The organism is Halorubrum orientale (genome assembly GCF_059623105.1).
In genome coordinates this window covers 168,305-390,354 of sequence record NZ_JBSPSR010000003.1, presented here as the reverse complement: position 1 = coordinate 390,354, position 222,050 = coordinate 168,305, and the positions used below count along the sequence as shown (strand labels likewise).

The window sequence follows — 222,050 nt, the reverse complement described above, 5'->3', positions numbered from 1 at the left end:
ATGACGCGGATCGTCTCCTCGTCGAGGCCACGCTCGCTTCTAAATGCGGAGTTCTCCTCTTTTTTGAACTCGAAGCGTGCCTCGGTGTCTGTCTCTTTCAGGTGATCTTGTGAACTCATCGAAATGACGTTGGGTCACGACGAAAATAAATGTGGGGTTCAGAAACCATTGCTCGTAACGTCGAATGGTTTCGTCAGCGGGGACCGCTACGTTCTTTCGGGTGGCGATCACACAGTCGGTATGGATCCGGTGCTTCAGTTTGCTACGCTCCGGTCGACGCTCTACTACGGTGTCATCTACGCGATCGTCTTGGTGGTCGCCGTGTGGATCTACCGTGATGCGAAGGCGCGCGGCAGCAACCGGGCGGTTGTGTGGTTCCTTGCCACGCTTTTGTTCACCATCCTCCCCGTTCTCGCGTACCTCTACCTCCACCGTGACGCCGGCCCCGCGTCGCGCCGCTAATTCTCGGTACTGAGAGCCGGAGCCGAACGGCTAAGTTGATCTCTCGTCGCACTCAGATCCATGCTCGTGATGCTCGCGGACGCACTCCGGCTCCTCGTCGTCCCCGTCTTCTGTTGGGCGGCGGTGCGGGACGTCCGAACGCGACGGCTCCCTAACCGGCTGTGGCCGCCGCTGTACGCACTTGGCGCGTTGACACTCGCCCTCACAGTAGTCGGTCGATGGCCGCTCGCAGGAGGAGACTGGCTCTTCGCTTTGCGGGTTGCGGTGAGTCTGCTCGTGGTCGCACCACTCGGCTACGGACTGTGGGCACTTGCCGGCTTCGGCGGGGCCGACGCGAAAGCCGTCATTGCGCTCGCGCTCGTGTTTCCGACATTCCCGGCGTACACGGTCGCCGGCGAGACGCTCCCGCTCGTCGCGACTCCCGCTGGGGTCTTCTCGCTCACGGTGCTCACAAATGCGCTGCTTGTAGGACTCGCGTACCCGCTGTGGCTCGCTGTCACGAACCTCGCGGACGGTGAGTGGTCTCGGTGGCTGTTCTTCACGCGCTGTGTTCAGACTGACTCGCTTACCACCCGACACGGACGGTTGTTCGAGTCGTCTGCGGGGCGCACTCGGAGCGGGCTCGACCTCGATGCCCTCCGGATGTACCTCCGGTGGCGCGGGACCACGCTTGAAGTGGTTCGGGCGGAACCGACGGCGGTCCGTGACCCTGGCCGCATCGGGCCGACATTCGATCCAACTGACGGCCGTGTCGGCTGTTCGATGCGTCCACGCCTCGACGCGTCGATCGATACGATACCCGCCGACGGGGATGTGTGCTCGCGCGCGAGTGTCGATGCCGGCGGTGACGCCTACATTGACTCGGATAAATCAAACAGAGCTATGCGTGAACACGAAAATTACGACGACAGCGACCACGACGACCCATGGGGTGCCGAACGATTTCTTGCGGCAATCGACCACGACGCGTATGGCACCGACCCCCGGACGCTCCGGGCGGGCCTGGCGCTCGTAGCCGAGCAGGACACCGTTCGGGTGTCGCCAGGGCTCCCGTTTCTCGTGCCGTTGACTGTCGGGCTCCTCCTCGCGGTGAGCTACGGGGACGTCCTGTTTGCGTTGCTTGCCGTCTTCGGGGTCGCCTGAAATCAGCTAAGCCGGTCGGACCGGTCGGTCAGGCCTCGACAGCTCTGTCAGCGACCGTCACGATCTGTGTCCCGACGGGCCGCTTGACTAGGTCACCGGTGTCGCGGCCGAAAAGCTTCCCGACCCCACGCTGGGCGGCGACGTCGACGAGCCGCTGGTCGATCGTGCCGTCGAGGACGACCGCCACCGGCGGCTCGTCCGCGCCCGCAACCGCATCGAACGCATCCGTGGCCTCAACCTCAGTGCGGACGCCGAGGTCGCCGTCGAGGAGCCGAGCACGGCCACTGTCGCCGTCAACGACCTCTTGTACGTGTTCTTCGAACGACCGAGGCGTCTGGTCGACAGGTGGCTCCGTTTCATCGAGCTCGGTTTCCATGTCGGCATCAGTAGATTCGCCGTTATCGGTGCGGTTCTCGTCGACGTCGACGTCGGCCTCGGCGTGCGTGTCGGCTCTGTTGTCTGCACTGTGGCCCTCGTCGTCACCGGAGATGCCACCACTATCGTCTACATTCGGTGACCCGTCGCTCGGGTCATCGCTCAGGTCATCGGTGTCGACGTCGACAATCGTGTGCTCCTCGGTGTCGTCCATCATCGAACTGGTGTCACTGGGTGTATCATCCAGTGTCGGGCTCGCGGGCGACATCGTCCCCTGTCCGGCGGCATCGCGCAGGTTGGGCTCGTCTGCCAGCGTCTCGTAGGGGACCTTACCGCGGAGCGCATCGAACACCGCTGCGCGATCGAGATCTTCGACGGACTCCCCGGGTGGGGCGAATGCGACGTACTCAATCTCTCCGACCTGTGCCAGCTCGCGCAGGATGAGCTCGCCGCCGCGGTCGCCGTCGAGGAACGCGGTCACCGTGCGCGAGGTGGTGAGTTCGGCGACCGCGTCGGGCACGTTCGTTCCCTCGACGGCGACCGCGTTCTTAATTCCACACTCGAGCAGGGTGGAGACGTCTGCGCGCCCCTCGACGATGATCACCGCATCGGAGTCCCCGACGCGAGGCCCGGCCGGAAGCCCCTCGTAGTCGACGATGCCTGCGACGCGGGCGGCCTCTCTGACCTCCTCTAAGACATCGTCGCTGCCGAGACTGGTCTCTTCGAAGCCGCTTGCGACGAGCTCTTTGGCGCGTTCGACGACCTCCCGGCGCTTTGCGGCGCGCACGTCTTCGATGCTCGTCACCTCGACGGCCGCTCCACACGGCCCGATGCGGTCGATGGTCTCGAGGGAGGCGGCTAAGATCGCTGTCTCGACTTTATCGAGACTCGAGGCGACGGTCACCTCGCCGAACGACTGTCCGTTTTCAGACCGTATCGAGACGTCGATTCGTCCAACCTTCGAAGACTCCTGGAGGTCGCGTAAGTCGAGCTCGTCACCGAGCAACCCCTCGGTCTGTCCGAACACGGCACCGACGACGTCGCTTCGCTCAACGACCCCATCGGTCGCGATGGTGGCGCGGATTAGGTACTTTGCTGTGTCATTCATGGATGGTGAGTGTGATGTGAACGGACGGCGACGAACCGTCCGCAACGGTATACGAACGTTGTGAAAAAGTACCTGTCGCCACGGCTTCGGTTGTGGACGACGAATTCGCCGCAAGGCGTGCGGCTATACGGTTCGGGCCGGAGGTGTGTCCCAATGTCGAGTACATGGACTGTGTTGCTCCCGCCGACCATCGACCCCGTCGGTCCCGAGTCGCTTGCGGATATCGCCACGTGTACGAGCCGAGCGACCTACGCGGACGAAGACGCACTCATAGCTGATATCGACCGCTACGATGCGATCATCACTCGAACCCAACCGGTCACCGAGCGGCTGCTCGCGGCCGCAGACCGCCTCCAGATTGTCGCTAAACACGGCACCGGCGTCGACAACGTCGATCTTGCGGCCGCGAGCGAACACGGTGTCGTCGTGGCGAACACGCCGGGTGAGAACGCCAGTTCGGTCGCCGAACACGCAGTGGCGCTGCTGTTGGCGGCCAAGCGAAACGTTGTCGATGCCGATCACGCGACGCAAACCGGCGAGTGGCAGCGGGCCGACTTCCGCGGACACGACCTGCGCGGGCGAACCCTCGGGCTGTTCGGCGCCGGCAACGCGGGCACACGGGTAGCCACCCTGCTGGCTGGCTTCGACGTAACCTGTGTCGCGTACGACCCGTACGCTGACCCTGACTCCCTCCCCGAGACCGTCTCGCTCGTCGACGACGAGACGGCGCTCTTCGAACGCGCGGACGACGTGAGCGTCCACGCCCCGCTCACGCCGGAGACGCGCCACGCGATCGGTGCGGAGGCACTCGATGCCCTCCCGGAGGACGGGGTCGTCGTCAACACCGCACGCGGGGGGATCGTCGACGAGGCCGCGCTCGTGGCCGCACTCGAGGCGGGCGAACTTGGCGGCGCGGGCGTCGACGTCTACGAGACGGAGCCGCCGACACCAGACGACCCACTCCTTTCGTGTCCTGGCGTCGTCCGGACCCAACACAACGCCGGAACGTCCGCAGAGGCGCTCGCGAACATGAGTCGGGCGGCGGCGACGCTCGTTCGAACGGCTTACCAGGGCGAAGTTCCCGAGACAGCGCTCAACCCCGGCGCGTGGTCGACCTTATCGTGAAACGAACATCGTGTACGGTGAATGTGGTATCTGTGGATAAATTATTTATCCGTCGTCTCTGTCATAGCTGATATGACCGCAGGACCGCCGATCGATGCGATCCACTTCGACAACGCGCCGTCGGTCGGAGACGTGCCCGGCCCGAAGAGCCGTGAGCTCCTCGAGACGCAGCGAGCGATAGACAGCAGTGCAGTGGCGTATCCCGAAGACATTCCGGTCGCGTTCGAGGCCGGGAAGGGAGCGACGATCCGCGACGCCGACGGCAACACGTACATCGACATGTTCGCCGGCATCGGCGTGTTGAACGTCGGCCACTCGAACCCGTACGTGATGGAGGCCGTTCGCGACCAGAGCGAGAAGCTCGTCCACACGGTCGACTTCCCGACGGAGGCGCGGCTCGGGCTCATCGAGAAGCTCGACGAGATCGCCCCACCCGGGCTCCGCGGGGAGAACCGCGTCGTCTTTGGCGGCCCGACCGGCAGCGACGCGGTCGAGGCGGCGATCAAGCTCGCGAAGTACAACACCGGCGGCGACGGGTTGCTCGCGTTTCGGGGGAGCTACCACGGCGCGACCTCGGGAGCGATGGCGCTCACCGCGAACAAGGGCTTCAAAGACGACTACACGCCACTCATCCCAGACGTCGTCCACGCGAAGTACCCCTCGCCGTTCATCGACCGCGCGGAGTCCGGCGACGCGACGTCGGTCTGCCCGCGTCCCGCAAGTGAATGCTGCCGGTCGACGTCGTGTGCGCGTGCACTCAAGGAAGTCGAAGAGATAATCGAGGACCCGTACGGCGGACTCGCGAATCCAGCTGGGATCTTCGTCGAGCCGATCCAGGGCGAGGGCGGGGTTATCGTCCCTCCGGAGGGCTTTCTTCGCGGGCTCCGCGAGATCGCGACTGCAAACGACATCCCGCTCATGTTCGACGAGATCCAGAGCGGACTCGGCCGCTCAGGCCAGTGGTGGGCGAGCGAGTGGGCCGGCGTCACCCCCGACATCATGACCACGGCAAAGGCGCTCGGCGGCGTCGGCTTCCCGCTGTCGGCGACGATCTACCACGAGGACCTCGATACGTGGGATTCGGGCGGACACGCGGGCACGTATCGCGGACACGTCGTCGCGATGCGCGCCGGAACGCGCGCCATCGAGTACATCCAGGAGCACGACCTCCTCGCGCACGCGCGCGACCTCGGCGAGCACATCCGTGATCGTCTCCAGACGGCCGGTGCAGACACCGACCGACTCGGCGAGGTTCGTGGCCGCGGTCTCTTCATCGGTGCCGAGTTCGTCGACGCCGACGGTGCTCCAGACGGCGAGGCGGTGGAGGCGATCCAACAGTACTGTTTCGAACACGGCGTCCTCGTTTGGACCGCCGGACGCCACGGCAACGTGCTCCGGCTGTTGCCACCGCTCGTGTTGACCCGCGAGCTGGCCGACACCGCACTCGACGTCGTGGTCGACGCTATCGAACACGTCACCGCCGAGGCGGCGGCAACACGGTGAATTAATTACTCGGATGGCGTACCGTTCGGCGACAGATGGCACACGACGTGCGAAACCGTCTCTCTGCGCTCAGGCGAGCCTTCCACAGACGTCCCGAACCCGGCTGGTGTGAGTTTCAGACGACCGCTCGGATCGTCGAGGAGCTACGTCGAATCGGCGTCGACGACGTCGCTATCGGCTCCGAGGCGCTGTCGGAGCCGGACCGCATGGCGCTGCCGACCGCCGAGACGCTGCGCGCGTGGCGCGACCGGGCGGCCGACGCCGGTGTCAACTCGGCCCTCCTTGAGCGACTCGACGACGGGCACACTGGCGTCGTAGCGACCGTCGAGATGGGACCGGGGCCGATGGTCGGCGTCCGTGTCGACATGGACGGCGTCTCGATGACGGAGTCGACGGCCGCCGGCCACCGCCCGGCAGACGAGGGGTTTCGGTCGGAACACGACGGATACATGCACGCGTGTGGTCACGACGCACACGTCACCATCGCACTCGGAGTGCTCGAGGCGGTCGCTGCGAGCGACTTCGAGGGGTCGTTTCGCGTCTTCTTCCAGCCTGCAGAGGAGGTCGCAGGGGGCGGCAAGCCGATGGCCGAGTCGGGGCTCGTCGACGACCTCGACTACCTGTTCGCGTTCCACCTCGGGTTGGGACACCCCACCGGTGCCGTCGTCGCGAACGCCACCCGACCGCTCGCGATGGCACACATCAACGCCACCTTCGAGGGGGCGAGCGCACACGCGGGGAAAAACCCAAGCGGAGGAACCAACGCGATGCAGGCGATGACGACGGCGGTGCAGAACGCCTACGGAATCCCCCGACACGCAGACGGGTTGACCCGGATCAACTTCGGTCGGGTCGAGGGAGGAAGCGCAAGTAACGTGATCGCAGAAGAAGTGCTCCTCGACGGTGAGGTTCGCGGTGAGACCACCGCACTCATGGAGTATATGCGCACCGAACTGGAGCGTGAACTCTACGCAGCCGCCGAACTCCACCAGTGTGACGTGGTGATACATCGCACCAGCGAGTCGATCCGCGTCGATGGGGACCCGACGCTCGCCGGGACGGTCGGTGACGTCGCCCGCGAACTCCCGTCGGTACGAACCGTCACGGAGACGGCCCCGCTCGGGGCGAGTGAGGACGCGACGTTCCTGATGCAGCGCGTTCACGAACGGGGCGGTCGGGCGGTGTACCTCCTCGTTGGGACGGACCACCCAACGGCACACCATACGCCGACGTTCGACGTCGACGAGCGGTCGCTTGATATCGGCGTCGAGCTGCTTACCACCTGCGTCACCGCGGTCGCCGAGGACCGACCATGACGTCTGCGCCGTGACTCAGGTGTGGCCCGTCGCCTCCGCTCCGGACGTACCCGAATCCCCCCCCCAAATCGCCCCAAATCACCCCGAGACGCTCCCCGACCGGGTTTCAATCGACGACCTGACCACAAAGGTTAATCCACTCACCCACGGCATTTCACCTATGTCACAGGACGAGCTGCCCGGGTCGCTGGAGCTGGCGGCCGACGCCGACCGTCCGCGTGGAATCTTGACGCCCTCGGACCGCGACTTTCTGCTCGGTCGGAAGACCGACTACACCGAGCACTCGCGAAAACAGAAGCGAAACCGGATTCGTCGGCGCGTCCGCAACGCTATCCTCGATTTTAGCATCCTATACGAGTGTCTCGAAGACCGCGACCGGAAGACCGTCTTCGACCCGGACGACGCGGACCGCGAGTCGTACACCCGCGGGATCACCGACATGCTCGGCTTCTTACACCTCGGGACCATGGGCTACCACACGCCATTCAAGGACATGCTCTCAGAGGGGGTCGCGAAGTCTGAACAACGGCTCGCCGGGTCGGACTACCGGATGGTCACCGTCGAGTTCAACGTCGAACCCGTCGGCCAGATCGACGTCGACGAGGTGATCGAGAAGATCGAAGCCGACGAGTTCGAACGCATCACCGACGAGGAGCTTCGCGCGTTCGTCCGGCTGCTCTCGATGTCCGAGGAGTTCTCTCCTGGAGCGGTTCGTGAGAGCCTCAACTCGCGGGTCGACGAGCTCGCGAGCGCGCTCGAAGACGGCGACGGACCAGACGAGCAGACGCTCCGGACGCTGACGAAGTGACGCCTCGTGGACGGCTTACGCGCGTGTGTCCGCGAGGGCGTCGACGAGCGTTACCACGTTCTCGACGGCCGCCTCAACCAGCGCTTGTCCGTTCGCTTCGGTCGCCGCGGTCGGGTCCCCGAGGCTCCCGGTATGCGTCAACGCGTCCATCCGCCCCGGTGAGAGCGCCCAGCCGACCCGGTTGTCGCCGTACGCGTCGTAGTCGGTGAGCGGCACGGAGTCGCCGGGTGGGTCAACTGCTTCTGCGGCCTCCAGATCGACGAGGTCGGGAGCGATAGCGAGCATCAGGCTTGTCTCGAACTCCGCGGCGTGAAACGACACCTCGCTCGTTCGTGTCGCGGTCGCGACATCTTCGAACACGGACACGAGCGGCACGTGGAACGCGCGGAGACCGTGATCCGTCGTGAGTTCGCGCACGACGACCTCGAGTTCTGGGTCCTGTACCAGGTAGTGGCCGTTGACGAGCAGGACGTTCTCGACACCCCACTCGCCCGCCGAGACGCAGATATCACGGACGTACCGCTGGAACGTCTCGCTCTCGACAGTGAACGTTCCCGGCTTGAATGTGTGGTGTGGGCTCACTCCATACCAGATCGGCGGAGCGAGTAGACAGCCTGTCGCGGCAGCGACCCGCTCACAGATTGCCTCCGGCATGAATACGTCGACGCCGAGCGGCATGTGCGTGCCGTGCTGTTCGGTGCTCCCGACTGGGAGCAACAGTGTACGCGTCGTCTCGATCGCCGCCTCAACCTCCTCCCAGGTCATCTCCGCGAGTCGATACACGTCGTGGGTAGCGTCGGTCACACGTGCTCGAACGACGGCGGCCCGGTTAATCCCCCGGCGACTGGTCACATGAACTCGCTGATTCCAAACAGGTACTCAACAACTCCGATCACTGTCAGGATACCAGCCATCAGCAGCGTCGCGATAGCCGCCAGCGTCGCCGGAGCCGTGTTGTAGAACAGACTAAACAGGATGAGCGGCATCGTCGTGAGCTCTGACCCGGAGAGAAAAAGTGAGACAATGTACTGATTGAACGAGAGGATGAACGCAAAGACGAACCCGCTCACCAGCCCCGGCTGGATGAGCGGGAGCGTAACGCGTACGTACGACTCGATCTCGGTCGCACCGAGGTTCTGGGCGGCCTCCTCGAGTGAGTGGTCGTAGTTCTGGAGGCTCGCACCGATTGTTCGGATCGGGTACGGCAGCGTGAACATCACGTGCCCGAGAAGCAGGGTGAAAAAGCCGAGCTGTACGGTCACCCCGAGGGCGTCGCCGAGCCGGTTGAGGAAGAGCAGAAGTGAGAGGCCGACGACGATCCACGGGTAGATGAGCGGCGAGATGAGCACCGTCTCCAGCGTGGTCTGGTATTTGAACTCGTAGCGGACGATGGCGAAGGCGGCCAGTGCGCCAAGCACGGTCGAGACGATCCCAGTCGCAACCGCGAGCTCGACGCTCACGAACAGCGCCTCGCGGACGCCGAGGAAGCCGAGCTGTTCGGGCAGCGCCGCGTAGTGCTGGAGAGTGAACCCCTCCGGTGGCCACGTCGCGTACGCTGATTGCTGGAACGAGATCACGACGACGATCGCGAGCGGCGCGAGCAGGAAGGCGATGGTGCCGTATACGAGCGCCTGGTAGCCGACGGAACCGGCCCTCGCGAGCAGCCAGTCCAGCCACCGGTTCGGGTCAGAGGCGGTCGCCACGATCAGGCACCCCCCACACCGTCGAGCCGGCTGAGGACGCGCTGGTAGCCGACGATGACGACGAGCGCCACCGCAACCAGGATCATCGACAGCGCGCTCGCGAACGGCCAATTACTGGTACTCGTGAACGTTTCTGTGATCACGACCGGGATGACCCGGACGCCACCACCCAAGAGCGCGGGGGTGACGTACGACGCCAGCGAGACGACGAAGGTGATCAACACCCCGGCGCTTATACCTGGGAGCGCGAGCGGCACCAGCACGCGGGTGAAGGTAGTCGCGCGGTTCGCCCCGAGGTTCCGCGCCGCTTCCTCTAACTCGTGTGGGATCGTGTGTAACACGTTGATGATCGGAAACACCATGAACGGCAACATGACGTGAGCGAGTCCGATGACGATCCCCACCTCATTGAACAGCAGCTTCGGCGTGTTCTCCGCCGAGACGATCCCGAGTGTGACCAGCGTCGAGTTGATCACCCCGCTGCCGTTTAAGAGGATGAACCAGCCGAACGACCGGACGACGAGGTCTATTGTCAGTGGCGCGAGCGTCGCGATCACAATGAGCTTCCCCACCAAGCCGCCTTTTCGGACGGCAGCGTACGCCAGTGGGAAGCCGAGTACGAAATCGATCGCCGTCACGGCCGCAGCGATCCACAGCGTCCGGAACAACGTCTCTTGATACAGCGGTGTGGTGAACGCTCTGAGGTAGTGTGCAAGCGTCACTCCGACGCCGACCGTCCCGCTGTCGTACGGGTTGAGGCTGTAGCTCACGAGGATCGCCGTTGGAAACACCATCACGACGGCGACGAACGCGAGCGTCGGCGCGAGGAGTCCGTACTTCCCGAGCCGCGTCTCTCGGTAGGCTCGAACGAGCGCCGAGAGGCGACCGTTCACACGCTCGAGTTTCGTAGTGAACCGGCGTTGACTCATCGAATCACCCACTCGCGAGCCGCGTGTCTTGAACGCTCCAGGCGAGTGTCACCTCGTCTCCGACGTCGTGGATCGACGACGCGTGTCGGTTCGACTCGTCGACGACGACTTGTCTCCCGTCGACGTCGACGAAGTATCGCACCTTTGAGCCGAGGAAGAGGCGACGGTCGACGCGTCCGGGGAGTGTGTTTTGTGTCGTCGTGGTTGTCGTGGGGTCGTGAGCGGTCAGCTTCTCGGGCCGGACGAACACCCGGCCACTGCCGTCTGCAGGTGCGGTGCCAGAGTTAACCTCCAAGTCGCCGTTCGTTGTCTCCAAGAGCACGCGCCCGTCGGCGCTCTCACGGAGGTCACCTTCAAGGAAGTTGGTGTCGCCGATGAAGTCGGCGACGAACTCCGTGGCAGGCTCCTCGTACACCTCCATCGGTGAGGCGATCTGTTCGATCTGGCCCTCGTTCATCACGGCGATTCGGTCGGCGATGGTGAGCGCTTCCTCTTGATTGTGTGTCACGTAGAGCGTGGTGATGCCGAGGTCGTCTTGGATCTCGGTAAGCTCTACTTCGAGCTGGTCGCGGAGCCGCTTGTCGAGCGCGCCCAGTGGTTCGTCCATCAACAATACCTCCGGCTCGATCGCGATGGCTCGGGCGGTCGCGACACGCTGTTGTTGGCCCCCAGAGAGCGTCTTTGGGTCACGGTCGGCGAATCCGGCGAGGTCGACGAGCGCGAGTACCTCCTCGATACGCTTCTGGGCCTCGGCGGCCGGGACGCCCTGGCGTTCGAGTCCGAATGCGACGTTTTCGCCGACGGTCATGTGCGGGAACAGCGCGTAGTCTTGAAACACCATCCCGGTGTCGCGTTTGTGTGTCGGGACGCGGGTTACGTCATCGCCGGCCAGTGATATCGTCCCGTTCGTCGGGGTCTCGAACCCGGCGAGCATCCTGAGCGTCGTGGTCTTCCCGGACCCCGATGGACCTAACAGGGCGAGGAGCTCGCCGTCTTCGACCTCGAAGGATATCCCGTCGACTGCAGTGACATCCCCGAACGTCTTCGTTACGTCTTCGTACTGGATGGCAACTCCGGTGCCGGCTGCGCGTTGCATTGACATGTGAGAAGGGTCGGCGTTATTGGAACAGCGAGTTGTACCGCTCAGACCAGCTGTCGCGGTTCTCCCAGACGTACTGGAAGTCGGGGAAGGTGAGCTGGTCGAACTCGTCGGCGGTAGTCGCACCGAACTCGAGCGCCGTGTCGTCGACCGCCGCGTTCTGGTTCGTCACTCCGCACCCCATCTCTGCGGAGGCCGTCTCCTGGAACGTCGGTGAGAGACACTCGTTCGCGTAGACGAGTGCGGCCTCCATGTTGTTCGCGTTCTGCGTCACGGCTACCGACTCGGCGAAAGCGATGCCAGTCGGATCGAGCCGGAAGAGCGAGTTGATCGGCTGATCGTTCTCGAACATGTCGAACACCATGTAGTCCCAGAACAAATTCAGCGTGTCGACGTTGCCGCTGGCGAGCTGTTGTTTCGCGGAGGCAACGCCGCCGTACTCGGAGCTGACGTTCGGTGCGAAGTTCTCCTCAAGCCACTCGAATCCGGCGTCTACGTCCAGCCGAGAGTCGAACGACTCGCCGGTGGCGATGGCCGACGCCATCAACAGAAGGTAGGGTCCGGCGGACCACGAGAACGGTACCACAGCGGTTGAGTCCGCATTTTTCATCAGCTCTGCGTGTGACGTCGGCGCCGAGTCCCACGCGTTCGAGTTGATCACCGGCAGTACCTCGCCGACTTCCCACGAGGCGGCAACACCGTCGTAGTGAACGAACTTGTCGTAGATGTTCTCGACTTCTGGGACGAGGTCGGTGTGGTCGGTGAGTGGCTCAAGCCATCCCTCACGGGAAGCCCGCTCGATCCCGATGACGTCCGGCACGATGACGTCCGGTGGGTTCTCCGGATTCGCCTCGATCTGTGTCAGCTGCTCGGTCGTGACCGCGGTCGTCGTGTTAATCGTGAGGTTGTACTTGTCTTCGACTCGGGGGATGAGGTGTTGCTTGTGGATGGTGTCGATCGCCCCGACGTTCAGCATCACGTTGAGCTCGGCCCCACCGAAGTCCATGGCGCCGTCGCCGCTCTCGCTCTCCTCGCCGCCGTCGCCTCCTCCCGACTCCCCGCCGCTCGACCCGCCCTCGGTCGTGTCGCCACCGCCGGTGAGACAGCCCGAGAGCCCGGCGAGTCCGACGACACTAGTGCCGCCCGCTTTGAGAAACGTCCGACGATCGCTCGCATCCGATCCGGAGTCTGTGTCTGTCATCGTCTCGCACATACGTACCGAGAGGTGGTATAAAAATCTTGGTGACTCTAGACACAACTTATGTGTATCAAAATCCGACTACACACAATAAATGTGTAATTTAGCCACTTCAACAGGTCTCTCGTGTGCCGTCGGCCGGGCAGTGACAGCCGAGGCTCACCGCGCCGCGTCGGCTGCCTTTCGAGCGCCGATGAACTGGGTGACGACAGCCGCACCAACGGCGGTGGTCGCACCCGTCGAGTCGAGCGGTGGGGCTACCTCCATGAGGTCTGCGCCACGGACGAGCTCGTGGCGGCCCAACTGATACACCAGCTCGAGAAGCTGCCACGGGAGGAGCCCACCGGGGCTCGGTGCACACGTTCCGGGTGCCGACCCAGCATCGAGGACGTCGATATCGAACGAGACGAAGACGGCCTCCGTACCGTCGGTAGCTGCCTCGATCGCGCGGGACGCGGCCTCGTCGACGCCCGACTTGTGTACCTCCCTGGCCGTCACCACAGTGGCACCGATGTCGTGTACCCAGTCGAGGTAGTACTTGGCATTGTGCCACCCAGAAAGGCCCAGTTCGACGAAGTTCTTGCCCGCGAGCTGGTCTGCGTCATCCTCGAGGAGCCGGCGGAACGGCGTCCCAGCAGAGCGCTCTCCGCCGTGTGAGTGTCGCACGTCGTGGTGGGCGTCGACGTTGATCACCCCAACTGGGCCGTCGACCGCATTCATCATTGCCTTGGCGGTCGGGTACGTCAGCGAGTGGTCACCACCGATACTGAACGGAACCACCCCGGAGTCAGTCACCGCTGTGAGCACACGCTCGACTCGGTCGTGGGTTGCCTCGAGGTCCGTCTGAAGGGCGTCGACGTCACCATAGTCGACGACGTCAATACCCTCGCTGATGTCGACATCGAGTTCGGGGTTGTAACAGGTACCATGGGTCAACTGATCGCGAACCCCCTCGGGACCGGCGCGGGAGCCACGCGGCCCGGCGACACAACCGGCATCGAACGGGATGCCGACGATACCGACATCTGCGTTCTCGACGTCTCTGGCGTCCTCGACGAGCTCACCTACGTTGGTGTCGTACTCGTCGTCGACGGCGACACGATACCCGGCGTACGGCGATACGAGGTCTCTGACCTCCGCGGGGACGACCCCCAGTCGTTGTGCCATCATGTATCGTGGTGGGAGCCACCGGCATAGATATTCCGGCACGCAGACAGGTGGAGAACGCGGGGGTCAAAAGGGCGCTCGGGTCGTCTGCGGCGGTCCGAATCGGCGACCGCGCGCGCCGCGTCACGCAGTATGGGGTCGAACGATTCGGTCACCGGGACTGCGGCCGAGCGCGGACAGACCACAGATGGTATATTCCCCGGCGGAGTAGGAACGCCGAGATGACACGGGTGAGCGTCGTCGGCTGTGGCAACATGGGCGGCGCGTTTGTGAAGGGCCTCGGACAGCGCGACGAGTACGACGTAACGGCGATCGACCCCGACGAGACGGCACGCGAGTCGGTCGCAGACAGCGCATCGCGGACGACAGCGGACCCTGCAGCTGCTGTCGACCCGATAGTGGTCCTGGCGGTCAAACCAGACCTCGTCGATCCGGTACTCGGTGGGCTCGACCTGACGACGGACCAGACGCTCGTCACCCTCGCAGCGGGAGTGTCGCGGTCGTTCGTGTCGGCGCGGACCGACGCGACAGTCGTTCGCGTAATGCCGAACCTCGCGGCCGAGTTCGGCGAGATGGCTGCCGCCGCGACACACGAGGGACTCACCGACGAGGTCCGGGCTCTGCTTGAGGCGGTGGGCACCGTTGCTGAGGTCGACGAGTCGCTTATGGACATTGCCACGGCGGTCAATGGAAGCGGACCGGCGTTCGTCTTCTACCTGATCGACGCGGTGAAGACGGCCGGAGTCGAGGGGGGTCTCAAGCCAAAACAGGCGGAACGGCTCGCAGCACAGACCTTCCGTGGTGCCGCAGCGACCGTTCTCCGCGACGACCGGACAGTCGACGAGCTGGTCGACGCGGTCTGTTCGCCGAACGGGACGACCATCGAGGGGATGGAGGTGCTCTGGGAGAGCGACGCGGACCGTGCTGTCGCAGACGCCGTCGGCGCCGCAAAGCGGCGGTCACAGGAGATCGCGGAGGCGTTCGAGGAATGAGCGACGCGGGCTCGGTCGACCCGGTCGACCCGGTCGACGCGACGATCGTCGAGCGCGCCCGTGAACGGGCCGCGGACGCAGACCGGGTGCTCGTGAAGACGGGGACGAACTCGCTGACTGACGACGCGTCGCAGCTCGACCGCGTCAAGCTCGATGCAATCGTTGCCGACGTGATGGCGCTCCGCGAGCGTGGCAAATCCGTCGTGCTCGTTTCGTCGGGCGCAGTTGGTGCCGGCATGGGGTTGGTTGGCCGCGACGCCGACACGCTCGAACGGAGCCAGGCGCTCTCGACAGTCGGCCAGAGCCACCTGATGCGCCACTACACCCAGAGCTTCGACCGCTTCGACCAGACGGTGGCACAGATCCTGGTGACCCGGACAGACTTTCACACCCCGGAGCGGTTCGACAATCTCCGGACGACAGTCGAGACCCTCCTCGAGTGGGACGTCGTCCCGATCGTCAACGAAAACGACGCCGTTGCGACCGACGAGCTGCAGATCGGCGACAACGACATGATATCGGCGGCGATCGCGACCGGCATCGACATCGACCTCCTCGTGACGCTCACCGACGTGAGCGGTGTATACACAGGGAATCCTAAACACGATCCCGACGCGAGACGCATCGAGGCGGTCGACGAAAACTACGACGCCGTCAGCCGGATCGTCGACGAGACGGGAGCCGTCGAGTTTGGCGGCATCGACACGAAAGTGGAGGCAGCCCACGACGCCAGCGAGCACGGAGTACCAGCGATAATCGCCGGCTCTGCGGATCAAGACGTCCTCGAACGCATCGCGGAGGGAGCGTCCGTCGGGACGATATTCGTTCCGCGAGACCCCCCGGAGCGCGGCGACGTATCGACGCGAGACGACCCCATCGAGCTCGTTGGCGAACCGGGCCGGCGCGTTCGATATCGAGGTGACGACAGCGATGAGTGATACGCCCACGACGACGACCGACGAACAGATCGCCGCGGCGCGAGACGCCGCGCTGCGGCTCGCGAACACGGACGAGACGACGCGCGACGAGGCGCTCGCGGCGATGGCAAACGCCCTTCGCGAGCACACAGACGACATTCTCGCGGCCAACGAGACGGACGTCGAGCGCGCCGAGGCGCTCTTCGAGCAGGGGGAGTATTCGGCGGCGCTCGTCGACAGATTGCGGCTCGACGCAGCGAAAGTAGACGACATCGCGGCGATGGTGGAGTCGGTGGCCGCACTCGAGGACCCGCTCGGTCGGACAGTCGTCGCCCGCGAGCTCGACGACGGGCTCGAGCTCTACGAGGTGACCGTGCCGATCGGGGTCGTCGCTGCAGTGTTCGAGTCGCGGCCCGACGCGCTCGTCCAGATTGCGGCGCTTGCGCTCAAGTCGGGGAACGCTGTCATCCTCAAAGGCGGCAGCGAGGCGAGCGAATCGAACCGTGCGCTGTACGAGCGACTGCGCGAGGCTGCCGCGGCCGTGGGCATTCCAGAGGGGTGGATCCAGCTGATCGAAGCGCACGAGGACGTTGACCGAGTGCTTGAGCGCGACGACGCCGTGGACCTCGTGATGCCCCGGGGGTCCTCCGAGTTCGTCTCGTACATTCAAGACGCCACGGGAATACCGGTGTTAGGACACACTGAGGGCGTCTGTCACGTCTACGTCGACGCCGACGCCGACCTTGCGATGGCCGCTGACGTCGCCTACGACGCCAAGGTGCAGTACCCTGCCGTGTGTAACGCGGTGGAAACGCTACTCGTCAACGACGCCGTCGCTGCCGACCTCCTGCCGGGACTCGTCGATCGGTACGAGACGGCCGGAGTCACGGTTCGCGGCGATGACCGAACACGCGCGGTCGTCGACGTTGATCCAGCGACCGAAGCGGACTGGGACACCGAGTATGGCGATCTCGAACTCTCGATCCGCGTCGTCGACGACGTGTACGAGGCGATAGCACACGTCAACCGCCACGGCTCGAAACACACTGAGTCGATACTCACCGAGGACACCGAGACCGCCGAGACGTTCATGACCGGCGTCGACGCCGCCAGCGTGTTCCACAACGCGTCAACGCGATTTGCGGACGGACACCGGTATGGGCTCGGCGCTGAGGTGGGCATCTCGACGGGGAAGATACACGCCCGTGGTCCTGTCGGGCTCGAAGGACTCACGACGACGAAATACTACCTCGAAGGTGACGGTCACCGTGTCGCGACGTACAGCGGCGAGGACGCGGACTCGTACACCCACCGCGAGCTGTCGACGACGTGGACGCCCGGCCGCCGGTCGTCTGAGTGAGGCGTCACCGACGCCTCACGTCGTACCCCTCGATCGGGAGCAGATCACACGTCTAGCCGGCGATATCCCCAGCGCGCGTCGAATCATGAGGGGTGAGACCGTCGATTCGGCGTCGATTGGCGATCACACTAGCCGACTCCGAGAGGTACTTTTAATTGATTGTGTATACGATTACTGTGTATGGATCGGGATACTGCCGTGCCGGACACCGCCGGGTTGCCGGGCCCGAACGCTACGAAGTGGGTCGAGCGTTACCGCGACCATGCCGCCCCGAGCGAGTACTCACACGACTTCGTCTGGGACGTGACCGCGGAGGCACACGGGCCGTTCGTCACCGACGTCGACGGCAACGTGCTCATGGACTTTACCTGTCACATTGGAGCCGCACCGCTCGGCTACAACAACGAGAAGGTCCTCGACCGACTCGCTGCGTTCGACCTCGTCGAGCCGATGAAGATCGCCGGCCAGGACCTCTACTTCGGGTCTGGCCCCGACCCCGACACCGCCCCGTTTCCGGGGTCAGCACAGCTCATGGACCGCCTCACCGACGTCTCCGAGTCGTTCGGGCTCGATACCGTGTTTCTCTCGAACTCCGGGGCAGAGGCTATCGAAAACGCGGTGAAGATTGCTCACGACGCGAATCCAGCGGCGACACGCGGCTACACCTTTGGTGGCAGTTTTCACGGTCGTACCCTCGGGACGCTCTCGCTCACGAAATCGAAGTCGGTGTACACCCGTCACTACCCCGAGGTCGCCGGCATCGAGACGGTGCCGTTCTGTGCCGACCGTGGCTGTACGCCCGGGACGTGTGACTGCGGCTTTTTCACCGGTGGGGGGTCACAACTCCGAAGCGCGCTCGCCCCTGAGGGTGGCCACGTTGACCCCGCAGAGGTGGCTTTCGTCGTGTTAGAACCGATCCAGGGAGTCGGCGGGTATCGATTCCCGAGTGAGCCGTTCATGGCCGAAGTCGGGGCGGTCACCGCCGAGTACGACATTCCGCTGATCGTCGACGAAGTCCAGTCGGGTGTCGGGCGCACGGGCCGATTCTGGGCGGCCGAACACTACGACATCGAACCTGACGTGATCTGTGCGGCGAAGGCGCTTCGTGTCGGTGCCACCGTCGGCCGCTCGTCGCTCTTCCCCGATGAGAAGAACCGACTGGGTTCGACGTTCGGTGGCGGTGACCTTCTCGCGTCGATGATGGGTACGTTCACAATCGAAGCGATCCGCGACCACGACCTCCTCGCGAACGCGACCGAACGCGGCCGCCAGGCCAGAGAACTTCTCGGAGACGGGGCCCCAGACCACGTCGTCGACGTCCGCGGGAAGGGACTGATGCTGGCGGTGGAGTTCGACACGCCCGAGCGACGCGACGCCGTCGTCGAAGCGGCGCTCTCACGCGGTCTCCTCACACTCGGCTGTGGCAAGAAGACGATTCGGCTGCTGCCGCCGCTCGATTCGACCCCGCGCGAGATCGACCTCGGCATCGGCATCTTCGAGGAGGCGATCGCCGCCGCTGCTCCGGCGGCGACGGCGACGTAAGATCGTACCGTTCAGCGGTCGCCAAAGTCGAGAACGGCCTCGCTGAGAACGTCAGCACCAATCAGGAGGCTTCGTTCGTCGACGTCGAACGTCGACGTGTGGTGTGCTCCGGGGTGGTCAGTCCCCACGATGAGATACGTCGCGAGCCCGCCGTCGGCCTGTGCACGCTCCATCAGGAACGTCGCGTCCTCGCTTGCGCCGAAATCTGCAGTGTCGAGCACTGTCTCGACCTCTTCAATGGCGGTGGCAACCTCAGCGACGTGTCCGGCCAACGCCGGGTCACTGTCCGCTCGTGGCGACTCGCTGACGACGTCGAACCCGAGCGTACAGCCGTGTGATTCCGCCGCACCACGGAAAGCCCGCTCCAGGCGAGACTTGGCGTACTCTTTTAGCTCGGTGGTCTCGCCGCGCACCTCGGCTTCGACGTGGGCATGGTCCGCGATCACGTTGCTGGCGCTGCCGGCCTCGGCATACCCGACGTTCACGCGAGTCATCCCGTCGCCGTGACGCGGAATCCCGTACGCGTTCGAGATGGCGGTGCCGAGCGCCTGCATAGCGTTATCACCTTCTTCCGGAGCCTTACCGGCATGAGCCGAGGTCCCGTCAAACGTCGCCTCGACGTGTGCCATCGCGAGCGGCCGCTCAATTCCGGCGACGACCGTGCCGGTCGGGTGGTCAAGGCCAACGTGCGCGGTAAAGAGGGCGTCGAGGTCCGCGGCGAACCGGCTCTCGGCCATCGGGTATCCGCCGCCGCTCAGCTCTTCTGCGGGCTGGAAAAAGACCACGAACCGCCCCGCGAAGTCGCTCGCAGCGACCGCCTCAAGGACGGCGATTCCCCAGGTCATGTGGACGTCGTGACCGCAGGCGTGCATCACGCCGTCCACTTCCGAGCGGAACCCGGCTTCGGCCGGGTGGTGGTCGTCGTCAGTTGCCTCCGGTATAAAGAGACCGTCGATATCCACTCGAAGCCCGATCGATGGACTTGTGCCGCGGTCGAGCACGGCGACACACCCGGTGACGCCGCCATGGGTGCGTTCGAGGACGTCGGCGCGCACGCCGCGCTCCCGTGCTCGGTCGACCCACGGCTCGATGGTCTCAGAGTTGGGAACGGCCATACGGTCGGCCGGATCGTACGCCTCTCGTCCGACCGCCAGCTCGTCGACCCCAATCGCCTCGATCTCCTCGACAAGTCTGCCCGTCGTCTCGAACTCGCGCCACCCCGGCTCTGGATACCTGTGAAGCTCCCGCCGGAGGTCACTGAGCCGTGCGTCGGTCGAACGCGTCGAGTCAGTTCGTGTCATACGACCTCGTGGCACGCGATGTGACTTAAGAGTACACGATGATCGTGTACAAAGACTACAAAAGTGGTAAGTAACCTTCCGGCCAATCGACGGCCATCACCGCCGCGCGGCGGCGAACTCACAATGAGCCAGACGCCAGATATCGTCGTTCTCCGTGAGGGGACCGAGGGACTATCGATGGAATCGTACGCGGAGACGCTTCGAGCGCGGCTCCCGGACCACACGGTTACACTCGCGCGAACGCCAGCTGACGAGCGCGCACTCGTCCCTAGCGCTCGGGCGGTCACCGGGATCACCGTCGACGAGGCGATGCTCGCCGACGCGGACCGACTCGATCTGTTCGCGTGTACCTTTGCAGGGACCGACCACGTCCCCGTCAACGCGCTCACCGACCGTGGCGTCGCCGTCACCAACGCCGGCGGGATCCACGCGCCGGGAATCGCAGAACAGACGATCGCCAACATGTTGATCTTCGCCCGTCGACTGCACGAGGGATGGCGGCGCAAGCGACACGCAGAGTGGCGCCACTTCCAGTCGTTTGAGTTCGCCGGCAGCACGGTTACCGTGGTCGGCCTCGGGTCGATCGGGACCCACGTCGTCGACCGCCTGGCAGGGTTCGACGTCGAGACGATTGGTGTTCGGTACACGCCCTCGAAGGGAGGGCCAACCGACGAGGTGATCGGGTTCGAGCCGGACGCGATCCACGACGCGTTCGCACAGAGCGACTACGTCGTCCTCGCCTGTCCACTCACGGAAGCGACGCGTGAGCTGATCGGGCCCGCCGAGCTCGCGACGCTCCCGCCTCACGCCGTCGTCATCAATGCGGCTCGTGGCGGTATCGTCGACACGGACGCACTGGTGTCCGCGCTCCGAACGAGCGGTATCCGCGGTGCGGCACTCGACGTCACCGAGCCCGAGCCGCTGCCCGGCGACCACCCGCTGTGGGACCTCGAAAACTGTCTGATAACGCCACACACCGGAGGCCACACGCCGCGCCACTGGGAACGGCTCGCTGACATCGTCGCCGAGAATCTTGAGGCGCTCGACGCCGGCGCGACGCCGTCTGACCTGCAGAATCTGGTCGCAGCACCGGCCGACGACAACTGACCCCCCGTCGCTCACACGGTGAACAGTCGGCGCGGGAACTCCGCCAGCGTCTCCGCGCCGGTCTTGGTGACTCGGAACGTCTCGCTGAGTTCGACGCCGAAGGCATCCTCCCACAGCCCCGGTATCACGTGGAAGGTCATCCCCTCCTTGAGGACGGTCCCGTCGCCGGGGCGGAGACTCGCGGTGTGTTCGCCCCAGTCCGGTGGGTAACCGAGCCCCATCGAGTACCCAATTCGATCTGCTTTTTCGACGCCGTACCGGGCAATTGTTTCCCGCCAGGCGGTCTCGACCTGCTCGCAGGTGACACCCGGCTCGACGGCGTCAAGGGCGGCTTCCATCCCTTCGACGACGATTTCAGCCGTCTCTTTGATCGCCTCCGGTGGATCGCCGACGAAGGCGGTCCGCGCAAGCGGGGCATGATACCGGTGTCGGCAGCCGGAGAGTTCGATCAACACCGGGTCACCGGACTCGAACTCGCGGTCGCTCCAGGTGAGATGTGGCGTTCCTGTGTGGTCACCGGCGGGCATCAGTGGGACGATGGCGGGATAGTCTCCCCCGTACTCGTCTGTGCCGCGGATCAGCCGGTCGTATATTGCAGCCGCAGCCTCGTACTCGGGGACGCCGGCTTCGATGGCGTCGATCCCCGCCAGCATGGCACCCTCCGAGATTCGGGCGGCCTCTTTCATATAGGCTATCTCTCGGTCTGACTTCTCGATGCGCAGCCAGTTAACGAGGAGATCCGCGTCGACGAGTGTTGCCTCGGGAAGCTGTGATTGGAGCCGCTCGTACGCCCGTGCAGTGAAGTATGCAGCGTCCATTTCGACGCCAATTTGACCGTTTTCGACGTCGAGGTCGTCGAGTACGCTCACGATAACGTCCATCGGGTGGCGGTCGTGCGGCGAGTGGACGTGGTCGTCGCTATAGGCGCGGATGTTGGGCTCGGCAAGCCACGTCGTCGCTCGGGCCCCGTTTGCGTCCATGTCGCGGCCGACCCAGACGGGCTCGTCGTGTTCACGGGTGAGGACGACGGCCTGGTGGACGTAGAATGACCAGCCGTCGTACCCGGTTAGGTAGTTCATGTTCGCCGGGTCGGACACGACGATCGCATCGAGGTCGCGCGCTTCGAGTCGGGCTCGCGTCCGCTTGATCCGCCGTTCGTACTCCGATCGCGGGAAGACGTTTCCTGGCATATGATGACACCTACCGAGAAGCTCTCGTCCACCGGGGTAAATATTTCGTGTACTTGTACCACAGAAACCGTGTACGACAGACCAGCACCTGCCCCTCCGACCGGTGGACGGTTCTCACCGCCCTGCCCTGGTCGAAACACAAAAGCCCGCGTACTCCCCACATATCACATGAACGAGCCCGGCACCGAAGGTGTGCTGTTGGACCAAGAGACGCTCCACGCGCGGCTCGACGACGCCCCCGGCTGGCTACAGGACCACTACCGGACGTTCCGTGAGTCGATGCTCAACGAGCGAGACGGGTCGCCGTTTCCGTGTTACTTCGGCATCGAAGTCGAACGTGAGGGCGACCTCCTGTACGCGGCGTGTGAGTCGACGACCGACCCCGCAGCGTTACTCCGATTCCGCGACACGCTCGCGGAGTACCTCGACACCTACCAAAACCACGCCGACCGGGCGCCGCTCGCGGTCTTTTTTGCCCCGTTCGACGACGACGCCACCGAGGCGGACTACCACGAGCGGCTCTGGCACGTGCTCGAGTTTCTCCATGTCCACGACCCGGAGCCGTGGCCCGAAGACATCCCGACGGACCCAGACGACCCTCGGTGGGAGTTCTGTTTCGCCGGCGAGCCGATGTTTCCGACCTCCCGAGCGCCGTTTTACGACGAGCGGCTGAGCCGGTACTCGCCAATCGGCCTCGAAATAACGTTCCAGCCGCGGGCCGTCTTCGAGGGGATTACGGCGGACACCGAGGCCGGCCAGCGCGCCCGCGACGCCATTCAGTCCCGCATGGAAGCGTACGACGGGGTGTGTCCGCACGCGGACCTCGGTGACTGGGGGGTCGAGAGCGACCGCGAGTGGACGCAGTACCTCTTCCGCGAGGACGAGACCCAGAGTCCGAGCGAGTGTCCCCTGGATCCGACGCGAGCGCACCCGAAGGCACCCGAGCCGCTGCTTGAGCCGGGTGCCTGGCGCCACCTCGCCGACAACGCACCCGGTCCCCGTGAGGCTCCGGACGTGGCCCCCGGCGTGAGCGATGACTGAGGACGCGGTTCTCGTGCTCGTCGACTTTCAGATCGGCTTCGACGCCCCTGGGTGGGGCACACGGAACAACCCGGACGCCGAAGCAACTGCTGCGGACCTGCTCTCGCGTTGGCGCGCCGCCGACAGGCCAGTCGCGCACGTTCGACACGCGTCGACCGAGCCCGACTCGCCGCTCCGTCCCGACGCGCCGGGATTCGCCTGGAAGCCCGAGACGGCACCCGCCGACGGCGAGGCGACGTTCGAGAAGTCGGTGAACGGCGCGTTCGTCGGCACCGACTTCGACGCGTGGCTCCGCGAGAAGGGATACGAGGCGCTCGTCGTCTGTGGGCTCACAACGGACCACTGCGTCTCGACGACGGTTCGCATGGCGGAAAATCGAGGCTACAACGTGCGCGTCGTCGCCGACGCGACTGCGACGCACGACCGAGCGACGCCCGACGGAGAGCGAATCGACGCTGAGACGTCACATCAGGTTGCGCTTGCACACCTGCGTGGGGAGTTTGCGACGGTCGTCGACGCAGCCGACCTTGCGTGATGCTACGGCCGGTATGTCCCAGACCCGCACGCTTTTGCACCCGGCTCTCGAACTGTGTATATGGATCGCGGACGCAGGAAGCCAGACTGGCTGAAGTCTCGTCCGCCCTCGGGCAGTCAGTTCACGGAGATCAAAGAAACGCTCCGAGACCGAAACCTCCACACCGTCTGTGAGGAGGCCAACTGCCCGAACATGGGCGAGTGCTGGTCCGGTGGGAAAAACGGACCAGGGACGGCTACGTTCATGCTCATGGGCGACCGCTGCTCGCGGGGATGTAACTTCTGTGACGTCGCGACCGGCGGAATGGAGTCGCTCGACCCAGACGAGCCGGCGAACGTCGCCGATGCAGTCGCCGAGATCGGGCTCGATTACGTCGTGTTGACGTCTGTCGACCGCGACGACCTCGCCGACGGCGGTTCCGCACACTTCGCAGAGACGATTCGTGCGATCAAACGGCGTGACCCCGACATCCTCGTCGAGACGCTTATCCCCGACTTCCAAGGCGACCCAGATGCGGTCGACCGCATCGTCGAGGCAGGCCCGGACGTGATCGCCCACAACGTCGAGACGGTGGAGCGCCTCCAGTGGCCGGTTCGCGATCGACGTGCCACCTACGAACAGTCGCTGTCGGTGCTCGACCGAATCGACCGCACGGCCGACGTGTACACGAAGACGAGCCTCATGCTCGGCGTCGGCGAGTACGCCCACGAGGTGTACCGAACCCTCGGGGACCTCCGTGAGGTGGGTGTCGACGTCGTCACGTTCGGCCAGTACCTCCAGCCGTCTCGATCACACCTCGACGTCTTCGAGTACGTTCACCCGGACGTCTTCGAGACGTGGCGTGAGGTGGCCGAAGCCGAGTTCGACTTCCTCTACTGTGCGTCGGGCCCGATGGTTCGATCGTCGTACCGTGCCGGTGAGCTGTTCGTCGATGCTGTGCTCCGCGAAGGGCGGTCGCCGGCGGAGGCGAGACAGCAGGCGCGAGCTGCCGGCGGCGACTGATCCGGTCATTCGGTCGGACCAATCGCGGGCTGGTTCCTCGTGCGCTGTGCTGACGTCAGTACCCCTGTGCAGTGCCGTCCTTTCGTGGCTCGGTCGCCGCCGACAACACGCCATCGCGGTTGCGTGCGATCTGTGCGCCGCCGAACATCACCGGTGAGAGCGTCTTCACGTCGTGGCCCTTCCGTACCAGCTTTGCGGCGACGTCGTCGTCGAAGTGCGCCTCCAGTGCCAGCTCACCGCTCTCGCGGTATCGCCATCGCGGCTCGTCGAGCGCGCGCTGGAGTGGCATCTCGTAGTCGACGAGGTTCGCGATTACCTGTACGTGTCCTTGCGGCTGCATGTATCCGCCCATCACACCGAAGGCCGCCCAGTCGTCGGGCCCGAACTGAACAACCCCTGGGATGAGCGTGTGGAACGGCCGCTTGCCGGGTTCGAGACTGTTCGGATGCTCGGGGTCCAACGAGAACGACGACCCACGGTTCTGCAGCGCGATGCCGGTCTCTCCAGCGACGAGCCCGGAGCCGAAGCCGGCGAATCGCGAGTTGATGTACGAAACCACGTTCCCGGCCTCGTCGGCGACGGTGAGAAGCACCGTGTCCGCGTCCTCGGCGTTCGCGTTCGGGACGCCGAAGCTCACGTCGTGGTTCGCGGTCTCCCCGACGGTCGCCGCCCGACGCGTGGCCCACGCCGCCGACGCAAGCGGCGGATGGTCCTCGTACTCGGGGTCGGTGATGTACCGGTGGCCGTCGTGAAACGCCAGCTTCAGCGCCTCCGAAAAGTAGTGAACTCGCTCGGCCGTGCCGTAGTCGTACTCGCCTGCGCCGAGTTCGCCCGCGATGTTGAGCGCCTCCAGCGCGACGAGCCCCTGGTTGTTCGGCGGGAGTTCGTACACCGTCGCGCCGTTGTACGTCGTCGAAATGGGGTCCGGCCACTCGACCTCGAAGTCGGCGAGATCCTCGACGGTCAAGAAGCCGCCGTGCGACTGGACCTCCGCGGCGATCGCCGCCCCAATTTCGCCCTCGTAGACGACGTCTGCGCCCTCCTCGGCTATCCGCTGCATCGACCGGCCGAGCTTCGGAAGGGTCACTTCCTGGCCGACCGACGGTGATTCCCCACCGAAGAGGAACGCATCGCGAGCGTTCGGGTCAGTGAACAAATCTTCAGCACTTTCCCAGTAGGAGGCGATCACTTCTGAAACAGGATAGCCGTCGATCGCGTACCGGATCGCGGGGTCGAGCGCGTCGGCGAGAGAGAGGCGGCCAAGCTCCGCTATCGTCGCCTCCCAGCCGCGAGCCGTGCCAGGCACCGTCACCGCGTGGGGGCCATAAAACGGCATCTCTGCTTCTGCAGCACCGTCGACCGCGTAGCCGCGGTCCTCGGGGTAGTACGCCGACGTGTCATCGGTCTCCGAGAGGGCCGTGCGGACGTTCTCGATCGTCGCGTCAGCCGGCGCGCCACCGCAGGCGCGCATCGCCCCGACGTCGCCGTCGGCGGTGCGGTACAACGCGAACACGTCGCCGCCGAGCCCGGTCGAGGTCGGCTCGACGACGTTGAGTGCCGCGGCGGTCGCAACCGCCGCGTCGAAGGCGTTCCCGCCGTCACGCAGGATACGGATTCCGGCCTCGGTGGCCAGCGGCTGACTCGTCGCGACGACGCCACGCTGCCCGTAAACGGTCGATCGACGCGAGGTGAATCGGTCGAGGTCTGGGTCCATGTCACCATCCACGGCAGACCCCAATATATACCCACCAGTACCCGGCGATCGCTTTGGGTGTGGGTTGCCGTTATCCTCGATAAAAAGACACATTTCTGTCGTCACGCAGTCATAGACATGACTGGATTCGAGCTGAGATCCGATGGCACTTGCACGACCAGCAACCAAGTGGACAGGTGAATTCGACCCGACAGAGCTGACCGTCACGTGGAACGACGGCGCATTGAATGTCGTCGGCGAGCACGCCGACGAGACGTGTGGCGTGCGTCGAACCTATCACCGGCGCTTCCGGTTCCCAAGGGCGGTTGCCGACGAGAACATCCACGCCGAGTACCAGAACGCTATCCTCACCGTTACGCACCCGGTCGCACCTGAGGAACCGACAACTGGGGCCGAGATCAGGATCAACCACTGACCGTCGACCGGGCGTGGTTCCGTTTCCGTCCTAGACTCCGGTTTTTTATTGTTGCATCAAACAACGAAATAGACACATCTAAGCGACGGGCGATTCGACGATAACATAGTGTCTCGGTACCGCAGTGCCCTTCTCTTTCTTATTCTCGCCGGTCTCTGGGGTGGATCGTTCGTCGCCATCGAAGTCGGCCTTTCGTACTATCCGCCGCTTTTGTACGCAGCCTACCGGTTTGACGTCGCCGCCGTCGTCTTATTGACGTACGTCTGGCTCACTGACTCGAGTCCACTCCCGCGGACACGCGGTGACCTCGCGGCGATCGGACTTGGCGGCGGACTCAACGTCGCCGCCAACAACTCGCTGTTGTTCACCGGCCAGCAATACACCACGAGCGGGGTCGCTTCGATCACCTACAGCCTCGTCCCCATCGTCACAGCCGCGGCCGCCGCGGTCTGGCTCGGTGAGTCCGGTCTCGACGCGCGCGGGGCGATCGGAGTCGTGCTCGCGTTCGTCGGGGTCGGCCTCGTGGCCCGGCCGAGTCCAAGTACGCTTACCAGCGGGGTGACGCTCGGCGTCGGGCTCATCTTCCTCGGCGTGCTCGCCGTCTCGGTCAGCAGCGTCGGCCTCCGCATCGTAGAGACCCGACTCTCGAGTGTCACGCTTACCGGCTGGTCGATGTTGTTCGGCGGCATGGTCATCCACACGGCAAGCGCCAGCGTCGGCGAGACCCAACAGCTCCCATCGATGGCGCCGATGGCACTCCTCGCGCTCGGCTTCCTCGGCGTGCTCTCGTCTGCTGTGGCCTACAGTATCTACTTCACCCTGCTCGATCAGCTCGGCCCCTTCGAGATCAACCTCGTGTCGTACGTCGTGCCGGTCGTCGCCACGGTCGCCGGCGTCGTCCTCCTCGCGGAGACGGTGACGGCGCTCACCATCGTCGGCTTCGTCGTGATCCTCGCCGGATTCGGGCTGTTGAAGCGGCGGGCGATCGCAGACGAGCTCCCGGGGATCGTCGCGCTGGTCGCCGATCGTCGATGAGCCGCGTTCACTGCGTCGGTGTGCTGTGGACTCGGCCGTCTGTCACTCCTCGAGCGCCGCGATATCTCTAAGCACATCTGCCGCGTGGTCTGCGGGCGAGACACCCTCGTAGGTGAGCACGACCGTCCCCGTCGAGTCAAGCACGTACGTGTTCCGAAACACCCCTTCTACGACGCGGCCGAACAGCTGTTTCTCGCCGTAGGCGTCGTAGGCGGCCGCAACCTCCCCGTCCGGATCGGAGAGGAGCTGAAAGGGGAGGTCGTGTGCCGACGCGAACGCGTCGAGATCGGTGATCGGATCGTCGCTGATACCGACCACGTCGACGTCGGCCTCGCGGAACCGCTCCCACTCGTCGCGAAAGCCACACGCTTCGGCCGTGCATCCCGGCGTGTCGGCTCTCGGATAAAAGTAGACGACCACGTGTGTCGCATCGAGGTCCGAGAGCGAGACACGCACTCCCTCGTGGTTCACAAGGCTGAACGGCGGGGCGCTGTCGCCGGGATCGAGCATGGATGAAATTCCGTCGGCGGTCACATAGCGTCCGCGGTCTCGGTCCATCCGCGCAGTCCCGCAACCTCTTTGCGGGCGCTCACCGAACCACGCGGTATGACTCACGGACCCCTCGACGACGACGCGATCGAGAGCTATCGAACGGCCGGCGCGGTGTTGGCGGAGGCGGTGACCGAGGCGCGGTCGATGGTGGAACCGGGCCGGAGACAGCTTGCGGTCGCAGAGTGGGTCGAAGACTTCGTCCGGGAGAGCGACGCGGGACTGGCATTTCCGGTCAATCTCAGCGTCGACGCCGAGGCCTCACACGCCACGCCCGCCCGCGATGATGAGACCGAGTTCGGCCAAGAGATGGTGTGTCTCGACGTCGGCGTCCACGTCGACGGATATATCGCCGATGCGGCAGTTACTGTTGACCACACTGATACTCCAGAGCTCGTTGAGGCGGCCGAAATGGCACTTGAGGCCGCGGTCGACGAGGCAGGACCCGGTGTCGAGGTCGGCGTCGTTGGCCAGGCGATAGAGGATGTGATCCGTGGCTACGGCTACACGCCCGTGCTCAATCTCTCTGGACACGGCGTCGAGCGCTACGATGCACATACCGGGCCAACCGTGCCAAATCGCGGTGTCGACCGTTCCGTCGAGTTGGAGCCCGGCCAGACAGTTGCCATCGAGCCGTTCGCGACTGACGGCCGCGGAAAGGTTGGAGAGGGGACCGACGAGGAAATATACGAGCTTGAGCGATCCCGAAGCGTCCGCGACCGTCGCGCCCGAGAGACGCTCGAGGCGATCGAAGCGTTCGACGGGCTTCCGTTCGCCGCGCGGTGGCTCGAAGGCGACCGGGTGAACATGTCGCTTCGCCGGCTCAAACAGGCAAACGCGATCAAAGGCTATCCCGTGCTCAAGGAGGCGGACGACGCCCTCGTGAGCCAGGCCGAGCACACGCTGTTGATCACCGACGACGGTGTCGAGGTGACGACAGCCGGGATCCACAGCTTCGACTAGACGAGACCGACCGTCCCGCCCGCGAGCGGCTTGCTACCGACACTCGATACGATCCGCGTCGACTACGGCTCCCCGTGTTCCTCGTACGGCTGCACGACGACAAACCCGTCTGTACCGTCGAAGCGCATTTGGAACCGCTCGCCGGACTCCTGGCCGACCATGTCTGAGAGGCTTCGGTTCACCTTGACGTTCGGTGTCGTTCGGCTCCAGGCGACGGTCGCGCTCGGGTCGGTGGTGACCGGGGGTTCGAACACCACCGGGCTCCCGTGGGTCGTGATGGCGACGGCGCCCGGTCCCTCGAGATACACGTTGGTGAAGCCGCCCGCAAAGGACCCGGCCAGGCTGTCTATCGTGCTGATGTCGTAGTCGACGCTCGATTCGAACGCGAGGACGTCCTCGCCGTTCACCGTGATCGAGTCACGGGCTCCGAGTGTGATCACCTGCACCTTCTTGCCGTCGTCTGCGAGATAGACGTTGCCGGTCCCCTCGACGGTCATCACTGGTGTCCCTTCCCCGGTCGCCGCCTCCTTGAGGAACCCCGTGATGCCGCCGGATGCGCTTGCGCGGCCGGTGAACGAGAGGTCGCCGTCGTACGCGACCATCGATCCGGCTTTGGCAGAGACCGACCCGTCGACGGATACGTCGAGCGTGTACTCGTTTTCGAGTTCGAACGGCTGTTCGGACGTCGTCGGTGCGTGTTGTGTGGTGAACTCGTCGATGTCCATGGATACCGAGCCGGGTGCCCCGACTCCTGACGAAGTTCCGCCGCTTCACATATGAAGTGTTGGGAGAAAGCAAGCGCGATGCCGTCGTCTCTCCCACGGCGGTTCGCTCCCGTCAGGCACTGCTCAGAGCTCGGCGACGATATCGTCGAGACTTGAGGCGTCGACGGTCGGCTTGACGTCGAGGTCGCGCTCTGCGTTGTGCGACCGTCGCAGCAGTGCCGTCTCGAAGCCGGCCCGCTGTCCGGCGATGACGTCGGTGTCGCTGTCGCCGACGAACAATGGGTTCGAGCAGCCGAGCCGTCCCGCAGCGGCCTCGAGGTACGTCGGTGCCGGCTTCTTGTCGTCGAGGCTCGCGAGCGTCGGCGGCCGGGCGTGTACCGTCTCGAAGAGATGGTTGAGTCCGTGTGCGCCGAGGACGTGCTCGACGATCCGCTGTTGATTGTTACTCACCACGCCGAGGGGAACTGACACCGACTCCAGACACGCCACATCGTCGTACGGCACCTTCTCGCCCGTCTCCACGGCCGACGTGAGCGCGGCCTCAATTCGATCCTCACGTGCACGCCACAATCGCTCTGCGTCGAGGGCGTGTCGCCCGGCGACCGATCGGAGGTCTGTCGGGGAGACCCGTATCGTTATCGTGTCGACGTCGGCAGCAGCGGGACGATCCACGCCGACGTCGGCAAACGCCTCGCGAGCGGCGCTCCGCAGTGTCGATCGTGAACACAGCGTCACGATGACGCCGTCGTGATCCAAGAGGAGACCGTCGTAGCGTCGATCACTCATCGGGCAGCCATACGCCAGTGTGATAGATGAACAACCCGGTTTTGCCGCTCGAAAACGCCACACAAGGTCGAAACTGACCGATCGAGACGCGATTGTGGTGCCGATAGCGTGCTGAGTAGTGGGCGCCCAGTTACGAGTGGTCTCTGCGAGGAGGGAGGCATGTCGGACCACGATCGAGCTCGGGCGTCGACCCGAGCACTTGACCCTGACGCGTTCGTCGAGGAGGTCCGCCTCGGTGAGCGACTCGACCTTTCGATACGTCGTTGAGAGGGGGAACTCACATGCCTCGGCGATCTCACGCGTCGAGAGGATCGTATCGCTCGTCGCATCGAGGATCGCCCGACACCGCTGGTCGGTGAGTATCTCGAGGAGATGCTGTACCTCCTCGCTGTCGCAAACGCGTTCAACCCTCGGTCGGTCATCGGTGGTGCCTGACGGTGACGCGGTGAGCGGTGGCCGGCTCATGTCCTGAACCGCCTACGGGATTCCTGAATAGTATGTACAGCCTTCTGGGCATCTGTTCGGTCTACGGCCGTGCACATCGTCGGGCACTGAGAATTCTGGCGACGCTGAAGTGTGTCCCGAATGAATGGTGGCGTATGAGCGAATCAGGCCAGCAGTCCGTGACGTTCGACGCACACACCGAACTCGAAGCCGGCACGCGGGTCCGCGTCGAGACGCGCGACTTCGCGTACGTGATCGACGAGCCGGAGTCACTTGGTGGGACGAACGAGGGTCCGAACCCGGTTGAGTACCTCCTCGGCGCGCTCGGCGGGTGCCTCAGTATTGTCGGCCACGCGGTCGCCGCAGAGATGGACCTTGACATCGGGTCGCTTGCCGTAGACGTCGAAGGTGAACTGGACCCAGCACGGTTTCAGGGCGCAGACGTCGACTCACGCGCGGGGTACCAGCAGATCACCGCGTCGATTCAGGCCGAGGTAACCGACGCGGCAGGCGACCCCGTCGACGACGAGACCGAACGCGAGTGGCTCGAGCGAACCGAGGACCGGTGTCCGGTAAGCGACAATCTCGCCGCTGAAACCCCTGTCGACCTCTCCCTCGAATAGATCCACAAACGTGCATACCTGTGGGTGAACCAGTGGGTCGGTATGCCACGAACACGAGGGTTTTTTATCGTCGCCACACACACTGTAAGCCATGCACTCCGGTGGAGACCTCGCCGGCGACGAACCGCGTGAGAAGTGTGGTATCGTCGGTGTCTCTCTCGCTGACCGTTCGGCGGCGCGACCATTGTACTACGCGCTGTATGCCCTCCAACACCGCGGACAGGAATCGGCGGGGATCGTCACCCACGACGGGTTTCAACAACACACACATGTCGAACGCGGACTCGTCGGCGACGCGTTCGACCCTGGTGATCTTGAGTCGCTGGCCGGTTCAACAGGTATCGGTCACGTCCGGTATCCCACCGCCGGGAGCTTAGACAAGAGCTGTGCACAGCCGTTTTCGGTCTCGTTTAAATCCGGCTCGCTGGGGTTGTCACACAACGGCAACCTCGTGAACGCCGACGAGGTCCGCGAGGAGCTTGCGGCCGCGGGCCACGCGTTTACTTCTGACGGCGATACTGAGGTGATCGCTCACGATCTCGCACGAAACCTCCTCGAAGAAGACCTCGTTCGTGCGGTCAAACACACGATGAAACGTATCCACGGCTCGTACTCGCTCGCCATCTCACACGACGACACCGTCTTTGGCGTGCGCGACCCACTCGGCAACCGCCCCCTCTGTCTCGGCAAACTTGAGGACGGCTACGTCCTCGCCAGTGAATCCGCCGCCATCGACACTCTCGACGGTGAGCTGGTTCGCGACGTCAAGCCAGGCGAACTCGTCGTCTTGGAGCCGGACGGCTCCGACTACGACACGTACCAACTCATCGAAGCCGAGTCGACCGCGCACTGCTTTTTCGAGCACGTCTACTTCGCCCGACCCGACTCCGTCATCGACGGGTCGCTCGTCTATGAGGTTCGCCGCGAGCTGGGCCGAAAGCTCTGGGAGGAGTCCGGCGTCGAATCCGACGTGGTGATGCCCGTGCCTGACTCCGGTCGGGCGTTCGCCTCCGGGTACGCCGACGCGGCCGCCGAGACGGACGCCGATGGTGCGCCCCGCCCGGAAGGAGAGGGAGGCATCGAGTTCGCAGAGGGGCTGATGAAGAACCGCTACGTCGGCCGGACGTTCATCATGCCGACCCAAGACGAGCGCGAGCGCGCCGTCAGACTGAAGCTCAACCCAATTCGCTCGACGGTTGAGGGCAAGTCGGTCACGATCATCGACGACTCCATCGTCCGTGGCACCACCTCGACGCAGCTCGTCGACCTGGTTAGAGAGGCCGGTGCCGAGGAGGTACACCTTCGGATCGGTGCGCCACCGATCGTTGCGCCGTGTTACTTCGGAATCGACATGGCGACCCGCGAGGAGCTCATCGCCGCGGATCAGTCTCCGGCGGCGATCCGCGACGCCGTCGGTGCCGACTCGCTCGCGTACCTCTCTATCGACGCGGTCGCCGCGGCGCTCGACGCCTCGCGTGCAAACCTCTGCCTGGGCTGTGTGACGGGTGCGTATCCGTTCGACGTCGATGGCGAAGAGACCGATCGACCGGTTGAGGCACCACCCGCCGACGCCCCCGCAGCAGACGACTGATCGCGGGCAACGGTGTCATCGAGACGGCACGAGATATCGGGTGGTTGAAGACGCCGACCAACCGATGCCTACGCATGCACTCGAATTCCGACGCGCCGCCGACCGCCAGTCCGTCACTCGGTCGCCGCCGATTTCTCCGCGTGGGGAGCGTTGGCGCTGCCGCCACAGCGGGCCTCACCGCGGGCTCGGCCTCGGTGAGCGCCCAGTACGGCGACTGGCTGGCTGACGTCCCGAACTACGACGGCACACACGACTACCGCGGCCGCGACGAGGTCACTGTCGCGGTCGGGGCAGGCGAGAACGGACTGGTGTTTGGACCGGCAGCGATCCTGGTTGACCCGGGGACGACCGTGGTGTGGGAGTGGACCGGTGCCGGCGGCGCGCACAACGTGGTCGCCGACGACGGGACCTTCGACAGCGGTGAGACCGTCGGCGAGGCCGGCCACACCTTCGAGTACACCTTCGCTGACGCTACCGCCGGTGACGCCTTCGCGTATCTCTGTACGCCGCATCAGGCCGTCGGGATGAAAGGCGTCGTCGCGATCGGCGAGGTGGACGACCAGCTCGTGATGCCGGGCGACGGGACGAGCAGTGACGAGATGAGCAACAACGAAACCGCGGAGAACGAGACGGCGGAGTCGACTGACGGCCAGCGCGGAGACGGACTCACGACCGGCGATATCCTCGCGCTCGCGCTCAGCTTGGGTGTCGCTGGCGCACTCCTCGTGCCGTTGTTTTATGCCGCACACACACGCGCTGAGCACCAGTAGTCGTCGACTCGTGCCCTCACTGTCGACGTCTGCACCCCACTCTATCGACGAACCGTTTTATCCCTGCGTACTGTCACGACGTGTATGGTCACCGACGGCGACTTTGGCGAGCGACTTGAGACACAGACCGACGCGTACCTCGAGCGGATACACGACTGTGTCCGCCTCCTTCCGGTCGCACTCGAGGCGTACACGACGACCGACGACCCTGCCGAGACGGCCGCAGAGATCGGCACTATCGAGAGCGAATGCGACAAGCGTGTTCGCGAGCTGACCAGTGTGATCACCAACGCCGGCCCCGACGATATTGGACTGCTCAACACCAGAATCACGTTCAACGAGTCGGCACTCATCGACCTGTACAAGACGCTCGACGTGGTCGCGAACCACACCGAACGCATCGTCCAAGAAGTCGTAATGATGCGCCCGCCGGCCGATGTCGAACCGTTCGCCGACATGCGCGAGATGGCTGACCTGATAGTTGAGATGACGGCGGCACTGGAGTCGGTCGTCGGCGACTTCGTCCGTGGGCTCACCCAAAGCGACGTCACCCACACGCTCGTCGACGACATCGAGACGATCCGGGAACTCGAGAGCGCCTGTGACGAGCTTCGAAACGACGCCATCGCGACCGCCTTCGCCGACGAGTCGATCGACACGCCGCTCGTCTACCGGGAGCTCGCGATCTTACTCGACGAGCTCGCGAACACGATCGAAGACCTCACCGACCGGATGATCGTCATCGCGAGCACGGAGCCGGGGATCGTCACCGAAGCCGACCCAGACGCGGCCGAGTGAGCCGAACGGCGACGACGGCTCCCCCTCCCAGCTCACCGTTGGGCCCACTCGAGCATCCGCGCGTAGAAGGGGTCACTCGCTAGTGCGTCGGTGTCACAGACGAGGGTGAGCTGGCGTTTCGCCCGCGTGAGCGCCACGTTCACTCGGCGGTGGTCCTCGAATATCGGCCCGTCGAGAGAACCTGTGGCAACGAACGAGACGACGATCACCTCCTTTGCAGAGCCCTGAAATCGGTCGACAGTGTCGACTGTCACGTCTGTGTGTCCGCCAATCTCGGCGACCTGTGCGCGGAACGGAGCGATCACACCGATGTCTTCGGGGTCGACGCCGGCGGCCCTGTAGGCGTCGACGATCTCGGCTACCCGGCGCGCCTCGGTGACGTTTCGGTTGCCATCCTGTGTCCCGCCGGGGTCAACGACCGCGACCCCACCGTCAAGCCCCGTGGGAAGCGCGTCGAGGTCGGCGAGGTCCTCGAGGCTCCGTCGTGCCACCGCAGGCATCGCCGGTCTGAGCGCCCCGTCGTAGAACGCGGCCGACGAGAACGCCTGGATGCGCTGGCTCATGCGATACTGCTGGTCGAGCAGCACGCTCGCGTCTGGATACGCCTCGATGAGGCGCTCGAACAAGGACCGTTCGAGGTCGTTCTCGGCGCGAACGACGGGCGGGAGCTGCTGGTGGTCGCCGACGAGCACGAACCGGTCCGCCAGTGCGATCGCCGCGTGCGTGCTCGGCTCGGTTAGCTGTGAGGCCTCGTCGACAAGCGCCACGTCAAACGAACACTCGCGGAGGACCCGTGACCCACACGCCGCCGTCGTCGCCGCGACCACCGGCGCCGATCGCAACTCGGCCGCTTTGGCGTCCGGATCGCCACGTTCGACGAGACGGAGGTCGTGCATATCGTGACGAACGCCGCTCTCCGAGCCGATCCGACACACGTCGTCGAACCCTTGGTCGCGAAGCGCTTCGATTGCGTTGTCGACGGCCCGGTTGGTGAAGGCGGCGAGCAGGACGCGGTTGCCGCTCTCGACGAGGGCTCGGATCGTCTGGGCGATCGTGTACGTCTTGCCCGTCCCAGGCGGGCCGTGGATCAGCGCACAGTCCTCGGCATCGACCGCGAGCGCGACGGCCGCGTCCTGGGCCGCGTTGTTGTCGATGTATGCCGGTCGATCCTCACCCGCCGAGCGGTCACGAAAGGACGGCTCGTGCCGGCCGAATACCACGTCTTTACGCCGTTCATCGCCTTTCAACACCGCATCATGGAGGGCGGTGAGCATCCGGTCGACAGAAATCTCGGAGGGATAGACGTCGAGCCGACGGAGCTCGACGGGCTCGTCCGTCTCGACGACGACCGTGTCCTCGAGGGTGGTGATTCGACAGAGCTCGGCATGCCCCTCGACCGGGGTTCCGTCGCTGGCGAGCGCCACGTCGCCCTCGCGCAGCTTCGAGACCGCGTCGTCGGGTACTCGCGCGCGGAGTTCGAACCGGTTGTCGTCGACCTGCGTCTGGGCGATCGGTTCGAGGTCGATCAGGGCGCGGTCGTCTGCTGCGCGCTCGCCGGGCGACTGTTCCCACAGCTTGCGGTACTCCGCGTGGGTCTGCCGGCGTTCTTCTTCGATCGCGACGTAGAATCGGTCGAAGTACGCCCGCTCGTCCTCGGGGACCGGAGTCCCGACCTGGCCGGCTTTCGACTCTTGGTCGAGGCGGCCGGAGACGACCATACAGGTGTCCTGTTCGAAACAGTACGAACACGTCGCGTCGGCCTCGTGGCCGGTCGGCACCGTTGGCCGAGCCGCCGAGTCGTGGAGCGCCCGCCACTCCATCGCCGCCAGCGCGTTGCGCTCACGGACGACGAACCGGAGCAGGCCGGTGCCCACAGTGAACTCCTTCGCCGGCGAGAGGTCGCCTGACGCGTCCGAGCGGTTGAGAGCGGTGTTTTTCGTGTACAGCAACGTCGCGAGGTCTTGGTCGACACCTCGCTCTTCAAGCATGAGTGCGTAGCAGGCAGCTTGGATCTTGTCTTGAAACCGCGGCTCACGGTTGGTGTTCTTACCGGTCTTCAACTCCACGGGGCTTCCACGCCGGAGGGCGTCTGCTCGGCCCTTCAGGCCGAACGTCGGCGAGAGAAGCGTGAACTCGGACCGCCAGGAGTCGTCGTCGCCGAGCGTCCCCTGTGCGAGCCAGCCCTCGATCGCCGCCGCGTTGCGCCGCACCTCGTCCTCGACGGTCACACGGTCGTACCCGAGGAGCCCCAACTCCAGCCCAGCCTCCTCGACGCGGTCTGCCACCGCTGTCTCGAGGTCGACGCCACGAAGCAGGTCGCCGAACACCTCGTGGACGATCGTCCCCTTGACCACCGGATAGTTGAGCGGGATGCCCGAGAGCTTGTTGAGGTAGTACAGCCGGGGACACTGCACCCACGACCGGATACCGGTGACGTCGACGAGGAAGTCGGGCTCTACGACGACCCACGAATCGCTGGACGTCGCGTATCCTGTCTCGCCTCGGTAGTCGTTCTCGACCGCCTCGGTGACGAGCAGCGACATCCCGGGCTCTGCGTGCTCGGCCGTCTCCGCCCAGTCGCCCCAGAGCGTGACGGTGACAGGGCTCCGCTCGCCGCGGTCCGGCCTGACGTCGATCTCACACAGCGTGCGCTCACCCGACGACGTCGACACCGTTCGCGGCTCCGCGACCGACACGATGGGCCCCCGAATCTTCACGCGCATCCGTCGTCGTCGTCGCAAAAAAACGCTGTCGGTGCACGAGGTCCTCGGTCGTCGCCGGTCGTTGCGGTCTCTCCGACCGATACGCTCATACGGCCGCTCGCCCGTACTGTCATCTATGCGCGTACGCGATTGGCAGGACATTCTCGCGGACGTCGCGAGCGACTCAACCGACCCGGACAGCTGGCGTGCCGTCGCCGGATCCCGGCGCTCGGGACTCGGCGAAGACCTCTACTTCGGCCACCCGACCGTCGGGGTATATCATCTACAGACGTACGCTAAGAACCCGCGTGATCTCCGTGGCGTCGGAACGCGCGTGGCCCGCCGGGTCGACGACGACCTCGACCCGCTGTTGCCTACCCAGGACGCCGAGGGACGGTTTGCCGTCCGGCGCCCTCCAGCCGACGAAGACGAGGCGACGTCGATGGCGACCCGGCTCGAAGAGACGCTTCGCGTCCACGCGGAGGCGCCGACGGACCCCGAGCACCTCTTCGAAGATGTGATGGAAGCGGTCGACGCGCCGGCATTCGGACCGATGGACTACGCGTTCGATGGACGCCCCGACGAGCTCGACGAGCTCAACGACACGTTCGAAGAGGCCGAAGCGCTGCTCTCGGCCGAGCTCGACGAGCTCATCGAGGCCGACGACGTCGACCGCGGGTTTCAGTGATCGGTGCCGTCGTCGTACGGCCGACTGAGCGGCTCACTGCAGATCGTGTCCGCCGACCGAGTCAATCAGATCGTCGAACGCACCGCCGGCGAGTCCCGGTCCGTCCGGAACAGACACCCGTCCCGCCTCGACTGGGCACGGATCCGTCGCGAGGTCCTCCTCGAGTAAGCCGGCCGTCGCGAGCCCGCACGCCGACACGTCCGGTATCGCGGCGGCGACGTGCACGGCTGCGGTCCGGGCGACCACGGCGTCGATCGTCGTCGTGACCACGGGCTCGACGCCGGCGGCCCGGGCCCGCACGGCGGCCTCGACGGTTCGGTCTGGTCCGCCGAGCGCCATGGGTTTGAGGACGACCACGTCGACCGCGTCGGCGGCGAGCACCGCGTCGACACCGTACTCAATGAGTGACTCGTCTACGGCGATCGGCACGATACTCGCCCGGGCGAGGCGTGCCGTCGACGCCAATGCGGCCGCTGGAAGCGGCTGCTCGACGTACGCGAGGTCCATCGGTTCGAGCCGGTCGAGCGCCTGGCGAGCGGTCTCGAAATCCCAGGCACCGTTCGCGTCCGCACGTACCTCGACGGCCGGGCCGACCGCATCTCGGACCGCTCGAAGTCGCCGCACGTCCGCATCGACCGACCGGGCGCCGATCTTCACCTTGAGACAGGTGGTTCCTCCATCGACAGCCTGTAACGCGGCGGTCGCGGTCTCGGTGGGGTTCCCGTCACCGATCGTCGCGTTCACCGGCACCGATTGCGCGGGCGACGAGAGCCCGGCGTCGGTGGCGAGGTGTGCGGCGAGCGGGTGCCCGTCTACGCGTGCATTTGCGTCCGCGAGCGCGAGCGAGGCACCGTGGCGGGCGGCCGGTATCGCTGTCGGGTCGGGCGCGTCGAGCGTGGCTCGGGCAGCGTCGCCGGATGCGAGCGCAGACGCACACGCCGCGGGCGACTCCGTCCAGCCGGGCAGCGGCGTGGCTTCACCGATTCCCCGCGTTTGCACGTCGTCTCCCAGTGCGGGTCCGACGGCGACGAGGTGGCCGCGGCGCTCGCGTATCGCTCCTCGAGCCGTTCTGAGTGGCCGCGAAAGCGGGACCGCAAACTGACGCGTCTGCATCAGATGCCGAGCCCGACTGCGAACGTAACGGCGTACGCCGCGAGCAGTTTTCCGGTCGACTCGAGTGCGGGGTTGAGCGCCTCACCGGCCGTCTCCGTTAGCACAGTTCTGGCGACGCCGACGGCGAGCGGCAGCGTCGCGAGCGGGAGGAGGACCGCGAGGCCGTGCCCGGTGGCGACGAACCAGCACGGAACGGCGTACGCGAGTCCGAGAAGTCCGGCGTACTGCGCCCGCGCGAAGCCGTATCCGAATCGAACCGCGAGCGTTCGTTTGCCCGTCTTGGCGTCCTCCTCGCGGTCACGGACGTTGTTGACGACGAGGATGTTCGTCGACAGCGCGGCGACGGGGAGACTCGCGATGAACGCTGTGAGCGTGAGTGTTCCAGGGGGCGGCGCGAGCGGGAGCAGCCCGCCAGTGAGGGTTGCGGCCTGCACGTAGTAGGTCCCAGTGACCGCGATCACACCGAAGAACACGAAGACGAAGACGTCGCCGAGCCCGTGATATCCGAGCGGGTAGGGGCCGCCAGTGTAGGCAATCCCGGCTGCGACCGACGCGAGCCCGATCACGAGAATCGGGACGCCGCCGACGGCGACGAGGAAGGTTCCAACGACGATGGCGGCCGCAAACGTCAGCCACATGGCGCGTTTGACTTCGCCCGGGTCGATGAGGCCGCTGGCGACGACGCGGGTAAAGCCCTCGCGGTCGTCGGTGTCGGCGCCCTGGATCGCGTCGTAGTAGTCGTTCGCGAAGTTGGTCCCGATCTGGATGAGCGCCGCGCCGATGAGCGCGGCGAGCGCCGGCAGCGGGGCGAACACGCCCGCGTCGAGTGCGAGGCCGACACCAACGATCACCGGTGCAGCCGCCGCCGGCAGCGTCTGTGGCCGCGCGGCGATCACCCACGCCCGACGGCGCGACACCTGGGTAGCCATTACGATTCATTGGGGCGTCACCGTACTTAAGATTCGGATCGGTCGACGCCACAGTCGCCCCAGCCGGGAGGCCATCACCGGCTACTCGGTACGGACGGACACCTCCGGCGATCCGGGCCGGGGTACACAGCCCTAATTGCCTGGCACACGCGTCGCGGGTATGGCACGCGTTCCGTACGCTGACCCCGAAGACGTTCCGGACGAGCACGAGCCGCTGTTGTCCTCTGAGCTTCAGGGTAAACCGCTCAACGTGTACCGTGCGCTCGGAAACAACCCGCCCGTGCTCGCGGGGATGCGGGCATTCTTACGCGCGCTCTGGCGAGACAGCGGTCTCTCCGAGCGCGAGCGCGAACTCGTCATCCTCACGACCGCGGCGGCGATCGAGAGTCGCTACGAGTGGCACCAACACGTAACGATCGCGCGCGACGTCGGCGTCGACGACGCGGTCATCGCTGCCATCGGTGACGGCCCACTCTCTGCACTTGATGCCGCCGACCGGACACTCGTCGAGTACGTTCGCGCGGTCGTGACCGAACGGGTCGATGCGGTCACGCACGCCGCGGCGGCAGATCATTACGACCCCGACGTGCTCGTCGGTATTGCTGCGACTGCTCAGGGATACGTTGCACTCGGTGGACTCATTCGTGCATTCGACCTCGAGTTAGAACCCGACGAGTCGCTCCACGGGTGGGACCCTCGGTGAGACGAGGCGATGAGCGTCGACCGACAGATACGACTCTGTTCGGCTCGACAGAAGAGTATGACCGACGCGACGGAGACGACGACTGAGATGAGCGTCGAAGCCGATGGGATTTCTGCCCGCTACGAGGAGGCGAACGGCGAGCGGCTCCTGACGTTCTCCGCAGACGGACACACCGCGACAGTGGCACAGAACCAGGATGGATACGCGATGTTGAAGGTCCGAACGGGCCCCGATGGCGACGAGCTGGAGCGGTACTACGGATTCGACATGGCACTCGACCACGCCGCAGAGCGGCTCGCCGTCGGCGTCCGCGACCTACCCGTGCCAGAGGCGGCCACAGACATGGGAATGTGACGTCTCGGTCACACGACGAACCGCCAGCCGGGTTCGTCCAGAAACGCTTAAGTAGGTGTCAATATTCCATGAAACTGATGGTAGACATCACGGAGGCTTCGTCGGACACCCCGGCGGATCGAGTTCTTCCAGGGCACGATAGCTTCTAACACCGAGATCGGTCCTGTACGGATCTTCGATACGACGTTACGAGACGGCGAACAGTCACCACGAACGTCGTTCAGCTACGACGAGAAACGCGAGATAGCGGCGACGCTGGACGATATGGGCACCCACGTCATCGAGGCTGGGTTCCCGGTGAACTCCGACGCGGAGTTCGAAGCCGTGAGCGACATCGCGGCGGCGACAGATACGACGGTCTGCGGGTTGGCCCGGGTCGTCGACGGCGACATTGAGGCGGCGATCGACGCCGGCGTCGAGATGATCCACGTGTTCGTCTCGACGAGCGACGTCCAACTCGAGGACTCGATGCACGCCACCCGCCGGGAGGCGAAGGCACGCGCGGTCGACGCCGTCGGACAGGTGAAATCCGCGGGCGTCGAGTGTATGTTCTCGCCGATGGATGCGACCCGAACGGACCCGGCGTATCTCACCGAGATCGTCGAGGCCGTCAGCGAGGCCGGTACCGACTGGATCAACATCCCAGACACCTGCGGCGTCGCGATGCCGACCAGCTTCGGGCAGACGGTCGCAGCCGTCGTGGAGGCGACCGACGCTCGCGTCGACGTCCACACTCACGACGACTTCGGCATGGCCGCAGCGAACGCAGTCACCGGGTTCGAGAACGGCGCCGCCCAAGCACAGGTATCGGTCAACGGGATCGGTGAGCGCGCCGGTAACGCCGCCTACGAGGAGGTCGTCATGGCCGTCGAGTCGGTGTACGGCGTCGACACCGGCATCGACACGACCCAGATAACGAAACTGGCCCGGATCGTTGAGGACGCCTCAGACATTCCGGTCCCGGCAAACAAACCCGTCACCGGGCGCAACGCGTTTGCCCACGAGTCGGGCATCCACGCGGCGGGCGTCATCGAGAACGCCGACACGTTCGAGACAGGCGTGATGACTCCGGAGATGGTGGGCGCCGAGCGCGAGTTCGTGCTGGGCAAACACACGGGCACCCACAGCGTGCGCAAGCACCTGGTGGAGGCCGGCTTCGACCCGACGGACAGCGAGGTCCGGTCGATTACGAAGCGGGTCAAAGAGTACGGCTCCGGCAAGCGACAGGTGACGGCCGGCGACGTTGAGCGGTTCGCCCGAGAGACGGGTGTCGAACGCGAGGAGGAGGTTCGGGTCTGATGGTCGCGCAGCCGGCACGCGCGCCCGGCGAGCGGCAGTCGACCCCAGTACCCAGCGAACGGTGTGCACGATTCGGTCGTCCGTTGTCTCGCGGTGAGGGATTGTCGGTGTTACCGGGGTCCCAGCCGACGAAGCGTCACATCGACACCGCGCTCCGACACAGATATATAGGCGGCGTGTGTGAGTTGCGATCGAATGCGACGCTCGTGGCGACACTCCGAGACGCCCTCTCAGACGGGAGCCGTCGCTGTACGTATTGTAGGGGTTTGAGCCCCTACAGCACCCCTTTCTCCCCGAGACATCGAACCGTCGGACGACGTCCCTGCGCGCTCCGACCGCGCAACCGTTCGTTCGAACCGATCGACGCTCGACCGCAGACACCACCAACACACCACACACGATGAGCGACTCAGCAGCACACCCACGAAACGAAGATGCGGACGCCGACGCGGCGGCCGATACGGACGGACCGGACCCGACAGACGGCGCAGAACCGTCTGTCGAGGAGATGCCACCGACGGGCGACCCGATAGAGACGGTGACGACCGGCGCGGAGTCGGTCGTCGCCGCCCTCGAGTCGGCGGGCGCCGAGACGGCGTTCGGCGTGCAAGGAGGGGCGATCATGCCCGTTTACGACGCGCTATATAACTCGTCCATCCGGCACGTTATGATGGCCCACGAACAGGGCGCCGCACACGCCGCGAACGCGTACGGCGTGGTCGCCGGCGAGCCCGGGCTCTGTCTGGCGACCTCGGGTCCGGGAGCGACGAACCTCGTCACTGGCATCGCCGACGCCGACATGGACTCCGACGCGATGCTGGCGTTGACCGGCCAGGTGCCAACGGATTTCGTCGGCAACGACGCGTTTCAGGAAACCGACACCGTCGGCGTCACCCGCCCCGTCACGAAACACAACTACTTCGCGAGCGACGCCGACTCGGTCGGTGACGTCGTCGGTGAGGCGTTCGCGCTCTCGTCGGTCGGCCGACCTGGCCCGACGCTCGTCGACCTCCCGAAAGACGTCACACTCGACGAGACGGACGAGGAACCGGGCGACGCCGAGGCGCCTGCCGGGACGGACCCCGACCCGAGCGCGCGAGCCGACGCCGTCGAAGCCGCCGCACGTGCGATCGAGTCGGCAGATAAGCCGGTCTGCCTGTTCGGCGGCGGCGTGATCAAAGGCGAAGCGAGCGAAGCAGCGCGCGAGTTCGCGCGCACGTACGAAATCCCAGTCGTGACGACAATGCCGGGTATCGGGTCGTTCCCCGAAGACGACGAGCTCTGTCTGTCGTGGGCCGGGATGCACGGTACGGGATACGCCAACATGGCGATAACCCACACCGACTGTCTCGTCGCGGTGGGCACCCGCTTCGACGACCGGCTGACCGGTGGCGTCGATACGTTCGCGCCGGAAGCCGAGGTCGTCCACGTTGATATCGACCCAGCGGAGATATCGAAGAACGTGTACGCCGATTACCCGCTTGTTGGGGACGCGGCGACCGTGCTCGAGCAGCTCGGTGCGGCGATCGACACCACCCCAGACGCCGACGACTGGCGCGAGCAGTGTCAGAAGTGGAAAGAAACGTACCCGATGACGTACGCAGCGCCCGAAGACGAGCCGCTCAAGCCGCAGTTCGTTGTCGAGGCGTTCGACGAGGCGACTGATGACGACACGATCGTCACGACGGGCGTCGGCCAACACCAGATGTGGGCCTCGCAGTTCTGGACGTATACGGAGCCGCGAACGTGGGTCTCCTCACACGGGCTCGGAACGATGGGCTACGGGCTTCCAGCAGCAATCGGTGCGCGGATGGCCGCCGATGCGATGGACGAACCCGACCGTGATGTGATCTGCTTCGACGGCGACGGCTCGCTGTTGATGACGATGCAAGAAATTTCGGTCGCAGTGCGCGAGAACCTGAATATCACCGTCGCGGTGCTGAACAACGAGTACATCGGGATGGTTCGACAGTGGCAGGACGCGTTCTTCGAGGGCCGGCACATGGCGTCGGAGTACAACTGGATGCCTGAGTTCGACAAACTCGCTGAGGCGTTCGGCGCGCTCGGGATCCGGGTCGACGGCTACGACGAGGTTGCGCCGGCGGTCGAGGAGGCTCTCGCGTACGATGGCCCGGCTGTGATCGACTTCCATGTCGACCCCGAAGAAAACGTGTTGCCGATGGTGCCAAGCGGTGGCGCGAACGGACAGTTTGCCCTCTCGGAGGACCAGCTATGAGCGGCGAGGGAATGACTGGTCCGGGCCCAGACGAGCGGCCGCACCCCGAGGGTCGACGGAACCTCGAAGGCCACCGTATCGACCCGGTCGTTGAGGCGGAACACGACGTGCGACGCGCGGTCATCTCGGCGCTGGTCGAAGACGAGCCCGGCGTGCTCGCGCGTGTCTCGGGACTCGTCTCACGGCGACAGTTCAACATCGAGAGCCTGACCGTGGGGCCGACGACCGTCGACGGCCACTCGCGGATCACGATGGTCGTCGAAGAGACCGACCCCGGTATCGACCAGATCGAAAAACAAATGGCAAAACTCAAACCCGTCATCTCGGTGGGAGAGGTGTCCGGCGACGCGGTCACCTCGGAGCTGGTCTTACTCAAGGTCACTGGAGACGAGCCTGACAAAGTCCACGCGGTCGCCGAGATGTACGACGGACAGACGCTCGATGCCGGTCCAGAGACGATCACCGTTCAGCTGACCGGTGATGAGTCGAAGATAGACGACGCGATCGACGCGTTCGGCCAGTTCGGGATCGTCGAGATCGCCCGGACCGGTCAGACGGCACTCGCCCGGGGGAACATCCCCACGGCACCCGGAGAAAAGCCCGCCACGGCCGGCGAACCGACGACCCCAACCACCAAGTAATCATGACAGCAGACGACTCACAACCGTTCGATTCGACAGTATACTACGACGCAGACGCCGACCCCGAGGCGCTCGCCGGGAAGACCGTGGCCGTTCTCGGCTACGGCTCGCAGGGACACGCACATGCACAGAACCTCGCCGACAGCGGGATCGACGTCATCGTCGGGCTCCGCGAAGACAGTTCCTCGCGCGAGGCCGCCGAGAGCGACGGACTCCGGGTGGAGACGCCAGCCGACGCCGTCGCAGACGCCGACATCGTGAGTGTACTGGTCCCGGACACCGTCCAGCCGGATGTCTACGAGAACGCGATCGAGCCGAACCTCGAGGCGGGCGACACGCTCCAGTTTGCTCACGGATTCAACATCCACTACAACCAGATCCAGCCGCCCGAAGACGTTGACGTGACGATGGTTGCGCCGAAGTCACCGGGGCACCTCGTCCGACGGAACTACGAGAACGACGAGGGGACGCCGGGACTCCTCGCTGTGTACCAGGACGCGACCGGCGACGCCCGCACAGAGGGGCTCGCGTACGCGGCCGCGATCGGCTGTACCCGCGCCGGCGTGGTTGAGACGTCATTCCGCGAGGAGACAGAGACAGACCTCTTCGGCGAACAGGCGGTCCTGTGCGGTGGCGTCACCGCACTCGTCAAACAAGGCTACGAGACGCTCGTCGACGCCGGCTACTCTCCAGAGATGGCGTACTTCGAGTGTCTCAACGAACTCAAACTCATCGTCGACCTGATGTACGAGGATGGGCTCGGCGGCATGTGGGATTCGGTCTCTGATACCGCCGAGTACGGCGGGCTCACCCAAGGCGACGTCGTCGTCGATGAGCACGCCCGCGAGAACATGGAACAGGTCCTCGAGAAGGTCCAGAACGGGGAGTTCGCTCGCGAGTGGATCGCAGAGAATCAGGCGGGTCGGCCGTCGTACACCCAGCTACGGACTGCAGAAAAGAACCACGAGATCGAGGCCGTCGGCGAGGAGTTGCGCGGGCTCTTCTCGTGGCAGGAGTCGGACGAAAGCGAAGAGGAGCCGACCGAGGTGAAGGCGTGATGACTGACAAACCGACGAACGCCGTACGCAACGCGGGGGGGAACCGATGAGCGAGGGAACGCTGTACGACACGGTGTGGGAGAACCACAAGGTGACGGAGCTGCCGAACGGCCAGGATCAGCTGTTCATCGGCCTCCACCTCGTCCACGAGGTGACGAGCCCGCAGGCGTTCGGGATGCTTCGCGAGCGCGACCTTGACGTGGCGTACCCGGATCAGACGTTCGCGACTACCGATCACATCGCCCCGACGGAAGCCGAAAAGCGCGAGCGGCCGTTAGTCGACGACCAAGCAGAGAAGATGCTCTCGGCACTCGAGTCGAACACCGACGAAAACGGGATTACGTTCTTCGACTTCGAGTCGGGCAAGCAGGGGATCACCCACGTAGTCGCACCCGAACTGGGACTCTCACAGCCTGGTATGACCGTCGCGTGTGGTGACAGCCACACCGCGACACACGGCGCGTTCGGCTCGATCGGCGTCGGGATCGGCACGAGCCAGATCCGCGACGTCCTCGCGACGGGGTGTATCGCCGCGGACAAACAACGGGTTCGACGGATCGAGATCGAAGGCGAACTCGGTGAGGGCGTCTACGCCAAAGACATCATCTTGAAAGTGATCCAAGACCTTGGCGTCGACGGCGGGGTCGGCCACGTCTACGAGTACGGCGGCCCGGCTATCGAGGCGCTCGACATGGAGGGTCGACTTGCGGTGTGTAACATGTCGATCGAGGGGGGGGCCCGCGCGGGCTACATCAACCCGGACGAGACGACCTTCGAGTATCTTGAGGGGCGCGAGTACGTTCCGGATGGAGAAGCGTTCGAGGAGCTGAAAGCCTACTGGGAGTCGATCGCCTCCGACGACGACGCCGAGTACGACGACGTCGTCACCGTCGACGCAGGTGGCATCGACCCGCTCGTGACGTGGGGGATCAACCCCGGCCAGGTCATCGAGATATCGGATCCGGTGCCGGAGCCGTCGTCGTTCGAGGCGCGGACCGACCGCGAGGCTGCGGCGTCGGCGCTCGAACACATGGAGATCGAACCCGGCCAGTCGATGCTCGGCTACGAGGTCGACGTGGCGTTCCTCGGCACGTGTACGAACGGTCGGGTCTCGGACTTCGAGGAGGCGGCTGCGGTGCTCGAAGGGCACACGGTCGACGATGGCGTGCGGGCGCTCGCGGTCCCCGGCTCCGAGACGGTCCGAAAAGAGTGTGAGGCGCGCGGGATAGACGAGACGTTCATCAACGCTGGCTTCCAGTGGCGGCGCGCCGGATGTTCGATGTGTCTCGCGATGAACGACGACATGCTCGAGGGCGACGAGGTGTGTGCGTCATCGTCGAACCGGAACTTCGTCGGCCGGCAGGGTTCAAAAGAAGGACGGACTGTCCTGATGAGTCCCGCAATGGTTGCGGCCGCGGCCGTCGAGGGTGCAGTCACGGATTCCCGCGAGTACCTCGGAGACGGACCAACCGGTGGCGCGGGCGGCGTCGAGGAGGTGGCAGACTGATGAGCGACGACCAGCACATCACTGCGGTCTCTGGCACCGGCGTTCCGATCCCCGGCGACGACGTCGACACCGACCAGATCCTCCCCGCGAAGTTCATGAAAGAGGTCACCTTCGACAACATGGCCGACTACCTCTTTTATGACGCGCGACGGGACGCCGACGGCGAGTACAACGACCACCCGCTCAATCGGTTCGAGGGCGCGTCGATCGCCGTCGTGAACTCGAACTTCGGCTGTGGCTCCTCGCGTGAACACGCCCCACAGGCGATGATGCGCTGGGGCGTCGACGGGGTCGTCGGCGAGTCGTACGCGGAGATCTTCCGCGACAACTGCAAGTCGCTCGGCATTCCAGCGGTGACCGCAGACCACGAGACGGTGACCGACCTACAGGAGTGGATCGAAGCGAACCCCGACGGCGAGATCGACATCGACGTCGAGGCGGCGACGGTGACGTACGGCGACACCACGATCGACGTCGACATCGACGGATCGATGCAGGAGGCACTCGTGGACGGCATCTGGGACACGACCGCACTCATGTACTCGAACCGCAGTAAGGTCGACGAGACGGTCGCCGACCTTCCGTACGTCGAGAGCGACGACTGAGCCGGTCTCGACATCGACATCCTCTTTTCGGCGTCGGGTGGAGTCATCGCATGAGCGACCGAATCGCGGTCATCGAAGGCGACGGCATCGGCCAGGAAGTGATTCCCGCGGCTATCGAGGTGTTACGCGCACTCGACCGGGAGTTCACGTTCGTCTCGGCTGCAGCAGGCGACGCCGTGCGAGAGGAAACCGGCCGGGCGCTGCCGACGAAAACGTACGATCTGGCCGCCGAGGCGGACGCAACGCTGTTCGGTGCCGCCGGCGAGACGGCTGCAGACGTCATCTTGCCGCTTCGGGACGCCGTCGACTCGTTCGTGAACGTCCGCCCAGCGCGGGCGTACCCCGGCGTGGACGCCCTTCGCCCCGAGACGGACGTGGTGTTCTTACGCGAGAACACCGAGGGCGTGTACGCCGGTCACGAGGATCGGCTCAGTGAGGATTTGTCGACGCTGACGCGGGTCGTCACGTCGTCGGCGTCGCGTGAACTCGCTGAGTATGCCTGCGAGTTCGTCGCGGACGGACGCGGCCCGGCGGGACATGAGGCCTTCACCGTCGTGCACAAGGCGAACGTGATGCGAGAGACCGACGGTCGATTCCGCGAGACCGCCCTCGAGGTTGCCGATGCACACGGCGTCGACGCCGACGAAGAGCTGATGGACGCGTTTGCGACGAAGCTACCACTTGACCCGACACAGTACGGCGTTATCGTCTGTCCGAACCTCGCTGGTGACGTGCTCTCTGATCTCGCTGCGGGGTTGGTCGGGGGCCTCGGGCTGTTACCATCGGCGAATGTGGGCCACGACAACGCGTTGTTCGAGCCGGTCCACGGGACAGCACCGGACATCGCCGGCGAGGGTGTCGCGAATCCGACCGCCGCGATACTCTCGGCGGCGATGCTTCTCGAGTATCTCGGCTATAGTACCGACGGACAGCGGGTGCGGGCTGCGGTTGAGTCGGTCCTCGCAGACGGCCCACGGACCGGCGACCTTGGCGGTGACGCGACGACCGAGGCCGTAACGACGGCGATCATCGAGGAACTCTGAGGCCCCGGCAAACCACAAGAGGTGAAACCCTGCGGCGCGTTCCGTGATGTATGAGCAACTACGCAGTCGCGATGGAAGCCGCCTGGTTGGTCCGTGACGTCGAAGAGACCGACGACGCCATCGGCGTCGCGGTCAGTGAGGCCGGAAAGCGACTCAACGAGACGGACAAGCAGTACGTCGAGGTCGAACCCGGCGTCACTGGCTGTCCGGCCTGTGGGGAGCCGTTCGACGCGGCTTTCCTCGCAGCGAATACGGCGCTGGTCGGGCTCCTCCTCGAGATCGACGTGTTCAACGCCGACAGCGAAGAACACGCAGAGCGGATCGCAAAGAGCGAGGTCGGTGGTGCACTGCGGGACGTCCCGCTCGAGGTCATCGACGTGGTCGAGACCGAAGCAGACGACGAAGACGACGGCCAGTAGGCTGTATCGTCGGTCGACGCTGCCTGTGAGCCGGCAGTCGACGTGGTCGCGTGTGGTGGCGAAAGCTTTTCGAATAACTATTGGTAATTAGACCCATGCAACTTCCCACGCCACAGGACCTCAGAGAACGACGGACGTCGCTTGAGCTTACCCAGAGTGAGCTCGCCGACTCCGCCGGTGTCTCCCAGCCACTCATCGCACGGATCGAAGGCGGCGACGTCGACCCACGGCTCTCGACGCTCCGCCGGATCGTGAACGCCCTCCAAGAGGCAGAGGGTGAGGTGGTTCGTGCCGCCGATCTGATGAACGAGACCGTGATCAGCGTCGCCCCCGACGACGCCGTACGCGATGCGGTCGACCTGATGGAGCGTGAGGCGTACTCACAGCTGCCGGTGTTACAAAACGGCGTCCCCGTCGGCTCGATCAGTCAAGGCGACGTCGTTCACGCGGGCGAGAAGGTCGGGACCCACCCGGTGAGTGAGGTGATGAGCGAGTCGTTCCCGACGGTCGGTGCCGGCGCAACGGTAGACGAGGTGCGGAACCTGCTTGACCACTACACGGCTGTGATGGTGACCGACGGCGGCGAGACGGTTGGGATTATCACCGAAGCGGATATCGCCGCGTACCTCTCCTAGCGGGTGTCGCGTACGCGACGGTCACCGCCAGCGTCACTCGTCGCGATTGTCCGAGATGTGCTCCCAGATCTCCGTGCAGCCGGCGCCGTCGGGGAGGTCGCCGAGGTGTCCCGTGTCGTCTTCTTCGTCGCCCGCTTCTGGCTCCGTCTCTGTTGGTTCTGTCTCTGTTCGCTCGTCTGTCATCGGCTCTCTGTAAACCCGTCGAACAACTCGGGTGCAACGTCGGCTGAGGTGTGTTCGTACGGTACGTCGGGCGACTCTGATCGGAGCGTCGTGCTCTCGCGCGCTGATTCTGTCATCGATGACTGTATCGTAGGGGTATCAATAAGCGGACCTACCGCAGTAAATCGAACCACTACTCACCAGTAGCGGCCAGTATCGCAGCCATCTGTGTCGCGGTACGCGGGTGCGTATCGGCTCGCAGTCTCGTGGTTTTCGCACACAATCTGCGTCATCGACGTCGACGGGGCTTGCACACACCGGCAGTCACTGCCGTGTGGCGGACGAACGCGAGGTGTGACCACTCGATTGCGCGTGCTCGACGACGGGGCGTGGATCTCTATCGACGACAGCCGCGAAGTGCGCGTCAGTGAACTGTGGCGGCTCAACGCGCCGGATTTCTGTCAGTGTGCGCTTGCGGATCTGGTCGTCGAGAACTTCCAGTCGGTCGGCGTCGACGGCTCGAATGTGGAGGCGCGGGTCCACGGTCAGTGTATCGCGTGCGGGGGCGAAGGAGTCACCGGCTGGATTCCCGTCGGGCGGGTACACGGGGGTGAGTTCACCGAACTCGCCCGCGCTGCAGTTCGGTCCGCTCGGGGTGATTCGTCGCGGCAACACGTGCCGGATCGCTGAAGCAGCGGGGAAGGTTGACTCTACGCGGCCGCCTATGTGGATACCGGGAGTACCGGAAGTCGATGCCAACGGATGTCGAAAACTGGAAATCGGAGGCGTACGGGCGCGAGGTCCGCGACCACCTGTTCGAATTCGCGGAAGCGGGGTTCGACTCGATCCCGGACGACGAGCGGGACGCGTGGTTCGAGCGCTTCAAATGGTGGGGGCTGTACCACCAGCGGAACGGACAGGAGGGATATTTCATGTTACGGATCGGCACCCCGAACGGCGTCCTTGAACCGGGCCAGCTTCGCGTCGTCGGGGAGATCGCTGACGAGTACGCTCGTGGACCGGGGGCGAACCCGATCTTCGGCGAGTCGTACGCCGACTTCACCACCCGGCAGTCGATCCAACTCCACTGGATCGAACTGTCTGACGTGCCGGCAGTCTTCGAGAAACTCGAAGCAAACGGCCTCTCGACCCAGCAAGCTTGCGGGGACTCCTGGCGGAATATCGTCGGGAATCCGGTCGCCGGCAAAGACGCAGAGGAGGTGATCGACGCCTGGCCCGTAATCCGCGAGCTCAACGAGACGTTCAAGGGGAACGACGACCACGCAAACCTCCCGCGAAAGTGGAAGGTCTCCGTGACTGGCTCCGCCGACGGCTCCGGACAGGGCGACATCAACGACCTCGCCTTTGAGCCCGCGTACAAAGCAGTCGGCGGGGACGGAGAGGGCGAAACGACCGAGGATGCCGTCGGCTTCAACGTCCGCGTCGGCGGCGGGCTCGCGCGCAACGAGCCGCGGCTCGCCCGCGACATCGACGTCTGGGTGCCCCCGGAGCGCGTCCCCGACGTGGCCGGGGGGCTCTCCGCGCTGTTCCGCGACCACGGCGACCGCGAGGACCGGTACAACGCCCGCGTGAAGTTCCTCGTCGACGAGTGGGGCGCAGCGGAGGTCCGCGAGACGCTTCAGGAGGAGTACGTCGACTTCGAGCTTCAGACGGCCGGGCGCGACGTCCGCGAGGAGTACACCTACAATACGGGCGCGGGCGAGCGCAACGATCTGATCGGCGTCCACGACCAGCGCGACGGGCGGAACTTCGTCGGGCTGAACGTGCTCGTCGGGCGGATGGGCGCGGCCGACGTGCTCGAGCTAGCCGACCTCGCCGAGACGTACGGCTCCGGCGAGGTCCGGCTCTCGCAGCGCCAGAACGTCATCGTCACCGACGTGCCGGACGACGCGCTCGACGAGCTCCTCGACGAGCCCCTCTTAGAGCATTACTCGCCTTTCCCCTCGCCGTTCATGCGCGGCTCCGTCGCGTGTACCGGTACCGAATTCTGCTCGCTGTCGATAGTCGAGACGAAGAACCGGCAGGTCCGGTTCGCGCGCTGGCTCAAGGGGAACGTCGACCTTCCCGACGACGTCGAGGAGTTCCACATCCACCTCTCCGGGTGTACGGCCTCGTGCGCGCAGCCGCAGATCGCCGACGTGAGCCTGCGCGGGATGAAGACCCGCAAGGACGGCGACCCGGTCGAGGCGCTCGACGTGGGGCTCGGCGGCGGGCTCGGCGAAGACCCCCAGTTCGCCCGGTGGGTCACCCAGCGGGTCCCCGTCGACGAGGTGCCCGGCGCGATCGCGAACCTGATCGACAGCTTCGCGGCCGAGCGCGACGCGGGCGAGTCGTTCCGCGCCTTTGTCGCCCGCCACGACGACGACGACCTCGACGCCCTCGTAGAGCCCGAAGAGACCGACTACGAGGACCCGATGATGCACAACACGAAACGCACGTGGTACCCGTACGCCGAGAACGACGCGATGGAGGACGCGCCGGCGACGCCGGCAGACGACTGACGATGCGGGGTCTGAGCCGAGGGACGCGATGAGTAACCGACTGCTCCGCGTGAACGCCTACACGACCCTCGATCTCGTCGACGGCCGGGTCCGCGCCCACGAGTTCGAGGCCGACGCGCCGGGCGTCGTGAACGTCACCGCGCCACGCGAGGCGCCCGAACAGGTGACACTCCAGGTCGAACTCGACGACACGTCGGTCGACGACCTCCCCGCCCACGCCGACGAGATCGACCTGTCGCCCGCGCAGGCCCGGACGCTCGCCGAGGCGCTGGAGTCGACGGCGGACCGCGTCGAAGCCGCGCGAAACGGCGACGACTCTTTATAAATGAACGGTGCGGTGGCGCGTGCCGACGAGCGGCCATCGGCCGCGAGTCGCCCGCGTGAGGGAGTCGGCCGGCCGGAGCGAAGCGGAGGGCGGCCGACGAGGCTGGGGAGGCGTGAGGTGCCGTGCGGTTGCTGGCGGGTGGGATTCAAAGGGGCAGCCGCGAGGACGCCGCAGGCGACGTAAGCACCGCAGCGACGGAGCGAACGGAGTGAGCGACGAGTGAGGAGCGCAGCGAGCGTTCGGCGTCCTCGCGGCTGGGGCTTTGGGGGTGTTCACCGTCGATCCGTCAGCAGCCACTTATAATCGAGCGGCTGGGGCTTTGGGGGTGTTCACCGTCGATTCCGCATCGATGAGTTATAAATGAGCGAAGGCTTTGGAAGTACTCGCCGTCGAGCCGAAGCTACGTATTTATAAGCGATCGAGAGCGCTATCGACGGTGACCAGTTATAACTCCATTCCGCGAATCGCGACGCTCCCCTCGTCGTCGCTCTCCTCAACCCGCCCGATCACGCGCCCGTCTGTCTCCGCAGCCAGCGACCCAGCTACATTCGGATCGAGGGCCGCGACGAACCCGGTTCCGGTGTTGAACGTCCGGTGCATCTCCTCGTCGGAGACGCTCCCTACGCGCTGGACGAACTCGAAGATCGGCTGTGCGTCGAATGGGTCTTCCACGACGTATCGGTGAGTGCCCAGCCGCGTCAGGTTCGTCCATCCCCCACCAGTGATGTGTGCCGCGGCGCGGACATCGTGTGCGCGCATCGGGTTGAGCAGGTCGGTGTAGATCCGCGTCGGCTCTAAGAGTGCCTCACCGACCGTCTCGTACCCCTCGAACGGACACGGGTCGGTGTACGCGTGCTCGCGCGTCACGGCCTCACGCGCGAGCGTGAGCCCGTTCGAGTGGATCCCCGACGACTCCCACCCGACCAGCGCGTCGCCCGGCTGCGCCGCGCCGTCGAAGACGGCGTCTTTCGCGGCGAGCCCCGCGCAGGTCCCCGCCAGATCGAGCCCGTTGATTACCTCCGGCATCACCGCGGTCTCGCCGCCGACGAGTTCCATGTCGGCGAGCTCGGCGCCGCGCGAAAGCCCCTCGCCGACCTGCTCGGCGAACGTCTCGTCTGGTTCGTCGACAGCGAGATAGTCGACGAACGCGACGGGTCGAATCCCGGCGGCGACGAGGTCGTTGACGTTCATCGCGACGCAGTCGATCCCGACCGTCGAGTAGTCTTCGAGCGCATCCGCGACGAGAAGCTTCGTACCGACCCCGTCGGTCGCCAACGCGAGATACCGGTCGCCGATGTCAAGGAGGCCCGCGTAGTCGCCCGCGCTCTCGCCGACGGCGCCGATAAGCGCCGCGGTCGCCGCCTCGCTCGCGTCGATATCGACGCCTGCGTCCGCGTAGGTGAGTTCTTCTGCGTCCTCTTCGGTCATACGCCTGTCGTGACCCGGCGGAGCAAAAGGACACCGTTTGGCCGAGCGGGGGTATCGGCCGCTGGTACTCAGAACGGTCCACTGAATCCGAGTCCGAAGACGAAGACCAAGAGCCCGGTCAACAGTGCCGCGGGGACGAACGTCACCACCCACACGAGACGCCGCCACCGGTAGACGGTCCGACCGTCGAGCGGCCCGTACGGGATCAGGTTGAACGCGGCGAGGAAGACGTTTATCGCCACCCCGCGCTCGCCGACGAGCGTGACGATCTCGTTGCCGAGTACACCACCAACGAAGAACACCGGAACGAACACGGCGAGCAGAGCCGTGTTGACCGCCGGGCCAGCAAGTGCGATCCGGGCCTGCTCGCCGGGTGTCACCCGCCCGCGATGGTACACCGCACCTGGTGCCGCAAAGATGAATCCAAGGAGTGCGCTCATCACCGCGAGAAACAACATCCCGCGGTCGGCGCGGAACTCGGCGACCTGGTCGTAGCGCACCGCGACAGCCTTGTGTGCCACCTCGTGAAACAGAAATCCACTCCCTGCGGTCACCAAACTGACCACGAGTGGGAGGACCACGCCGGCGGCGACGATCCGATCGATACCGGCCGCACCACCGACGAAAAAGATCGCGAACGCGACGCCGAGCGCGACCCAGGCGACGAGGAGGTCACGAATTTCCGTGCCGCTAAAATAGAGGTTGCCGATCTGTCGGCCTCGCATGATAGCCGACACAGTTATCCCAAGAGCCCCTGCAACAGCTCGACGCTGTTTCGTGCTCCATCGACCATGAGTCGCGTCACCTCGTCGACGCTCCCGACTTCGGCGCCGAACATCGCCGGCAGCACGTAGACGGCAAACAGGAGGCTCGCAACGATGCTGCCGACGTTCGTCATCGCGACGACCACGATGAGCCGGAACAACGGGACATCGAGCATGCGCGAGATGAGCTCACCAGGCGACTGTGATTCGTCCGAAAGCAGGCCGTTGAGCCGCTCGATGTCGGCGACGTTCACGGTAAGGTGTCGCAGTTCCACGTATCCCGTGAACCACCCTGGTGCGAGAAGCGGATTGATCGACGTCATCCAGGCGACGGCGCCGCCGACGCCCGCAGACGACCATCGCGCACCAGCGGCCTTCGCGAAGCCGAACGCGAAGACACCGTTGATCAGGAACCACGCACCGAACAACCGGAGCAGGAACCCGTTTCGAACGCCGGCCATCGCGAGTAGGACGAAAAACCCGACGAACGCCACGGTGATCCCGTATCCAACGACGCGCTTCCAAGGAACCCCTCGTGACCCTGCGGTTCCCACGAGCGACGACTCGGGCGGAAGGGCCTCTGGCGTCTCGAGGTACCGTTCGATGCCTGCTCGGTGGCCCGCGCCGACGACCGCGACGACGTCGTTGCCGGCGTCTCTGAGCGCGACGAGTCGACGGGCGATAAACGCGTCGCGTTCGTCGATGAGCGCTTCGGCGCCGCCGGGTGAGAACCGACGGAACTCGTCTATCATCATCGTCACCACGTCGGTGTCGGTGAGCGTATCAAGATCGAGTTCTTCGATACCGTCCGCCGGGCCTGCAGACGGCTGGTCCAGCCGACCGAACGCACCGAGGACGGCGACGGCGGCGAGGCCGATCGAGAGCCCAGCGGTGAGGCCGATGCCGAGGCTGCCGACCGCACGGACCGTGAGATCGCCAACGGTCGCCGCGACGGCTCCGTCGGCGACACCACTGAGTGCGACGAAGAGGCCCGTGAGTGGCCCGAGCGCCGCGGCGGCGTAGAGCCGTCCATCCGGCGATAATGCGGCTTTCCCGACCTGGTCGACGAGTACGCCCGTGAGGATCGCCGCGGCCACGCCAGCGGTCACGCTCGTCAACATCCCGGTCGTGATACCGATCGAGCCGCCGAAGAGTCCGATAAGCGGTCCAGCGACGAGCCCGATGAGCACCCCGGCGGTTATCCCGACGACACGGGGGTCTGTCGCCCCGAATGCGAGCCCACCCACCATTCGAAGCTTCTCCATGACCGTCATCCGAGCCCAGAAGCGCTGGATCGTGGTCTGAATGTTGCGGTCAACTAATGCGATGTCGATCCCGAGTCCCTCGGCGGTCTCGACGGCAGCGTTCATGTCTGCTCCGGGCTCGATGTCGAACCGGTCTCCGAGTTGTGTCTGGACGTACGAGAGGATCCAGTAGGCGAGAAACTGGAAGACGGTGTTTCCACGCAAGAGGTCGCCGGCGTCGAGGTTGTCGGGGGTCTCGCCGTTGAGCCGCCGGTAGCGTCCCTCGTCAAGCTCGACGGCGACGACGTCGGGACGCTCTCGTTCGATCGTCGCTTCGACCTCCTCGGCGGAGCGCGACGAGACGTGGGCAGTTCCGACGACCGTCACCGAGCCGTCGGCCGACTCGTCGGCGGCGGTCGCTGCGGGGGTGGTATCGACACCGGTCGCCCCGCCTGGCGTCTCTGTCATCACACAGATGTACTTCGTCACCGCGTTTCAACTTTGTCGTCGCCGTGTGCGATACGTGGGGCCCACGGACGACCGGCTGTCACCGTGAGCGGGACACGGGCTCGGGGACAGCTATTCAAGCTGTCCTCGCGAATTACCGGTATGGATCACGAAGCCGAGGTCGTCGGAGTCGGGGCGGGCTCCGCGCCCGGCGGTGACGTCCCGACGGTCGTCCTCAGCGTCCGAGAGGAGTATCTTCCAATCTTCGTCAGCGGCGACCAGGCTCGGTCGATCGCGACGGTTCTCGAGGACGAGCCGTTCGATCGCCCCCTGACGCACGACCTGCTCGTCGACGTCCTCACCGAGTTCGGCGGCGCGATAGACCAGGTTCGGATCGACGACCTCGCCGACGGCACGTTCTACGCGAAAGTCGACGTCGAGCGGTACGACGCCGGCGAGCCGGAACGATACGTCTTCGACGCGCGCCCGTCCGACGCCATCGCGCTCGCCGTCCGGGTCGAGTGTCCGGTGGTGGTCGCCGGCGACGTGGTCGACGAGGCCGGACAGCCGCCCGAGTCGATCCAATTTGATGATGGAACCCGAGGTGGACCCTGACCTGTCGACCCCATCGCGACCGAGCGGCCGAGAGCCACGCGTTCAAGTGGGGCTCGAACGGACCGACCGTATGGACGAGACGACCACGTCTGCAGGACCCGCGACATCGAGTGACACCGAACGGCTCGCCGTCTCCCACACGGAGATGACGGAACTCCTCTTACCGGACGACACGAACTCTCTCGGGCGGGCGCTCGGCGGGACGGTGCTCCACTGGATGGACGTCTGTGGGGCCATCGCAGCCATGCGATTCGCCGGACAGCAGGTGGTGACGGCCTCCATGGAGCACGTCGACTTCATCGCGCCGATTGAGGTCGGCGAGGTAGCCACGATCGAGGGGTTCGTGTTCGACACCGGTCGGACGAGCCTCGACGTCACCGTCGAGGTACAGGCGGCCGACCCGCGAACCGGGGAGCACCGCCAGACGACGAGTTCGTACCTGACGTTCGTCGCGCTCGACGACGACGGACGGCCGACACCGGTGCCGTCGCTCGTGTGTCCCAGTGACGAAGAGGCGGCGCGACGTGATCGCGCACTCGACGCACGGCTCGAACAGCTCGAGCAGGTGTGTGCGCGACACGGACTGTGACGGCACGAGACGCGACCGGTCGCGCTATCGTCCGTCCGTCGAGGCGTCGACCGTCGCCGCCTCAGCGTCGTATGCGCGCCTGGCGCGCTCTCGGAGCGACTCGATTGGTTCGGGACCGGCTAGGTGGCTCCCACAGCCACAGTCGGAGGCGCCGAATCCGTCGACCGGTCCCGCTGGGAGTCGGTCGGCCACCGCACATTCGACGTCGGCCCTAGGAGCGTAGTAGACGCGGTCTATCGTCGCCGGTGTGTCACCGAGAAGTGAGTCGATGTGCCAGTGACGGACGTCGTGGTCGTTGCGGGCCGTCCGGCGGTGGCGTGTGACCCGCGCGAACCCGCCCGGTCCGAGGGCGCTCCCGGTGTAGGCGTACGCGCCTGCCGACAGGCGATGCGTGCCGAGCGCACCGACGGTCACCGTCGTCGTCGCGGGAAGGTCGATGAGGAGCGTGTAGGTGCCACCGGCGTCGCGCTGTCGGGCCGACGTCGTCGACACGGGTTCGTCGCGCACGAATCACACAGTCGGCACGGGGGCATCGCTGGCAGCAGCGCGGAGCTCGTCAATCAAGTCTCCCGCCCGCGGATCGAGCGGATAGGTGTCGTGGACGTCTGCGGGGTCACGCCCACGCCCGGAGAGCGTCCCGACGACGTCGGCAATTCGGTCGTAGTTGTCACGGACGAGTCCGCCGACGATACCTGGGGTGCCAGCTCGCGTCGCGAGTTCTTCGGCCGCTGATCGACCGGCGTACACGCGTCGCTCGCGAGGATCGACGAGCACCATCGCGAACGGTCGGTCACCGAACTGCGCCTCGAGGAACGGTCCCACCGGCTCGGCCTCCCACGGGACCGCCTCGACGCCCTCTAACCGTTGGAGCGCGACCGCAGCGATCGAACAGTACGGACAGTCGCCGTCGAAGATCAACACCGGCGCGTCCGTCGTCTCACTCATATTGTATGCTACGCCCTGGACCGTCTTAAGCCGTCGGCTGGGGACGTTGCGCCGTCAGTGTGAGTGACCGAGAACGTCCTCGAGTGACTGACCGAAGCGCTCCTCGAAGAGATCGGCGGCCGTCTCACTCATCTCTGCGATGTCGGCTGGAACCTCACCTTCGCTGTGGTGAGCAATGACGTGCGCTTGTTGTGCCATCGCTTGGACGATGACGTCGCTGACGACCCGGGTCGACGGCTCGCCCTGCTCGCTGAGCACGTCGACGAGGCCTGCTGGTAGGTCGAACGACTCTTCAGTGCCGTCCGGCGCGGTGACGGTGTAGGTCTCTGTGTCTCCCATACCCGACCGTCGAGACCACGACATAAGGCTCTGTGGGAACCGCGACGACCGGCGGTGAGGTGTGACCGTCGCGTGTGGGCCCGAAACGGGTGATGGACCTCACCCGTGCGTCGAGATCGCCCGGATCGACGACCCGGCGAGCGCGATGGCCCCGAGATAGATGCTGATCGCGACCACGACGATCGAGCCACCCGTCGGCAGGCCGAGTCGAATCGCCAGCGCGAAGCCGCCGAGCACCGACAGCTGGCCAATGAGCACGGAGAGACGCGTCGCCTCGCGGAAGCTTCGGGCTACCTGTGAGGCGGCCGCGACGGGGACGACGAGCATCGCCGCGACGAGGATGACACCGAGCACCTGCATCGCGCCAACAACGACAACAGCAGTCAATACGACCAACAGCGCGTTGTAGCCGGTGACGTTGAGCTGGGCGACCCGAGCGGCCTGCTCGTCGAAGGTGATGAACAGCAGCGGCTTGTACGTGAGCAGAATCGCGGCGACGACGACGATCGAGAGCACCCCCATGAGGCGTGCGCCCTCGACGGTGACGACCGCGAGGTTCCCGAAGAGGTACCCTTCGACGTTGATCCCGGTCAACCCTCTACCGTAGCTGATGATCAGCGTCCCCACGGCGAAACTCCCGCTCAACATGATCGCAATGGGGACATCACCGTACGCGTCGGTGTGCTCCGTGAGCCACTGCACACCGAGTGCGCCGGCGATAGCGACCACCAACGCGACGAGCAAAAGCGACCCACTCCAGCCAGTCGTCGATGTCAACAATAGCCCCACCGCGACGCCCGCAAAGGCGGTGTGTGCGAGTGTTTCACCGATGAGGGCCATCTCCCGGTGAACTAAGAAGATGCCGACAAGTGGGGCCACGACGCCAACGAGCACCCCCGTCGACAGCGACTGCCACATGAAGGGGTGCCGAAACACGTTGGTTCCGAGTGCTGCGTCCGCGCCGCGTCCAGCCGCGCGAAATCCGGCGTAGAGTTCTCTCGCGACAGGCAGATCTTGGGCCCAGTACAGGACGAGAAATCCTAGCATCCCGGCGGCGAGCAGTGCCGTCACTCCGATACCGGCGACTTGGACGGCTCGGCGACGATCGGCGGGTTCGGCGGACGTGACGGACCTCATCAGTGGTGGTGGTGGACGACCTGGCCGGTCGTGCCGTACGCCTCGGCGAGCGCGTCGCTCTCGACGAACGACGCCGTGTCGCCGTGGTGGTACAGCTCGGTGTTGATACAGGCGACGCGGCTCGCGCGGTCGGTGACGACACCGATGTCGTGTTCGATGAGGACGATCGTGATGCCATCGTCGTTGAGGCCGTCGAGCAGTGCGTAAAACGCATCTCGTGACTCAGCGTCAACTCCGACCGTCGGTTCGTCGAGTGCCAACAGGTCCGCGTCGCTCGCCAGCGCGCGAGCGATGTACGCGCGCTGTTTCTGTCCGCCCGAGAGCTCGGAGAGCATTCGCCCGGCGAGATCGGCAATACCGACCGTCTTGAGCGCGTCGTCGACGGCGTCGCGATCAGCGTCTGTGAGTCGGCCGCGGCCAACGTGGGCGTACCGCCCCATGGTGACGCACTCGCGGACGGTGACGGGCATCGTCCCGCCCTGACTTGTCGCCTTCTGTGAGACGTAGCCGATCCGCCCGCCGTCGTCGAACGCGTCGACCGGCTCACCGAAGAGTTCGACTGTTCCCTCGTCGGGCGTCAACAGCCCGAGCATGAGGTGTAAAAGCGTCGTCTTACCGGAGCCGTTCGGGCCGACGAGACCTAAGAAATCGCCGGCCTCAACGGTCAGTGAGACGTCTCTCACGGCGGCTGTGTCGCCGTACGCGAACGTGACGTCGCTGATCTCGACCACTGGTGGCACGGTGTTCGTGTGTGATCTTGCGTCCGAACGTTTAGCTCTTTTACTCCGCGGGCGCGGCTCGGCGCGGCTCACTGTGCGCCGAACGCCTGCTCGAACGCTGGGACGTTGATCTCGGTCATCTGCTCAAGATATCCGTAGCCCGCGTCGTTCCACTCGGCTATCGTGCCGCCAGCCGGTGACACGGCCATCGTCTGGGTCGCGTCGCTGTTCTCGACGATCGTCTCGGCGAGCCGTGGGGACTCGAAGCGGTCGTAGAGGATCGTGTCGATGCCCTCGTTGTCGACTAGCGCGATCGTATCGGCGATTTGAGTGCCGCTGGGTTCGTTCTGTGGTGAGACGCCGACGGGCGAGTGGAGACGGAAGTCGTAGCGCGCCTCAAGGTACTGAAACGAGTTGTGCCCGGCGAGCACCGCGACGTCTTGCGTCGCATTCGTCGCTATCTGCTCGAACGCCTCGTGAACCGAATCGATTGAGTCGATGTATGCGGCGGCGTTGTCGGTGTATGCCTCCGCATTGTCTGGGTCAGCAGCGCCGAGTCCGTCGGCGATTGTGTCGACCATGTCGCCCGCGAGGACAGGGTCGACCCACGCGTGGGGGTCGTACTGTGCGGTGCCGCCGTGGTCGTGTTCGTCCTCGGCGTGGTCGTCCTCTTCTGCGTGGTCGTGTTCGTCCTCCTCACTGTGATCGTCCACTTCGGCGCTATCGTGCTCGCCTTCGGCTCCGTGGTCGTGGTCCCACGCCAAGAGGTCGTCTTCGACACCAGCGAGCGCGTCGACGACCGCGACCTCGTCATAGTCGGCTTCGAGTGTCGACGCCACGTCTTGGGCCCACGCGAACTCCGGACTGTCGAGGTACACAAAGGCGTCGGTGGCGGCGACGTCGGCGATCAGGTCACCGTCCGGCTCCCATCCGTGACCGAGCTGTCCGACGTCAACGGGGTCGGTGAACGCGACGCGGTCGCCAGCGACCTGGTTCGCCCAGTCGTGCAGGGTGAAGAAGGCGGCGTAGCCCGCTTCAAACCCACCGTCTGTGGCCCTTCCACTACTGGTTGCGTCTCCCGTGCAGCCGGCCATCGAGGCCGCCGTGCCCGCTGTGACGAGTGCCGTTCCACGCTTCAACACCGCACGTCGTGAGTGTGCCATACACCACCCTACGTCCGATTAATACATAAGTCCTATTATTTCATAACTTGGTCTTAACAACTTATTCCGGCTCACGAGACGAGTCACTCGGTGAGGTCGACCACGGTTGCGTCGGCGAGGTCGACGAGGCGGTCTGGGGCGATCGAGAACAACGCGCTCGGGGTTCCGGCCGCGCCGTACACTTGATCGAACGCACAGAGCGATGGGTCCATCACCGTCGGAATTGGCGTGTCGTGACAGATCGGGGGGACGCCGCCGATGCTCCAGCCGACGACCGACCGGATTCGGTCCGGTGACCCCATCGCCGCCGTGGCGACGCCGAAGTGGTCGGCGACCGCGTCAAGGTCGAGACGGTTCGCTCCGCTCGTGATCGCGGCGACGAGGTCGTCCTCGGCAGACACGTCGCTGGCGGTTGCAGCTTCGGTCGGTGTGCCGTCGGCACCGAGCGAGACGACGATCGTCGAGGCGATCGCACCGGGTTCACACCCGACTGCCTCGGCCGCGGCCGCGGCGGTCTCCGTGCCCGCGTCGAACTCACGTACCTCCACGGTGACGTCGTATCGGCTGTGCGCCCGATCGACGAACTCGGCTGCGCGGTCGTGCATGGCTCATCACTTGGTGCAGGCACAATCAACCTCCCGGCACGATCTCGACCGGGAGGCGGCACCCACGTTCTCACGGGAGCGGGGTGCCCCGGTGCCCCCCCGTCGGCTGCTCACCGCGTCCGAAGCTCGTCTTTGTCCTTTAGTACGCGGGCGTCACCCTCACCCGAGGTCACCTCGTTGACGAGTTCATACAGGTCGTTCTGGAGCCCCGCAGGGAAGGTGAGCACGCCGACCCATGAGCCGTCGTTTTGCCACTCCTCTCGTTCGAGGTCCCCAAATTCCCGGACCTGTGCTTGTCCCGATCCGGCGTACTCGGCCGGAAGCTGCACGGCCATCGTTACTTCCTCGAACCGGATCGGAATTACGGGGCGCAGGGCCTCCAGCGCCTCGTCGATCTGGCTCTCGACTGGCTCCATCGGGTCGACCTGGAACCCGGCCTCCTCGAGCGCGCGCTCGATTCGCTCGGGCGGGTGCGGTGAGTCGTCCATCTGCGGGTTCACCGCATTGCGGGTAATCGTGGTCACCAACCCTCGGTGTTTTCGCTCCAGCATCTCCTCGCGCTGCTCGGCAGTGATCTGTATCTCCCCCTCGCGAACGACCTCCGGGATGATCGCGAGTGGGTCAGTCGTCTCGAACACGGTTTCGAGTGCCGACTCTGCGGGTCGATCGCCGCGCGAGGCGTTCTCGAAGACGTCTTCGGCGGCGATGACGTCCTCGAGGTCCCCCTCGAACTCCCCTCGCTTCATCGCCAAGGCGGCATCTGGGTCGACGAGCACCTCGAACCGCTCGCCGTGGGATTCGAGCCGTGCGGTCACCGCTTCGTCGAGTGATATCATACCGATACGTACCGCCCCCGTGATAAAAAGCCTCCCGCGCGGCGCGTCTCCTGCCACTGACTTGGATCCACCCCCTGACTTACCACCACACAGCAGCTACCCGTCCGCTACGGGTGTGTCGCCTCCCGCTCGTCGCGCTGCCACTGGGCTCGACAGGCGTCTCCACAGAAGTGGATGTGTTCGATCTGTCCGTCCGCTACCCGTGTGACGACGCGTCTGCCGGCGCCGAAGGCGGGCTCCTCACACCACGCACACCGGGGTGCCTCCTCTTCGGTGAGGTCCTCACCGAGGTCGGATGTCGGATCAACCATACGCGCCCGTGCGCCCAGAGATACTTCAATCCGTCAGTTGCTCACGGTGAGTCCCGCGGCCGATAGCTCGCTGTGCGGGCGTCACTCTGTGGGGGAGCCTCACAGGCTACGTTTCGACCGGAGCCGAGCGAGCCGACATCGTGTCTCGTGTCGGCTCGTGCCGCGCACCCGCTCGGTCGTCGCGTCGGCCATCGAGACCACCGAGAGTCGGTCGAGAAGCGGCGGCCAGTCGCTCGCACCCGGCGCCTCCTCGGTGAACGAGATCGCCGCAGCGAGCCCTGTTCGAGCATCCTCGTCGGTTCGCGCGACTATGTCGTCTGCGTCGTGCCGACCGCCGCCGACGAAGAGCCGGTCACCGACGGCTGCGGGAAGCCACGTCGGCAGCGTCACGAGCCACGCGAGTAATCCGCCGGCGGTGTACAGTGGCGCTGGGATCCGGTCCCGGTCGGGCTCGTACCCGTGAATACGGTTAGATCGCCTGTCGGCCGGCCGACGGTCTGGTTCGTGTGAGACTACCAACGTCGCGGCGAGCGCCACCGTCTCGACGGCGACGAGCCCGGGCAATGCGGCCGTCGTGACCGCTGCCTCGCGGCGCTGGAGTCGGGAGATAGCGTGCCTGAGCGCGGCGTCGCGATTGGACGGGGGGAGCGACAGTAGTCGCGTGGTAACGACCAGCCGGCTGCCGCGGTGGCCGTCGGTGACCGCGACGTTGGCGGCATCCGCCGACACGACCGTTACTGCGGGTCGGTCGGCGCCGAGCTGAGCGGCGATGGCGGCGACGCGTGATTCGGCGAGCGATCGTCGGTCGTCGTCCGCACCGACCCGCGGCAGCAACGCGATCCGTCGATCGACAACGACGGGTCCGAGCGCGACCGCTGTGAAGACGCCACCGAGGGCCGCAAAGACGGTCCCGGCCGCAGGTCCCACGCTCGTGAGGACGACGAGTGGCATTACCAGGAGGCCCACGAAGAGACTGGGGACGACGGCGAGCGTGAGGGCGCCGAACACTCGTTTCAGTTGGGCGGTGCGCGTCAATGTCATTGGTCGATCGTCTCGTCGTTGGAAGTTATGCGTATCGACCGCGCACCCGCCTGAGTATTGGCGGCTCCATCGATGCCAACGACGGGGCACCGCGGTATTCGGAGCTTTTAATCGGACGGCGGCGCTACCGGTTTGTAATGGCTTTTGAGGACTTGTTGAACGACCCCGTCATCCAGAAGTACCTCCACGAACTCGTGGGGCCGACGGGGATGCCGGTCGCCGCCGCACCCCCCGACGGCGAGGTGACCGACGAGGAGCTGGCCGAGGAGCTCGGGCTGGAGTTGAACGACGTTCGGAGAGCACTGTTTATTCTCTACGAGAACGACCTCGCCACGTACCGACGCGTTCGAGACGAGGATTCGGGATGGCTCACGTACCTCTGGACGTTTCACTACGACAATATCCCGGAGAACTTACAGGCGGAGATGTACCGACTGCTCGATGCGCTCGAAGACCGCGCAGAGTACGAGCGGACCCACGAGTTTTACCTCTGTGAGGTGTGTTCGCTCCGCTTCGAGTTCGGTGAAGCGATGGACTTCGGATTCGAGTGTCCCGAGTGCGGTTCGCCGCTCGACGCGATGGAGAACGACCGGCTGTACGAGACGATGGAGTGGCGCATCGAGGAGCTCCGCGACGAACTCAACGTGGACGTGACCGGCTGATGGTCGTACTTGCTACCAAGTGCTACCTCAAGGGCGACGCCCGCGAGCGCGCACTCGACGGAATGCACTCACTCGTCGACAACGAGGTTGGCGATCTGCGCGTCGAGTGGACTGTCGGCGTTCGCGACGACGACTTCGTGCAGGTCGACGTTAGCGGTGCAGACGCGCTCGTCGCCGAGAACGCCCTCGCCGAGACGTGGGGCGAAATCGTCGCCCACGACGAGGGGTTACTCGCCGGAGAGACGTACGTTGGAACGCTTGAGTCGTGGGACGACGACGGACTCGTCTTGGACGCAGGCACAATGGTCCGCGTTCCTGCTGACGAGTTGGGACTTGGTGTTGGCGCCCCACCGCAGGTCATCGAGCGATTCGGACTCGTCCAACATCTGCCGATGCAGTTCGTCTACGGAGGTGAGAGTGGTCCCACCGACGGGAACGCCTCTGATCGTGCCGCCTCCGACGTCGACGATGTCGATGCGGACGTCACTCGACTCGCCGATGCTGAGCGGGACCGGCTGTACGACTGGCGGCGCGGTCCAGGCCGAGTGACGGTTAACTCTGCGACCCGCGGCGAGGTCAGAGCCACGGTCAACCGCGCGGGACACGCAAACGATATCGTCACCGTCGAACGCCTCGGACTCACCGAACAGAGTATCATCTGTGCGGACGGAACCGACCCGCCAGGACTGCTCGCGTCGATCGGCTCGTACCTCCCGGCTGAAATGCGGTGTGTCGTCTGAGCCGTGACCCGACGACGCTTCGCCATTGCGCTGGTCGCCGTCGCGTTACTCGCGCTTACCGGCGGGTGTCTCGGCTACGTCACCGGCGGCGGCGAGGTGACGAACGAAACGCTCGACGCCGACCCGCCGATGTCGTACGACTTCGAGACGGACCGCGATGCCGCGTTCACCCTGTCGGCGGACGCACGATATACCGCGGTGTACAACGTCTCCGGCAAGGAGACGGTCAGGCTCTTCCGTGAGACCCCGTACGCCGGCGACCAACCGTTGGAGTTCGAGGCGTTCCGGTATCGATACGCCGGCGGTGAGGTCATCACAGGAAGTGAGTTCCGCGCGCGCGGCGGGGAGGTCGAACAGACACCAGACGAGGTATACGTTCGGTTCACCGACGAGATGGACGACGGGCAACTCGCCATCGCTGGGCGTGGGTCACCGCGTCGGTTCACGTCGCTGGCGTACGTCGAGGGCTCGTATGCGGTGACGCTTCCGCCGGAGTTCAGTACCGACGTTCCGATCGTCGGGCACGTGGCGCCGCGCGACTACACGGTTGAGACGGTGGACGGCCGCGACCGAATCGTCTGGGAGTCGGTGACCAACTCGATCGTCGTGCAGTCGTACCGCGAGACGGACCTCGTTATTTTTGCGGGGATCCTCGGGGTCGCGTCGATCGTCGCCGTCGTCGGCACCCTCCGGTTCAAACGCCAGCTCGATGCGTTGCGCGAGAAACGCCGCGAGATGGGGCTCGGCGTGTACGAGGACGACGACGACGACGACGGTCTGCTGTGAGCCTGCGAGGGACACGTGACCGCCTGTCTCATCGGTGTCGGCGATCTTTTGAGCGGCGGTCGCATATCACCATCTATGAATGCCGCAATCGTCACCGTCGGAGACGAACTCCTCGTCGGTGACACGGAGAACACGAACGCCACGTGGCTGTGTGCACAGCTCGCTGACCGCGGTGTACCGGTGCGGCGCGTGTCCGTAGTTCCCGACGAAGTGAGCGAGATCGCCCGCGTGGTTAACGAGCACCACGCGGCCTACGACGCGGTGGTCGTGACCGGCGGACTCGGGCCGACGCACGATGACGTCACGATGGACGCGGTAGCAGCCGCGTTTGGCCGGACAGTCGAGGCGAACGACGAGGCCGCAACGTGGCTGGAGTCACACGGCTACAGTGGCGAGGATCTCGATGAGGGAACAACACACCTCCCGTCGGGGTGTCGCCCGCTCCCGAACGAGGTGGGAGTTGCCCCGGGTGCGGTCGTCGAGTCCGCGTACGTCCTCCCGGGCGTGCCCTCCGAGATGCGGGCCATGTTCGAGCAGGTCGCAGACGAGTTCGAGGGGGTGCCGACACACACGGTCGTCGTCGAGGTGAACGAACCGGAGAGCGCACTTCTCGGCCGATTCGACACGCTTCGCGAGCGCTTCGACGTCCGGGTTGGGTCATACCCTGGCGACAGTGTCAGAGTCAAGCTGTCGGCTGCGGACGCAAGTGAGGCAGAGTGCGCTGCTGCGTGGCTCCGTGAGAGGTCAGAAATCGTCGCGTAAGCGATGCGTCTGGGGCCCGAAAAACCCCGAATTTGGCCTCACCGCGCGAGGAGTCCGAGCCATCCCGCGGTGACGAGAAGCCCGGCGACAAGCACGGCGATAGCGGTTGCTTCGATCGGGAGCGGCTCCGGCTGCACGGCAGACAGGATCATACGTGATAGTTCGACGGACGTGGCTTAATTGTTTGCAGACAGGTCGGCACGCGCCACGGACCAGTCGCGACCCCGTTAAGTGGCTGCCGCGCGATTCATCGGTATGCACGTCGGTGTCATCGTAAACCCGATCGCCGGAATGGGCGGTCGCGTTGGATTAAAAGGAACCGACGGAAAGCTAGATGCGGCACTCGAACGCGGCGCTGAACCCAGGGCGCCAGACCGTGCGCGTCGGGCACTGGACCGGCTGGCCGATCTGGCCCCGGACGCAACCGTCTCAACAGTGGCCGCACCGATGGGCGAGCACCTCGTTCGTGCGGCCGGATTCGACCCTGAACGCGTCGTCAACCCGTTCGATGAGACGGTGTCGCCGGCGGACGTCGCCGACGACGTCCCGACAGAGACGACCGCCGAGCACACCAACATAGCCGTCGAGCGGCTTGCAGCCGCCAATGTCGACCTCGTGTTGTTCGTCGGCGGCGACGGCACTGCGACGGATGTTGCGTCCGCACTCGGCGGTGACGACACACCGATGCTCGGTGTTCCTGCCGGGGTGAAAGTGTACTCGTCGGTGTTCGGTGTCTCTCCCGAGGACGCCGCTGAGGTCGCCGTCAGGTTCTCGCGGACGGAACGCCGCGAGGTGATGGACATCGACGAGGACGCCTACCGCGAAGGGGAGGTAGTGCCCACACTTCGCGGTATCGCACACGTTCCCGTCGCCGAGAACCTCCAGGCGTCGAAACAAACTGCAAGCGGAACAGTCGAGTCACTGGCCGAGGGAGTTGCCGCGGACATCCGGGCGCGCGACGGCGACGGGGTCACCTATATCCTCGGTCCGGGGTCGACGGTCGGGGCGATCAAAGCGGAGCTCGGGTTTGAGCCCTCACCGATTGGTGTCGACGTCTGGCGTGACGGGACCGTCATTGCGAAAGACGCGGCCGAATCGGCGATCATGGACGAACTCAAGGGCGAAGCAGTCATCGTCGTCTCGCCGATCGGCGGCCAGGGCTTCGTCTTCGGTCGGGGGAACCCACAGCTCTCCCCGGCGGTCATCCGCGAGGCCGAGATACAGATCGTCGCCTCGCGTGCGAAACTCGACACGGTTCGTACCCTGCGCGTCGACACCGACGACCCAGCGCTTGACGAGTCACTCGCGGGCTGGGTGCGCGTTCGCGTTGGAAAGTTCGAGACCAGAATGATGCGGATCGTATGAGTGGCTGCCCGCATCGCAGCGCGTCTGGCACAACAGCCGACGAGGGTCGATCGGCTCGTGAGGAAGCTATTTGCGTCTCCCACGCTACCCGTTAGCCACCCACAGATGCCGATTCTCGACGACCTCTCCGGATTCGAATTCGAGGACGTCACGGCAGACGTCTTTCGCAACCTCGGCTACGAGAACGTGCGTCAGGCCGAGCGGACGGCCGATTCGGGACGCGACGTCATTATGGAGGAAGTGGTCGATGGTACTCGGCGTGCCATCGTCGTCGAGTGCAAGCATACGGAGACGGTCGGCCGTCCAGTCGTTCAAAAGCTCCACTCGGCTATCGCCACGTTCGAGTTCGACGGCCCGAAACGCGGCATGGTCGTCACGACCGGCCGATTCACCACTCCCGCACAGGAGTACAGCGCCCACCTCGAAGCGAGTGACGACCCATATCCGATCGAACTCCTCGACGGCGAGGAGCTGCGAGCGATCGCCGACGAAATCGGGCTCGATCTCTACAACGGTCGCATCGAGATCCTCTGTGAGGAGACGCTGCGTCCCATCGACCCAGCGACCGACGTCCACGCGCCACTTCGAGCGGCGTTCCGCGACGTCGAGAACATCGAGTTGGCGGCCCTCCCGACGCCCCGTTCGACGCTGACGCTGCGTCCAGTCGTCGCCGTCACCGCGGACACGAATGCCGTCTTCGAGACGTCTGTGGGCGTCATCCACCGGATCGACGACCGGACGCAGTTTGTTGTTCACGCCGAGCGTGGGCAGCCACTGGTCGCCGACGAGGCAGTTGCAAGACTCGTCACCGAAACCCGCCACGCGACGGTCGACGTCGGCTCGGCGCAGTTCGGAGCGATCTTCGATGCGGTCGAGAAGCGCCGGTTTGGGCAGACACAGACGGGGTACAAACGGTGGGCTCTCGAGCGACTCCAGCGACATCACACGACGACCGTGACGTACACCGGCGACAACAACGTCACGTACAACAAGACCTGTGAACCGAATCGCTCGGATATCTCCGTACAGTCGATCGAGCCGGTGTACCTCCCCGAGGTTCGCCATACCATCCACCTGCATGCGTACACCTATCCGTACGAGTACTACGCCGCGGGTCCCTCACGAGTGACCGCCGAAGACGGAGTCCATCGGTGTGTTCACTGCGAGACGAGCGGTGTCGAACAGACCTACACCTACTGTCCGAACTGCGGGGCGATCGCCTGTGTCGACCACACGAAAACGGAGCGGTTCGAAGACGAGCCGATCTGTACGGGGTGTGCAGTGACAGAGCGGTTCGCGCTGAAACAAAAGTACTTCTACGACGAACAGAATCTCGAGGCATTTCGCGAGCAGTACGCCGACATGGCTATCCACGAGAAGGTGATGGAGAATCCCCTTCTTGCACTGGGGGGTGTAGTCGTGCTCGTGTTATTTGTAGTTATATTAACACTTGGAGGGAGTGTGTGAATCGCCTCGGGGTCAAGCCCCGAGGCTTCCCGTTTCCACGACGTGCTTTGCAGACACAGACTTGAAGTGAGTCGTATCTGTAGGGAGCGCAATCTCCACGGGCGTGTCTTCGGGCCATCCCAGCCCTAGTTCAGAAAAGCCGCGTTGCAGGACGTTCATCGCTGCGTTCGCATCTCTGTCCGTCTCGAACCCACAACTCGGACAGGAGTGTTCCCTGACCCAGATTGGCTTCGCCGTCTCCACACCGCACGACGCGCATTCTTTGGTCGTCCCTTTGGATTCAACCTGCACGACGTGACAGCCGTACAGGTCGGCCTTGTAGTCAAGGAGCGTGATGAACTGTCGCCACGCCGCATCCTGCTTGTTCCGAGCGTTATGCGACCGTTCCAGCATCCCCTTCACGTTCAAGTCTTCGACGAACACGGCGTCGTACTCGCGGACGAGCCACGTCGTGACCTTGTGCTGGTAGTCCAGCACCTTCCGACGAATGTGACGCTTGACCTTGGCGACTTCGAGGCGTTGTTTCTTGTAGTTACTCGACCCTTTCTCCTTCCGCGAGAGTTTGCGCTGTTCGCGGCGCAGGCGTTCGTAGTCGTCTTCGAGGTCGAGCCAATCCACGGTCTTCCCGTCCGATGTGTGGATGAAGTTCTGGATGCCGAGGTCAATCCCGACGCTGTTACTCGCGTCCAGCGAGTCCACATCGGGTTTCTCGGGTAGGTTGGCGTCGTCGGTTTCCAACCCGAAGGAGACGAACCAGTCACCAGTTGTCTCCTTTTTGAACGTGACCTCTTTGATGGTAGCGTGGTCGGGAACCGGACGATGGTAGCGGATTTTCACCCACCCAATCTTGCTGAAACGGACGTATGCAAACCTGTCGTGGCCCCTCTTTTCATCGAGGTCGAAACCACTTTGATTGTACGTCACACTTCGATAGTCAGTAGCTGCTTGCCGTTTGAGCCGACCAACGTTGTAGCCATTCTGTTTCTTCTTGCGAAGATTCGAGAGGTTGCGGTAGAAACGAGCGACAGTGGCTTGCGCGGCTTTCGAGTGAAGTTCACCAAACACGGGCCCTTACGCTTCCACTCGGGAAGTTTGTTGTTCTGGTCGTACTCACTCGGCTTGTCGTCCTCGGGACTATTCGTGTAGTCCCAGCGGACGTGATTGTAGAGTTGGCGATGAACGTCCAGATGATGTTCCAGTCCTTCCGCCACCTCTTGTGTTGGGTAAGCGTGGTAGCGGTGACTGTGTTTCATCGCTGTCTCTTGATTAGAGATATGTCGAGTTAATGGTTTGTATCTCTGCATGTCGGCTTAATCCCCGGGGTCAAGCCCCGGGTTATTCGCCTTGTCCGCTGATAAAAAACCACGCGAGAGCAGAGAACACCCAAACACGAGCGCACGGTATCTAATGGGCTCTACCACATTCCTGAATCGACCGTTTTGGAGCCGTCACAGCTCTTCTTTAACGTCACCACGCTGATATCTTTCGCGTAGTTCGTACCCACTGACGTCGCCCGTCTCGGTGAGTTCGATCGCGTACCGGCCGATGATATCCTGTGTATTCGGTACAGCGTGACGTTCGACCACCTCGACCAGCGTCCGCCACCCACCGTTGTCTTTCATCGACACTTCGATGACGCCTTCGAAGTCGTGGTCAAGGAGCGCTTCGGCCGCGTCTCGTGCCTCCTGCTGTGCGGTCGCCAACCCGATCGAGGTGGACTCGGTAGCTGCCGGCCCCTCGCGCTCGGACGAAGCTTGCTCGGCGGTAGCGTCAGGATCCCCCGGTCGGTGGTCTGTGTCATCGTCGGTCGTCGAGGCGTCGTCTGGCTGAGATGGCATGAGGTATCTATCTCGACGCTTCCTCAAGAATGTCTAGTTCCGCTTCGGTAACTTCCTGTTCGACACGGTCGCGAAGGTGCAGCACGTCTGCACGCGTCGATAGCTTCGAGGCGAGTACGTCGACACAGACGTCGACGAGCGCCTGTTCGGTGAGTACGTCCGTCGTCCCGACACCCTCTGCCGTCATAATGGCAGCGCGCGTCCCGACGGTTACGTCGAGCTGATCGCGGAGCTGCCGCACGAGACGGACCAGCGCCCCGGCCTCCGCTTGAGAGACGGTTTCAACGGTGGTATCGACGATCTGTACCTCGGTCTCGTGGTCGTAGAAATCCATGTGGATCCCGACGAGCCGGTCGAGCAGGGCGTCCTGTGGTTCGTGAACGCCGGCATATTCGATCGAGTTCGACGTTAGGATCGCTCGAAACTCGGGATGAACGTCCACGTACCGGGACTCACCACGCTGGCCCGGCAGCTCGAGGACGCCCTCTTCAAGCACTGACAACAACACGTTGTTCGCCGCGGGCTTCGTTCGCGAGAACTCGTTGTACACGAGTGTCGCTCCCTCTCGGACGGCGATGGTGAGGGGATTGTCGACCCACCGATCGCGCACGATGTCTTTGCTCTTGACGACGTTGTGAATGTACTTGTCCCGCTCTGAGATGCGCTCTTGTTCGCCGTACTCGCCGACCAGGTCACTCGTCGACAGGTCGGCGTCGCCGTTGATCCAGACGACCGGCCGGTCGCGGTCATGTGCTGTCTGCATCGCGAGGGACGTCTTCCCGCATCCCGTTGGCCCAATCAGGTGGACGGGTCGATCGACGCCCAACCACCGGTCGATCCGTTGTTTAACGCGTGAGACCGCAGGGGTTTCGACGAACGACTCGTCGTTCGGCACGAACTCCTCGGCGAGGTCGACGGTAGCCCGGGTCGTCTGCTGTGTCGTCGTGTGACCGTTTTGTGACCCCGTCGTCGACTGGTCTCGGTGCTGTTTGTCGTCGCGAGAAGAACGGATCTGTGACCCGCGGACCTTCCGTTCACGTGAGTCTGTCATTCGTCGTCATCGGGTCGCAGTGGCACGTCCTCGCCGTACTCGTCTCGGTAGTCTTGAATCGTCATGTCGTGGGTCTGAAGATGCGGCTCGGTGATCGCCTGATAGTACTCTCCACAGACGAGACACTGGACGAGCCCGTCGGCGACCGGGTCAACGTCCTCGTCGACGTCCTCGTTGACGTCATCGTCGAGGTCGCTGGTATCCGCCTCAACGGAGGTGTCGTCACTCGGCTCTGTGTCTTCGATGGGATCGCTCGTAACGCCGCCTCCCTCGATGGTGTCTTCCGTTTCGGCGTCCGCGCCCGACGACCCGTCCGCCGGTTCGTCGACGGAGACGTCCATCGACACGGCATCCTCGGTCACCCCCTCGTCTGGTGTGGCGGCTTCCGTCTCGTCTACGGTCTCGGCTGCCGCCGCAGCCTGCGTGGTGTCCGCCGTCTCATCTGGCACATCAGCTGGCGTCTCGGCTGCCGACTCGTTTCCTGCTCCCCCCTGGTCGTCACCGTAGAACGCTTGGGTGTAGGCCGCAAACTCAGCCTCGGTCGCGTCGAACTCCGCACCGAAGGCCTCGATCATCTCTTGGAACGCAGTTACATCGTCGAGAAAGGACTGCACCTTCTCTTCGTGGAACTCGCGCTCGTAGGCGTCGAACGCGTCAGCCGTCCGGGCGAATGCGTCGCGTTGGTCGGCGACCGACTCGTGAATCGCTTCCACGTCGGCGTCGAATGCAGCGCTGTACGCATCAAACGACGCTGTTGCGTCTGTGAACGCCTCCTGGAGGGCTACAATCGCGTTCTGGAGCGCCGAAATGTCCTGTATGTCGGCCACGTCCTCGGCGAAGACCTCACTGTACGACTCGAACGTATCTTGGGTCGCCGCCATCTCGTCGCGCAACGCTGCGATTGCGTTGAGAAGCTGTGTGATATCTTGTTTATCCTGCACGTCAGCCTCGAACGCATCGGCGTACGCCTCAAACTGGGTTGCTGCCTCCTCGAACGACGCGGCTTGGGCATCGACGTCGGCGTGCACCCCTGCGATCTCGTCGTCGAACGCGTCGCTGTAGGCGGTGAAGACGTCGTCGGTTGCGTTCATCGCCTCGATGAGTGAGTCACGCGCCGCGACGAACTCACTCACGTCTTGTTTGTCCTCGACGTCCGCGGCGAACGCCTCCGCGTACGCCTCGAACGCACGCTGTTTGTCGTCGAACTGTGCACGGGCCGCTCGAATATTGTCACGTTTTTCTCGGACGCTCATGATTATGATGATAAAGTGGGTGTGTTGGTGTTGCTACCGCACCGAGCGAAGCGATCGAGCCGGGCGGGCCGACTACGCTTCGGGCGCAGGTGCCGCCTCGGCACCCGCAGTCAGTTCGGCTTGCTCGATTTTGGCGATCTCTTCAGCGTAGTGGAGGAAGGTGTCGACGGACGCGACGACGACCCGTGCCTCTACGGTCAGGATCTCGATGCCAACGAGTGAGATGCGGGCAAAGGCGTCGACGACGACCCCCTTGTCAAGTACGCGATCCAGCACTTCGGCCAAGCTTGAAGAATCTGGTTGTGCCATTGGTGGAACGCATCTCTACCTACCTAACCCGATAGTAAATACGTTGAGCTGAGTTTACTGAGTACACTCGCCCCAAGATATATCAGGCGGCATCAGGGTTATTCTAACTGCTTCGCATACAGAGAATAGTCATCGTACTGGGACACATCAACCATAGCTGACGCAGGGCCGCTTGATCCGACGTCTACCACTCCACATGGCGCATCCCGACCCCCCGCGGTTTCCCCGAGCGATCAGACGCTTTCTCGCCGGAGACACGGGACACACGTTGTTGATCCACGGCGAGCCAGGCACTGGCAAGACGTTGTTCGCGCTTCGGTGTCTCGACGTCCTCAGCACCGAAAACGAGGTGCTCTACGTCTCGTCTCGGGTCAACAAGGCGACGATAGCCGAGATGTACCTCGATGATCGACTATCGATAGACGAGACGGCCATCGTCGACCTCTCGGAGGATCCGTTCGCGCTCCCGATCACCCCCGCTGTCCCCTTCGACAAGCTCACCCTCGACTCGCTTCTTGAGTGGATCGAATCCGTCCACGACGCATCGGCCGGACTCACGATCGCGTTCGACAGCTGGGGGCTGATCCACCAGTATCTCGCCTCCCGACACGACGGTGCGCCCGACCTCTCGACCGTGAGCAGGAAGCTGGCGGCGTTGGCACGGCAGACGGGTGTGACCGTGCTGCTCGTCTCTGAGGGCCAAAACCCTGCCCCGCTACGGTACATCGTCGACGGCGTCGTCGCACCACAGGTGACTGAAGACGACCGTGGACGAGCGTGTCGCGACCTACAGATGCAGAAGCTTCGCGGGATCCACATCGAGAACAGACGACAGCCGTTCACCCTCGTAGGCGGGCGATTTCAGGCACTCACTCAGGCTGAAGTGCAGTCGCTCTCGGCGTCACCCGGCGCCGGGACGTGGCAGATGCGGCCCAACTCGAAGCGCTCGTTCTCGACTGGGCTCACGGACCTTGACCCAGTCCTGCGTGGCGGCTACGACCGGGGGACAGTCGTCCACCTTGAGCTCGGGGTCGACCTACCGCGGGACGCCTGGAGTGTGTTGACGCTCCCGACGATCCGTAACTTCCTTGCGAACGATATGTGTGCGACGGTCGTGCCACCGCGGGAGGCTAGTCCCGGGCTAGTAAAGAACGACGTAACGGCCGTAGTCGCGGACGACTGCGCACAGACACACGGACAGATCATCCGGACCGCGACCGGTGACGGGCGAGTCGGCCGGTCGGACTCCATGGTATCGGCAGGAGACGAACCGCCACAACGGCGTGATCGGTCACTACGGTCCGTGTCGACGACGTCGACGCCTCCTGACCAGTCGGATGCCGACCCCGCCGACTACGGCGATCAGACTGACGCCGATAGCCACGAGGCAGTTCGCTCCCCACAGAAGCTCGCGTACGACGAGTACATCGGGTATGCCGAGCGACTTCGTGACCGGCACGAGGGGCCACAGCTCCACGTGATCGGCTTGGACAACGTCCAACAGGAGTTCAAACGCCAGCTCGGTGCGTTCGCGAACTACGCGGCCCTACATAATGACCTCGTCGTACTGATAACGAAACCAGGGGAAACGCTCCGTGACCGGACGGACCGGGTCGCCGACACCCATCTAAAACTCGAACGAGCGGGAACAGGGCTGATCATGTACGGTGAGAATCCGCTCACGCCGCGACTCGGCATCGAAATCGATAGCGCACCCGCAATTCCACAACTTACTCTCCTTGAGATGGTATGATCAAACAACTCAAACGACTGCACGAACGTATGACGGTGGCGACGACTCTTTCTATCAGACGTGGTGACGTAAACCACAGCGACACAGAGGCGTCTCAAAACCGTTCAGAGCGACCCGCCGAAGCAGTCCCGCCGTACACCGAGACGGAACTGAGCGACGACGCCGTCGACCATATTGAGGGGTGGGTAGAGAACTCCACGCTGCAGGCGGTCGACGACCGGCACGTGCTCGCGAACCTCGACGAGATTCTCCTTATTTTTGTCGGCATTCGTGGACAGGCGACAGGCAAAGAGCTCAGTACTGACCTCCAGCGCGTATTTGGCGCTGATTTGAGCTCTGGAACCGTGTACCCACGGCTGACAGCGCTCGAGGAACAGGAGTTGCTGGCGGTGCGAGAGTTTCCACGACGGAAGGTGTACTCACTTCGAGAACCGACTACCGTCTGTGACCGCATCGAGTCGGACGTTGAGCGAACCCTCACCTTCTCGATGACGCTGCGAACGCTGGCCCTAGAGTGCGTCGACGAACATTCGAACCACCCATACCGCGAATCCAATCATGAGTGACAACCTGTACACGTACGGCATCATCGACGACGAAGACATCACCCTCAACGCCGACGGCGTCGCTGGCGCAACGGAAATCTACACGGTCAGCTACCGCTCGCTGGCAGCGGTGGTCTCGGACATCGACACCACCGACCCGGACCGGACTGACCCGGCCGTCGAAGCACACAACGGCGTGCTCCAGCAGATCATCGAATATGACGGCGGACGGACCGTCGTCCCGATGAGCTTCGGCATGGCGTTCAAGAACGCACGGACGCTCAAGGGGGTCCTTCGAGGCGCTCGACCGGCGCTGCGAAGCGCGCTCAACGACATTGAGGGGACTGTCGAACTCGGCGTCAAAGTCCTCACCAGCGACGAGGACGCGCTCGCCGAGACGGCTGTACAGTCGGAGATTACAGATATGCTCAACTCGGTCAGCATCAACGAGACCGAAAACGACCTGTTCAGTGACCGACTCATCCTCAACAAGTCGTATCTCGTCGACCGCGAGGAGCGTGGTGCATTCGACGACGCAATCGACGACGTTGAGGCGGAGTACGGCGAGCACGTCACCGTTCAGTACACGGGGCCGTGGCCACCGTACAACTTCGTCGACATCCACATCGGCGCAGAGCAACAACACGGAGGACGCTAGCCGTGTTCATCGTCGACGACATCCTCGTGAAACCGTTCGTCTCGGTGCTCGACATCCTACACACGATGGCGCTCAACGAGATGTACGACACCGCAGCGATTCGCGACGACCTCAAAGAGAACCAGCTGCTGTACGAGGTCGGTGAGCGGTCGGAGGCGACGTACGAGGAACGAAAACGAGAGCTCGAGCTCCAACTCGAGATGGCAGAACAGATCCAATCACAGATGAGCGGGCGCATCGAGGTCAAGAGCTGATGTCCCCACCGGAGGATACTGACACAGCGCGTGGATCTGACGACGACTCACGGGACTCGCGAGGAACCCTGCGCGATCACCTCCTGTCGTTTCTCGAGACGGTCGCCGACGCAGACGCACACGGCACACAGCGCCGGGAGGGTACGGTCGACCGAGGGCGATCCACGGTTGCGTACGAATACGCGGTCACTGTGGGCCTCCCCTCACCTGAAGAGCATGGAACAGAGAGAGAAGCGACCGATCGTACTACAGGGGTAGATACTGACGTCGTCGACGTGTCAGCACGCGGGAGCACTGGACGGCGGATCGAAACGCGACACCACGGGGATGGCGTGTATACTCTCGTTGCCGCTCTCCCGGACACAGCTGCTACGTCGGTCGAGGCCGTCGTCAATGAGACGGGTTCTGAACTCCAATTATTGATGGACGGAGCAGTCGTCGAACGCATCTCGGTCGACCCTCAAGACACCACGATAACCGACGCGGCCGTTACGAACGGGATACTCACCGTTCGGCTACGGCAGACGGAGAAACCATGACAGACCACCGCACGAAGTATCAACAGAAGGCGAAACGCGCACAGGCAAAAGCACAGGTCAACCGCGACGTGGCTCGGAAAAAGCTGCTGCGCCAACGAGAGAAGTTGGCACAGCGCCGCCGGAACAACGTTGCACAATCTACAGCACGCACCGAGTCACGGACCTCGTCGACAAACCCGTCAAACCACTCGACGGTCCCACCGCAGAAGACGAACGCCCGAAACGCGGCTCGACACTCTCACTCGACCGTGCCACCCACACCGAAGTACTCGACCGTTCAGGCCCGAACACGGCTCTACGGCCAGCGGCTTCACCGTGCCACGACGGCGTCGTCGACTGCCAACGAGACTGCTGCCGCAGAGAGCGAGGGTGCCGACGACGAGTCGGCAGCGCACACCGACTCAACCGCACCTTCGGAGTCGTCGGCCGATGAGTGACCCAAAGCCAACCCGCTCACAGGGCGACCTCGCAGAACTGCTTGAGACGCTTCTTGACAAAGGGATGGTCATCAACGCCGACATCGCCGTCACCGTCGGCGACACCGAACTGCTCGGAATCAAGATCCGCGCAGCACTCGCCTCCTTCGAGACGGCCGCAGAGTACGGCTTAGAGTTCCCGTCGGGGACGGACATGGACCGTGTCCACGATCAGGCAGGTATCTCCACACACCCCGGCGTTCAGGCCACACGATCGCCGACTGAGCAGGGCCACGAGTCGGCCGGAGAGGAGGTACCGATAGACGAGGAGGCACAGACGGGAGAGACGACGTCTGAGACGACGACTACGACAGAGAACGAACAAGACGTGATGAATGCCATGGAGTCCCCAGACGAATGAGCACGACGCTCGAACTCGACGACGACGGTGAAGGGGTGCACAAAGGCCTCCTCACGCTCGTTCTCTCCCTCGTAGATATCATCGATGAGGCACTCGAGAAAGAGGCTGTTCGTCGGATGGAGTCAGGGGAACTCACCGACGAGGAGGTTGAGCGACTCGGGGCACAGCTCAAACAGCTCTCAGCAGAGATCGAGCGGCTGAAACGACAGGAAGGGGTCGACCAAAGCGTCGACGAGTTCCGGGGACAGCTCGACACCCTCGTGGCAGACGCGATAACCAACCTACACACAAGTACCGAACGTCATGAGTAGTGAACCCACAAACCCGTCGCCGCCGACCGTCACCGACGGTCGGTACCTCTACTGTATCGTCGATGCTAGTGACGCGAACGTGAGTCAGCTGTCCGTCACTGGACTAGACGATGCCACCGTCTCGCTCACGACGTACGATGACATCGCTGTCGTGTCACACGCCACAGACCAGCTGTACGACACGGACGATATTGCCCAACTTCGTCGCTGGCTCGTCGCACACCAGACAGTGATCGACGAGGTGGGATCAATGTTTGGGACGCCGCTGCCGTTTCAGTTCGACGTCATCCTCCAGGGAGGTGATGAGGCCGTCGTCCAGTGGGTCAAAGCCAACGAACAGCGCATCCGAACGGCACTTGACGAGTTCCGTGGATCGTGGGAATACCGAATACACCTGAAGTGGGACCGCAGCGACGTTGAGTCGGTCGTGCGAGAAGCGGACGACCGACTCCAAGAGATTAGCCAACAGCGTGCTGAAACAGGCGAGGGGACGCAGTTCCTCTTGGATACGCAGTACGAAGAACGACTGACAGAGGTGTTAGAGACGAAGAAGGACTCCCTACGAGACCGTCTCACCGATGCGATCGACGATACGGCCCGTCAGGTCACCAGCCACGCGGCGGTGCCGAGTCTCAAAGAGCTTGATGGGCTCGACGACGACACCGAGTGGGTCGCCCGGATCGCCGTGTTGGCGGACAAGTCTGATGAGACGGAACTTGGTGCACATCTTGACGATATCGCTGTCCACCCTGGCGTAGAGATCGAGTTCACTGGACCGTGGCCACCCTACTCGTTCGCCCCTGACTTGGCAGAGGACACCTAAGATGGAGCCAACAAAGGAGACGGGCCACGTCGTTGAACTCGTTGACATCCTCCTCCGTGAGGGGGTCGTCGTCGCCGCAGACGTAGTGGTGAGCGTGGCTGAGATCCCACTGATTGGGATTCAACTCCGCCTCGCGCTCGCTGGGATGACCGAACTCACCGAACATCAACTGTTTACCGAATGGGACGAATCAATCCGAGGGCGTGACGACCCTGACGCGACATGACGCACAATTCCCTGGCTGATCAATTTGATGTCTCAAAATTCCCACAAGAGTTAAGATATCTACTACTGTCACACATCGACATGGTACGAATTATCAACCAGATACTCACCCTCTTGAACGAGTTGGACGACGACGACCTCCGGCAGTTCAACGTCGATATCGACACCGACGTGCGGTCGCTGCCGGGAGGCCGCCGCCCGATGGGACCGGCACACCGGCGGAGCGACGGGCCGTCTCACCAACCTCGTGAAAAGCGTGGGCGAGAGAAGTTCAGGGCTAAACGAAAGGTGAAGAAGATCAATCGGCTGTTGAAGGAGGCTCGCCGAAACGGATACGACGTCGACGAGATCCTCGCGGCGCAGGTTTCGAAGCCGCCACTCGTCCACACCGACATTGGAGACGATACCATCGACATCATCGTCGACCGTGGCGATGCCCGTCTCGAGGTCGAAGACGGCCTAGCGACGATATCCTTCGAGAACGCAGATTACGTCGAGTCCGTGCCTATTGCATTTGAGACCCCCGTAGTCGAGGCGAGTCACAACATGGGCGTGACAGCGTTTCACATCCGTCCGCACGACGATGACGAGCCGAGCGACAATTCCTAACCTGGGTCGTGCTTCGCTCGCTCGTACTCCCAGTAATGAGTACAACTACTCCGACCACCTCCACGTCGCTCTCACATCGTACTTGAATGCCGTGCTACCCTATCGTGTCACCCGACCTCCTCGGCGATCTGTTCTGCAAGCGCCGACCGGAGCGCTCCGGCCGAAACCGACGTGTCTGCGTGTCCCGTCCGGGCAGCGACTGCAGGGACTTCCCGAGCCAGTCGTCGGAGTGCGTGGTCGGTGATAGCCTCGACCGTTCCCGCAGGTCCACAGGAGCTGATGCGGCTCGTCAGCCACTCGTCGGTTACCCACCGTCGTATCACGTCATTCGCTGATTCGACCGTCACCGTCTCGTGTACCTCGGCGCGTGCGGCTTCGTCTAGATCCGTTCGATGGGCTCGTCCGCCGCCTTTGTTGATAAATACGACGCCCGGCGCGCGCCCGTCGAACCAAGAAGACGGCGGTAGTTGGTACCGTTCCGGGTCGATATCGGCCGCTCGTGTTTCCTTCTCGACCGGATCCACCGTAGTGAGATTGACCCGATCAAAGACCTTTTCGACGGTGTCTGGTGGCAGTTCCTGTCCCCACGTATCGTCGTAGATTGCTGTTCCAATGAACGCCGGGGTGTCGTCGAGATCGTACGGGAGCGTCCGACTGTGTGTCGCCACTCCGTGGAACGTCACCGATTCAGTATCGTCGACGGCCACTTGGAACGACGACCGATCGAAGTCGTTCTGAACGGTATGAACGGCAGTCTGTACGCTGAGTGGGATCTCCTCGTGTGCGAACAGTCGCTCGTCGTCGCCAAAGCGGAGAAATCCGTCGTGGGTGAGCTGAAATCGAAGTGGATCACCAGCAATCCACTCCGTGATCCACAGGTGTCCCGATTCGAACACGGAGTCTGCGGCGTCGTGTGGAGGTATGGTGGGGAACGGAGCGACAGCCATCGTCAACTCATGATCATCGTTCGATCATAAACCTATCTGCGGTTCTTTTACTCGTGGAAGATCTGGGCTGTGTTCACGAGCAATGGGGATCACTTCACCCGGTGTGCGAGCGCGTTGTGGGTCTCGACACCGTACACGAGCTTGAGGCCGCTTTCGGGGGTGGCGAGACACGTCAAACAGTAGTCGGCTGTGTCGACCTCGGCGGGCGTCAGGAACTCTTGATCGGTGTCCATCGTGACGTTTCCGTCGATGACGACGGCAACACACCGTTCACACCGCCCTTTGAGACACTTCGACGACCACCCGAGCTCCACTCGCTCGGCTGCCTCGAGAATCGACTCGTCGGTGGATACCTCGATGCTACCGTAGTCCGTGTCGTCGAGGGCTGCCTGTGCCGCCTTCTCGAAGGTGGATCGGTCGTGGAGGTCCCACCCGCGTTTTTCGAGGACGTCGTAGTTGAGATATTCCACCGTCGCCATCATCAGCGTGGTAGTTCTACTGTGTACAGTGGACGATGCTGTGAGACGCGATTGCCCTATCACGTACCCCGTGGCTCAGACGAGTCGGTCTCCCGTGGTGGCGCGCGCCTCGCAGGTCGCCGGAGGCGTGCCTGCGAGCGCGTGCGAGGGATGAGCGAGTCGTCAGGGGCGACTCGCGAATCGGCTGGGGAAGGTGTGGCGGTAGGTGGTGTCCGGCTACCGTGGAGTCGTATTGCTCACAGAGCTACCGGATGCGTACGGAATCGGCTAGGGAGGGTATGGCGGTAGGTGGTGTCCAGGTGTCACGGAGTCGTGTTGTTCACCCAGCCACAATGACCGTCACAGTAGATCGGCCGGGGAGGGTGTGGATACGTGGCATCTAAACAATAATCTATTTTGTGGACAGCCGAGCAATCATTTGGGAGACATTTATTCGTGCTGCTAGGTATTATATCGTATAAAGTGGGAGATTTGGACGCTTGCGGGATTATACGTACTCGTCGGAATCGGACTGTTATACAGCTTGGCTATTGACTCGGACGAACTGTTTCTCACCGTGACTGCCGCAGTGTTTGTCCTGATGGGCCCGATGGCATACCTCGTATATGAAAAGAGGATTAGGTGTTGTCCGAGATTTGGATTTCAGTGTATCGGATTGAAAAGTACGCGATTACGAGGCCGATAAGAAGGAGACTGAACCCGCCAGCAGCGGTCAAGGCATCCATAACTGTCTCAAACTCACTGACGCGGAAGCTGATAATCTCACGGGCGATTGCAATGATCGCAGCCCCGACCACTATCCGCACAACAGGGTCGTTCCGAGCGTACGCGATCAGCGTCCGGTGGACTTCAACGATGATGAGCAACAGCAATACCGTATCGAGGAGTTCAATTACGGCCACCGGATCGGTGAAGCTTCCGGTTATGATGAGCGTCCATAACCCGAGCAGCAAATCGAAGATACCGATCAGGAACAGTAGGAGGGTAAAATATGCAGTCGCAAGTACAAGCCACTGCATAACGACTACTGAAGGTTCAGTAAACCGTGACAGGCTGCTATCCGTAGTCACAGTAGTAAACTGTTGAGCTTCGTAATAAACATCCCATCCGGTACGGGGAGATGCTGTCGTATTCCGTTGCTGGCTGATCTATTGATAGCTTGAACAACTCGACAGCGGAACAGCACTCAGACTCCGTTCTACTGGTTCGCACAACCCGAACCGAAGTACAGTTCCGACGACGAGTTCGCGCCCCGTATCCTGTACGACAGTCTGGACACCTGTCTGAATTGGTAGCAGCTCCAGCGTTCAGTAAGCACGCTCGTTCTATCAGCTAATTCAGGATCTATTTGGAGAAAATAACCCAGTCCCCGTGCTGACTGTATCCTCTGTATCTCGCACGTGGTTTTCGTCAGAAACTGAAGAAATCTCAGAGGCGCTGCTGAATACAGCGCGCATATCGGCTCCCTCTAGCACCATCAGGACAATCCCATCGGTCAGTACAGATGAACCTCTAATCATTCACGGACGGCAACTGTCTCACGCAACGAGTTCTACGCCCGTAAGCTCGAATCGAGCCCCACCGGTGGCGCTCTCTGTAATCCGGATTTTCCAGCCATGTGCCTCAATGATCTCTTGGACGATGGTCAGTCCGAACCCAGTCCCATTGGGAGTCGTCGAGTGACTCTCCTCGAACACCACCCCGCGTTCGTCTGCTGGAATCCCTCGCCCGTCATCAGCGACGTAGAATCCGTTGTCGAGTTCCCCTACGGTCACCGCGACTTCGTCACCGCCGTGTTCCACAGCGTTTCGGAACAGGTTCTCCAGCAACTGCCGGAGCCGTGATCTGTCGGCCATCACCGTCTGGTCTGTATCGATGGAGAGCGTGCCCCCCGCTGTCCCGACGAATTCCCAAGTCACTCTGGCGAGTTGTCCGGGCGCGACTGGCTCTGCGTCGTCAATCTCCGAACCATTACGTGCCAGCGTCAGGAGATCATCGATAAGCGTCTCCATCCGGTCGATGGATCGGTAACAGCGGTTGAAATGCTCTGGATCGCCCGTCTCCTCGGCTAGATCGAGCCACCCGTGGAGCGCAGTCAACGGATTCCGCAGATCGTGTGAGACGATGCCGGCAAATTGATCCAATCTCTCGTTCTGCTGTTTCCGTTGCTCAATCGTCTGTCGCCGTTGGAGTTCGTAAGCCACCCAACGACTCATCAGATCGACCAGTGTCACCTCCCAGTCCGAGAACTGTCCGTTTCGGGGCTCGGTGTCGTAGAAACAGAAGGTTCCGTATACGCCGTCATCGTCGTATACTGGCGCACCGACATAACAGGAAATCCCCAAGTCGGTATAGCCGACTCGATCAGTTTCCTCGGGTGCATCACGACTGATGTCGCCCAGAACGAGCGTCTGCTCTTGGCTCGCGGTGATTTCGCACTTCGTCGCTTCAACAGGAACGACATCCCCGGCAGCAATACTCTCGTCGACTGCATCGACCACTTCGAAGATACACTCGTCCTTTCGGATCTCCGAGAATGAACCGTACTCCGTGTCGAGCTCACGCCGGCCCAGCGCGAGCAGTGTCTCGACTTGATCGGTGAACGAGCGGTCGCGGTCGGCGGTGATCTGATAGAGTTCTCTTAGGACGGTCTCGCGGTGTTTGAGTTGCTCGCGCGCGGGCTCCTTACGCGCGGAGACATCCCGCCCGAGAGCGACAACGGCGACAGATCGGTCTTCGGGAACACGGTGTATGTTGAACTCGTAGGGAACCCGCGAACCGTCTGCTGTCAGCAGGTTCGCTTCGATAACAGTCTTATCGGTTTCGAACGCGTTTGCGAGCGCCTCGGTGACCCGACTCGCTACCGGTTCCTCGAAGAAGTCTGCCGGGGACATAGTCGCCAGTTCAGCGTCAGAGTAGCCCGTCACCTCGACGACAGCCTGGTTCCAGGTTTCGAACGTATTGTCCCGGCCAAATCCAAGGAAGAGGTCATCCACTACATCAAGATAGGATGAGTCGTCAATCTCAGAAATCAACATGGGGCTATCCAGTCGCCTCTGACGGAATCGTTGGAAGGGACTGTAGTATTACGTCGCCGATGATTTGCTCAATCATAGCACTACAGTTTCATCGGTGGTATCGAGTACACTCATCTTGCGATTGTAGATTGACGAGGATAATCACTCTGATTCTTTCATACACAACCCGTTTTTAAACGCCTGGTCTGGAGTCAGGCTGTAAGAGCGGAGAGCGTGCTCCCGAGGTCGTTGTTGATGCCCCCTCGAAGGCGTGAGCCGACGGCCTGCTGTGAGATGCCGAGTTCCTCGCCAAGAGCTTCTAACGTTACCTCGCGGGGAGACTCGAAGTACCCACGCTCGTAGGCAAGCATCAGCGCCTCCTGTTGGGTGTCAGTGAGAGCGGTTTCGGTCGCCGTCTCAACCGGTGTAAGTGCGTGTAACTTCGTCAGTGTGATCGGAATGTCAACCTCTCGACAGCGCTCGTGAAAGGCTGAGATGTCACTTCGATTATCACCTCGGGTCTCGAACGTCCACTGTTGGGTTGTCCCGGTGGCCTCAACCAGTAGCACCCTTGTCTCCGCCAGTATAGTCAGCACGTCGTCGTAGTCTAGCGCCCACTCAACGCTTAACAGGTACTCGTCCTCGACAGAGTCAACGAGCCGAATCGCCTTCACGCCCGGATGCTCGGTGAACGCGCTCTCAATATCGTCAACTTCGGTTCCTCGCACCCAAAAGTAGGGAATCACCACGTCCCGAGCGGGGATCAGTCGCTCCAGTGTGACCGTCACGTTCGGTAGTTGAGCGAACACGGTTCCGAGGGGGAACTGATCGGATGGAACGGTGAAGGTCGCCTCAGTAGCCATTATCTGTCTCGTAGAGTTCCAAGTGTAAAGGTCTGCTACTGAACGCCCCCCAAATAATAGAATCTCTGAACAATAGCCTAACTCGTCACCAGTTCTGCTCTACGTACACCGAATGCCGAGAAGGTCGAGTGACCGGTATAACCTCTGTATCGGTCACACCGTTATTGACAGGGACTGAGTAGGTGGCAAAGATGCTGCTGAATACAGAGCGCGAGTCTTGCACCTGACTACCGCCCGCTATTGGACGGTATAGCAGGCCGTATAAGACTGCGAGTGCCAATCACCTGTTCTGTTACTCGTTTGATTAGAACAAAAACCTCTATGAAAATGTTGGTATTATAATATAATCCAGCGCTCACCACCATCGGGCGAGGTCAATTGAGCAGTCTCCCCTGCTGTGTAAGTTGGATGCCCACCTTGCCTATTTTCCCTCAATAGATTGCAATACTGAAGGCGCGTATCTACCACTGAAGTCGATTTAGACAGAAACTGACCTGAGTGGGACAGATAGCGGTAGGACTGGTCATTATCCCGTTTGCCGACGGTTCCAGAGGCACCTTTGTCCATCGGCCCCAGTCGCCGCCACTCACCGAGCGACGATGACAGGAACGGGCGAGTTACGGAATACTTTCTGGGCAACGTTTCCGATGACCAGTCGATCGACCAACGAGCCGCCGTGGCTTCCGATTACGACCGCATCAAAGTCGTCGGCTCTATTCACGATCGCCCGAGCCGGATGTCCCAACTGAACCTCGGTAGTGATCTCGACGTCATACTTGTCGGCGAGTTCCTGAGCGTCATTGAACACCTCCTTGGCGCGCTCCTCGGCGGCCTCCTCAATGTCCTCCTCAAGCGCAAGTGACGTGGCTTCTCTACCCCACGGTGACGGTCCGCCAACGACGTTCAAGACAGTAATTTCCGCGCCGGGATGATTTTCAAAGACGTACTCAAGTGCTCGCTGGGCCATCTCCGAGTCGTCCATCGGAACGAGAATTCGTGATATCATACAGTAATTACGGTCAAGGGGTGGATAAAATGGTGGTTCGGTCGTCCCAGGATGAGCAACGTATTACCACCAGTTGCTGAACGCACGCTCTGTATCGGTCATGAGCCTTCTGACAGAAATCGACTAGTTGCCGCGGCAGTTGCTGCATACAGGGCGCAAGTCGGCCTCCAATTTCCTGTTAACAAGCCACAAATATAAGAAAAGTTATAATAGCGCGTACCCTCTACTGTTTGATTATGTATTCAGAGAGACGCCACAACCACCGAAATACTGTGCCACGTACGACCGTCAGCCGTCGGTCACTACTCGCAGCGAGCGGGGTTATTGTAGTTGGGGGACTCGCTGGCTGTCTGAATCAAGTTGCGTCGTCAGTGACGGACACGGGCTCATCGCCTGCGGCAGTGTTCGCAGGGACAGACTGGAATGATGATGACACGGAAGTCACGTTTATGATGGCTCCGGGGAGTCCGCACGTGAGTCGGTTGACTCCGACGGTGTCTGCTGGTCAGCTTGGGGATGTTGAGTTGGAGGGGTGGGTTACGTCTTCTGCGGTGATGGCTCAGGACTACAATTCGTCGCGGAGCAACAAGCCGAATACGCGGGCGGGTGATACGGATTCAGATTCTGATGCTGTCGGTAACGGTTCTGAGGAGGACGCTGAGCTCGTCTCGTATCTGGGTGGGAAGCCGATTGTTGCTGAGCGGTTCTCGGTGTGTTTGCCTGACGCGGAGGTTCCGGGTGGGAATGGGAGCATTCGTGAGGCGGTGACGCCGGAGCGGTTCATCGACTACATGACGGGTCGGTCTGATGGCGAGGGGAATGTGTACGCGTGGGGGGAAGGTCGGACAGTAGCTAATGGCGATGATGACGATGACGACGCCGATGATGAGTGCTCTGAATCGAGCGGGTCGGGGATTGGGCTCGAACTTACGTGTGCGTCGACGCACTTAGAGGCCAACCTAACTGGGCCATTTGACACGGGTGGGGGTCTAGAGACCATTCGTGCGGACGACGGGACGGTCGTGGTCACCAATACGCCACCGGAGGCTTCAGATACGTCTGCGAAGGTCTGTGCGACTGTCGATGATGACCCGTGCGGGCCGGGAGTGTGGGCGCGGACGACGGAGTCTGGTTCGTCGACAGGCGTGTTGGTGTATCAGGTGATGGTGCAGCCGCCGCGGTGTCCGAAGCCGTTTCCGGCATTGTTGTACGTCCAGCGGTGTGAGAGCAACGGCCAGCTTGTGTACATGGGTGGATGGGTCATCGACGACGCTGCGCTGTACGAGGAGTCGGTGACGGTGTTGTCGATGGCTGGTCCGACGGAGGTGGTTGGTATCGAGTGCTGCTTCGATTTCTCGGCTGATGGTGACGGGTTCGGTGACTTGGTGAAGCGGTCGGTGTCTGGTGAGCGTTCGCTCCGGGGGGCGCGGATTGATTCAGGCACTGTTGAGGAGTTCGTTGAGGGCGGTGACGCTGAGTTGGCGGATGATATCCTCGATGTCATCACCAGTCGAGGTGGGGAGACCAGAGGTGATGATAGTGAGCCAGGAGAGAATTATCGGTTCGTGACGCACGTGGCGGTGGATGCACCAGTGTTGCACTTGGTGAACGCTGCGAGTGTGTCAGAGGAAGTGAAATTCAAGGCGGGGGCTGAACTGTCGAAGAGCGTGAACTGATTATCCGTGTGGCATCATGGTACTCCCGGTGACGACCTGAGTTCTCGAACGGTATCTCTGTGCTCAATCCATCCTCTGTATCGGTCACACCGGTACTGACAGCTGTTGAGCAGTTTGAGAGGACGTTGCTGAATACAGCGCGCGCATCTCGCACAGAATTACTTCCATAATCGACTCAGGAAGGATCGGTCAACACAGGGAGTTCACTTATCGGTGCAGGCCGCATATCATTCATTATGTCTGAAGAAGTCCTGTTCAAATCAGAGAGTGACCAGACCCGAGAAGAAATCGCCTCGTATCTCCGCAGCGTCGCCGATAAGCTCGAACAAGGGGATGCTGTCACACTCAAATCCGGTTCTGAGTCCGTGACAATGGAACCACCAGCGCGCCCGACATTTGAGGTCAAAGCCGAACGCGAGGGGCCAACGGATGGGCCCGGTGAATTGAGTATCGAGTTCGAACTCGAATGGAACGAGAACGGCAATGAGGGGGACGGCGGGAGCGGTCAGTTAGAAATCGAGTAATCAATTAGCGGTCGCGTTAAGTTAGAGTATGAGGCGGACGATTTCTGAGTGCTTATGCCAGAATTCGACCGCCTCAGCGAACATACTACGCGGATCGACTTGTCGTCTGTGGAGCGAGGTCGAACACCGCGCTGGGCGATTGAAATAGGAATCAGCTGTCACTTGGCCGGTATGTCACTTCGAGAGGTGAGTAAATATCTTGAACTATTTGGGATCGATCGAAGCCATGTCGCGATCCACAACTGGGTTCATAAAGCTGATCTACAGCCGATCTCGGCCGTTTCCGAGGATCCACTCGCGGTTGATGAAAAGATGATCCGCCTCCACGACCAGAAGTTCTGGCTGTACGGCGCGGTTGATCCGTATACGAACGAGATCCTTCAGCTGAGTCTCTATCCGACGGCAAATAAGCAGACAACATGATGGTTTCTGAGCGAATTACACCGGCGTTATCAGCTCGACACCGTTGAATTTCTGGTCGATGACGCAGACTATCTCGGACCAGTTCTCGCCGAAGACGGCTATCGATTTCAGGTAATTCGTCATGGAAATCGGAATACAATTGAACGTGTCTTTTGGGAAATAGAACGCCGAACCCCCTCGTTTGCGAATAGTTTCAGCAATGTCGCGCTTGAGACGGCTCAAGAATGGCTCGAAGCCCTCGTGGTCTACCACAATTCACGCCAAAGTTAACGCGACCCGACTCACAGAGACTGGGGTGGCTCGCGACGATTACTGTGGGGCGACAGGCTGTTCGCAGTCAGGACACTCGATGAAGACGCGCCGCTCGTCGTCGACCTCGTAGGCGATGAGGATAGCTCCACCGCTCAGATCGGTTTTACAGAACGGGCACCGGCCACTATCAGGCGTCACGTCTGGCATAGGGGAGGGGGAATCACCTGGAGCGTGTGACAGACCCAGGGATTCCACCTCGTGCTACGATACAGTCCGTATAAAGGCTGAGGGAACCGGGGTGAAAGTGAGTACTCCCCACGGAGGTGTACCGAGCCGTTCACGCCTGCTCGAGAGTGGCATGTCCTGCTATGACCCTGAGAGCGTGGCGGAGGTGATCAGAGCGCTACCAGCGCAGAAGCGCGGTACCCGCTCGGCGTTGCCAGCAGTCGCGCTTAGGTCTCAGACGTGTCCTGGCGGCTCGCGACCAGATGTTGTTTTGCAGTCCGGAGTTTGCCCAGCCCGTGAATCCCAGCTCGTGCTAGCCAGGTCAGTCCGTGGAGAGTAGACTCAAAAAAACGGACGCTCGTGTTTTCGCAACGAGTGACTAATTGCTGGAAGCGTGTTGCAAACGGCGCTCGAGTCAGGCAGACACGTGCGTCTATCGACTCAGACGGAACGAAAGCAAACGGCTCAAACGGGCTCAATCCAACTACGACGCAGGATGGGGCAGGAAACGCTCAGTGGCGAGGATCTCTCGCAGTTGCGCGCGGAGTACGACCGTAAGGTGAATCAGAAGCTACCAGCAAAAGCACAGAGTGGCGACGGCTGGCCGATTCACCTCGACCACTGTTTCAGTCGCGTCGTACTTGATAATCTGTTTGAAGACGAATGGTACAGCCATGTTAAGCGCCGCCCTGCGTACAAGCAGCTCTCTCGAGAGGACCTGCAACAGGCGATTGAGATCGCTGACCGGATGCTCACACGAGGACAACCGGCCGTAGAAGAGCTGAATCAAAACTCACTGAGATGGCGCGATAAGCTCAAGTAAGGAGATCGGTGACTAGCAGAGATATCGAATAAAGTCACTATAATAACTATAAATCATACTATATGTTTGTAGAACACCTCTTCTGGATTGTACCGTTGGCTGGGAGTTCTCGACCTGAAGCAGGATTTTGGCTAACACTGCTTAGTGGGATTATTGCGGCTTGGGCAGCACGATCAGGCATAACTACGGTAGTCAAAATTACAAATGAGGTACGTGAGTACGATAATCCACGCCAAATAGGCAAAAAGAAAGCTTTTGAAGGAATAATTTCGTTATTATTAACATTATTCTTTATCTATGTTACAATAATTATTTTCCGAAAAGTTAGTCTTATCATATTGTAGTGATAGCAATGTTACAAAAGTCGCCTGATAGAGATGCGCTGTGCAGAAGACTCACCTACTGGTCAAGCTACAGACTTACTTGCTAGCTGTCAGGAGCGTCGTGCGAGATACAGAGGTTGTAGTCAGCACGACAACGCCTTTCTGTGACTCCAGCTCTCACAATTGATTAACTGAAATAAACTGTAGTTTGATATTCATACAGAGCCTTGACATTATTAGTGTCCGAACTCAATCCAAATCCATCTGTGATAACGCTGTACGTCTGCCGCGGCTGTGGAAATGGATTCGAAGACGGGGTCAATACAAGTGAGTGTCCCGACTGTGGTGGGTCACTAAGGAATACGACGCTCCCTCACGATTAAGATGGAGTATACGAATATCAGACAGGTAATCGACGAATCGGTAGAGTTCCCAATCACCCATGAAAAATTAATTAGACAATGTGGAGAAATAGAAATAACGGCTCCAACAGGCGATTCAGTACCCCTCAGTGAGATATTGAACCGAGCCGGCGAACGGTCATACACTTCGAATAAAATGCTATATACGACAATCATTGGAAGTCTTGATGATCGGTTCATCGGGCGCAAATACTCCGACGAGCGGGGAGGGGCTCATACTTGCCCGGACCCCAAGCGCTCTGCACCCCGAAGTCTGTGATTGCTACACATTCTGTATCGTACGATTGATCCAGCTTGTAGTCGCTGCATTTGCGCTCTGTATCTTGCAAGCCACTCAGAACATCACTTGGAACTGGGAGGATTTCTGTCGGTCGGCTCGCATACTATTTCTCACAGCTAATTCACACCTATTTCGATTGCAAACAACAGTTTGTGAACGTTCTATAACATCTTCCTCCAAAATACTATTAGCACTAGGAACTGCAGAAATTAGTGAAGTGTGCTTCGAATATTAACGAAAATCCACCACTATCGACTCCCAATTGTCGGAGGATGCGTGGCAACACTGACGATCGCGTTTTCTAGCCCAGGCAGGACTCTGAGCACTGTTGGCCCACTCAGGTTAGATATGTTCTGGGTTTCACTAGCTGCGTCTGTAGCGTTGATCCTGTCTGTCCTCGCTCTCGGTGAGTACAACCCAGAGGAATACGGATTAAAGCCAGAGAACGCAAAAAGATAACACTCCTGTACTGACCGAGTTGAATCGCTGTAATCAGAAAGCGATGAGTGCGAGATACACGCCGTGTATCTCTTTGGCCGGTCCTATCAGCATTTGAAGAGATTAACAGAACCAGTTACGCCAAAAGCGTAGATTGCATACTCGATCAGATACCTCACTCAGGGTGGGGCTCGTCTATGTCTACCGATGACACCCGGTCAGAAAGAGTGTCAAACCGCCGCTGGGCAGCGTTCGCTCGTTCTGTTGTCTCGACGGGAGGATAACGTAGTGCAGCCAGCAATCTACCATTGACATCCTCCCACGGCTGAGGCGTTGTGGGAGGGGGTAGTTGACGCTGGTTCACAGAGTACGCAACGTGGGTGCCACGGGGCTTGACCCCAAGGCGTTTCACTCGGCTCAGTTGACTGACGGATAGATGGTGCAAAATGCCAAACTTATTTATAATGAGTTCGTAAATACGCAACATAGTGTATACTGAGGCAGAACTTCAGGCGCTAGAAGCTCTTCATGGTGAGTCAACAGTTTCGGAACTGGCCGAGGAGCTCAACCGAAGCCGCAGTTACACGTCTGAACTCGTTTCCCGAATGGAATCAAAGGGGTTGGTTCACACCAGTCGCGAGGGAAAACAAAAGCAGATCAATCGATCAGACGCCCGCGCCATCGAACTGTTCGACAGTTTCGTCCATCAGTACACTCATATTCCGTTTCCAGAGCTGCTTGGCGGTACAACGCTGCGTATTCTGTACCACCTGGAGTCACCGGCGACTGCCACCCACCTTGCAGAGCAAGTCAATGTCCATCGAAGCACTGTACATCGATCGCTATCCCCGCTGGAGAACCGTGGGATAATCTACAAGTCGGATGGGACATACACGCTCAACGACAAATTCGAGGCGCTATCTATCGTGGCCCGTGAGTTTGCGCACGTGCGACACAGACACTGCGTCAAAGATCACGCGGAGTCGTTCACAATTCTCTGGGAATCATTGGACGAGTTTCTCGTCCAGACTCGCGCTGAGATCAAAGAGGACGCGTTCCACCTGACGGGGCCGGAACAGTTCCAAACGTACGATCTCCCGTTGATGACTCGCCAGCGTCGGTATTACCTGTACTCAGAGTCGATCGATGAGGTATCGCCGGCGGAGTTGTGTTGTCACATGCTCGTGATCGACGATGGAACGCGCTCACAGTCCTACTGCCTCCTCTTGATCGGCGAGACGGCAATCGACCGCGACGGGTTGCTTGAAGCCGCCGAAACGTACGAGGTCGACGAACGGGTCTCGAACCTGCTTGAGTATCTTGATACCGAGGGGGAGAGTCGGTCGGGACGCCTCCCGCGATGGGAACAGTTCCGTGAGCTTGCCGACGAATACGGGGTGGCAGTATGAAGCGGCGATTCGACAGCGAGTACATCGAGTCTGAGCTGCGACGGGTCGGCAGGCAGCTCGAAACCGAACTGACCGTCTATCTGATCGGGGGCGGTGCGATGTCGTTCCGCGGTCTCAAGGAGACGACCAAGGACATCGACCTCACCGTTACCGGCGGCGACGACCTCCGAGTGCTACAGGCAGTCTTGGTGAACTACCCCACCCTGCTCGCGCTGACGCGCTCGCTGAGGGTGGGGCTTCCTGCTTCCATGACGTTGTCAGACTGCGTCTGACAGCCTGTCGAGGTTCCCTCGACAAACGCGCTTTGCAGACACAGGTGTATCCGCAGGGAGCGCAGTCTCCACAGGCGTTGACGAATCTCTGTGCGATTCGTCCGCACACCAGAAATCTTCGATTTCTGGGGACGTTCCTTCGGAGCATCCCACTCCTACGTCTTCGAGGCCGCAAGAAAGAATGTTCCACGCCGCATTACAAACGCATTTGTCCTGTGGCAAACAATAGAGGGGCACTCGGATACTCCATAGCGACTCCATTGATTTTCTCTCTCAGCCACTCCGATGAGAATGCTTAGCGGTCGGTGAGACGGGTTTCGAGACGGTCGAGAATTCCCCAGAGCAACGGTACTGGCTGGAGACTGTCGAAAGAGACCGCCTCATACTCGTATTCATCGTCCGCGAAGAGACGTTCTTGATAATGTGCCCATCCATCTACGTGCGGATTCGGCTCGTGGTGCCATCCACGGTCGAAGCCTGAACTTTCGCTGTAATGAAAGGCGAACTCTGGGTCTGTGTCGGCAGCCTCGCCCGCGTACCACCGAAGAGTGAGTGTTCCCTCGTCCGCTTCGCTGCCGAGGATAGCAGGGTCAACTGTCGCAACGATACGGATAAATTGGCCGGGCGGCTCACCACTCGCATGTTGGACGGCAGGGTGTCGCTCAATCGTGCGTCTGAGTTCGAGTAGAATCGTGTGCGATGCCTGTCCAGGGTCATAGCCGCCGTCGAACGCGAACATCCGGTTAGGCAGGTGCCGGGGTACTTCCAGCGTAGTCAGAGTAATGCTCGATAGCGTCCTCTACAAGTTGGAGACGATACGCGATGATGTTCCAGTCGTTCGCAGTTCGGCGCATCTCTCGCGTTGCCTCGGCAGTATCGGTATGTGCCGCCCGCTCGCGAAGCTCGCTCGGTGAATCCGTGTCGTACTTCATCTTCCACTCCTCGACCTGCTCCTGTAGGTCGCCACGCAGTTCGAGAAGGTCGTCGCGGGTCCGGTTGTCGAGGAGGTCGCGGAGAGCTTGCATTCGCGTGTAGAGCGGGTCGGGCTCGTATCGGGTTGCGGTCCCTCCGGTAGCGGTTCGGAGAACGTTCATCTCGACGAGGCGCTGGAGATGGTCGCGCGCAGTATTTCCCGCGACGTGGGCCTGCTCCGCAATCCAGTCAGCCGGTTTGGGCTCGGAAACTGTAACGGCGACCGCGCGCACGCGATCAAAGGCACTCTGGTGCTCTTTCCAGAGTTCGGCCCCAGATTCATCTGTCATACGTGGCGGTTGGCACTGGGGTGAAATAATTCTATTGGAGACACAAACTATTGAACAAGGGTGATGTCAGAGGTAGTGGAGTTGACTGCGCGCGAGGCTGAGGGCTCTCCAGATAGTCAAGCGCCAGTAGCTTTATTATGCGGCAGGATGGGCGCTGCAGGATTTGAACCCGCGACAACTTGGTCCGAAGCCAAGCACTCTATCCAGACTGAGCTAAGCGCCCTTCGACCCACAGTACCCGGGTAGCGGTTTTAACTCCCGCGATTTGTCGGCCCACGTCTCACAGACGAGACTACTCGAGACATCACAACAAATATATGATCTGTCGAAGCAGTAGTGACTGGTACGAACCGGTCGACAGATCGCTTGTCAGTGAGCCTGTCTCGTCGGTCATCCCCACAACCGCTATGTACGGTCTCACCGAACTGCTCGATGCGTCTGTCGATCCAGCTACGAGTCTCCTCGTCAGTTCGACTTGCCTTGCGACAGCAGAGCGGTTCGTTACCGACGCGCTCGCGACCGGTATCGAGTCGGGAGCGTTCGGCATCGCTGTGACGGCCACTACGGAAGCCGATGCGGTCCGGGATGAGGTCTACGACCGTACGAACGTGGGTGAGTCGTCGCTCTCGATCATCGACTGCGTGACGCGTGATCGCGGTGCGTGTGTCAACGATACCGATCACATAAGGTACGTTGCGTCCCCTGCAGAGTTGACCCAGATCGGTGTTGCGCTCTCGGAGACGCTCGAACGACTCGAACACGAGGGCGTCGGTCGTTCACGAGTTACCCTTCACTCGGTGTCGACGCTGCTCGCGTACGCCGACCTCGAGACGGTGTTTCGGTTCCTCCACGTCTTCACCCGTCGGGTCGAACACGCCGGCGGAGTCGGCTTATACACTATCGATTGGACCGCACACGATGATCAGAGCCTTCGAACGCTTGCCCCGCTCTTCGATGCGACGGTCCGCCTCACAGAGGACGGCAACGAGATCGTCGCCACGCTGGAGTGAGCCACCAATCGTTATACTGCTCGGTGGTCGATACAGAGGTATGCCACTCTCTAATGATGCCGACATTCGTCGTGTGCTCGACGCCGAGGTGGTCGCGGTCGTCGGTTGTTCGACGACGCCCGGTAAGCCCGCACACGACGTCCCGGCGTACCTCCAACGACACGGCTACCGTGTGATCCCGATCAACCCGTTCGCCGACGCCGTCCTCGGGGAGCCCGCGTACGATGAGCTTGCACCTGTCGAGACACAGATCGACGTCGTAGACGTCTTTCGGCCGAGTGCAGAAGTACCGACGATCCTCGAATCCGTGCGAGCACGACACGCCGACCGCGGTGATACCGGAACGGCGTGGCTCCAGCTGGGCATTCACCACGACGACGCCGTCGCGGCGGCGGAGGCTGACGGTCTCGACGTCGTCGAAGACAGGTGTATGAAGATCGAACACGATCGCCTGATCGGGTGACGGCCGCCGGCAGATCGAACACACTTATTGTGCTCGTCCGGCTCCGGAGAGGTATGAGCGAGACCGATGCGCAGGCCGACGTGACGGTCGTCCTCCCGGACGGATCGACACTCACCGTACCGGCCGGGTCGACAGTCGAGGACGTCGCCTACGAGATTGGCCCCGGGCTCGGTCGCGACACCGTCGCGGGGAAGATCGACGGCGAGCTCGTCGAGCGTCAGGCGACGGTTCACGACGGCGCACGCGTGGAGATCGTCACCGACCAGTCAGACGAGTACCTAACCGTGCTCCGCCATTCGGCCGCCCACGTGTTCGCACAGGCGCTCCAGCGGTTGTTTCCCGACGCGACGCTCACGATCGGTCCACCCACCGACGAGGGGTTCTACTACGACGTGACCGATGTGGACCTCGACGAAGACGACCTCGACGCCATCGAAGCCGAGATGGCGTCGATCATCGAGGCCGACTACGACATCGAGCGGGTCGAGCGAAGCCACGCCGACGCCGAGGAGATATACGCCGACAACGAGTACAAACGCCAGATCCTCGCCGAGGAGGCGGACGACGACACCGTCACCTTCTATATCCAGGACGGCTGGCAGGACCTGTGCCGGGGGCCGCACGTCGAGTCGACGGGCGAGATCGGGGCCGCGGCGCTGCTCGAAGTATCGGCCGCCTACTGGCGCGGCGACGAGGAAAACGACACGCTGACGCGCGTGTACGGGACGGCATTCGCCTCCGAGGGCGATCTTGAAGAACACCTCGAGATGCGCGAGCGAGCCAAAGAGCGCGACCATCGAAAGATCGGCCAGGAGATGAATTTATTTTCGATCCCTACGGTGACCGGACCGGGGCTTCCCCTGTATCACCCTCCTGGAAAGACGATCCTCCGTGAGCTGTCTACGTTCGCGAACGAACTCAACCGCGAGCACGGCTACGAGGAGGTCGAGACGCCGCACGTCTTCCGGACGGAGCTGTGGAAGCAGTCCGGCCACTACGAGAACTACAAAGACGACATGTTCCTCCTCGAGGTCAACGACGAGGAGTACGGCCTCAAGCCGATGAACTGTCCGGGTCACGCGACGATATTCGACCAGCAGTCGTGGTCGTACCGCGACCTCCCGGAGCGGTACTTCGAGAACGGCAAGGTGTACCGGAAAGAACAGCGCGGCGAGCTCTCGGGGCTCTCGCGCGTCTGGTCGTTCACCATCGACGACGGTCACCTCTTCGTTCGGCCCGACCAGATCCGCGCCGAGATAGAGTCCGTGATCGGGATGATCTTCGAAGTAGTCGAGACGCTCGATCTCGAAGTCGAGGTGGCACTCGCCACGCGCCCTGAGAAGTCCGTCGGCGGCGACGAGATCTGGGAGTCGGCGGAGTCACAGCTCCGCGACGTGCTCGAATCCGGCGGCTACGAATACGACGTCGAACCCGGCGACGGGGCCTTCTACGGGCCGAAGATCGACTTCGGCTTCGAGGACGCACTCGGTCGCGTCTGGGACGGTCCGACGGTGCAGCTCGATTTCAATATGCCGGAGCGATTCGGGCTCACCTACACCGGTGAGGACAACGACGAGCACCGACCAGTGATGATCCACCGCGCACTGTACGGCAGCTACGAGCGGTTCTTTATGGTGCTCATCGAGCACTTCGACGGCGACTTCCCCCTCTGGCTCGCTCCCGAGCAGGTCAGGATCCTTCCGGTCTCCGATGAGACGCTGGGATACGCTCATCGGGTGAAAAACGAGCTGGCCGACGCGGGCTTCCGTGTCGAGGTCGAGGACCGCGACTGGACGGTCGGCCGGAAGATCCGCGCCGCACACGACGACCGGCTCCCGTACATGCTCGTCGTCGGTGACGACGAGGCGGATGCCGGAACCGTCTCCGTGCGGGATCGATTCGAGAACCAGCGCGGTGACGTCCCGGTCGAGGCCTTCCTCGAGCACCTCGTCGCCGAGCGCGACGAGAAACGCGTCGAGCCAGACTTCATCTCGACGTAGGCGCGCGTGAGCCGCCGCCGGCCGCCATATTCAAAACCTCGCCGCGAGATGTGTCCGTATGGAAGCCGAGCGCGAGGTACTCGACGTGTTGGCACGGAACGCCCGCGAGGACATCGCGGATATCGCCGCTCAGACCGGTCTCGACGCGGACACGGTCGAGACGGCCATCGAGTCGCTCGAGTCCGATGGTATCGTTCACGGCTATCAAGCCGTCGTCGACTGGGACCGTGCCCCCGAGGGGAAGATTCGCGCCGTCGCCGAGATCAACGTCGAACTCGACCGCGAGACCGGCTACGAACAGGTCGCAGACCGGATCGCTCGGTTCCCCGCAGTTGACGCGTTACACCTCGTCTCCGGTGATTACGACTTCGCAGTCGAGGTCCTTGGTGGCTCGATGCACGACGTCTCGGCGTTCATCTCAGAGCAGGTCGCACCCATGCCCGAGGTAACCCAGACGGTCACCCACTACATCATGGAGACGTACAAAGACGGGGGCGTGCGCTTTGCCGACGGCGACGACGACGATCGGCTCTCAGTTTCACCATGAAAACGGCTGACCGCGCCCGCCAGCTTCCAGAGTCAGGAATTCGAAAGTTCTTCGAATTGGCCGAAGCGCGCGACGACGTCATCTCACTCGGCGTCGGTGAACCCGACTTTTCGGCGCCGTGGGCCGCGCGAAACGCTGCCATCGGAGCGCTCGAACGCGGGCGTACCTCGTATACGTCGAACCGCGGGATGGCTCCGCTCCGATCGGGGATCGCTGACCACCACGAGCGGTACGACCAGCGGTACGACCCCGAGACGGAGGTGCTCGTCACGACGGGCGCCTCGGAGGCTGTCGATTTGGCGTTTCGGGCCCTCGTTGATCCGGGTGACGTCGTGGCGCTGCACGAGCCGACGTACATCTCGTACGCCCCGGGCGTCGAACTCGCTGGCGGTGAGCCGCTCGCGGTGCCCACGGATGCCGCAGACGACTTTGCACTCACCCCCGAGCGACTGGAGGCCGCCGGTGCCGCCGACGCGGACCTCCTCGTCTGTTGTTACCCGAACAATCCGACGGGCGCGACGATGTCGGACGATCAGCTCGCCGACGTCGCCGCGTTCTGTCGAGCGAACGACCTGCGGGTGGTGGCCGACGAGATCTACGCGGCGCTCACCTACGAGCGGGACCACGCCTCGATCGCGACGCAACCGGGGATGCGAGAACGAACGGTGGTCGTTAACGGATTCTCAAAGGCGTACGCCATGACTGGGCTCCGATTAGGGTACGCACTTGGTCCGGCGTCGGCCATCGACGCGATGAATCGGATCCACCAGTACACGATGCTCTCGGCGCCGACGACCGCGCAACACGCCGCCGTGGAGGCGCTTCGCTCGTGTGAAGAGGAGGTCACCCGAATGGTCGACGAATACAATCGCCGTCGTCGCCTCGTCGTGTCGCGGTTCAACGAGATGGGTCTCGATACGTTCGAGCCGGGCGGCGCGTTCTACGCGTTTCCCCGCTGTGGCGGCGACGACGAGGCCTTCGCCGAGGCGCTGCTTGAGTCGCAGGGTGTTGCTGTCGTCCCCGGATCGGTGTTCGGCGCGGGTGGTGAGGGCCACCTTCGCGTCTCGTATGCGACCTCGATGCGAGAACTAAAGGAGGCAACAGATCGGATCGAGATGTTCCTCGAAGAACGGCCGATGCTCCGATCTGATTGATCGATTGTCACGTCTGACTGAAAGAACTACGTCAGTGGCCGTCTTCGACCCGGTACATGGGCGACTCATCGGACCCCGAAGCCCGCCTCAAACGACAGCGAGACGACCTTCGCCTGTTGAACCAGGTGATGCGTCACGACATTCGAAACGACCTCCAACTCGTCGAGGCGTACGCTGAGCTCCTCGACGATCACGTCGACGAGGAAGGCGAGTCGTATCTCGAGATCATCAAAGAGAACACCGAGAGCGCGGTCGGGTTGACGACTACGGTCCGAGACCTCTCGCGGGTCATGTTGCGCGACGACGCCGAGCCGGAGATCGTGGGGCTCGACCGTGTCCTCACCCAGCAGGTCGAGGAGGTTCGGTCGTCGTACTCCGAGGCGGTATTCACTGTGGATGGCTCGATCCCATCGATTGAGGTGCTTGCAGACGAGATGCTGGGGTCTGTGTTCCGGAACGTCATGCGGAACGCCGTACAACACAACGACGAAACGCCCGCAGTCGTCGACGTAACCGCCCGAGTGGACGAGCCCGACCAAGCTGCCGTCGTTCGGATCGCCGACAACGGACCGGGTGTTCCCCAAGCCCAGCGTGAGGAAATCTTCGGGAAAGGTGAGAAGGGGCTCGACAGCCCGGGTGCCGGCATCGGACTCTACCTCGTTCGGTCACTCGTCGAGGGGTACGGCGGCGAGGTGTGGGTCGAAGATAACGATCCAAAAGGGTCGGTCTTCGCGATTCGGCTCCCGCTCGCGACGTGAGCCAGCTCAGCGCCGATCAGTACAACTGATGCGATGCGACCCGACACTTCCTCATCACCGCTTACGGAAAATTCGAGGCGAAAGCCTCGCGCTTTAGCCCGGGGAGGATGTCAATCCTCGTCGAACGTCATCGCGACAGAGTTGATACAGAACCGCTCGCCCGTTGGCTCTGGACCGTCCTCGAACACGTGCCCGAGGTGTGAGTCGCACGCTGCACACCGAACTTCGGTCCGCCGCATGCCGTTGCTCGTGTCGAGAGTCCGCGTTACCGCATCGGACTCGGCGGCGTAGAAGGCCGGCCAGCCGCATCCGGAGTGATACTTTGTCTCGGCGTCGAAGAGCAGCTGTCCGCAGGCGGCACAGTGATACGTTCCGTCTTCGTCGTGGTCGACGTACGCACCAGAAAACCGTGCTTCGGTGCCGCTCTCACGGAGCACGCGGTACGCCTCCGGGGACAGTCGTTCACGCCACTCGTCTTCTGAGAGGTCAGAGTCGACTGCGTCTGACTCACTTGGTGAGCTCATACCACACCTAAGAGGCCCGGAGTCAAACCCGTTGTGCTGCCCCTTCGATCTCGGCTCGTGTCCCAAGGACTATGCCCCACCGTGTCTATGTGTCACTATGACACGTGAAGTGACACACGAGGCAACGGGTCCACAACCGCTCACCGAAGACGACCTCGGTGACGACGGCGCGGTGTACATCTGTCAGTGTGGACTTTCTTCGGACGGAATATTCTGTGATGGCTCGCACAACGCGACGGCTGATGAAGCAGACGGCGTCCGCTACGTGTACGGGGGCGACACAGCAGACGGTGAGCGCCGCGAGATAGCCGAGATAGTCTACGCGAACGAGTGAGAGGCGCAATCGCTACCGTACCGCTCAGAGGATACCCATCTCGCCGAGTCGCTCGGGCAGGTAGGTATCGGTGACAAAGTCGAGACCGCGGCTGGCGAGCGACTGTTGTTCTGATTTCTTTCCAATCTCGAGCTGGAGGTCGATCTGTTCGCGCCAGTACGCCGTCTGGAACCGTGGGTCTTCGAGCTCCGACTCCAACGCGTTCACGTCCGAGTCGGAAAGCGGGTCCGCCGGGAGGTCGTACTCGACGATGTCCTGCGGTCGGATGCCGACGAACGCGGCCTCCGGTGTCGCGAGGTACTCGGAGAGATGTGCAGACTTGATAGAGCCGTACGCCACCGAGCCATAGATCCGATACGACCACGGGTCGCCGTCGGTGAACACCGCCACTGGGACGTCGAGTTCGTCGTGGACCCGCTTCGTGATCCGACGGGTCGCACGTGCCGGTTGCCCCTTGAGATGCACCACAAGACAGTCGTACGCCTCATCGAAGCCGTTCTCGACGAGTCGGTCGCGCATGCCACCGGTCTCGACGGCCAGCGCGAAGGCGATGTCGTCGTCAAGGAACTCGATCATGTCCGGGTTGTTCGGTATCTGATAGCCGCCCTCGCCGACGTCTTCTTGACAGTGGATTTCGCGCTCGCCGCGCCGCGTCTGTTCGCGGATGCGGAGCGGTCCCATGAGTGTCGCTCCCGACTCTTCGGGACGCATGTGGAAGTCCTCTCGCGTGACGCCGGTGACGACCTCGAGATCCTCGACGAGGTCGTTCGACTCGTCTTGCGTCGAGAACTGTGCCTCGTCGTTGTCCCACGACTCTGAGAGGTAATACAGCTCACGCAGCGTCGACGAGCGATCCTGATCGAGCTGGTCAGCGAGGAACTCGATGGTGTAGGTGGCTTTCAGCAGCTTTCGCGCCCCACGAACGGAGTTCGCGGTGCGCGTCGACGTCCGGTCGCCGTACGTCCAGACACCGCTTTCTTCGTCGTACTCGATGTTGCTCTTCGTCCGTGTCGGCAGCTCCATCTCCGGGATCGTGCCGCCGGCGAACTGGTCGTAGAACTCGGCAGCGAGGTCGATGAGCTGCTCGCGTGCGTCGGTTGCTGTCGTCATATCAGGTGTTCACCGTGAGTTTGTCCGCGTCGACACCGCCAACGCTGACGTCGAAGTCGGCGTCTGGGTCCGTCGTGTACGTCAGCGTTGCTTCCGCACCGGCGGCCACGTCGACGGTCCACTGGACGAACCACTCGTTGTCCATCTCGACGACCGACCCCGCAGAGAGGTCCTGCGGCTCGGCGGAGACGATGTCTGTCACCTCGAGTGTCTCACCGACGTCGGAGTGATTTTCGACCGCGAGAGTGACCGACCGACCGTCGACCCCGCGCTCGACGCTGACGTTGTTCATGATCCGTGCGAGAGCGCTGTCGATGTCGGGCCGTTCACGCCCCGTCACCTCTGCGACCTTCTCGGCCATCTCGGGGAGGATCGTGCCGAGGACGTTCTGTTTCTCCCGACGCTGTTTCATCGACCGGCGCTTGTTCAGATACGATTTGAGCTCGCGGGCAGCCTCACGCACCGCGAGCTCGATCTCGTCTTCTATCGCCGGGACGTTCGCGAGGGCGTCTTTCGACTCACTCGTGAACGGGACGTTCGTCGAGGCGACGTGGATCGAGATGACCGCCGGGCCGTTCGGCATCCCCGACCCGCCGGGTTGGTCGAGTCCGTAGTTCCGCCAGCCGATGGTGCGGATCACGTCGGTCGTCGCACAGGCGCCCCGCTGGTAGACCAACGGCACCCGGTTGGCGAACCGAAGCAGCTCGACGCTTCCCTCCGACGGGATCTCTCCACCGTAGGCGATTCCGGCCTCCACGATGAACGGGTCACCGCCGTGGACCTCGGCGTCCCGGGTCGCCGCGGCATAAAAGTCCGCATCGTACTCCTTGCGAAGCCCGGCCTCAACGAGTTCGGCGGTGATCGGCGCGAGACAGTCCGTCGGTGGTGCGAGGATATCTGTTGCCCGCATCCCCTCGAGGAGGTCGGCGGCGGCGTCGCGGTCGTCAGCGACCACAGACACCCGCGGCGGGTCGTCGGGCACGGTGCGCGCACGTGACCACACCGCCTCCACGACGTTGCCGCGGGCGGTGTCGCCGAACGTGGCGTCGTGTTGGTCCTCGACGAACGTCGCGGCGTCTGCGACCAACCGCTCGAGCGCGTCGTAGGTGAGACGGAACTGTGTCGGATCGTGCTCGACGACCCGGCGGGCGACCGCCTCGGCCATCGCGCGGACCGTCTCGTCGTCCTTCTGTGTCGAGGTGGCGTCGTCGACGAGGGCGTAACAATCGGCGACGATCGGCACCGCCTCTGCTCGACCGGCCGTCGCCTCCGCACCCGGCGCAGTCGATGGGTCGTCGTCTCCGGGGTCCACGCCCGTGATCACGCTCCAGGCCGCCTCGACGGCCTTCTCACGAACGGTCGCACCAAAGCGCCGGTCGGTCTCCGACTCGACCCGTTCTGCTACCGTCCCGACGATCGCCGCCAGCTCGAACCGAGCGAGGTGGGCATTGCCACCCACAGTCTCTGTGATCCCCTCGGCGAAGGCGGTCGTTGCCGCGGCTCCCTTGTTCGCGACGGCCGCTTCGACGGCGGCGTCGACGTCCGCGAGCGTGTGGTCGGCGAGGGTCGCGTTCGCGTCCGGGGGCGACCACGCGAGGGCCCGCCCGTAGTGCTCGTCGCGTAAGGCGTCGATGATACCGTCTGCAGTCTTCGTGCCGACCCGGGTGAACTCTTCTTTAAGAAACCCCGACAGCGAGTACGACTCGGTCGCGTCGAGCATCTTGATTAGGGCCCCGAGTTCGACCCCGTGTGGGTGCGGCCGGATCTCCTCGGTCTCGGCCGGGAGGCTCTCCGTGGCGCGCTCGAACTTCCACGGTTCTTCGAGTCCCGGTTCGCGGAGCTCGAACCGGGCGTGGGGATTCACCACCGCGGTGTACTGCATGTAATCGTGCAGCTGTCCCCGGGCGCGCATGTTCGCTTCCATCTCCAGTTCGATCCGCGTGCCGTGTGGCCGGTCCCACGAGGTGGTGTCTTCGACCTGGATCTCCGGCTCGTTGGTGTCGGTGTCGACGATGAGCTCGAAGTACTGCGCGGTCGACTGTCCTTTCGGTCGCGAGGTGATCTTCGCCGGCTGTCCGGAGGTGAGCTGTGAGTACAGCACAGCGGCTGAGATCCCGATCCCCTGTTGCCCTCGGCTGTTTTTAACGCTCAGCGCGCCCTCGTTGGAGACGACGAAGTTTTCGTCGGTCCCGGACTCGCCCGGAACAGAGATGTCGTACACGTGCTCCGGGGGCTCGGTCTCGGTCACGCTCTTCACCGAGAGCAGGCACATGTCTGTGTCCGTGACCCCGTGTAGGTTGGTGACCGTTTCCCAGAGCGATTCGAGCGAGTCGGTCGCGAAGCCGGCACCGTCGAGGAGGCCATACTTCTGGAGGGTGTGTGCGTACCTCGACTCGTCGATCGGCTCCCCGTCCAGAGCGCGTTCGATCAGCGAGGCATACGTCTCTGCATGCGTGCGTTTCGATCCGACTCCAGCACCCATCAGCAGTCCGGGAATCGTATCGGGCACCGTCTCAGTATCGGATTCGCTGACGCGAACCTCGTCAAGTAGCGCGGTCGGGACTCGCTTGTACTGCTGTGTTCGCGGTGATTCCGAGCTTTTGAGCGCATCGACGGTATCGATATCAGACCCGTACACCTTCGTCCGATACTTCGTGGAAATACCGTCACCGTACCCGTCGCTGTCTTCTGAAACTTCCGTACTCGCGAGGACGCCCTGCATGTTCCAGAGCGTCGAGACCTGCCGAGCCAGCGTCTCGCTCCGCGTCGTGTGAGACAGTTCGTTGCTCGGGTGCGAATCGGACCCGTCTCCCTCGTAGAGCGCTCCGATAAATCGACGCTGGAGGTCCGGATCGAGGTCGAATACGAACTCCGGAACCCGCTTGTTCCTGGCAGCATCGCCACAGACGGATTTCAAGAACAACGCCAGCGGCGAACCGAACGCTTTTACACGCGTCGAGTTGCGCTCTCGCTCGACCGTCGTTGTCGCCCCGCCGAGCATCTGTACCGCCTGTTCCGTCGCCTCGATCAGATCGGATTCGTGACTTCCGAACGTGAAGCCGACTTGTCGCGGTCCCGCATGTCCCTCCGACACGTAGTACGCCAGCATCTCGACCAGTGACTCGTCGACCGGCAACGACACCGGGAGCGTCGTTTCGTCGCCGCCCACCCGGTACGTCTTGAACTCGCAGTCGGCCGCCCTCTCTTCCCAACCGAGTTCCAAGACCGTTTCCGCCGGGAGGTACCCCTTCTCGAGGTAGTTCTGATCGAGGCTGTCCTTCAGGATCTCGACACCGTCGTATCGGTAGTACGTCCGCTTTCGGTCGCTCTCGTCCGACGGCCTCCGGCGAATCGTCTCTTCGGTCTGGAGCTGCTTGAGCGTCTCTCGATCGAAACCGTAGACGTAGACGCGCCGATCCGAAAACGCTCCGCAGTCCACGTGTTCGAGGAGATTAATCTCCTCGACGGTTCGGTCGGTCGACGGTAGCGTACGGGGCGTGAGGAGCGTGTCTCCGGATCCGAGTTCGCCGGCCTTCAGCTCCTGTGTGTCGCCGTTCGCGTCGACGCCGAACACGCTGTGGTTCCCGGTCACCTCGACCGTTCTTCCCTTCTGCGTCTCTATCTCGTAGGTACGCTCGTCCGTCTCGTGGCGAATCGCGTGAGTAACCGGCTGCCAGCTCATCTCCTGCGTCTCGCGATTGAAGGACGGAACTTCAATCGCGTCGGGGATGGGTGTAGTCGCGTCTCCGTCGCCCGGGAGGAACGCGTCACAGAGTACCCCGATGGGAATGTACTCGACGGTTCCGTCCCGTCTAACGAGCAGTTGTTGGTCCGGAGTCAGCGATTGCTCGCGCTTGTGGAACCGACTCCCGTACAACAGCTTCCCGAACACCTTCGGGAGCTGTTCTTTCGTGATCCCCGGCCCGTTGTCCTCGATGACGAGCCGGTAGTAGTCGCCCACCTCCGTGATCTCGACGTAGATGTCGGGGAGGATGCCGGCCTCCTCGGTCGCGTCGAGCGCGTTGTCGACCGCCTCCTTGACGGCGGTGACCAGTCCGCGCGCGCCCGAGTCGAACCCGAGCATGTGTTTGTTCTTCTCGAAGAACTCGGCGATGGAGATCTCCCGTTGGCTCTCGGCCAACTCGGCGGCGATCCCCTCATCCTCGCCGAGACTCGACTGGAAGGACGTCATTCGGTGACCCTACCTTCTGCCGAGGGGGATAAAAACGAACCGCCAGCGGGGTGAAAGTGAACGCACCCATGTGGAAACGCGGAAAACTCGATAATCACCAGAATTGAGGCGAGAATGCCCATTTCTCAAGGAGCGACTATCGGGAGCGAGTTGGGTAGGGCAGTTCACTCTAAGACGGTTTCTAATTAGCCAGCGCTCGGCGGGACGTTTTTTTCCGCCGCTCTCGTGGAGTCGTCCTTGGTGAGGACGCCCGCCACAGCACGGGTCACTGGCCGGGAACGTACAGAAGAGCTATACCTCGGAGGGAGACGATGGTACACGAGCGATGACAGATGAGACAAATCGCCGATCCTTTCTCGCTGTAACTGGGACGAGTACCGCTGCGGCTCTCGCTGGTTGCTCCGGAGGGTCGTCGTTGCAAACCAACGACGGTAACGAGACGATGGAGACTACCGACGAGTCCGAGACAGAAGCGACGGAAGCGACGGAAGCGACGGAAGCGACACTGACGCTCCAAGTCCAACCGGACCGAGACGCACTGACAACCGCTCGAGAGGATCTTCAGGAGAGGATCGAGGAGGGGGAACTCACCCAACAGGAGGCGCAAGAAGAGTACCAGAGCACACAAACGGAATTGACCGCGGAAGCAGTAAGCGCCTACGAGGAAACTGCGGCAGACGCCGATGGCGTCTCGGTTGAGGACTCGGGACCGGAAGTACGGCCTTCTCCGTGTCAACGCGCCTGCTGCGACGTTCGTCAGGGGGCTTCAAGACGGCGATGTTAGTGCGGTCCTGCCCAGTGAGTACTACGATCAGTATCTCCAGCAACAGCAGATCCAAGAACAGATCGCCAGCCAGCAGGAAGACGACGGTAACACGACCGACGGATAAGGCCTGGGCCGGCGACAGGTCGTCTGACACCTGTCTTCGACTCCTGGCCGGGGCGCTCCCGAGTGCTGCTTCCCGCACTAGACAGACGAACTCGCTTGGCGACCGGTCGCCACCGGATTTATCCACGCTTCGCCCGGCTGTCAACCATGCTCACGTTCACCCGGCAGACCGTGGACGCGGTGGCCGACCACGCCAGCGAGGGCGCCCCGGCGGAGGTGTGCGGGGTTCTCGCAGGCTCTCGCGATCGGTCCTCGGAGGCCGACGGCGACGTCCAGCGCGACCGCGTGACGGACGTGTACCGCACCGAGAACGTCGCCGAATCGCCGCGGACGCGGTATCGGATCGACCCCGAGCGACAGCTCGCGGTCCTCGAGCGGGTCGACACCGAGGGACTCGACGTCGTCGGGTTCTACCACTCGCACCCGACCGGTCCCGCCGAGCCGAGCGAGACGGACGCCGCGCAGGCGACTTGGCGCGGCTACGCGTACGTCATCTGGACCCCGACAGCCGACCCCGCACTCGGGGCGTGGCGGTGGCGTGGGTCAGCGGCGGGATTCGAGCAGGAGTCGCTGCGCGTGGCAGATTGCGACGGCTCGTAAGGAACGACCCACTCGGGCGAATCGTTCATACTCCCCGAGTCAGGTAGTTCGGACGACGATGAGTAGCCGACTCACCGAGACACACCGACTGCTCGCTATCGAGACGCCGACCACCCACTCGGCCGTGGAGGGCAGGCCGTGACCGACCCGGTCGACCGTGCTGCCGCGTTCACGGCGGCGACTACCGGCGCCGGTGTGGAACTGGCCTATGCGGGCCGAGAAACCTTCCTGAAAGGCGACCCGCGAGCTATCGACGACGTCGCAGACGTTGACGTCGCCGTCTACGGAGTCCCCTACGATGGTGCTGTCTCAAACCGGCCGGGCGCTCGATATGGACCGGCGGCGATTCGGCGGGCGAGCGGGTGGTGGGCGTACCTCTCCGACTACAAGGGTGCACTGACCAACGTCCAAACCGGTGCTCAGGTAGACTTCGACGACCTCGCGGTCGCCGACGTGGGCGACGTGCCGGTGTTCCCGATGGATGTCGAGACGACCGCTGAGAGTATCACGGCACACGCCGCGACGCTCGCCGCACAGACGATGCCCGTGATGCTCGGCGGCGACCATTACTGTACGTACCCGGCGGTTCGCGGCCTGTTAGAGGGAAGTGAGTACGAGCGTGTCGGGCTCCTCCAGATCGACGCCCACACCGACACCGTCTCCGAGAGTCCAGTCTTCGGGACTGACTTCCATGGCTCAAGTACCGCCCGCATCGTCGACCTTCCAGGCGTCGATTACACCTCGATCAGCCAGGTCGGCATCCGTGGTTACGAATCACCCGACTTCATGGAGTTCGCAGATGAACAGGGGCTCTCTGTGTACACCATGCGGGACGTTCACGATCGGGGTATCCGTCGGGTGGTCTCTGCGGCCATCGAGTCGGCCGCTGCCGATACCGACGCGGTGTACGTGACGTTCGACATCGACGCTGTCGACCCCAGTGTCGCGCCCGGGACGGGAACCCCCACGCCAGGCGGGTTGACCGCACATCAGGCACTAGAGGTGATGCGAGTCGTCGGCGACCACGACGCAGTCGGTGCGGTCGACCTCATGGAGGTGGCTCCGCCATACGACCCGACTGAGGGCACAGAACGGCTCGCCTCGTACCTTCTCGTGACCCTCTTAGAGCGACTGTTCGCCCGGTGAGCCGGCCGCGCGTTCTGTCTCAGTGGCTCGCGGTTCGGTGTGGTGCTCATCAACGAGCTGGCGGAAGTTCTCGAACACGCGCCCGCGGGTGACGTCTCCAAACGTGTGGTCGCGCTCGTCCCAGGCAAAGCGGTCACCGAGGGTCTCGCGGTGGTGTGCTCCGATCTCGGGGTGGAACTGGATGGTCCACACGGGGGCCGTTTGGTGACGGGTCCCGAACACCGGCGCGTGGTCAGCGCTGGCGATGATCGAGAGCCCTTCGCCGACCGCTGTGACGGCGTCGCCGTGCAGGGAGGCGACGACCGGCGCGACGCCGTCGAACAGTGGGTCCGCCGCGAGCTCGGCTTCGACGAGCGCGGTCGTCGTGCCGACCGGCTCGACGGTCCCTCCGAGCGCCGCGTTCACGATCTGGTGGCCGAAACAGACGCCGAGCGTCGGAATCGATCGGTCGACGAGCTCGCGGACGAGCGCCGCTTGGTCGGCTATCCACGGGCGGTCGTCGGCCTCGTATACCCCGGCGGTGCTGCCGGTGAGCACGACGCCGACCGCTCGATCGAGGGGGACTCGCTCGCCGTGCACGAAGTCGACGGCCGTCGACTCGGGGAACCACGAGGCGAGCGCGTCACTGTGATACGTGCTCTCCGGATCCGGCTCGCTATGTACGACGTAGAGCTCGTCCGCCGACCCGGGGTCACCCTCACCTACGGTGTTGCGGTCGCTCTGCTCACGCGCATTGGCCGGTCTGTCGGCGGGGACCGTCTCGTCGGACATCGATTATCGATCTGTCCCATACTGTGTTAACTGTTACCACGACGGGGGAACATACCCAGCGCAGCCGCTCGGCGGGAAATATACACGAAACGCGGTCCGAGGGCGGTCCTGACGGACGCCTGTCGGTGACCTAGAGGCGGGTGAGGTTCTTCGCGCGCGGCCCCTTGTCTGCCTCCTCGATTTCGAACTCTACCTCCTGGCCTTCCTCGAGGTCCGGGCCGCCGACGTCTTCCATGTGGAAGAACACGTCCTCGTCAGCGTCGTCAGTCTCGATGAATCCATAGCCGCCAGTGTCGTTGAAGAAGTCGACCTTGCCTGTCGCCATCGCGTCCAGATAGACGCAAAACCACACAATAAGTGTTTGCCATACCGACTCCCCGGGCGGCGGACGATCGATAACCCCCGGCTCGCACCGAATCCGGCCCGATACCGGAGCGCTGCTTTGGAATCTGAAGTATCGCTTCTTGAGATTCGAGGTATCATAACCACAATCGGAATGAGTATGGGACACGTATCTTTATTTAGCATGACCACCGAAACCACCCACCTCGAGATCGGCGGGATGTCCTGTTCCACGTGTGCAGGGACCGTCACGGAGTCACTCGAGACGCTAGACGGCGTCGAGACGGCGTCGGTAAACGTCGCGACGGACGAGGGCACCGTCGCGTACGACCCCGATCGCGTCGGGCTCGATCAGCTCTTCGAGACGGTCCGCGACGCCGGCTACGACCCGGTCGCCGAAACCGTGACCGTCGGCGTCGCCGGCATGAGCTGTTCGACGTGTGCGGCGACCACCGAGGAGGCGGTTGGCGACGTACCTGGCGTGATCGACGTTGACGTCAACGCCGCGACCGACGAAGCGCGCGTCGAGTACAATCCGGTCGAAGCGTCGCTCGAGGACGTCTACGCCGCGATCGACGACGCGGGGTTCGAGCCGATCACGGATGCATCACACGGTGACTCGGTCGACGCGACGGATGGAGACGCCGGCGAACCGGGTTCTCACGAGAGTGCGGCCACAAGAGAGCTCGTACATCAGCGACGGCTCGTCCTCGCCGGTGGCCTCCTCACGCTTCCGTTCTGGTATCTGATGGGCCACATGGTCGGGCTCTATGGCGTGCCCGAAACGGTTGCCGGCGTGGATCTCGGCTGGATCCAGTTTGCCATCGCGACGACGCTCATGGCGACGTTGGGTCGGGAGTTCATTGCTGGCGCCTGGCGCGCATGGCAGAACGGTCACGACGTGAACATGGACACGCTCGTCGCGGTTGGGACGGTCGCGGGATACGGCTTCAGCACCGCGGTGCTCGTCTCGCCGCTCGTCGGTGCCCCACTCGTCGGCGACCTTTACTTCGAGGCGGTCGCGTTCATCCTCTGGTTCATCACCGTCGGCAACTGGCTCGAGGCGCGCTCGAAGGCCCGTGCCAGCGACGCGTTACGCGAGCTGCTCCGCTTGCGTGCCGACGAGGCGACGATCGTCGACGGCGACGGGGCCGAACGAACCGTCCAGGTCGAGGCGGTTGACGTCGGCGACGTCACGAAGGTTCGCCCCGGCGAGCGCGTTCCGACCGACGGCGTGGTCGTCGACGGCGAGTCCGCGGTCGACGAGTCGATGCTGACCGGTGAGTCGGTCCCCGTCGAGAAGACACCCGGTGACGAGGTCGTCGGCTCCACGGTCAACGAGAACGGGGTGCTGCTCGTCGAGGCCACACAGGTGGGCAGTGACACGGCAGTTCACCGGATCGTCGAGCGCGTCAAGGCGGCGCAGTCGCGGCAGCCGGACGTCCAGCGGCTCGTCGACCGCGTGTCGAGCGTGTTCGTCCCAGCGGTCATCGCCAACGCGCTCCTGTGGGCGGTCCTCTGGGCGCTATTCCCCGAGACCCTTGCTGCCGTCGTGGAGTGGCTCCCGCTGTGGACACCGGTCGGTGGCGGTCCCGTCGCCGGCGGGGTGTCGATCCTCGAGTTCTCGATGGTCGTCTTCGCCTCTGCAATCCTCATCGCGTGCCCCTGTGCGCTCGGGCTCGCGACGCCCGCCGCGACCATGGTCGGATCGACGGTCGCAGCGACCAACGGCGTCCTCTTCGATGGAGGTGACGTGCTCGAGCGGGTTCGTGACGTCGACACTGTCGTCTTCGATAAGACGGGCACGCTCACCCACGGGGCGATGGCACTCACGGACATGGTCGCGTTCGCGGACGGCGAACCGGTCAGTGAGACCGCCCCCACCGACGGCTCAACACCTACCCCGGACGGTGGGATTGCGGTCGACCCGGCTGCCGATTCGGATGTGAGCGACGGCACCCCTGCTGAGTTCGGCGACGACGCCCCCGCTCCGGCGACCGAGCCCGAGCGGCGGCTTCTCCGTGCGGCCGCGGCCGCCGAGTCTGGCAGCGAACATCCGCTCGGCGAGGCGATCGTCGACGGGGCCCACGATCGCGGCATCGACGTGGATCGACCGACGGCGTTCACGGCCGTCCCTGGACACGGCGTTCGCGCGACGACCGAGACAGGGGAGGTGGTCGTCGGCAACCGCGCGCTCCTTCGCGACCACGACGTCGACCCCGGTCCCGCAGAGGAGACGATGCGTCGCCTAGAGCGCGAGGGGAAGACCGCGATGGCCGTCGCACACACCGGGTCGACAGACGCGGCCGGAGAAATCCTCGGCGTCGTCGCGACGGCTGACACGGTTCGCGAGAGCGCCCGCGAGACGGTCGACGCGCTCCGCGATCGGGAGATTGCGGTGTCGATGCTCACCGGCGACAACGAGCGTACCGCGCGAGCCGTCGCCGCGCAGGTCGGTATCGACCCGGACCGGGTCCGCGCCGAGGTCCTCCCCGAGGACAAAGCCGACGCCATCGAATCGATCCAGGCAGACGGCAGCCACGCGATCATGGTCGGCGACGGAGTCAACGACGCGCCGGCGCTCACGACCGCGACGGTGGGTATCGCCATCGGCTCCGGGACCGACGTGGCGATCGAAGCCGCCGACGTGACGCTGATGCGTGACGACCCGCGTGACGTACTCAAGGCGCTTCGCGTCTCCGAGGCGACCATCGCGAAGGTCAGACAGAACCTGTTTTGGGCGCTCGCGTACAACGCGACGCTCGTGCCGCTCGCCTCACTCGGCCTCTTGAATCCCGCTGTCGCCGGTGCGGCGATGGCCGGGTCGTCGGTGTCAGTGATGACGAACAGCCTCGCGTTCCGGCGGTACACGCCGGACCACGACTACCGGTTCCTGCTCACCCGTCCGTTCCGTCGGCTGTTCGCCTGACGGGGACGAGTGGGTGTCAGCAGTCTTTGTTTCGTTTAGCGATCGGCTCCGGTCACCGCTCGGCGAGCAACTCGATCAGCCGAGTAGTCGTACGGATCCCGTTCTCGAAGCAGTCGAGGTCGAGATGCTCGTTCGGTGAGTGGTTTCGTTGGTCGTGATTCGCGTACGGTGCGATGAGCACCGGGGCGTCGGCGAGTGCGGGCACAGTGCGGAAGTACGCGGCCGGCAGGCTGCCCCCAAGGAGGGGCAGTTCGACTGGCTCCTCGCCCCACACCGCCTGCAGGGCCGCGATAACTGGCTCTGCGACCGGCGTGTCGACGGGCGTCTTCATCGGTGGGAAGCTGCTCCGATATCGAACCTCGACGCCAGGCTCGCGGGTTTCAACATGGTCGCGAACGGCCTCGAAAACCGCCTGTGGATCCTGATCGGGGACGAGCCGGAAATCGAGCTTCGCCGATGCTCGTGCCGGGAGTACGGTCTTGCCTCCTTTCCCTTGATAGCCGCCTTCGAGGCCGTTAACGGTCATACTCGGTCGAGTTAAGAGCCGCTCGTAGTACGGATCGTCGGTGGCGAACTCATCGAGGTCGAGCGTCTCGCGGATCGCCGCGCTGTCGTCGGGGATCGCCTCAACGAGCGCCCGGGCTGCTGCGGTGATCGCGATTCCGTCGTGGAAGCCGTCGACAGCGATATCGTCGCCGTCGTCGGCGCGCATCGACGCCAGCAGCTCCACGAGTCGGTTTGTGGCGGCAGGGACCGGCCCGCCGAAGTTGCCAGAGTGGAGGTCAGCGTTTGCCGTTCGCACGTCGACTTGAATGGAGAGCACGCCGCGGTTGCCGTACAACAACGTAGGAACACCGGCGGGCGTCCCGTCGCGGTCGGCGACCGCGTGCCGCGGCCCGTCGGCGACCATCACGAGGTCAACGTCGGCAAGCTCGTCGGGGTCGCCATCGAGGTACTCACGGAGCCCCTTGCTGCCGCTTTCTTCGCCGCCCTCAACGAGCAGCTTCACCCGAACGTCTGGGAACGCGTCCGCGGCGCGGAGCGCGTCGATGGCGAACGCGTGTGCGGCGAACTGCCCTTTGTTGTCGCCGGATCCACGAGCGTACACTGCGTTGTCGCGGACGGTCGGCTCGAACGCGGGTGTCGTCCAGGCCGCCGGGTCGCCCGGTGGCTGGACGTCGTAGTGGCCGTAGAACAAGACGGTGGGGACCGCCGACGCGTCGTCGATCGCTTCGGAGACGTACTCGGCGTACACGAGCGGGTATCGGTCGGTTTCGACCTGCGTGACAGCCATGCCACACTCGCCGAGAACCGAACCGACGAGGGGTGCGGCCGCCTCCATCCCCTCGCCAGTTGCAGAGACGCTCGGCTGTGAGAGCAGCTCGAAGAGCCGGTCTTGGTAGGTGTCGAGTCGTGCCGTCACTGCGCGGTCGACAGGGGCGCCGTCTCTCGCTGTGGTCGAATCGTCTGTCATGCCGAGTCGGACGACGGCCCACCTCCTCGCCCTTGTGGTCGCGGCACCCGTCGCCGGTGGCCGCGCGTCCACCTCTGGCCCTGATGGCTGTGACGCGTCCAAGCGGTGAGCCTCGCTGTCTGCGGGCACCGACCCGGTCAGGCCGTCTCCTTCGCCGCCGACAGCGAGAGCACGAACCCGAAGTACGCGGGGACGCCGGCGAGCATGAACATGAGGTACGCCCACCGCGGGGCGGTCGCGAACGGGTACTCGAACAACAGCGAGACGAGCGTCACCCATCCAAGCGCGAAGACGAGATCGAACAGCATCCCGGTCCGATGCGTTCGGACGTGGTCACGGAGGCGGCTACTCACAGTCCCCTCACGACTCCTCCTCGACGTAGTCGACGACGAGCACCGGAACGTGCGTTGACCGGAGGGTTCGTTCGGTGACGCTCCCGAGGAGCGCCCGCCGAACCCCCGACCGGCCGTGGCTCCCCATCACGATCAGGTCGACGTCGGCTTCGTTTGCGTAGTCAGCGATGACGTCCTGGGGCCGGCCCCCGGCGTGCCGCTCAACGGCGTCGAGCCCAGCCGTCGCCGCCCGGTCGAGGACGGCGCCCGTCGCAGCCTCGGCGTCCTCGCGGAGTTCGGTCATCTCCGCGAAGTTCCCCTGGCGGATCCGGTCGACCTGCTCGGTGCCGAGGCTGTACGCCACCATGTCTGTGTCCGCCACGAACAGGGCGTGTATCGTGGCATCGTACTTGGTCGCGATGTCGACCGCGTGGCTGACGGCCACATTCGCGACGTCGCTTCCGTCTGTGGGAACAAGGATGTCGTCGTACATGATCAGTCGTCTGCCGGCGTCTCACCGGTTCGGTCGGCGACGACCTCGGCGGCCGTCGTGTTCTTCGGCATCGGCTCCGGGCTGTGACACTGTCGCACCATCTGTTTGGTCCGCAGCGGTGGCTCGTCGGTGACCGCAGACACCAGTATCGTCACCCCAAAGACGATTGGCACACCCACCAGCGCCGCGCCGATCGCGGGCATCCACGTCTCGAGGAACGGGATGAAGGCGGTCTGTCCCTCCGGCGTGGTGAGGAGCCCAAAGTTTGCCTCATTGAGCATCGGTACGAACCAGACGGCGAGCCCAGTGGTCATCCCCGCAAGTGCTCCTTGCCGGTTCGTGTTCTCCCACCAGAGCCCGAGGAAGAACATCGGGAACAACACGATGGCGGCGAGTGAGAACGCGTACGAGACGAGCGCCGCGATCGGCTGTTGGGGGTCGAGCGCGAACACGATGGTGAGGAGCCCGATGGCGACGATGCTCAGGCGGCCGACGAGCACCTGTTGTCGCTGCGTGGCGTCCTCGTTGATGATGTTCGCGTAGATGTCGTGTGAAATCGCCGAGGAAGCGGCGATGAACAGCCCCGAGACAGTCGCGATGGCCGCGGCGATCCCGCCGGCAGCGACGAAGCCGACCAGCCACGGAGGGAGGTTTGCGAGTTGTGCGGCCAGCACGACAATGACGTCGGCGGCCGCGCTGCTCATCCCGGGATCACCGTAGACCGCACCGACCTGGTCGCCGTACAGCGAGGTCCCGAACGCGGCGAACGCCGGCGCGCTCAAATAGAGGATGGAGATGAAAAACAGTCCCCAGGCGCACGACCACCGAGCAGTCCGCTCGTTTTCGACCGTGTAAAATCGCACGAGCACGTGCGGGAGTCCACATGTTCCAAAAACGAGACTGAAACAGGTGGCGATCCAAAGATAGTAGCTCCCGCCGGCGAACGGTGCCGAGAACTCCGCACCCAACGCCGTGATCAGCGCTCCGTACTGGAGTTGGGGTACAAACGTCGAGTAGCCGGTCGCCCACCCTGTCGCGAACAGCCCGACGAGAAACGCACCGATGAGGATGACGTACTGCAGCGCCATGTTCTTCGTCGCACCGAGCATCCCAGACAGCGTGAGGTAGCCGATCGTGAGCAGCATGAACAAGATCATCATCGCCTGGTAGGCGTCGAGTCCGGGGATGGAGACAACCTGGGTGATGTCACCGAGGATGTACATCCCCACGAGCCCCATGCCGCGCGCCTGGCCGATCGCGTAGACGAACCCGATGAGGAACGTCGTGACTGCCGCGAGCGCCCGGGCAGTGTCAGAGTTGAATCGATCGCCGACGAAGTCCGGTGCGGTGTACTTGCCGAACCGGCGCATCTGGGCAGCCATAAATATGAGCAACACGAAGTATCCGGTCGTCCATCCAACGACGAACGCGAGCCCATAGACGCCCGAGAGCGCGATGAGCGCGGCCATGCCGAGGTACGACGCCGCAGACATCCAGTTCGCGCCGATCGCCATCCCGTTCTCGAGGTTTCCGATCGAGCGTCCGGCGACCCACATATCGTCGGTGTCGGCGACTTTGAACGCGAAGCCGATCGCGAGAAACAATGCCATCATCCCCACGACAATGACCGCGGGGACAAGTTTGAATCCAATCTCGAGTCCCTCCGGGAGCAGGTCTGCCTGGAGCACAATGTGTGCCGCGCTCACGGCTCGACACCTCCGTCAACCGCGGTCGTCGGTTCGGCGTCCGGCTCGGTTTTAGTATCTGTGTCGGCAGACGGCTGTGTGATACCGTACTTCTTGTCGATCCGGTCGCGCCGGCGGGCGTACCACACCGAAAGCACGAGTGCGGAGGTCGGGCCTCCTATTGCGATAGCGAAGTAGTGGAACGGAAAGCCGATGACTGGCAGCGTCGTCGTCATCACGCCAGGGGCGATCGCGGTGGCCGTGATCGGCCCAAACGTCGTGAGCGCCCAGACACTGAATCCGATCCAAATCACCCGGAGGTGGTCCCGCATGAACGGGGTCGCTGGGTTCAACAGGTTGATCTCGACGTCGAGGTAATCGATCTCGCGTTCGCGTTCGACATCGGTGCGGCCGCCGTCGGTGCGAAGCTGACTCTCCGGGTCGGTATCGGCGCTCGCGTGAGCGCAGTCGGTTCTCCTCGTGTGGGCATCACCGGTAGCTGTCGGCGGCCGGTCTGGTACCGTCTGGTCAGTCGATCGTGGTCGGTCGCGGTCCGGTCGAGTGTGCGTGTCGTTATCTGTCATGGATCGTCTCGTGTGTGCATAGTGTGGGTGTGTGTCGAGGTCGTGAGCGTATATTGCCGCCAATACGTGGCAGCCTCCGCAAAAGCCAGTTGCTGCCCGCTACTCGGTCACCTGTGCCTGGATGTCGGCGACGATCTCGGGGTTCCGGAGCGTGCTGGTGTTGCCGATCTCCTCGCCGTCTGCGATGTTCTCGAGGAGCCGGCGCATGATCTTCCCGGAGCGGGTCTTCGGTAGGTCGGGGCTGAAGACGATCTGTTCGGGTCGAGCTATCGGCCCAATCGCGTCTTCGACGCCCGTGACGATCGCCTCACGAAGCGTCTCGTCGCCCTCGTAGCCATCCTCTGTGATGACGTACGCGTAGACGGCCTCCCCTTTGATATCGTGGTTGCCACCGACGACCGCGGCCTCGGCGACACCCTCGACGCCGACGATGGCCGACTCGATCTCCATCGTGCCGAGCCGGTGCCCGGAGACGTTGATTACGTCATCGACCCGACCGAGCACGGTGATGTACCCATCCTCGTCGATCTTCGCGCCATCTTCGGGGAAGTACACCCAGTCGTCGGGGTCGTCGCTGTCGACGTCCGAGTACTCGGCCCAGTATTCGTTGATATACCGTTCGTCGTTCTGGTACAGCGTCCGGAGCATGCCGGGCCACGGCTTCTGAACGGTGAGATAGCCCGCCTGACCGGCCTCTATCTGCTCGCCGGCCGCATCAACCAACTCGACGTCAACGCCCGGCAGCGGCGGGCCTGCCGATCCGGGTTTCATGTCTTTTATTCCAGGCAGGGTCGTGATCATCATCCCGCCGGTCTCGGTCTGCCACCACGTATCGACGACCGGACACGAATCGCCGCCGATGTGTGTGTAGTACCACGTCCACGCGCGCGGGTTGATCGGCTCGCCGACCGTACCGAGCAGCCGGAGCGAGGAGAGGTCGTGTCGGTCTGGGTACTCTGTGCCCCACTTCATGAACGCGCGGATCGCGGTCGGCGCGGTGTACAACTGGGTCGCGTCGTACGCGTCGACGATCTCCCAGAGTCGGTCGCGGTCCGGGTAGTCGGGTGTCCCCTCGTACATCATCGTCGTCGTTCCGAGTGCGAGCGGGCCGTAGACGATATACGAGTGGCCGGTGATCCAGCCGATGTCGGCCGCACAGAAGTAGGTGTCTTCGGGCTTTACGTCGAGTACGGCCTGCGAGGTCCACGATACCCACGAAAGGTAGCCGCCGGTGGTGTGTTTGACTCCCTTCGGCTGTCCTGTGGTGCCGGAGGTGTACATGAGAAACAACATGTCCTCGGCGTCTCTTCTGACGGGGTCGACCGTTGCTCCGGCGTGTGCCTCGACGAGGTCGCCGTAGTCGTGCTGGGCCGCACCGAGGTCGTGGCCGAAGTCATCATCGTTGGGCCCGAGCCGGTCGACGACGACGGTGGTGGTGTCGTGGTCGACGTCGGCGAGTCCCTTGTTCGCCTTCGCCAGGTGATCGAGTGGATCACCGCGGCGATAGTATCCATCACACGTGATCAGGTACTCGGAGTCGGCGGCGTTCATCCGTGTGGCGAGCGCCTCGGCCGAGAAGCCCGCGAAGACGACGCTGTGTGGCGCACCGATGCGCGCACACGCGAGCATCGCAACCGGCAGCTCCGGGATCATGGGCATGTACATGGTGACGACGTCGTCCGCCTCGACGCCCTGATCGCGGAGCGCGGCCGCGAACTCGTTCACCTCCCGGTGTAGCTCCTCGTACGTGTACGTCCGGTTCGCCTCGTCGACCGGCTCACCGACCCACTCGATGGCGGCCTCGTCGCCGCGTTCGTCGAGGTGCCGGTCGAGACAGTTCGCGGAGGCGTTCAGTTCGCCTCCGGTAAACCATTCGAAAAACGGCGGGTCGCTGTCGTCGAGCACCTGGTCGTACGGAGAGTCCCAGGTGAGCAGATCGGCGGCTTCCTCCCAACAGTGCGGCCACTCTGCGTCGAACCGCTCGTACACTTCTGGGTCCGAGACGTTCGCCTGCGAGACGAAGGCGTCGGACGGCTCGAACACGTCTTGTGCTTCCAATCGCGCTTCCAGCTGCCCGTCATCATCTGTCATGCGTTCGATCGTATACACCGACCCCCCTTACATAAACAACCACCCTAAATACGGAACGATCGTGATGGATGTTCACGAGACGTGTCCGCCGTCACGGATATCCTCCCCTCCGTCCGGGTGTAAGAGGGCGTCGAAGATCGCTCGCTCGGCCTTCCGGAGGTGGCTGTGGAACGTCGTCGAAGAGACGTCCATCGCCTCGGCCACCTCCTCTGCTGTACTGTCACGCGGCCAGTCGAAGTAGCCGCTGTGGTACGCAGCCGACAACGCCGCAAGTTGCCTGTCGGTGAGCCGCTCCGTGACATCCTCGCGCAGCGCCGACTCAGTCCGCGTTCGTCGGGACGTCGACTCCTTGCTCGTGAGCCGGGTACCGGTGTACGCCCGCCGCAAGTCGTCGGCGACCTGTCGGATCGCGGTCCCATCGGGGAAGTCAGCGGCGACGCGGACTGAGCCAGCGGCGGCGGTGGCCTCCTTGATTCGCGCACCGCGCGCACTGAGTGCGTGAACGATCGAGCCGCCGGTCGCCTGGACAGAGAGTGTGCAGCCGTCTGCACGCGTCTCGATTACCCTGACTGATCCGATTGTCTCGGCGTCGGCAACCGTGTCGGCTACCGCTTGCGGGCCGGCGCCGGTCACGGTGAGGAACCACCGTGCCGCGTCTGCAGAGACCTGGACCGTCGACTCAAGGGTGAGTCGACACTCCAAGGTCGCGCTTGTCGACGCAAGGACGTCTGCGGCCGCAGCTGTGTGAAATTCGACAGCGGTGACGCCGTCAGAGTGGAGCAACTCGCGCCAGCGGCCGGCGGTGACCGCCCATCCGAGACAGCGGCCGACCGTCCGGATGCCTCGCCGGTCGGCAGCCGTCAGCGAGATCCCCTCGGCGGCCGCGAGACATACGGCGCCGTACGTCGTCTCGCCATGACGGACCGGCGCGGCGATCCACCGCACGCCACCGACGACGGCAGTGGTCACTGTTCCCCCTTCGACCGCCTCTCGCCACGGTGGGTCCCCCGGCTCAACGCGATCGGTCGATGGGGTCCGGCGGACCACTCGGGCGTTCTGCCAGCGGTCACTCTCTTCAAGCCGCTCCGTTACCGTTTCGAACAGCCGATCACGGCCCGTCGTTACTGTGAGAACCTCGACTGCCTCAAGAAACGGCACTGCGTCGGGGCTGTCGGCGTGGTCGGCGCGGTCGATCGCCGCTGCGACCGCGTCTCCGTCGAGCGACTCGAGATGATCGTCGAGTCCAGCCATCGTCTCCCAGCCGCCCGCCTCACGGACGACGTGCGGGTCAAGGCCGCGGTCACGGAGCAGCCAGCGTGCAAATCGCTCTCTGAGCGCTCGGGGGGTCACAGACGTCAGCGCCGGAGCCGGTCGCGTCTTGGCCGCGCGCGTGCCAGCCCCACGCACCAGCATCTGGATGCGGCGCGTCGAGATCGGAAAAAAGGGGTCCGTGTCGTTGATGCCCGACTGCGTCGCGTACTCACTGAGCGCCGTCGCCAGCGATGTTGGTACCGGAGCCTCACGATCGATGTTGTCGCCGTCGGCCGTCGGCACCGCAAGCACCGCCACCGACGACACCGGCGATTGTCGAAGATCACCCGGCCGGACCCGCGGGAGTTCACTTGTTCGCAATCCCGCCTCTCCGGCGAGGCGGATGACCAACTCGGCCCGTGATGTCGCCGCCGCCGCGACCAGCGCGTCGTACGACGCGCGTGACAGCGTCTCGCCCATCGTTTCGGGGTAGTACACAAACCCGAAATGATAACGTTTCGATCGATCTTGCTGGAATCCATCCTACACAACCGACCCGAGACACCAGTCGGTCGCCTCAAGGTGTGGGTGGGTGTCTCGATGTGTATGACGAGCCCGAACCGATCGACCGTGGAGTCGGCCGCCGGTCAGTGCTCCTCTGCCCGCCGGAGGGCCTCTCGGACGGGGTCGGGAGTTGCGTACGGGCCGCCGTCGACCCGGTGGTCGGGAACGAGTATTGGCACCGGATTCGTCCGCAGCGCCGCCGTCACCGTCTCGAGGTCGTCGGCGTCGTTCGGATCAGACCCGGCGAGCCGAGTGAGCCGACTCACTGACACCGACTGGCCAACCGGGACCGACCGGAGCGCCTCCAACACCCGTCGTCGGTCGGTCGCAAGCGTGAGCCCGACGTCAGCCGTTGTGAGCGTCTCGTGCGCATCCGTCGACCCTTCGATGGCCGTGCCGATGTGATCGAGAAGGGGGTGATCTCGCCCCGCGTCACTCGGTGAGTCGGCTGGGAACCGCACTGCAATCACCCGATCCCCGGCCACGCCGAGTTCGACCACCGTGTCGATCGATTCGTACTCGCGTGCGTAGATGCCCGCGCTCGCGTGTTCAGTCATGGATGTACGATGCACTCGCCCAAGTAAATCGACCGTGGTCCGACCCAGCGTGATCTTGTTGCCCGCAAGCCTTATGAACATATACGTCCATTAGTGTACACTAATGGAGGAACCTACGGAGTTGGATCCGGCGGTCCAGTCAATCCTGTCTGCGGCACACGATCGAGCGGCTGAGACCGGGGCGGAGGAGTCAGATCCCGGTCTGGTCGCCGTCGACCCCCGAGATCTCGGATCGGCCTTCGAGCGGGCGGAGGCTGTCGACCGGGTGCCGGTGATCGCCGAGATCAAACCGACGAGCCCGACGACCGACGGGACGCACGAGGACGACCCGGTCGAGCTTGCGGAGTCGATGGTCGCCGGCGGCGCAGCGGCCTTGAGCGTCCTCACGGAGCCCGATCACTTCGGCGGGAGCGTCGAGACGCTGGATCGCGTCCGTGCGGCGGTTGACGTGCCGGTGCTGCGTAAGGACTTCCTCGTCGACGAGGCGCAACTCGACGCGGCCGAGAGCGACGTGGTTCTGCTTATTGCGCGGTTCGTGGGCGACGACCTCCAGACGCTGCTCGCGGCCGCACACGACCGCGGCTTTCAGGTCCTCGTCGAGGTGCACGACCGCGAGGAGCTCAGGGCCGCCGTCAAGGCCGGCGCGACGTACATCGGGGTGAACAACCGTGATCTCGCACGGCTCGTTGTCAACCTCGAGACGTTCGAGTCGGTGGCGCCAGCCGCGCCCGACGACGTGACGCTCGTCGCCGAAAGCGGTATATCGACGCCGGCGGATGTCCGCCGGATGCGCGAGGCCGGAGCCGATGCGCTGCTCATCGGCAGCGCCATCATGGCCGGGGATGTCGAGTCGACGACCCAGGCGCTGACGCAAGCCGACGACGCGGACGCCGACGACGCGGTCACCGACGGTGGGACCGCCAGCGATACGGTGCCGGACCACGAGGAAATAGATACCTACGACATCACGACTCACACATGAGCGAATCAGAATCCACGACGACGGAGCCGAGTACCGGACCGCGACGACGCCGCGGCCGCGACGACGGAAAGTTCGGCCGCTATGGCGGCCAATACGTTCCAGAAGCGTTGATGCCGGCAATAACGGAGCTCGCAGACGCCTACGAGCGGTACGTTTTAGAGAACCAAGATGGCTTTGTAGACGAGTTCCGCGAGCGAATTACGGACTTCGGCGGCCGGCCGACCCCGCTTCAGCGTGCCGATCGCCTCTCTGCGCGCTACGGCCGTGAAGTGTATCTCAAACGCGAGGACCTCCTCCACGGGGGCGCTCACAAGCTTAACAATGCCCTTGGGCAGGTGCTGCTCGCGAAGTATATGGGCAAAGAGCGCATCGTCGCGGAGACGGGCGCCGGCCAACACGGCACCGCGACCGCAATGGCGGCCGCCCACCTCGATATGCCGTGTGAGATCTACATGGGCGAGCGCGACATCAATCGCCAGCGCCCCAACGTGTTCCGCATGCGGCTGAACGGGGCCGAGGTGAACCCCGTCACAGCCGGCCGTGGAACGCTTAAAGAGGCAATCTCGGAGACGATGCGCGACTGGGCGACGACGGTCGAGAACACCCACTACGTGATCGGCAGTGTCGTTGGTCCCCACCCGTTCCCGGTGATGGTCCGGGACTTTCAGGCGATCATCTCCGAGGAGGCGCGCGAGCAGGCGCTCGACCAACTGGGCGCGCTCCCGACCGACGTCGTCGCCTGTGCCGGCGGCGGCTCCAACACCATGGGAACGTTCGCGGCGTTCGTCGACGACGAAGACGTGGCGCTTCACGCGGTCGAAGCCGGCGGATCGACGCTCGAGGTCGACGAGGAGGCGGGCGTCGCCCCCAACTCCGCCTCGCTGTACACCGGCGAAGAGGGCGTCCTCCACGGCGCACGGACCAAGCTGCTTCAGGACACCGACGGCCAGATCATGGAGAGTCACTCCGTCTCTTCGGGGCTCGACTACGCTGGCGTCGGTCCAGAGCTAGCGTGTCTGGTTGATGAAGACCGCGTCACGCCCGTCGCGGTCGACGACGACGCCGCACTCGAGGGGTTCCACCGACTCTCGAACACCGAGGGGATTATCCCCGCGTTAGAGACCGCACACGCGTTTGGCTTCCTCGAAGAGCACACCGAGTCGCTCGGCGACCGAGTCGTCGTCAACGTCTCGGGACGCGGTGACAAAGACCTCGATGCGGCCATCGAAGAGACGGACAAACGCGACGTCCCGGGTGCGCCGGACATGTCGTTGTTCACGGAGGGGATGTGAGTGACGACCCGCGCGAACAGCCCTGCACTCGCCGACGCCTTCGCCGACGGGGCGGCGTACGTGCCCTACCTCGCGGTCGGTGACCCCACGTACGACGCCTCACTTGCGTACGTCGAAGCGCTCGACCGGGGCGGCGCAGACGTCATCGAGCTCGGGCTCCCCTTCTCGGAGCCGATCGCCGAAGGACCGACGATCCAGGGGGCCGTCGTCCGCGCGCTCGAAGGAGGGATGACGCCTGACCGCTTCTTTGCGTTCGTCGAGGACCTCACGGTGGAAGCGCCACTCGTGTGTATGACCTACTACAACCTGATCTACCAGTACGGCGGCGGTGCCGAGGCGGACGGCCCGCGGCCGTTCGTCGAGCGCGCGGCCGATGCCGGCCTCGAGGGGTTCGTCGTCCCCGACCTCCCCGCCGAGGAGGCGGGACCGCTCCGTGCAGCCTGTGACGAGTTTGGCCTCGATTTGGTGTTCATTGTCGCGCCGACGACCCGCGGGGATCGGCTCGAGCGGATGATGGACCAGGTCTCCGGCTACGTGTACGTCCAGGCGCGCCTCGGCACGACGGGCGCGAAGAGTGACGTCTCCGACCAGACGACGGAGAGCCTTGACCGGCTGGAGGCATACGACGTGCCGAAGGCCGTCGGGTTCGGCATCTCGACCGGCGAACAGGCGGCACGAATCGTCGCGGGCGGCGCCGATGGCATCATTGTCGGGTCCGCGCTCGTCGACATCGTCGCTGACGGCCACGAGACCGACCGACCCGTCGAGGCAGTCGCCGAGGACCTACAGGCACTCTCACGGGAGCTGAAGACGGGTGCGGAGCGCGGCCTTGAGGCACGTGCCGTACCCGAGACGCAGTAGTGGGCATCACAGCCGTGAGGCCGACCAGCCGATCGACCGACGTGGTGTACACACGACACACGGGCTGACGGTGCAAGCCAATTCGTCCCCGAACGAAACCGACTTACCTCCGTTTGACACACGCTCACACAACGAGCCCCATACCATGACAGCAGGACTTTCCGCACGACTCGATCGGATCTCGACAAACGACCGCTACCTCATCGTCCCGATGGACCACGGCATCACGATGGGAGCGGTTACGGGCCTCGTCGACATCGAGTCGACTATCGACGGCGTCACGAGCGGTGGTGCAGACGCAGTGTTGACCCAGAAGGGCATCGCGCCTCGCGTTCACGCGAATAAAAACGGCGCCGGCTACATCGTCCACGTCAACGCCTCGACGACCATCGGTCCCGACGAGCAGGATAAACGGCTCACCGCCGACGCCGAGGCCGCGATTCGTGCCGGCGCCGACGCAGTCTCGTTTCACATCAACGTCGGCTCGAATCACGAGCCGGAGCAGATCGAGGACCTTGCGGCGCTCTCTGATGACGCGTCCCGACTCGGGTTGCCGGTGCTCGCGATGGCATACGCCCGTGGACCAGGTGTCGACAGCACGGATCCAGAGGCGCTTGGGCATGCGGTGCGTCTCGCCGAAGAGCTCGGCGCTGACGTAGTAAAGACGGGCTACTCGGGTGACGCGGCCTCCTTCGAGCGGGTCACCGAGTCGACTCGGTTGCCGGTCGTTATTGCAGGCGGGTCGAAGGGTACGGACCAAGAGACGGTCGAGATGGTACGCGGCGCGGTCGATGGCGGTGCGGCGGGCGTCTCGATGGGGCGGTCGATCTTCCAACACGATGACCCGCGTGGAATTTCGCGGGCCGTCTCGGCCGTCGTTCACGACGACGCGCCCGTCGAAGAGGCGCTCGCCGTCGGCGGCTTCCTCGAGGCCTGAACGCGGTCACGCGGTCGTGGGTCCCAGCCCATGTCTCACCGACCCCTTCCGCAGTTTTCAAGCCCGGGCGCCGTGAGAGACGGGTAATGACACGCACGGTCTGGGTGAAAGCTGACGACAGCGTCGGGGATTGGGAGGCGCGAAAGCGTCGGATCACGACCGCTATCGAGGCGGGCGCGGACTGGGTACTGGTCGACGAAGACGACGTGGGCCGCGTCCGTGACCTCGGTGCGATCGACGTGGCCGCGTTCTTATCCGACGCCGATGTCGTCGATGGTGGCGGTGAGACCGCCGAGGCGGACGCGGCGTTCGTCGGGAAGGGCGGCGAGGGCGACGGCACCATCGACTTGCCGGACGACTTCACCGGGTCGGCGGACCTCACCACGCTGCGGCGTCGCGACGACCGAGCACAGGGAGCGTACGTTCGCGTGCTCGGCACTGAGTACGAGGCGTTCGCCGAGGCGGCGGCGGCAGCAGCCGACATCACCGCCGTCATCGGTGAGGACTGGTCCATTATCCCGCTCGAGAACCTCATCGCGCGCGTCGGCGACGAGACGCATCTCGTCGCGGGCGCGACCACCGCGGCCGAGGCGCGCACCGCCTTCGAGACGCTCGAACTCGGAGCCGACGGCGTCCTCCTCGACACCGACTCACCAGAGGAGATCCGTGGAGCTGTCGAGGCGCGAGATGCGGCCGAGCGCGAGTCACTAGAGCTCACGACCGCGACGGTGACCGCGGTCGAGGCGACCGGGATGGCCGACCGCGTCTGTATCGACACCGGGTCGCTGATGGACGACGCGGAGGGGATGCTCGTCGGATCGCTCTCGCGAGGCCTCTTTTTCGTCCACGCAGAGACCGCCGAATCACCGTACGTCGAATCCCGACCGTTTCGCGTGAACGCGGGTGCTGTCCACGCGTACGTCCGTAACCCAGATGGAGGAACGAACTACCTCGCTGAGCTGTCGAGTGGGGACGAAGTGCAGGTCGTCGACCGCGACGGAACGACGCGCGAGGCGATCGTCGGGCGTGTCAAGATCGAGAAGCGACCCATGTTCCGGATCCAAGCGGAGGTCACGACCGATGACGGCCTCGACCGCGTCGAGACGCTCATTCAGAACGCCGAGACGGTGAAAGTCGCCACAGACGAGGGACGCACCGCGGTGACCGACCTCGAGACTGGTGACGAAGTGGTCGTCTACTACGAGGACGTCGCGCGCCACTTCGGCGAGGCCGTCGAAGAGAGCATCATCGAGAAGTGACTTCGATGGCCGGCCAGGGCGGTCGGCCGTAGCCAACCGTTAACTCCACGCGTCTGCATCGATCGCGTACTGATGACCACGATCGGGATCGTTGGCGCGGGCGCGGCCGCCGCGGCGGCGGCGCACGTCCTCGACGGCGCAGTTCCAGACGCGGAGATAACCGTCCTCGAGAAGTCGGGCGGTCTCTGCGGTCGGGCCGCGACGAGGCGGAACGACGATCGGTCGCTCGTGTACGACTACGGCGCGAACTATCTCAAGTCGTCCAACGACCGGGTCGTCGAGCTCGTGACGGAGACACTCGCGGACGACGGAATGGTCGACGCGACCGAGCCGATACACACGTTCGACGCTGCCGGTGAGGTGTCGCCCGGGCGCGACGCCGACGACCACAAGTGGAGCTACCGGATGGGGCTAACCCAGATCGCGAAGCGACTCTTCGGCGGGACCGACGCAACCGTCCACCGGCGCACCCGCGTCGAGACGATTCGCCGGGTGCCCGCCAGCGACGGAGACACCGACGTGTCACCCGGCGCGAGCGGCGGTGCGTGGACGCTCGTCGACACCGACGGCGAGCGGTGGGGACCGTTCGACGTGTTGTTCGTGAACCCGCCAGCACCGCAGACGGCGTCACTACTCGCGGATGCCGAGTGGGACGCACCGGTTCGGGAGTCACTCCGGCAGGCGGCCGAATCGGTGCCGTACCGGTCCGTCTGGACCGCCGTGCTCCACTACCCGTTTACGCTCGACCGGCCATACTATGGGCTCGTCAACACTGATAAGGAGCACGCAGTCGGCTGGATCTCACGTGAGGAGTGTAAGGCTGGGCACGTCCCCGATGGAGAGTCGCTGCTCGTCGTCCAAGCCGGCGGCGAGTGGTCTGCAGCCCACTATGACGACGATCCCGCGGACAACGTCGCCGAGTTAGCTGGACATGCGGCCGAGATAGTCGGCGACGACCGGCTGCTCGAGCCGTCGTGGACGGATCACCAAGGGTGGCGGTATGCGATCCCCGAAGCCGGGGTAGACCCCGACCCAGTAGCGGCTGCTGCAGCACACGACTGCTACGTCCTCGGTGACTGGGTCGCCGGGGAAGCCCGACTGCACGCTGCGCTTGCGAACGGCCTTGAGGTCGGCGAGCGAGTCGCGACCCGCGTATAGCGGCGTCATCCCTGCAGTCCGACCCCGATCGAAACGACTCGGCCTCTCCAGCCATCAACCAGCTTGCGGTGGCGCGCGCCTCGCGAGCCGCCAAAGGCGTGCTCGCAAGCGCGTGCGAGGGATGAGCGAGGTGCGGAGGCACCGAGTGAGTCGGCTGGGGAGGGCGTGGCGGTAACTGGTGCCCGTGTGTCGTGCGGTCGTGTCCGTCATGGAACCGCTACCACATACGTATAGAATCGGCTGGGGAGGGCGTGGCGGTAACTGGTGGCCGTGTGTCACGAGGGTGCGTTCGTCACAGGGCCACCAGACCAATCGAACTCACACAGCCATCACGACGATCGCACAGAATCAGCTCGGAGAGCGGACTACTTCTGGAGGCCGTCGGTCTCGCTCGCTGGTGAAATGGCGTTCTCCAAACAACCCATCACGCACATGTGTCTCATGCGATCCGATTCAGTATCTCGCGCTGAACCTCGGCCGCTGAGTCATACACCTCGACGTCGGTCGAAGCGAGCACGTCAGCTAGGGTTTGCTCGCTATCCCGAATCTCGATATCGTACTCGCCGTAGGCCGCAACCAGCTCCGCCGTCGTGGCCGGATAGCCGTGTGAACCGAGCGCGTCGCCAAGCGCACCAAGGTCGCCGTCCATTGGCTCTGCTTCGTCAGCGCGGGTCACTGCTTCTTCTTGCATCCGCTCTCGCTGGCGTTCTTGTTCACGATCCGCCTGCTCATCTCGACCCTGTTTGTCGTCTGCCATGTTCTCCCATAGAATAGCCGATCAGATAACGGTATGGTAGACGCGCTCGGAGACAGCGGTGAACAACCGCGCTTCCACATGTAGTGGCTGGAGACTCGCGTTCCGGTTTCGTTCACCAACATCTTCCTAAACATTTATTTTTAACTTGAGGTGTCAATAATTTACAACTGCAGGATGATATCATGAGCCAAAAGCTAGCAGCTGAACCGCCACAGGTGCTTGCTGTTACCGCCGACTCAGCCACGGGTACGCGTATCTCTGACACGCTCGGTCAAGAGTTCGACATCACGGTGGTACAGACAGCAAATGCCGCATTAGCCACGCTTGAGGAGACCGACGCGATACAGTGTGTAGTAAGCGATCATGAACTCCCCGAGGTGGACGGGATTTCTCTTCTCGAGACGATTCGGGTTCAGCGTCCTACCTTTCCGGTTATTATCTTCACCAACGAAGGAAGTGAGGTGGTTGCCAGTCGGGCGATTCACGCCAGGGTGACAGATTATTTGATAGCGGACCAGTTCGATAATCAGTGGGAGCGGGCCACCGAGCTGATCACACAGGCTATCGAATTTCATCGGGTGCAGTCGAACCTGACCAATATCGAATCTCGACTCCATGACATCTTGCAGGCACTCCCTGATGGGGTGGTGATTTTGCAGAACGGATCTATTGAATCAGCGAATCAAGAGGCACACGACATCCTCGGAGTCGAGGATAGTGTCGGCCTTGCCGGTCAGTCACTTGCGGATGCACTCTCGACGGACGGGACGTTCTCTGCCGACAGTTTGTCGGCTATCTCGAAAGGGGAGACGTACATCGATCGGGTCGAGGTCGATTCACTCGGGAGTGATCGCACCTCTGCAGTGGAACTCACCACGGCTCGAATCAATTGGAAACAAGACTCGGCTGTACTGCTGATCATCGAGGATATCAGCCAGCGGAAAGTCTCACAGCGGGCACTAGCGCGGGCGAACGAGCAACTCCGGGTGCTCAACCGGATTACGCGACACGATATTCGGAACGACATGAGCGTCATCGTCGGGTGGAGCGAAGAGCTTAGCGCGCACGTCGACGACGAGGGGCAACCGATGCTCGATCGGATTCGGAGGACGGGTGAGAACGTCCTCGAACTCACTAGGACAGTCCGCGATTTCGTCGACGCCCTTGGGACGGGTCAGGTCCCTGAGTTGGTACCGATCGCCGTCTGTGAGATTCTCGATGCTGAATTAGCCAAGTGCCGATCGATGTATCCGAACGCCACCTTTCGGGTAGACAACGAGTTTCCGGACGTCACCGCGCAGGCTAATGGATTGCTTAGATCGGTGTTTCGGAACGTCCTGAACAATGCTGTCCAGCACAACCACAGCGATGAGCCCGTCGTTACGATCGGGTGTAGTGCCGGCGACGGGAGGCTCCAAATCACCATTGCTGACGACGGGCCAGGGATTCCAGACAGTCGAAAGGACGCAATTTTTGGCCGGTCCAACGATGGATTAGACGATCCTGCAGCAGGCATTGGTCTGTATCTCGTCGATCAGCTCATCGACAGTTACAATGGTGATATCTGGGTCGAAGACAACGAGCCCGTTGGCAGTGTGTTCGTGATCGAACTTGATACAACCATGACGGTCGATGAGACGGCTAGAACGCGGGTTTAACCCCTGTGAGTTCGTATTATTGATATGGGAGACAGAGATCGCAACGTTGGTCAATTAGATAGGCTTCTTCGGGTACCCCTTGGTGTATCCGCAGTGCTTCTTGCGGGATGGATTTTGTTCACCTACCCGATTACCACCGGGATGTTCGTACTGTTACCATTATCTCTACTGGCAGCAGTCCTGCTCATAAGTGCAAAAACAGGGACCTGTGGAATATACAAGCTTCTCGGAATCAACACGTGTGAGAGTGAGGACTGTGTTGAGGACGGCCCAGAAGAATCGTGGACGGCAGAGTGACATATACTCTTTGACATCCTCCTCCGCGTAAACGCGGAGGAATCCTGAGTGTTGGAGATTTCAGGTTTGCAGTCCCACCGAGCATCCAACCAGTACGAATCTGAAGGGATGCTCATGGTCTAAACGGGTGGGACTGCTGGGAGTGCCAAGCCCCCGGTACTCCTATCCTCGACCGCGTTCGACCCTCGTGGTTGTTTTTGCCCGGCGAGGGTCAAGTGGGCGTCAACGAACTCGGAGTTACTTTGAGTCTTCTTACAGCAGTCAACTCCAGTCGAACCCTGTGAGGGTTCGCCGGTTATTGACTGGTTCCGATTACTGTTTGATTGCTTGGGGCGGGCAGGCCGCCATCGTAGGACAAGGCAGAATCACTCTGTTCTCGCCTGATTCCTATTTCTACTAACGGTTGCCCGCCAGTTGAAACTACTGATTAGAAATCTCGGGTTAACAGTCGAACGTGGATTGCCTCCGATGTGTCAGATTCATCCTGACGCTAAAGGGTCAGGTATTCTCCTCGATTTTTTATAATCAGCTCTCATCGGAGTCAGTTTCCGTCTGCGTAGTGTACTCTCGGTTGTCATCTGATAGCTCCGGGTTGCGTTCTTTGAGTGTTGCTGTATCGACTGCGGTTGTCTTTTCGGTGACTTCGAAGTCGTCTACTGGCCGGACAATTCCCCAGAGGGCTCCAAGTGAGTGAACGAGCACCGCGAGCGGGGTGACAACAAGGTATCCCCACCATACTTCGGGATACTTTCGATACTCGATAAGCCCGAAGACCATGTACACAAAGACGATTCCAAACAACAGCACAGAGAGTACAAGATAGGCACCAGCAGAGGGGATCGCCTCAGGAAACACAACGGTGATCCCAGCAAATAACGGAATGACTGGTGAGAGTGCCCACGTTACGATCCGCGAAGCGATGATCGGCTGGTACCACCATGGGAGCAGATCTCGATCTTGTATGGTTCCCGACACCCACCGTCGACGTTGGTTTATGAGTGCCCTGATCGTCGGTGGTGCCTGATTTCGCGCCTTGACGTCGATCAACCGATAATCAATGGGTGTGTGTGCAGCCGCGCGCCAGATGAACGTCGTGTCTTCGGTAATAGACGGAACGTTCCACGTGAGTTGGTCTTCTAATGCATGGCGCACTGCAACCGCTCCGCCCCAAGCGTATGCCGGGTATGTGAGACGATGAAAGGCTCGTTGTTCGAACTGAAAGCCAATGCGAAATATCTCACATACGTAGCTGAGTCGAGAGTGAGTCCGAAGTGGATGCTCGCTGAACTGAATAATATCTGCTTTCGGCATCCCAGAGAAGTCACTGAGCAGAGTATCTTCATCTAGATACAGAACGTATTCTTTCTCACAGGGAACCTGTCGGCGGGCCCACTCAATCGCACGCCCTTTTCGTTGTGCTGCACAGTCGAACGAACTCGGAACCACGTGAACGGCTGCCCCCGTGACGTCGATATCTTCTTCGGAAATAACGATAATATCGGTGATCTCATCTGGAACCGAGCGTACAGTCAATTGAACAGTCTCTGCGGCATCAATGGTGAGTACTCTAACCTGAATGCGATGTAATCCGATCGCGGTCTGATCGGTGTTACGCCAGCCATATGAAAGCACAAATACCTGTATGAGCCACCACGCTGAGGCTGTCCCATACAACACTAATGTGGCCCAGAGAAAGACGCTGAACACCGGTGCCCATACAACACTGTTCATCGTATATATGTGCATACGTCAACAATATAAAGGCCGTGTCGAATCGGTGGCCCGCCGCACCATTGAGGAACGCGAGACGATAGGGTAACCCGCCGGATCACGACCAGTGCTTGTGAAAATAACGCGGCGTTTTTCTACGATTCGCCAATCGTATAATGCAGTAGTACACATTGGTGGTCATGCCGATTGCCAGTAACACACATCCGGATACACGAAAACGTAACAAAGCAGCAACACAGCCCAAACAGGACGAAGACGAACTGGAGGTTGTCAAATGAGCATCGATCTCCGTGAGATTGTGTCTGTTGTAGCGAACGAATCACCGCTTGTCAACGCCATCACGAACGCCGTCACGGTGAACGACGTCGCACAGATCATCCTACATTGGGGCGGGCTACCGGTGATGGCTGATGACGAGCGTGAGGTCGGCGACATGGTTGCCGCATCGGAGGCGTGCCTGCTGAACATGGGAACCGTGAGCGAAACGGGGGAGTCGACGATGCTGACTGCCGGGCGGGCAGCAAACGACGCCGGCGTTCCGGTCGTCGTCGATCCAGTCGGTGTCGGCTCGACACCGACGCGGGACCACGTCGCAACGCGGCTCGTCACCGAGCTCGACGTGGCGATACTCAATGGAAACCACGGCGAAATCACGTCACTCACCGGAGACGACGCGGCGGTCCGCGGCGTCGAGTCAGTTGGTGAGTACCGCAATATCGCGACGACGGCGGTCGCTTGCGCCCGTGAGTACGATACCGTTGTCGTCGCCTCCGGTGAGACCGACATCGTGGCGACGCCCGAGCGGGCGTACGAGGTGACTGCCGGCCATCCACGGATGGGAACGGTCGTCGGAACCGGCTGTATGCTCGGCGGGTCACTCGCGACTATTGCTGGTGCGCTCGACGGTCCCGAACGGGCTGCGTTGGCCGGAACCGTCGCGTTTGGCCTCGCCGGTGAAGCGGCTGCTGCAGGCGCGTTCGGTGACGTTCACGGCCCGGGCAGCTACAGCGTCGCGTTCAAAGACGCCGTTGCCGGGGTTCGCGATACCGGTACCGACCCCGCAGACGACCGTATTGAACTGGTTATCGAGCCAAGCGGGTGATCGAACCGTCCCCGCTGGGTGCGACCTGCTCCGCTACAGGTCGTACAATTCGCCGTACTTCTCGTCGACGTACGCGAGGAACGCGTCCGCACCGAAGTCCTCGCCGGTCGCCTGGCGAACCAGTTCGTTCGTCTCGTAGCGGGAGCCGTGTCGGTGGATGTGCTCGCCAAGCCACTCGCGGAGGGGTTCGACGTCGCCGTCGGCGATCGACGACTCGAGCCCATCGACGTCGTCCGTCGCCGCGTCGTAGAGTTGTGCCGCCATCACCGAGCCGAGCGAGTAGGTCGGGAAGTAGCCGAAGTTGGCGTGACTCCAGTGGATGTCCTGGAGACACCCCTCCGCGTCGGTCTCGGGGCGAATGCCGAGATACTCCTCGTATGCGTCGTTCCAGGCGGCGGGGACGTCCTCGACGGCGAGGTCACCACGCACCAGGTCGCGTTCGATCTCGAAGCGGATCACGATGTGGAGGTGGTAGGTGAGCTCGTCCGCCTCGACGCGGATCAGGTTGTCCTCGTACACCTGGTTGACCGCCTCGTAGGCGTCCTCGGCGGTGGCGCTGGCCGTCTCCGGGAAGCGGTCGTGTACCGCCGGCAAGAACGCCTCCCAGAATGCTCGGCTCCGACCGACGTGGTTCTCGAAGAGCCGCGACTGTGACTCGTGCACGGAGAGGTCCCGCGACTCACCGAGCGGCGTGCCCCAAGCCTCCTTCGGAAGGCCCAGGTTGTACTGTGCGTGGCCGAACTCGTGGATCGTCGAGGTGAGCGCCCCGAGCACGTCGGACTCGTCGAACCGAGTCGTCACCCGACAGTCGAACTGGTTCCCCGAGGTGAACGGATGTGAGGAGACGTCGAGTCTGCCGCGGTCGAAGTCGTACGCCAGCAGCTTGAGCGCGTCGTGTGCGAGCGCCTCTTGCTCGTCGACCGGGAACGTCCCTTGGAAGGTGTCGACGGCGAGGTCGTGGTCCGACGCGCGGATCGCGTCGATCATCGGGACGAGCGTCTCTCGAAGGGACTCGAGAATGGATTCGGCCTGCGCTAGCGGGAGACACGGCTCGTAGTCTTCGAACAACACCGCGTAAGGGTCGCGGTCGGGATCGATGTGCGCCGCGTACTCGCGTTTGAGTTCGACGTTTCGCTTGAGGTACGGTGCGAACGCCTCGAAGTCGTCATCGGCCTTTGCTTCTTCCCACGCCGTGAGCGCCTCAGTGCTCGCCTCGGAGATCTCCTCGACGAGCTCAACGGGGACGGCTGCGGCCCGCTCGTGCTCGCGGCGGATCTCGCGGACGGCGGCAGCCTGTTCGTCGGTGAGCGACGCCGACTCGAGTGTCTCGAGTAGTGCCGCCGTCTCGTCGTCGGTGAGGAGATCGTGGCGCAGTGACGAGAGCGTCGAGAGCTGTTTCGAGCGGGCGGGCGTTCCCTTCGGCGGCATGATAACCTGTTGGTCCCACTGGAGGACGCCGGCCGCGCTGCCGACCGTATTCCACCGGCGCGCGCGCTCTACGAGCGCCTCGTACGCCTCGGGGGCGGTGTCACCCTCGTCGGTGTCGACTTCGGTAGCCATTGTACATGTCAGTCCGTGCCCGAAGAGTAAGGAACCGACGGTCCCGGTGGAGTGAGTTGTCAGTCGGCCGAGCCCTCACCACAACGGTTCGGCGGCCGGGGAGTATTTGTTCGTGGGCGCGTACAACCAGCCATCGAATGTCGACAGACAGCTACATCGACCTGCGTTCTGACACCGTCACCCGTCCGTCGGAGGCGATGCGCGAGGCCGCCCGCGACGCGCCGGTTGGCGACGACGTGTACCGCGACGACCCGAGCGTCGAGCAGCTTCAAGAGCGGGCCGCCGAGGCCGTCGGTGCCGAGGCCGCCCTCTACGTTCCCTCTGGAACGATGGCGAACCAGATCGCCGTCAACGTCCACACCGAGCCGGGTCAAGAACTGATCCTGGAGCGTGAATCACACATCTACCGCTGGGAACTCGCCGGCGCGTCGACGCTCTCAGGCGTCCAGACGCGCACGATAGACGCGGGTGGCCGCTGTGTGCCGACGCCTGAAGCAATCACCTCGGCGCTCGTCGAGAAGGATCTCCACCGTCCGGGCACTGGACTCTGCGCACTCGAGAACACCCACAACTATCGCGGCGGTGTCGCGGTACCGAAGTCGCGGATCGACGCCGCGGCCGAGACTGCACACGATGCCGGGGTCCCCGTCCACCTCGACGGTGCGCGTGTGTTCAATGCCAGCGTTGCGCTCGACACACCGGCGCCCGAACTGCTGGAGGCAGTCGACAGCGTCACCTTCTGTCTCTCGAAGGGGCTCGGAGCGCCGGTCGGGTCGATCCTGGCCGGTGACGCCCCGTTCATCGAGGAGGCCCGGCGGGTGCGCAAGCTGTTCGGCGGCGGGATGCGACAGGCCGGAATGATCGCAGCGCCCGGGCTGTGTGCACTCGAGAACGTCGACCGGCTCGCAGACGACCACGCGAACGCTGAGCGGCTCGCCGCCGGACTCGACGCAATTGACGGCGTGACCACGCCGGAGCCGGACACCAACATCGTCATCGCCGACACCGAGGCGGCGGGCGTGACCGCCGAGGACCTCGTTGCGGCGTGTGAAACGGCAGGGGTTGGCTGTGGCGCGTTCGACACGTACACCACGCGGTTCACGACACACCTTGACGTCGACGCGGACGCCGTCGAAACAGCGATCGATCGGATCGCAGCCGTCGTCAACGACCGCTCGGTGTGATGGCGGTCGGTTCCGGATCGTTCAACCGTCACGGGTGATGACGAATCGTATGGGAACCCCACTCGAACCCCGCGAGGCGCAGGTCGAGGCGGTGCTCGAGCGACTCTACGAGGAGTACCCCGACTCGACCATCTCGCTGCGCTACTCGAATCGACTGGAACTGCTTATCGCTGTGGTCCTTTCTGCACAGTGTACCGATGAGCGGGTCAACAGCGTCACCACTGACCTCTTCGAGACGTACGAGACGCCAGAAGACTACGCGAACGCGCCCCAAGCGGAGATGGCCGATGCGATCAACTCGATCACGTACTACAATAACAAAGCGGAGTACATCCGCTCTGCGTGTGCGGACATCGCCGAGAAACACGACGGTGCGGTCCCAGATACGATGGATGAACTCACCGATCTTGCGGGCGTGGGCCGGAAGACGGCCAACGTCGTGCTCCAGCACGGCCACGATATCGTCGAGGGGATCGTCGTCGACACACACGTCCAGCGGCTCACCCGGCGACTCGGAATCACGACCGAGGAACGACCCGAACAGATCGAATCAGATCTCCTCAAGATCGTCCCCGAGGACGATTGGCAACAGCTCACCCACCTTCTGATCGACCACGGCCGGGCCGTATGTACCGCGATCAACCCGGACTGCTCGGCCTGTGTGCTCGCAGATATCTGTCCGTCAGCCAAACCGGACGCCGATATCGACCTCGCGAGCGGCGAACGGTGGTGAGCGTGTCCGGACAACGCGACAGGCCAAGACAAGCCGAGACAGGCTGGCGACGGGCCCCGCAACCGACACGCGACCGCCGGTATCCACGCCATATAAGAACGGCCAGGGCAATCCCCGAATAATGGAGCACGGCTCGCGGGACGCATTCACCCGTCTTGGAACGCTCGGGATCGAAGAGGAGTTCTTCATCGTCGACGCCGACGGCCGGCCGACCGGCGGTATCACCGACCTCATCTACGGGCGAGAGCCGCCCGAGGCCATCCCCGACGGGTTCGATCACGAGCTGTTCACCTGTACGATCGAGGCACAGACACCACTCATCGAGAATCCAGGCGACGCGAAATCGGCACTCGAAGCAGTCCGTACGGCACTCGTCGAACACGCCGCCGAGGACGGCTACGGAATCGCCGCGGCAGGACTGCACCCGGCAGCTCGGTGGCGCGAGCTTGATCACGCACAGAAGCCGCGCTACCGCTCACAACTCGACCGGATTCAGTACCCCCAACACCGAAATACGACCGCGGGGCTCCACGTTCACGTGGGGGTAGACGACCCCGACCGGGCGGTGTGGATCGCCAATCACCTACGGTGGTACTGTCCGGTACTGCTCGCACTCTCTGTAAACTCGCCGTTCTGGAACGGCTACGACACTGGGCTCGCGTCGGCGCGCGCCACGATATTCGAGTCGCTACCAAACACCGGTATTCCGACGGTGTTCGACGATTTCGACGAGTTTGAGCGCTTCGAGCGGCACATGATCGACCACGGCTCGATTGCGGATCGCGGAGAGCTGTGGTTCGACGTGCGTCCGCACACGGGACACGGGACTGTCGAAGTGCGGGCTCCCGACGCACAACGTGACCCGGCGAAGACGCTGGCGTTCGTCGAACTCGTACACGCGCTCGTCGTCGACCTCGCGGAGCGACACGCCGACGGGGAGTCGCTACCGACTCCGCGGCGCGAGCTACTCGACGAGAACAAGTGGCGAGCGGTCAGACACGGCCACGACGCCTCGTTCATAACGCGGGACGGGACTGGAACTGTCTCGCTCGAGGCGATCGTCGACGAGGTCTGCGACCGGCTCGGCGTCGAGGGAGTTCGCGCGGTGTACGACGCCGAGAGCGGGGCGGACAGGCAGCGTCGGATCCACGAGCAAGAGGGTGTGACAGCGCTCTGTGCGGACCTACTCGTGGAGCCATGACCGGTGAGCTCGACCGGTCGACTCCCCGACGAGGAACGCTTTTGCCCGCGTAGAGCCACCACATGATATGGCCACGGACGACATCGGTGGCGACGAGGGAGACGTCGAGGACGTCGAAGACGAGGGGTCGGCCACGGAGCGAACCAGAGCGGAGCTCAAGCGGACTCGTGATCGGCTCGGCGAGGGCGCTGGGCGGGCGGTCAAAGAGTTCGACGACGGCATCGTCGACCTGCTGGCGTGGCTGCTCGACACCGAGACCCGGGCACGCATCTACGTCTACCTTCGGGAGCACCCAGAGCGCACGAGCGACGAGATAGCTGAGGGAACGGGGCTGTATCCGAGCACCGTTCGTGAGGCACTCGCCGAGTTACACGACGAGGAGACGGTCTCACGCTCGAAACGCGAGGCCGACGGGGCCGGCAACAATCCGTACGAGTACGAAGCCATCGCGCCGAGTGAGCTTGTCCGTGGCGTGGTCGGAGACGTCCAAGCCGAGCTTAACGCGGTGTTCACCCTCGATAGCCGCCTCGGCGGGGACACTCCGGACGACGACGCCGAAGATCCGGTTCAGATATCCGTTGCCGCACCGGCAACAGACGACGACACAGCCCACGAGCCGGCAGACCCACAATCGACCGACGCAGATCACGCCTGAAGAGCTCGCGGAATACTGTCGATTGTTGATCCCGGGACCATCTCGTTTGAGCAGCGGTGTGGCTACCGTGGCACACCTGGTCGGCCCGTTGTGGACAATTTAAGTTCCACCCGGCATACGCTTGGACATGAACGTCGCGCTCGGTGGCACCTTCGACCCCGTCCATGACGGCCACCGAAAGCTGTTCGAACGCGCGTTCGAGCTCGGTGACGTAACCGTTGGTCTCACCACCGACGAACTCGCCCCACAGACCCGTCACGTCGACCGATACGTCCGGCCGTACGAGGCACGCGAACGCGACGTCAAAGCCGAAATTGCGCCGATGGCCGCGGCCCACGACCGCGAGTTCACGATTCGATCGCTCGAAGCCCCGACGGGCATCGCGGTCGAACCGGGATTCGACGCGCTCGTCGTCTCGCCCGAGACGAGAGGGGGCGCCGAGCGGATCAACGAGCTCCGTGGATCGCGTGGCCTCGATCCCCTCGAGGTAGTGGTCGTTGACCACGTGCTCGCCGCCGATGGCGACCGGATATCGTCGACCCGCATCGTCGCCGGCGAGATAGACGAACACGGCCGGCTCACACCGGAACGAACCGGCCGTGGCGCGACCCCGCCGGAATGAGCGTGTGGGCGGCCGACAAGCGGTCCGAACGCCGGCTTGAGCGCGCTGCGGTGTGGAGTCTCGTTGGCTGTGGGCTCACGTTCACCGCTGGCACACTCGTCGGTCAGTCCAGGCCCGTCGACACCGCGTCCGCGCTGGCGGCCGACCCGTTTGTCATCGGATGTGTCGTGCTCACGCTCGTCGGCGTGGTCGGGTTTGCACGGATGGGCGCCAGAATCGGGGTGTCGATCCTTCTCGCTCTCGGTCCGATGTGCGGTCTCACGCTGTCTCAGCTCGGCTGGACCGTCGGCTCACGTCTCGCTGTCATCGCGGTGGGCGCTACCGTTGTCGCTGCGGTCCTCATCGGCGGTATCGGGGTCGCCACCGCTCGGATCACTGGTGCGTCACGATCCAAGCGCGCCCGGTGACTGCCCGGCGGGGCCTGCAAAACAAGTCACTCACGACTCGAGTGACCCGCGTAGCACCTTGGCTGCAACAAGCACTGGGTCCCACACCGGACTGAACGGCGGGGCATACGCGAGGTCGAGCCGCTCCACCGCCGCAACGGACAGCTCCGCGTGGATCGCCGTCGCGAGGGTGTCGATTCGCACGGCCGCACGGTCGGTACCAGCGATACTCCCGCCGAGTAGTTGCCCGGAGGTGGTATCCGCGACGAGGGTGACGTCTGTCTCGGCAGCTCCTGGATAGTACCCCGACCGGGATCCGGCAGTTATCATCTCGCTCACGGGATCGAATCCCGCATCGCGTGCTGCCGCCTCAGTGACGAGTCCGACCCGCCCACACTCCATCTCGAACGCCTTGACGACCGCCGTGCCGGCGACGTCACCGACCGGGGTCGGGTCACCCCCGACGGTCGCACCGACAGCCCGACCGGCCCGATTTGCGGTGAGCCCGAGCGGGATCCACGTCTCCTCACCCGTCACCGCGTGCCTCGACGCCGCACAGTCACCCGCCGCGTACACGCCCGGCTCGGCCGTCTCACCGTAGCGATCGGTCCGGATCGCACCCCGAGGACCGTGTTCGACGTCGGTCCTGTCAACCACCGCGGTGTTGGGTTCGATGCCCACACCGATGATTGCGAGCTCAACCGGGACGATTCGGCCATCAGCACGGACGCCCTCAACGCGGTCGTCGCCGAGAATGGCGTCGACGGAGGTGTCTGTGTGGACGGTCACGTCGTGTGCTGTGAGCGTTGAGGCGACCCGGTCACCGACGGCGGTTCCGAACGGCGGGAGGAGCCGATCAGACCGCTGAAACAGGTGGACGTCAAGGCCGCGTCCGTGAAGTGCTTCGGCCATCTCGACGCCGACGTATCCGCCACCGACGATCGCGGCGGTCTCGGGAGCGGGGTGGGCGGCAGCGCGGCCGGCGCGATCGCGGTCGACCGCCGCGACATCGGCTCTGTCCGGGTCGTACCCCTCCGGGTCGGCGATGTACGCGTCGATCGCGGCGGCATCGTTCAGTCCGTGGAGAGTGAACGCCCCAGCGAGCCCCTGCACGTCGAACGAACCGGCGACGGCGTGTGCGCCGGTCGCGACGAGCACCTCGCTGTACGGCTGCTCGCTCGTCGTACCGTCAGCCGCTCGGACACGGACTGTGTTCGTCTCCGGGTCGACTGCGACCACTTCGTGGCCTCGCCGGAGGTCTATCCCACGGTCTTCGACGTCTGCGGGCGAGAGCGAGAGCAGATCCGATAGTCTGGACACTCGCCCTTCGACGAAGTATGGGGTGCCACAGTGTGCGTACGAGATGAATTGTCCGCGCTCGAAGACGACGACGTCGCGGTCGGGTCGCTCACGCCGGAACTTGCTGGCCGCACTGAGCCCGGCCGCGTCGGCACCGACGACGACGAAGGGGTCCGTCATGCTCATGGAGTCGGCGAGGGCAAACAAAAAGCTACGGCGCGCGTGCGGTCGGCGAACACGCGCCGTCGTTCACGCCGGGCGAGGATGTCACTAGGCTGTTACGGTAGTTCGAGGGGAAAGCCCCGCCGTTTACCGCGGTCGCAAATCGCAACGCAATTTGCTGGCACACCAGAAGTCGTCGACTTCTGGGGACGGGGATGAATCCGACAACAGGGACGCTAAACACGAGTTTTATTATACCTGACAGCGTGTTGTGGGGCAAGCGCATCAGACGAAAATTAGAGTTGGATCGGGGTCTCTTCTGACAAAAAGCAACCCTGCGTCGGATGTTCTACTCGACCAACGTGGTCGAGTCGGGGCGATGGCACGGCCTGTGAGGTGCAAGCGGATACCCAAGCACACCACGCCTCTTTCGAGGCCCGACGCACTACTCACGAACCACAGCCGAGACCCCAGTGGTCTTGGTCAGGGTGCCTTCGGGGACGTACGAACGGCGTCCTGTCCCACGAAGGAATCCTCGCCCTTCACCGCGGGGAGGATGTCAAGAGCCGTTGCCGCCTTCTGTTCCGCCTTCGACACCCAGTGCTTCGAAGAGGTTTCGCCTGACTGCTTCTTCGGTGAGGTGCAAGAGTGTGTCGCGGTTCCCGCCACTCGTCTCGATGCCGGTGAAGATGCCGAGTGGAATCTCGACAGACCCCTGTGTGGAGTGGCCCGCCGCGTCGCCCATCTCTGCGAACGCTTCTTCGAGCACGTTGCCGATGTCGAGACGGATGTCTTTCGAGCGAGCCGCGAGGTAGATGTGGTCGTCTGCGATACCGAGTACGGCTGTGGTAGTGATCCCTTCGAGGTTGAGAAGATGTTGGGCGGCTTGGGCGAGCGCCTCGCGGTCGCGGATGAACCCCGCGGTCGAAAACAGATGACTCCCCTGCACCTGGCGGTTCTGGATAGCCTCGGCGAGGACGTCGAGCGTCTCCGGCGACATCGACGGCGACTCCACCTGCTCGAGGGTGTCGTGGTTCGCGAATGGGTGCAGATACGCCGCCGCGGTGAGGTCGCCGGGCGTGGTGTCGCGTTTAAAATCGAGTGTCTCCGCGCGGATCCCGTACAGCAGCGCGGTTGCGACCGCCTCGGAGGGTGACTGGTCGAACTCCTGGAGGTATTTGGTTAGGATCGTCGAGGTCGACGAGACGTTTGTCCGAACGTCGACAAAGCGCGCCTCGGGCGGCGCGTCCGACTCGAGGTGATCGAGGTAGATGTCTATCTCGACGTGTTTTGCCACAGCTGCTTCTTCGGCCGACTTCGCGAGGTCGACGGCGGCGACCGTGTCGTACTCGGCGAGTGGCGGGGTGTCGGCCCGCGACTGGAGGTCGATCCCGAGCAGGTTGACGAACGCGCGATTCTCCTGGTGGCCCACGTCACCGGAGTAGACGATGTCGGCTTCGACCCCGAAGCTCTCTGCTATCGCCTGGAGGGCGGTCGCCGAGGCGATCGAGTCTGGTTCGGGGTTGTCGTGTGTCAGGATCGCCATTGTGCCGTCGGTCCCCTCGATTATCTCGGCGAGCTGCCGGGCCATGTACTCGAGTTCGCCCGTCTCGAGCGACTGCAGGGCGCTGTCGGCGATGACTGTCGAGGGGTTGATCACGACGTCTGCGCCGCGGTCGCGAAGCTCGTCCTCGCTCACAGGATCTGAGGCGCGGACCACAACGTACTGGTCGCCGCCGCTATCGCGCACCGCCGACACCGCCTGCTTGTTGGCCTCGACGTCGGACGCGAGGATCAGCAGGATGTCGCGGTCCTCGACTGCGTCGACGACGTCAGACTCGACGATGTCTTGGACACGCGCGTTGAGGTCTTGATCCCGCAGTGCTTCGACGCGGTCCGCGTCGCGATCGAGGATGAGCACGTCTTTGTCGCGCTCCGAGAGCGCGTCCGCGACCGCGTGCCCGACGCTTCCACAGCCGAGGATCGCATACCGCGTGCGTGCGGAGCCGGATGCGCCACTACTCATTGTCAACTGGTTCCGCGGCACGCCACTTAACGAGTACGCTCTCACCTGCAACGCGGGGAGATCGACAGACCGCCAGGGCGGTGTCGCCCGCCGAATGAAAAGGTCTTTTACCTACACAGCGGTAGAATTGTGTAGGGGCCGATAGCTCAGTCAGGGAGAGCGACGGACTCTTAATCCGTCGGTCGCGTGTTCAAATCGCGCTCGGCCCGTGCATTATATATACCTTTCCACTTTTACTGACAGTTAGCGGCGCTCTCGCCGCCGATCTGGGAGTGGAAAAATGAGCAGTGTGGAGCGGCAGATAGATGTTGATCTCGATGCCGACGGAAACATTCTGAGCGCAGTCGTCGAAGAGCGCCGAGAACTCGAAGTCGGCGAGCTGTTCAACGAGAACGGCGAGCTACGGCTGTGGCAAGACCGTGCCGGGTGGAACGGCTACGTTCGTGAAGTCACTGGCGACGAAGTGCGGTTCTACGAGGTGAACACCCGGTTCGACGACGATTCGTGGATCTCGAAAGTGCAGTGTGAAGAACAGGCGGTCCACGACGCAATTCGAAACCACATCGAAGACCGGCGCGCAGGTGGTGTCGGGAACTTCGTTCGGAGGTGCTCACCGCCATGACGGTGGAAACCGCCGTCGACGAACAGCGCGAGCAGATCACGAACCGGCTCGGCGAACCCGAAGCGCTCGCGTTCCCGGCCGGGTGGTCGACGTCTTCGAGCTGGCACCGTGCACAGGCCGCCGAGTCGACCGTCGGCGCCGTGAACCCCGCCGAGTTCGACGTGCTTCTCGGCCGCCTCGAGGGCGACGCCTCGATGAGTCGCCACCGAGTGCTGTTCGCACTCTACGAGGGAGAGCTTCGAGCCGAGTGCGACTGTGGTGAGCACCGCTACCGCAGCTGGTGCGCTCACGTCGCCCTACTCTGGTGGCGCTGGTGTAACGCGGAACTCGCAGTGACCGACCTGGATACTGGCCGCACCCACCTCTCGCCGCCGTGGTGGCTCTCGGTCGACGACGCCGATCGCGACCGCGCCGACGTCGAGACGCGGCAGCCGGCCGTGGCCGACGGGGGTGCGAACCCGAGCCACGTGGTCGACTACTGGAGGGAAGCATGAACCTCCCGTCTGACTGGCTCGCCGGCGTCGGCACGGGGCTGGGGGTCGGCGCGGGCATGGCGCTGATGTCACACGCCGGCGGCGCCGTGATCGGAGCGGTCGGTGTCGCGGTACTGGCGTACGTCATCGGGAACAACCGGCACGACGACGACGAGAGCGACGACAGAACCGTCCTGACGGACGGCGGGGTGACGAGACAGGCGACGACAGAACCGCCCTGACGGACGGCGGGGTGACGAGACAGGCGACGCCGACGACGGCCGCGACAGAACAGCCGGTCGTGCTTGATGTCGAGCTGTTGGGCGACCGCGTACTAGCCCGCGTCGACCGTGGCGACGTTTCCGTACTGGTTGAAGCGCCGGCGGGTATCGGCGAAGAGGAACTAGAAGGTGTCCTCAAAGAGGTGCCGACGCGGCTCGAGCGCACGGTGGCGCTGTTCGACGGGGGCGACTCGCAGTGACGTCGACGCAGTACGACTACTGTACGAGATGTGACGACCGCGTTGAACTGGTGCCGGTCGCCGGCGGCGAGGCACTGGCGTGTCACCGCTGCGGGTCGATCACCGGAGGCGACTTGCTATGAGCGCGCGCTCAATGAGGCGCTCGTGCGCCTGGTCGAAGTAGGGTTCCCATTCGTCGCCGCACAGCTGACGGAGTGGGGGCTCGTACGCGGTGGCAATCGAGGTCGGGCGGTCGTGGACGCTGACCGTCTTTCCGTTGAAGCACGCGGTGACGGAGAAGAGGATGACGACCTCGGGAAGGTTCAGGCCGTACGTTTGTGCTTTCTCGACCGGTGTTCGTTTCGCCATACGGATATTTCTGCATCGTTTTTTAAATCTGCGCAAAAGGGGGACGCCCCGAACTGTTAAGACTGTCATTCCTGTACGTCTATACAGACCATGTCTGCCGACAAACGCATCCCAGTGACCGAAGAGACGCGAAAGGAGCTCCACGAGCTGAAAGAGCCCGGCCAGACCTACGACGACCTCCTGAAGGAGCTGGCTCAGCAGCGTCGGCGGCAGGACCTGGAACAGCGCTTCCAGAAATTGGAGGAGACGGACCGCGACGAGTTGACGCCCCTCTCGGATGTCTGAGTACGACGTCCTGCTCGGTGACGACGCCCGCGAGTTCCTCGACGTCGCCGACGTGAAGACCGAGCGGGTCTGCAAGGAGAAACTCGGGTACCTGGCGGAGAGCCCGTATCCGGGTCGCGGCCGGGGTGACAAGGAGAAGCTCCCCATCGACGGCCGCCGCGACCGATACCGGATGCACATCGCTCGGACCTACACGGCCATCTATACGATCTTGGAGGGCGAGAAGGAGGTGCGCGTACTGGAGATCGTCCCCATCGACGACGCGCACAAGCGGTACGGCTTCTAACCCACCCGCATCCGGGCCAGGGGTAGACTGGTAGAACAAAACACGCGACCCCAAACGTACCGGGGCAGCACAGACCCGCTGCTCACCGGTTCAGTCTGAAAGCACAGACCCCGACGAGGGGGTGAGTGGCGGGGTTTGAATGCTTGGCTTGCGTCTTGTTTACTCGTCGCCACCGACGTTGTTGAGCGCGCTGTTCAGCTCGAAGAGTTCGCGGACGACGCTGCTGTCTGCGACACGGTACCGGCGCGGGGACCAACGAGAACGAAACTGCCGGTCGACACGAGTGTCACACACAGAAGGGCGTCACCGAAATCGAGTTTCCGGGTATGATGGTCCTTTGTGACCGGTTTCTCGAAGAGATCGAGCACAAACAATGGCCGAAAACACACTGAAAATCACGTTCCAGCAGTCCGAGGAGCATCGCCAGGCGGCACGCAAACGCTTGCGACAAGCTGAAGCGGGTGAGACTGGGGAGCCGATTGAACAAGACGTACGCTCCATCCTCAACTTCGAGGAGTTTCACGACATTGCCCAGCTTATGCGTACCTCGAACCTCGAGCTCATCGAGGCGATCGTCTCAGAGGAGCCAGCAAGCATCCGCCAACTGGCCGAAATAGTTGATCGCGACTATCGCGAAGTCCATCGAAACCTGACTGGGCTCGAATCGCTCGGCGTGATTGAGTTCGACGACGACGGCTCCCGTAAGAGGCCAATTCTTCGCGATGGAGCCGAGAACATCGATTTCTCAATTCGGTTCCCACAGTCTTCTGCCCGTGAAGAGGTACCGGGCGCATCGGCTTAAGCCCCAGTCACTCAAGCACAGTGATGTCGGCATTGTCGTAGATCTGTTTCATCTTGCGAGGCAAGTAGTCGAAATAGTGTTCTTCGAAAACTGATGTCGGGGTTCGACCGCAGAACGCATCAATATAGCTGGATTCTACGCTGAAGGACAGTAGGTGTTCAAGAGGGGATTCTCGCCCCACCGTGGGCGGGTTAAACCTCACATCGTCTGTCCGCAGCTATACACCAAAGCAAGAAGCTTCATCAACCGTACTGGCTTGGAGAGGCTCCACTGCTACTCAAGCAGGCGACCTCAAGCTGATATTGTCGGATTGTATACCATTGAATTTCCTTCCCAGACCCAATAGAGTAGCCCATGCTCACAGATACGGACTCAAAAGCACATTAAGCTCGGCACCGATCACAAGTGCTCCAGACGCCGAAACGATTCCCAGTGCGAGTAACCCATAGTTTCCAAGTACGCTGTCAGCATTCCATAGGTCATACGAGTAGTGTTGATCGTCGCCAAACGGGGTGACCCCCATCGGGGTGAGTGCATCCGCAGCGATATGCGAGCCAATTGTGAGACCGCCAACGATAGCGAGGTAGAACCCGGATCCAACGGCCAGCAGCCACTGAGAGGTGGCTGCCTGACCAATTACGCCGCCGAGCACCCCTGTTACGATACCGACGCCGGACGCGAAGTGAATCGTGTGTGTCGGGCCGCGGTGAGCCACGTTTGGCAGATTCATATCTACGTCTGGAAGCATCGCCAATCCGACGGCAATGAGCCCCCCACCAACAGCGGCCACGTCAAATCCGAGCGTCAGTGCTCCCATTCCGACTGGGGCGTACGCCGTCAACGCGGCTCCGTAGTGGCCTTTCTTATGCATCTGTCAACCGACTATTAGAGAGACAACGACTTATGATATAGGGGTCACTTAGAATTTCCACGGTAGAAGTGATCTCGTGAGGATCGCCACATTCAATCATACAACTATTTACGCCGATAGATGTACATTCATCTAATAACGTACGAAAATCTGGACGGAAAGCTTGTCAATGCGTTATTACACAATGGTCACACAAGCTTGCGGAGTCTGGCTGAGGAACTTGATATCTCTGTAACGACGGTGTCGAATCACCTTGCTGATCTCGAGGACGCGGGCGTTGTTGAGGGGTTCACCCCCATCGTCGATTACGACAAACTGGGTTACGACGTCACGGCTATTCTCCAACGGAAGGTGCGCGGCTAACCGATAGTCCACGACGTAAGGAGGTGCGCGGAAGCAACGGTTGAACCTGACTGCGACAGAGAGTTCTAACTATCGAGAGTTGAAACGGAATTAGGTGGCTGGGGAGGAGACAGCCCCTAACACGCCACGGCCAAAGACCGTGGACGCTGTAGGTGGGCCAACACGGATTTGAACCGTGGACCTCCCGGTTATCAGCCGAGCGCTCAACCTGACTGAGCTATTGGCCCAGATGAGCGCATTCAATCATTCCTGCGGTGGAAGTTTAAGCGTTTCCTTTCGACACTTCGCCGCCGTCTTCCGGTTTCGCGCTCTAGTGACGAGCCACCCAACTATCTGTTCGTGTCGTCTTCGACAGTGTACTCCACGTCGACGACGTCGTCGTCTGGACCTCCATCGTCCCCACCGCTTTCGTCTGGGGTCGACGGACCGGACCCTTGGCTGCCGACGCCGCCACCGAATCCCCCTCCTCTATCACCTCCGGGGAAGCCACCAATATACACGGAGCCGCTGGCGAAGCCGTCCGTCTGGCTGTCGACGTACGGCACCACGATGTACCGCTTGATACCGAGCCGAATCGGGATCCGGGTGATTGGCAGTGCGAGCAGGAAGCCGAGTGCGTCCGTCACGAGTCCGGGCGTGAGGAGGAACGCGCCGGCAGCGATAAGCAGGCCACCGTCGAGCAGCTCGTCCGTCGGCGGCTCCCCACGAGCGAGCTTCTGCTGGACCCGCGCGATGGTCGCGCGTCCCTCAGCGCGTAACAGCAGCATCCCGAGGATCGCCGTCAACACGACCAGCGCGACCGTGAGGGTCCAGCCGAGCCGGGTCGCGACGAAGACGAGAAACAGCGCGTCGGCCAGGGGCACGACGAGCAGCAGCGCGAGCAGCGTTCGCGGGCGCATACATTCTTGTTTCGACCGGGTCCCCATAGCCCTTTTCGTCGCCCGTCCAACGCACTCGTCAGACTGCATGCGACCGCCACGGCTTTGTCCGGTGCCGTCGACCCGGAGGCATGGACGACACCACCGCGCTGGGCTGTGATCCACCCGAGCGCGACGCACGCAGAGCGGACCTCCCTTGGTGGGTCGCGCCGCTGCCGACGGCGGTAGAGGACGTCGCATACCGCTTCGTGTGGCCGATCGTCGCGATCAACCTGCTCGGGACCGTCTTCGGCTTCTGGTACTATCGGTTCCAGTTCCAGCGCGTTCCCGAGGAGATGTGGCTCTTCGTCCCCGACAGTCCCGGTGCGACGTTGCTCATCGCGCTGGCGCTGGCGGCGTGGGCGGTCGGTCGGCGTAGTGACGTCCTCGCGACGCTCGCCTTCTTCGGGAACATCAAGCTCGGACTGTGGACGCCGTACGTGCTCGTGGTATTCTTCCCGGCGTTCTACGCGAACGCGGGACCGGCCCTGTACGCGTTCCTGTTCGTGAGTCACCTCGGGATGGCCGTCCAGGCGTTCGTGCTCTATCGGATCACGACGTTTCCGCTGCGAGCGGTCGGGATTGCAACCGTGTGGTACACTGTCGACCTGTTGATGGACTACTTCGTCCCGATTCGCGGCGGGGTGACACACACTACGCTTCCGTACCCCGACGCGGCCGCCTGGTTCACGACGAGTGTGCTTCAGGTGGCAGCCGCCGGCGCAGTCGTGCTCACGGTCGTGCCGCTGTATCTCGCGCTCGCGACCCGCGTCGAGACGCTTCGGGCACGAGATTAAGACTACGGGGCGTCTGCTGGTATCTATGTCCGTCTACGACCGGATCGCGTCGCTGCCAGTCACGATCGAGTCGGTCGACCGGCGTCGGTACGTCGCCGACACCACGAGCGACTTCGAGCGAACGACGACCGAGTTTCGGCTCACCGGTGACGGGGTCGTCGGCCGCGGCGAGGACGTCAGCTACGAGCCCGCAGATCACGATGCGCTCGCTGGGACCGACCCGATCGACATCGAGGGCGAGTGGACGATAGGCGAGCTGTCGGCGACACTCGACGACATCGACCTCTTCGCGGCCGCGCCACCCACACGCGAGGCGTTCAGAAACTATCGACGGTGGGCCGTCGAGAGCGCCGCGTTGGACCTCGGCCTTCGGCAGGCAACGACGAGCCTCGGTGCGTACCTCGGGATCGAGCCCGAGCCGCTGCGGTTCGTCGTCTCGACGCGACTCGGTGACCCGCCGACCGCGGATCGAGTGGTAGCGTTGCGCGACGTAGATCCGACCCTCGAGTTCAAACTCGACCCGACGCCCGACTGGCCGAACAACATCTTCGTGACGCTGCGTGAAACTGGTGCGGTCCGCGTCCTCGACCTGAAAGGCTACTACGAGGGGACTGACGTCGACGTCCCCGCCGACCCCGACCTCTACTGTGACGTGCTCGCCGCGTTCGCCGACGCCGTCGTCGAAGACGGGGCGTTCACGCCCGCGACTCGCCCCTTCCTCGAGCCTCAGGCTGACCGGCTCTCGTTCGACTACCCGGTGGACAGTGTCGAAGCGCTCGAGTCGTTACCGGTCGATCCTGGGTACTGTAACATCAAACCATCTCGATTCGGCACGCTCGAGTCGTTGTTCGAAGCGATCGAATACTGTCGTGTGAACGATATCACGATGTACGGTGGTGGGCAGTTCGAGCTTGCGAGCGGTCGAGACGCGATCCAGACGCTGGCTGCGCTGTGGTACCCAGAGGGACCGAACGACGTCGCGCCTCGTGTGTTCAACGACCCGGCGGCAACCCCTCCGTATCCGCGGAGTCCGCTCGAGCCGAGCGACGACCCGCGTGGGCTCGAGTTCTAGCGCACGACGGCGCCAGACACCACCACGCCGCGCGTACATCCGCGCGGTTGGCGCGCGCCTCGTGAGCACGCCGGAGGCGGGCTCGCGAGCGCGTGCGAGGGATGAGCGAGGTGCCGGAGGCACCGGGCGAATCGGTTGGGGAGGGTGTGGCTAAAACTAGTGTCCGGGTGTCACGGAGCCTTGTTGCTCACACAGTCGCATACGTACAGAATCGGTTGGGGAGGGTGTGGCCAATCGGTGCCCAGATGTCTCGCGGTCATATCGATGGCACAGCCACCGTCACACACATCTCGAGTAGGAAGTCAACCCTGTGTCCGAGTCTCACGAGACGAACTTCAACAGGTCGTCGCGGCCGTGTTCGTGGAACCGATCACGAAGACACGCCTCTAAGGCGTCGATGTCGCCGCGTTTCGCACAGATTGGCGCGACCGTGTCCGACCACTGCTGCCACGGCGGGTACAGTCCGAGTCGGTCACAGATCGCGTCCAGCCGTTCGTCGAGGTCGTCGATCTTGTCGGTCTTGTTCACCGCGACGATCGGGTCGACACCGACGTCGTCTAAAAAGTGTACCATCTCGACGTCGTGCGGGACGTTGCCACGCTCTGTGTGCCGATCGATGATGTCGACCGCGCTCTTCCCGTCGAGGACGACGACGCCCGCGAGGAGGTGGTCGGCGTTCGTCTCGACGTACTGTACCACGTCCGTCTTGATCGCTTCGCGTCGCTCGGCTTCGACACCAGACATGAACCCGAATCCGGGGAGGTCGGTGAACATGAACGACTCACTCGCCCAGTCGTAGTGGTTCGGCTGGCGCGTAACGCCTGGCGTGCCGCCGGTGCTGAAGTCGTGGCCCGTGAGCTCACGCATCACGGTCGACTTCCCGACGTTCGACCGGCCGACGAGGACGACCTCCGCGTCGCGGTCCGGACGGGCTTCGAACATACCGGTCGTGCGCGGCCGAGCGGGTTAAACTGCGCGTCGCGTGCCGGGTGACCCGCGCGCTGCCGCGAACGCGGCCCCAAACATCCGAAACACGGCGACTTGGCCGTAGAACTGGACGAACGGGACTAACAACAGCCCGACGATGGTCACCGCGAGCACCGCAGTCACGATCCAGAGCAGCACCGCGACCACGAGCGGGGCGAGCACTGCGATCAAGTACTCGGAGCGCAACAGCACCGGCCTCAGCACGGAGACGTCGAACGCGGCACCGATCGACCCCCGGGTCGCGTACGCTGTCAGCGCTGCCGGGACCGCGTAGTACACCACGAGGACGACCGGAATCAACCCGAGCGCGGCGAGGGCGCCCGCGACACCGACGAGCGCTCCCACGTCTCCGCCGATGATCCCACCGGCACCGAAGAACACGATCAGGACGACGAGGTACACGAGAACCGGCACGAGCGTGTACGCGATGACGATCACACTCGCGACCACGCCGCGGACGAGGAGGGTGCCCCAGTCTTCGAACGCCGGGGGCTCTTCAGCCCCCTCGACGGTCGTTTCGAGCACGCGAACGAGGTACCCGAGCACGACGACCGTCGGTATCACGAACACCGAGAGGAGTCCGAGCACGCCGCCGATGAGCGTTCGCCCGAGCCAGTCGCCACGCACGGGATACGAAAGGCCGTCTTCGAGCATATCCCGACGTATCGCGCAGCACACATATACTGTCGGGTCCGATCGCGAGAGATGGATTCATTCACACACGTCGTCTTCGAGCCACATGGACAAACAGGCGGTTCGTGAGGCGGTCTGGGACGACCTCAAGGAGCGCGGCGTCGCACGGTTCCCGTACCCGCCACACGGCCGTATTCCGAACGTCGCAGGCGCCGACGAAGCGTGTCGACGCCTCACCGAGACGGCGGCGTGGCGCGTGGCTGATACGCTGAAAGCCAACCCCGACGCCCCACAGCTACCGGTTCGGCGGGCCGCACTCCGGGCCGGTAAGACCGTGTACGTCGCCCAACCGCGGCTCCGCGACCCAAAGCCGTTTCTCCGGCTCGACCCGGATACGATCGCGGACGTCGACGCCGCCACAACGGTGTCCGGTATTAGTGAACACGGGGTCCCCGTCGGTCCCGATGCTGTCCCGCACGTCGACCTCGTCGTCTCCGGCTCGGTCGCGGTCACCACTGACGGAACGCGTGTCGGGAAAGGAGAAGGATACAGCGACCTCGAGTGGGGCGTGCTCTCCGAACTGGGCGCGGTCGACGACGACACCACGGTGGCGACGACCGTCCACGAGCGACAAGTCGCCGACGAGCCGCCCTCACCGGTCGACCCGTCGGCCGACCTCCCAGCTCCCGACGACCACGACGTGCCGCTCGACCTCGTCGTCACCCCTGACCGGACCATCGAGGTAGACCGAACGCGGGACCGGCCGACGGGTGTCGACTGGGACCTACTCACCGACGATCGGCTGGCCGAGATTCCCGTGCTGGATGCACGTGCACCAGCGGACAGCGGCAAATAATCGTTCTGTCGACAGCGACGTGCCGGGTGTTGGCCTGAAATCATCGCGGCCATCCCACGTCCCGACGACGGTCGACAGGGCTAACATCCCGACGTGAGAGTGATCTCGTAGATGACATTCGTTGGAGAGCTCGGGTTCGTCTTCGTCGCCGGGCTGATCACGGCGCTCGCGACGGGACTCGGCGCGATTCCGTTCTTCTTTTTCGACGACATCAGTGCCCGCGGAAACGTGGTTCTCTGGGGCGTCGCCTCGGGCATCATGGTGACTGCGTCGCTTCTCGGACTCGTCGACGAGGGGCTCGCCGAGGGTGCACTCTGGGAGGTCGGCGTGGGGGCCGCTCTCGGTGTCGCGCTCGTCGTCCTCGCACACGAGGTGCTCGTTGACGCCGACGTGGACGCCCGCGACTACGAGGAGGCAGACTTCAAGAAGCTCTTGTTGATCTTGGGTGTGCTGACCGTGCACAGCTTCCCCGAGGGTGTCGCCGTCGGCGTCTCGTTTGCCGATCTTGGACTCGAAGGTGGCATTCAGCTGTTTGGCGCCACCGTCCCCGCGCTTGCGGTGTTCATGACGGTCGCCATTTCGATTCACAACGTCCCTGAGGGGACCGCCGTTTCGATCCCGCTGCGCGCGCTCGGTGTGCCTGAGTGGAAGATGGTGTGGTGGGCGGTGTTCTCCAGTTTACCGCAGCCGATCGGTGCCGTGATCGCGTTTGCATTCGTCCGACTCGCCCGCGACTTCCTCCCGATCGGCTTCGGCTTCGCCGCCGGCGCGATGGTGTACCTCGTCGTCTCCGAGTTCCTCCCGGAGGCGCTCGCGGTGGGGACCGCGCTGCCGTACGGCGGCAAGCGCGAACTCGTCGCGGGCGTCGCGCTCGGCGTCGCCGTGATGCTCCCGCTCGCCTACGTCTAGTCCGCGAGCACCCGACGCTGCGGTTGCCGTCTCCGACCCCACCCAAGCGGAGTACTCGACTACATAGGGGTACATGTTCCTCTTAGTAACGCATTATATTGGTCCGATAAAATACCGCTGTACGACCGACCCAAGTCGCACCCCGACACCATGGCCACGACCCCTCATTTCAGCGACACCGTCGAACCGCACCACCACCGGCTCGCGATAGACGACGCAGACGACGTCTACGTCGTCGGTGACGTCCACGGCAGCCGGTCTGCGCTCGAGTCGTTGCTCGCGACGCTCGACCTCGGCGACGACGGGATCGTCGTCTTCGTCGGTGACCTCGTCCGGAAGGGCCCAGACAGCCCGGGCGTCGTCGACCTCGTTCGCGACGACGACCGCCTCTTGAGCGTCCGCGGCAACAACGAACAGAAGATCCTCCGCGGCGACAAGACGCCCGACTGGCTCCGTGCAGGTGACCGGGCGTACTTCGAGTCGCTCCCCGTGGCGATCTCCTTCGCCGAGTGTCTCGTCGTTCACGGCGGCGTCAACCCCGACCGGCCACTCGACGAACACACCGCCGAGGACCTCCTCACGATGCGCGCGCCGCGCGGTGACGGCTACGACGGCCCCTTCTGGTACGAGACGTACGACGGTCCACATCGCGTGTTCTTCGGCCACACCGTCCACGAGGCGCCGGTGGTCGATGACCACGCCGTTGGACTCGACACCGGGTGCGTCTACGGCGGGTCGCTCACCGCCTACGACTATTACGCGGACGACGTCGTGACCGTCGACCAGTCGACGACCCACGAAGAGCGGACCGACGCGAAGATCGTCACCGTCGGGTGAGACACGACGACCGATCGACCGTCTCAGCTGTTCTTAGCTGTTTGTCTCGTACTCCGACAGTAGTCGCTCTCGGGCCCCCTCGCGGGTCGTGAAGTACCGTCGCTCGCCGTCCGTGGTTCGTACCGCCCACGCGTACGTCTCGCTGTCGGGCCGGTACCACCGGTCCGCGTACGCGTCGAACACCGATTCGTCACCGGTCGCTGCCGGCGACGTGTCGGACTCGGTAACTGGAGCGGTATCGTCCCCTCCCTCGTCGGCCGTGTCTCGACCGCCAGCGGTATGATCTGAGCCACCGTCACCGACACTCGTAGGCTTGTCCGCCCTGTCGCCGGCATCGTCGTCACCGCTATCGTTGTCGTCGTCCGCGCTATCGTTGTCGTCGTCACCGCTATCGTTGTCGTCGCCACCGTTGTCGTTGTCGTCGCTACCCTTGCCGTCGTTTCCGTCACTGTCGCCGTCGCCCTCAAGCGGCTCGACCAGTAGTTCGCGCTCGGTCGGTGCGGCGTCGACCGCCATTCCCGGGCCGTAGCCGCGGTCGACAGCCGCGTCCGTAGCCTGCATGAACACCGACTGGCTGTCACACACCGGGTCGTCGCCGGGAGTCACCTGCGTGTACTCACCGGCGCTGTCCATCACCCACCGTCGCCGATTATCCGCGAGCGACGTCTCGAGGATGAATCGTAGCTGTCGTCGAAGACTGACGTCGGTGACCGGCGTTACGGCCTCGACACGGTAATCGAGATTACGCGTCATCCAGTCCGCAGAGCCGATGTACCACTCCGGGTCGCCTGCGTTCTCGAAGTAGAAGATCCGCGAGTGCTCGAGGAAGCGACCGACGACCGAGTGGACCGTGATCGTCTCGCTCAGCCCCTCGATGCCCGGGCGCAGCCGACAGATGTCCCGGACGATGAGGTCGATATCGACGCCCGCCATCGAGGCTCGATAGAGTGCCTCGACCATCTCGGGATCTTCGAGACCGTTCACCTTCACGACGATGTGTGCCCGTTCGCCGGCGCGGGCGTGGGCGGCCTCCCGGCGGACCATCTCGGTGAAACGCTCGCGCATCGTGACCGGGGCGATGAGCAACCGGCGGAACCGGTCGTCGAGCGTCGGCCCGGTGAAGAAGTTGAACACCTTTGTCAGGTCCTGTCCGACGTCCCGGTCGGCGGTCAACAGCCCCAGATCGACGTATCCCTTTGCGGTCTCCGAGTGGTAGTTCCCGGTGCCGATGTGCGAGTACAGCCGGACACCGTCGTCCTCCTGGCGAACCACGAGTGCCGTCTTTGTGTGGGTTTTGAGCCCAACCGTGCCGTACGCGACGTGGATTCCCTCTTCTTCGAGCTGGCGCACCCACTCGAGGTTGTTCTCCTCGTCGAAGCGCGCCTTGAGTTCGACCATCACCGCCACCTGCTTGCCGTTGTCTGCGGCGTCGATGAGACTCTGGATCACCTTCGAGTCGCTGGCCGTCCGGTAGATAGCCGCCTTCACCGCGAGCACGTCCGGGTCGGTTGCGGCCGCGTCGAGGAACTGCTGGACTGTCCCTTCGAAAGAATGGTACGGATGATGCGTAAGTACGTCACCGTCCCGTATCTCATCAAAGATGTCTCGGCTCCCTTCGGCAGCCTCGCCGGTCACCGGCCGAAAGCGCGGATGTGGCCGCGGCGACCAGGACGGAAACGTCAGCTCGGGCCGGTCAAGCTCCGTCAGCTCGAAGAAGTCCTCGAAGTCGAGCGGGCCCTCGCGGCGGAACACCTCACGATCGGTCACGTCGAGTTGCGCCTTCAGGGTCTCTACCGATGCCTCCGGCATGTCCGCGTCGACCTCGAGACGAACCACCGTCGCGAACCGACGCTGTTCTATCACCTCTTCGACCACCTCGATGAGGTCTTCGGCCACTTCCTCGTTGCGTCGCACCTCGGCGTTGCGGGTGACTTTGAACTTGGAGACGTCGAGGATCTCGATGTCGGGCAACAATAGGTCGAGATTCGTCTCTATGAGGTCCTCGATCAGGACGTACTGGCCGTCGGCATCCGGAACCGGAACCAGCCGCGGACGGTTCGGCGGCACCTTGATCCGGGTGAACGTCTCGTCGCCGTGTTCGTCTGCAGACCGCACCGCGAGTGAGAGCGAGAGGTTCGAGATGAACGGAAACGGGTGTGCTGGGTCGAACGCCAGTGGCGTCAGCGTCGGGAGGATCGACTCCTCGAAGTACGTCTGTAACGCCGCCTGCTCACTCGACGTGAGCGACGCCGGATCACAGATCGCAATGCCCGCGTCGGCGAGCGTCGGCGCGAGCGTCTCCTCCCAGTATCGCGATTGGTCACGAAACAGCGGCCGGGCCGCATCGAGTACCTCCCGCCACTGAGCCTCCGGCGTCCGCCCGTCGGGTGTCGTCTCGGTCACGCCGGCGTCGATCTGCTGTTTGAGCCCGCCGACCCGTTTCATGAAGAACTCGTCCGTGTTCTTCGTGAAGAACGCGAGAAACCGGAGTCGATCGAGCGGTGGGTTGCGCTCGTCCATCCCCTCGGCGAGCACCCGTGCTTGGAACGCGAGCTCTGAGAGCTCCCGGTTGAGGTAGTACGCGCTGTCGGTCGGATCGACGTCTGTCATCGGAGCTGTAGCGTCGGTTTCACACTCGGCGTTGCTCGTCGCCCGGCGGCAAATGCCATCCGGGTCGCGTCGTCGTCACTCGGTGTCATAGCCCATCATTAGCGGCCGGTTCCGTCATGGCCACTTGTACGGTACGCCCCGCGTCGATATCAATCTGATCCGGAAGCCACGTCTCTGCGGGGTCACTCCACGCCGTCGTCGGAAGGCGGTCGTGGTCCGTCGCCGAGACGAGAAGCTCGAGTGCATCGGCGGCGACGTGGTGGGTTCCGATGGCGCGCCGCGGCTCGGACAGCGCGTGTGTTTCGAGGTGGCACCTCGCAACTCGATGGATGGCATCCACTGCCGTCTCGTCCTCGAGTACCCGTACCGCAGCACAGATCGGACACTGTAGCAGTACTGCTCGTGGCATTGTCGAACGCTCCTGCGCCCGGGTACAAGAACCCCGATTAATACCCCTATTGTGACGTATATATCCCGTCACAAGGCGGTGAGCCGATGTGCGGGTGGGAGGCTGTGTGACCACCGTCTCTCATGGCACGTGCGCGTCGAACGCACGCCGAACTCGGGTGCGACGGTCATCGAGTACGTCGAACTGCTGGTCTCGTCGCTGCTCGAGCCAGCCGAGTAGCATCGCGGCCCACTCGAGTTTGCGTGCCTTCATCGGGCCGACAGCCGGATCGTCGAACGCCCAGCCCGGGAAGGTCAATCGGCCGGCGCCGACGTGGTCGGCGAGGAACGCCGCTCGATCGCCATCGGTGAATCCGCCAACGTTGTCGACGGCGCCGACAGGTGCCGCCTGTGTCGTCACCATCGTGTGGTCGCTGTCGAAGCGGGAGAGCCACTCACGGACCGCGGGTACGTTATCGCCGTGTGCGTGTGCGACCACCGGAAGGCCAGCGTCCGTGCGTGCGGCCGCTGTCTCAGGATTTTTATCCAGGTCAGTAACCATACAGTCGACAGCGATGTCGTTCGTTGAGAGCACGTCGACCGCTGTCGACGCGGCCACAACAACGTCTGCGGACCGCACCCGGTCAAGTTCGGCGGTGAGACACGGTGCAGCACCGACGACAGCTACCGTGGCACCCGCCCAGTCGTCGAACCGCGACAGTGAAAATGGAGTTGCAAACTCCGCGGCGACATCCCGTGACCGCTCGTCTGCCCGACGGTCGAACCCGAAATCTTCGACGATTGCCTCGTAGATGGGTTCGAACGTCTCGAAGTTCATCGAGAGTCCCACCTGTTGGTTGGTTCGGCGGTGCCTGTCGGTTCGGCGGCACCTGTCATCCAGCGCAACCGCTCGCGGGGTTCGATACGGTATGGGTCGAAGTGGCACAGAGTACCCCTACCCGCGTGCCCCTTCGACGTCCGGCTAATCGTACGCCCGCACACTGTGATAAACGTTCTCTTACTCACGGTCGGTATCAATCGCCTGAATGGCCTCATCAAGCGCGTCTGACGCGCCCGCGGCCGCTTCGACGACAGCGCCGAGTTCGGCTGCAGTCCCGATGAGCAGTCCTCGAGAGCCGCTCCGACTCGCCTGTCTGTCGGGCCGGTCGCTTGCCCCGGCTTCCGGCCCGCCGCGTGCAAACGTGGCACTGGTCGTTTGGGTCGCCGACTTGAGCGCCGCAACTGCAGCCGAGGAAAGTCCTGTCAGCTCGTAGGTGGTGACCGCGGCTGCTGCTGCGATGTCGGTAGTCGCTTCGAGTCGATTGAGGTGGCGACGGGCCTCACGAGGCGTCCGAACGTCGAGCTCACGAACGGTTACCGTGCCGTCTCGATGGGTGGTGGAGGCCGCAAATGTGTCGCCGATACGCGCCGCGTCGAGCGTTTCTGCCACGTCGTGGGTGCGAATCACGTTCGCACCTCGCTCGACAGCCATCGCGGTTGCCGCAAGCGAGACGGGAAGCGCCTCCTCGGTGCTGCGGTCGGCGATCGTTTTGAGGAAGCTCTTGCGGTTGATCGAGACGAGTATCGGCCGGCCGTATCCCGCGAACTCCCGAAGCCGATGGAACGTCTCGCGGTCGTCGGCGTGCGTCTTCGCGGCCGACCAGCCGCCAAACGCCGGGTCTACGATCGTTTTATCAGTGAAGCCGTTCATCGCGAGCGCCTCGTATATCTCGTCGACGTCTTCGATGGCCCCCGGCCGCTCGAGGTCCGGCGGTGAGGCCATCTTCGAGACGGCGGCGTCGTGTTCCTGACAGACGCGGGGCATCTCTGGGTCCGCAAACCCACAGATGTCGTTCACCATGTCGAAGCCGCGCGAGAGCGCCTCGTCTGCGACCTCGTGGTAGCGGGTTTCGATCGACCACACCGCGTCGCCGGCGGTCGACTCGAGTGTCTCGACCGCGGTGTCGAGCCGCGCCAACTCGCCGTCAGCAGAGAGCACATCGAGGTCTTTGTTTGCCGACTCGAGTCCGACGTCGACGATGTCGGCGCCCTCTCCGATGAGCTCCTCGTCGACGTACGCCGCCGCCTCTCCCGGGTCGTCGTACACGGAGGGGTCGTACGGCGACTCCGAGGAGACGTTCAATACGCCCATAATTCGCGGCGGGTGATCGGGGCCGATCCCGAGGCCCGCGGCCTCCACGTTACGCATACCTCACCCACGGGCGCGATGGTTAAAGCCGGTCCGGAACCGACCGTCTCTGCGGCCGGAGGGACGCGCTTTTATCTGGTCCACTCGAACGCGCGTTCATGGCGAAAGTGAGCATCGGCCTCCGCGGTTGGCGATTCGACGAGGCGGATATCGTCTCCGAGGACGGCGTGTTGAAACCCTTAGATGAGATCCCCGAGGAGCCACGAGAGCGCCTGGTTCGGCTCGTTGGACTCGTCGACAAGCCGTGTGACGTCTGTTATCTCGAGCACGGCGAGGAGGCGGTACACCGCTGTGCTGAAGCCGAGATCGTCTACGGCGAGCCGGGTGGGGAGGTGCTGTTATGTGACGCTCACGAGCCAGACTTCGTCTACTGGTATCGCGAGGCCGGTGGAGCCGACTACGCCGGCGAACAGGCGTTCGGCGACCGCTTCCACGAGTGGATCGCCGCGGGCAACGAGGCCCCGGACGGGTACGAATCCGTCGAGCACGTCGAAGCGGACCCCGAGGGGCTCCCAGAGCTTCCCGATCAGCTCGAAGTGCACCGGCGAATGGAAGAGAACTTCGAGGGACGACGGATCGACATCCGCGCGCTCGCCGGCGACGAACCGACCGAGACCGAACTCGCCGACTCACTCGACGAGGAAACGCTCGCCGAGTCGGACGTCGACCTCTCGACGGAATATCCAACGGACCGATGATAGAGGAGGAGCCGGCCCCGTCGGCCGACGACCGGTCCGTCCGAACGACTCCCACGGTCGTTGTCGTCGACGCGAAGACCCCAGGGAACATCGGCACCATCGCCCGGGCGATGAAGAACTTCGGCCTCGACGACCTGAAGCTCGTTGACCCGCCGGATCTGGACGAAGACGGCGAGGCGTACGGGTTCGCGGGTCACGCACGCGAGGACGTCCTCCCGAACGCCGAGGAGGTCTCGTTCGACTGGGTCGTCGAGCACTACCACACGGTCGGTACCACCGCCATCACCGGGGAGGACGACCGCAGCCACGAGCGATTCCCGTTCAAGACGCCGGCCGAACTCCGCGAGTCGCTCCGCAGGGTCGATGCGCCCACCGCGCTGGTGTTCGGCCGTGAGGGGCGCGGACTCAACAACGACGAGCTGTCGCGGCTCGATGAGGTGTGTTCGATCCCTGCGTCCGCCGACTACCCGGTGCTCAATCTCGGTCAGGCGGCGACGGTGCTGTTGTACGAGCTCCGTGAGCTCACCGTCGGAGAGACACAGCTTCCAGACACTGAGGTCACCCGCGCGCCTGAGGCAGACGTCGAGCGGTTCCACGACCACTTCGGTAACTTCCTCGTCGCGACCGGCCAACGCGAGCATCGTCGCGAGAAGAACGCGCTGTTGATGCGTCGTCTCCTCGGTCGCGCTCATCCGACGGCTCGTGAGATCCACTCGCTTTTGGGGACCCTCAGGAAGGCGACGACCAAGCTCGAGCACACGGAGTACCTCGCTGCGAAGTACGACGAACCGCCGTACCCACGGGAATGAACCGGGACGATACCGGCCCCATCGACGCGGACCTCCTCGCCGGCGTACGTGACGTCTCTCCACTTATGCTCGGGATCGTTCCGTTCGCGCTCGTCGCCGGCATCGCCGCCGTCGACGCCGGATTCTCGCTCGCCGAGGCGCTTGGTCTCTCGGTGATCGTATTTGCCGGTGCCTCACAGCTCGCCGCGCTCGACTTGCTCGGTGCGGACGCGCCACTCGCGGTCGTCATCGGGACCGCCGTCGTGATCAACCTCCGGATGGTGATGTACTCGGCATCGATCGCTCCGTACTTCTCGCGGTACGGCACCCGACTGCGGGCTGGGCTCGCGTACCTCCTCACCGACCAGGCGTACGCGTTGTCCGTCGCCGAGTTCGAGCGGTCACCCGACCGGGTTCGCTGGCGCTACTACCTCGGTGCCGCGGCGTCGCTGTGGATCGTCTGGCAGGTCGGCACGGTCGTCGGCGTCGCCGTCGGTGCCGGTGTCCCAGACGCGTTAGGGCTCACGTTCGCGGTGCCGCTCGTCTTTCTCGCGCTGCTCGTGCCGGCGATGAAAAATCGGCCGACGACCGCCGCGGGCCTCGTCGGCGGCACGGTTGCAGTCGCGGCCGCCGGACTCCCGCTCAATCTCGGCCTGCTGGCCGGAGCCGTCTGTGGGATCGGTGCCGGACTGCTCGTCGAGGAGGGGTCTTCGTGAGCGACCCCACTGGAGGGCTCCTCGGAAGCCTCGGTGGCGGCTCGGCCCGCGTCTGGATTGCGATCGTTGCTATCGGGCTCGCAACGTTCGGATTCCGGCTCTCGTTTATTTACCTCTTCGGGCGGATAGACGACGTCCCGCCGCGGATTCGTCGCCCACTCACATACGTCCCACCTGCTGTCCTCGCAGCGCTGGTCGTTCCGGACCTAGTCACCGTCGACTCGACGGTGACCGCGACGCTCATCGACGAGCGACTGATCGCCGGCGTCACCGCCGGGGTCGTCGCATGGAAGACTGAGAACGTGTTCGCGACGATTGCCGTCGGGATGGGCGTCCTCTGGGTCCTCCGGTTCGTCGTACTCTGACTGAGCGGATATCAGCCTCGTTTTGCGGTGTCAGTACGTCGCGTCGCACGTGCAGCGATGAAGACGGTGACCCCGACGATGCCAGCGACGGCAACTGCGTGCTGGATAGTGAGGTATCCACGAGCCTGTGGAACTGTATACGTCACCGCGGCACCGCCGATGAGGGTGTAGCCGACCGCGCTCGCACCGAACAGTAGCGGTCGAAGTGATGCGTAACTCCAGAGTCGGCTCCAGCTCAGGAGACCGACGACCGCGCCGACGGCGACGCCGGCAGGTAGTGCGACGAGAACCGAGAACGCAATGTGTGGCGTCAGCGCTGCTGCGAGCCCAGCTGTCACGACGAGGAACGCGGCCACGCCGGTGCCGACCGAGACGAGTGCCCGGGTGCCCGCGTGAGACACCACAGTCGATCAGTACGCCGGTCGCTGTGCCTGGACGACGGACGCGAACTGCTGGTGCTCGTCGGCGAGCAGCTCGGTGAGGTCGTCGGCCGTCACGATCCCTACGAGTGTATCACCCTCACAGACCGGCAGCCGACGCACGCCGTGATCAGCCATCAGTTCTGCCGCCTCGTAAAAGCCGACGCCAGCCTCAACTGTCGCGAGGTCATCCGTCATCACGTCCTCGGCGGTTCGCTCGCCCGGGTGCTCCCCGTCGGCGAGGACGCGGATAGCCAGGTCGCGGTCGGTCACGATCCCGACGGGGGTCTCCCCATCGACGATTACGACGCTCCCCACGGCTTCCTCCTCCATGAGAGACGCGAGCGCGGGAACGAGCGTGTCTGGTGTGGCGGTTACGACGTCGTCACGGGCGAGGTCTTCGATTGGCATCATGTATCACCACATATATGTTTGATGTACATCACAAAGAACGTACTACTCGTTTTCGCTGTGCGGGAAGTCTACCGGGTGCAGACCGGATGCTGGTTGGGAACCATCGGGAAAATCGGTATCGTGAGTCAGCGCTGACTCTTGCTCAGTCGTCGGCGGGTGCCGCCGAGTCGCCGGCGGAGACGCCCGTTCCGGGCCCGATGTCGATGCCGAGTTCGGCGAGCTTCTCGTCGGGAACGACGCCGTCAACCCAGCCGCGGCACTCGTAGTACTCCGTTTTCATCAGATCGAGTTCGGCAAGTTCGCCTTCGCTCGCCCCGGAGCCTGGAATCGCGTCCGGGTGCCCTTTCACGAAGCGTCCCGGAAGCGTGTCGTCTTCGCCGTCGAAGCCGGCGAGGTTGTTGAAGTACCGCTCGAGCGTGTAGATGCGTTCGCCAGCCTCGAAGAGGTCTTCTTCGGTCACCTCGTGGCCGGTCATCCCGCTGTACTGGAGCACGTACTCTTCTATTCCCTCGGCGAAGGCGCTGAACTTACAGATATCAAAGGAGTCGGAGATCGCGTGCAGGTCCTGGAACGTGGCGGTGAGCTCACCTTTGCCCTCCCACTCGTACGGATCGACCTTCTCGGGAATCCCAAGGATCTCCGCGGCCGGAGTGTACCCTCGGAGGTGACACGCCCCGCGGTTTGACGTCGCGAAGGCGATTGCCATCCCCTTCATACAGCGCGGGTCGTACGCCGCGATGCTCTGGCCTTTGACCGAGAGCTTGTTGTCGTGTGCGTCTTTCCGCTCGGCGACACGCTCTGGGCCTTCCGCTAAGAGGTCTGCCAGCTCCGTCGACCGCTCGCCAATCTCGTCGATGAGGTCGACCATCCGCGAGGCGTCGCCCCAGTCGACCCCGACGTCGAGTTTGCCCTGCTCTGTCATCTCCATCGCCATCGCGATGGTGTTCCCCACCTCGATGGTGTCGACCCCGACGTCGTTACATCGCTCTAACATCAGCGCGATCTCGTCGCGCTCCGTGTGGCCGGCGTTCGGGCCGAGCGCCCACGCGGACTCGTACTCGTACGACTCCGTCCGGACGTTCATGTCCTGGCCTTTGTGATGCAGCTGGACCTCTACCTCCTTCTTACACGCGACCGGACAGGAGTGACACGTTGGCTCGTCGACGAGGATGTTCTCGCGAACGTTCTCACCCGAGACGCGCTCGGCGTCGATGTCGGCCGCTTCCGTGCCGCTGTACGCCTCTGTCGAGGTGTACTGGGCGTTCTTCGTCGGGAGGCCGTCCATTTCTTCGGTGGCGTTCATCAGGACGTTGGTGCCGTACATCGAGAGGCCGCCCTCGTTGGGGGCCGTCACGTCGGACTCACGGATAACCTCCATCGCCTGCTGATACCCCGTCTGGAACGTCTCCGGGTCGGCGGGCCGCGGCATGTCGGTGCCGCTTTTCACGACGACCGCCTTCACGTTCTTTGCACCCATCACCGCGCCGGTACCACCACGGCCCGAGGCGCGGTCGTCCTCGTTGAGCACGCAGGCGTACCGAACGCCGTTCTCGCCGGCCTGGCCGATCGTCATCACGGAGACGTTCCGACCAACCGTTCCGTCGACCTCTTCGCCGAGGGTGTCGATCGTGTCGTGGACGCCCATGCCCCACACGTGCTCGGCGTCGCGAACCTCGACGTCGCCGTCTTCGACGACGAGGTACACCGGCGACTCGCTCGCGCCGTCCAAGAGGATGCCGTCGAGACCGGCCCACTTGAGCCGTGCGCCCGACCAGCCGCCGTGGTGTGAGTCGGTGACGGTGCCCGTGAGCGGTGACTTCGTCACGAGCGCAATCCGGCCGCTCATCACCGTCTGTGTCCCGGTGAGTGGACCGGTCATGAACGCCAGCCGATTATCCGGCCCCATCGGGTCGACGTCCGGTCCGGCATCGAAGACGTACTTTACGCCGAGTCCGCGTCCGCCGATGTACTGTTTCGCGTCGTCGTCGTCGATGCCGCGATACGCGACGTCGCCCTCGGTGAGGTCGACCTGTGCTACTCGGTCCCTAAAGCCGCCCATTTCAGTCATGTAATGCTCTATCATTATATACGGCCCAAATCGTGTTAGTTCTTGACGTCGCAACGTAACTATATTCAATTACACCACGGACCGGTCTGACGGAGACACGAACACTCACCACTGCCCGGTACCTAGCGCGGACGATGCCCAACGAGCAGGGGTCGTCAGAACCCCGCGACCGTGCCGACACGGCTACTCACGGTGCGTCTCGCGAGGACGCCGGGGCCAGCGGTGACGTGGCGCTAAGCGATGTCGACCCAGGTGAGCGCGCTCGGTCCGACGACACCCGTCCGGGCGCTGTAACGTGGGTTCGACGGTGGAGACTCGTGTATGCGATTACTGTCCTCATCCTCGGAGCATCGATCGTCCCCGTCCCGGCCATTGGTGTCGCCCAGTCGGAACCCGCGAGCGCGAGCACACTCAGCCCGACGCTCGTCTTCCACCTGAGTGGGTACGCAGCACTCGCCGTGAGCCTCGCACGGGTTCAACTGGTCGAACAACGGCACGTTCTCGCCGCCGCGATCACAATCGGCGCCACCGTCGGCTTTGGGTTCGGTATCGAACTCCTCCAGACGCTCGTTCCCTGGCGCCGCTTCGCCTGGATCGACTCGGCAGCAAACGCGACCGGGGCTTGTGTGGGCGTCATCGTCCACGCCGTGATCCGTGCCAGACTCCACGCTTCGCGGTGAGCAGGCGGGCTGTATGACCGTCGCGTCGACACGGATTTACGCGCAGGCTCGTAGACGTGTGGTATGAGTAATCCGAGCCCGAAGCCAGCAGAACGCGGGCAAGGCATGGACGCACACAACGCAGTGATGCGCGACATCCGTGCCGAGCGGTCAGAGACGTACGATCCGACACAGCCCACGAGGGTGTGGATCGACGAGGACAACACCCCAGGCGGTGTCGTCGACTCGCTCACAATCATCTTGAACACCGGTGGCTGTCGCTGGGCTCGCGCCGGCGGCTGTACGATGTGTGGGTACGTCGCCGAATCCGTCGAGGGAGGAAGCGTGAGCCACGATGCGCTCATGACGCAGATCGACGCCTGTCTGGACCATGAGCGCGAACACGCCGACGAGCCGGCTCCGCTGGTGAAGATCTACACGTCTGGGTCCTTTCTCGACGAGCGGGAGGTACCCGGCGAGACGCGCCGGGCCATCGCTGAGACGTTCGCCGATCGCGACCGAATCGTCGTCGAGTCGCTCCCGGACTTCGTCAACCGCGAGAAGATCGCTGACTTCGCCGAACACGGGATCGCGACCGACGTCGCCGTCGGCTTGGAGACTGCGACCGATCGCGTGCGCCGCGACTGCGTGAACAAGTACTTCGCGTTCACGGACTTCGAAGACGCCTGTGCCGAGGCGGCAGCAGCAGACGATGCCTTCGACGCCGACGTGGGCGTGAAAGCCTACCTGCTTTTGAAACCGCCGTTCCTCGCGGAGCCGGAGGCCGCCGCGGACATGGTCGATTCTATCCAGCGGTGTGCCGCCGTTGACGGCTGTCACACCGTTTCGATGAACCCGTGTAACGTCCAGCGGTACACGATGGTCGACGAGCTCTTTTTCGAGGGTGGGTACCGTCCGCCATGGCTCTGGTCGGTCGCACACGTGCTCAAAGAGACGGCCGACGTTGACGCCATCGTCGTCTCTGATCCCGTCGGCCACGGCTCCGACCGCGGCGCACACAACTGCGGTGAGTGTGACGACCGCGTCCAGACGGCGATCAAAGACTTCGACCGCCGGCAGGACCCGACCGTCTTCGAGCAGGTCTCGTGTGCGTGTGAGTCGACGTGGGAGCTCGTCATGGCAGAAGAGACGAGCTACAACATGCCGCTCGCGCGCTGACGCGAGGATTCAAATCCCGGCACGGCGTACCCCCCGTGTGCATCGAACCGCCGAGGCGCAGACCGACGGAACCGAGGTGGCCCGCGCCCGCCCCTGAGGTCGTCGGTATCGACATTAGCGGCCGGCACGAAGAAGACGGTGCGTACCGGATGGTCGCGGCTGCCGTCCACACAACTATCGACTCGGCGCGGATCCGGTCGGTCCACGGGATAGGCTTTACGACGGCGAGCGGGGAGCCGACGCTCGAAGCGACTGTTCAGCTCGCAGCGGCGGCGGTAGCAGACCTCCCGACGCCCCCGGAGTGCCCGGTCGTCGCCGAGCGCGGCGAGTTCTACGAGGAGCCAGCGACGCGAGTCGCGGTGAACTTCCCGACTGAGTTTAAATACGTCGAGAGCATAAGTGAACGCGAAACAGTGCAGGCTGCACACCACGCCGCGTACGCCGCCAGGGGGCTGTTGCTGTGAGCGACCGGTCGACCGGGACCGACCGGCACGCGACGAATATCGACCACTCTGAACACACCCGCGACGACCGGTCTACCGATCAGGGTCGACGGCAGGCCGACCCAAACGGTCGGCGTGCGATCGTCGCCAAACGGGTCGATGCGGGCGACGCCGACCTCACCGAGATACGCCGCCTCGCGGCCGCCGCGGGGTACGATGTCGTCGGCGAGCTGACGCAGACGCGGACTGAAGACGCCGCATTCATGTTCGGTGAGGGAAAGGTCGAGACGCTTCGGGACCGCGTCCTCGCCGCCGACGCTGACTGCGTCGTGGTCGACAACGACCTCGGGCCGTACCAGACGTTCAACATCGGAAGCGTGTTGCCCGAGGGTGTCGCGGTGATCGACCGCTTCACGCTCATCCTCGAGATCTTCGGCCAGCGTGCGAACACCCGAAAGGCACAACTCCAGGTCGAACTCGCCGGGCTTCGGTACGAACTTCCGCGCGCAGAGGCGAAAGCAAGCCTCGCGAAGCGTGACGAGCGCCCCGGATTCATGGGGCTCGGTGAGTACGACGAGAGCGTCGAGCGGGATATCAAACGACAGATATCCGATATCCGCGACGAGCTGTCGTCGATCGCGAAGAAAGAACAGGCTCGCCGCGAACAACGCCGTGACTCCGGTTTCGACCTCGTCGCGCTCGCTGGCTACACAAACGCTGGAAAGTCGACGTTGATGCGGCGGCTGGCCGCTGAACTTGACGTCGACGAGAACGAAGACCGGCACCCGGATCTCGACCGAACGGCCGAGTCACAGGACATGCTCTTCACCACGCTCGGCACGACGACCCGCCGAGCGGCGATGGACAAACGAGACGTGCTGCTGACCGACACCGTCGGGTTCATCGCCGACCTTCCACACTGGCTCGTCGAGTCGTTCGAGTCGACGCTCGACTCCGTCTACCGGGCCGACCTCGTCCTCCTCGTCGTCGATGCCAGCGAATCGGTCGAGACCATGCGCCAGAAGCTTGTCACGAGCCACGACACGCTCTACGAGCGCGCCGAGGCGCCGGTCGTAACCGTGTTCAACAAGATCGACCGTCTCGCGCCGGGCGAGCTCGCAGACAAGCAGGCGGCGCTTTCCGGACTTGCTCCGAACCCGGTCGCCGTCTCAGCACAGACTGGTGCTGGCGTCGCCGAGCTCCGTGACCGAGTGGACGCTGAACTCCCTGACTGGGAGCGCGAACGGCTGTTGCTCCCGGTGTCCGACGAGGCGATGAGTCTCGTCTCGTGGGTGTACGACCACGCGCACGTCGACGAGGAATCGTACGCAGACGACCACGTGGCCGTCAGCTTCGAGGCCCGTCCGTCGGTTATCGCGAAGGCGCGGGCGAAGGCAGCCGATGTAACCCCGGCTCAGTGACGACCGTGCGATACCGGCGGCTCGGCGGTTTTACCCTCACCGCCCGCCGCAGCGTGGTACACGCCGGCACCGGTTTCTGCATCGAAGAGATGGAGCCGTTCCGGGTCGGGACGAACACGCACCGACGCACCGGATTCGAGGGTCGTTCGCGGTGGTGCTTCTAGTTTGAACGACGCATCACCCGCCGAGCAGTGAACGAGGAGGCTATCGCCGAGTGGTTCGGTGACGTCGACGGTCGCGTCGATCGAACCTGCCCCGAGGTCCGGGCGCGTAGATTCGAGATAGAGATCTTCGGGCCGGACACCGAGGAAGATGGTCGACGTATCCTCGGGCGGGACCGTGTGATCGGGTACGTCGGCACGGTCGTTGGCCGCACTAGGCCCGTTCGAGTCGGCTGTGATCGTCGGAAGCGGTACCTCGACTGCCTCACGGACTGCGACCCCGTCTACAAGTTCGACGTCTATCATGTTCATCGCTGGGTCACCGATGAACTCTGCGACGAACCGGTTTGCCGGGAAATCGTACAGTGTCTGTGGGGCGTCGACTTGCATCACTCGCCCGTCGTTCATCACAACGACGCGCTCACCGAGCGTCATCGCCTCCGTCTGGTCGTGTGTGACGTACACCGTCGTCGTACCGAGTTCAGCGTGGAGACGAGTGAGCTCCGCGCGCATCTGAATGCGGAGTTTTGCGTCGAGATTCGAGAGTGGCTCGTCCATGAGGAAGGCGTCTGGATCGCGAACGATCGCCCGTCCGAGTGCGATTCGCTGGCGCTCACCGCCCGACATCGCCTGCGGCCTTCGGTCGAGCAGATCGGCGATATCGAGCGTATCTGCGGCTGCTCTTACCCGCCGATCGATCTCCGCATCAGAGAACTCGCCTGAGGTGTTCATCCCGAACGTGATGTTCCGTTGGCCAGTCATGTGCGGGTACAACGCGTAGTTCTGAAACACCATCGCGACGTTCCGATCCTGTGGCTCGGTCGCGGTGATGTCGTGACCACCCATGCGTATCTCGCCGCCGGTCGCGCGTTCGAGACCGGCGAGCAGCCGCAGCGTGGTGCTCTTTCCGCAGCCGCTTGGGCCGACGACGACGAGGAACTCGCCGTCGCCGATCCGGAGATCGATACCATCGACGGCGACCACGTCGCCGAACGACTTCGAGAGGTTCTGGAGCGTTAGTGTCGTCATTTTTGTTGGATGCTGAAGGTCTTCAAGAGCGGGTCACGGAAGTAGATCATGAGCGCGAGTGGCGGAAGCAGCGTCAGTACCGACCCCGCCATCACCAGTGACCACGAGAGCTGTCCGCCTTGCACGTCGCCTTGTAACAGCTGGAGTCCGACCTGTGCGACTTGGTTGGCCTCCGAGTCGATGATCACGAGCGGCCAGAGGTACTGGTTCCACGCGTACACGAACATGATAATCGAGACGCCGACGAGGACTCCCCGTGACATCGGGATCAACACCGACCACATGAACCGGACCGGTCCGACGCCGTCGAGCTTGGCCGTCTCGACGATCGACGTCGGAATCGAGAGGAAGTGCTGACGGAGGATGAACACCGTTGTCGCGCTTGCGAGATACGGGACGGTAATCGCGAGCAGGCTATTGCCCCAGCCGAGGTCGTTTATCAGTTGAAACAACGGGATGAACCGGACTGGCACCGGCAACAACAGCGTAAAGAGAACGAATACAAAGACGAGATCTTTGTACGGCACCCGATAGTAGACGATCGCCATCGCAGCGAGAACCGAAATGACGAGCTTCCCCACGACGACGACAACGGACATCACGAACGAGTTCCACATGAACCGGGCGAAGCCGTAGTTGACGAGTGCCTCGCGATAGGTATCGATCGCGTGGGTTCCGGGGATCAGGTCGGGCAGACTGGTGACGATCCCCTGTTGTTTGGTGCTCACCGTGAGCGCAACGAGAATCGGGAACACGATGAGCAGCGTGAGAACCCAGAGCTGGGCGTGAACAGCCACCCCATCGGTGCCGATTCGGTCCGCCATGTCACGCGGCCGCGTGGCCGAACCGTCGCCGCGTCTATCGTCGATCCATCGTCTCGCGTACTGGCGTATTTCACGCATCTTAGCCACCGTAGTAGGAGTATTTGTCCGTCAGCCGAAACTGAACGAGCATCAAGAGCCCGACGACGACGAACAGCACGACCGATTTGCTCGAGGCGACACCAAAATTAAAGAACGAGAAGCCCTCGCGGTACAGATCGAAGATGAGGATGTTCGTCGCGTTTGCCGGGCCGCCGCTCGTCAGCAGATCCACGTACGCGAACGTGCTGAAGAACGCGTAGATCGTATTGATGATCACGAGGAAAAACAGCGTCGGCGTCATCATCGGGACGTACACCGAGACGAGTCGTCGTAGCCGGCTCACCCCGTCGAGCCGTGCTGTCTCGGTGAGCGTGTCGGGAATCGTGTTCATCGCGGCGATCATGAAGATCACGTTGTAGCCGATCTGCTTCCATATTGCAGTGAGCGTCACGACGGCAAACGCCTGTAGACCGTCATTGAACCAGTTGAGGTCGATACCGAGTGCCTCTATCGGCCCCGTGAGCACACCGAGTGTCGGATGAAAGATGAACAAGAAGACGAGCGCGGCGACCGCCGGCGGGAGTGCGTAGGGCCAGATGACGGCTATCAGGTACGCGCCCTGTCGGACGTCGACCTCGTGGATGAGGAACGTCAGGTACAGCGACACGACGATGACGCCGACGACGACGAGCGCCGCAAAGAGGACCGATATGCCGACGCTCCGGTGATACGCTGGGTCGGTCAACAGCGTCTGGTAGTGCTCGAGTCCGACGAACTCCGGGGCCTGCCCAAAGCCGGCATCGAAGAGGCTCGTTCGGAACGCCATAACCGTCGGGTAGTAGAGGAAGACGACCGAGACGAGCACCGTCGGTGCGAGTAACACCGCGGCTTCGAGTCGACCGTGGAATAGCTCACGCGAAGCCATGCGTACGTTCGAGACTCACTCGTAGTACTCGGTGAGCACCGACTCGATCTCGGCTTTCATCGCGTCGATCTCACTCGCCGGATCGGCGGCATTGACGATGTCGACCGACTTGTCTTGGATCACCGTCTGGACGTTTCGGGCGGGTCCGAGCAATGCCCGCTTCGTCGCCGGGTTGCTCGCGTCGCCCTGCTGGAGCTGTTCGAGTGCCACGTTGTACATTGGGTTCTCCTCGAACCACCCTTCTTGACGCAGTGAGTCGACCGACGGTTGTGTGATCGGATAGTATCCCGATCCCTTGTGCCACGTTTTTTGCACCGATGGGTCCGACATATACTGGAGCAGCTGGCCGATCTCCTCGTACCGTGCGTCTGGAAGCCCGTCTGGAACGTAAAACGACGCCCCGCCGATAACCGGCCCGACACGCGTGTCCGAGATCGTGGGATACGGTGCTGCGTCGACGGTGAACTCCTCCGAGTCGGCGATCAGGCCGGCGACAGACGCCGTACTCGTCAACAACATCGCGGTCTCCTGTTCGATGAACAGCGACGTCGCCTCACCCCAGGCCTCGATTCCTGGGTTCGTGTAGAGCCCGTCGTCTGCCATCCCCTTCCACCAGTCGTAGAGATCGTAGATCGGGTCGGGCGCGTAGAACGTCGATGGGTCGCCCGTGTGCCCGTTTTTCGCGTCGGTCATGAGCTCGCCTTCGAAGCCGTACCACGTCTCCACGAACCAGACGTGGTTCGGCCACGAGATGCCGTACTGGGTGGCGCCCTCGTCGACGAGCGTCTGGGAGGCCGCGCGCACCTCGGCGAGCGTGCTCGGCGGATCGTCCGGGTCGAGTCCGGCCGTCTCGAACGCATCACGGTTGATGTACATGATCGCGTTCGAGTTGTTGAACGGCAGCGATGCGAGTTCGCCGTCGGTCGTGAAGAACTCGGCGACGTTGTCGAGTAAGATGCTCGTGTCGAAGTCGTCTGGGAGAATCTCCGCGACAGGCCGCACTCGCCCGGTGTCGAACACTTGTTGGGCGAAGAGGCTGTCGACCTGGAACATATCTGCGACGTTCCCCGAGTCGAACGCTGCGAGGGTGTTCGTGAGGACGTTCTCGTAGGAGTCTTGAAACTCCATGTTCGCCGCCATGCCGGTCTCCTCCTCAAAGCCGGCCGCGATCTGGTCGAGCGTCTCGCCGTTGGTTCCGCCCATTGCGTGCCAGGCAGTGAGCTCGTCGGCGATCGGCGTGAACGCGGCGCTTCCACCGCTGCCACCGGTACAGCCCGCAAGTCCGGTCATCCCAGCGAGTGCAGCACCCGTCGTCGCGAGTGTCTGCCGGCGCGTGAGTCCCCCGTCTGCGTCCGCGTGTTGAGGCATGTACCCTGCCGTTTCAATAGCCGGGTAAAAACCGCTGCTAAGAGGAGTACGGCCGACACACAGTGGTACGAGCGGCTCCGTATCCACACGGAGGGCTCCGGAGGGCGCTGTCTGGACGGACGCAAGATGTCACCACCCAGCGCGAGGAGTCACCGATCGACGACGCCCGCGTAGTCGCTGATGAGGCCGTCGACGCCGACCGCCGCGAGCTGCGTCGCCTCGTACCACGTGGTTACCGTCCAGACGTTGACCGCACGACCCGCAGCGTGGGCCCGCTCGATGAGCCCCAGCTCGGCCCCCGCGACCGACCCGTCAGTGAACGGCGTCCCGCCGACCAGTTCGATCGGCGGGTGGATCGCCGCCGCGTCGTGTCGCTCGGCGATCGCGAGGGCATCTTCGACGGAGCGCCAACAGATCGGCGCGACCGGATACGACGACACCTCGCGGGTGGCCGCCAGCGCCCCTTCACAAAACGACGAGCAGAGTACCTCGTGGTCGTACTCCTCCAGCGTCTCGACCACGCGTGTGACAAATGGTCGCCACGCGTCGATCCGGTCGGAAAGTGTATCTAGGTCGAGCTTCTCGGCGACGTGCAGGTCGGATCGTCCGGGATTCTTTAGCTCGATGTTCACCCCGACAGCTGGTGGAATCGCTTCGAGCGCCGTCGACAGCTGGGGTACAGTCTCGCCACTCTCGAGTACCTCCGCACGCGCGACGGTTGCCGTGTCGGTCTCCCATACCAGACCGTCGATGTCGGTGAGCCCACGGGCTCCCGCGTCGCGACCCGCGAGTTCGTCATCGTGAAACACTACTACATCGCCGTCGGCGGTCGCGACGACGTCGAGTTCGATCAGGTCCGCCTGTCGGCTCGCCGCCTCGAACGCGGCGACCGTGTTCTCGGGGTGCTCGCCGGCGAACCCGCGGTGTGCGATACGTGTGCACTCCTCCGGTGTGCGCCCTGCCGACACATCCTGCCCCGTCACGGCGCGTCCTCGATCGGGCGCTTCGTCTTCGAGACCACCTCAATGTTCGTGACCGCGGTCTCTGGGTACGAGCCGTCCGCGTCCTTCTCTGCGGCTTTAACCATGTCCCAGACGACGTTGAGACCGGTTGTGACCCCTTCGAGCGCCTCCATCTCACAGCCGGTCGTTCCCGTCGTCTCGACAGCGACGGTCAGTTCGACGCGATCGGGTTCGACGACGAACTCGGTCTCTACGTTGGTGATCGGAATCTGGTGGCACAGTGGGATCGTCTCCCAGGTGTGTTTGACCGCCTGTATCGCGCCGATTCGCGCGGTGGCCAGTACGTCCCCTTTGGCCACCTCGTCGGCGCGGATCGCCTCCACCGTCGACGCCGTCAGTCGAATCTCCCCACGAGCCACCGCCCGTCGTGCCGTCGTCGGCTTCGACCCGACGTCAACCATCTGCACGTCACCGTCGCTCGTCGTGTGTGTCAGATCGTCTCCCGATCCGTGGTCACTCATCGTACAGCGCCTGCGGGAGCCGATCGATTAAGTCCGTCGCCACGAGGCCGTGACCGTGCGCCTCGGCCGCTGCGTCGCCGGCGAGGCCATTCACGTAGGCGCCAGCGGCGGCAGCAACAAAGGGTGTCGTGCGTGCTGTGAGAGCACCGACGACCCCCGCGAGGACGTCGCCGGTTCCACCGACCGTCATCCCAGGGTTTCCGGTTCGGTTGCGTCTGGTGACCACCGACCCGTCGTGTCCGGGTTCTGTTGGTACGCCCGCGATCACGTCCTGTCGTCCCTTGACGAGCAGCGTATACCCGAGTTCAGCGGCAAACGCCTGAACGAGTCGTGCGCGCTCGACCGGGTCAGCGGCCGTTTCACCGCCCATCTCACGGAGTTCACCCTGGTGAGGCGTACAGATCACCTCGGCGTCGGTGTCGACGTCGGGAACGACGCGGAGAGCGTCGGCGTCGACGACTACTCGTCGCTCGTACTCGGCGAGGAACGTCGCGACTGCGTCGGCGGTCGCCGGTGCGTCGCCGAGTCCTGGGCCGATCACGACCGTGTCGACGTCGGTCGCCAGCGACATGAGCTGTGAGGTGTGAGACGAATCGAGCGTCGAACCCAACAGGGGGTGGACGATGAGGTTCTGACTGAACGCTTGAACGGTGTCTGCCACCTCACTCGGGCACGCGACGTGTGCGAGGTCGGCACCGGCCCGGAGCGCAGCACGCGCGGTCAACGTCGGTGCTCCGGCGTACGGCCCGCCTCCAACGACCAACACGGCTCCGTTGTCGCCCTTGTGGGAGTCTGGATCACGGCCGAGCCCGAGCAGCGTACCGGGTCCGGTGCACTGTGTCGCCGCTGCCGGGATGCCGATAGATGCGACGGTCACCGTCGCGTCGAGCGATGCCAGGCCAGGTTTCTCGTCGTGAAACGTCACGATCCGGTCGGCATCGACAGCCATATGATCGGCGTCACCGGCTGGGTTGCCGGTATCGGCGTCGATCCCTGTCGGGACATCGACGGCGACTACTGGAGAGTCCACCCCAGACGACGCACGCCAGTCGTTGATCCGTTCGATAGCCGTCCGAACAGGCTCCCTCGGAGCGCCTTGTACGCCAGTACCGAGCAGTGCGTCGACGACGACGTCGGGGGAGCCGAACTCAAGGTCGGTCGAGTCGGTGACGACGCTCGTCGGAACCTCACTCGCTTCGAGACTGTCCCAGTTTTCGCGCGCTGCTGCCGTGTGGATTGTCGTCGGACGACCGAGGAGAAAGACGACGACCTCGCGGTCAGTGAGGTGACGTGCGGCGACGAACGCGTCACCGCCGTTGTTTCCCCGGCCACAGAGGAGGGTGACGGTGTCGCCTGGGTCGGAGACGGTGAGCACCTCGCGTGCGAGTGCGCCACCCGCAGACTCCATCAGTCGGACAGGCGAGACGCCGAGCGCCGCGGCGTTGGCGTCGGCCGCAGCCATACGCTGACTCGAGATCACGTGTGTTGCTGCGGCGCTATCGGATAAAAACGTACGGACAGATCGATTTCGCTTAGACGGCCGGATCGTCCGCGGTCGTGTCTGAATCAGCGGTCTCACATCCGGGCATAAACCACTCTGCGGGACAGATACCGGTGAAGCTACTCTGTAACAAATTCAACCCAGCAAAGGCTGCGACCGCGAGGAACCATGGACTGACGAGCTGTGAGAGTCCGACCCCAAGCAGTACAACGACACCGGCGAGTCGTCTAACCCGCTGTTCGCATTGCCGTGTCATTACAGTACAATACTACGGCAGTGACCCACTTAACCTCTCGGATCGACACGGTCACTGCCACGTGTCGACGATTTTCTCCGGAACCGGTGGGGTGTGATGGGGGCCCGAACGCTTGATACACGGGCCAACAAAAGCGCCGACCGAGCAACTAACAGCAGTCGTCGTCAGTACCGCAGACGCTGCCGTAGTCGACTCCGGTTTGGTCGCTAATCGCCTCGAGACACTGCGTCACCATGGTGGTGAACGCGAACTCCGAGCGTTCCGCTTTCGCCGCCGCAAGCTCCTCGCCCAGACGCGTGGCCGCTGTTACGACCTCGTCGTCACTGAGTCCGCCTTCGACGGTACCCTCATCGGAAGCGCTCAACAGCACCCACCTCCAGAAGTGCGCGCGAACTCCTCGCCGATCTCGTCGGAGATGGTTTCGTTCGTTCGCTGGAGCAACTCGACGAGCGCCGTCTGTGCTGCCTCCTGGCGCTGGATCGTCTCCGTGTTCGACATCTCGGTCTGAAGTCGTTTTAGCTCCGTCATCACCGACGTGTCGAACTCGCCGCGCTGCATCTCTTGTTGTTTACCCCGATACTCGCGGCGCAGCGCCATCGCGTCGTCATCGTCCTGTAACGCCTCGTCGGCCGCGACAAACTGGCGGTACGTCTCCGACTCATCGAGGGCGTCGAGGAACCCGCGAAGTGCCACTTCTACGTTGGCTTCTAGATCTCTTTCGCCCGATACGTCCATGCTGCCGTCAGCCGCCTCGTCCGCATCTCGCGTATCGCTCACGAGGGGGTCACCTCCGGTGTGTCGGCATCAGCGACCGCCGTGAGCCCGGAGATCTCCTCACCGAAGTCGCTCAGCTCGTTGAGTCCGACCGGTTCATTCCGCCGGAGCGGTGCTATCATCAATGGCGCATCGAACCGGTCGCGAATCTCGTCGAGGTACTCCGCCTGCTGAGCGCGCCGGTTCGCGAAGAAGGCGTTGTCGCCGTACTCCTCAGGGAGAAGATAGTTGGCGACGACGAGCGAGGTCTCGATGCCGACCTGATCTTCGAGGTCTGCGGCGGCCCGATACGCCTCCATCATCGGTGTGTACTCGGGGTACATCACAAACGCGAAGGTGCTCCGTTCGGGATCTTTCATCGTCTCGATGACCTCGTCGTACTGGTCGCCTTTGGCGGGTGCAGCACCTTTCGTCAGCGAGCCGAGATCCATGAACCCCTTCCAGTCGGAAGGAAGCTCGAGCAAGCGCAATGTGTGACCCGTCGGTGCCGTATCGAAGACGACGACGTCGTAGCCGTCCTCATCGAAGTAGCTCACGAACTTTTCGAGCGCAGCCATCTCTTCGGCACAGGGCGACTCTAACTCCTCTTCGACGTTTGCGATTGCGGCATCGACGTCGATCTGGGTGTCCGCTTTGTCCTCGTACATCTCGGTGACGTGATCGAGGACCTGCGCACGATACTCTGCGAGCGCCTCCTCTTGATCGATACGCGCCGCGTCGAGATTCGCCTGGCCGACTGCGGTGGGCGCGTGGCCCACCGGCTCGCCGAAGATATCCTCGAGGTGTGCGGCCGGGTCGGTCGTGACGACGAGCGTCTCGTGACCGGCCTCGGCGAGCTTCGTTGCCGCCGTTGCAGCGACGGTACTCTTGCCGACGCCTCCTTTCCCGGTGAAAAAGAGATACTGTGTCTCCGCGCCCGGCGTGAGCTGGTCGACGACTGCGTCGGCGTCTCCCATCGAATTGAAATCGACTGCGCCGTCGGTCTCGGCAGTAGTCGCAGCCCCGACATCGATGGTGGCCTCGTCACCGTCGTAGAGAACGCCGCCCACGTCTGTGAGGAGTTCGAGGCCAGCTATCTCGCCGGGCTGAAGCGGGTACGTAGCGGTCACATCCGCGTCGAATTCCTCGCGGGCGCGCTCGATGACGGCCTGTTCGTCCGTGCGTTTCCCCTCGAAGAATGGGTCATCACACACCGACTCGGGCAGGTAGCCGTTGAGAACCAACAGCTGGGATTCGATCCCGAGTTCGCCGAGGTCGCTCGCGCTGCGTTCGATCTCGTCGATCGAAGAGTCCTCGGGCTTGCCGACGAAGGCGAAGGAAGTGCGCTCGTCGTCTTGAAGTATGTCGATCGCGCGCTCGTAGTCCTGTTTTTTGTCCTCCATCGAGGCCGCCGGCCCGATACAGGTCGAGCCGCCCTTCTCGAGTTCTGCGTTCCAATCAGACGGGAGCTCCATGAGTCGAATCGTGTGGCCCGTTGGCGCCGTGTCGAAGACGACGACGTCGTACTCCGGGCTGTCCATGAAGTCGACGAAGTTGTCGAAGGCCGCGATCTCTTCGACGCAGGGGCTGTTGAGCTGCTCTTCGACCGTCTGGATCTCCTCTTCACCGAGCAGTTCGCGCATCGGCTCGATCGTCTCCTGGCGGTACTCCTCGGCGGCGGTGTCCGGGTCGATCTCGATCGCTGAGAGGTTCTCGATCCCGTCGATCGCGGTGACCTCGTGGCCGATCGACTGCCCGAAGATGTCCGAGAGGTTCGGGGCAGGGTCGGTGGTCACCAGCAGTGTCTCGTAGTCGTTGTCGGCGAGCCACGTCGCAGTCGCACAGCTCACCGTGCTCTTGCCGACGCCGCCTTTCCCACTAAAGAAGACGAACTCGGTCTCGTCGTCGGACGGTTCCACGACGTCACTCGCGTTCGTCGTTGTCGGCTGTGTTGATGCCATTCGTTACGCCTCCTGTGGCGCGGCGCTCTCGCTGACAGCTGCGGTCAGATCGTCGTACGAGAGGTACTCGCCTTCCGCGACGATCTCGTCGTCGACGACCGTGATCGGGAGGATCGACGTGCCGTCTTCCTGTACGCGGTCGTAGATTCGCTGGGTTTCGAGGAACTGATCGACGTTGTGTTGCATGTTCGCTCGGCTGACCTCAAGGTCATCGAACGCGTCTTCGAGTTGGTCGAGTGCCGCGCTGACCTCGACGAGTTCGTCGTCGGGATCGGGGCCACAGACCCCGGTGGAACAACACATCGCTTCCTCATAGAGGGTGAGTTCAGTCATGATGGATCTCGATAGTCGTCGATCGCCGGCGCTACCGCACACCGTAAGACACCGTGTCGATTTGTCCATTTCGATCGACTCATTTGAATATCTGTTCATACAATTATAAGGCCTTTGATCGAGAGCCACACGTCGGTTGTGTGGCCGATCGCCGGGTCTGTCCGACACCGATGAGTATCGCATGGCTCCGTCGACAGTGCCCTTCTTCAGGCAGATAGCACGCTGTTTCGTGTTGTGAGGAGCAAAAACGCACGGGAAGACGACACCATGCTACGGTCACGCTTGTGATCAGTCCATCGGGTTTAGAAGGTGTGCACGCAGCTTATTGGCGAGAGAATAGCTGAACAATCTCTCTATTGACGGTACTGGCGACTATATCGGTGGAGAGGACACTCCACAATCCTTATTCTCATATCTGCGCAACTGTATCGTATGTCTTCGACCGATCGCCTCCGACGGTACGTCGTCGACGAATGCGGGTCCTGTACCGATGACGACCTATCAGAGCGAATCGCAGAACTCGAAGCGTTGAACGAGGCTATCGGCGGGTCTGAGATGAACGACGACGTCGAACTGCTGTCTGCACTCGCAAACGAAACGCGGTACAAGATCGTCCGAATGCTCCACGCGACCGACGACGACGAGTTGTGTGTCTGTGAACTGTCTCCGTTGTTGGACGTCAGCGACAGCGCAATCAGTCACGCTCTCTCAAAACTCACTGATGCCGGTCTCGTCACCCGCCGAAAGGAAGGCAAGTGGCGGATGTACCGGGCAACACCGCGTGCGAACGCGGTTCTCGTCGCACTCGACGGCTCACGGTTACTGTGAACGCTACCCGGCTCAGAGCACCCCGGCGAGGACCGTGTTGAACAGCACGCCAATCATGATCCCAACCGTCACCACCGTCGCCGCGTAGATTGCAAGCAATCGGCGTTCGAACAGCTTGTTCAACAGGATTAGATTCGGGATGCTGATACCTGCTCCACCGATGACGAATGCTATCACCGTCCCGATCGGGATTCCGGCCTCGGTAAGCGAGTGAGCGATCGGTAACATGCCACTGATGCTCACGTAGATCGGCGCGCCGGCGAGTGCGGCGATCGGCGTCGCGAGCGGATTCTCTGGCCCGGCGACCCGCTGGAGGAACGCCGCGGGTACGGCCCCGTGGATCAGCGCACCGATCGCGATCCCGACGGCAATGTACGGGAGGGTGTCACGGAAGAACGAAACTGCGCCTTCGCCGGCTGCAGTCACGCGTGCTTTGTGCGTTCGATTCGTCGCCGCCGTACTGCACTCGCTACATCCGCTGGCGTCGGCCGGAGCCGAGGGAGACGTGCCGCCATCGGTCGCAATCTCGCGGCCACCAGTCGTGATACGAACGTCTTTGATGTACTCACTGAGGTCGAACGTCCCGATAACCAGGCCTGCGATAACCGCTGCGAGCAGCGCAGTAGTCACGTACGCGATGGTTACGCCGGCTCCAAATAACCCGAACAAGAGAAACACGGCAATCCAGTTGACGATCGGCGAGGCAATGAGAAACGAGAACGCCATTCCTGTGGGTGCGCCGGCGCCGAGCAGCCCAGCCAGTACGGGCACGGTCGAGCACGAACAGAACGGCGTCACCGCCCCGAGTCCCGCCGCAAGAACGTTCCCACTCCCGTGATCTCGTGCTTGGAGCATCTCCTCGACGCGCGCTGGTGGGAGGTACTCCTGTGCAAGTCCGACGAGGAATGACGCCCCAATGAACAGTGGCGTGAGGATCGTCACCAGGTGAAGGAAGTAATCCCACGAGTCGAGCAACGCCGCCTCAGTGCCTGGTGGGATCATCGGTCGTCACCCAGTGCTGCGGCCAGATCGATCAGTTGGAGGCTTGCGGTGTCCGCAATCCGGTAATACGTCCACCTTCCATCCTTTCGCGTGTCGACGATACCAGCATCGCGAAGCTTCCGTAGGTGCGACGCGACCGTGGACTGTGGTGCGTCAAGCACCGTCTCTAGCTCGCAGGCGCAGAGTTCACCGTCTCGGAGCGCGTGGACGATTGCGAGCCGGTTTTCGCTTGCCAACGATTTAAGCGACGATAGCTCCGCTTCGATCGTTGTATCGTTGGCTCGCCGGGTAGCGGGAAACGGCTCGTCACGACGGGCCTCACTCTCGATTCGTCGGAGCGTCCCACTTGCAGATTCAGCGCTGGTCTGACTCGGCGTGTTCTGTGTGTTTGGCATCGGCGATCAATCGTCTGTGCCGGTGCTGTTCTCGGTAGGCATACCTCGCTCGTCGTGGTCGCTGTCAACGTCCTCTATCTTCACGTCACAACAACTGTTCTCGTCGTCTGACCCGCCACCGAACAGTCGGTCGAGTATCGACATACATATCGGTGAATCCCGATACGGCTTAACTTATTTGGTCAGACGTTCAGATGACAGCACTTACCTGGTAGCTGTATTGTTGGTAGGCTGATATACTTGAGAAAGCGCTTCAATGTAGTGTTTCTACGACATGCTCGTTGATCGAGAGGCTTCCTACCCGGTCTCACTGTTGTTCTCATCCAGCTACCGGGTCATTTCTACTAGGTCCACCGAGCTGGGGCGACTTACGCTCGGTACTCAACGCGGAGGAGCGAACGTGACCGAATCCAATACCAGCAGATCAACTACCCACATGAATCTATACCACCATGTCGAACAGAGAACCCACGACACTCGAACCGTTGTACAACTTGGGTGACGCGGATGTACTATCCACTTCGAGACCACTGAGTACAAACACCACTTGCCCACCACCCCCAGCGGTCGGCAGTATTGATTAAGGACGTTTTATTCACATAATCAAAAAATTGGCAGGTGTGAAAATCACCTAGTGTGATGTGTGAGAATTCCTTACACTCTGTTATGAGTTCCTTAACGCCCTTCGACGAGGAAGAATTCAGTCTCCTTGTCCGCAAGTCGATCGGCAGTGAGGAGGGGACTGGTGAGGCAGTCGTAGATGCGTTCCTCGCTGCGGGAGTGGACGTCTACGAGCTTCCCACCACGCTGGCTGAGTGGATTGATCCCGATATCTTTGAGACTCTCCAGTGGTCTTCTGGTCGTCCGCTATACCTTTGTACGCAGATTTGGGACCACCGAGTGGTCATGGCCCCGGAAGAGGTCCGGATCTACACCGATCAGGTGGATATGTGATGCCCCACCCTCTTGGGAGCACCCATTTGCTATCGACTATGAGGGGCCACGATGTCTAGCCCTCCCGATGGCACCCGTGGAAGGCGTACTCAGGACGAGGAGTCCCTGTATCAGCACCTGATTGAAGGGGTTTCCTCCCACGCTATCTTCATGCTTGATTCAGATGGTATGATTATTGCTTGGCCTACTCCAGCCCGGACGCTGTACGGGTATGACTCAGAATCGGTGCTGGGCAACAGTCTGCGGGAGCTGTTTGCCGACGATGGGACAGCCGAGTTCGATATCGATATTGAAGAGGACGAATCACACCCTGATGTCGCTGCTATGCTTGCCGAGGCTGAGGACGACACGATCAGTGACAAGCAGTGGCACGAGCAGGCAGACGGCTCTGTCTTCTGGGCCACGATGACCATCTCGCCACTCGAACACAACGAGGGATATACAGTCATCAGCCAGGACACGACGGCGAAAAAACAGTACGAGCGAATGCTCGAGCACCAGAACGACCGCCTCAAGGAGTTCACCGACATCCTGGCCCATGATCTGCGGAACCCGCTGAACGTGATCGACGGCCGGCTCGACCTCTATCAGGAGACCGGCGATCCCGAGCACATCGAATCGATCGAAGCGACGACCGACCGAATGGAACAGTTGGTGGACGACCTGATACGGGTGGCCCAGCAGGGTAACATCGTCACGGGTCCGGAACCGACCGACATCAGCGACGTGATCACCACCGCGTGGGAAGGGACGGGCGGTACTGCGGATGGGGCAACGCTGGACTACGAGACGGTGCGTCCAGTGAGTGCGGACGCCGACAGACTCTGTGAATTATTCGAAAACCTCTTGCGGAACGCCGTCGACCACGCCGAGTCAGATGTGACCGTCCGGGTGGGGGCGCTGCCGGGTGGGATCTACATCGAAGACGATGGGCCTGGGATCCCCGAGGACATCCGAGAAGAGGTATTCGACCACGGGTTCACGACCCGTGAAGAGGGCTCGGGATACGGGCTCTCTGTCGTGCGTACCATCGCCAACGCGCATGGTTGGGACGTGAGGGTGGCCATAGCCGACGCTGGTGGAGCCCGGTTCGAGATCACGGGTATCGAGTTTTTGTGAGCCATAAGACTCTCGGAACCAAACCACCAATTCCACATCGCATGCATTGAGACGACCAGCCTCAACTACGTACCATTTCTGTATAGCAATATGTGGTATATACATCCCAAGACGAACGGGAAACATATCTTAATTCAGTCATTTTCTCGCGGGCTCCGGAAAAATTACCATCCTCGCAGTATGAGCAGGGACATGACACGCTCCGATTGGGGAGACTGGCTACCGCAGGCAGTCGCCGACGCCGACCCAGACACCGTCTCACTCTGGTATTTGGGCTGTAACGGCTTCGCGATCAAAGGCCGAGATGGGACGGTCTTGTGGATCGACCCGTACGTCGGCACCGGTGACCCGCCGCGGACAGTCCGGATGATTCCGGTTCCATTCGACCCAGAAGACGTCGATATCGCAGACGCGGTGTTGGCGACACATGAACACACAGACCACGTTCACGGTCCCTCACAGGCGCCGATACTCGCTGCTACGGGGGCCCCACTCATCGCGCCCGACGATTCCATTGCTGTTGCGCGTGAAGACGAGCAGTGGACCGACCGGTGGGACATCGATTCGGACCAGTTCGTGACAATCTCTGTGGGCGACACACGAGAAATCGGCGAGTTCAGCGTTCATGTGGTCGAAACGTACGATCCCGACGCAACACACCCGGTTGGCTACGTGATCGAACACGACACAGGAACGATCTTTCACGCTGGGGACAGTAAGCCCGCACCGACGTTTCACGAGCTCGCAGACGCGTTCGACATTGACGTCGGTATTCTCGCCTTCGGCTCGACCGGCATGATACCGGATAAGGCCATCGGCGAGCCAACGAGAACCACGTGGTACAGCGACGAGACACAGATTGTCGAGGCGGCGGCCGACCTCGCGCTCGACCGGCTCGTGCCAACTCACTGGGACATGTGGAAAGGGCTTACCGCAGACCCAACCGCCTTACACGACCACGTTCGGAGCTTCGATCGGCCGAGACGGCTCGATATCGTCGAAATCGGCGATCGGATCGAGTTGTGAGGTCGGTCGTACGGGCACCGCAACGACCACCTCCTCCGCACAATTTATCACCCCGCTCGCGGTGCACGTTGACATGAACGACCGGGCGTCAACTGTCGTCGAGTCGGATGGAATCCGCGTCGAGAAGTCGTTCACCCGTGATGACTTTCCCGTACCGGCGGTGACGTTCGAACTTACTTCCGCACGTGATACCGCTGTTACGGTTCGGCTGGTAGATGCGATCCCCGAAGCGATTGGGATGGAAGCGATCGGGTTCCACCCGGCGTACGGGAGTGAACACTGGACCGCGTACAGCGACCACCGCGTCGAGTTTGAGCGGACACTCGCACCCGATGAAGCCGTCGAGACCGTCTATGGCGTCCGAGTGGATGACCCCGATCCAACGGTGTTTCTTACCGAACCGACCGTTGACACCGCGTCGCGTGATGCGGAGATCGAAGACGTGCTCGGGCCAGACGGCGCAGCACGGGTCCGTGAGGCGCTTTCGACCGGACAGAAGGGTCTCGAACCGCTCGAGGCGGATACGGCCGACACACAGCCAGCTCCCGCTCTCGAGAGCGATGATTCGGCTGAGACGACGTCATCAGAGGCGGCACCATCCGAGACGGCGGCTGAAGCGGACTCGACAGCCGAATCTACGACCAGTCCCCGTCCGTGGCGGTCACAAACGACCTCCGTGATCACCAGACGGGAGCCGCAGACAACGGCAGACGCAGCCGAGAGTGACGACGACGAGACAGACCCGGCTGTATCGGTCTCTACAACGGCCAAGACGGGTGCTCCCAAGCGGGATGCCACTGTTAGGGGGTCGACGGCCTCCGAAGAGGCGGTGACAGTAGATGTCGCCGCCGAGTTGGCCGCGGCGATACGACGCGACGAGGTCGAACAATCGGACCTCGAGACACTTCGCTCTGCGCTCGATACTGGGCCGCCACCGAGCGTCGACGTTCGCCTCGACCGACTCCAAGCACGGGTTGGCGAGTTCGACGCCTACACAGACGCCCTCTCGACGCTGATCGACGAGGAGGGGCCGGCTGAAGCGGTGTTCGCCAGGCTCGAAGCTCTCGAGGGTGCCGTGGAGTCGGTCGAAACGAGACTTGACGCCGTCGAACGCGCACATGCCGCGCTTGCGAGCGACGTGCCTATGGGTGCCGAACAGCTCACAGACGTCGCTGACCGCTTGGATACTGAGGTAGGTGCACTCGAAGACCACACAGATGAGGAGCTAGCAGCACTCAAAACAGACATCAAAGCGCTCGAAGACCAGCTTTCCGAGTTCGAGACGTTCCGTCGTCGACTCAACGAGGCGCTCGACCCGTGATCGGATCCACCGCCGAAGCACAATCCGTTTTAGCACCCGCCTCACAGAGACAGTAATGACCGGCCCGCTCCCTGTCGCTGTTCCTCGAAAGGGGCGGCCGCTTGAGGCGGTTCTCGACCGCCTTGCGGCCGCCGGTGGGACCGACACGCTCGAGTCGCTCGCCGACCGGGTCAGCAGCACGCTTCGATACGAGAAGGCGGTGACGAAAGGCGGCGTTGAGGCCGACGCGGGCCCGTACCAACGGCTCGCAGACTACTCTGAACCGGATGATCCACGAGAGCCAGAGTTCACGTTGTTGCGCGACGACCGTGACGGCAAACCTCGCCGCATCGTCTTTGACGCGGTGACCGTCTCCGTCGGCGACGTCGAATTAACGCTCGTCGGCCGTGAAGAGCCCTTTCGCGCGCTACGGACCCACGAGTTCACACTCGGGTTTGACTCGGCCGATCTCGTCTTAGAGGAGGTTGTCGGCATCCGCGCATCGGGTCTTCGAAATCTCGTAGACGTGAACGACCGAATCGACCCGGTCGACACCGATGTGCGCGTCGTCACCGGACTCGGCGATACAGTGTATCATACGCTCATGGGCCGACCGTCCGTGCTTACCCCCGGAGAGCGCTTAGACCGGGCCTTCTTAGAGGCGTACGATGGGACGCTGTGTATCTCGCCGCGGTACGAGCGACTCGTCACTGCGGTTGTCGGGACGGCGGCGCTTGATGGCGTCGAATTCGTGTATCCGCCCGCAACTCGTACAGAGGAGGCGGCTATCGCTGATGCCGGTCTCGGCGTCTACCTCACGGTCACCGGGTCGACAGCACGCGATCACGGACTCGTGATCGGCGAACAGCTGTTCCCGAGTGAGACAGTACTCATGCGTAACACCGCAGAGTCACACCCGACGGCTCGCGAGGCGGTCGCACTCTTCGATGGGGTGGTTACGGAGTCGAAGCTCACAGTGTAAACTACCCGCCTACTCGCTCCCGACCGCCTTGCGGCGGTCGGTCACTTCTTGAGGGCGGGGCTTTACCGAAACGACATTGTGCCCCGCGACCCCGTGTATGGGCACGGCCCGGCTTCCTCTTCCCGTCCACGGCGTGGCCGGCGGGTCGGAGCGGTGCTGCGACCCGCCTACCGGAGCCGTGCCGCGGATTGTCGCGCCGATTTAATCCCGGTGTTCTCGCGCTCTACCCCAACATAGGGACAGGAATCGAACCCGTTCGCGGTCGTCGTCCCCGAGTACAGGGCCCGAGGCCGGACGGCCTCGGACCACAGATGCCAGTTTACTCGTGGCATCTACCGACCCCGGCATGTGCGAGGTCGGCAGTACCAGAAGACATGGCAGACAGGTTATTAACTGTGTGCAAACGCGCTTCCCCCCTCCCTGCCGCTCGCTTCGCTCGCGGCTGAGGAAGGGGGCTCCACGCTACCGCTTGCTGAGTCGGCGGTGATACAATCGTCTGTATCGCCGCATCGTGTGTATCGACAAACCACTAGTCTGTGCATCATAAATAGATATCCAGAATTGTAGGGAGTAGTGTCGGATATGTGGTCCTGTATTTTGAGATAGTAGATATATGGCAGTCGAAAAGCAGTTCTGGAACTCAAGATAAGGTCACTTATCTTGAACAGTAGGTACATTCAAGTGACCGGCGCGTAAATCAGTCTCTCAATGAGTGAAGGCCGTCAATCGGTCAAGACGTATGTCCCTGCCGCACAAAAAAAAGTGTGGCAAGAACACGCCGACCAATTAAATATGTCTCAGAGTGAGTTTCTTCGCACGATGGTGCAGGCGGGACGACGGGGATTCACCACGCCCGAGATGAGCGTCACCGAGGAGACCCCTTCTTCAAGCGTAGACCCCGGGGGTTCCGACCTCGAAACCCGGATCGAGCGTGCGCTTGAGCGGGGTCCGTGTACCTGGGAAGAGCTCGTTGAGGTCGTTGTCGGCGACGTCGAAGATCGACTCGAGCGGACGCTCGACACACTACAGGATCAAAACCGTGTGCGGTACAGCGGCAGAGACGGGGGGTACGTGCTCACCGATGAGTAGTGCGCGCGCTCCACAGGATCTCGAGGACCCGATCGCGTACTTTCTCGAAGATCTCACCTATCACGGGAAGACTGAGCGAACGCGTACGGCGTACGAACGCGTTCTCCGACGGTTCGAGTCGTCACTTGACGCCGGAACAACACCGGGGGATGCGACTCACCGCGACTGTATGGCCTTCGTTCACTCCCTGCGCGAGGGCCTCGCTGAGAGCACGGTTGCGACGTACGCCGCGTACCTCCATCGATTCTACGGGTACATGGCCGAGGTCGGAGCGTTCACCGGAAACCCAATGACCCTGGTGATAGCGGAGATGGATGAGACCGTAGAGAAAGACCCTGTGCGAAGAGATATCTCGCTGTCAGCAATGCGGGCGTTCATCTCGTCGATCACCCATCCGCTGCACCGCGCCGTTGTCGGCACATTATTGAAGACCGGGATGCGAGTCGGTGAGCTGTGTAACCTCGACCTTTGTGACGTACGACTCAGCGACGATGCGGTGAATGCCGCGTACACGCTTGGAACGCGGCCCGCACTAGAGGGGCGTCGTGACTCGCTATACGTGACCCCCGCGGCGACCGTCGGCGAGTCGTTAAACGGCGAGGTTAGGACGGCCTCGAACAAGCGAAAACGCGAGACAGTGATCCCTGTCGACGACGAACTTCGTTCGATGGTGTGCGCGTGGCTCGCTATCCGCCCAGATACGACGTCTCCGGCCGAACCACTCTTCGTAGCGACTGCAGAGGGATGGGGAGAACGACTCGACCCCGCGGCCGTGCGGCACATTGTCGAGCAACACGCCCGCGAACACGGGTGGTACCGGACGGGTGGTGGAGCCAGAGAGAACGTCACGCCTCACTACTTCAGACACTTTTTCACCACACACTTGCGCGATACGACCGGTGACCGCGGTGTCGTCAAGTACCTCCGCGGCGACGTCGCCGACGACGTCATCGACACGTACACACACAATTGGGGAGACCAAGTTCGGTCGACGTACGAAGCGAACGTCTTCAGACTCCTCGAGTAAGCGGTACACAACCCGTCTCTGGCGCGGATTTGTCTACGCAGTAGACATACATGTCAAACTCCAGGCTGAATTTCCGTTGGACGCCGATCACATAAACCGTATACTACGATATAGAAACTGCGGCTGCTGATGTTCACAGATTCGGCGTTTGAATTTCTACAAACCACCAACCAGACGACAGATGGTGCGTCTCGTACTTGGTCTGATTGCCAACAGGCTCTTCGGAGGATGCCGTTACAGCGTGGTTGATTCTCAGCGCCTCACCTCCCCAAACAGTTATCACCTACAATCGCCTACAATCAAATACAAAGAGGCTTCCACCATGCCTGTCGACCTTCGAACTCACGACCCATCCGACGACGTCCAGATCAACCCGCGTACGAACAAGGCTGCCATTATCTGCCTCCTCTATACGAACCCCAACTACGGGTTCACACCCTCCGAGATCCACAACCGACTTGATGACATCCCAAAGGGAAGTATCACGGGCACGCTCACCCGTCTTCTCAACGACGGCGACATCGGCAAGACCGCTGACGGCTACTACCACGCCCTCGAGAGCCGTGATGACCTCCGGAGATTCTCTCGCGGCCTCGTTCAAGTTCAGACCCTCACCGACCGCTACCACGATGGCTTCACCCCTGACGATATCGAGCAAACGGATGACCACCCCACGAGCAACACACACTCCGAGACCAGACAGCACAGCAGTGCCAACGAAGAACCTGCACCCGAAGACTGGATTGAGAGCGTCGACGACTCCGAGCAGGCGTAGCGACTCGATATGACATGGTATTTTCAGGGTAGCCTCGTCTTTGCGGTCGACCCGACGGGAGCTCATACGAACCCACGGCCTGTCGTTGTCATCTCAGATGCTGACCGGCCCTACTTGGAAGAGGAAGCAACTGTCGTTTGTCTCGGCACGAAGGCCGACGAGCGGTACAAGCACTCAACGCCTGTTCTCCCGAACGATGTCATCAACAATACCCACCTCAAGAAGACTACGTACGTCCTCCCGTGGGCGATCTACACGATCTCTCTCTCCAGTATAGACGATACTCTTCCACGGGGACGACTCACCGACGAAGGTATGGACCTCATCGCAGACGCTGTCGACGATATGATTCGACCGTAGAACACGAAATTGGCTTTGAGACTAGCTGAGAGAGTTTTTTGGCGTGTTCACACTGCGCTCTGTAGGCACTCGCGGCTTTGTTGAAATCCTTAGTCGGTGATAGTTTTCAGCAACCGTGCTGAATACAGTGCTCATATTCGGCACTTCACTTGATTTATGTAGAAATAAACACAATGAGGAAATATGGATACTGAATTGCTTAGCGAGGAGAAATATGAAGAACTTCTGCGGTCTAGAACCAAAGAACTGACAAGAAGTCAGGAAAACCAACTACGGCAAATCGATAGGGCTGAATTCCTATTAAATGAGTATAGAGAAGAGCTATCCGAAGAGGACCGAGAACAAACTCTCATTATATTAAAACGCAGGCAGATGGAGATCTTGACAAACGAAGTGGATAAACCGTGGAAAGAATTTTTGAATTCAGTACCGGACAAAGCAAAAGGTGTAATTGACATTTTTTAATCTGAAAACCGCAACTTGGTGCTACATACTCTGTATTCAGCAAGCACTTTCTATCAGTTCTAGAGGAATTCAACAGAGCCAAAATATTAGATGTGACTCAGAGTCCTCTTCCTTAATAAATGAGGACAGCCGTTGGTTCAATTTTCAGCTGTGATCGAAGGGTCGCGAGATTCCACAGAAAGAGATTGATCTGCACCGATTGTTACCGTAAACCCGAATGTCGCATTACTCACGACGAGCGCCTCACGGTCGGCGAGCAGGAGACGACTGATCTGCGTGCCGTCATCAGAGAGTGGAGATTTGTTGACCCAATCGAGCGGAGAAACGGAGACGCGGCCACACGTGATGTCGCGTCGAATCTGGGCTTCGAGCGTCTCATCAACGGCGTTTATAACCCCTTCCACGCCGCGGTCGTGTGCTGACTGCAGCTGCCGGGCGAGCCGATCGGTGATCACCGTCTCGTGGCCCACGATCAAAAACACCTCGTCGGTCGACCCTTCGATGAGTCGCTGGGTACGGCTCGTTATTGCCCGCCTGCCAGAGAGCGCCCACACCTCGTGTATCGAGTTAGTGCTCTCGGTGTCATCCGTCGAGTCGAGCCTGCTCAAGACACTGTGTAACGACGCGGTCCTGTCGACGTACTCGCGTTTGAGCGTCTCGACTGCTTCTTCGATCGGGACGGCCCGAAACACCTGTGGATTAGAGTGTTGCGTCTCGACGAGACCTTTTGACTCGAGGACACCGATGGCGTCGTACACGCGTGTCCGTGGTACGTCCGACGTATCACTGATCTCTCGTGCTGTTCCGTTCTCTCGCCGTGTAAGTGCGACGAGCGACTTTGCTTCGTACTCTTTGAGTCCGAGCTCTTGAAGCAGTCCGACCGCACGTGTCTTGTTCGAATTACCACTCATTGGTCCCAACCTGGCTGCAAATACGCTATACACGTCCAGGGTGTTTAGTCGATCGCTGTGGATCGACGGTGAGAGCGTACACAGTCAGTCCGCCGGCAAGCCTATCGCGGCACCACATCAGAACTGCGTCGACGCCAAGGTGCGGTGACAACTGAGAAAAACGTAGTAACTCAGATGATCACATTTTGTGTGAGAGGCGAGAACAGGCTGTTGGCGTTTCATCACGACCTGGTCCCAACTGCATCGTGGTGATGCGCCCTCCGGTCACCCAGCGGGTGACCGGCTGTCTTAATATAGAATGTAACTCAAGAAATCACAATATTTAAATTCCTCACGCAAATACGTAAATGGTAATAACTTGAACGACTGCGTACTGGCAGTCGTAACAGGGGGACGATGAGCCGAGAACCCGAGAAAAACGACGAGCGAGAGTGGGCCGACAAGGCTGACCAGCCCGCCGAGCGCGACTCGGTCGGCGCCCCGACGGTCGAGCACCGATGGACCGACACGGCGTCGCCGTGCACGAGTATTATCGAGGCGGTGGCGGCGGCGACCGGCCGCCAGCCGACTGAGTTACCCACACTAGATGGACACGTCGATGGCGACGCCCTCGATACCCTATTACGCCGCGGATCGCCGCCCGTGACCATCGCTTTCGAGTACGCTGACACCGAGGTTCTCGCATGCGGAGACGGGACAGTGCAGGTCACCGTCACCGACTGTGCTTCGGCGTCGACGAACGAGTGACACCTTACTATCACGATCGGAGAACTGCTGCCGCCGGATAAGTGATCGGGGGCGGTACCGGACTGTCACACTGCATGCGAGACGCACTGGATGCCCGCCGAGTGTCACCGAGGAGAACGTGCAAGTGCCGGACTGACCGGGATAGTCGGCGATGACCGAGACGTCTGGGGCGGGTGGAGACGATACCTCAGTGGACTGGCACGCTCGACCCAGTACGGACGTCTGTGAGGAGCTCGGGGTCGGTCCCGAGGGACTCACGCACTCAGAGGCGGAACGCCGTCTCGCACGGACGGCCCCCAACGAGATTCGCGAGCCTGCAGAGGTCGATCTGTTTGCGCTGTTCGTCTCACAGTTTCAGGACGCGCTCATCTATCTTTTACTCGGTGCTGCAGTATTGTCGCTCGCTGTGGGGCTTGTCCCCGGTCAACAAGCGAACTACGTCGACGCCGGGCTCATCGCGGTGATACTTCTTGGAAACGGCCTCTTCGGTTTCATCCAAGATTACCGAGCCGAGAAGGCAATGGAGACGCTTCGGGAGCTTGCCGCCCCGGAAGCGATGGTAATTCGAGACGGGCACCGCCGTGTCGTCGATGCGACGACTCTCGTTCCCGGAGACGTGATTGTCATCGAACAAGGCGATGCGATCCCTGCTGACGCACGCCTGGTTGAAGCGACGAACCTCGAGACCGTAGAGGCGTCATTGACGGGTGAGAGCGCTCCTGTGTTGAAAACCTCGACACCCCTTGATAACGAGACCCCCCTCGCTGAGCGGGAAAACATGGTCTATACGGGTACGAATGCGGTTGCGGGTCGCGGACGGGCCGTCGTCGTGGAAACGGGAATGGACACCGAAGTGGGGGGGATAGCGACACAGATTCGAGAAGCCGAGGAGACGCCCACCCCGTTTCGAGCCGAAGTCGACAGGCTGGGACGCCGAATTGGCTATGGCGTCTTCGGACTCGTTGTGCTTCTCGCTGTCGCACTGCTCAGGTTCACACAGACGGACCCAGTGACGGTCTTGTTGTTGAGTGTGACGCTGGCCGTCGCAGCCGTTCCAGAGGGCCTCCCGGCGGTCGTGACGGTGACACTCGCATTGGGTTCTCAGACGCTGGCGAAACAGAATGCCGTCGTTCGACGTCTCCCTGTCGTCGAGGGTCTCGGCTCGGTCGACGTGATCCTGACGGATAAGACGGGGACGCTCACCGAAAATCAGATGACGGTCAGGCGACTCGTGGTCGGAGACGACGTCTACGAGGTGACCGGTACCGGACTCGATCCGAGCGGAGAGTTTCGCTGTGGCGGGAACGCTGTCGATCTGGGGCCCCTCACGCCGCTGTTGCGGTGCGGATTGTACTGTAATGACGCTACAGCAGCCCCGCCATCAGCCGACGAGGTGTACTACGGGGATCCAACCGAGATTGCGCTCCGTGTCACCGCATCGAAGGCCGGCATCGACGACGACGACGCCGAACGACGGCGAGAGATCCCGTTCTCCTCTGAGCGGAAGCGGATGACCGTACTCGTCGAGTCGGACGGCGAGCACGTAGCGTACACGAAGGGTGCACCAGACACGGTTCTCAGACGGTGTGACCGCGTCCTCCTCAACGGATCGGTCGAGCCGCTGACCGACGACCGACGCCGCCGTATTCATCAGACGACCGCCTCGTTCGCATCGGATGCGCTGCGGGTGCTGGGATTCGCCCGAAAGTCGGTCCCAGACCCCACGGTCGACGACGACGAACTGGAGGATGGACTCGTTTTTCTCGGTACCCAAGGAATGATCGACCCGCCCCGCGACGAGGTTGACCGCGCGGTCGCCGACTGTCGCAGCGCGGGGATCCGTGTGGTGATGGTGACAGGCGATAACGTCGAAACGGCGAAGGCGATTGGCTCGGCGATCGGCTTTGATCCCGATGGTGCGATGGACGGCCGAGCGGTCGATGCCCTCGACGATGCCGAACTGCAAGCTGCCGTCGAATCTGTCGAGGTGTTTGCCCGGGTCGCCCCGAGACACAAGGTCGCTGTCCTCGAGGCGCTCCAGGCGAACGGTCACACGGTGGCGATGACGGGTGATGGAGTAAACGATGCGTCGTCAGTCCGCACCGCAGACGTCGGTATTTCGATGGGAATCCGTGGCACCGACGTGGCGAAAGAGGCCTCAGACGTGGTGTTGCGAGACGACAACTTCGCGACGATCAGAGACGCTATCGCCGAGGGGCGTGGCATCTTCGACAACATTCGAAAATTCGTCAACTACCTGTTGTCGGCCAACGCCGGCGAGGTATTGGTCGTGTTCGTCGGCGTCGTAATCGCGAGTACGGTTGCCCCGTTCCTCGGTATCGACCGGTCGGAAGCACTCGTGTTGACGCCAGTAATGCTCTTGTGGATCAATCTCGTGACTGACGGGCTGCCAGCGCTCGCGCTTGGCACCGATCCGAAGGCAGATAGTATCATGGACCGCCCACCTCGTCGTACAGACGAGCCGGTGATCACCCGTCGGACGATGGCCTCTATCGGGACTATCGCCGTCTTGATGACGGTGACAGGCCTCTCGCTGTTCTTTTATGGACTACAAGCGACGCAGTCTCTCGTCCGTGCTCAGACGCTTCTTTTCACCTTCCTCGTCGTGGTAGAGGTGATCCGCATCCAGCTTGTCCGGTCTCGGTATCACCTCGGCCCACTCTCGAACCGGTGGCTCGTGGGCGCAGTCGCCTCGTCCGTCGGCCTCCAGCTGGCGGTCTTGTACACGCCAGTGTCCCAGTTTTTCGACATCGTTCCAATCGGGGCTGCGGGCTGGACGTGGATCGGGGTCGCGTTCGTTGGCTTCGTACTGGCGGGAGTCATTACAGAGCGGGTCATCACTCGGGTGATGCCCGGTCACTAGCAACGTGACCCGGCTACGACGGGTATCCGATTAGCGGTCACAACAGCACGAAAGAAGGGAGATACAAAAGCACACAGCCGAGACCGGTCCATCGGTTGATGCCGCGTCGCCAGTACATGAGTCCAAGGACGGCGAGTGAGACGACCAACATGTAGCCAGTTGAGACGAAGATCACCTGGGGGTCGCTGACGCCGACCGTCGCCACGAGCGCCCCGATACCCAGCGAGAACACCGGATCGGTGATGTTGCTCCCGAGCAGCGAGCCGACAGAGATGCCGGCTCTCCCGCGTCTGGCAGCGAGGCTCGCAACGGCAATCTCCGGCGTCGTCGTGCCGAGCCCGGTGAAAAGCCCCACGAGATACGCGGGGACGTCGAATAACCGAGCAATTGCAACCCCGTTGGTCACGAGGAGATGCCCGCCGATGGCCACCAGTGTGATACCGATCACAATCCACGGCGCGGCGTCTCGGAGCGGCGTTTGTCCCCCGACGACCTCTGATGTCACCTCTTCTCCACCCTCGTGTGAGTACAGATCGTGGATGAACGCCACGTATGCGATCATCATCAGAAACCCCTCTGAGCGGACGATACGACCGTCTTCGAGGACGAGTATCATGATGATCATCGCGAGCACCATCGCTCCCCCGTACACGAGGACGTTTCGCCGTTCGGCCTCGATATCAGATACGATTGCGACAATACCGATTGCGAGGGTGATCTGTGCCGTTTCCGACCCGACGATGTTTCCGACGAGGAGGTCGCCCGCGCCGTATCGGGCGGCGTACACAGACGTCGTCATCTCTGGGATCGACGTGCCGATCGAGACGATCGTAACGCCGATAAAGAACGCCGACACGCCGTAGTATAGCGCCAACTCGGCCGCAGCGTCCACCGTGCGGTCGGCCCCGACCAACAGGAGCGTCAGCCCGAGCAGAAACCCACCCACCTCGAGGATCATTGGTCGTATGCGTCTCTCCACGCGGCCGCCACAAGTACGGGCCGACAGATATCACCGACTGGGACACTATCGCGGTCACACGGACCCGACTGCCGTCCCGACCGATTAAGCCGTCGCGCCGCCAACGACCCATATCAATGTGTGGCCGCTATACGCTTTTCACGCCGGTCGACGAACTCGAGTCGCGATTCGGTGCCGCGTTCGACGCGGAACACGAACCGAGCTACAACTGTGCACCGGGAGAGCAACTGCCGGTGATTCCGGCTTGCGATCCGGATCGAGCCGTCGAGATGACATGGGGGCTCACACCGTCGTGGGCCGAGGAGCGATTCGACCTGATCAACGCCCGGGCAGAAACGGTCCGTAAAAAGCGGAGCTTCGCCGAGGCGTACCAGTCGCGCCGGTGCCTCGTACCCGCCGACGGCTTCTACGAGTGGGTCGATGGTGGTAGCGGCAGTAAACAACCGTACCGCGTCGCATTCGAGGACGACCGACCGTTCGCACTCGCCGGGCTGTACGAGCGGTGGCAGCCACCCGAGCCCGAGACGACACAAACCGGACTCGACGCATTCGACGGGGGTACCAGTGGTGACACAGATTCCACTGACGAGCCACTGGAGACGTTCACGATTGTGACGACGGAGCCGAACGACCTTGTCGCGACGCTCCACCACCGGATGGCGGTGATCCTCGACCCCGACGACGAGCAAACGTGGCTCACCGGCACCCCCGAGGAGGCGGCCTCGCTCTTAGGGCCGTATCCGCCGGCGGCAATGGAGACGTATCCCGTTTCTTCGCGTGTGAACGCTGCGGGAACCAACGGCCCAGAACTCGTCGAGCCGGTCGAAGACCCTGGGGTGGACGGGGGTCACCACGCGAGGCTGAATCGGTGAGCGACTCTGACGTTCGGTATTGACGAGACGCTGATTCAGGGGGCGACGAGGTCGACCACGGTCTCGTCGTCGACGACGATGTTGTAGGCACCCTCATCGTCGTTCCAGAGGACGAGGCCGTTTTCGACGAAGACGACTGCCCCGTACGCGGCCACCCGCAGGTCGCGATTGAGTGTGGTCTCACGGGTGCAGACGAGGTAGTGGTCGACGCTTTGTGAGCCGTCTCCGACCCGGTACACCGCGTTATCTCCGTCGCTGAGGTTGTGACTGAGCTTCACGGCAAGAAGGTTCACCCGGTCGGTGACGTGTGACTCGGCGTCCGCCATGCGGGCACACCGGTCGGCACTCGCCCGGACATCGACTCGTCGCTCGCCGTCGGGCCGGAGAATCGAGTAGGCGAACTGGACGTCGACGTTCACGAACTCGCCGGGCTCGTCATCTGCCGCGCGGGTCGCCACCACGTCTAGTTGCCGCTGGAACGCGGGCACGTCGAGGTCTTCGCGGACGTCGAACGACCAGCCCCGGTCATCTGGCGTCCTGTTCGGCCAGAGCCGAAGTGTCGGGGCGTACACGCTCGGGGCGGTCTCGTGGCGCGTCGTGACCGCTCGTTCGACCTCGCGGAGCGACATTGCTGTCTCCTTGTCTGCCGGTGCGAGCGCGACCACGCTACCGTCCGAAGCGAGCACGTCGAGTGCTGCTGAACAGACCGCAACCGGGTCGGCGAGCTCTGAGAGCACGTTGCCGAAGAGAACGAGATCGAACGGCTTCCCGATCGACGGGTCCGGATCGTTCTCGCCGAGTCCGAACGCCGCCTCGGCTGTCGTCCGGTGGATCGTCGACCGGAAGTTTTGGCCGGTCGTCTCGAGCAGTCGTTTGAGGACGGTCGCCGCCGGACTCGGCTCGATTGCGTGGTACGAGACGACCGCGTCATTCGGGAGGTAGTCGTGGAGGCCGAGTGCCGGGCCGCCGACGCCTGCACCGACGTCGAGAACGCGAAGCGTCCGGTCAAGCAGTCCGTTCTCCGCGAGCGCGTCGAGAACGTACCCGATTGCCGCGTAGTACCCTGGAAGGTGGTAGATTGCGTAGCCGAGTGCAGCCACCTCGTCGTACTCGACATCGTTTCCGTACAGGTAGTCCGTCTTCAGCCGCCTGATGGCCGTCCGAAGCGCGGTCCCGGAGTCGCCGACGGGCCAATCCGCGCCGAATTTCGATACAAGCACGTCCTCAAGAGCAAAGGAGACCTCGTCTGGGATCGCACTCGGTGCCCAGCCAGGCTGGGGGACCGGGTCCTTGTCGACCGGCTCAAATCGACCGTCTTCGCGCTCGCGGAGCCGCAGGTCGAACGCCTCCTCTCTGAGCGCCGCCTTGATTACTCCCGGATGGTTCGTTCCCTCGACGTACTGCGTGAGCTCATCGGGGTCGATAGGGCGGACTTCTCGGAGGTAGTTGGCGGTGTTTCGGAGCGTCGTTCGGTCTATCATTGTGACATGGTACCAGTAGATTGCAGGGTCGGCTGAGAGCGGGGACAGGGTCAGTCGTGTCGTTCGCGGGTCGTCCCATCGCCGCGGGCGTGTTCGTACAACGCCGAAAACTGCGACGTATCGGCGTCGGCGAGCTCGGTCGCGGCCGCGGCCACCGCGTCCGCGCCGTCGAAGGCCCGCTGTATCTCGGCGTACACCGCTGGGGAGCCCTCGGTGACGGTGTCGGCAACCGACGCAAGTGCGGCCGACACCGGCGTGTGGAACTCCTCGCGCACCGGGTCGGCGGCGAGCCGCCAAGCCAACACCGCAGCGTGAGCACCGGCTTGAACCGTCTCCATCGCCCGGTCGTGTTCGGTGGCGGAGGTCTCAAATACCTCGTTGCCACCTGCCTCGATGGCCGCTGTGATCGCCGCTACGGACTCGCCGGGCTCGTCGACGACGACGGCCACGTTGCCGGGGACTCTCGGCGGCGCAAACAGCGGGTGGTAGCTCGCACGCGCGAGGTCGGAGGCGTGTTCGCGCATCGCCGCCACCGAAGCGGTCATCTCACCGGAGACGTCGATGATCGCCTGTGTGGCCCGTGGGGCGTACGTCTCGACAGCCGCCGGGACCGCAGACATTGGTACCGAGAGACAGACCACGTCGTGAGTTGTGTCTGCCTCCGTTGGTACCGCCTCGGCGGCTCGGCGTGACGCAGCGTCGCTCGCGACCGCCTGGTCGCGGTCGGTAAATGCGACCCGGGCCTCTGTGGGTGCGTCGGCACCGGTGAGGGTGTCTGCGACCCATCGTCCAATCTCACCCGCGCCGACCACGAGTACGTCCATTCGAGCGGTGGGAGGGTTCGAGCGCGGTAAAATGACTCGATCGGATCGTTCTGCGCTGTGTCTGGTTCAGCGGGAGTCCACATCAAAGCCCTACCCTCAACGAGCGAACCCCGTATGGGGTGAGCGAAGTAGGGTAGGGTAGTTTACCGTCGTGCCTCGATCGTCGTGGTGATGGCGTCTGCCGTCGGCACCACCGATTCGTCGTTGACGATCACCGTCGGTGTCCCGCTTACCCCTCGTTCGACGCCCGTCGCCCGATCGGCTGCGACAACGTCGGCGTATGTCTCCGCCTGCAGGTCGGCGAGCACGACACAGGGGTCAGCACCCACGGCCTCTGCGGCGGCACCGACGGCCTCGCCGCTGTACGCGCCGATCGACTCGTAGACGGCCTCGGTGAAGTCGAAAAATGCCTCGTCGCCCTGGCGGGCGCCGACGCCTCGCGCTGCGCTTGCGACCGGAACCGCCCACTCCTCGTCGACCGGGATGGGAAAGTCCCAATGTTCGTAGCGGACGTCCGCTGCGTCGAGGGGCCCAGCGCGAAGCGTCGGGAGCTCCTCGGTCGCGAACGTCGCACAGTGCGAGCAGGTGAAGTCCTCGAAGACCTGGATGCGTATCGGGGCGTCGGGGTCGCCGAGAGCCGGTCGGTACGCAGTGTCTGGCTCCGGTGCTGAGACAGCCTCACAGTCGAACGCTGCACTCGCCGTCGAGTCCCCACCGAGACATCCTGTCGCGCTGACGACCGCACCCGTCGCAATACCAGCCAGGAACGACCGTCGCGTCCGTGTCATATCGCGGTATGGGTGAGCAACGAACTTAATGACACCGAGCCACCGGTCGGCGGACGGCTGGCCGGTGAGGCTCGTGGATGCCGAACGATTTTATTTGCCGGGAGCGTTCACCACGGCGTGACTCGTCCGTCGGCGTACACGCAGACGCGGTACCTCGAGGCCAAGCGAACCGTCGACGACCGGGCGCTACACCGCCCAACGCTCGATTCGCTCAAGCGAGCACTCACAGGCCGTTCCGCGCCGATCCGTATTGTCGAGGCTGGCTGCGGCACGGGATCTATGCTCCGCCGCCTGCTCGCCTGGGACGTACTCCCCGATACCGTCGTGTATCACGGCTTCGACCTTGACCCAGCAGCGGTCGACAAAGCGATCACGGAGCTGGCCAGGTGGGCTGAAGATGCCGGCTTTGCCGTCGATACGCGGACAGCGACCGAAGAACTCGAGACGACAGATATCAGCCTCACTGCTGACGACGGGACAACGGTCCGTGCCACCTTCACCGTCGGCGACGCGGTTGAACGGGCTCGTCGTCTCGACGCCACCTACGACCTGCTCGTCGGCTGTGCCGTGTTCGACCTCCTCAACCTTGCGGACGCGCTTGAGCCGTTGTTAACGCTCGTCCCTGGCGGCCTCGTGTACGCGCCGATCACGTTCGACGGCGAAACCTTCTTTCGTTTGTCGGCAGCCGACGCCGATGCTCCCAGGGTGACGCCCGAGACGGAGCGGGCCGTGATGGCCGTGTACCACGAAATCATGGACGAGCCGACCCGACCGGGTGGCAGCCGGGCCGGTCGAGAGCTGCTCAGGGCGTTTCCGGCCGCCGGCTGTGAGATCCGTGCCGCTGGGGCCGCCGGCTGGCTAGTGACGCCACCGTACCCCGGCGACGAAGCGTACTTCCTCCACCACCTGATCGACGGTATCGAATCCGCGATCGTCGACGCACAGATCACTGCGGACGGGACGGACCGGCTCACTCGCGAGGCGGTGGCGACATGGGCCGACCGCCGTCATCGGGCGGTGTCGGCGGCGACGCTCATATACGGAGCGCATAATCTCGACGTGCTTGCGGCCGTCCCTGATTCGTGAACGGTGGTCGATTCTTCGCGTGATTCTTACTCGTGAGAGCCGAACGCTTTTCTCGGCGTGTGTCGTCGCTCCGGTATGACCGACTGGGACCTCGACCTCCGTGACGCCGAATCCGAGCTGGACACCCCGGTTCCTGCCGGCGGCGACGTGGTCCTCGACGTCCTGGACGGCTCGACCGACCCGGCCGTCTTGGTGCAACACGTTGAGGAGGGAGACGTCCTCGTGTTGGCGGTTGAGGGCGACCTCAACGAACTCGCCGCCGGCTTCGCTCGCGAGGTGAAAGACGCGGGCGGGTCGCTGATGCACTTTCGAGGTTTTTTGATCCTTACCCCGCCTGAGACGTCAATCGATACCGACCGGCTATCAGAGTGAGAAAGCGGCGGCGTCGGCTACGACGATTCGTTCGCGAGCCGCGAGAGCGTTTCGCGGGCGTTCTCGACAGCTGTGTCGTGTTTCGCGGGGTACGCTTCGACTTTCGCTCTGAGCGTGATGCCGTGACCGAGCCTGACGTCGCCGCGGAACGCCGCTTGTTTGTCGAGCCGCACGAATAGCGCGCAGTTGTCGTCGACCCGCTCGTCGAGCTCCTCGAGCACGCGGTCGAGATCAGGGAGGGTCGCAAACTGGTCGAGGACGTGTCGCATCTCGTCGGCCACCTCGATTCGGGCGGAGAGCACGACGATTCGGTCGCCATGGTGGCCGACGGTCTCCTCACGGTCGATCGGAGCGTCCGCGGGCATGAGCGTTCGGAGTGCCGCCTCGACGCGCTTTTGATCTTCGGTGGCATACGAAAACGCTCTGAGGTCGACGTAGTGGAACGGGACAGCGGGCACGGGAGCGGTGTCGCTACGCCTCGGGTTCGTCTTCGGCGGCCGCCTCGGGCTCGGCGGTCTCCAGTGCGTCTTCTGGGACACCGGTTTCTTGTCCCTCGTCGAAGGTCACGGTGTACGTGGCGTCACCAAACATCGTCTCCATCACCTGCGTCACCGTTCCGGTCTCGCCGTCGTACTCGCTGTGTTTGTCGTGGAAGACCACGTGGTCGTCCTTTTCGAAACTCATACGCTGGATACCGCTGGGACGGTTAAAAGCGCGTGGATTTCTCGAGCGCGAGCGCGCCACGGCGGTCGTGCGTTGTCGGTGACCGTCTCATGTGGGATGTATGTCACCACAGAAGCGAGAGCGCCGCCGCGAGCACGACCACGATGGCACCGCCGACAGCGAGCAGTAACACCACGCTTTCGATAGCGAGCGCAGCGGCAACGCCGAGGGCGACGGCGACGACCGAGAGGATGAGCGCCGGCACGCCACCGCCCTTGACAGCCGTCGAAACGGCGCTTGCGAGCCGTTGGTCCCACGACGGCGGTGGTTGCTGTGTAGGCGGTTTCGTGAACTCTTCGTCGATGAGGACCCCCTCACCGGCGGTCGGCGGCGGGTCGACGCGGACCTCGATAGACGCCCGATTCGAGCCGTAGCCTGTGACGACCTCAAGCGTCCCCTGAACCGGCTCCTCGGGTGAGGCCGTCGTGACCCGAGCGTGTACCACCGATTCTGCTTCGACGTAGTGGTTCACCGCATCGAGTGAGGCCACCCGGTCGAGCGCATCGTCGAGGTGGAGGTGAACGTGCGTGGGCTGCCCGTGGTTCGCGAGCGTGACGGTGAACGTGTCGTCGGTCTCGAACCGGTCCGGTGCCTGGATCGCGTGCACCTCCCGTCCGTTCAGTTCCACGTCCAGAGTCGACACAGATGGTGTATTACCCTGGGGTGAGAAAAAGATGCAGCATCTTTGTTTCAACCCGTCGTCATGTGTTGTGTCGGCCTCCCAGACCTGTTAGCGGTCGAATCACCGTCACCACACCCTCTGGCGCGCGTTTACGCCGCCGCCTCTTCCTCGTCGCGCATGTCCGGCGGGAGGAGGTTCGGAATGCCGTCTTCGATCGGGTACTGCTCGCCGCACTCGGTACACGTCAGCGTTCCGGCCAGAATTTCGTCGTCTTCGCGGTCTTCGACGGACAGCTCCAGATCGGCTTTATCAAGCGGACAGCAGACGACGTCCATCAGGGACTCTTTCATACCGGCCTTATTGACGCGGCCGCCTGAAAAAGGGCCCGGGTTACTGGTTCGTCGACACCAGTTCGACCACGTCGCGATGAGCCAGTTCGTGAGCGGTCCCGATCTGTCGACTCGTGCGGCAGTCGATCCCGTGGAGGAGGCCCTCGCCGATCTCCGAGTGGATGTGGTGTGCGAAGTCGGCGGTCGTCGCACCCGCTGGGAGCAGGAAGCAGTCGCGGAAGACGCCCTTCTCATCGCCCGCACCGCTCGCTGTTCCGGGAAAGACCGCAATTCGGTCGAGAACGTCGAAGACAGCCGCCTCCAACGCGGCTTGGACACCCGTGCTGTCGTAGGCGTCGACGTGCTCGCGGACGCGCTCTAACCCGGCCGACTGCTCGGTCGAGACGTCGTTGACGATATCGAAGTCGTCGTCGCCGGGGGTATAGGTAACGACGCCCGCGTCGGCCGCGTTCTTCAGCGCCTTCTCGGCGTGTGCGCTCACCGGGACAAACGAGAGGTGCTCGTAGGCGGGGTCATCGGTGATCGTCTCCCAGTTCGCCCGGGCCGTCTCGGTGTCCATCTTGTTGGCGGCGACGACCATCGGCTTGGTTCGGGTTCGGATCGTGTGTGCGAGCCCCGACCGGTCAGCCGCGGTCCACGCGTCGGGGTCGAGTCCGATTTCCTCCGCGAGGATTACTTGCTTTAGTTCGTCCGAACCGATCCCAAACGCGGAGAGTTGCTCGCCGAGTGACTCCTCTATTGCCGGGTCGGCGCCGTGATACCGGGTGTCGAACCGCTCGATTCCCTTTTTTAAGACTGTCAGGTACCAGGCGTCGAGCTCGTCTTCGAGAAAGTCGATGTCTATCCGCGGGTCGTGGCCGGTCGTCCGCTCGCCTTCGCTGTCCGTCTCTCCGGAGAAGTCGACGACGTGGATCAACACGTCCGTCTCGTTGAGGTCAGAGAGGAACTGGTTGCCGAGCCCGCGCCCCTCGTGAGCGCCGGGGACCAACCCGGCGACGTCGACGAGCTCGACCGGGACGAACCGCGTACCCTCTCTGCAGACGCCAACACTCGGCGTGCACGTCTCGTCGAACTCCGGTGCCGCACAGGGGACACGGACGTACGCCTCGCCGACGCTTGGGTCGATCGTGGTGAACGGATACGCGCCTTCGGGAACGTCGTTCATCGTCGCGGCGTTAAAGAACGTCGACTTTCCCACCGAGGGCTTGCCGACGAGACCGATCCGGTGACTCATACGCTCCGTCTGCACTTGGAGAGCAAAAGCGATGCGAGACGCAGCGGCACGTGAGACAGCACACCACGGATCAATACACCCCGGGGTCGCTATCGATCGGGTCAACCGTCGTGATTTGCCGCTCGGAGGTGCGTACAGTCACCAGCATGCACGCGGACGGCCCCCGTATCGGTCTCGACCACGAGCACCCCGGGCGGCTCGACATCGACCGCCTCCCCGACGACCGTTTCCGTCGACGTCTCCACGCGAACCCGCTGCCCAAGCGTGATCGCGTGGTCGCGCCACGCTGAGAGTACCGTCTCAAGATCGGCTGTCAGCTCGGCGTACCGTGTGAGCACATGCCTGAGGAATGTGCGACGGTCGACCGGACCGCCGCAGACCGCCCGAAGCGACGTCGCTCCGGCCGGGAGTCCAGACGGGTCCACGTTTGCGTTGACGCCGATACCGACGACAAGCCAAGCGACCCGATCGGCTTCGCCCTCCATTTCAGTGAGGATCCCGGCGAGCTTCTTTCCACCGCGACCCGCATCGCTCGGCGTCCCTACTCCGCCCTTGATGAGTACGTCGTTCGGCCACTTGATCCCGGCGTCGACACCGACAGCCCGACAGGCGTCGGTGACCGCGACCGCGGCAGCGAGGGTGAGCTGTGGCGCCCGCGCCGGCGCCACAGACGGTGTTGTGAGCACCGAGAGCCAGACTCCGCCGCTCGGTGCAACCCACGAGCGGTCGAGCCGCCCGCGACCGCCGGTCTGCTCGTCGGCGACGACGACGACGTCGGACGCGCCCGATTCGGCGAGCGCCCGTGCACGGATATTAGTTGAAGACAACGTGTCGTGATACTCGACCGTATAGGGAGCCTCGAGGTCGAACTCGATCCCCGCCGCCCCGTAGGTGGGGTCGGTCGGCGCAACGTAGCCCTCGTCGGTTGACTCGACGACAAATCCCTCCTCGCGGAGCCCCTCGACCGCCTTCCAGACGGCCGCCCGGGAGATGCCGAGCTCGGCCGCGAGCGCCGGACCGGAGACGGGGCCGTTGGCCAACGCGTCGAGCACCGCACGGCGGGTGTCCATGGGCGTGGGGAGCCGACCGAGCCGCAAAGCCGTTCCGGCTCTACCCTCGGCCGTCCCCGACGAACGGCTTTTCTCGTCCCCATCGCAATCGGTGGCATGAACGGACTCGTCCTCGGCGGCACCGCCTCCGGCGTTGGCAAGACGATCGCGACGCTGGCCGTCTCGCGGGCGCTCGCGGACGCGGGCTACGACCCCATCCCAGCGAAGGCCGGCCCAGATTACATTGACCCGAGCCACCACGCGGCCACACTCGGACGGCCCTCCAGAACGCTCGATACGTGGATGCAGGGTGTCGACGGGGTGCGACGGAACCTCTCGCGGGCGGCCGAAGACGCCGGAGACGACGCGGTCGCCGTCGTCGAGGGGATGATGGGGCTCTACGACGGTTCCGTGACGTCGACGGCCGCGACTGCGGCGGCACTCGACGTTCCGGTCGTCCTCGTCGTCGACGCGGGTGCGGGTATGCAAAGCGTCGGGGCGACCGCACTCGGCTTCCGTGAGTACGCCGCACACGTCGACCTGCCTCCGGCAGTTATCCACGCGGTCGATGACCCTCGCGTCGACGTCACCGGCGTGCTCGCCCAGCGGGCACACGCGGGCCGACACGCCGAGGGTATACGTGAGGCACTCCCCGCAGGTATCGACTGGGTTGGACACGTCCCGCCCGCAGACGAGCTGACGGTCCCTAACCGGCACCTCGGCCTCCACATGGGCGACGAGCATCCGATCGACGAGTCGGCCATCGAAAACGCAGCCGAGCCGATCGACGGCGAGGCCCTCGCACGCCTCTCGCGACCCGTCGCCACTCCGATCGAGGCGGCACGGAGTCAACAGCAGCAGTCAGCAGGCTCCTCGACGGGCGACATGCCAACGATTGCGGTTGCCACCGACGATGCGTTTCGATTCGTCTACCCGGCAACGTGGGAGCGACTCCGCGCGCTGGCGACGGTCGAACCGTTCGCCCCCGTCGCGGGCGACGACCTGCCAGCATGCGATGGAGTCTATCTCCCCGGCGGGTACCCTGAGACGCACGCCGCGACACTCGCCTCGTCGCCGGCGCTGGAGACACTCGCCGAGCGCGCTGCCGACGGCCTCCCGATCCTCGGCGAGTGCGGAGGACTGATGACACTTGCTGAGTCGCTGACCACCGTCGACGGCGAGACCCACGCGATGGCGGGGGTACTCCCCGGTGACGTCATAATGTGCGACCGGTACCAAGCGCTCGACCACGTCGAACTCCGCGCAGTCGATGACGGCGTCACCGCGCGAGCGGGCGACCGTCACCGAGGTCACGAGTTCCACTACTCTACACACGCATTCGGCGGCGAGGCGACCGTGTCGACGGCGATCGACGCCCGGTTCGCGTTCGAACTCGAACGCGGCGACGGGATCGACGGCGACCACGACGGGCTCGTCACACACCAGACGGTCGGAACATACGCGCACCGACATCCGGCGTGTGGGGCGTTCGACCGGCTCGTCGAGACCGCGCGGGAGTACGCGCGGGGGTGACAGTCGTGGCCGAACGCACTCCCGACGACGACTCACACCCCGTCAAGGAGACCGTCACTGTCGTCGTGGTCGACCGAGACGGCGAGCGCCACGAGCTGACCGTCGAGTCGGGGACGCGACTCCGCGACGCCCTCATCGACGCCGACTGCTCGCCGTACACGGCCGCGACTAGGCGGCTGAACTGCGGCGGTCATGGGCTCTGTGCGACCTGTGGCGTCCGGATACGCGCCGGACCGTCACCGACCCACTGGCACGACCGCCTCGCAGCCCGGTTCGGGTACCCGCGGCTTTCGTGTCAGGTCGTCGTCGACCGACCGATGACCGTCGAACTCGTCGATAAGCTGGTGTGGGGTGGACGCGAGTGAATCAAACCGGTCTCACGTGTCGACCGACACAAGACACAAGTTCTCCCGCCTGAGAGTGCCACTCATGCAACCCTCCAAGGAACGGGAGTCCGAGGAGACGGACCCGCTCGAAGATCTCGACGGGCTCCTCGACGACGACCTCGCGGGGGAGGCCGGCGACGAGGTAGGACAGTGTGGGTCCGGCGCGACGACGACACCGCGGGTCGGCGTGGACGGGCGCTGGCTATCGCTCAAGCTGCTCGGCGTGACAATCGTCGCCGTCGGCGTCGGCGTCGTCGCCGGTGGGCTCGTTCCGCTCGTCGGTGGGACCCTCGGTGCGGCCGCCGGGATTCTCCTCGGAACGTTTCTCGTCGGCCTCGCCACCGGAGGCCGGCGCTACGTCGAGACCGGACTCACCGGCGCACTCGCCGGCGCCGGGACGGCGGTGAGCAACGTGCTCGGCATCGGCTTTCTCCCCATCGGACTCGATTATCTGAGCCAGTGGGGCCTCCCGCTGCTCGTGGTCGGCGGCGCCCTCGGGCTCGTACTCGGGCTCGTCGGACACTACTTCGGAAGGGACCTCCGGGCCGGCGTCACTGGCGACTTCTCCGAGTGAGCTTGGCTGCCGCCGCTATACTCGGGTCATACGTCGATTGGTGGGCCTATGGTGCGTTCGACGTACAACAACGCGACGAGCCCGAAGAGGACGACCGTGTACGACACCGCGGCAAACAACGCGGCCTCCGCGGTCTCGTATTCGCCCGTTCGGTAGATGATGACTTTCCGCACCATCGCGATTACCCCCGTGTAGATCACAAGTCTGACGATCCGGCGGGTTTCGCTCTGTTCGATGTACGCGACGACTGTCTCGTACACCTCGACGATGATCAACAACAATAGGCCAGTCTCGATGAAACCGATGACGACGAGTGGTTCTGTGATCTCGCCGGTCGGAATGGTCTCGGCGATCTTTAACGCCAGGTCGACGACGCCGATCCCGAACAACAATGCGAACAACGCGGCGGCAGCTAGCTCGACGGCACTCACGAACCGACCGGTCACTCCGAAGATGCGGTTGTGGTGGCCGCGCGTGGCTGGCTGACCGGTCGACTCCTCGGCCGAGGTGGACTCGTCCATTCGTGGTGCTCGTACTCCGTACTGCAGCCGGTGGCACCTAAAAGCCGCGGCCTGACAGGCGTCTGGGCGCCAGTATGTGAGACGGGCGGGTCGAGCGAACGAGACGGACAGGCCAAGCGGGTTAGATCCGCGACTGGATCTCTTCGCGAAGCGCCTCGGAGACGACCTCACCGTCGGCCTTTCCACGAAGCTCACCCATGGCCTCGCCCATCAGCCCAGAGAACGCTCCCATCCCCTCCGTCGTCACTTGGTCGACGTTGCGCTCGACGACCTCGGCGACAGCCGTCTGGACGGCCTCTTCGTCCACACCGGAGAGTCCCGCGGCCTCGACCGCCTCAGCTGCCGAGAGCGACGGCTCCTCGGCGAGCGTCGTGAGCACCGCCGGGACGCCCTCTTTCGCGAGCGTCCCGTCCTCGACGAGATCGAACACTGCCAGGAAGTGGTCGTCGGTGAGCCGCTCGACGGGAGCGCCGTCCCGGCGAATCTCGGTCGTCGTCGACTCGAGTGTCGAGGCCGCGAACGTCGAGTCGACCCCACGTTCGACGGCCGTCTCGAACAGCGGGAAACGGCGACCGAACGCGACCTGCGCTGCGAGACCAGGGTCGAGTCCGAACTGCTCTGCGTAGCGGTCACGTTTCTCGTCGAGCAGCTCGGGCCGCTCGACGGCAGACGGATCGGGATCGACCGGCGGGACGTCCGTCTCGGGGTACATCCGGGCCGCTCCTGGAAGCGGGCGCAGGTACCGCGTGGTGCCGTCGTCGTTCGCCCCGCGTGTCTCCTCCGGGACGCCCTCGATTGCCGCCGCGGCGCGGTCGGCAACCGCCTCGATCGCGAGCCGTGCGGTCTCGTCGTCGTCGGCGACCATGGCAACCGCGTCGGCTTCGCCAGCACCGACCGCCGCACGGAGCGCGGCCACCTCGGCGTCGGTGACACCGTACGCCGGCAGCTCGTCGGTGTGGAACACGCCGCCGGCGCCGTGGCGTTTCGCGTGGTCCGACAGCTCCGTGCCGAGGCGCCGATCCGACTGTATCTCGCGGCCGACGAGCCCGTCGAAACCACGAAGCGGCACCGCGAACACTGACCCTCCCGCGTCGATCGCCCGGCGTACCACACCGGAGTCGGTGTCGGCAAAGACGTCGGTCACCGCTTGGGGGTCACCGACGGTGGCGTCTCGCCCGCGGAGGGCGTCACGTATCTCGAGTAACTCCGCCTGTCGGCCGACCTCGCCGCGAACAATGTCCTCGATCCCTCGGAGGTCTTGCACGCCTTTGACCTCGACTCTGGCTCCCTCTGCGATCGAGACGTTGACGTCCTGGCGAATCGTCCCCAGCCCGCGTTTTACCGACCCCGTCGACCGGAGCAGCATTCCGATGCGTTCTGCGGCTGCGCGCGCCCCCGCTGGGCTGCGAATGTCGGGTCCAGTACCGATTTCCACCAGCGGGACGCCGAGTCTATCCAGCGAGTAGACGACTCCCTCGTCCGTCGCTTCGACCCGCTTCGCAGACTCCTCTTCTAACATGAGGTCGACGATAGAGACCTCGCCGTACTCGGTCTCTATCGACCCGTGCTGTCCGAGGAGGATCGACCGCTGGAACCCCGAGGTGTTCGAGCCGTCGATCACGAGCTTGCGCATCACGTGTGCTTGGTCGACAACCTGTACGTCGAGTAGGTCGGCTATCTGTAACGCCACCGATAGCGCCTCCTCGTCTACCCGCCGCGGCGGTTCGTCGTCCTCCTCGACGAGACAGGTAGTGTCGTACGCTAGGTAGGTGAACTCCCGGTCGACGCGGCTCTCTTCGAGTGCAGCCTGGTCGAGTTCGCCGAGCTCGCTCGTCGTCGGGTGCAGTCGACGGGTGATCGTCCGGTCGGCCGCAGCCGGGTCGCGCTCGACGGTCGGGGAGTCACAGAACAGCTTCGTCGCCGTGTCAAGCTGCTGGTGGATCTCCAGCCCGGCGACGAGGCCCAACTCCTCGTAGTCGTACTCGCTCATTGTCGCTCTCTCCGGTGCCGCGTAACTAAAAGGGTGGCAGTTCGCGCCTGAGCAGCCGGTGCGTGAACGACGGCTCGAAGACTTACACGAAATCGAGGAGAAAGCCCACGACTTCAGTCATGGGAGAAGTCACACGGGCGTTTCGACTCCTCGGGCGGGTTCAACAGAAGTTGTGCGTGGGTGCTGTCGTGTAGACAACACCGTGCATCTGTGGCGGGTGTGCCGCCGTCGATGCGTGGGACCGGATTTGAACCGGCGGACCTCTACAGGACAGCGCCCTCAACGCTGCGCCGTTGGCCTGGCTTGGCTACCCACGCTCGGTGCGTTTTTCGCATACGGTCGTATCCAGTCCCCGATTAAAAGCCCTTCCATTCGGCCGTCGGCTCGGCGACTGGATGCAGTCATGGGGCCACCCGAACCGGTAGGCGTTTTGGTCACCGGACCGTCACGCGTCATATGCGAGAGTGGGCCAAAGCGAACGTTTCGATACTGACTGCGGTTGCGTCCGTCGTCTCCCTCGCGCTCGTGTTCGGGGCCGTCGGCGGTATCATTCCGAGCCGTGTCCTGCCGCGCGCAAGCGACGCAGTGCTCGCGGCGATCCCACACCTCAACGCGGCCATCTCGGCGACGGCCATCGGTACGATCCTCCTCGGCTGGCGGGCGATCGCCCGCGGAAACGTCCGCCGCCACCGCGCGTTCATGCTGACGTCGTTCGGCCTGTTCGTGGCGTTCCTCGCCGGGTACCTCTACCGGCTCGTGCTCGTCGGTACTGCGACGTTCCCTGGCCCAGAGACCGTCTACACGTACGTCTACCTCCCGTTCCTCGCGATTCACATCCTGTTCGCCATCATCTGTGTTCCCTTCGTCTTTCACGCGCTGTTTCTCGCCGCCACCAGACCGTACGAGGAGCTGTATACGACTCGACACGCGCAGGTCGGGCTCGTCGGTGCGAGTCTCTGGCTCGTCTCGTTCGCGATGGGAATTGGCGTCTACCTCATGCTGTACCAGCTCTACAGATGAGCAAGGCGAGTGCCTCGGGGTCGTACGGAAATCGGAGATTTCCGTGATGACGAGACGCTTCGCGTCTCGAACCACATGACCCCGAGGCGGTTCACTGACCGCGAGGATTGCTCAGTTGACGACCCGCTCGACCGTCTGTAGCGCCTCGTCGATCGGCGGGGCGTCGAACCACGTCCGCTCGGTATAGGCGTTCGCACCCGCCGCGTACATCGTCGAGACGGCATCGAGCACCGCATCTGGAAGTGAGTCCGGCGTCTCCGCACACAGCGCCCGCCAGTCGTCGATGTCGCGGTCGGTGACGGTGGCCTTCGCCCGTGACACTGCCTCGACCCACGTCGGGTCACTGCGTTTGTACCACTGCCGGACGACCTCCTTCGAGACGCCGTGGCCGTTTCGCGCGAATCGGTTCTCGTCGAAGGTGCCGACGACATCGGCGACGCGGAGTTCGCCCTCGTAGTACAGGCACTCTATTTTCCCGTCGTGATGGGTGAAGCCGGTTGCCTCGGCGCGGTCGGTGACGACCCGATTGACCCGCCGGGCGAGCGCCTCGAGCGACGCCACGTCCGCACGGCCGGCGATGGCGTCCGCCTCTGCCCGCGAGAGGTAGCGATCCTGTTCTTCGTACTTCGTCGAGAACTCGACGACCGGCTCCTGAAGCGTGACCGGCTCGTCCGGCCACGCTGTGGCCTCTAGTCCCACGTCAGCGGGCGTCGTTCGTCGCCGAAGACTCGATCCGATAGGGACGGTGTTGCGGAACACCACTTCGAGTGGAATCAAGTAGTTCTCCTCGCCCGCGGCGTGGTACGCCTCGTAGTCGTATCCCGCCTCGGGACCCCGGTACGGAAGGTCTGGCACCTGTGTCAATTCGATCGCCATCTCGGTCGGTGGCGCACTCGCCTCCGCAAGCGGGACGACGGCCGATTCGGGACCGGTACCGGCGTCGGCGGCCGCCGGATCGACGACGCCGCGGTAGTGTGTTGGAACGTCTGCCGCCGCTAGCTCTTCGAAGTTGAACGCGCCCATCACACAGAGACTCGCCCCCTTCTGTGAGATCGTGTCCGGCATCTGGCCCCAGTCGAAAACGGAGTAGGCGTCGGTGAAGACGAACCGCCCGCGACCGAGATTCGACGCGGTCGCCGGCTCGGCGACGCGAAACTCCTTGACGCTCGTCATACCGATTCCCGCGCCCGCCACCCAAATGAAGCTTTCACTTCTGTGGACACAGCCGGCCGTCGCCACCGTATTCGATCCGCAGACGTGGATCAACACCGGGGCGGTCACCGACAACAGCCGCACACCGAAAGGCCCTCGCCGCTGCCGCTCACAGGAGCAGTATGAACGATTCGACGACGGTGACCGTCCTCCGGTACGGCCACCGGCCCGGCCGCGATGACCGGGTGACGACACACGTGGGACTGACCGCGCGCGCACTCGGCGCTGACCGCGTGGTGTTTCCGGACAACGCGAGCGGGTCAGCGGAGACCGTTCGGAGCGTGACGGACCGCTTTGGCGGCCCCTTCACCGTCGAGTGCCGCAGCGACCAGCGGGCGTTCGTGCGTGAGTGGGACGGTGCCATCGCACACCTCACGATGTACGGCGAGCCGGTCCAGGACGTCGTTGGAGCGGTGCGCGACCAGGTCGGTGGCGGCGACCCACTCCTCGTGGTCGTCGGCGGCGAGAAGGTCCCGTGGGCACTGTACGAGCAGGCGACGGTCAATGTGGCCGTGACAAACCAGCCGCACTCGGAGATCGCAGGGCTTGCCGTGTTCTTAGACCAGCTCTTCGAGGGACGAGAGCTTGACCGTGAGTGGGTCGACGCCGACCGGCGTGTCGTTCCCGAGGCTACCGGCAAGACGGTTGTTGACGCCGACGACACCCCGTAGCCATAGCACGCTCACTGCAGTGTCGTCTCGGCTGCGGGGTGTGGCACCTCGATTGTGGCGTTCGGTGATGGGTCTTCGAGCGTCAGCTCTCGTCCATCGGGCCAGCGGACCGACACTCGCCGTGGCGTATTGTCACCCAGCCCGAAGTGTGCTACCGGCTCCGTCTGACAGAGCGAGCCACCGCCAGCGTCGATCACTCGCCGTGAAATCGTCCCATCATCTGTGGTGAGTGCGACCGTCGCGCCGCGAGCCGGAGCCCCGTGAGTCGTCGTCGGTCGGACTCGGAGCCAGCCGTTGTCAGCCGCCCCCGGAACCGCGTACACACTGATCGGCTGGGCGGCCACCTCTCCATGGACGACGAGCAGCTCTACCACGCCGTCGTCATCGAGGTCGGCCGCAACCGCGCCTGTACCGAACCCCCCCGCTTCGGCCGCTGCACCGGCTGACGTGGCGGCCCATTGGGGTTCATCACTCCTGTCGTCGACGGGGTCGACCCGCTCGAAAAGTCGATTCGTCACCCCGAAGGCGTTACAGAACAACTCTTGATGCCCGTCGTTATCGAAGTCTGCCGCGACCACCGAGCGGACGCGCTTGGTCGCTCGAAACGCGGGTGGTGCGCCGTCCCGGTACAGCCCGCTGTCGGTCCGCCTAAGGAGTCGGCTCTCTCCCTCCCAGTTTCCCACGGTGAGCGCGAAGCGTCCTCCCTCGTCGACCAGTGAGACGCCTCGAGCGTCGCCGTCGGGGTCTGCGAGTGCCGATCCGCCAGCGACCGGCTCGAAGTGACCGCCCTCGTTCCGGAACAGCCGGTTCGGCCCGCCCTCCACTCCGACGAAGAGATCCGTACGTGGGGACCAGAGTGGCCCTGGCAACAGCGACCGACAGCCGTCGTCGACCGAGAGGCCGACCGCGGCAGCCATGTCAGACGCCTCACCGTCGTCGCCGAGTTCGTAGAACGCCAGTGGTGCGCCAAAGCTCGCGACGGCTACGCCGTACCGCCCGGTCCCAAGGCGGTCGAGTGCGGCGACCGAGCGACCCGCCCGGAAGTTGAGTCGGTCGGCGTTCACCGGGCGGGCGAAGGTGTCGGTCCACCGGTAGCCACCCGCCTCTAGTCGGCTCAAGAGGAGGTCTGAGTCGCCCGCGACGCCGACGCTGTTCGCGCAGTTGTGAACGTAGATCTCCTCACACCCGTCCGCGTCGAGGTCCGCCGCACAGACGCCCATCGCGTGTCTCCCATCGTCGGCGACGATTCCACAGGCCGTGTCGATGAAGGGGGCATCCGCATCACCGGTCCGGGCGTAAAGGCGATTTGCCTCGCCGTAGCCGGCGACGAATACGAGCGGACCGTCTCGTCCCGGCGTCACCGCCACCCCATACCCGCGCACCGGGTCGGCGTCGGCAAGGAGATCGGACCGATCCGCAAACATAGCCGACCATCACCGCCCGGAGAATAAGAACGCACGGGTTGGGTCGGCGTGTGTGCCGACACGACACGGATTCGACGGTCCGAGAAACGCCGACGGGGAGGCCGGTGTGACCGGCTCAGGCGTCGAGCGCCTCTTCGAGGAGCTGGAGCGGGTGACGGATCTCGTATCCTGTACCGTGCTCCATCTGCATCGCACAGGTAGGGCACTCCGTCATCCCGACGTCGCCTTCGGCGTCTTCCATGTGGTCGAACATGTCGTCGCCGATCTGCATCGACTTCTCGTACTTCTCTGATTTCCAGCCGTAGGTGCCTGAGATACCCGAACAAGAGTCGCCGACGTCCTCCATCGTGACGCCGTCGACGTCACGGAACGTCTCGACGGCTTGGCGTTCAAGGCCTTGGTTCCGGGCGTGACACGGCGCGTGGTACGCGAACGACTGGTTGGCGTCGAGACTGGCGTCTTCGAGCGCGCCGTGGAGGTCCTCGTGGATGCGGAGGTACTCCAGCGCCTCGAAGGTGTGTTCGGCCAGGTCGTCGATGCCGTGGATGTCGAACAGCTCGGGGTACTCCTGGCGCAGTGAGAGCGAACACGACGTACAGGAGGCGATGACGTCGGCGCCGTCGTCGATCGCCTCGACGAGATGCTCAACGTTGGTCTCGGCGTGTCGGCGCGCATCACCGAGCATCCCGTTTGCGAACATCGGGGTGCCAGAACACCCCTGTTTCGGCACGAGCACCTCGTAGCCGAAGTGCTCATACACGCGCACCATCGCCTTCCCGACCTCCGGCGTATTGTAGTTCGAGTAACAACCGTGGAAGTACGCCACGCGTTTCTCGGGGTTCGTCACCTTCGCGCCGCCGCGGTCGCGCCACCACTCGCGGAAGGTCGTCGTGGCAAACTCGGGAAAATCGCGCTCGCTTGGGATCCCCAACAGCTTGTCCATTGCCACCCGAATGGGGCCGAAGTTCATCGCGACTGTGGCGAGCCGCGGGGTTAGGCTGGCCAGCCGCGCGGACGTGCGGTAGTTCGCGAGGATCCGGTTGCGGATGTACTCGACCGAGAGTTTCTCCATTTGTTCTTCGACGAACTGTCCACGTGCCTCGTTGTGCATCTGTGACAGCGGCACCGAGGAAGGACACGCCTCATCACAGCGCATACAGTTCGAACAGGACGTGATCGATTCGTCGATGTCGTGGTCTTCTTTCCGCTTGAGCCGCCACTGCTCCGGCCCCTGGAACTTCGGTCCTGGGAACTCATCGTCGACTTCGGCGACCGGACACGACGTGTCACAGGAGGTGCACTTGTAACACGAGTCGGCCCCCTCTCGGAGGTCGAGGTCACCGCCGGGGAAGACGTCGACCGGATCGTAGGCGTCCGGGTCAAGCTCCGCTGCGGGTGCACCGCCACTCGCGCTCTCGACACCGCCGTCCGTCGCCGCCGACCGCTCGTCGTCACTCGACGCCGCCGTACGCTCGACATCGCGCTTTACCGCGTCGTCCGTCTCGTCGGTAGTGTGTCCTGTCATATCAGACCTCCATCGCTGCCTCTCGTCCGGCCACGAGGCCGGTGGCGAGCGAGACGCCGCTCGCCGACTTCTCTCTGGCGACATCCGCGCCACCGAGCACCGCGCCGGCTACCCGGACGTTGTCATGTGATACCCCGCCGTCTTCGTCGAGGGGTCGTAACCGCTCGTCTGCGGCGACCCCGAACCGGGCGTACGGCTGCTCGCCGTACGCGTCGTCGACGAACCACTCGTACCGCTCCGACGGCTGCGGGACGTGAAGGTCCAACACAGGCTCCGTGACGCCTTCTCGGTCTGAATCCAGTCCCTTGCCGACGAGGCCGCCCGTGGCGAGCACGATCGACTCGGCGCCGTAGGGAACCTCCGTTCCCTTTCGGTCGATGAGAAGATGATCTATCGAGCCGTCCTCATCGGTCTCGCACCCGACGACAGGCATCCCAGTCTCGAACGAGACGCCCGCGTCGGCGAGCGCGTCGTACAAGAGGTCCTCGAGCCGGAGCCCCGGCAGACTCGGCGGCCCCATCGGAATCTCGAACACCGCCGCGCCGAGGCGGTCTGCGAGCTCTGCGCGAACCGCCGTAGACTCGTCATCACCGAGGAATGCGGGGAACCCGACGCGGTCGACCCGGCCAACATCACCCTGATCGATTGCGTCGGTAAGGTGGGGTTTGACCGCCGCCGCAAGCGCTTCGCGCGCCGGTGTCCCCTCAATCTGCTCGTCCCGGTCGAGCGCTTTCGCGATCCGGGTGATCTTCGTGTCTGCCCGAAAGGCCTCTGCGAACTCGACTTCCGCGCCAGCAACCTCGAACGGGACACCGCCAGCGTCCAGCCGCCCGGCGAGCGCCCGCGCGTCGT

The 222,050-nt window shown here is 63.3% G+C and carries 232 protein-coding genes, 4 tRNA genes and 6 pseudogenes (1 of these 242 cut by a window edge); 132 read left to right on the top strand and 110 right to left on the bottom strand.

The genetic code is table 11. The features are described from left to right. Positions 1-240 precede the first annotated feature (240 nt). Together ACWUI7_RS04870 and ACWUI7_RS04865 are read left to right on the top strand one after the other, a co-directional pair. Complete coding sequence (locus ACWUI7_RS04870) at positions 241-462, top strand: hypothetical protein (protein ID WP_496641089.1); 222 nt, start codon at positions 241-243, stop codon at positions 460-462. Between the two features lie 60 nt (positions 463-522). Next, the gene (locus tag ACWUI7_RS04865; protein ID WP_496641088.1) at positions 523-1,605 is read left to right on the top strand and encodes a prepilin peptidase; all 1,083 of its coding nucleotides are present in this window, start codon (positions 523-525) and stop codon (positions 1,603-1,605) included. A 28-nt stretch (positions 1,606-1,633) separates the two neighbouring features. On the opposite strand, the gene dnaG is transcribed toward ACWUI7_RS04865, so the two are convergent. Further along, the gene (gene dnaG / locus ACWUI7_RS04860) at positions 1,634-3,088 is read right to left on the bottom strand and encodes a DNA primase DnaG (RefSeq protein ID WP_496641087.1); all 1,455 of its coding nucleotides are present in this window, start codon (positions 3,086-3,088) and stop codon (positions 1,634-1,636) included. A 153-nt stretch (positions 3,089-3,241) separates the two neighbouring features. Here dnaG and ACWUI7_RS04855 point away from each other — a divergent pair, with 153 nt between their 5' ends. The 4 genes from ACWUI7_RS04855 (at position 3,242) to ACWUI7_RS04840 (ending at position 7,840) form a co-directional block, all read left to right on the top strand. Further along, entirely contained in the window at positions 3,242-4,213 is a 972-nt protein-coding gene (locus ACWUI7_RS04855) for a hydroxyacid dehydrogenase (RefSeq protein WP_496641086.1), read from the top strand. A gap of 72 nt (positions 4,214-4,285) precedes the next feature. Next, positions 4,286-5,716 carry an aspartate aminotransferase family protein gene (locus ACWUI7_RS04850; protein ID WP_496641085.1) on the top strand — a complete coding sequence of 477 codons (1,431 nt, stop codon included), beginning with the start codon at positions 4,286-4,288 and terminating at the stop codon, positions 5,714-5,716. 35 nt (positions 5,717-5,751) lie between these two features. Continuing rightward, positions 5,752-7,032: an amidohydrolase gene (locus tag ACWUI7_RS04845; RefSeq protein WP_496641084.1), complete on the top strand. Its 1,281-nt coding sequence runs from the start codon at positions 5,752-5,754 to the stop codon at positions 7,030-7,032. Between the two features lie 160 nt (positions 7,033-7,192). After that, the gene (locus ACWUI7_RS04840) at positions 7,193-7,840 is read left to right on the top strand and encodes a DUF8102 family protein (protein WP_496641083.1); all 648 of its coding nucleotides are present in this window, start codon (positions 7,193-7,195) and stop codon (positions 7,838-7,840) included. Between the two features lie 15 nt (positions 7,841-7,855). On the opposite strand, the gene ACWUI7_RS04835 is transcribed toward ACWUI7_RS04840, so the two are convergent. The 6 genes from ACWUI7_RS04835 to ACWUI7_RS04810 all read right to left on the bottom strand — a co-directional run bounded on the left by ACWUI7_RS04835 (position 7,856) and on the right by ACWUI7_RS04810 (position 13,936). After that, positions 7,856-8,644, bottom strand: a complete 789-nt coding sequence (locus ACWUI7_RS04835) for a creatininase family protein (RefSeq protein WP_496641082.1) — start codon at positions 8,642-8,644, stop codon at positions 7,856-7,858. A 44-nt stretch (positions 8,645-8,688) separates the two neighbouring features. Next, positions 8,689-9,543, bottom strand: a complete 855-nt coding sequence (locus ACWUI7_RS04830; protein ID WP_496641081.1) for an ABC transporter permease — start codon at positions 9,541-9,543, stop codon at positions 8,689-8,691. Positions 9,544-9,545: 2 nt separating this feature from the next. Then, the gene (locus ACWUI7_RS04825) at positions 9,546-10,472 is read right to left on the bottom strand and encodes an ABC transporter permease (RefSeq protein WP_496641080.1); all 927 of its coding nucleotides are present in this window, start codon (positions 10,470-10,472) and stop codon (positions 9,546-9,548) included. 4 nt (positions 10,473-10,476) lie between these two features. Continuing rightward, positions 10,477-11,568, bottom strand: coding sequence for an ABC transporter ATP-binding protein (locus ACWUI7_RS04820; protein ID WP_496641079.1), 1,092 nt, complete (start codon positions 11,566-11,568; stop codon positions 10,477-10,479). 22 nt (positions 11,569-11,590) lie between these two features. Beyond that, on the bottom strand, positions 11,591-12,772 hold the full coding sequence (locus tag ACWUI7_RS04815; protein ID WP_496641078.1) for an ABC transporter substrate-binding protein: 1,182 nt from the start codon (positions 12,770-12,772) through the stop codon (positions 11,591-11,593). A 156-nt stretch (positions 12,773-12,928) separates the two neighbouring features. Further along, positions 12,929-13,936: an agmatinase family protein gene (locus ACWUI7_RS04810; protein WP_496641077.1), complete on the bottom strand. Its 1,008-nt coding sequence runs from the start codon at positions 13,934-13,936 to the stop codon at positions 12,929-12,931. 221 nt (positions 13,937-14,157) lie between these two features. Here ACWUI7_RS04810 and proC point away from each other — a divergent pair, with 221 nt between their 5' ends. The 4 genes from proC to ACWUI7_RS04790 all read left to right on the top strand — a co-directional run bounded on the left by proC (position 14,158) and on the right by ACWUI7_RS04790 (position 18,747). Then, the gene (gene proC / locus ACWUI7_RS04805) at positions 14,158-14,928 is read left to right on the top strand and encodes a pyrroline-5-carboxylate reductase (RefSeq protein WP_496641076.1); all 771 of its coding nucleotides are present in this window, start codon (positions 14,158-14,160) and stop codon (positions 14,926-14,928) included. Next, positions 14,925-15,866, top strand: a complete 942-nt coding sequence (gene proB / locus ACWUI7_RS04800) for a glutamate 5-kinase (protein ID WP_496641075.1) — start codon at positions 14,925-14,927, stop codon at positions 15,864-15,866. The genes proC and proB overlap by 4 nt, the downstream gene beginning before the upstream one ends. Continuing rightward, positions 15,859-17,205, top strand: a complete 1,347-nt coding sequence (locus ACWUI7_RS04795; protein WP_496641074.1) for a glutamate-5-semialdehyde dehydrogenase — start codon at positions 15,859-15,861, stop codon at positions 17,203-17,205. Before proB ends, ACWUI7_RS04795 begins: the two co-directional genes overlap by 8 nt. 180 nt (positions 17,206-17,385) lie before the next feature. Beyond that, positions 17,386-18,747: an aminotransferase class III-fold pyridoxal phosphate-dependent enzyme gene (locus tag ACWUI7_RS04790; protein ID WP_496641073.1), complete on the top strand. Its 1,362-nt coding sequence runs from the start codon at positions 17,386-17,388 to the stop codon at positions 18,745-18,747. A gap of 11 nt (positions 18,748-18,758) precedes the next feature. Here the strand turns inward: ACWUI7_RS04790 and ACWUI7_RS04785 are convergent, their stop codons facing one another. Then, positions 18,759-20,048 carry an amidohydrolase gene (locus ACWUI7_RS04785; RefSeq protein ID WP_496641072.1) on the bottom strand — a complete coding sequence of 430 codons (1,290 nt, stop codon included), beginning with the start codon at positions 20,046-20,048 and terminating at the stop codon, positions 18,759-18,761. 123 nt (positions 20,049-20,171) lie between these two features. On the opposite strand from ACWUI7_RS04785, the gene ACWUI7_RS04780 reads away from it, so the two are divergent. Continuing rightward, entirely contained in the window at positions 20,172-21,155 is a 984-nt protein-coding gene (locus tag ACWUI7_RS04780; protein WP_496641071.1) for a D-2-hydroxyacid dehydrogenase, read from the top strand. 11 nt (positions 21,156-21,166) lie between these two features. On the opposite strand, the gene ACWUI7_RS04775 is transcribed toward ACWUI7_RS04780, so the two are convergent. Continuing rightward, entirely contained in the window at positions 21,167-22,345 is a 1,179-nt protein-coding gene (locus tag ACWUI7_RS04775; RefSeq protein WP_496641070.1) for a M24 family metallopeptidase, read from the bottom strand. Between the two features lie 168 nt (positions 22,346-22,513). Between ACWUI7_RS04775 and ACWUI7_RS04770 the strand changes: the two genes are divergently transcribed. The 3 genes from ACWUI7_RS04770 to lipA are packed head-to-tail and all read left to right on the top strand — an operon-like array spanning position 22,514 to position 24,923. Next, a complete protein-coding gene (locus ACWUI7_RS04770) occupies positions 22,514-23,386 on the top strand; it encodes a YqcI/YcgG family protein (RefSeq protein ID WP_496641069.1) in 873 nt (290 codons plus the stop codon). Beyond that, positions 23,379-23,921 (top strand): cysteine hydrolase family protein, encoded by a 543-nt coding sequence (locus tag ACWUI7_RS04765; RefSeq protein ID WP_496641068.1) that lies wholly within the window; start codon positions 23,379-23,381, stop codon positions 23,919-23,921. Before ACWUI7_RS04770 ends, ACWUI7_RS04765 begins: the two co-directional genes overlap by 8 nt. A gap of 60 nt (positions 23,922-23,981) precedes the next feature. Then, positions 23,982-24,923 (top strand): lipoyl synthase, encoded by a 942-nt coding sequence (gene lipA / locus ACWUI7_RS04760; RefSeq protein ID WP_496641067.1) that lies wholly within the window; start codon positions 23,982-23,984, stop codon positions 24,921-24,923. Between the two features lie 55 nt (positions 24,924-24,978). Here lipA and ACWUI7_RS04755 read toward each other — a convergent pair whose 3' ends face one another. Continuing rightward, positions 24,979-26,637: a gamma-glutamyltransferase family protein gene (locus tag ACWUI7_RS04755; protein ID WP_496641066.1), complete on the bottom strand. Its 1,659-nt coding sequence runs from the start codon at positions 26,635-26,637 to the stop codon at positions 24,979-24,981. Positions 26,638-26,779: 142 nt separating this feature from the next. On the opposite strand from ACWUI7_RS04755, the gene ACWUI7_RS04750 reads away from it, so the two are divergent. Together ACWUI7_RS04750 and ACWUI7_RS04745 are read left to right on the top strand one after the other, a co-directional pair. Beyond that, positions 26,780-27,052 (top strand): Hsp20/alpha crystallin family protein, encoded by a 273-nt coding sequence (locus ACWUI7_RS04750; protein ID WP_496641065.1) that lies wholly within the window; start codon positions 26,780-26,782, stop codon positions 27,050-27,052. A gap of 108 nt (positions 27,053-27,160) precedes the next feature. Further along, positions 27,161-28,087 carry a DMT family transporter gene (locus ACWUI7_RS04745; RefSeq protein ID WP_496641064.1) on the top strand — a complete coding sequence of 309 codons (927 nt, stop codon included), beginning with the start codon at positions 27,161-27,163 and terminating at the stop codon, positions 28,085-28,087. Positions 28,088-28,129: 42 nt separating this feature from the next. Here ACWUI7_RS04745 and ACWUI7_RS04740 read toward each other — a convergent pair whose 3' ends face one another. Continuing rightward, a complete protein-coding gene (locus tag ACWUI7_RS04740) occupies positions 28,130-28,597 on the bottom strand; it encodes a peroxiredoxin (RefSeq protein WP_496641105.1) in 468 nt (155 codons plus the stop codon). Between the two features lie 96 nt (positions 28,598-28,693). Between ACWUI7_RS04740 and map the strand changes: the two genes are divergently transcribed. After that, a complete protein-coding gene (gene map, locus ACWUI7_RS04735; protein ID WP_496641063.1) occupies positions 28,694-29,599 on the top strand; it encodes a type II methionyl aminopeptidase in 906 nt (301 codons plus the stop codon). Positions 29,600-29,661: 62 nt separating this feature from the next. Here the strand turns inward: map and ACWUI7_RS04730 are convergent, their stop codons facing one another. Further along, positions 29,662-30,324 carry an AIM24 family protein gene (locus ACWUI7_RS04730; RefSeq protein WP_496641062.1) on the bottom strand — a complete coding sequence of 221 codons (663 nt, stop codon included), beginning with the start codon at positions 30,322-30,324 and terminating at the stop codon, positions 29,662-29,664. A gap of 123 nt (positions 30,325-30,447) precedes the next feature. After that, on the bottom strand, positions 30,448-31,575 hold the full coding sequence (locus ACWUI7_RS04725) for an HAD-IA family hydrolase (protein ID WP_496641061.1): 1,128 nt from the start codon (positions 31,573-31,575) through the stop codon (positions 30,448-30,450). A gap of 134 nt (positions 31,576-31,709) precedes the next feature. Between ACWUI7_RS04725 and ACWUI7_RS04720 the strand changes: the two genes are divergently transcribed. The 4 genes from ACWUI7_RS04720 to ACWUI7_RS04705 all read left to right on the top strand — a co-directional run bounded on the left by ACWUI7_RS04720 (position 31,710) and on the right by ACWUI7_RS04705 (position 35,336). Next, positions 31,710-32,177 (top strand): OsmC family protein, encoded by a 468-nt coding sequence (locus tag ACWUI7_RS04720; protein ID WP_496641060.1) that lies wholly within the window; start codon positions 31,710-31,712, stop codon positions 32,175-32,177. A 91-nt stretch (positions 32,178-32,268) separates the two neighbouring features. Further along, complete coding sequence (gene purF, locus ACWUI7_RS04715; RefSeq protein ID WP_496641059.1) at positions 32,269-33,768, top strand: amidophosphoribosyltransferase; 1,500 nt, start codon at positions 32,269-32,271, stop codon at positions 33,766-33,768. Positions 33,769-33,842: 74 nt separating this feature from the next. Continuing rightward, positions 33,843-34,538, top strand: a complete 696-nt coding sequence (locus tag ACWUI7_RS04710) for a halocyanin domain-containing protein (RefSeq protein WP_496641058.1) — start codon at positions 33,843-33,845, stop codon at positions 34,536-34,538. Between the two features lie 84 nt (positions 34,539-34,622). Beyond that, positions 34,623-35,336 carry a DUF47 domain-containing protein gene (locus ACWUI7_RS04705; protein WP_496641057.1) on the top strand — a complete coding sequence of 238 codons (714 nt, stop codon included), beginning with the start codon at positions 34,623-34,625 and terminating at the stop codon, positions 35,334-35,336. 32 nt (positions 35,337-35,368) lie between these two features. Here the strand turns inward: ACWUI7_RS04705 and ACWUI7_RS04700 are convergent, their stop codons facing one another. Continuing rightward, positions 35,369-38,053: an AAA domain-containing protein gene (locus tag ACWUI7_RS04700; RefSeq protein ID WP_496641056.1), complete on the bottom strand. Its 2,685-nt coding sequence runs from the start codon at positions 38,051-38,053 to the stop codon at positions 35,369-35,371. A 121-nt stretch (positions 38,054-38,174) separates the two neighbouring features. Between ACWUI7_RS04700 and ACWUI7_RS04695 the strand changes: the two genes are divergently transcribed. Further along, entirely contained in the window at positions 38,175-38,726 is a 552-nt protein-coding gene (locus ACWUI7_RS04695; protein WP_496641055.1) for a hypothetical protein, read from the top strand. Between the two features lie 33 nt (positions 38,727-38,759). On the opposite strand, the gene ACWUI7_RS04690 is transcribed toward ACWUI7_RS04695, so the two are convergent. Together ACWUI7_RS04690 and ACWUI7_RS04685 are read right to left on the bottom strand one after the other, a co-directional pair. Next, entirely contained in the window at positions 38,760-39,839 is a 1,080-nt protein-coding gene (locus ACWUI7_RS04690) for a mandelate racemase/muconate lactonizing enzyme family protein (protein WP_496641054.1), read from the bottom strand. Next, positions 39,839-40,768, bottom strand: a complete 930-nt coding sequence (locus ACWUI7_RS04685) for a 1,4-dihydroxy-2-naphthoate polyprenyltransferase (RefSeq protein ID WP_496641053.1) — start codon at positions 40,766-40,768, stop codon at positions 39,839-39,841. The genes ACWUI7_RS04690 and ACWUI7_RS04685 overlap by 1 nt, the downstream gene beginning before the upstream one ends. 160 nt (positions 40,769-40,928) lie before the next feature. On the opposite strand from ACWUI7_RS04685, the gene ACWUI7_RS04680 reads away from it, so the two are divergent. The 11 genes from ACWUI7_RS04680 (at position 40,929) to ACWUI7_RS04630 (ending at position 51,268) form a co-directional block, all read left to right on the top strand. After that, positions 40,929-41,471, top strand: coding sequence for a carboxymuconolactone decarboxylase family protein (locus ACWUI7_RS04680; protein WP_496641052.1), 543 nt, complete (start codon positions 40,929-40,931; stop codon positions 41,469-41,471). Positions 41,472-41,528: 57 nt separating this feature from the next. Beyond that, a complete protein-coding gene (locus tag ACWUI7_RS04675; protein ID WP_496641051.1) occupies positions 41,529-41,825 on the top strand; it encodes a DUF7111 family protein in 297 nt (98 codons plus the stop codon). Between the two features lie 117 nt (positions 41,826-41,942). Then, positions 41,943-43,124, top strand: a complete 1,182-nt coding sequence (locus ACWUI7_RS04670; protein WP_496641104.1) for a LeuA family protein — start codon at positions 41,943-41,945, stop codon at positions 43,122-43,124. Positions 43,125-43,524: 400 nt separating this feature from the next. Then, complete coding sequence (gene ilvB / locus ACWUI7_RS04665) at positions 43,525-45,360, top strand: biosynthetic-type acetolactate synthase large subunit (protein WP_496641050.1); 1,836 nt, start codon at positions 43,525-43,527, stop codon at positions 45,358-45,360. Then, positions 45,357-46,001: an acetolactate synthase small subunit gene (gene ilvN, locus ACWUI7_RS04660; RefSeq protein WP_496641049.1), complete on the top strand. Its 645-nt coding sequence runs from the start codon at positions 45,357-45,359 to the stop codon at positions 45,999-46,001. Before ilvB ends, ilvN begins: the two co-directional genes overlap by 4 nt. A 2-nt stretch (positions 46,002-46,003) precedes the next feature. Further along, positions 46,004-47,059, top strand: coding sequence for a ketol-acid reductoisomerase (gene ilvC / locus ACWUI7_RS04655; RefSeq protein WP_496641048.1), 1,056 nt, complete (start codon positions 46,004-46,006; stop codon positions 47,057-47,059). A 46-nt stretch (positions 47,060-47,105) separates the two neighbouring features. Continuing rightward, on the top strand, positions 47,106-48,566 hold the full coding sequence (leuC, locus tag ACWUI7_RS04650; protein ID WP_496641047.1) for a 3-isopropylmalate dehydratase large subunit: 1,461 nt from the start codon (positions 47,106-47,108) through the stop codon (positions 48,564-48,566). Then, positions 48,566-49,171, top strand: a complete 606-nt coding sequence (gene leuD / locus ACWUI7_RS04645) for a 3-isopropylmalate dehydratase small subunit (protein ID WP_496641046.1) — start codon at positions 48,566-48,568, stop codon at positions 49,169-49,171. The genes leuC and leuD overlap by 1 nt, the downstream gene beginning before the upstream one ends. A 50-nt stretch (positions 49,172-49,221) precedes the next feature. After that, positions 49,222-50,214: an isocitrate/isopropylmalate family dehydrogenase gene (locus ACWUI7_RS04640; RefSeq protein ID WP_496641045.1), complete on the top strand. Its 993-nt coding sequence runs from the start codon at positions 49,222-49,224 to the stop codon at positions 50,212-50,214. A 50-nt stretch (positions 50,215-50,264) separates the two neighbouring features. Beyond that, entirely contained in the window at positions 50,265-50,633 is a 369-nt protein-coding gene (locus ACWUI7_RS04635) for a DUF555 domain-containing protein (RefSeq protein WP_496641044.1), read from the top strand. Between the two features lie 95 nt (positions 50,634-50,728). After that, positions 50,729-51,268 (top strand): CBS domain-containing protein, encoded by a 540-nt coding sequence (locus tag ACWUI7_RS04630; protein ID WP_496641043.1) that lies wholly within the window; start codon positions 50,729-50,731, stop codon positions 51,266-51,268. A 33-nt stretch (positions 51,269-51,301) separates the two neighbouring features. Here ACWUI7_RS04630 and ACWUI7_RS04625 read toward each other — a convergent pair whose 3' ends face one another. After that, positions 51,302-51,451: a DUF8595 family protein gene (locus tag ACWUI7_RS04625; protein ID WP_496641041.1), complete on the bottom strand. Its 150-nt coding sequence runs from the start codon at positions 51,449-51,451 to the stop codon at positions 51,302-51,304. Between the two features lie 333 nt (positions 51,452-51,784). On the opposite strand from ACWUI7_RS04625, the gene ACWUI7_RS04620 reads away from it, so the two are divergent. The 3 genes from ACWUI7_RS04620 (at position 51,785) to ACWUI7_RS04610 (ending at position 54,277) form a co-directional block, all read left to right on the top strand. Continuing rightward, positions 51,785-52,120, top strand: a complete 336-nt coding sequence (locus tag ACWUI7_RS04620) for a DUF8134 family protein (RefSeq protein ID WP_496641039.1) — start codon at positions 51,785-51,787, stop codon at positions 52,118-52,120. A gap of 62 nt (positions 52,121-52,182) precedes the next feature. Next, positions 52,183-53,952, top strand: a complete 1,770-nt coding sequence (locus ACWUI7_RS04615; RefSeq protein WP_496641037.1) for a nitrite/sulfite reductase — start codon at positions 52,183-52,185, stop codon at positions 53,950-53,952. Between the two features lie 28 nt (positions 53,953-53,980). Further along, positions 53,981-54,277: a DUF6360 family protein gene (locus tag ACWUI7_RS04610; protein ID WP_496641036.1), complete on the top strand. Its 297-nt coding sequence runs from the start codon at positions 53,981-53,983 to the stop codon at positions 54,275-54,277. Positions 54,278-54,721: 444 nt separating this feature from the next. On the opposite strand, the gene purM is transcribed toward ACWUI7_RS04610, so the two are convergent. The 3 genes from purM to ACWUI7_RS04595 form a co-directional block, all read right to left on the bottom strand. Next, the gene (purM, locus tag ACWUI7_RS04605) at positions 54,722-55,705 is read right to left on the bottom strand and encodes a phosphoribosylformylglycinamidine cyclo-ligase (RefSeq protein WP_496641034.1); all 984 of its coding nucleotides are present in this window, start codon (positions 55,703-55,705) and stop codon (positions 54,722-54,724) included. A 68-nt stretch (positions 55,706-55,773) separates the two neighbouring features. Beyond that, the gene (locus ACWUI7_RS04600; RefSeq protein WP_496641103.1) at positions 55,774-56,448 is read right to left on the bottom strand and encodes a metalloprotease; all 675 of its coding nucleotides are present in this window, start codon (positions 56,446-56,448) and stop codon (positions 55,774-55,776) included. Then, positions 56,445-58,181 (bottom strand): TraB/GumN family protein, encoded by a 1,737-nt coding sequence (locus tag ACWUI7_RS04595; protein ID WP_496641032.1) that lies wholly within the window; start codon positions 58,179-58,181, stop codon positions 56,445-56,447. The genes ACWUI7_RS04600 and ACWUI7_RS04595 overlap by 4 nt, the downstream gene beginning before the upstream one ends. A gap of 141 nt (positions 58,182-58,322) precedes the next feature. On the opposite strand from ACWUI7_RS04595, the gene ACWUI7_RS04590 reads away from it, so the two are divergent. Both ACWUI7_RS04590 and ACWUI7_RS04585 read left to right on the top strand, forming a co-directional pair. After that, a complete protein-coding gene (locus ACWUI7_RS04590) occupies positions 58,323-58,775 on the top strand; it encodes a bifunctional nuclease family protein (protein ID WP_496641030.1) in 453 nt (150 codons plus the stop codon). 70 nt (positions 58,776-58,845) lie between these two features. After that, positions 58,846-59,364 (top strand): acyl-CoA thioesterase, encoded by a 519-nt coding sequence (locus tag ACWUI7_RS04585; protein ID WP_496641028.1) that lies wholly within the window; start codon positions 58,846-58,848, stop codon positions 59,362-59,364. Positions 59,365-59,388: 24 nt separating this feature from the next. Here ACWUI7_RS04585 and ACWUI7_RS04580 read toward each other — a convergent pair whose 3' ends face one another. The 10 genes from ACWUI7_RS04580 to ACWUI7_RS04535 all read right to left on the bottom strand — a co-directional run bounded on the left by ACWUI7_RS04580 (position 59,389) and on the right by ACWUI7_RS04535 (position 66,460). Next, positions 59,389-59,871, bottom strand: a complete 483-nt coding sequence (locus tag ACWUI7_RS04580) for a GIY-YIG nuclease family protein (RefSeq protein ID WP_496641027.1) — start codon at positions 59,869-59,871, stop codon at positions 59,389-59,391. Between the two features lie 3 nt (positions 59,872-59,874). Then, positions 59,875-60,309, bottom strand: coding sequence for a thiol-disulfide oxidoreductase DCC family protein (locus ACWUI7_RS04575; RefSeq protein ID WP_496641026.1), 435 nt, complete (start codon positions 60,307-60,309; stop codon positions 59,875-59,877). A 54-nt stretch (positions 60,310-60,363) separates the two neighbouring features. Beyond that, positions 60,364-60,648 (bottom strand): DUF7545 family protein, encoded by a 285-nt coding sequence (locus tag ACWUI7_RS04570; RefSeq protein ID WP_496641024.1) that lies wholly within the window; start codon positions 60,646-60,648, stop codon positions 60,364-60,366. A 99-nt stretch (positions 60,649-60,747) separates the two neighbouring features. Further along, the gene (locus ACWUI7_RS04565; protein WP_496641023.1) at positions 60,748-61,785 is read right to left on the bottom strand and encodes a metal ABC transporter permease; all 1,038 of its coding nucleotides are present in this window, start codon (positions 61,783-61,785) and stop codon (positions 60,748-60,750) included. Next, positions 61,785-62,525, bottom strand: coding sequence for a metal ABC transporter ATP-binding protein (locus ACWUI7_RS04560; protein ID WP_496641022.1), 741 nt, complete (start codon positions 62,523-62,525; stop codon positions 61,785-61,787). Before ACWUI7_RS04560 ends, ACWUI7_RS04565 begins: the two co-directional genes overlap by 1 nt. Before the next feature lie 68 nt (positions 62,526-62,593). Further along, a complete protein-coding gene (locus tag ACWUI7_RS04555) occupies positions 62,594-63,667 on the bottom strand; it encodes a metal ABC transporter substrate-binding protein (protein WP_496641020.1) in 1,074 nt (357 codons plus the stop codon). Positions 63,668-63,750: 83 nt separating this feature from the next. Further along, positions 63,751-64,272, bottom strand: a complete 522-nt coding sequence (locus tag ACWUI7_RS04550; RefSeq protein ID WP_496641019.1) for a YbaK/EbsC family protein — start codon at positions 64,270-64,272, stop codon at positions 63,751-63,753. Between the two features lie 110 nt (positions 64,273-64,382). Further along, entirely contained in the window at positions 64,383-65,108 is a 726-nt protein-coding gene (locus ACWUI7_RS04545; protein WP_496641018.1) for a ribosome assembly factor SBDS, read from the bottom strand. A 107-nt stretch (positions 65,109-65,215) separates the two neighbouring features. Further along, positions 65,216-65,419 (bottom strand): DUF7576 family protein, encoded by a 204-nt coding sequence (locus tag ACWUI7_RS04540; protein WP_496641016.1) that lies wholly within the window; start codon positions 65,417-65,419, stop codon positions 65,216-65,218. A 99-nt stretch (positions 65,420-65,518) separates the two neighbouring features. After that, a complete protein-coding gene (locus tag ACWUI7_RS04535) occupies positions 65,519-66,460 on the bottom strand; it encodes a hypothetical protein (RefSeq protein WP_496641015.1) in 942 nt (313 codons plus the stop codon). 137 nt (positions 66,461-66,597) lie between these two features. Here ACWUI7_RS04535 and ACWUI7_RS04530 point away from each other — a divergent pair, with 137 nt between their 5' ends. From ACWUI7_RS04530 to ACWUI7_RS04505, 6 genes are all read left to right on the top strand, one after another. Further along, a complete protein-coding gene (locus tag ACWUI7_RS04530; RefSeq protein WP_496641014.1) occupies positions 66,598-67,122 on the top strand; it encodes a transcription factor in 525 nt (174 codons plus the stop codon). Next, entirely contained in the window at positions 67,122-67,862 is a 741-nt protein-coding gene (locus ACWUI7_RS04525) for a DUF2110 family protein (RefSeq protein WP_496641012.1), read from the top strand. Before ACWUI7_RS04530 ends, ACWUI7_RS04525 begins: the two co-directional genes overlap by 1 nt. Before the next feature lie 3 nt (positions 67,863-67,865). Beyond that, positions 67,866-68,648 (top strand): DUF5803 family protein, encoded by a 783-nt coding sequence (locus ACWUI7_RS04520; RefSeq protein ID WP_496641011.1) that lies wholly within the window; start codon positions 67,866-67,868, stop codon positions 68,646-68,648. Positions 68,649-68,723: 75 nt separating this feature from the next. Then, a complete protein-coding gene (locus ACWUI7_RS04515; RefSeq protein WP_496641010.1) occupies positions 68,724-69,410 on the top strand; it encodes a competence/damage-inducible protein A in 687 nt (228 codons plus the stop codon). Between the two features lie 255 nt (positions 69,411-69,665). Continuing rightward, the gene (locus tag ACWUI7_RS04510; RefSeq protein ID WP_496641009.1) at positions 69,666-70,775 is read left to right on the top strand and encodes an ATP-NAD kinase family protein; all 1,110 of its coding nucleotides are present in this window, start codon (positions 69,666-69,668) and stop codon (positions 70,773-70,775) included. Positions 70,776-70,880: 105 nt separating this feature from the next. Continuing rightward, positions 70,881-72,242: a restriction endonuclease gene (locus ACWUI7_RS04505; RefSeq protein WP_496641008.1), complete on the top strand. Its 1,362-nt coding sequence runs from the start codon at positions 70,881-70,883 to the stop codon at positions 72,240-72,242. A 12-nt stretch (positions 72,243-72,254) separates the two neighbouring features. On the opposite strand, the pseudogene ACWUI7_RS04500 reads toward ACWUI7_RS04505, so the two are convergent. The 5 genes and pseudogenes from ACWUI7_RS04500 to gvpA all read right to left on the bottom strand — a co-directional run bounded on the left by ACWUI7_RS04500 (position 72,255) and on the right by gvpA (position 76,693). After that, positions 72,255-73,495, bottom strand: a pseudogene (locus ACWUI7_RS04500) (RNA-guided endonuclease InsQ/TnpB family protein). 195 nt (positions 73,496-73,690) lie between these two features. Continuing rightward, positions 73,691-74,080, bottom strand: coding sequence for a gas vesicle protein GvpO (locus ACWUI7_RS04495; RefSeq protein WP_496641006.1), 390 nt, complete (start codon positions 74,078-74,080; stop codon positions 73,691-73,693). Positions 74,081-74,087: 7 nt separating this feature from the next. Then, on the bottom strand, positions 74,088-75,131 hold the full coding sequence (gene gvpN, locus ACWUI7_RS04490; RefSeq protein ID WP_496641005.1) for a gas vesicle protein GvpN: 1,044 nt from the start codon (positions 75,129-75,131) through the stop codon (positions 74,088-74,090). Continuing rightward, on the bottom strand, positions 75,128-76,384 hold the full coding sequence (locus ACWUI7_RS04485; RefSeq protein ID WP_496641004.1) for a gas vesicle protein GvpC: 1,257 nt from the start codon (positions 76,382-76,384) through the stop codon (positions 75,128-75,130). Before ACWUI7_RS04485 ends, gvpN begins: the two co-directional genes overlap by 4 nt. 72 nt (positions 76,385-76,456) lie before the next feature. Beyond that, on the bottom strand, positions 76,457-76,693 hold the full coding sequence (gene gvpA, locus ACWUI7_RS04480; protein ID WP_496641002.1) for a gas vesicle protein GvpA: 237 nt from the start codon (positions 76,691-76,693) through the stop codon (positions 76,457-76,459). A gap of 196 nt (positions 76,694-76,889) precedes the next feature. On the opposite strand from gvpA, the gene ACWUI7_RS04475 reads away from it, so the two are divergent. The 11 genes from ACWUI7_RS04475 to ACWUI7_RS04425 all read left to right on the top strand — a co-directional run bounded on the left by ACWUI7_RS04475 (position 76,890) and on the right by ACWUI7_RS04425 (position 83,247). Then, positions 76,890-78,446, top strand: coding sequence for a gas vesicle protein GvpD basic region 2 domain-containing protein (locus tag ACWUI7_RS04475; protein WP_496641001.1), 1,557 nt, complete (start codon positions 76,890-76,892; stop codon positions 78,444-78,446). A 29-nt stretch (positions 78,447-78,475) separates the two neighbouring features. Then, on the top strand, positions 78,476-79,012 hold the full coding sequence (locus ACWUI7_RS04470) for a PadR family transcriptional regulator (protein ID WP_496641000.1): 537 nt from the start codon (positions 78,476-78,478) through the stop codon (positions 79,010-79,012). Beyond that, positions 79,005-79,649, top strand: a complete 645-nt coding sequence (gvpF, locus tag ACWUI7_RS04465; RefSeq protein WP_496640999.1) for a gas vesicle protein GvpF — start codon at positions 79,005-79,007, stop codon at positions 79,647-79,649. Before ACWUI7_RS04470 ends, gvpF begins: the two co-directional genes overlap by 8 nt. A gap of 2 nt (positions 79,650-79,651) precedes the next feature. Continuing rightward, positions 79,652-79,903 carry a gas vesicle protein GvpG gene (gene gvpG / locus ACWUI7_RS04460; protein ID WP_496640998.1) on the top strand — a complete coding sequence of 84 codons (252 nt, stop codon included), beginning with the start codon at positions 79,652-79,654 and terminating at the stop codon, positions 79,901-79,903. Further along, on the top strand, positions 79,903-80,442 hold the full coding sequence (gene gvpH, locus ACWUI7_RS04455; protein WP_496640997.1) for a gas vesicle protein GvpH: 540 nt from the start codon (positions 79,903-79,905) through the stop codon (positions 80,440-80,442). The genes gvpG and gvpH overlap by 1 nt, the downstream gene beginning before the upstream one ends. Next, positions 80,439-80,879, top strand: a complete 441-nt coding sequence (locus ACWUI7_RS04450) for a protein gvpI (RefSeq protein WP_496640996.1) — start codon at positions 80,439-80,441, stop codon at positions 80,877-80,879. The genes gvpH and ACWUI7_RS04450 overlap by 4 nt, the downstream gene beginning before the upstream one ends. Next, positions 80,872-81,279: a gas vesicle protein GvpJ gene (gene gvpJ / locus ACWUI7_RS04445; RefSeq protein ID WP_496640995.1), complete on the top strand. Its 408-nt coding sequence runs from the start codon at positions 80,872-80,874 to the stop codon at positions 81,277-81,279. Before ACWUI7_RS04450 ends, gvpJ (ACWUI7_RS04445) begins: the two co-directional genes overlap by 8 nt. Beyond that, a complete protein-coding gene (locus tag ACWUI7_RS04440) occupies positions 81,276-81,590 on the top strand; it encodes a gas vesicle protein K (protein ID WP_496640994.1) in 315 nt (104 codons plus the stop codon). The genes gvpJ (ACWUI7_RS04445) and ACWUI7_RS04440 overlap by 4 nt, the downstream gene beginning before the upstream one ends. After that, complete coding sequence (gene gvpL, locus ACWUI7_RS04435) at positions 81,583-82,413, top strand: gas vesicle protein GvpL (protein WP_496640993.1); 831 nt, start codon at positions 81,583-81,585, stop codon at positions 82,411-82,413. Before ACWUI7_RS04440 ends, gvpL begins: the two co-directional genes overlap by 8 nt. Position 82,414: 1 nt before the next feature. Further along, positions 82,415-82,639: a gas vesicle protein GvpJ gene (gene gvpJ, locus ACWUI7_RS04430; RefSeq protein ID WP_496640992.1), complete on the top strand. Its 225-nt coding sequence runs from the start codon at positions 82,415-82,417 to the stop codon at positions 82,637-82,639. Positions 82,640-82,719: 80 nt separating this feature from the next. Beyond that, positions 82,720-83,247 (top strand): hypothetical protein, encoded by a 528-nt coding sequence (locus ACWUI7_RS04425; RefSeq protein WP_496640991.1) that lies wholly within the window; start codon positions 82,720-82,722, stop codon positions 83,245-83,247. A gap of 107 nt (positions 83,248-83,354) precedes the next feature. Here the strand turns inward: ACWUI7_RS04425 and ACWUI7_RS04420 are convergent, their stop codons facing one another. The 6 genes from ACWUI7_RS04420 to ACWUI7_RS04395 form a co-directional block, all read right to left on the bottom strand. Beyond that, positions 83,355-84,194, bottom strand: coding sequence for a hypothetical protein (locus ACWUI7_RS04420; protein ID WP_496640990.1), 840 nt, complete (start codon positions 84,192-84,194; stop codon positions 83,355-83,357). Positions 84,195-84,283: 89 nt separating this feature from the next. Then, complete coding sequence (locus tag ACWUI7_RS04415) at positions 84,284-84,673, bottom strand: 2Fe-2S iron-sulfur cluster-binding protein (protein WP_496640989.1); 390 nt, start codon at positions 84,671-84,673, stop codon at positions 84,284-84,286. 617 nt (positions 84,674-85,290) lie between these two features. Next, positions 85,291-85,692: a phosphate-starvation-inducible PsiE family protein gene (locus ACWUI7_RS04410; protein WP_496641102.1), complete on the bottom strand. Its 402-nt coding sequence runs from the start codon at positions 85,690-85,692 to the stop codon at positions 85,291-85,293. A 519-nt stretch (positions 85,693-86,211) separates the two neighbouring features. Then, positions 86,212-87,711, bottom strand: coding sequence for a sensor histidine kinase (locus ACWUI7_RS04405; protein WP_496640988.1), 1,500 nt, complete (start codon positions 87,709-87,711; stop codon positions 86,212-86,214). 191 nt (positions 87,712-87,902) lie between these two features. Beyond that, complete coding sequence (locus tag ACWUI7_RS04400; protein ID WP_496640987.1) at positions 87,903-88,553, bottom strand: helix-turn-helix domain-containing protein; 651 nt, start codon at positions 88,551-88,553, stop codon at positions 87,903-87,905. 586 nt (positions 88,554-89,139) lie between these two features. Further along, positions 89,140-89,559, bottom strand: a complete 420-nt coding sequence (locus tag ACWUI7_RS04395) for a universal stress protein (RefSeq protein ID WP_496640986.1) — start codon at positions 89,557-89,559, stop codon at positions 89,140-89,142. 554 nt (positions 89,560-90,113) lie between these two features. Between ACWUI7_RS04395 and ACWUI7_RS04390 the strand changes: the two genes are divergently transcribed. The 3 genes and pseudogenes from ACWUI7_RS04390 to ACWUI7_RS04380 all read left to right on the top strand — a co-directional run bounded on the left by ACWUI7_RS04390 (position 90,114) and on the right by ACWUI7_RS04380 (position 92,452). Beyond that, positions 90,114-91,235 carry a hypothetical protein gene (locus ACWUI7_RS04390; protein ID WP_496640985.1) on the top strand — a complete coding sequence of 374 codons (1,122 nt, stop codon included), beginning with the start codon at positions 90,114-90,116 and terminating at the stop codon, positions 91,233-91,235. A 236-nt stretch (positions 91,236-91,471) separates the two neighbouring features. Further along, positions 91,472-91,759: an amphi-Trp domain-containing protein gene (locus ACWUI7_RS04385; RefSeq protein WP_496640984.1), complete on the top strand. Its 288-nt coding sequence runs from the start codon at positions 91,472-91,474 to the stop codon at positions 91,757-91,759. Between the two features lie 54 nt (positions 91,760-91,813). After that, a pseudogene (locus ACWUI7_RS04380) lies at positions 91,814-92,452 on the top strand (IS6 family transposase). 39 nt (positions 92,453-92,491) lie between these two features. Here the strand turns inward: ACWUI7_RS04380 and ACWUI7_RS04375 are convergent. Beyond that, positions 92,492-92,641: a DUF7837 family putative zinc-binding protein gene (locus ACWUI7_RS04375; RefSeq protein WP_496640983.1), complete on the bottom strand. Its 150-nt coding sequence runs from the start codon at positions 92,639-92,641 to the stop codon at positions 92,492-92,494. Between the two features lie 514 nt (positions 92,642-93,155). Here ACWUI7_RS04375 and ACWUI7_RS04370 point away from each other — a divergent pair. From ACWUI7_RS04370 to ACWUI7_RS04350, 5 genes and pseudogenes are all read left to right on the top strand, one after another. Continuing rightward, the gene (locus tag ACWUI7_RS04370; RefSeq protein WP_496640982.1) at positions 93,156-93,482 is read left to right on the top strand and encodes a hypothetical protein; all 327 of its coding nucleotides are present in this window, start codon (positions 93,156-93,158) and stop codon (positions 93,480-93,482) included. Positions 93,483-94,044: 562 nt separating this feature from the next. Then, the gene (locus ACWUI7_RS04365) at positions 94,045-94,188 is read left to right on the top strand and encodes a rubrerythrin-like domain-containing protein (protein ID WP_496640981.1); all 144 of its coding nucleotides are present in this window, start codon (positions 94,045-94,047) and stop codon (positions 94,186-94,188) included. Position 94,189: 1 nt separating this feature from the next. Continuing rightward, complete coding sequence (locus ACWUI7_RS04360; protein ID WP_496640980.1) at positions 94,190-94,486, top strand: DUF5789 family protein; 297 nt, start codon at positions 94,190-94,192, stop codon at positions 94,484-94,486. Between the two features lie 947 nt (positions 94,487-95,433). Beyond that, positions 95,434-96,354 (top strand): helix-turn-helix domain-containing protein, encoded by a 921-nt coding sequence (locus tag ACWUI7_RS04355; protein WP_496640979.1) that lies wholly within the window; start codon positions 95,434-95,436, stop codon positions 96,352-96,354. Next, positions 96,351-96,545 (top strand): annotated as a pseudogene (locus ACWUI7_RS04350) (hypothetical protein); the annotation flags it as partial. The gene ACWUI7_RS04355 and the pseudogene ACWUI7_RS04350, both read left to right, overlap by 4 nt. 2 nt (positions 96,546-96,547) lie before the next feature. Here ACWUI7_RS04350 and ACWUI7_RS04345 read toward each other — a convergent pair. From ACWUI7_RS04345 to ACWUI7_RS04330, 4 genes and pseudogenes are all read right to left on the bottom strand, one after another. Then, positions 96,548-96,824: pseudogene (locus tag ACWUI7_RS04345) on the bottom strand (hypothetical protein); the annotation flags it as partial. A gap of 97 nt (positions 96,825-96,921) precedes the next feature. Beyond that, positions 96,922-97,365: a hypothetical protein gene (locus ACWUI7_RS04340; RefSeq protein ID WP_496640978.1), complete on the bottom strand. Its 444-nt coding sequence runs from the start codon at positions 97,363-97,365 to the stop codon at positions 96,922-96,924. A 4-nt stretch (positions 97,366-97,369) separates the two neighbouring features. Further along, positions 97,370-97,888, bottom strand: coding sequence for a DUF7342 family protein (locus ACWUI7_RS04335; RefSeq protein WP_496640977.1), 519 nt, complete (start codon positions 97,886-97,888; stop codon positions 97,370-97,372). 148 nt (positions 97,889-98,036) lie between these two features. Next, positions 98,037-98,111 (bottom strand) — tRNA-Arg (locus tag ACWUI7_RS04330). A gap of 184 nt (positions 98,112-98,295) precedes the next feature. Between ACWUI7_RS04330 and ACWUI7_RS04325 the strand changes: the two genes are divergently transcribed. Genes ACWUI7_RS04325 through ACWUI7_RS04300 form a run of 6 tightly spaced genes read left to right on the top strand, consistent with a single transcriptional unit; the run spans position 98,296 to position 103,820 of the window. Then, complete coding sequence (locus ACWUI7_RS04325; protein WP_496640976.1) at positions 98,296-98,898, top strand: DUF7504 family protein; 603 nt, start codon at positions 98,296-98,298, stop codon at positions 98,896-98,898. Between the two features lie 40 nt (positions 98,899-98,938). Beyond that, a complete protein-coding gene (locus tag ACWUI7_RS04320; protein ID WP_496640975.1) occupies positions 98,939-99,361 on the top strand; it encodes a CoA-binding protein in 423 nt (140 codons plus the stop codon). A 53-nt stretch (positions 99,362-99,414) separates the two neighbouring features. Continuing rightward, the gene (gene thrS / locus ACWUI7_RS04315; protein WP_496640974.1) at positions 99,415-101,361 is read left to right on the top strand and encodes a threonine--tRNA ligase; all 1,947 of its coding nucleotides are present in this window, start codon (positions 99,415-99,417) and stop codon (positions 101,359-101,361) included. Between the two features lie 58 nt (positions 101,362-101,419). Beyond that, entirely contained in the window at positions 101,420-101,908 is a 489-nt protein-coding gene (locus ACWUI7_RS04310) for an Lrp/AsnC family transcriptional regulator (protein ID WP_496640973.1), read from the top strand. Then, positions 101,905-103,062, top strand: a complete 1,158-nt coding sequence (locus ACWUI7_RS04305) for a pyridoxal phosphate-dependent aminotransferase (protein ID WP_496640972.1) — start codon at positions 101,905-101,907, stop codon at positions 103,060-103,062. The genes ACWUI7_RS04310 and ACWUI7_RS04305 overlap by 4 nt, the downstream gene beginning before the upstream one ends. Before the next feature lie 56 nt (positions 103,063-103,118). After that, entirely contained in the window at positions 103,119-103,820 is a 702-nt protein-coding gene (locus tag ACWUI7_RS04300; RefSeq protein WP_496640971.1) for a sensor histidine kinase, read from the top strand. Positions 103,821-103,930: 110 nt separating this feature from the next. On the opposite strand, the gene msrB is transcribed toward ACWUI7_RS04300, so the two are convergent. After that, positions 103,931-104,344 carry a peptide-methionine (R)-S-oxide reductase MsrB gene (gene msrB, locus ACWUI7_RS04295; protein ID WP_496640970.1) on the bottom strand — a complete coding sequence of 138 codons (414 nt, stop codon included), beginning with the start codon at positions 104,342-104,344 and terminating at the stop codon, positions 103,931-103,933. Between the two features lie 97 nt (positions 104,345-104,441). On the opposite strand from msrB, the gene ACWUI7_RS04290 reads away from it, so the two are divergent. Further along, positions 104,442-104,678: a CDGSH iron-sulfur domain-containing protein gene (locus tag ACWUI7_RS04290; protein ID WP_496640969.1), complete on the top strand. Its 237-nt coding sequence runs from the start codon at positions 104,442-104,444 to the stop codon at positions 104,676-104,678. Between the two features lie 24 nt (positions 104,679-104,702). On the opposite strand, the gene ACWUI7_RS04285 is transcribed toward ACWUI7_RS04290, so the two are convergent. Together ACWUI7_RS04285 and ACWUI7_RS04280 are read right to left on the bottom strand one after the other, a co-directional pair. Then, positions 104,703-105,788, bottom strand: a complete 1,086-nt coding sequence (locus ACWUI7_RS04285) for a DNA topoisomerase IV subunit A (RefSeq protein WP_496640967.1) — start codon at positions 105,786-105,788, stop codon at positions 104,703-104,705. 1 nt (position 105,789) lies between these two features. Next, on the bottom strand, positions 105,790-109,980 hold the full coding sequence (locus tag ACWUI7_RS04280) for an ATP-binding protein (RefSeq protein WP_496640966.1): 4,191 nt from the start codon (positions 109,978-109,980) through the stop codon (positions 105,790-105,792). 415 nt (positions 109,981-110,395) lie between these two features. Between ACWUI7_RS04280 and ACWUI7_RS04275 the strand changes: the two genes are divergently transcribed. From ACWUI7_RS04275 to speB, 3 genes are all read left to right on the top strand, one after another. After that, entirely contained in the window at positions 110,396-110,764 is a 369-nt protein-coding gene (locus ACWUI7_RS04275) for a hypothetical protein (protein WP_496640965.1), read from the top strand. A gap of 252 nt (positions 110,765-111,016) precedes the next feature. Next, positions 111,017-111,469 carry a desampylase gene (locus ACWUI7_RS04270; RefSeq protein ID WP_496640964.1) on the top strand — a complete coding sequence of 151 codons (453 nt, stop codon included), beginning with the start codon at positions 111,017-111,019 and terminating at the stop codon, positions 111,467-111,469. A 138-nt stretch (positions 111,470-111,607) separates the two neighbouring features. Continuing rightward, positions 111,608-112,615, top strand: a complete 1,008-nt coding sequence (gene speB / locus ACWUI7_RS04265) for an agmatinase (protein ID WP_496640963.1) — start codon at positions 111,608-111,610, stop codon at positions 112,613-112,615. Here the strand turns inward: speB and ACWUI7_RS04260 are convergent. Both ACWUI7_RS04260 and ACWUI7_RS04255 read right to left on the bottom strand, forming a co-directional pair. Beyond that, positions 112,592-113,386, bottom strand: coding sequence for a type 1 glutamine amidotransferase (locus ACWUI7_RS04260; protein WP_496640962.1), 795 nt, complete (start codon positions 113,384-113,386; stop codon positions 112,592-112,594). The two genes, speB and ACWUI7_RS04260, sit on opposite strands and share 24 nt — an antisense overlap. Before the next feature lie 130 nt (positions 113,387-113,516). Beyond that, on the bottom strand, positions 113,517-113,711 hold the full coding sequence (locus ACWUI7_RS04255) for a cold-shock protein (RefSeq protein ID WP_095635894.1): 195 nt from the start codon (positions 113,709-113,711) through the stop codon (positions 113,517-113,519). A 201-nt stretch (positions 113,712-113,912) separates the two neighbouring features. Here ACWUI7_RS04255 and ACWUI7_RS04250 point away from each other — a divergent pair, with 201 nt between their 5' ends. Then, positions 113,913-116,657, top strand: coding sequence for a heavy metal translocating P-type ATPase (locus ACWUI7_RS04250; RefSeq protein WP_496640961.1), 2,745 nt, complete (start codon positions 113,913-113,915; stop codon positions 116,655-116,657). A 52-nt stretch (positions 116,658-116,709) separates the two neighbouring features. Here ACWUI7_RS04250 and ACWUI7_RS04245 read toward each other — a convergent pair whose 3' ends face one another. The 8 genes from ACWUI7_RS04245 to ACWUI7_RS04210 all read right to left on the bottom strand — a co-directional run bounded on the left by ACWUI7_RS04245 (position 116,710) and on the right by ACWUI7_RS04210 (position 125,688). Beyond that, positions 116,710-118,131 (bottom strand): M20/M25/M40 family metallo-hydrolase, encoded by a 1,422-nt coding sequence (locus ACWUI7_RS04245; protein ID WP_496640960.1) that lies wholly within the window; start codon positions 118,129-118,131, stop codon positions 116,710-116,712. A gap of 137 nt (positions 118,132-118,268) precedes the next feature. Further along, entirely contained in the window at positions 118,269-118,484 is a 216-nt protein-coding gene (locus ACWUI7_RS04240) for a DUF8119 family protein (RefSeq protein ID WP_496640959.1), read from the bottom strand. A 7-nt stretch (positions 118,485-118,491) separates the two neighbouring features. Then, positions 118,492-118,956: a universal stress protein gene (locus ACWUI7_RS04235; RefSeq protein ID WP_496640958.1), complete on the bottom strand. Its 465-nt coding sequence runs from the start codon at positions 118,954-118,956 to the stop codon at positions 118,492-118,494. A 2-nt stretch (positions 118,957-118,958) separates the two neighbouring features. Continuing rightward, positions 118,959-120,662, bottom strand: a complete 1,704-nt coding sequence (locus ACWUI7_RS04230; RefSeq protein ID WP_496640957.1) for a sodium:solute symporter family transporter — start codon at positions 120,660-120,662, stop codon at positions 118,959-118,961. After that, positions 120,659-121,225, bottom strand: a complete 567-nt coding sequence (locus ACWUI7_RS04225) for a DUF4212 domain-containing protein (protein WP_496640956.1) — start codon at positions 121,223-121,225, stop codon at positions 120,659-120,661. Before ACWUI7_RS04225 ends, ACWUI7_RS04230 begins: the two co-directional genes overlap by 4 nt. A 99-nt stretch (positions 121,226-121,324) precedes the next feature. Beyond that, positions 121,325-123,316 carry an acetate--CoA ligase gene (gene acs / locus ACWUI7_RS04220; protein WP_496640955.1) on the bottom strand — a complete coding sequence of 664 codons (1,992 nt, stop codon included), beginning with the start codon at positions 123,314-123,316 and terminating at the stop codon, positions 121,325-121,327. 72 nt (positions 123,317-123,388) lie between these two features. Then, positions 123,389-125,047, bottom strand: coding sequence for a bacterio-opsin activator domain-containing protein (locus ACWUI7_RS04215; RefSeq protein ID WP_496640954.1), 1,659 nt, complete (start codon positions 125,045-125,047; stop codon positions 123,389-123,391). Positions 125,048-125,214: 167 nt separating this feature from the next. Further along, positions 125,215-125,688 (bottom strand): MGMT family protein, encoded by a 474-nt coding sequence (locus ACWUI7_RS04210; protein WP_496640953.1) that lies wholly within the window; start codon positions 125,686-125,688, stop codon positions 125,215-125,217. A gap of 103 nt (positions 125,689-125,791) precedes the next feature. On the opposite strand from ACWUI7_RS04210, the gene trpC reads away from it, so the two are divergent. The 6 genes from trpC (at position 125,792) to ACWUI7_RS04180 (ending at position 132,177) form a co-directional block, all read left to right on the top strand. Then, positions 125,792-126,670 (top strand): indole-3-glycerol phosphate synthase, encoded by an 879-nt coding sequence (trpC, locus tag ACWUI7_RS04205; protein WP_496640952.1) that lies wholly within the window; start codon positions 125,792-125,794, stop codon positions 126,668-126,670. Then, on the top strand, positions 126,667-127,962 hold the full coding sequence (gene trpB, locus ACWUI7_RS04200) for a tryptophan synthase subunit beta (protein WP_496640951.1): 1,296 nt from the start codon (positions 126,667-126,669) through the stop codon (positions 127,960-127,962). The genes trpC and trpB overlap by 4 nt, the downstream gene beginning before the upstream one ends. Beyond that, entirely contained in the window at positions 127,963-128,823 is an 861-nt protein-coding gene (gene trpA / locus ACWUI7_RS04195) for a tryptophan synthase subunit alpha (RefSeq protein WP_496640950.1), read from the top strand. Between the two features lie 145 nt (positions 128,824-128,968). Then, positions 128,969-129,760 (top strand): 2-amino-3,7-dideoxy-D-threo-hept-6-ulosonate synthase, encoded by a 792-nt coding sequence (locus ACWUI7_RS04190; protein ID WP_496640948.1) that lies wholly within the window; start codon positions 128,969-128,971, stop codon positions 129,758-129,760. An 86-nt stretch (positions 129,761-129,846) separates the two neighbouring features. Continuing rightward, on the top strand, positions 129,847-131,019 hold the full coding sequence (locus tag ACWUI7_RS04185) for a 3-dehydroquinate synthase II (protein WP_496640946.1): 1,173 nt from the start codon (positions 129,847-129,849) through the stop codon (positions 131,017-131,019). Between the two features lie 72 nt (positions 131,020-131,091). Next, the gene (locus tag ACWUI7_RS04180; RefSeq protein WP_496640945.1) at positions 131,092-132,177 is read left to right on the top strand and encodes an NAD(P)/FAD-dependent oxidoreductase; all 1,086 of its coding nucleotides are present in this window, start codon (positions 131,092-131,094) and stop codon (positions 132,175-132,177) included. Positions 132,178-132,616: 439 nt separating this feature from the next. Here ACWUI7_RS04180 and ACWUI7_RS04175 read toward each other — a convergent pair whose 3' ends face one another. Next, a complete protein-coding gene (locus ACWUI7_RS04175; protein WP_496640944.1) occupies positions 132,617-132,934 on the bottom strand; it encodes a DUF5789 family protein in 318 nt (105 codons plus the stop codon). A 182-nt stretch (positions 132,935-133,116) separates the two neighbouring features. On the opposite strand from ACWUI7_RS04175, the gene ACWUI7_RS04170 reads away from it, so the two are divergent. Both ACWUI7_RS04170 and ACWUI7_RS04165 read left to right on the top strand, forming a co-directional pair. Continuing rightward, positions 133,117-134,592 carry a sensor histidine kinase gene (locus ACWUI7_RS04170; RefSeq protein ID WP_496640943.1) on the top strand — a complete coding sequence of 492 codons (1,476 nt, stop codon included), beginning with the start codon at positions 133,117-133,119 and terminating at the stop codon, positions 134,590-134,592. A 24-nt stretch (positions 134,593-134,616) separates the two neighbouring features. Continuing rightward, positions 134,617-134,889 (top strand): YgaP family membrane protein, encoded by a 273-nt coding sequence (locus ACWUI7_RS04165; protein WP_496640942.1) that lies wholly within the window; start codon positions 134,617-134,619, stop codon positions 134,887-134,889. A 525-nt stretch (positions 134,890-135,414) separates the two neighbouring features. Here ACWUI7_RS04165 and ACWUI7_RS04160 read toward each other — a convergent pair. Beyond that, on the bottom strand, positions 135,415-136,620 hold the full coding sequence (locus ACWUI7_RS04160; protein ID WP_496640940.1) for a glycosyltransferase family 2 protein: 1,206 nt from the start codon (positions 136,618-136,620) through the stop codon (positions 135,415-135,417). 274 nt (positions 136,621-136,894) lie between these two features. Here ACWUI7_RS04160 and thiM point away from each other — a divergent pair, with 274 nt between their 5' ends. After that, on the top strand, positions 136,895-137,722 hold the full coding sequence (thiM, locus tag ACWUI7_RS04155) for a hydroxyethylthiazole kinase (RefSeq protein ID WP_496640939.1): 828 nt from the start codon (positions 136,895-136,897) through the stop codon (positions 137,720-137,722). Positions 137,723-137,755: 33 nt separating this feature from the next. Here thiM and ACWUI7_RS04150 read toward each other — a convergent pair whose 3' ends face one another. After that, positions 137,756-139,282, bottom strand: a complete 1,527-nt coding sequence (locus ACWUI7_RS04150; protein WP_496640938.1) for a carboxypeptidase M32 — start codon at positions 139,280-139,282, stop codon at positions 137,756-137,758. Between the two features lie 137 nt (positions 139,283-139,419). Between ACWUI7_RS04150 and ACWUI7_RS04145 the strand changes: the two genes are divergently transcribed. From ACWUI7_RS04145 to ACWUI7_RS04120, 6 genes are all read left to right on the top strand, one after another. Continuing rightward, entirely contained in the window at positions 139,420-140,466 is a 1,047-nt protein-coding gene (locus ACWUI7_RS04145) for a threonine aldolase family protein (RefSeq protein ID WP_496640936.1), read from the top strand. A 49-nt stretch (positions 140,467-140,515) separates the two neighbouring features. Then, on the top strand, positions 140,516-141,199 hold the full coding sequence (nth, locus tag ACWUI7_RS04140; protein WP_496640935.1) for an endonuclease III: 684 nt from the start codon (positions 140,516-140,518) through the stop codon (positions 141,197-141,199). Between the two features lie 121 nt (positions 141,200-141,320). Further along, positions 141,321-142,400: a glutamate--cysteine ligase gene (locus ACWUI7_RS04135; protein WP_496640934.1), complete on the top strand. Its 1,080-nt coding sequence runs from the start codon at positions 141,321-141,323 to the stop codon at positions 142,398-142,400. A gap of 67 nt (positions 142,401-142,467) precedes the next feature. Continuing rightward, entirely contained in the window at positions 142,468-143,055 is a 588-nt protein-coding gene (locus tag ACWUI7_RS04130; RefSeq protein ID WP_496640933.1) for a helix-turn-helix domain-containing protein, read from the top strand. Positions 143,056-143,182: 127 nt separating this feature from the next. Then, positions 143,183-143,677 (top strand): phosphopantetheine adenylyltransferase, encoded by a 495-nt coding sequence (locus ACWUI7_RS04125; RefSeq protein WP_496640932.1) that lies wholly within the window; start codon positions 143,183-143,185, stop codon positions 143,675-143,677. Then, the gene (locus ACWUI7_RS04120) at positions 143,674-144,084 is read left to right on the top strand and encodes a hypothetical protein (RefSeq protein ID WP_496640931.1); all 411 of its coding nucleotides are present in this window, start codon (positions 143,674-143,676) and stop codon (positions 144,082-144,084) included. The genes ACWUI7_RS04125 and ACWUI7_RS04120 overlap by 4 nt, the downstream gene beginning before the upstream one ends. Before the next feature lie 30 nt (positions 144,085-144,114). Here ACWUI7_RS04120 and ACWUI7_RS04115 read toward each other — a convergent pair whose 3' ends face one another. After that, entirely contained in the window at positions 144,115-145,542 is a 1,428-nt protein-coding gene (locus ACWUI7_RS04115) for an FAD-dependent oxidoreductase (RefSeq protein WP_496640930.1), read from the bottom strand. Positions 145,543-146,083: 541 nt separating this feature from the next. After that, positions 146,084-147,550 carry a DHH family phosphoesterase gene (locus ACWUI7_RS04110; RefSeq protein WP_496640929.1) on the bottom strand — a complete coding sequence of 489 codons (1,467 nt, stop codon included), beginning with the start codon at positions 147,548-147,550 and terminating at the stop codon, positions 146,084-146,086. 135 nt (positions 147,551-147,685) lie between these two features. On the opposite strand from ACWUI7_RS04110, the gene ACWUI7_RS04105 reads away from it, so the two are divergent. From ACWUI7_RS04105 to ACWUI7_RS04085, 5 genes are all read left to right on the top strand, one after another. Continuing rightward, positions 147,686-147,759: transfer RNA gene (locus tag ACWUI7_RS04105), tRNA-Lys, on the top strand. Between the two features lie 71 nt (positions 147,760-147,830). Beyond that, positions 147,831-148,172, top strand: coding sequence for a hypothetical protein (locus ACWUI7_RS04100; protein WP_496640928.1), 342 nt, complete (start codon positions 147,831-147,833; stop codon positions 148,170-148,172). Next, positions 148,169-148,666, top strand: a complete 498-nt coding sequence (locus tag ACWUI7_RS04095; RefSeq protein ID WP_496640927.1) for a hypothetical protein — start codon at positions 148,169-148,171, stop codon at positions 148,664-148,666. Before ACWUI7_RS04100 ends, ACWUI7_RS04095 begins: the two co-directional genes overlap by 4 nt. Beyond that, complete coding sequence (locus tag ACWUI7_RS04090; protein WP_496640926.1) at positions 148,663-148,887, top strand: hypothetical protein; 225 nt, start codon at positions 148,663-148,665, stop codon at positions 148,885-148,887. Before ACWUI7_RS04095 ends, ACWUI7_RS04090 begins: the two co-directional genes overlap by 4 nt. Before the next feature lie 11 nt (positions 148,888-148,898). Next, positions 148,899-149,126 (top strand): hypothetical protein, encoded by a 228-nt coding sequence (locus ACWUI7_RS04085; protein ID WP_496640925.1) that lies wholly within the window; start codon positions 148,899-148,901, stop codon positions 149,124-149,126. A gap of 99 nt (positions 149,127-149,225) precedes the next feature. Here ACWUI7_RS04085 and ACWUI7_RS04080 read toward each other — a convergent pair whose 3' ends face one another. After that, the gene (locus ACWUI7_RS04080; RefSeq protein WP_496640924.1) at positions 149,226-149,474 is read right to left on the bottom strand and encodes a hypothetical protein; all 249 of its coding nucleotides are present in this window, start codon (positions 149,472-149,474) and stop codon (positions 149,226-149,228) included. Positions 149,475-149,564: 90 nt separating this feature from the next. Here ACWUI7_RS04080 and ACWUI7_RS04075 point away from each other — a divergent pair, with 90 nt between their 5' ends. The 3 genes from ACWUI7_RS04075 to ACWUI7_RS04065 all read left to right on the top strand — a co-directional run bounded on the left by ACWUI7_RS04075 (position 149,565) and on the right by ACWUI7_RS04065 (position 150,847). Further along, positions 149,565-149,759: a hypothetical protein gene (locus tag ACWUI7_RS04075; protein ID WP_496640923.1), complete on the top strand. Its 195-nt coding sequence runs from the start codon at positions 149,565-149,567 to the stop codon at positions 149,757-149,759. Next, positions 149,752-150,045 (top strand): type II toxin-antitoxin system RelE family toxin, encoded by a 294-nt coding sequence (locus tag ACWUI7_RS04070; RefSeq protein ID WP_496640922.1) that lies wholly within the window; start codon positions 149,752-149,754, stop codon positions 150,043-150,045. The genes ACWUI7_RS04075 and ACWUI7_RS04070 overlap by 8 nt, the downstream gene beginning before the upstream one ends. A 373-nt stretch (positions 150,046-150,418) precedes the next feature. Further along, complete coding sequence (locus ACWUI7_RS04065; RefSeq protein ID WP_496640921.1) at positions 150,419-150,847, top strand: HVO_A0114 family putative DNA-binding protein; 429 nt, start codon at positions 150,419-150,421, stop codon at positions 150,845-150,847. A 358-nt stretch (positions 150,848-151,205) separates the two neighbouring features. Here the strand turns inward: ACWUI7_RS04065 and ACWUI7_RS04060 are convergent, their stop codons facing one another. Further along, positions 151,206-151,718 (bottom strand): metal-dependent hydrolase, encoded by a 513-nt coding sequence (locus ACWUI7_RS04060; protein ID WP_496640920.1) that lies wholly within the window; start codon positions 151,716-151,718, stop codon positions 151,206-151,208. Between the two features lie 135 nt (positions 151,719-151,853). Between ACWUI7_RS04060 and ACWUI7_RS04055 the strand changes: the two are divergent. Then, a pseudogene (locus ACWUI7_RS04055) lies at positions 151,854-152,078 on the top strand (winged helix-turn-helix transcriptional regulator); the annotation flags it as partial. A 156-nt stretch (positions 152,079-152,234) separates the two neighbouring features. On the opposite strand, the gene ACWUI7_RS04050 reads toward ACWUI7_RS04055, so the two are convergent. Together ACWUI7_RS04050 and ACWUI7_RS04045 are read right to left on the bottom strand one after the other, a co-directional pair. Further along, a tRNA-Ile gene (locus ACWUI7_RS04050) sits at positions 152,235-152,308 on the bottom strand. Between the two features lie 102 nt (positions 152,309-152,410). Continuing rightward, positions 152,411-152,980 carry an FxsA family protein gene (locus ACWUI7_RS04045; RefSeq protein WP_496640919.1) on the bottom strand — a complete coding sequence of 190 codons (570 nt, stop codon included), beginning with the start codon at positions 152,978-152,980 and terminating at the stop codon, positions 152,411-152,413. 110 nt (positions 152,981-153,090) lie between these two features. On the opposite strand from ACWUI7_RS04045, the gene ACWUI7_RS04040 reads away from it, so the two are divergent. Both ACWUI7_RS04040 and ACWUI7_RS04035 read left to right on the top strand, forming a co-directional pair. Beyond that, entirely contained in the window at positions 153,091-153,795 is a 705-nt protein-coding gene (locus ACWUI7_RS04040; protein WP_496640917.1) for a DUF1405 domain-containing protein, read from the top strand. 25 nt (positions 153,796-153,820) lie between these two features. Then, positions 153,821-154,867 (top strand): hypothetical protein, encoded by a 1,047-nt coding sequence (locus ACWUI7_RS04035; RefSeq protein WP_496640916.1) that lies wholly within the window; start codon positions 153,821-153,823, stop codon positions 154,865-154,867. 321 nt (positions 154,868-155,188) lie between these two features. Here ACWUI7_RS04035 and engB read toward each other — a convergent pair whose 3' ends face one another. Continuing rightward, positions 155,189-155,809, bottom strand: a complete 621-nt coding sequence (engB, locus tag ACWUI7_RS04030; RefSeq protein ID WP_496640914.1) for a GTP-binding protein EngB — start codon at positions 155,807-155,809, stop codon at positions 155,189-155,191. 24 nt (positions 155,810-155,833) lie between these two features. Next, a complete protein-coding gene (locus tag ACWUI7_RS04025; RefSeq protein WP_496640913.1) occupies positions 155,834-156,508 on the bottom strand; it encodes a DUF4013 domain-containing protein in 675 nt (224 codons plus the stop codon). 85 nt (positions 156,509-156,593) lie between these two features. On the opposite strand from ACWUI7_RS04025, the gene ACWUI7_RS04020 reads away from it, so the two are divergent. The 3 genes from ACWUI7_RS04020 to ACWUI7_RS04010 all read left to right on the top strand — a co-directional run bounded on the left by ACWUI7_RS04020 (position 156,594) and on the right by ACWUI7_RS04010 (position 159,089). After that, complete coding sequence (locus tag ACWUI7_RS04020) at positions 156,594-157,343, top strand: 5-formyltetrahydrofolate cyclo-ligase (protein ID WP_496640912.1); 750 nt, start codon at positions 156,594-156,596, stop codon at positions 157,341-157,343. 111 nt (positions 157,344-157,454) lie between these two features. Continuing rightward, complete coding sequence (locus ACWUI7_RS04015; RefSeq protein ID WP_496640911.1) at positions 157,455-158,252, top strand: ZIP family metal transporter; 798 nt, start codon at positions 157,455-157,457, stop codon at positions 158,250-158,252. A 150-nt stretch (positions 158,253-158,402) separates the two neighbouring features. Then, entirely contained in the window at positions 158,403-159,089 is a 687-nt protein-coding gene (locus ACWUI7_RS04010) for a metallophosphoesterase family protein (protein WP_496640909.1), read from the top strand. 33 nt (positions 159,090-159,122) lie between these two features. Here ACWUI7_RS04010 and ppk1 read toward each other — a convergent pair whose 3' ends face one another. The 4 genes from ppk1 to ACWUI7_RS03990 all read right to left on the bottom strand — a co-directional run bounded on the left by ppk1 (position 159,123) and on the right by ACWUI7_RS03990 (position 164,295). Then, entirely contained in the window at positions 159,123-161,699 is a 2,577-nt protein-coding gene (gene ppk1 / locus ACWUI7_RS04005; RefSeq protein WP_496640907.1) for a polyphosphate kinase 1, read from the bottom strand. 85 nt (positions 161,700-161,784) lie between these two features. Then, positions 161,785-162,108, bottom strand: coding sequence for a hypothetical protein (locus ACWUI7_RS04000; RefSeq protein WP_496640906.1), 324 nt, complete (start codon positions 162,106-162,108; stop codon positions 161,785-161,787). Between the two features lie 120 nt (positions 162,109-162,228). Continuing rightward, entirely contained in the window at positions 162,229-162,924 is a 696-nt protein-coding gene (locus ACWUI7_RS03995; RefSeq protein ID WP_496640905.1) for a 6-hydroxymethylpterin diphosphokinase MptE-like protein, read from the bottom strand. 180 nt (positions 162,925-163,104) lie between these two features. Beyond that, positions 163,105-164,295, bottom strand: a complete 1,191-nt coding sequence (locus tag ACWUI7_RS03990; protein ID WP_496640904.1) for a dihydropteroate synthase — start codon at positions 164,293-164,295, stop codon at positions 163,105-163,107. Between the two features lie 98 nt (positions 164,296-164,393). Between ACWUI7_RS03990 and ACWUI7_RS03985 the strand changes: the two genes are divergently transcribed. The 4 genes from ACWUI7_RS03985 to ACWUI7_RS03970 are packed head-to-tail and all read left to right on the top strand — an operon-like array spanning position 164,394 to position 166,862. After that, positions 164,394-164,993 carry a DUF8114 family protein gene (locus ACWUI7_RS03985; protein WP_496640903.1) on the top strand — a complete coding sequence of 200 codons (600 nt, stop codon included), beginning with the start codon at positions 164,394-164,396 and terminating at the stop codon, positions 164,991-164,993. Continuing rightward, positions 164,990-165,802 carry an RNA methyltransferase gene (locus ACWUI7_RS03980; RefSeq protein ID WP_496640902.1) on the top strand — a complete coding sequence of 271 codons (813 nt, stop codon included), beginning with the start codon at positions 164,990-164,992 and terminating at the stop codon, positions 165,800-165,802. The genes ACWUI7_RS03985 and ACWUI7_RS03980 overlap by 4 nt, the downstream gene beginning before the upstream one ends. Next, positions 165,799-166,497, top strand: coding sequence for an AzlC family ABC transporter permease (locus tag ACWUI7_RS03975; protein WP_496640901.1), 699 nt, complete (start codon positions 165,799-165,801; stop codon positions 166,495-166,497). Before ACWUI7_RS03980 ends, ACWUI7_RS03975 begins: the two co-directional genes overlap by 4 nt. After that, positions 166,494-166,862: an AzlD domain-containing protein gene (locus ACWUI7_RS03970; protein WP_496640900.1), complete on the top strand. Its 369-nt coding sequence runs from the start codon at positions 166,494-166,496 to the stop codon at positions 166,860-166,862. The genes ACWUI7_RS03975 and ACWUI7_RS03970 overlap by 4 nt, the downstream gene beginning before the upstream one ends. An 11-nt stretch (positions 166,863-166,873) precedes the next feature. Here ACWUI7_RS03970 and ACWUI7_RS03965 read toward each other — a convergent pair whose 3' ends face one another. From ACWUI7_RS03965 to ACWUI7_RS03955, 3 genes are all read right to left on the bottom strand, one after another. After that, positions 166,874-167,263, bottom strand: a complete 390-nt coding sequence (locus ACWUI7_RS03965; protein ID WP_496640899.1) for a DUF8147 domain-containing protein — start codon at positions 167,261-167,263, stop codon at positions 166,874-166,876. A gap of 9 nt (positions 167,264-167,272) precedes the next feature. Next, positions 167,273-167,692 (bottom strand): CBS domain-containing protein, encoded by a 420-nt coding sequence (locus ACWUI7_RS03960; protein WP_496640898.1) that lies wholly within the window; start codon positions 167,690-167,692, stop codon positions 167,273-167,275. Positions 167,693-167,837: 145 nt separating this feature from the next. Next, entirely contained in the window at positions 167,838-169,763 is a 1,926-nt protein-coding gene (locus ACWUI7_RS03955; protein ID WP_496640897.1) for an aldehyde ferredoxin oxidoreductase family protein, read from the bottom strand. A 134-nt stretch (positions 169,764-169,897) separates the two neighbouring features. On the opposite strand from ACWUI7_RS03955, the gene ACWUI7_RS03950 reads away from it, so the two are divergent. The 4 genes from ACWUI7_RS03950 to hflX all read left to right on the top strand — a co-directional run bounded on the left by ACWUI7_RS03950 (position 169,898) and on the right by hflX (position 173,465). After that, positions 169,898-170,443 (top strand): VanZ family protein, encoded by a 546-nt coding sequence (locus ACWUI7_RS03950; protein WP_496640895.1) that lies wholly within the window; start codon positions 169,898-169,900, stop codon positions 170,441-170,443. A 63-nt stretch (positions 170,444-170,506) separates the two neighbouring features. After that, positions 170,507-171,601 carry an archaeosine biosynthesis radical SAM protein RaSEA gene (locus ACWUI7_RS03945; protein ID WP_496640894.1) on the top strand — a complete coding sequence of 365 codons (1,095 nt, stop codon included), beginning with the start codon at positions 170,507-170,509 and terminating at the stop codon, positions 171,599-171,601. Between the two features lie 107 nt (positions 171,602-171,708). Continuing rightward, a complete protein-coding gene (locus ACWUI7_RS03940) occupies positions 171,709-172,065 on the top strand; it encodes a DUF2209 family protein (RefSeq protein ID WP_496641101.1) in 357 nt (118 codons plus the stop codon). A 119-nt stretch (positions 172,066-172,184) separates the two neighbouring features. Then, a complete protein-coding gene (gene hflX, locus ACWUI7_RS03935) occupies positions 172,185-173,465 on the top strand; it encodes a GTPase HflX (RefSeq protein ID WP_496641100.1) in 1,281 nt (426 codons plus the stop codon). Here hflX and ACWUI7_RS03930 read toward each other — a convergent pair. From ACWUI7_RS03930 to arsD, 12 genes are all read right to left on the bottom strand, one after another. Beyond that, the gene (locus tag ACWUI7_RS03930) at positions 173,459-174,655 is read right to left on the bottom strand and encodes an ABC transporter ATP-binding protein (protein WP_496640893.1); all 1,197 of its coding nucleotides are present in this window, start codon (positions 174,653-174,655) and stop codon (positions 173,459-173,461) included. The genes hflX and ACWUI7_RS03930 overlap by 7 nt on opposite strands. Further along, positions 174,652-175,557: a carbohydrate ABC transporter permease gene (locus ACWUI7_RS03925; RefSeq protein ID WP_496640892.1), complete on the bottom strand. Its 906-nt coding sequence runs from the start codon at positions 175,555-175,557 to the stop codon at positions 174,652-174,654. Before ACWUI7_RS03925 ends, ACWUI7_RS03930 begins: the two co-directional genes overlap by 4 nt. A 1-nt stretch (position 175,558) precedes the next feature. Beyond that, positions 175,559-176,443, bottom strand: coding sequence for a carbohydrate ABC transporter permease (locus tag ACWUI7_RS03920; RefSeq protein ID WP_496640891.1), 885 nt, complete (start codon positions 176,441-176,443; stop codon positions 175,559-175,561). A 15-nt stretch (positions 176,444-176,458) separates the two neighbouring features. Continuing rightward, on the bottom strand, positions 176,459-177,646 hold the full coding sequence (locus ACWUI7_RS03915) for an extracellular solute-binding protein (RefSeq protein WP_496641099.1): 1,188 nt from the start codon (positions 177,644-177,646) through the stop codon (positions 176,459-176,461). Positions 177,647-177,960: 314 nt separating this feature from the next. Next, on the bottom strand, positions 177,961-178,794 hold the full coding sequence (locus ACWUI7_RS03910) for a glycerophosphodiester phosphodiesterase (RefSeq protein ID WP_496640890.1): 834 nt from the start codon (positions 178,792-178,794) through the stop codon (positions 177,961-177,963). Continuing rightward, on the bottom strand, positions 178,791-179,294 hold the full coding sequence (gene moaC / locus ACWUI7_RS03905) for a cyclic pyranopterin monophosphate synthase MoaC (protein WP_496640889.1): 504 nt from the start codon (positions 179,292-179,294) through the stop codon (positions 178,791-178,793). Before moaC ends, ACWUI7_RS03910 begins: the two co-directional genes overlap by 4 nt. Continuing rightward, positions 179,287-180,774 (bottom strand): NAD(P)H-hydrate dehydratase, encoded by a 1,488-nt coding sequence (locus ACWUI7_RS03900; RefSeq protein WP_496640888.1) that lies wholly within the window; start codon positions 180,772-180,774, stop codon positions 179,287-179,289. Before ACWUI7_RS03900 ends, moaC begins: the two co-directional genes overlap by 8 nt. Before the next feature lie 52 nt (positions 180,775-180,826). Then, complete coding sequence (locus tag ACWUI7_RS03895; RefSeq protein WP_496640887.1) at positions 180,827-181,051, bottom strand: YgaP family membrane protein; 225 nt, start codon at positions 181,049-181,051, stop codon at positions 180,827-180,829. A 148-nt stretch (positions 181,052-181,199) separates the two neighbouring features. Continuing rightward, the gene (gene hcsS / locus ACWUI7_RS03890) at positions 181,200-181,421 is read right to left on the bottom strand and encodes a halo-CC-star protein HcsS (RefSeq protein WP_496640886.1); all 222 of its coding nucleotides are present in this window, start codon (positions 181,419-181,421) and stop codon (positions 181,200-181,202) included. After that, a complete protein-coding gene (gene hcsL / locus ACWUI7_RS03885; RefSeq protein ID WP_496641098.1) occupies positions 181,412-181,786 on the bottom strand; it encodes a halo-CC-star protein HcsL in 375 nt (124 codons plus the stop codon). The genes hcsS and hcsL overlap by 10 nt, the downstream gene beginning before the upstream one ends. Positions 181,787-181,824: 38 nt before the next feature. Continuing rightward, positions 181,825-183,765 carry an arsenical pump-driving ATPase gene (gene arsA, locus ACWUI7_RS03880; protein WP_496640885.1) on the bottom strand — a complete coding sequence of 647 codons (1,941 nt, stop codon included), beginning with the start codon at positions 183,763-183,765 and terminating at the stop codon, positions 181,825-181,827. A gap of 3 nt (positions 183,766-183,768) precedes the next feature. Next, positions 183,769-184,098, bottom strand: coding sequence for an arsenite efflux transporter metallochaperone ArsD (gene arsD, locus ACWUI7_RS03875; RefSeq protein ID WP_496640884.1), 330 nt, complete (start codon positions 184,096-184,098; stop codon positions 183,769-183,771). A gap of 432 nt (positions 184,099-184,530) precedes the next feature. Here arsD and ACWUI7_RS03870 point away from each other — a divergent pair, with 432 nt between their 5' ends. Continuing rightward, positions 184,531-184,926, top strand: a complete 396-nt coding sequence (locus tag ACWUI7_RS03870; RefSeq protein WP_496640883.1) for an ArsR/SmtB family transcription factor — start codon at positions 184,531-184,533, stop codon at positions 184,924-184,926. Positions 184,927-184,938: 12 nt separating this feature from the next. On the opposite strand, the gene ACWUI7_RS03865 is transcribed toward ACWUI7_RS03870, so the two are convergent. The 3 genes from ACWUI7_RS03865 to ACWUI7_RS03855 are packed head-to-tail and all read right to left on the bottom strand — an operon-like array spanning position 184,939 to position 186,467. Next, the gene (locus ACWUI7_RS03865; protein WP_496640882.1) at positions 184,939-185,928 is read right to left on the bottom strand and encodes a permease; all 990 of its coding nucleotides are present in this window, start codon (positions 185,926-185,928) and stop codon (positions 184,939-184,941) included. Next, positions 185,925-186,323: an ArsR/SmtB family transcription factor gene (locus tag ACWUI7_RS03860; protein ID WP_496640881.1), complete on the bottom strand. Its 399-nt coding sequence runs from the start codon at positions 186,321-186,323 to the stop codon at positions 185,925-185,927. The genes ACWUI7_RS03865 and ACWUI7_RS03860 overlap by 4 nt, the downstream gene beginning before the upstream one ends. A 6-nt stretch (positions 186,324-186,329) precedes the next feature. After that, a complete protein-coding gene (locus tag ACWUI7_RS03855) occupies positions 186,330-186,467 on the bottom strand; it encodes a hypothetical protein (protein WP_496640880.1) in 138 nt (45 codons plus the stop codon). Positions 186,468-186,989: 522 nt separating this feature from the next. Here ACWUI7_RS03855 and ACWUI7_RS03850 point away from each other — a divergent pair. The 10 genes from ACWUI7_RS03850 (at position 186,990) to ACWUI7_RS03805 (ending at position 195,420) form a co-directional block, all read left to right on the top strand. After that, positions 186,990-187,277 (top strand): hypothetical protein, encoded by a 288-nt coding sequence (locus tag ACWUI7_RS03850; protein WP_496640879.1) that lies wholly within the window; start codon positions 186,990-186,992, stop codon positions 187,275-187,277. A 51-nt stretch (positions 187,278-187,328) separates the two neighbouring features. Then, positions 187,329-188,396: a sensor histidine kinase gene (locus ACWUI7_RS03845; protein ID WP_496640877.1), complete on the top strand. Its 1,068-nt coding sequence runs from the start codon at positions 187,329-187,331 to the stop codon at positions 188,394-188,396. 192 nt (positions 188,397-188,588) lie between these two features. Then, a complete protein-coding gene (locus tag ACWUI7_RS03840) occupies positions 188,589-189,422 on the top strand; it encodes an MBL fold metallo-hydrolase (RefSeq protein ID WP_496640876.1) in 834 nt (277 codons plus the stop codon). A 73-nt stretch (positions 189,423-189,495) separates the two neighbouring features. Continuing rightward, positions 189,496-190,743, top strand: a complete 1,248-nt coding sequence (locus tag ACWUI7_RS03835; RefSeq protein ID WP_496640875.1) for a hypothetical protein — start codon at positions 189,496-189,498, stop codon at positions 190,741-190,743. A gap of 55 nt (positions 190,744-190,798) precedes the next feature. Further along, the gene (locus ACWUI7_RS03830; protein WP_496640874.1) at positions 190,799-191,704 is read left to right on the top strand and encodes a phosphoribosyltransferase HisG-related protein; all 906 of its coding nucleotides are present in this window, start codon (positions 190,799-190,801) and stop codon (positions 191,702-191,704) included. A gap of 708 nt (positions 191,705-192,412) precedes the next feature. Continuing rightward, positions 192,413-192,793 carry a DUF5805 domain-containing protein gene (locus ACWUI7_RS03825; RefSeq protein WP_496640873.1) on the top strand — a complete coding sequence of 127 codons (381 nt, stop codon included), beginning with the start codon at positions 192,413-192,415 and terminating at the stop codon, positions 192,791-192,793. Further along, a complete protein-coding gene (locus tag ACWUI7_RS03820; protein WP_496640872.1) occupies positions 192,786-193,820 on the top strand; it encodes a tyrosine-type recombinase/integrase in 1,035 nt (344 codons plus the stop codon). The genes ACWUI7_RS03825 and ACWUI7_RS03820 overlap by 8 nt, the downstream gene beginning before the upstream one ends. A gap of 322 nt (positions 193,821-194,142) precedes the next feature. Continuing rightward, on the top strand, positions 194,143-194,595 hold the full coding sequence (locus ACWUI7_RS03815) for a PaaX domain-containing protein (protein WP_496640871.1): 453 nt from the start codon (positions 194,143-194,145) through the stop codon (positions 194,593-194,595). Positions 194,596-194,604: 9 nt separating this feature from the next. Continuing rightward, the gene (locus ACWUI7_RS03810) at positions 194,605-194,955 is read left to right on the top strand and encodes a type II toxin-antitoxin system PemK/MazF family toxin (RefSeq protein WP_496640870.1); all 351 of its coding nucleotides are present in this window, start codon (positions 194,605-194,607) and stop codon (positions 194,953-194,955) included. A gap of 183 nt (positions 194,956-195,138) precedes the next feature. After that, positions 195,139-195,420, top strand: a complete 282-nt coding sequence (locus ACWUI7_RS03805) for a hypothetical protein (RefSeq protein WP_496640869.1) — start codon at positions 195,139-195,141, stop codon at positions 195,418-195,420. Positions 195,421-195,557: 137 nt separating this feature from the next. On the opposite strand, the gene ACWUI7_RS03800 is transcribed toward ACWUI7_RS03805, so the two are convergent. After that, positions 195,558-196,331, bottom strand: coding sequence for a TrmB family transcriptional regulator (locus ACWUI7_RS03800; protein ID WP_496640868.1), 774 nt, complete (start codon positions 196,329-196,331; stop codon positions 195,558-195,560). Between the two features lie 396 nt (positions 196,332-196,727). Between ACWUI7_RS03800 and ACWUI7_RS03795 the strand changes: the two genes are divergently transcribed. Continuing rightward, positions 196,728-197,078 carry a HalOD1 output domain-containing protein gene (locus ACWUI7_RS03795; RefSeq protein ID WP_496640867.1) on the top strand — a complete coding sequence of 117 codons (351 nt, stop codon included), beginning with the start codon at positions 196,728-196,730 and terminating at the stop codon, positions 197,076-197,078. Between the two features lie 151 nt (positions 197,079-197,229). Continuing rightward, positions 197,230-199,962, top strand: coding sequence for a cation-translocating P-type ATPase (locus ACWUI7_RS03790; protein WP_496640865.1), 2,733 nt, complete (start codon positions 197,230-197,232; stop codon positions 199,960-199,962). Positions 199,963-199,999: 37 nt separating this feature from the next. Here the strand turns inward: ACWUI7_RS03790 and ACWUI7_RS03785 are convergent, their stop codons facing one another. After that, entirely contained in the window at positions 200,000-200,920 is a 921-nt protein-coding gene (locus ACWUI7_RS03785) for a sodium:calcium antiporter (RefSeq protein WP_496640864.1), read from the bottom strand. Between the two features lie 137 nt (positions 200,921-201,057). Here ACWUI7_RS03785 and ACWUI7_RS03780 point away from each other — a divergent pair, with 137 nt between their 5' ends. Further along, on the top strand, positions 201,058-201,813 hold the full coding sequence (locus ACWUI7_RS03780) for an SOS response-associated peptidase (RefSeq protein WP_496640863.1): 756 nt from the start codon (positions 201,058-201,060) through the stop codon (positions 201,811-201,813). 35 nt (positions 201,814-201,848) lie between these two features. On the opposite strand, the gene ACWUI7_RS03775 is transcribed toward ACWUI7_RS03780, so the two are convergent. The 3 genes from ACWUI7_RS03775 to ACWUI7_RS03765 all read right to left on the bottom strand — a co-directional run bounded on the left by ACWUI7_RS03775 (position 201,849) and on the right by ACWUI7_RS03765 (position 204,906). Continuing rightward, entirely contained in the window at positions 201,849-203,294 is a 1,446-nt protein-coding gene (locus ACWUI7_RS03775; protein ID WP_496640862.1) for a small ribosomal subunit Rsm22 family protein, read from the bottom strand. Positions 203,295-203,344: 50 nt separating this feature from the next. Further along, positions 203,345-204,118, bottom strand: a complete 774-nt coding sequence (locus ACWUI7_RS03770; RefSeq protein WP_496640861.1) for an NAD(P)-binding domain-containing protein — start codon at positions 204,116-204,118, stop codon at positions 203,345-203,347. Between the two features lie 143 nt (positions 204,119-204,261). Continuing rightward, a complete protein-coding gene (locus ACWUI7_RS03765) occupies positions 204,262-204,906 on the bottom strand; it encodes a thioredoxin domain-containing protein (protein ID WP_496640860.1) in 645 nt (214 codons plus the stop codon). Between the two features lie 117 nt (positions 204,907-205,023). Between ACWUI7_RS03765 and ACWUI7_RS03760 the strand changes: the two genes are divergently transcribed. Both ACWUI7_RS03760 and ACWUI7_RS03755 read left to right on the top strand, forming a co-directional pair. After that, on the top strand, positions 205,024-205,992 hold the full coding sequence (locus ACWUI7_RS03760; RefSeq protein ID WP_496640859.1) for a class I SAM-dependent methyltransferase: 969 nt from the start codon (positions 205,024-205,026) through the stop codon (positions 205,990-205,992). A gap of 75 nt (positions 205,993-206,067) precedes the next feature. Next, positions 206,068-206,361: pseudogene (locus ACWUI7_RS03755) on the top strand (DUF5779 family protein); the annotation flags it as partial. A 20-nt stretch (positions 206,362-206,381) separates the two neighbouring features. Here the strand turns inward: ACWUI7_RS03755 and ACWUI7_RS03750 are convergent. The 6 genes from ACWUI7_RS03750 to ACWUI7_RS03725 form a co-directional block, all read right to left on the bottom strand. Beyond that, complete coding sequence (locus ACWUI7_RS03750) at positions 206,382-206,822, bottom strand: RNA-binding protein (RefSeq protein WP_496640857.1); 441 nt, start codon at positions 206,820-206,822, stop codon at positions 206,382-206,384. 13 nt (positions 206,823-206,835) lie between these two features. Then, positions 206,836-207,048, bottom strand: coding sequence for a DUF1918 domain-containing protein (locus ACWUI7_RS03745; protein WP_496640856.1), 213 nt, complete (start codon positions 207,046-207,048; stop codon positions 206,836-206,838). Positions 207,049-207,151: 103 nt separating this feature from the next. Then, complete coding sequence (locus tag ACWUI7_RS03740; protein WP_496640855.1) at positions 207,152-207,730, bottom strand: DUF7524 family protein; 579 nt, start codon at positions 207,728-207,730, stop codon at positions 207,152-207,154. Between the two features lie 128 nt (positions 207,731-207,858). Then, the gene (locus ACWUI7_RS03735; protein WP_496640854.1) at positions 207,859-208,059 is read right to left on the bottom strand and encodes a methytransferase partner Trm112; all 201 of its coding nucleotides are present in this window, start codon (positions 208,057-208,059) and stop codon (positions 207,859-207,861) included. A gap of 40 nt (positions 208,060-208,099) precedes the next feature. Further along, positions 208,100-209,293: a redox-regulated ATPase YchF gene (locus ACWUI7_RS03730; protein ID WP_496640853.1), complete on the bottom strand. Its 1,194-nt coding sequence runs from the start codon at positions 209,291-209,293 to the stop codon at positions 208,100-208,102. A gap of 101 nt (positions 209,294-209,394) precedes the next feature. Then, positions 209,395-210,363, bottom strand: coding sequence for a biotin--[acetyl-CoA-carboxylase] ligase (locus ACWUI7_RS03725; RefSeq protein WP_496640852.1), 969 nt, complete (start codon positions 210,361-210,363; stop codon positions 209,395-209,397). Between the two features lie 96 nt (positions 210,364-210,459). Here ACWUI7_RS03725 and ACWUI7_RS03720 point away from each other — a divergent pair, with 96 nt between their 5' ends. The 3 genes from ACWUI7_RS03720 to ACWUI7_RS03710 all read left to right on the top strand — a co-directional run bounded on the left by ACWUI7_RS03720 (position 210,460) and on the right by ACWUI7_RS03710 (position 212,835). Continuing rightward, positions 210,460-211,875 (top strand): cobyrinic acid a,c-diamide synthase CobB, encoded by a 1,416-nt coding sequence (locus ACWUI7_RS03720; RefSeq protein ID WP_496640851.1) that lies wholly within the window; start codon positions 210,460-210,462, stop codon positions 211,873-211,875. Between the two features lie 5 nt (positions 211,876-211,880). Beyond that, complete coding sequence (locus ACWUI7_RS03715; protein ID WP_496640850.1) at positions 211,881-212,240, top strand: 2Fe-2S iron-sulfur cluster-binding protein; 360 nt, start codon at positions 211,881-211,883, stop codon at positions 212,238-212,240. A 64-nt stretch (positions 212,241-212,304) separates the two neighbouring features. Further along, complete coding sequence (locus ACWUI7_RS03710) at positions 212,305-212,835, top strand: DUF8526 domain-containing protein (RefSeq protein WP_496640849.1); 531 nt, start codon at positions 212,305-212,307, stop codon at positions 212,833-212,835. Positions 212,836-212,861: 26 nt separating this feature from the next. Here ACWUI7_RS03710 and ACWUI7_RS03705 read toward each other — a convergent pair whose 3' ends face one another. From ACWUI7_RS03705 to ACWUI7_RS03695, 3 genes are all read right to left on the bottom strand, one after another. Then, positions 212,862-213,356 (bottom strand): phosphate-starvation-inducible PsiE family protein, encoded by a 495-nt coding sequence (locus ACWUI7_RS03705; RefSeq protein ID WP_496640848.1) that lies wholly within the window; start codon positions 213,354-213,356, stop codon positions 212,862-212,864. A 121-nt stretch (positions 213,357-213,477) separates the two neighbouring features. After that, the gene (gene gatE, locus ACWUI7_RS03700) at positions 213,478-215,346 is read right to left on the bottom strand and encodes a Glu-tRNA(Gln) amidotransferase subunit GatE (RefSeq protein ID WP_496640847.1); all 1,869 of its coding nucleotides are present in this window, start codon (positions 215,344-215,346) and stop codon (positions 213,478-213,480) included. A gap of 232 nt (positions 215,347-215,578) precedes the next feature. After that, positions 215,579-215,663, bottom strand: a tRNA-Leu gene (locus tag ACWUI7_RS03695). A 139-nt stretch (positions 215,664-215,802) separates the two neighbouring features. On the opposite strand from ACWUI7_RS03695, the gene ACWUI7_RS03690 reads away from it, so the two are divergent. Then, positions 215,803-216,366: a DUF420 domain-containing protein gene (locus ACWUI7_RS03690; RefSeq protein WP_496640846.1), complete on the top strand. Its 564-nt coding sequence runs from the start codon at positions 215,803-215,805 to the stop codon at positions 216,364-216,366. Between the two features lie 111 nt (positions 216,367-216,477). Here ACWUI7_RS03690 and ACWUI7_RS03685 read toward each other — a convergent pair whose 3' ends face one another. Continuing rightward, on the bottom strand, positions 216,478-217,539 hold the full coding sequence (locus tag ACWUI7_RS03685) for a phosphoribosylaminoimidazolesuccinocarboxamide synthase (protein WP_496640845.1): 1,062 nt from the start codon (positions 217,537-217,539) through the stop codon (positions 216,478-216,480). Between the two features lie 161 nt (positions 217,540-217,700). Here ACWUI7_RS03685 and ACWUI7_RS03680 point away from each other — a divergent pair, with 161 nt between their 5' ends. Next, positions 217,701-218,249, top strand: a complete 549-nt coding sequence (locus tag ACWUI7_RS03680) for a tRNA (cytidine(56)-2'-O)-methyltransferase (RefSeq protein ID WP_496640844.1) — start codon at positions 217,701-217,703, stop codon at positions 218,247-218,249. Positions 218,250-218,260: 11 nt separating this feature from the next. On the opposite strand, the gene ACWUI7_RS03675 is transcribed toward ACWUI7_RS03680, so the two are convergent. The 3 genes from ACWUI7_RS03675 to glpB all read right to left on the bottom strand — a co-directional run. After that, positions 218,261-219,673, bottom strand: coding sequence for an ASPIC/UnbV domain-containing protein (locus tag ACWUI7_RS03675; protein WP_496640843.1), 1,413 nt, complete (start codon positions 219,671-219,673; stop codon positions 218,261-218,263). A 115-nt stretch (positions 219,674-219,788) separates the two neighbouring features. Continuing rightward, positions 219,789-221,198 carry an anaerobic glycerol-3-phosphate dehydrogenase subunit C gene (locus tag ACWUI7_RS03670; RefSeq protein WP_496640842.1) on the bottom strand — a complete coding sequence of 470 codons (1,410 nt, stop codon included), beginning with the start codon at positions 221,196-221,198 and terminating at the stop codon, positions 219,789-219,791. Position 221,199: 1 nt separating this feature from the next. Next, positions 221,200-222,050, bottom strand: partial view of a glycerol-3-phosphate dehydrogenase subunit GlpB gene (gene glpB / locus ACWUI7_RS03665; RefSeq protein ID WP_496640841.1) — the 3' portion only. It continues 520 nt past the right edge of the window; the window shows 851 of its 1,371 coding nt (coding positions 521-1,371); its start codon lies beyond the right edge, outside the window — the gene reads right to left on this strand; it ends in the stop codon at positions 221,200-221,202.

What these genes read in the sequence shown, in the direction of transcription:
- ACWUI7_RS04870 (WP_496641089.1), top strand. Translation starts at nt 241, where the DNA reads ATGGATCCGGTGCTTCAGTTTGCTACGCTCCGGTCGACGCTCTACTAC.
- ACWUI7_RS04865 (WP_496641088.1), top strand. Translation starts at nt 523, where the DNA reads ATGCTCGTGATGCTCGCGGACGCACTCCGGCTCCTCGTCGTCCCCGTC.
- dnaG (WP_496641087.1), bottom strand. Translation starts at nt 3,088, where the DNA reads ATGAATGACACAGCAAAGTACCTAATCCGCGCCACCATCGCGACCGAT.
- ACWUI7_RS04855 (WP_496641086.1), top strand. Translation starts at nt 3,242, where the DNA reads ATGTCGAGTACATGGACTGTGTTGCTCCCGCCGACCATCGACCCCGTC.
- ACWUI7_RS04850 (WP_496641085.1), top strand. Translation starts at nt 4,286, where the DNA reads ATGACCGCAGGACCGCCGATCGATGCGATCCACTTCGACAACGCGCCG.
- ACWUI7_RS04845 (WP_496641084.1), top strand. Translation starts at nt 5,752, where the DNA reads ATGGCACACGACGTGCGAAACCGTCTCTCTGCGCTCAGGCGAGCCTTC.
- ACWUI7_RS04840 (WP_496641083.1), top strand. Translation starts at nt 7,193, where the DNA reads ATGTCACAGGACGAGCTGCCCGGGTCGCTGGAGCTGGCGGCCGACGCC.
- ACWUI7_RS04825 (WP_496641080.1), bottom strand. Translation starts at nt 10,472, where the DNA reads ATGAGTCAACGCCGGTTCACTACGAAACTCGAGCGTGTGAACGGTCGC.
- ACWUI7_RS04820 (WP_496641079.1), bottom strand. Translation starts at nt 11,568, where the DNA reads ATGCAACGCGCAGCCGGCACCGGAGTTGCCATCCAGTACGAAGACGTA.
- ACWUI7_RS04815 (WP_496641078.1), bottom strand. Translation starts at nt 12,772, where the DNA reads ATGACAGACACAGACTCCGGATCGGATGCGAGCGATCGTCGGACGTTT.
- ACWUI7_RS04810 (WP_496641077.1), bottom strand. Translation starts at nt 13,936, where the DNA reads ATGGCACAACGACTGGGGGTCGTCCCCGCGGAGGTCAGAGACCTCGTA.
- proC (WP_496641076.1), top strand. Translation starts at nt 14,158, where the DNA reads ATGACACGGGTGAGCGTCGTCGGCTGTGGCAACATGGGCGGCGCGTTT.
- proB (WP_496641075.1), top strand. Translation starts at nt 14,925, where the DNA reads ATGAGCGACGCGGGCTCGGTCGACCCGGTCGACCCGGTCGACGCGACG.
- ACWUI7_RS04795 (WP_496641074.1), top strand. Translation starts at nt 15,859, where the DNA reads ATGAGTGATACGCCCACGACGACGACCGACGAACAGATCGCCGCGGCG.
- ACWUI7_RS04790 (WP_496641073.1), top strand. Translation starts at nt 17,386, where the DNA reads ATGGATCGGGATACTGCCGTGCCGGACACCGCCGGGTTGCCGGGCCCG.
- ACWUI7_RS04785 (WP_496641072.1), bottom strand. Translation starts at nt 20,048, where the DNA reads ATGACACGAACTGACTCGACGCGTTCGACCGACGCACGGCTCAGTGAC.
- ACWUI7_RS04780 (WP_496641071.1), top strand. Translation starts at nt 20,172, where the DNA reads ATGAGCCAGACGCCAGATATCGTCGTTCTCCGTGAGGGGACCGAGGGA.
- ACWUI7_RS04775 (WP_496641070.1), bottom strand. Translation starts at nt 22,345, where the DNA reads ATGCCAGGAAACGTCTTCCCGCGATCGGAGTACGAACGGCGGATCAAG.
- ACWUI7_RS04770 (WP_496641069.1), top strand. Translation starts at nt 22,514, where the DNA reads ATGAACGAGCCCGGCACCGAAGGTGTGCTGTTGGACCAAGAGACGCTC.
- ACWUI7_RS04765 (WP_496641068.1), top strand. Translation starts at nt 23,379, where the DNA reads ATGACTGAGGACGCGGTTCTCGTGCTCGTCGACTTTCAGATCGGCTTC.
- lipA (WP_496641067.1), top strand. Translation starts at nt 23,982, where the DNA reads ATGGATCGCGGACGCAGGAAGCCAGACTGGCTGAAGTCTCGTCCGCCC.
- ACWUI7_RS04755 (WP_496641066.1), bottom strand. Translation starts at nt 26,637, where the DNA reads ATGGACCCAGACCTCGACCGATTCACCTCGCGTCGATCGACCGTTTAC.
- ACWUI7_RS04750 (WP_496641065.1), top strand. Translation starts at nt 26,780, where the DNA reads ATGGCACTTGCACGACCAGCAACCAAGTGGACAGGTGAATTCGACCCG.
- ACWUI7_RS04740 (WP_496641105.1), bottom strand. Translation starts at nt 28,597, where the DNA reads ATGCTCGATCCCGGCGACAGCGCCCCGCCGTTCAGCCTTGTGAACCAC.
- map (WP_496641063.1), top strand. Translation starts at nt 28,694, where the DNA reads ATGACTCACGGACCCCTCGACGACGACGCGATCGAGAGCTATCGAACG.
- ACWUI7_RS04730 (WP_496641062.1), bottom strand. Translation starts at nt 30,324, where the DNA reads ATGGACATCGACGAGTTCACCACACAACACGCACCGACGACGTCCGAA.
- ACWUI7_RS04725 (WP_496641061.1), bottom strand. Translation starts at nt 31,575, where the DNA reads ATGAGCCGGCCACCGCTCACCGCGTCACCGTCAGGCACCACCGATGAC.
- ACWUI7_RS04720 (WP_496641060.1), top strand. Translation starts at nt 31,710, where the DNA reads ATGAGCGAATCAGGCCAGCAGTCCGTGACGTTCGACGCACACACCGAA.
- purF (WP_496641059.1), top strand. Translation starts at nt 32,269, where the DNA reads ATGCACTCCGGTGGAGACCTCGCCGGCGACGAACCGCGTGAGAAGTGT.
- ACWUI7_RS04710 (WP_496641058.1), top strand. Translation starts at nt 33,843, where the DNA reads ATGCACTCGAATTCCGACGCGCCGCCGACCGCCAGTCCGTCACTCGGT.
- ACWUI7_RS04705 (WP_496641057.1), top strand. Translation starts at nt 34,623, where the DNA reads ATGGTCACCGACGGCGACTTTGGCGAGCGACTTGAGACACAGACCGAC.
- ACWUI7_RS04695 (WP_496641055.1), top strand. Translation starts at nt 38,175, where the DNA reads ATGCGCGTACGCGATTGGCAGGACATTCTCGCGGACGTCGCGAGCGAC.
- ACWUI7_RS04690 (WP_496641054.1), bottom strand. Translation starts at nt 39,839, where the DNA reads ATGCAGACGCGTCAGTTTGCGGTCCCGCTTTCGCGGCCACTCAGAACG.
- ACWUI7_RS04685 (WP_496641053.1), bottom strand. Translation starts at nt 40,768, where the DNA reads ATGGCTACCCAGGTGTCGCGCCGTCGGGCGTGGGTGATCGCCGCGCGG.
- ACWUI7_RS04680 (WP_496641052.1), top strand. Translation starts at nt 40,929, where the DNA reads ATGGCACGCGTTCCGTACGCTGACCCCGAAGACGTTCCGGACGAGCAC.
- ACWUI7_RS04675 (WP_496641051.1), top strand. Translation starts at nt 41,529, where the DNA reads ATGACCGACGCGACGGAGACGACGACTGAGATGAGCGTCGAAGCCGAT.
- ilvB (WP_496641050.1), top strand. Translation starts at nt 43,525, where the DNA reads ATGAGCGACTCAGCAGCACACCCACGAAACGAAGATGCGGACGCCGAC.
- ilvN (WP_496641049.1), top strand. Translation starts at nt 45,357, where the DNA reads ATGAGCGGCGAGGGAATGACTGGTCCGGGCCCAGACGAGCGGCCGCAC.
- ilvC (WP_496641048.1), top strand. Translation starts at nt 46,004, where the DNA reads ATGACAGCAGACGACTCACAACCGTTCGATTCGACAGTATACTACGAC.
- leuC (WP_496641047.1), top strand. Translation starts at nt 47,106, where the DNA reads ATGAGCGAGGGAACGCTGTACGACACGGTGTGGGAGAACCACAAGGTG.
- leuD (WP_496641046.1), top strand. Translation starts at nt 48,566, where the DNA reads ATGAGCGACGACCAGCACATCACTGCGGTCTCTGGCACCGGCGTTCCG.
- ACWUI7_RS04640 (WP_496641045.1), top strand. Translation starts at nt 49,222, where the DNA reads ATGAGCGACCGAATCGCGGTCATCGAAGGCGACGGCATCGGCCAGGAA.
- ACWUI7_RS04635 (WP_496641044.1), top strand. Translation starts at nt 50,265, where the DNA reads ATGAGCAACTACGCAGTCGCGATGGAAGCCGCCTGGTTGGTCCGTGAC.
- ACWUI7_RS04630 (WP_496641043.1), top strand. Translation starts at nt 50,729, where the DNA reads ATGCAACTTCCCACGCCACAGGACCTCAGAGAACGACGGACGTCGCTT.
- ACWUI7_RS04625 (WP_496641041.1), bottom strand. Translation starts at nt 51,451, where the DNA reads ATGACAGACGAGCGAACAGAGACAGAACCAACAGAGACGGAGCCAGAA.
- ACWUI7_RS04615 (WP_496641037.1), top strand. Translation starts at nt 52,183, where the DNA reads ATGCCAACGGATGTCGAAAACTGGAAATCGGAGGCGTACGGGCGCGAG.
- ACWUI7_RS04610 (WP_496641036.1), top strand. Translation starts at nt 53,981, where the DNA reads ATGAGTAACCGACTGCTCCGCGTGAACGCCTACACGACCCTCGATCTC.
- purM (WP_496641034.1), bottom strand. Translation starts at nt 55,705, where the DNA reads ATGACCGAAGAGGACGCAGAAGAACTCACCTACGCGGACGCAGGCGTC.
- ACWUI7_RS04595 (WP_496641032.1), bottom strand. Translation starts at nt 58,181, where the DNA reads ATGACAGAGACGCCAGGCGGGGCGACCGGTGTCGATACCACCCCCGCA.
- ACWUI7_RS04590 (WP_496641030.1), top strand. Translation starts at nt 58,323, where the DNA reads ATGGATCACGAAGCCGAGGTCGTCGGAGTCGGGGCGGGCTCCGCGCCC.
- ACWUI7_RS04585 (WP_496641028.1), top strand. Translation starts at nt 58,846, where the DNA reads ATGGACGAGACGACCACGTCTGCAGGACCCGCGACATCGAGTGACACC.
- ACWUI7_RS04575 (WP_496641026.1), bottom strand. Translation starts at nt 60,309, where the DNA reads ATGAGTGAGACGACGGACGCGCCGGTGTTGATCTTCGACGGCGACTGT.
- ACWUI7_RS04570 (WP_496641024.1), bottom strand. Translation starts at nt 60,648, where the DNA reads ATGGGAGACACAGAGACCTACACCGTCACCGCGCCGGACGGCACTGAA.
- ACWUI7_RS04565 (WP_496641023.1), bottom strand. Translation starts at nt 61,785, where the DNA reads ATGAGGTCCGTCACGTCCGCCGAACCCGCCGATCGTCGCCGAGCCGTC.
- ACWUI7_RS04555 (WP_496641020.1), bottom strand. Translation starts at nt 63,667, where the DNA reads ATGGCACACTCACGACGTGCGGTGTTGAAGCGTGGAACGGCACTCGTC.
- ACWUI7_RS04550 (WP_496641019.1), bottom strand. Translation starts at nt 64,272, where the DNA reads ATGCACGACCGCGCAGCCGAGTTCGTCGATCGGGCGCACAGCCGATAC.
- ACWUI7_RS04545 (WP_496641018.1), bottom strand. Translation starts at nt 65,108, where the DNA reads ATGATATCACTCGACGAAGCGGTGACCGCACGGCTCGAATCCCACGGC.
- ACWUI7_RS04540 (WP_496641016.1), bottom strand. Translation starts at nt 65,419, where the DNA reads ATGGTTGATCCGACATCCGACCTCGGTGAGGACCTCACCGAAGAGGAG.
- ACWUI7_RS04535 (WP_496641015.1), bottom strand. Translation starts at nt 66,460, where the DNA reads ATGACATTGACGCGCACCGCCCAACTGAAACGAGTGTTCGGCGCCCTC.
- ACWUI7_RS04530 (WP_496641014.1), top strand. Translation starts at nt 66,598, where the DNA reads ATGGCTTTTGAGGACTTGTTGAACGACCCCGTCATCCAGAAGTACCTC.
- ACWUI7_RS04525 (WP_496641012.1), top strand. Translation starts at nt 67,122, where the DNA reads ATGGTCGTACTTGCTACCAAGTGCTACCTCAAGGGCGACGCCCGCGAG.
- ACWUI7_RS04515 (WP_496641010.1), top strand. Translation starts at nt 68,724, where the DNA reads ATGAATGCCGCAATCGTCACCGTCGGAGACGAACTCCTCGTCGGTGAC.
- ACWUI7_RS04510 (WP_496641009.1), top strand. Translation starts at nt 69,666, where the DNA reads ATGCACGTCGGTGTCATCGTAAACCCGATCGCCGGAATGGGCGGTCGC.
- ACWUI7_RS04505 (WP_496641008.1), top strand. Translation starts at nt 70,881, where the DNA reads ATGCCGATTCTCGACGACCTCTCCGGATTCGAATTCGAGGACGTCACG.
- ACWUI7_RS04495 (WP_496641006.1), bottom strand. Translation starts at nt 74,080, where the DNA reads ATGCCATCTCAGCCAGACGACGCCTCGACGACCGACGATGACACAGAC.
- gvpN (WP_496641005.1), bottom strand. Translation starts at nt 75,131, where the DNA reads ATGACAGACTCACGTGAACGGAAGGTCCGCGGGTCACAGATCCGTTCT.
- ACWUI7_RS04485 (WP_496641004.1), bottom strand. Translation starts at nt 76,384, where the DNA reads ATGAGCGTCCGAGAAAAACGTGACAATATTCGAGCGGCCCGTGCACAG.
- gvpA (WP_496641002.1), bottom strand. Translation starts at nt 76,693, where the DNA reads ATGGCACAACCAGATTCTTCAAGCTTGGCCGAAGTGCTGGATCGCGTA.
- ACWUI7_RS04475 (WP_496641001.1), top strand. Translation starts at nt 76,890, where the DNA reads ATGGCGCATCCCGACCCCCCGCGGTTTCCCCGAGCGATCAGACGCTTT.
- ACWUI7_RS04470 (WP_496641000.1), top strand. Translation starts at nt 78,476, where the DNA reads ATGACGGTGGCGACGACTCTTTCTATCAGACGTGGTGACGTAAACCAC.
- gvpF (WP_496640999.1), top strand. Translation starts at nt 79,005, where the DNA reads ATGAGTGACAACCTGTACACGTACGGCATCATCGACGACGAAGACATC.
- gvpH (WP_496640997.1), top strand. Translation starts at nt 79,903, where the DNA reads ATGTCCCCACCGGAGGATACTGACACAGCGCGTGGATCTGACGACGAC.
- ACWUI7_RS04450 (WP_496640996.1), top strand. Translation starts at nt 80,439, where the DNA reads ATGACAGACCACCGCACGAAGTATCAACAGAAGGCGAAACGCGCACAG.
- gvpJ (WP_496640995.1), top strand. Translation starts at nt 80,872, where the DNA reads ATGAGTGACCCAAAGCCAACCCGCTCACAGGGCGACCTCGCAGAACTG.
- ACWUI7_RS04440 (WP_496640994.1), top strand. Translation starts at nt 81,276, where the DNA reads ATGAGCACGACGCTCGAACTCGACGACGACGGTGAAGGGGTGCACAAA.
- gvpL (WP_496640993.1), top strand. Translation starts at nt 81,583, where the DNA reads ATGAGTAGTGAACCCACAAACCCGTCGCCGCCGACCGTCACCGACGGT.
- gvpJ (WP_496640992.1), top strand. Translation starts at nt 82,415, where the DNA reads ATGGAGCCAACAAAGGAGACGGGCCACGTCGTTGAACTCGTTGACATC.
- ACWUI7_RS04425 (WP_496640991.1), top strand. Translation starts at nt 82,720, where the DNA reads ATGGTACGAATTATCAACCAGATACTCACCCTCTTGAACGAGTTGGAC.
- ACWUI7_RS04420 (WP_496640990.1), bottom strand. Translation starts at nt 84,194, where the DNA reads ATGGCTGTCGCTCCGTTCCCCACCATACCTCCACACGACGCCGCAGAC.
- ACWUI7_RS04415 (WP_496640989.1), bottom strand. Translation starts at nt 84,673, where the DNA reads ATGGCGACGGTGGAATATCTCAACTACGACGTCCTCGAAAAACGCGGG.
- ACWUI7_RS04410 (WP_496641102.1), bottom strand. Translation starts at nt 85,692, where the DNA reads ATGCAGTGGCTTGTACTTGCGACTGCATATTTTACCCTCCTACTGTTC.
- ACWUI7_RS04405 (WP_496640988.1), bottom strand. Translation starts at nt 87,711, where the DNA reads ATGTTGATTTCTGAGATTGACGACTCATCCTATCTTGATGTAGTGGAT.
- ACWUI7_RS04400 (WP_496640987.1), bottom strand. Translation starts at nt 88,553, where the DNA reads ATGGCTACTGAGGCGACCTTCACCGTTCCATCCGATCAGTTCCCCCTC.
- ACWUI7_RS04395 (WP_496640986.1), bottom strand. Translation starts at nt 89,559, where the DNA reads ATGATATCACGAATTCTCGTTCCGATGGACGACTCGGAGATGGCCCAG.
- ACWUI7_RS04390 (WP_496640985.1), top strand. Translation starts at nt 90,114, where the DNA reads ATGGCTCAGGACTACAATTCGTCGCGGAGCAACAAGCCGAATACGCGG.
- ACWUI7_RS04385 (WP_496640984.1), top strand. Translation starts at nt 91,472, where the DNA reads ATGTCTGAAGAAGTCCTGTTCAAATCAGAGAGTGACCAGACCCGAGAA.
- ACWUI7_RS04375 (WP_496640983.1), bottom strand. Translation starts at nt 92,641, where the DNA reads ATGCCAGACGTGACGCCTGATAGTGGCCGGTGCCCGTTCTGTAAAACC.
- ACWUI7_RS04370 (WP_496640982.1), top strand. Translation starts at nt 93,156, where the DNA reads ATGGGGCAGGAAACGCTCAGTGGCGAGGATCTCTCGCAGTTGCGCGCG.
- ACWUI7_RS04360 (WP_496640980.1), top strand. Translation starts at nt 94,190, where the DNA reads ATGGAGTATACGAATATCAGACAGGTAATCGACGAATCGGTAGAGTTC.
- ACWUI7_RS04340 (WP_496640978.1), bottom strand. Translation starts at nt 97,365, where the DNA reads ATGTTCGCGTTCGACGGCGGCTATGACCCTGGACAGGCATCGCACACG.
- ACWUI7_RS04335 (WP_496640977.1), bottom strand. Translation starts at nt 97,888, where the DNA reads ATGACAGATGAATCTGGGGCCGAACTCTGGAAAGAGCACCAGAGTGCC.
- ACWUI7_RS04325 (WP_496640976.1), top strand. Translation starts at nt 98,296, where the DNA reads ATGTACGGTCTCACCGAACTGCTCGATGCGTCTGTCGATCCAGCTACG.
- ACWUI7_RS04320 (WP_496640975.1), top strand. Translation starts at nt 98,939, where the DNA reads ATGCCACTCTCTAATGATGCCGACATTCGTCGTGTGCTCGACGCCGAG.
- thrS (WP_496640974.1), top strand. Translation starts at nt 99,415, where the DNA reads ATGAGCGAGACCGATGCGCAGGCCGACGTGACGGTCGTCCTCCCGGAC.
- ACWUI7_RS04310 (WP_496640973.1), top strand. Translation starts at nt 101,420, where the DNA reads ATGGAAGCCGAGCGCGAGGTACTCGACGTGTTGGCACGGAACGCCCGC.
- ACWUI7_RS04305 (WP_496640972.1), top strand. Translation starts at nt 101,905, where the DNA reads ATGAAAACGGCTGACCGCGCCCGCCAGCTTCCAGAGTCAGGAATTCGA.
- ACWUI7_RS04300 (WP_496640971.1), top strand. Translation starts at nt 103,119, where the DNA reads ATGGGCGACTCATCGGACCCCGAAGCCCGCCTCAAACGACAGCGAGAC.
- msrB (WP_496640970.1), bottom strand. Translation starts at nt 104,344, where the DNA reads ATGAGCTCACCAAGTGAGTCAGACGCAGTCGACTCTGACCTCTCAGAA.
- ACWUI7_RS04290 (WP_496640969.1), top strand. Translation starts at nt 104,442, where the DNA reads ATGACACGTGAAGTGACACACGAGGCAACGGGTCCACAACCGCTCACC.
- ACWUI7_RS04285 (WP_496640967.1), bottom strand. Translation starts at nt 105,788, where the DNA reads ATGACGACAGCAACCGACGCACGCGAGCAGCTCATCGACCTCGCTGCC.
- ACWUI7_RS04280 (WP_496640966.1), bottom strand. Translation starts at nt 109,980, where the DNA reads ATGACGTCCTTCCAGTCGAGTCTCGGCGAGGATGAGGGGATCGCCGCC.
- ACWUI7_RS04270 (WP_496640964.1), top strand. Translation starts at nt 111,017, where the DNA reads ATGCTCACGTTCACCCGGCAGACCGTGGACGCGGTGGCCGACCACGCC.
- ACWUI7_RS04260 (WP_496640962.1), bottom strand. Translation starts at nt 113,386, where the DNA reads ATGTCCGACGAGACGGTCCCCGCCGACAGACCGGCCAATGCGCGTGAG.
- ACWUI7_RS04255 (WP_095635894.1), bottom strand. Translation starts at nt 113,711, where the DNA reads ATGGCGACAGGCAAGGTCGACTTCTTCAACGACACTGGCGGCTATGGA.
- ACWUI7_RS04250 (WP_496640961.1), top strand. Translation starts at nt 113,913, where the DNA reads ATGACCACCGAAACCACCCACCTCGAGATCGGCGGGATGTCCTGTTCC.
- ACWUI7_RS04245 (WP_496640960.1), bottom strand. Translation starts at nt 118,131, where the DNA reads ATGACAGACGATTCGACCACAGCGAGAGACGGCGCCCCTGTCGACCGC.
- ACWUI7_RS04235 (WP_496640958.1), bottom strand. Translation starts at nt 118,956, where the DNA reads ATGTACGACGACATCCTTGTTCCCACAGACGGAAGCGACGTCGCGAAT.
- ACWUI7_RS04225 (WP_496640956.1), bottom strand. Translation starts at nt 121,225, where the DNA reads ATGACAGATAACGACACGCACACTCGACCGGACCGCGACCGACCACGA.
- acs (WP_496640955.1), bottom strand. Translation starts at nt 123,316, where the DNA reads ATGACAGATGATGACGGGCAGCTGGAAGCGCGATTGGAAGCACAAGAC.
- ACWUI7_RS04215 (WP_496640954.1), bottom strand. Translation starts at nt 125,047, where the DNA reads ATGGGCGAGACGCTGTCACGCGCGTCGTACGACGCGCTGGTCGCGGCG.
- ACWUI7_RS04210 (WP_496640953.1), bottom strand. Translation starts at nt 125,688, where the DNA reads ATGACTGAACACGCGAGCGCGGGCATCTACGCACGCGAGTACGAATCG.
- trpC (WP_496640952.1), top strand. Translation starts at nt 125,792, where the DNA reads ATGGAGGAACCTACGGAGTTGGATCCGGCGGTCCAGTCAATCCTGTCT.
- trpB (WP_496640951.1), top strand. Translation starts at nt 126,667, where the DNA reads ATGAGCGAATCAGAATCCACGACGACGGAGCCGAGTACCGGACCGCGA.
- ACWUI7_RS04190 (WP_496640948.1), top strand. Translation starts at nt 128,969, where the DNA reads ATGACAGCAGGACTTTCCGCACGACTCGATCGGATCTCGACAAACGAC.
- ACWUI7_RS04185 (WP_496640946.1), top strand. Translation starts at nt 129,847, where the DNA reads ATGACACGCACGGTCTGGGTGAAAGCTGACGACAGCGTCGGGGATTGG.
- ACWUI7_RS04180 (WP_496640945.1), top strand. Translation starts at nt 131,092, where the DNA reads ATGACCACGATCGGGATCGTTGGCGCGGGCGCGGCCGCCGCGGCGGCG.
- ACWUI7_RS04175 (WP_496640944.1), bottom strand. Translation starts at nt 132,934, where the DNA reads ATGGCAGACGACAAACAGGGTCGAGATGAGCAGGCGGATCGTGAACAA.
- ACWUI7_RS04170 (WP_496640943.1), top strand. Translation starts at nt 133,117, where the DNA reads ATGAGCCAAAAGCTAGCAGCTGAACCGCCACAGGTGCTTGCTGTTACC.
- ACWUI7_RS04165 (WP_496640942.1), top strand. Translation starts at nt 134,617, where the DNA reads ATGGGAGACAGAGATCGCAACGTTGGTCAATTAGATAGGCTTCTTCGG.
- ACWUI7_RS04160 (WP_496640940.1), bottom strand. Translation starts at nt 136,620, where the DNA reads ATGAACAGTGTTGTATGGGCACCGGTGTTCAGCGTCTTTCTCTGGGCC.
- thiM (WP_496640939.1), top strand. Translation starts at nt 136,895, where the DNA reads ATGAGCATCGATCTCCGTGAGATTGTGTCTGTTGTAGCGAACGAATCA.
- ACWUI7_RS04150 (WP_496640938.1), bottom strand. Translation starts at nt 139,282, where the DNA reads ATGGCTACCGAAGTCGACACCGACGAGGGTGACACCGCCCCCGAGGCG.
- ACWUI7_RS04145 (WP_496640936.1), top strand. Translation starts at nt 139,420, where the DNA reads ATGTCGACAGACAGCTACATCGACCTGCGTTCTGACACCGTCACCCGT.
- nth (WP_496640935.1), top strand. Translation starts at nt 140,516, where the DNA reads ATGGGAACCCCACTCGAACCCCGCGAGGCGCAGGTCGAGGCGGTGCTC.
- ACWUI7_RS04135 (WP_496640934.1), top strand. Translation starts at nt 141,321, where the DNA reads ATGGAGCACGGCTCGCGGGACGCATTCACCCGTCTTGGAACGCTCGGG.
- ACWUI7_RS04130 (WP_496640933.1), top strand. Translation starts at nt 142,468, where the DNA reads ATGGCCACGGACGACATCGGTGGCGACGAGGGAGACGTCGAGGACGTC.
- ACWUI7_RS04125 (WP_496640932.1), top strand. Translation starts at nt 143,183, where the DNA reads ATGAACGTCGCGCTCGGTGGCACCTTCGACCCCGTCCATGACGGCCAC.
- ACWUI7_RS04120 (WP_496640931.1), top strand. Translation starts at nt 143,674, where the DNA reads ATGAGCGTGTGGGCGGCCGACAAGCGGTCCGAACGCCGGCTTGAGCGC.
- ACWUI7_RS04115 (WP_496640930.1), bottom strand. Translation starts at nt 145,542, where the DNA reads ATGACGGACCCCTTCGTCGTCGTCGGTGCCGACGCGGCCGGGCTCAGT.
- ACWUI7_RS04110 (WP_496640929.1), bottom strand. Translation starts at nt 147,550, where the DNA reads ATGAGTAGTGGCGCATCCGGCTCCGCACGCACGCGGTATGCGATCCTC.
- ACWUI7_RS04100 (WP_496640928.1), top strand. Translation starts at nt 147,831, where the DNA reads ATGAGCAGTGTGGAGCGGCAGATAGATGTTGATCTCGATGCCGACGGA.
- ACWUI7_RS04095 (WP_496640927.1), top strand. Translation starts at nt 148,169, where the DNA reads ATGACGGTGGAAACCGCCGTCGACGAACAGCGCGAGCAGATCACGAAC.
- ACWUI7_RS04090 (WP_496640926.1), top strand. Translation starts at nt 148,663, where the DNA reads ATGAACCTCCCGTCTGACTGGCTCGCCGGCGTCGGCACGGGGCTGGGG.
- ACWUI7_RS04080 (WP_496640924.1), bottom strand. Translation starts at nt 149,474, where the DNA reads ATGGCGAAACGAACACCGGTCGAGAAAGCACAAACGTACGGCCTGAAC.
- ACWUI7_RS04075 (WP_496640923.1), top strand. Translation starts at nt 149,565, where the DNA reads ATGTCTGCCGACAAACGCATCCCAGTGACCGAAGAGACGCGAAAGGAG.
- ACWUI7_RS04070 (WP_496640922.1), top strand. Translation starts at nt 149,752, where the DNA reads ATGTCTGAGTACGACGTCCTGCTCGGTGACGACGCCCGCGAGTTCCTC.
- ACWUI7_RS04065 (WP_496640921.1), top strand. Translation starts at nt 150,419, where the DNA reads ATGGCCGAAAACACACTGAAAATCACGTTCCAGCAGTCCGAGGAGCAT.
- ACWUI7_RS04060 (WP_496640920.1), bottom strand. Translation starts at nt 151,718, where the DNA reads ATGCATAAGAAAGGCCACTACGGAGCCGCGTTGACGGCGTACGCCCCA.
- ACWUI7_RS04045 (WP_496640919.1), bottom strand. Translation starts at nt 152,980, where the DNA reads ATGCGCCCGCGAACGCTGCTCGCGCTGCTGCTCGTCGTGCCCCTGGCC.
- ACWUI7_RS04040 (WP_496640917.1), top strand. Translation starts at nt 153,091, where the DNA reads ATGGACGACACCACCGCGCTGGGCTGTGATCCACCCGAGCGCGACGCA.
- ACWUI7_RS04035 (WP_496640916.1), top strand. Translation starts at nt 153,821, where the DNA reads ATGTCCGTCTACGACCGGATCGCGTCGCTGCCAGTCACGATCGAGTCG.
- engB (WP_496640914.1), bottom strand. Translation starts at nt 155,809, where the DNA reads ATGTTCGAAGCCCGTCCGGACCGCGACGCGGAGGTCGTCCTCGTCGGC.
- ACWUI7_RS04025 (WP_496640913.1), bottom strand. Translation starts at nt 156,508, where the DNA reads ATGCTCGAAGACGGCCTTTCGTATCCCGTGCGTGGCGACTGGCTCGGG.
- ACWUI7_RS04020 (WP_496640912.1), top strand. Translation starts at nt 156,594, where the DNA reads ATGGACAAACAGGCGGTTCGTGAGGCGGTCTGGGACGACCTCAAGGAG.
- ACWUI7_RS04015 (WP_496640911.1), top strand. Translation starts at nt 157,455, where the DNA reads ATGACATTCGTTGGAGAGCTCGGGTTCGTCTTCGTCGCCGGGCTGATC.
- ACWUI7_RS04010 (WP_496640909.1), top strand. Translation starts at nt 158,403, where the DNA reads ATGGCCACGACCCCTCATTTCAGCGACACCGTCGAACCGCACCACCAC.
- ppk1 (WP_496640907.1), bottom strand. Translation starts at nt 161,699, where the DNA reads ATGACAGACGTCGATCCGACCGACAGCGCGTACTACCTCAACCGGGAG.
- ACWUI7_RS04000 (WP_496640906.1), bottom strand. Translation starts at nt 162,108, where the DNA reads ATGCCACGAGCAGTACTGCTACAGTGTCCGATCTGTGCTGCGGTACGG.
- ACWUI7_RS03995 (WP_496640905.1), bottom strand. Translation starts at nt 162,924, where the DNA reads ATGAACTTCGAGACGTTCGAACCCATCTACGAGGCAATCGTCGAAGAT.
- ACWUI7_RS03990 (WP_496640904.1), bottom strand. Translation starts at nt 164,295, where the DNA reads ATGCGTAACGTGGAGGCCGCGGGCCTCGGGATCGGCCCCGATCACCCG.
- ACWUI7_RS03985 (WP_496640903.1), top strand. Translation starts at nt 164,394, where the DNA reads ATGGCGAAAGTGAGCATCGGCCTCCGCGGTTGGCGATTCGACGAGGCG.
- ACWUI7_RS03980 (WP_496640902.1), top strand. Translation starts at nt 164,990, where the DNA reads ATGATAGAGGAGGAGCCGGCCCCGTCGGCCGACGACCGGTCCGTCCGA.
- ACWUI7_RS03975 (WP_496640901.1), top strand. Translation starts at nt 165,799, where the DNA reads ATGAACCGGGACGATACCGGCCCCATCGACGCGGACCTCCTCGCCGGC.
- ACWUI7_RS03960 (WP_496640898.1), bottom strand. Translation starts at nt 167,692, where the DNA reads ATGCCAATCGAAGACCTCGCCCGTGACGACGTCGTAACCGCCACACCA.
- ACWUI7_RS03955 (WP_496640897.1), bottom strand. Translation starts at nt 169,763, where the DNA reads ATGACTGAAATGGGCGGCTTTAGGGACCGAGTAGCACAGGTCGACCTC.
- ACWUI7_RS03950 (WP_496640895.1), top strand. Translation starts at nt 169,898, where the DNA reads ATGCCCAACGAGCAGGGGTCGTCAGAACCCCGCGACCGTGCCGACACG.
- ACWUI7_RS03945 (WP_496640894.1), top strand. Translation starts at nt 170,507, where the DNA reads ATGAGTAATCCGAGCCCGAAGCCAGCAGAACGCGGGCAAGGCATGGAC.
- ACWUI7_RS03930 (WP_496640893.1), bottom strand. Translation starts at nt 174,655, where the DNA reads ATGACGACACTAACGCTCCAGAACCTCTCGAAGTCGTTCGGCGACGTG.
- ACWUI7_RS03925 (WP_496640892.1), bottom strand. Translation starts at nt 175,557, where the DNA reads ATGCGTGAAATACGCCAGTACGCGAGACGATGGATCGACGATAGACGC.
- ACWUI7_RS03920 (WP_496640891.1), bottom strand. Translation starts at nt 176,443, where the DNA reads ATGGCTTCGCGTGAGCTATTCCACGGTCGACTCGAAGCCGCGGTGTTA.
- ACWUI7_RS03915 (WP_496641099.1), bottom strand. Translation starts at nt 177,646, where the DNA reads ATGGGCGGAACCAACGGCGAGACGCTCGACCAGATCGCGGCCGGCTTT.
- moaC (WP_496640889.1), bottom strand. Translation starts at nt 179,294, where the DNA reads ATGAGTGACCACGGATCGGGAGACGATCTGACACACACGACGAGCGAC.
- ACWUI7_RS03895 (WP_496640887.1), bottom strand. Translation starts at nt 181,051, where the DNA reads ATGACACGGCAATGCGAACAGCGGGTTAGACGACTCGCCGGTGTCGTT.
- hcsL (WP_496641098.1), bottom strand. Translation starts at nt 181,786, where the DNA reads ATGGACGTATCGGGCGAAAGAGATCTAGAAGCCAACGTAGAAGTGGCA.
- arsA (WP_496640885.1), bottom strand. Translation starts at nt 183,765, where the DNA reads ATGGCATCAACACAGCCGACAACGACGAACGCGAGTGACGTCGTGGAA.
- arsD (WP_496640884.1), bottom strand. Translation starts at nt 184,098, where the DNA reads ATGACTGAACTCACCCTCTATGAGGAAGCGATGTGTTGTTCCACCGGG.
- ACWUI7_RS03870 (WP_496640883.1), top strand. Translation starts at nt 184,531, where the DNA reads ATGTCTTCGACCGATCGCCTCCGACGGTACGTCGTCGACGAATGCGGG.
- ACWUI7_RS03865 (WP_496640882.1), bottom strand. Translation starts at nt 185,928, where the DNA reads ATGATCCCACCAGGCACTGAGGCGGCGTTGCTCGACTCGTGGGATTAC.
- ACWUI7_RS03860 (WP_496640881.1), bottom strand. Translation starts at nt 186,323, where the DNA reads ATGCCAAACACACAGAACACGCCGAGTCAGACCAGCGCTGAATCTGCA.
- ACWUI7_RS03855 (WP_496640880.1), bottom strand. Translation starts at nt 186,467, where the DNA reads ATGTCGATACTCGACCGACTGTTCGGTGGCGGGTCAGACGACGAGAAC.
- ACWUI7_RS03850 (WP_496640879.1), top strand. Translation starts at nt 186,990, where the DNA reads ATGAGTTCCTTAACGCCCTTCGACGAGGAAGAATTCAGTCTCCTTGTC.
- ACWUI7_RS03845 (WP_496640877.1), top strand. Translation starts at nt 187,329, where the DNA reads ATGTCTAGCCCTCCCGATGGCACCCGTGGAAGGCGTACTCAGGACGAG.
- ACWUI7_RS03840 (WP_496640876.1), top strand. Translation starts at nt 188,589, where the DNA reads ATGACACGCTCCGATTGGGGAGACTGGCTACCGCAGGCAGTCGCCGAC.
- ACWUI7_RS03835 (WP_496640875.1), top strand. Translation starts at nt 189,496, where the DNA reads ATGAACGACCGGGCGTCAACTGTCGTCGAGTCGGATGGAATCCGCGTC.
- ACWUI7_RS03830 (WP_496640874.1), top strand. Translation starts at nt 190,799, where the DNA reads ATGACCGGCCCGCTCCCTGTCGCTGTTCCTCGAAAGGGGCGGCCGCTT.
- ACWUI7_RS03825 (WP_496640873.1), top strand. Translation starts at nt 192,413, where the DNA reads ATGAGTGAAGGCCGTCAATCGGTCAAGACGTATGTCCCTGCCGCACAA.
- ACWUI7_RS03820 (WP_496640872.1), top strand. Translation starts at nt 192,786, where the DNA reads ATGAGTAGTGCGCGCGCTCCACAGGATCTCGAGGACCCGATCGCGTAC.
- ACWUI7_RS03815 (WP_496640871.1), top strand. Translation starts at nt 194,143, where the DNA reads ATGCCTGTCGACCTTCGAACTCACGACCCATCCGACGACGTCCAGATC.
- ACWUI7_RS03810 (WP_496640870.1), top strand. Translation starts at nt 194,605, where the DNA reads ATGACATGGTATTTTCAGGGTAGCCTCGTCTTTGCGGTCGACCCGACG.
- ACWUI7_RS03805 (WP_496640869.1), top strand. Translation starts at nt 195,139, where the DNA reads ATGGATACTGAATTGCTTAGCGAGGAGAAATATGAAGAACTTCTGCGG.
- ACWUI7_RS03800 (WP_496640868.1), bottom strand. Translation starts at nt 196,331, where the DNA reads ATGAGTGGTAATTCGAACAAGACACGTGCGGTCGGACTGCTTCAAGAG.
- ACWUI7_RS03795 (WP_496640867.1), top strand. Translation starts at nt 196,728, where the DNA reads ATGAGCCGAGAACCCGAGAAAAACGACGAGCGAGAGTGGGCCGACAAG.
- ACWUI7_RS03790 (WP_496640865.1), top strand. Translation starts at nt 197,230, where the DNA reads ATGACCGAGACGTCTGGGGCGGGTGGAGACGATACCTCAGTGGACTGG.
- ACWUI7_RS03785 (WP_496640864.1), bottom strand. Translation starts at nt 200,920, where the DNA reads ATGATCCTCGAGGTGGGTGGGTTTCTGCTCGGGCTGACGCTCCTGTTG.
- ACWUI7_RS03780 (WP_496640863.1), top strand. Translation starts at nt 201,058, where the DNA reads ATGTGTGGCCGCTATACGCTTTTCACGCCGGTCGACGAACTCGAGTCG.
- ACWUI7_RS03775 (WP_496640862.1), bottom strand. Translation starts at nt 203,294, where the DNA reads ATGATAGACCGAACGACGCTCCGAAACACCGCCAACTACCTCCGAGAA.
- ACWUI7_RS03770 (WP_496640861.1), bottom strand. Translation starts at nt 204,118, where the DNA reads ATGGACGTACTCGTGGTCGGCGCGGGTGAGATTGGACGATGGGTCGCA.
- ACWUI7_RS03765 (WP_496640860.1), bottom strand. Translation starts at nt 204,906, where the DNA reads ATGACACGGACGCGACGGTCGTTCCTGGCTGGTATTGCGACGGGTGCG.
- ACWUI7_RS03745 (WP_496640856.1), bottom strand. Translation starts at nt 207,048, where the DNA reads ATGAGTTTCGAAAAGGACGACCACGTGGTCTTCCACGACAAACACAGC.
- ACWUI7_RS03735 (WP_496640854.1), bottom strand. Translation starts at nt 208,059, where the DNA reads ATGAAAGAGTCCCTGATGGACGTCGTCTGCTGTCCGCTTGATAAAGCC.
- ACWUI7_RS03730 (WP_496640853.1), bottom strand. Translation starts at nt 209,293, where the DNA reads ATGAGTCACCGGATCGGTCTCGTCGGCAAGCCCTCGGTGGGAAAGTCG.
- ACWUI7_RS03725 (WP_496640852.1), bottom strand. Translation starts at nt 210,363, where the DNA reads ATGGACACCCGCCGTGCGGTGCTCGACGCGTTGGCCAACGGCCCCGTC.
- ACWUI7_RS03720 (WP_496640851.1), top strand. Translation starts at nt 210,460, where the DNA reads ATGAACGGACTCGTCCTCGGCGGCACCGCCTCCGGCGTTGGCAAGACG.
- ACWUI7_RS03710 (WP_496640849.1), top strand. Translation starts at nt 212,305, where the DNA reads ATGCAACCCTCCAAGGAACGGGAGTCCGAGGAGACGGACCCGCTCGAA.
- ACWUI7_RS03705 (WP_496640848.1), bottom strand. Translation starts at nt 213,356, where the DNA reads ATGGACGAGTCCACCTCGGCCGAGGAGTCGACCGGTCAGCCAGCCACG.
- gatE (WP_496640847.1), bottom strand. Translation starts at nt 215,346, where the DNA reads ATGAGCGAGTACGACTACGAGGAGTTGGGCCTCGTCGCCGGGCTGGAG.
- ACWUI7_RS03690 (WP_496640846.1), top strand. Translation starts at nt 215,803, where the DNA reads ATGCGAGAGTGGGCCAAAGCGAACGTTTCGATACTGACTGCGGTTGCG.
- ACWUI7_RS03685 (WP_496640845.1), bottom strand. Translation starts at nt 217,539, where the DNA reads ATGACGAGCGTCAAGGAGTTTCGCGTCGCCGAGCCGGCGACCGCGTCG.
- ACWUI7_RS03680 (WP_496640844.1), top strand. Translation starts at nt 217,701, where the DNA reads ATGAACGATTCGACGACGGTGACCGTCCTCCGGTACGGCCACCGGCCC.
- ACWUI7_RS03675 (WP_496640843.1), bottom strand. Translation starts at nt 219,673, where the DNA reads ATGTTTGCGGATCGGTCCGATCTCCTTGCCGACGCCGACCCGGTGCGC.
- ACWUI7_RS03670 (WP_496640842.1), bottom strand. Translation starts at nt 221,198, where the DNA reads ATGACAGGACACACTACCGACGAGACGGACGACGCGGTAAAGCGCGAT.